This window comes from Chryseobacterium hilariae, assembly GCF_051400735.1.
Lineage (GTDB): Bacteria > Bacteroidota > Bacteroidia > Flavobacteriales > Weeksellaceae > Chryseobacterium.
Genome location: NZ_JBLFFJ010000005.1, coordinates 200,169 through 393,861, shown reverse-complemented (window position 1 = coordinate 393,861; position 193,693 = coordinate 200,169). Strand labels below are relative to the sequence as shown.

Below are 193,693 nucleotides of genomic sequence, written 5' to 3'. Positions count from 1 at the left end.
AATTTAAAAATTAATCTCTTATGAAACACTCCTTAAGTGAGAGCCTAAATCAGTACACTTTTTGCTGACGATTTACAGTTGTAACAAAAAAGTTCAAACTTAGAATGAAAATTACATTTTAAAATAATTTTATCTCTTCTTTTGAAAATACAATACTAATTTGAAAGGATTTAAAAGATTTGTATTAAATTTAATCATTAATGAATTAAAATATTCAATACATTTGAACTTAAAAAATATATGAAGAATAAATTTTTATTTTTTAAGAAGAGTTTATTTTCACTTTTCTTTATTTCCGCTTCTTTCTTATGGGGACAAACCGATTGGCAATATCTTGGATCACAAATATCTGCAGGTGCTTCCAACTATACAAGCCTTGCCATTGCTTCAAATAACACTCCGTATATTGGCTATCAGGATTCAAGCCAAAGTAATAAAGCAACTGTAAAAAAATTTAATGGCTCCACATGGGAAACAGTCGGAACAGCTGGTTTTTCAACAGGTAGTGTGGCGTTTACCAGCATTGCCATTGCTCCAGACGGAACTCCTTATATTGGTTTTTCGGATAATAGCAATTATGATAAAGTTACCGTGATGAAGTTTAACGGTACTAACTGGACAACAGTAGGCACTGCTGGATTTTCAGCAGGCTCTACCATTTCCCTTGATCTTGCCATAGCCCCCGATAACACTCCCTATATTGCCTATAGGGATAACGGAAACAGTGATAAAGCTACTGTAATGAAGTTTAATGGCACTAATTGGGTAACTGTAGGAATGGCAGGATTTTCAATTGCACAATCTTATACTATAAGCCTTGCTATAGCTATCGATGGCACTCCGTATATTGGTTATCAGGATACGGGCCAAAATAATAAAGCTACAGTAATGAAGTTTAATGGACAAACTGGATAACAGTGGGAACTGCCGGTTTTTCAGCAGCAAACGTACAGTATACCAGTATAGCTATAACTCCTAATGGCATTCCTTACATAGGCTATTTAGATTCTTCTACAATGTATGACAATGCTACAGTAATGAAATATAATAGCACTAATTGGGCAACAGTAGGAACATCAGGATTTTCTGCCGGTGCAGCATATTTTACCAGTCTTGTTATAGCACCTGACGGAACCCCCTATATTGGCTACATGGACTATAACAAAGGAGGAAGGGCCACAGTAATGAAGTTTAATGGAATTAACTGGACAACAGTAGGCACTGCTGGTTTTTCGGGAGGGGCAGTACAATCTACCAGCCTTGCAATAGCGCCAGATGGTAGCCGCATTATTCTAGGATATTTTGATCAAAGCTTAGGCTCCGCTACTTTTGCTAAGTATTATAATTTAGCCCAATTAAGCACAAAGGAGAACTCTTTTCAAAAAGTAATTATCTACCCTAATCCAACAAAAAGAGAATTTAATATACAAACAAAAAAGAAAATAAAATCTTCTACAGTATCTGATATATCGGGTAAAGTCATATTAACAGCTGTTTCAGAAAAAGTTGACCTTTCGGCTCTTCCCAAAGGTGTATATATGATTAATATTCATTTTTCGGATGATAGTATTGCTTCAGAAAAAATTATCAAAGAATAAAATTTCTGAATACAATAAGTATAATATCAAATATGTCATCCAAAATTTCTATTCGAAAAACTAAAATGATGAAATTTATTAATCAGTAAAGGTACGGAAGGCTACCCAGTATTTTCAGGAATCAGTAAATAGTTAAAGTCTTCCCGTAATTACTTTAAGCAGCTAGCTTTCAGGTTTAGATATCTTGTTCTGTTCAATAACTTTTAAAGATAAATGACAATGAAAGCAGTAAAATCATAAACAGAAATTGGGATGTAGCAGGTATTTGCAGTTCCCGAAAGACTTTGATAAACTAAAAGATACCTGGCAGTTGTTTGTTCCTAATGCACCAAGATTAACAGTTTGGACTTTTGGATCGCACACTAATGTCAAAAATTTACCAAAAGCCGTCTGACACCTTTTAGGTAAATTATTTACACTACGCCTAAATTCACTTGCTTCACTATAAGACTTAACATATGCTAGGTAAAGAATCTAAAACCGGGTTCGCCAAATAATTGATTTACTACATTAGATCTAAAGCTGTTTAACAAGGAAGAATCTAAAAAGAGAGGCTGCACCAAAAAGGAGCAGCCTCTTAATAATTTACTTTCTTTCCAATTCTTTCAACATTAATTGCATTTATATAAAGGAATTATTATTTTGTTCTGAATATTTTAAATAATATTTTTTGAAATATTGTATAGTAATTACCTATTTTTTCGACTCTAAGAGCATCTATAAAATCATAATAGTTCGAATAAAGGTCCATTCGTACCACAAATAATTTCTCATTATTCTTATTATAAAGAACAAAAAAATCCGCTTCTTCATTTCCCGTTTTATAACCTTTTATATCTTCTATCTTTATTGATTTACTAATAAAGAATAGCTTTTTATAGTATAAAACTCCATCTTTTATCTCTGCAAACACAATTTCGTTATAGATTTTGTACCAAAGAAAAAAAATGGTGAACAAAGCTATTAATTCAAAATAAAAAAGCCATAGATATCTCTCTTTGAAGACTAAAGTAGTCTCAGTCAATAACAAGTATGGTAATAAAAACGATACTAAACCTAGTAAAATTAAAATGGGCGCACTACTTATTATCTTAAACTTTAATTTCATATCATTTTTTTACGGTTTCCCAAATAATTCTTCTCCTGTCTGTAATTCATATAGAGTTTTCCCTCCAAAATAAGCGAGAGATACTAAAGCACCAACCGGGCCTCCAAAAACGCCTACACCAGTCATTATTGTGTCTACAACAAATTCTGTTTTTGTAATTTGCCCTGTAGACACTTGATAAATTCCTACTCCAACTCCAACTACTGCAAGAGCGTTACCTACAATTTTTAGACCTTTTGCAGCAGTTGCAACTTTCGACGTTTTAACCATATTACCGGATAACTCTGTTCTAAATGCAGGTTTAGCATAATTATCCAAAACAGTAAAATTAACAGAAGAATTATTTTGAAGCGCCTTTGTGACATATGCAGTAGTTTTAGCTACGGCTTGATCCAAGCCTAAAGAAGTGATGTCGTAATATTTATTATTAACGATTTCATCAATATAGTGGTTCCTAGAAAGCTTCCCTTCCCAAGCATTATCGGCAAACTCCATAACTCCATCCATAAACATATTCATATGGTTTTTGAACTGTTCTGCCCACTTTGATTTATCTCCTATGAAATGAAGAGCAGGGAGCTCTTTGTAAATTGTAGGAATAAAAACATCCCCTATACCAATGAAATTGTATAAACTTCCACTGATATCTCCATAACTTCCTCCCAAATTGTTTCCGTTGGATCCAGGGGAAGATGTATTTGGGCTTACATATGTTCCATTAAAGTTTATTGCAATACTACCCCCATTCTGAAAATAATCGCCCATATTTTCCCATTGGGTATTTTGTCCAGCCGGAGACGATTTCCACATTGCCGACATAAAATCTTCACTCAGCCTCCCGTCTGGGTCTATATATAAAATTGGATTGTTTATAACGTAAGCGTAAGGGCTAGAAAAATGGAACTTTTCAGCAAGTTGGTCAACTCCATTCCATCTACCTAAATCTGGCATATATTGCCTCCAGCCGTAGTCCAAATTACCATTGGTTTGCAATTCTTTCCCGTTGTAAAGATATTTAAATTTATTATTAGTTGCATCTCCTACGTTGTACCCTGCATGCTTTAGACCAAAAGCATAGTAGTTATTCTCTTCCAGTATAACCGGCTTCCCATCAGCGCCTTTAGTATATGAAATCCTTATATTTCCTAAGTGATCCTTATAATTATATACATACCGGTTATTAACAAAATCGAAATACCCTTCTTCATTTGATACAACAGAAGAAGTAGTTGTACCCGAAGAAGTTGTATATTGGAAATTTCCCACGTAATCAGTTACAACCGCTCCATAGCTCATCTGCACTTTAACTCCATCTGCTGTATAAATATAATTAGTATTCAGTGATTTATTGTTATTAGTGACTTTCGCTGGAAGATTAAGGAAATTATAAGTAATACCTATATAACCCTTGTCTACGTGATTAGTCATATTTCCATTGGCATCATAGGAGATACTGTTACCACCTACAGGATATCCGGAAATATTATGACTAGCATCTTTTACATAAGCCAATCTATTGCCTAGGTAAGTATATTCAAGTCTATCAATCTGTTCTGCCGTTCCATTTAATCCTTTTGAGTTACGATAAAGATTGGTAATGTTTCCGTTGAGATCATATACTACAGATTCGCTATAAAACTCATTAATGGGTACAGTGCTTGTAGTTTCGGAGTAGCTGGCGTCTGCCAGTCTATTTAGGGAATCGTACTGATAGGAATATCTCCTTAATATACCATCATTTCCCGTCGCCCAATCTACCTGCGCAATGTTACCATTGTATTTAGGGCTTGCATACCCAGGATAGAGAGTGTTAGTATATTTTAATTCATATCCAAAGAGTTTACCAACAAGATTTGTCGGGTCGTTAACTTTAGTCAGCCATCCTCTGATATTATAAGTATAATCTATGCTTTGAAGATTATTACCAACTTTTTTATTAATAACCTGCCCCACATCATTATATGTATACTCCGACAGCAATTCTTCTGTATTGGAATTAATCTGTTGGTAATGCTTGGACAAATAACTCTGAGAAGTATATACGAACCTATCCTTAATTGTTACTTCTGTAGCACTACTATTTTTGGAATGGTAAGTGTATATTTCTTTTGTTTTGCCTGAAAAATCCACTTCAGATTCTGTCCTTGTAAAACCACCTAAATGATTTTTCCCATAAGTACCGATTGGTCTGCCTAAAGTATCGTACCATATAACTGCAGATGACCAGTTATCATTCTCTACATTTTTTATATAACTAACAGTTGGAAGAGCTTTAGTGCTTCGCACTGATGCATAACCATTAGACGTAAAAGATGTAGGATTATCCAAAAGAATAGGTTGGTTTAATATCTGACTTGGCTGTATTGGCGATCCATTGGGATAAGTATCATAATAATTAACTGACAGTAAAGTAACCCATGTCGAAGAGTCCGGATAAGTTGTATCAGGATTGTCATAATAAACATCCATTCCTTGCCTATTGTAGAAAACATAGTCTATTCTATTGACATTGTTTAAACCTTTTTGATCAACGATAGCTTGTTCATTGGCTCTCGTACTCCCCATGTTGATGCCACTAACCACTACCCTTCCAAAACGATCATATTTCATATAGGCCCATTGGTTTTTTGCTCTCAGATTACCGTCTTGTGATGCCACTAGTCTATTTTGCCCATCATAGATCATATATTCCCAATCCTTTCCAGGTAGCTTTTTTTCAACCAACCTATTATATTTATCATATTTATATTGATAGCATAATTGATCTAACACGGTTGATGTTAGGGTAGAAATTGCTGCTTTAGGTGGTATAATAAATGCTAAATTCCCAAAGTCATCATACACATAATATGTATCAAAATTTTCTACGCTTCCATCAGACTTAATATTAAGTTTCCTATTTAATATAGTTTTGTTGGCTGCATTACTGTAATTATGAATTTCATTATTGTCTTCATCTTTTGTTACAATCTTAAATAATGTATTGGTATCATAATATCCATTAGAGGTATAATCATCATCTGCTACAACAATTATAGATACATTATTAATCTTTGTTGAAGGATTCCATACGGTAACAGCTTTGAATCTTTTTACAGTATTAGCTGAATTGAGCAGATACTCCTTTCTCTGAATGTGATTTCCATTCATTTGCCAATCTATCCCAGGTGAAGCTGATTTCTCAATTCTTGCAAATGGCGCTTTTTCAACTTTTACTTCGAAGAAAGGATTACTAACTCCATAATAGGTACTTGCAGTATTTTCAATATTATTCGTAATGAAAGCACCATCTTGGGAGTCTAATGGTAAAGGAAGATACGATTTAGTTAGTTTGCCATCTGTATCATACAAGAATGGTACTATTATGTCCTTTCCAGAAGGAGAGGCTTTTATCGCTACACTTTGCTTAGGCCTACCTATTCCATCTAGATATTTAACATTTTGGGTTTGTGCTGCACTAGCCTGTTCCGAAGTTACTGCTTCAAGATAAGTTCTACTATATATATAATTTTCTGAAGCTGTTAAATTTTGGGAATGAAAAGTAGTAACAATTAGAATATTTATTAATAATATTAGCTTTTTCATATTCGCACTTTTAAGGTTGTGGCTTGATGTTATACTTATAATCCTTAATGATGTTCCCATTAACATTTATTGTAGATTTTAATCTGCCATTCACATCATAAACATAAGTTTCGCGCATACCGCTTGGAGAAGTGGCAGTAGTCATTCCTATTAAGGGATCATAAGTATAAGTGGTAATAGAAAAGTTCTTTAAAGCTGGATGTGTTCTGAATGCATCCAAAGCGTTAATCAGATCAGATTCTGTTGAAGAATTTATATCTAGATTGGACTTCGAAATAATATCATCAGCTAGATTTCCAATATCTGATAATTTTGCGCCTTCAATTTTTGCAATTGCCTGAGTTTGATTATATCCCCAGATCACAACACTCGGTACTCCTTCACCGGTAGTTTCGCTAATGTTTGCTGTCAGTTGGCACAGTTTTCCATATATATCAAATACATCAAACTTTTCAATTGTTCTTACGCTGCCATCATTTGGATTGGTGGCAAGTGTTGAAGTCGGATAAAGGTGATTTATATCATCAAATTTAGTTTCAACTTTACCTGTTGATTTTCCATTTACTTTTGTTTCAATTTCTACAGGAACAGATACCATATTGGAATTTAACAGACGCGTATTGTTTTTGTCATAGGCATACCTGATCCACTTTTCAGATATATTTCCATCTGTGGATGTCTCTTTTACGTAAGCTGTTCCATAATTAGATAAATTATTAAATATGGTTTCTGTTTTGCTTTCAGCATACTGGGTACCATCAAAACTTTTTATTGTTGTTAAGGAGTTTTTAAAATAAGCTGGTTTGGTATATCTGGTTGGCATGCCATCGAATCCGTTAATTACTAAATCAGGAAGATTATGCAAGGTTTCAAGTGTATATTCATAACTATTTGATGCCAACAAATCATTCTGAGCATTCAATATCTCTTTTTTTTCCAAAATACCCGATCTAGCTATCATATAATTCGACCAAAATTCTGTAGGATTACCATCTACAGTATAAGGCGTTTTAGGATAATCATTAGGCGTTTTGTAATAATACCTAGTATAACCGTTTTGTCCATCTGTAGTCGACACATTCTTATACAAGACATAACCTGGAAAAACATTTTGGTTATCAGCCTCATTTCTAAAAACATAACCACTTGAACTGTTTAGGTCGTTGAAATAGATATATGAGAAAGTTTCAGTAATTAATGGTGTTGTTTCGGCATTACTATTGTAATTTTTGATATTTTTTATTCTAGGTCCATAATTTAGAGTAACATTTTTATTGATATATGGTGGATTTTTTAACTTGATTTCAGCTTGCGATAACCTTGCTTTTCCTCCCGTACCAGAGACTTCAATATTATAATTTCCAGGATATAAGTAATAACTTTGTGGTTCAAAAGTATTGATGACAACACCATCTTTTTTCAGAACATAATTGATCTCGGTGTGATAATGCCCACCAGGACCGCCACCAGGATCGTTTGGATCCGGATTATCATTAGGATCTGTAGGAGGATCAGGAATCCAGATACCCGGCTGATAATATTCATCAACTAAAAACTGTAAGTATACCGTTTTCTGCTTGGTAGGATCTCCTGAAATCGTAAAATTATAAGTTGAGCTCTGATTGGTATCTACATTTAAGATAGAAAGAAAATCTCCCTGGTACTGAATAATAGGATCAACGATACCTTGGCTGGTTTGCATACGTTCCAAATATTCAGGAGTACTTCTATTGAAAAACATTTCATGCGGCTCATAATTATATTCGACAACACCACCAGTAGGCGAAATAATCTTTCTCAATAATCCTGGAAGTATGTAAGCACCCCAATTGTCAGGCTCAAAAGTTTTTGTCCAATAGTAAACTCCATGAGGATACCCTTGTCCTCCAGTAGGATAGTAAGTGAATACTGTTTTATCATATTCTTGCAGATCTCTGTTTAATTTGAAAAGCTTATCCAACATTCTGCGACCAATACTCTCACTAGCGCCTGGATACAATCCAACATCTACATACGAGAATTTATATCCAGAAACAGTATTTCCTTGTGGATTTTTTAGTAAGATCTGAGAAATACTGTAAGGGTCATTCATGGAATTTTCTTTAGCACTATCATAAACATAAGTAATGTTAATTGAGCCCACGCCCTCAGAATTTATTTTGGCCAGCTTGCAAACTCTATACAAAACGGAAGAAAGAGGATTATCATTTTCGTACTTTGTATCTTTTCTATACTCGAAGCTTAGCACTGGAGAATCATTCGGCAATTTTATTGTTGTTAAATAAAAAGCAGATCTGTATAGATATATCTCATCTCTTGAGCTTTCGCTGTAGTCACTAAAAATATACTTATACCCTTGTTCATCTATAATTGTAAAATTGTTAATCTTAAAAGTTGAAGGATCGCTATCCCTAGTATAAGAAATTTTAACCTTATTTGCGGTCAGGTTTTCAATATCAATAGTATTATTTGCAATATTTCTATTAAATCTAAACTTTCCCGAAACTCCAGGTAAATTATAATAGAACAAATCATTGAATTCATCTGCCTTATAATCAGTAGCATTGGGCCGGTAAGTAGCTTCGTTGATTGCATCAATGTTTTCTCTCGATATAACCCCACCTGCAAATAATGACCACCCGGTTCCTACATCACTAGAAGGCTCAATTGTTCGCAAATTCATAGGATTATATGATAATTGTATTGGGATTGAAATACTTTTTGATCTAGAAGGTAGATTTAATAATGGAATGCTGACATCGGTAGCTCCAATGGCTAAGGATGCAGGGGTATTATTATATGTTGCCAATGAAGAGATTGATGAAACAGGTCTAGAAAAGTCCCCAAAATTTATTTCTTGCTGTTGCGCATGTAATGTAATAAACTGCCAACTGCTAATGATCATCAATAGAACAGTTAATATTTTTCTCATCTTAATTTATTTCTTAATGATTTTTGCACTTGCTTCTTTATGAGTATCCGTTTTTATAGTGATAAGGTAAGCTCCCTGAATCAAGGATTGAGTATTAATCTTTGTAACTTTATTCTTTGTTTTAATTTGTTGCAATAGCTTTCCACTCATATCATAAAGAACAATATCTGCTTCCTTAAACTCATGCCCGATCTCAACATACGTGTAATCCGATACAGGATTTGGATAGACCGTGATTTGCTTCTTTTCGATCAATTGGTCAATCTGTATGTCTCCCAACTTTACAATCTTCCAATTTTCTTTTCCCAACTCCTCTGCACTGGTTCCTGCGAGGATAATAGAACCATCTCTGTTAAGATTAATATCAGATAATCTTTCCTCCTTCTTTCTGGATGCCCCCTTCACATGTTTTCTCCACTCTTCCTTTCCCTCCTGATCTAAATACAGCATCCAGAAAGTTTCATCATCACTTTCTATTCTTTCTTCTGCCTGAGTATAACCACCTAATAAGATACCTTTAGTTAAAAATTCTGAATTATCAGATGAGAGGTGATTGATTGTGCTCATTCCCTTTAAAATATCCCTGTTCTTAAAGCTGTAGGATTTCTGCCATAATTCTTCCCCTAAGTCATTTATAGAAATAAGCCATAGATCAGTTCCTTCTTCAATACCTGAAGTCTTATTACCTGATTGCTCTGACCTGCTTTCTCCGCCTAAAATATATCCATTGGAAGTAGAAGCCAAAGTCCGTATATGATCATCTGCCTTTCCGCCAAAGTTCTTTTCCCATTGTACTTTTGCATCTTTGGTGAGCTTTATAATCCAGTAATCTCCTTCACCATAATTGTGAGTGTTTTTAGATCCACCTGCATCACTCCTTGAATATATCCCAACTAAAACACCTCCATCTTTAGTCGGAATCATCTTCTCAACTTCATCGAGGCCTTTTCCTCCTAACACCAGTTCTGAAATTACATTTCCTGTTTTATCAAGCCTGATGATCCATGCATCCTTAGAACCGTATCCTTTAGCAGAATTCTGTATATTACTTGCTACAAAATAGCCTAAGTCTGTAGTTTGAATAACAGTTCTTGCTTCTTCATCCGAACCCGCCCCTAAAGACTTCTGCCATTGTTCCTCACCAAATTCATTGATTTTAATGAGCCAGAGGTCCGATCCTCCTTTGGAATCCACTTTCTTATCCAAAGAATTTCCCGAAAAAGAGGTTCCTGCAAGTAGAAATCCACCTTCCTGTGTAGCGACAGCTGAAGTCAGGAAATCGTGCTTCTCTCCTGAGAAATACTTTTCCCAGACTACTTCTCCCTGCTGGTTGAGCTTAACCAGATGGAAATCGTAACCGTTGTTTTGTTTTTTGTCTGTGAATGGTGGTTTTGAAGATTGAATACAGCTTCCTGTAATAAGATATTGCCCATCAATGGTTGATGTTACTTTGCTCAGAAAATCCTGTGTTGAGGATATGATCTCTTTCTGCCAAAGGACTTCTTGACCTTGTAAGCAATATGACACAGCTATTAGAGCTGTCATAATCGTGGTTTTCATGGAGTTAGTTTTTTTTTAATTAGCAAGTTAAATATAATGAAAAATTAGAAATGCGAACATATTAAAATTTTTCCTATAGCATTATCTCAATACTAAAAGAAAGAAAGAAAAACTTACATTACTTAAACAATTATCCTTTAGTCTTACCTTTCGTATTTGTATCACTATTACTCTGCAGATGGTTTAAAATAACGATCATGCCAACTATTCCGTAGATATTTTTAAATAATAAGAAGCATTTTATATATTAGTGCTAGAAAACAAAAGTGTTCTTTTGACAGCGGTTACATTGCAGTATATACAGCGGTATCTTGTGGGCGTAAACCGAAGAGTTAGTAGTTGAAATTATGTCCGTGGCAAATTCATGGCAGTTATTACAAATAGCATTAATAACATTCACAATATCAAATATTTAAACTATTAAGTTCGAAACCCTCACTTTCCGCCGAGACATAAAAAACGCAGTTTGGAGCGCATAAACGAAGGTTGTGGCAGAATCGTGGCAAAACGATTATTCAGCAGCCGGAAAACAGTGCTGCCAGGGCTAAAAACGAAAAAGGTTCGAATCCCTTCCTATCACAAATATTTCAAACAACTTCATAAAACAAAATAGAGTTGATTAATTACCAACTCTATTTTATTCAAAAATTGTAACTTTTATGAAGTGATTAGGAAGCTAATGCTTATGGTCACAGGATTCGAACTGATCACCGGTTACCTAAATAACTAATTAGCAACGAGATATATTCTAAATAAAATAATATTAAAATGAAAAGGTTCGAAAACGCATATCTTTCACCTTATCTCAACAGGATTCGAACTATTTTTCAAGTTTTATAAAACGTTGTTTTTCAATTAAATATACGTAAAATCCAGTTTAGATCAACTAACAACCGGTTCGATGATAATCCTGCCAAGCTCACTTAAGGAGACACTATTTGATAGTCGTCTCCTTTTTTTATACCCATAAAAATCTGTGACCCAAGCTTTTTACTATCGGGACATTCATAATTCGATTTTCGAAGCCTGAATTCTTCTACTGCATTCAGCTACAAATTGTTCAAACTTCCGATCTGTATTTCGCATCACTGGCCCGTGACCGAAGCAGATAATAGCGGGGTTCAGTTTTGCTAACTTCTGAAGCGATTTGATATTGCGCTGCTGATCCGAGGTGAATATATTCGGCGGAAGCCTCAGACCGGTTGCTGTCGTGAGCAAGTTCATATTCGTCGCCACATCTCCAATTATCAGTACACCATTCCGCTCACGGAATAAAGAAATATGACCTGCCGAATGTCCGGGTGTCTCTATTACCCGAAAATTCCCGATCATATCGTTTTCAACAATTGTCCGTTCGACTTTATGTCCCTGACCTGCCCAGTACTTTTGCTGAAGCTTGGCTACCCAATGTTTCGGGGTTGGATAGTCACTGGTTACCATACCCGTTTCGGTCCTAAAAACTTCGCCGGGATGACAGAGTAAAGGTATCGCGAACTCAGCGCATATCTGATCGCTACAGCCCTGATGGTCTGCATGCGCGTGCGTCAGTATATGTTGATCAACGGGAATTTTCTGGAGAGCCTTCTTTACAGTGGTATACGAACTCCGTATTCCGGAATCTACCAATACACCTTCAATAATATAGCAGTTGATACTGTTTCGCGGCATCAGTGAAATCTGGAACACTTCGGGAGCAATTTGACGTAACATAGGTTTTTTGTGCAAATCTACATCTCTGATCAGGCCGGAATAAGGACATTTGTCCTATAATATGTTGGGTCTATGTATTTGTCCTTTCGCACGTGTAAGCGATCGCTGCGTGATGCCCAGGTACGATGCCAGATCCTGCGTCGCTATGCGCTGAATGAGCCTCGGTTCGCTAGACAGGACATGACGGTATTTATCCACAGCCGATTTATTATTATAATTCATCAGGTAACGTTCCTTTTGGTTATATTCCTGCTCCATCACTGATTTTATAACTCTGTTCCAGGCGGTCACCTGACCAAGCAGATGCTGATAGTCAAGGTAGGCTATCCTATAGATTACGCTATCTTCTATAGCCCTGATACTCCTTCTGGATTTTTCCTGTGTTACAAACTCTGGAAACGAGGTGGCAAATTCATTTTCAAACTTGAAGCAGGTAATGTTTTCCTTTCCCTCTTTGTCGATAGCGTATGCTTTTACAGCGCCATTAGCAATAAATCCAATATGACGGCAGGATTCATCCTCCCGAATAAAAAAATCACCTTTTTTTAAGCGGATCGGTTTGAAGAACTGCGCAGAAAAGTTGATTTCCTCGGCTGATAGTTCTCCTGTTGAGGATAGGTAAGTTTCAAATACATCAGTCATTTCATCCTTTTATTTTCTTCTTAACTGTCTATGGGTTATATACCAAATCCAGCATCCAAATCTAAGAATTATTGTACATTCAAAACTAATAATTATCTCTGTTATTCTTTTTTGCATCAAATAAATGATGACATGTTCTTCCTTAATTTTTTTTTACCTTTTGCAGACAATACCCTGTTAAAAAACCAGATGACAATTCGTCATTACTTTTATCATGATATTAGTTTCATAGTTATACAAATAATTCACACTGAAGAGTAACATTATTTGCTAAATCAACACCTATTAAAGAAAACAGACAACAATCTATAACTATGTAAATTCAATTCATGAAGAAAATAATTTATGCTTTCATAATTTCTGTTATTGCAATTTTTGTTCTGAACAAAATGGTTTATCAGGAAGTTCCCCAGAAAGAACAACAGAAGCAGCTTTCTGAAGTACTTCGTCATCAGCATCCCATTAAGAGCATTTCTATGGAATACCGTGATAACAGCGATCTGAAGGTACTTGATTCTGTGCTAAAGGACAATAAAGTTTTGATGCTGGGAGAAAATACGCATTTTGACGGTGCTACTTCACAGGCAAAAAGCAGGCTAATCAAATATCTTCATGAAAACCTGGACTATCATGTAGTTTTATATGAAGCAGGCCAATATGATACATGGCTAATGAACAGGGAAATGAACAGCCACAGTATGAAGATTACTGAAGATTCCATAGCTGGTCTCGGTCTTTTCTGGTTCTGGTGGGCAAGCACTGAAACAAGACCGCTTATTCAATATTATCAGAAAACTAAAGTCTCCGGCACACCCATTGAGCTTGGGGGTTTTGATATTCAGTTTTCCGGAAACGCGCTTTCCGGCAGGCGAGGTAAGCTCCTGAAAGAATTTCTAAGCAAGAACAAGATCAATATTAACAGCTTTCCTGTTTTTAATAAGAACATTAATGATCTTGACAATCTCACCTTTGACTATTATGCCAATAAGATGCTTAAAGGGAATCAAAAAAATGAATTCCTCCGTGAAATCAGCAAGCTTCAACAGGCAGTTTTAAAACTTGAGAAAACATCAGAAAACATGATGTATGCTCAATATTTGCATGATATGAAAAATAATTTTCATAAGTCATGGAGATACAAACCCGGATCAATGCCGAGCATGCAATTCAGAGATTCCCTTATGGCCAGAAATCTTATCCATCAGATTGATTCTGTGTACAAAGACAAAAAGGTTATCGTATGGTGTGCCAATATCCATACTTTCGCGGAAAGATATAATAAAGATTATCTTCCATTAGGAGCTTATATCAAAAATAAATACGGCAAAGCTTCTTACATGATGGATTTTTCGTCTTATGCCAAAAAGAGTGAAAAGGGAAATCTTATTAATAAACCAGGGAAGTTTGCTATTGAAAATACATTTCATAAGACAAAAACGCCCTACTTTTTTATGAACCTGAGGGATATTCCGGAAGGCTCGCTTTTAAGAAAGGAGTTTGCATCAACTGTTAATCAAGGAATTGATCAGAAGAGAATCTGGAGCAGATCTTTTGACGGAATATTCTATATAGACACCAATACTCTATTAACACCAATCAATAAATAATGGAAAGCATAAAAACGCAGAACCTGAGTTATACAATAGGCTCTAAAACTATTTTAAACAATATCAGCCTGAATGTTCCTGAAGGCAGTATTTATGGCTATCTGGGAAGGAATGGAGCAGGAAAATCCACCACAATAAAGCTACTTTTAGGGCTTCTGGAGGAATCCAATGATAAAATATTTATTCAGAATAAAAGTTTAAAGCAGAACCGTACAGAGATTCTTGCCTCAACCGGAAATCTTATAGAAGCGCCCTGTTTTTATACAAAGCTGACTGTTTTTGAAAATTTAAAATACCTGGATATTATTTATGAAAAAGGAACTAAAAGAATTGATGAGGTTCTGGAGCTCGTAGATCTGCATAAGGAGAAAAAAAAGAAAGCCAGCGCTTTATCAATGGGAATAAAACAGCGTCTTGGAATTGCCATGGCCATATTCCATGATCCAAAGCTGCTGATCCTGGATGAGCCTCTAAACGGCCTTGACCCTCAGGGTATTTTTGAGATGCGAAAACTTTTTCAGAACCTGAATGATCAGGGCAAAACGATCTTCCTTTCGAGCCACATTCTGAGTGAACTGGAAAAAACCGCTACCCACATCGGGATCATTGAAGGTGGAAAAATGGTGTTCCAAGGAACAAAAAACGAACTCCTGAGCCAGGTTGAAAGAGAGATCATTTTAAAGGTAAACAATGGTGAAAAAGCTGTATCAGTACTGCAGGAAACGTTTTCTGCTTCCCAAAGTGAGCCTAATAAAATTTCGGTAAAAATCAGTGACGACCTGGAATTCAATATGCTCCTGAAGACAATAGTCGGAAATGATATTGAAATTTATGACATAGAATCTCAAAGTACCAATCTTGAACAAATTTTTATTAACCTAATTTCTAAAAACCATGACTAATACTTTTTATAAAGCTTTTTCATCCGAACAATATAAGCTCTCAAAAAATAAAGAGATTTTTGGTGTACTTCTGGTTCCCGCTTTTGTCATTTTAGCCATTACTTTTTACATTGCATATGATGTTATCAGTTCAGGGGTGGCAGAAAGTACTGCCAATCCGTGGAAATATGCGCTGGGAAGGTATGTTTTTATGTTTTTTTATTTGCTGTATCCTATTCTGGTTTGTCTTTTTGTTCATGCCTGCTGTGACGTAGAATACCGGAATAATAATTATAAAATTCTCTTTACCATTCCCGTTTCGAAGTTGAAAATCTTTTTTTCTAAGGCTTTGTTTATTCTGGTTACGGTTCTGTTATCCATATTGCTGTCGTACATTGTATTTTTAGGAAGCGGTTATCTCCTTTCAGTCATTTTTCCTGCCCTGGGTTATCAGAATTATGATTACAGGGAGGTTATATTTTATGTTTTCTTAAAGTTCTACATTACACTTTCTGCTATTGCGATGGTACAGCTGGCATTAAGCCTGGTATTCAAAAACTTTATTTATCCTATTGGGTTTGGCATGTTCATGCTTTTGTTCACGGTAATGGTCAAAGACAAGGAATTTTCAGATTTTTTGGTTTATACCGGAGGTTATAAATCCTTAGAAAATTTTCTGAATGAAAATATTCCTTTTGAAAGACTTGATTATTACAATATAGCTGCGGTGTTTATTTTTATTGTGGTGAGTTTTTATTTGTTTGTGAGAAGGAAAAGGAGTTAATTTTTAAAAAATTGTACATAGTGAGTTTCCAATCCCAAAACATGCACCATCTTTACATAAAACACTGATATTTAATAATCAATACCTATTGAGTCTTAAAAACTGTTATTCTCTTTATTCTTTATTGTTTGGTAGGGCCGATTAATAATTCAATATTTTTTCAAATTTCTCTTTTTTATTTGAAAAAAGTTACTATCTTTGCACTCGCTAAAACGAAGTAAAATTCGCTTAGATGACCATCAATCGGGGCGTAGCGTAGTCCGGTCATCGCGCCTGGTTTGGGACCAGGAGGTCGCAGGTTCGAATCCTGCCGCCCCGACTGTTTTAGTAATTTTCTCAAAATTATTTAATGGGTGCGTAGCTCAGCTGGATAGAGCATCTGCCTTCTAAGCAGACGGTCTCAGGTTCGAATCCTGACGCGCTCACTAATCAAGTCTTTACAGCAATGTAGAGACTTTTTTTTATTTTATTCAGATCCGGGTCATTTTTAGTAAATGGTAGTTAAGGAATCTATCTTTAATAAAACTTCGGCGAAATCACATCAATTTACCGTTCCCATTCTTTGTTAATTTCTTCCTGTGTTTTATTAGGAGCGAAGTACGCATCCCAATGCTGAATGACATCGTAAGTAATCGCTTTATTAATCATCAGCTGAATATCCGGGATAGCCCATTCGGGTAAGTTTTTTCTTTCCAGTCCATTGGTATAAACCTTTACTGCTTTTCCGTTTATCATATTTACTTTCATCAATAAAGAGGGAGCCATATAGCCTGATATACTCTGACCTGTATAAATTTGATCAACGACTTTTCCATTATTGAACTCTATTTTGAGCTCAATATAGTTTCTTGCCTTTGTAGATTTTACGCCGTACCTGGCATATCCTTCGATTGATTTCAATGATTTCAGATAATTGATCGTATTCTGCCGGCTTTCTTTAATATAGCCTATATGGTTAATGCTTTGCGTATGTTCTTCTATTTGCCTATCAATTTCAGCATTGAACATAGGAATCATCTTATCATTTGGTTTGTCAACAACATCAAATTCCGAACGAGAAGTAAAAACAACATCATAAAAAAGAATAATCACTATGCCAATTATCACTATTCCGATTATAAAAGGGTTAAATTTTCTTTTCATAGTTATATTTGTAAGATGGCTAACATTTTTCATTAATTTTTCATGTGCTTTCCTGTGGTTATCTGTATCTATATTCTTTGAAAGCTAGAAATTCTTAATTTATTAACAGTACTGCAACAAAAATTTTAATACAAAAAGGATAATGTTTTATGTGATTTCTATCACCATATAAAACCTCTCTTTATTGAATATTATCATTTTTTTTCGGAAATTGATAATTAACACCGGGTTATTTACCATATTATTGCGTTATCATGATAACGTCGTTTTACAAAAAAAATATATTTCTGGGTACTATACCAGGCATTATGAGTCACATTTTTCATCTCATATTTTATGTTTTCATTTCAATGGCAGTTGAGAAGAAAAAAAAATTAAATGCCTCTTCTGAATTTTATAATTACATAAACGTAAATGATAAAACCAAATCATGGGCATATCCTCAACTTCAAGAATTTTTAAAGGCAGTTAATCTTAGTCCTAATTTTTCAGCACTACTGAGCAAAAAGTCAAATACAGAAGGAAATGATGTCCGTTGCATATGTAGCCAACAGATGAAAGGCCTGAGCTTAATGGCTAAGGATTGCAAAGTATGTCTCAAGTCTATAAAGAATCCACAACAGATTAAAATTTTGATTTTATGCTTGGCTGTTGCAATAATGATAATTATAGGCTTAATTATATTTATCAGAATAAAACCAAATATAAATAACGATTCAGAGGTTTATTCGCTTGAAAAAATCACTAATATAAGCCCTGTGGAAATAACCGATGCCAAATTACCAAATTCAATTAACAGTAGTACTGAATTGTTAATTCTGGCCAAGCTAAATAATTTTGAAGAAAATAAAATGTTTACAAAAAAAGGGGTTACGCTTGGCAATCTTGCCACAGAATTCGGTACGAATGTAAAATATTTATCTGCGGTTATTAAAAAATACAAATCGGATAATTTTAAATCCTATATTAACAATCTCAGAATAAACTATATCATTACCAAGATGGAAAGTGACATTGCATACAGAAAATATAAGATAAGCTATCTTGCAGAAATCACTGGCTTTGCTACGGCTTCTTCGTTCACCAAAACTTTTAAAGAAATTACGGGACTTCCTCCATCATTATATTTTGAGAATAAAGAATGATAAACCGGTTTGCTGCATAAAAAACTAAATGCGGATCTCATTTCGCTGAATAAGTTGCTGTAAAATTTTTTTTCCACTTGGCAATCGTATTCCTGCTCAATTTGAAAATCGCAGCAGTTTGTGTATTACTTAAATGGTTTTCAATCTGATAATTTAAAATCTTTAAAATACTACTTTTATTATAGGCTTTGTGTTTTTGATTTAAAGTAAATGTGGACTTATCAATACTTCCGAAAATTTTTTGATTCAGCTCAATGATATCAAATTGAGACAGCTCATTTTTATTTATTATTGGCATACAGACATCTTTCCTGTCCGGAAATTTTTGTTCAATTATATCTAAAAAGATCAGCTTATAGTTCGGTGTAAGATTCTTCATATACGTTATATTTTGATTTAAGCTTCCATACTTTCATATTTAGTTATCCACTTATATAAGGTTGTCTTTGGAATTCCGTACCTATTTATTACTTGTATTTTTGTCATTTCTCCGGAAAAAATCTTTTCCATAATAAATGCTATTATTTCAACTGTATACAAATTTTTACGAAATTCAGGCACTGCCGGCTCTTTCTTCTTTTGATCTTTATTGCAGAGCTGGGCCTTTGTTTGAGGAGAATATAATATCAAGTGATGCGTGTAAACCCTGAAAAAATCATATTTCAGAAGCTTGCACCAACTGAGAAGAACTTCTGTATCCAGAGTTTCCGCCTCGTACATTTTTTTGATTTCCTCTGCGTCGCATTTAAAAAACGTGCAGATATAGCTTATTTCAAGTGTTGATTCCTCGACTTTTAAACAAATCAATTTTCCAATATGTAAGTTTTTATAATTCATGCTGTATTGCAAATAATTGAGCAAAATTCTTGAAGTTTAATAAATCGGATATTAGTCAGAAACTTTGAATATGGATACTGAGACTTTGCTATCTGTAAGTAATGATAAATTAACGTTTCCAGTTTCAACAGCAAATGTGATTGTTTCGCCAGCGTTCAGCGGAACAATAGCTCCAAGAGTAGTGGAGGTAACAGGTACCGAAGCAAGAGTAACACTGAGAATAGACACACGGACAGCATCAATAATTTTCTGCTCAAATACAGTACTGCCATTTTTCAGGATACCTAACCTTTTGCCACCTAGCACACTTAAATCAACACCTCCTGCCAACTGGACCTCATATTTTACATCATAAAGTCCTGTTTTGGGAGCTGTATAAACCCCATTGTCGAGAAGCGTTGGAACCCCGGCTTTAGTATCTGTTGATGTAAGGCTTATTTTATTCCAGCTTGTCCCAGAAATACCCAGATTTATTAGCGACCAAGCACCATTTTTGCTTGCAAAAAGCGTTGTTCCTGACCCACCGGAATCCTTGTTACCATTAAAGTTTGTCCAGACATTGTTTGGGGCATCATAATAGTAATAACCTGATGCTGTAACCTCTACTGTTTTGGGTGTTGAAATTCCAACGGGTACCGTAACATATACAATTGCACCATTTTGAACATTTCCGTAAACAGAATCTTTAGCTTTTAATTGATCACCTGTAACACGTGGAGGTAACAGTCCATCAATTGAAGTTGTTAGTGTTGGGTTTCCTACAATATCCATCGTTGCAGAAGGATTTGCAGTATTCACCCCAACCTGCGCATAAAATGCTGATGTTATGCTTATAGTGAATAATAGAAATAATTTTTTTTTCATGGTATTTATTAGATTTTGTTATTAGTTACTTAGTTCTTAAACATTTCAACATGTTTTAGCTTTAGACAATGTAAAAATCAATACAAATTTGCAGACTCACAAACGAATACCTATCCGTTTTCTGAAATTTAATTTATAAAATTTCGGAAAATAACTATATATTTTAAAAGAAATAACAATATGATTACCAGTACGATAAAGAGATAAAAAAGAGGTTTCTCTTTATTAGTTGTTGTTGAAAACCTTATATCTAATATTTGCAATTTAATCTGGCAGGAAGGGTACAAATTTTATTATTCTTTAGTCCAAAAACATATCTAACTCCATCCTAATTCTGAATATCATCATCCAAACTATTAATTTGATCATTTTTATTCGCTTATATATCAATGTTTTGATTAAAAAAGATTTTAATTTGTATCAATTAAAGATTATATAATTCAGTTTGAGTGTTAGCTGACTGATATAGCTTTTTTTTCAAAAATAATTTTTTTTTCATCATTTGTGTTGTTGCCACACCTAATATAACTGGTGTGGCTTTACTTTGTTTAAAAATGAAAATCCAGATTGTTTAGGAAAAATTAAGCCAGGATCTGTTCATGGCAAAGCTGTCAATTAAAACCTTCCAAAACATAATTGATGTAAAGTGTATAAAAAAATTATCTTTTGGTTGAGAGAGATCTGAATTGAGATGGAGTTAGATTTGTTTTGCTTTTAAAAAATTTAATGAAGTTTGTTACTTCCTTAAAGCCCAACTTGTATGCAATTTCACTTATGCTTTTATCATGATAACAAAGATTTCTTTTGATTTCGAGAATCATTCTGTTTATCAACCATTGTTTTGGTGTTTGTTTTTCTTCCTCTAGAAAAGCTATTTGAAGTGTTCGCAAACTCACATTTAAATTTTCAACATAAAATTCTAAGGTATACCTTTGGTGGATATTTTTATTAACCATAGACTTGAATTTTGACAGTAAAAGCTTGTTTTTAGAAACAGCAAGCTTTCTATCCTTGTAAACAGATAAGTTTTCTGCAATTAAGAGGATGTTGAATAAGTAATTATTTAATATAGCAGATTGAGCTTCATGATAAGGTCTTTTAAGCTCATCACTTATAAAACTAAACAAAGAGGAAATCTCATCAAATCTTTCCCTTACATCGAAATAAGGTAAATTTAATGGATCATTAAATAGATCTGTCTGTCCAAAAAACTGGGTCTGAAATAAATTATTTGCACAAAAAAAGTCTTCAGTAAAAATGAGCACCCTGCCCTTGTAATTGGCAGGCTCATGGAATTGAGTAACCTGATTTTGAGTAACAAAAAGCATATGCTTATGCTCTATATCAATTGTATTAAAATCTATAGTATGCTTCCCCTCGCCTTCGTCGAAAAGATAGATAACATTAAATTCTGTTCTATGTGGTTGGAATAACTCCGCGGGCCGCAGTAATAACAATTCTGATATATTTTTGGTGTTGATATAAGAAATACCATTATCAGCATTGAGAAATGGCTCGATTAGAAATGCATCCATTGTTGTATTTATATAAATGAAACGGTTAAAGCAGTAATATATTTACATTTTTTTATTTCTCTTTTGAAATTTAACACTACAAAAGCTGATGCACCATAAGGGAATCTCTGTCATAATAAAAATAACAAAGACTTACAGAACTTTCTGTCACAACTGCCATGTGTATTCCAAAAAAACTGCACCTATACTGATGCAGTTTGTACACAAATGATAAAAAAATATCTAGGATCTCTTACGTCCTTAATCATCTTTGAATCTATACAACTCATTTTGATTACTACCACAAAAATAATTCCTCAACATGGAATCGTTTTGATAAAAAAACGTATAAAAAGGGTAAATACGCGAAGTAAAGAAATAATAATATAAAAGTCGATGTCCTATTACCTGTTAGCCTATTATAAAAAGTCACCATAATTTTATATGGCAGCTGGTTTTATAATCAGTTTTTGGATTTTTATTTAAGCTTATAAGAGCTTCCATTCCAGAAATACGTTTTGGAAGAACGCTTTTTCTTCTCTCTGTCCTTCTCATCTTTTTCCATTTCCTCCATTTTAAAAATAAAAGCATTAGGAATTCCGCCCTGATCGTTTGGGAATACAAATTCCTCGGAATGATAATACACATCGGCATCCCCTACATTTGTCAGCTGTGGCAGGACAACCAGTTTTTTATCTTTAAAAAGAACATACTGGCTGTAGCTTGCAATTCCACAGGCTTCGCCGGAAACCATAGCTTTAAGCGTCAGTTCCACATTCTGTAGCTTATGTCCGCTTTCAATGGTAAATGTAGCATAGCTTAACTCCTCTCCTCTTCCGGTGTCGAAGTACACCTCATCAATCAAAGTATTTCCTTCCATCGCTTTTATTCCGGCAATGTTCTGCTTTACAGTTTCCTTATATTCTTTATTTTTCCGGTCTACCGTTTTTGAAAGTCCAAAAAGGAAGTCATAGCCGTTCTTGTTTCGATAGCCTACACATAAATTTCCACCCCAGATATATCCCTCGGAAACCAAATCTCCTTTCTGGTAGGAAACTTTATACCAATTGGCGCCTCTTTCGCCCAACTTAAGTATTGCATCTTCCTTTTTAAGGATCATCACCTGTTGGTTGGTTTGCAGCGAATCTGTTACTTCAGCTTTTACATCCGGTTCTTTTCTTACTCTGGTCCAGTCTGTAAAAATTTTCTGGGGTTTGTTTTCTTCAAAGCTGAAAACTCCGTCAGGATAAACGCCATTTTCTTCCTGTGCAGAAAAAAACTGCAGCAACATCAAAAATAAAAGGCTCAGTAAAGATCTCATATTTACATCCATTCCATTATTTTTCCAGCAACAGGCTCACCCATTCTTCACGCTGAAGTTTCTTTTTAAGTTCCAATCCGCTTTCTTTGCATACTTCCAGGATATCATCTACGTCAAAAAAGCACAGTCCGGAAAGCAGAAGTTTTCCCCCTTCATTCATAACAGAAACATAGGTTGGAATATCAGAGATCAGGATATTCCTGTTGATATTGGCCAGAATGATATCAAAACTCTCTTTTCCTAAATTATCTGCGGTTCCCAATTCAATATCCAGCTCAACACCATTTCTGGCTGCGTTTTCTTTTGAGTTTTCTACAGACCATTCATCAATATCGATTGCTTTTACATCTCCGGCACCCTGCTGTTTTGCATAAATAGCCAGTACAGAGGTTCCGCATCCCATATCAAGCACTTTTTTACCGTTGAAATCAATATCCATCATCTGCTGGATCATCAGGTGCGTTGTAGGGTGATGTCCTGTTCCGAAAGACATTTTGGGCTGAATGATAATTTCATGCATTCCCGGGACAGATTCATGGAATTCTGCCCTGATCAACACTTTATCATCAATATTAATCGGTGAAAAATTCTTCTCCCATTCTTCATTCCAGTTGATATTGGGCATTTCTTCGAAAGAATACGTAATCTGTACATTTTCATTTTCAAAAAGCGGAAGTGCCTTAAGTTCTTCTTCGTTAAAAAGTTCTTTCTGGATATATCCTAAAATTCCGTCAATTTCTTCCGTAAAGCTGTCAAAACCTATTTCAATAAGCTCTGCCATTAATATCTCGTTCCATGGCTGCAATGGAGAAATTTTGAAATTGAATTCTAAATAATTTTGCATGTGAGTGAATAATTTAGTGCAAAAATAAGGATGTTATTATTGTTAAAAAAATTGAAGTGTCATGAGTCTTGTATATTTTGAGAATAATGCCTTTTGTTTTAACGGTAAGGCTGGTTCTGCTTTTATGTTTAGGCTAAAGCCGGATAGGTTTGTGTCAATAGAGAAAGCGGGCTAAAGCCCGCTCCTATTGAATATTTATTATATGAAGCTAGTTCCTACAACATCATGTAAACCCGAATCCCGGAACTTTTAGCCAATCTACGGATTTGTAGAAAAAATAGATCCGTTGGCAATCAATGCTCTTCTGTTCATTTTCAAAATATCTCTTACCCATTCTGCAAAATCTTCCGGCTGAAGCACTTTATCCGGATTTCCGTCTGTTAGTCCTCCCTGAATACTCATATCGGAAGCAATGGTACTTGGTGTCAAAGTGATTACACGGATGTTCTGCTTTCTCCATTCTGCCATCATCGACTGTGACAGAGATACTACCGCAGCTTTGGATGCTGCATAAGCTGACATATTCGGACCGCCTTTTAAGCCTGCTGTAGAAGCGACATTTACGATATCTCCTTCGCCATTAGCCTTTAGGAACGGATAAACTGCTTTAGCCGCATAATATACTCCGAATAAATTGGTCCTGATTACCTGTTCCCAGGTTTCGGAAGACATATCTTCAATGCTTCCAAAATCTCCGATTCCGGCATTATTAATCAGGATATCTACGCTTCCCAGTTGTTTTGCGAGGGATTCGATACCTGTTTTCACTTCGGATTCATTATCAATACTGAAAACAGCATAGGCCGAGTTTACTCCAAGCGCTTTAATCTCTTCAGCTGTACTTTTAAGATTTTCTGCATTTCTACCGGTGACAGCAACATTCACTCCTTCCTTAGCCAAGGCCAAGGCAACCGCTTTTCCTAATCCTCTTCCACCACCTGTTACGATGGCATTTTTTCCGCTTATATTCATAATATTATTTTTCGTCAGACAAATTTACGAAAGAACATTTTTAAAAGGCCGGCAGAATATGGATTTAACGGAATTTTAATAGCAAAATCAAGCTTACAGGTTTTTAAATCACAAAAGATTTTTGACACTTAAGTTATTTTAGAGTTAAAAACTTTGCAAAGAAGAGGCTCACATAGGTTCTAAAAAAATCAAAGACTTTTAGCAAGCTCATGATCCCAACCTGCGTAATCCGTACAATCTGTGAGAAATATAAAAACAAAACCGGCTTAATCATAAACCGGTTTCTGTTGAAAGTATAGTAAAAAATGAAAAACTATGGGATAAGAACCGGGTTTTGTACCTCGAATTCTTCTGAAGCGGTAAACTGGTTCCCGTACATATCGGCAGCTCTCACTTCAAGTTTATGTTTTCCTAATGTAAGCTTCTTAGGAAAACCTGCCGTCCAGATATGTTTCGACATTTCAGGGTTGGAAGGTCTTCTTCCCGGGAATAAGTTCTGTGTAGAATCCCATTTGAATACGGAAAGAGCAAAATTCGGGTCTACCGCTTCATCGTAGGCCATTTCTTCCCAGGCTCCGTTGTCTATCCTGTATTCTACTTTGTCTTTTTTGCTTCCCATAAAGAAGTTAGCAAGGATTTTTGCAGACGTTTTAGACGGATAAGGAATTACTTCCGGAACATACAGTTTGATCTGATAGTCTTCCGGTTTTCCTGCTGTTTTGTACTTAACTTTATACTGATTATCATTAAAGCTGATGAACGAATATCCTTTTGCAGTTCCGTCTCTCATCGTTGAAGTAGGCAATCCTATCTCATCAGACGTTCCTGACCACCAGTCGCCGCAGGTAGTTCCCACATTGTATTCATGCAGGTCTTTTGAACCGTTCCAGCCCGCTTGTTTTCCATAGAAGATCTGTTGCTGAATGTGTGTGTGAGCCGATAAAATCAAAGCATTTTGAAAAGGAGTCAGGTAATCAAATAATTTCTGACGGTCTGCATTTCTGAAATTATCTTCGTTTTTATGCTCTAAGGGAATATGAAAAGAAACAACGATCAGTTTGTTCTTATCAACCAGTTTAAGATCGTTTTCAATAAATTTCAGCTGGTCTTCACGGAATCCGCCCCAATAGCCTTTTCCATCTCTCGGATCGGGGTACAGAATATCATCTAAAATAATAAAGTGCACATTTCCGTAATTGAAAGAATAATTAGCAGGACCGAAATTACTTTCAAAGGTTTCATCTGAAAATTGGTCTTCTTTAGCGTCGTAATTCATATCATGATTTCCCATCACATTATACCATGGAAGGCCAATCTCCTTCATCACATCCACATAAGGCTTCTGAAGGCTCAGATTGTCGCCCACCAAATCTCCTAAACTGATTCCCAATACTGCATTTTTCTTAGTACCTTTCACTTCATTCACGATAGCTCTTTTGAAATAATCAAGCTCTTTTTCTGTGTAAGGCTGAGGATCTCCGAAAACAAGAATATCAAAGTTTTTGTTTTCGTCTTTTTTATAAAGCGGGAAATTCAGTTCTTTTGGAAGAGCTCCTGTTGGTGCTGTTCCCTTATATTTAAAGTCAGACGGTGAGCCTTTTGGCTTATGATGATGATAAAACTGAGGTAGATTATTGCTGTTCAGAGCGGTCTGGTATCCTGAAGGCTTGATCACGAAGATGGTCTGATTTTCCTGAACAGGTAAGCTATATCTTCCATTTTTATCAGTAAGCACAACCTGAACTCCATTGGAAACCGCAACACCTTCAATCCCTTTTTCACGGTTTTCTTTCTTTTGATTTCTGCTGCTGTCTTCAAACACATATCCTGAAACAGAATCCTGGGAGAATGCCATCGCTGAAATCAGCACACAAGGCATTAAAAATTTTATATTGATGCTCATTTCTTATTCTTTATTTTTTTATTTTTCTCTAATTAATTTACTGGTTCCACCACATTTTCACATTAATATCATCTCCACCCATCTGCTGAACTGCAGCCTGGTAATTAGCCGTATTCAGAACTTTAGGATTGGGGGGATACATCAGTCTCTTCGGCATGGCACCGCCATTCAAAAGGCCGCCATTGTTTGGAAGTACAGGAAAGCCCGTTCTTCTTTTTTCAAACCACTGCTGCTGGTCTACAAAGAAAAGTGCTACATATTTCTGAAGCATGATTCTTTCCATATCAGGTTTATATGCAACATTGGGATTGCCGAAGTAATTGGCAGGCACTACTGCTCCCCACTGTTCTATCGCTGCTTTTACCCCATTCTCATAATAAGTCTGTGCGCTTCCCTGGATAATTCCTTTAAAGGCAAGCTCGGACAATATGAACTGTAGCTCAGCATAAGGATACATAAGGATTTTCAGAGGGGCTTTGGCCAAGTTCTGATTAAGATTTGAAGGCTGATAATCGAATGTGGTTCCAAAAGCATAGCCGGATGGCGCCCCTTTATATCCTATGTTGACATTGTTCAGATCTTTTGCCTGGGAAAAGAACATGGATAAACGCGGATCATTATTTGCTTTCAATGTTGTGACAAAAAATTCGGAAGCGGCTCTTCCCGTGGTAAAATCCTGAGGTCTGGCAATAGGCGGCATCAGAGGGGAAACTCCGGTAATATCCAGCTTTGCTCCGTCGGCATTGCTCTGGAAAACCGGATATACAGAAGGATTGCTGATGATCTCCTGAATTCTTGCATGAACATTAACTTCTCCATTTTTATTTAAAATTCTTGTCAGCAATCTCAAGGAAAGGGAATTGCAGAATTTTTTCCAATTCGTAATTCCGTTCGCATCGGATTCGGCTTTATAAAACAGATCACTTCCTGCAAGCACTTTGTTGGTGATAAAAAGAGAATTGGCAGTTTTCAAATCATCCAGCAGTTTTACATAGATATCTTTCTGCCTGTCGAATTTGGGCTGTAAAATCCCTTCATCAAGTTTTGAAGCTTCAGAAAAAGGAATATCGCCATAGGTATCGGTAAGGTTGGAATATATCCATGCATTCAGTACCAAAGCAATGGCTTCATAGTTTTTATCTCCTTCTTCAACGGCGGCTCTTTTCAGGTCATCAACCTGCTTCAGCCACCGGTAGGAATTATTCCAGAATCCAGCGCCTGTATTTTCAGTGATGTAGTAACGGCTCAGTGAGTTTCCTTCATTCGGGAAATCCAGAGATACCTGCATAAGGTCGAAAGTAAAATCATTAGCCCTGTTATAACCTACTGCAGCCATATTATACTGGATAGGAGCCAGCAGGGAGCTGGCTACCGGTTTATTGATCCGGCTCTGGTCTTTATTGATCTCATCAAGGTTTCTGTCACATGACACGGCAGTTCCCAAAAGCATGAGAAATGAAGATATATAGATAAGTCTTTTCATTGTTCTGATTTTTAAAATTTAACGTTTAACTGTATCCCGACTGTTCTTGAAGAAGGGAGCTGCCCCATTTCTATCCCAGGAGTAATGGTAGAATCATCCAGTGTTGCGGCCTCCGGATCAAACAATGGGAATTTCGTCCACATCCAAAGATTTCTTCCAAATAAGGCAAGCGTTATATCTGTAACCTTCAAAGGATCAACAATCGATTTAGGGAAAGAATAGGAAATTCTGGCATCTCTAAGCTTGATGAATGATGTATCGAATGAATTCGTTTCCACATTGGCTCTCCTATAATAATCTGAGTAATATGTAGGAACGGGAACTCCTTTGGTGTTCGGTGAGAAGCTGCCATCCGGGTTCTGAACTACGCCTTGACCTACAATCAGGCCATTAGGATTATCTCTTCCCCAAAGCGTATGCTCCAGTTTCCCCTGCTCAGACATTTTGTGGTGGGACTGGGAGTATGCTATTCCTTTATACTGCCCGTCAAATGAGAAGCTTAAAGTGATATTTTTATATTTAAATTCATTCTGAAGACCGGCTCTCCATTTTGGATAGGCATTTCCTATCTTTTTCATTTCTGTAGGCTTTGCTGTCAGTCCGTCACTACCGTAAATCACCTGGCCGTCCGGGGAATACATCAGGCCGTAACCATACATATCACCCAGTGAACCGCCTACTACAGCATTGTAATACACTACACCACCTACACTTCCAATGGTATAAGGTTCACCCTGAAACTCTTCAGGAAGGGAAAGGATTTTATTTCTGTTCATAGACCAGTTGGCGCTTACATTCCAAGAGAAGTTTTTATTCTTTACCGGATAAGCATTTAAGGTCATTTCAATTCCTCTGTTTCTAATCTCACCGGCATTAATGATCCTTTTGTTATAACCTACTTCATATAATACCGGGATCACAATGGTCTGGTCCTTGGAATTGTTCTGATAAGCTGTAATATTATAGCTCAATCTGTTTTTAAGGATAGTGAAATCCATTCCCCCTTCAATATTCGTTATCATTTCCGGTCTAAGATCCGGGTTGGGATACAGCAACGGAGATTCCACGGAACCTGCAAAAGAGCTGTTTTCGTAATATTTATCCAGCATGTAGTTGTAGGTGTCATTTCCTACTTTTGACCAGGATAGTCTCAGTTTCCAGAAATTAAACTGATCTGATTTCATTTTGAATATATCAGACAGCACAAATGATGAGGAAACTGACGGATAGAAATAAGATCTGTTATGTTTTGGAAGCGTACTGCTCCAGTCATTTCTGGCCGTCACATCCACAAAAACGAGATCCTTATAGCTGAAATTCGCCAGTGCATAGGTACTGTTTACCTGGTTGTCATTAGGTTTCGGAAGCTTATTGTCTAAGGCTATTGCATTGGTTAGCTGATATACGCCGGCTTTATTAAGACCTATCGCCCTGTAATCATTCATGGTTTGCTCATAATACCTGATATTTCCTCCGGCTGAAGCTGTTACGCCAAAGTCTCCGAATTTATTCTTATAGGTAAATAAAATATCATTATTCAGATCTAAATATTTGATATATTGCTCTCTGTAATAGCCTTTCAGGTAGTTGGCAGAGCTCCACGGTCTTCTTTGTGTACGGAATTCACTGCTCCATTCCAGGCCGGATTTGAAGGTAACATCAAAGTTTTTTGCAAACTGATAGTTTACATTAATATTTCCGGTAATGATCTTTTTATCTGTAGAATTCAGGTTTTCATAAGCAATAACATAAGGGTTATCAATATATGAGCTGAAAGGATGGATCTGGTCTACCTGCTCCTGCCCGCTCTTCCAGATAGGTCTGTACCACGCCAGATCTACGTTTGGATTCTGGAAGATCATAAAATATGAAATCGACTGGTTGTTGTAGCCTGTAGCCGGAAGATTATCACTTTTGGTCTGGCTGAAATTCAGTTTGGTTCCAACCCTTAGTTTACTGCTCATCTTATGATCAACAGATACTGCTGCGTTCAGCCTGTCAAAGCCTGTATTTGGCATCATCCATTCATTTTTAAGGTAAGAAAGGGATGATCTGAAAGCGGTGGTTTCATTAGAATGTTCTAATGATAAACTGTTTGAATAAGTGGTTCCTGTCTGCCAGAAATCTTTGATGTTATTTTTGTAGGGTCTCCAGAGCTGTCTTTCCTTACTTTGTCCCTCTACTGAAGGATCATACTGAAAATAGTACTGCCCGTCAAATTTCGGCCCGAATGCGCTGCTGGTAGATCCGGTATTCACTCCGTCTGCCGAAGCTCCGTAAGAGTAGTAATAGTTTCCGCCTTTATCTTTCTGCATGGTTCCCTGTCCGTATTCGTACTGGTAATCCGGCCATTTAAGAACGCTGTCAAAACTGGTATAGGAGTTCAATGTAATCTGCACTTTCCCCTTTTTTGTTTTTCCGGATTTCGTGGTGATCATAATCGCTCCCTTGGAACCTCTGGAACCGTACAACGCGGATGCACTTGGTCCTTTCAGAACAGTAACAGATTCAATATCATCCGGATTGATGCTGTTGTAGCTGTCTCCATAATCGATCGGAAGGTCTCCTCCCGAACCTGCGCCATAAGCTGAAGTTCCGGTTCCGTTTCTTTTGTCACTTAAAGGAACGCCATCTACAACGATCAGGGCTCCGTTATTACCCATATTCATGGAAACGTCTCCGCGGAGTGTGATACGGCTGGTTCCAAGTGGTCCTGCCCCTGCTGTCTGAACCTTCAGTCCGGCCACTTTTCCTTCCAATGCCTGTGCCCAGTTGTTATTCTGGGTTTTGAGGATTTCTTCTGACTTGACGGTTTGGGTGGAATATCCCAAAGACTTATCCTGCCTTTTGATCCCCAAAGCGGTTACCACCACCTCATCAATGCCCTTAACAGTATCTTTTTTTACTTTCTGCTGAGCCGCCAGATTGACGCTTACTATTCCAAGCAGCGACAAAACCAGCAGTTTTTGTGTCTCTTTACGCATATCCTTTTTGTTTGCGCAAAATTAGAACGACATTATGGCTATGGTTTTAATACAATTTTAACATTTATTAAAATATTATTAAACAAATCATGAACCTAAGTTTAACACATCTTACATGTATTTAATATTCAGACACTTAAATAATTAAGAATTTTTAACATCAGTTTCTGTATTAAATAATATATTTTACAGTATTCTTTGACAAAATAAAAAAATAAATAACTGCCTATCAAACCGATAATAAATTTCAAACACAAAAAAAGCCTGCTCTTAAAAAGAAACAGGCTGTAAAATTTGCTATCCGGCTTATTTTCTTTGAGCCAAAATCTATTATTTATTCTTTAGCTGATCAGGAATATTGGTGGTAATAAAACCTATTCCCTGATTTTTCAATTCCTGATAAACTGCCTCATCATTTACTGTCCAGGCGTTTGTGATAAGTCCTAAAGTTTTAGCTTCAGAGATCCATGTAGGATTTTTCTGGAAAACGCTGTAATGATAATCCATACCGTCAAGACCTTCCTTTTTAATCTGCTCAGGGGAAAGCTCACCGTTCAGATACTGTACTTTGAACTTCGGTTCCAGCTTTTTGATCTGTTTGCAGATGTTCAGGCTGAAAGAAATATATTCACTCTGCCCTTCCAGTTTCATATCTCTGATCATTTTAAGGGTTTTCTGAGTGATCTCATTTTCTATTTCCGGAGTTTTGGCGGGTTTTATCTCAACAATGAGTTTTAAAGAAGGATCTTTTTTGCCCTGCTTCAGATAATCCTTTAATGTAGGAAACTTTTCGCCATTCGATAGCTTCAATGCTTCCAGCTCTTTGAAAGAGGTTTCAGAGATCTCCATTTTACCATGATGCTCGTCATGATTGATCACAAGAACACCGTCTTTGGTCATTCTTACATCGAATTCCGATCCGTATATCTTTAATTTCTGGGCATTTTCTAAAGATTTAATAGAATTTTCCGTTGTAGGCGGCTGAGCCTGGAAATAGCCTCTGTGTGCAATAATCTGGGTTTGTGCCTTCATTACGACTGTGCTTAAAACTGCTAACCCTAAGATAAATTTTTTCATAATACAATTGGATAATTAGATAAAAAACTTAAAATATTTGATAAAGGTAATGCTTAAATGTTAAAAACTGTATTTCGCTCCGATCTGGATCTGGTAAGGATTACCGGAAAGAGGCGCTAAACCGCTGGTATTTTTAACGTATTTAAACTGTTTGGTAGCATGGTCGAATTCTGTCACTCTGTACAAAGACATATTACCATAAGATTTATTCACACCCCATTCTTTATTAAGAAGATTCGCCAGGTTGAAAATATCTACAGAAAGCTCAAATGCACCGATTTTTTCAAATTTAAATTTCTTCGCAACACGAACATCCCATACTCCGTAAAAACCGTTTTTACCACCATTACGTTCTGCAATGGCATTGTTGTATTTTTCAACATAATCTTTTAGTGCCTGCCCTACTTCCGGATCGTTAAGAAGCGGCTGGGTAATAATTTCCGGGAAGATATAAGCAAGATCATTAGAATCCACAAAATCACCGTTAATATTTCCTCCTGCAGTCACCGAGAAACGTGTTCCTCCGATTCCTGAATATCTTACTCCCAGAGTAAAGCCTGCAATGGTAGGCGAGTTACCGTAAACCACGATCTTGTTTCTGAACTGGTTGTCAGAATAGCCCATTCTTAAATCTCTCGGATCGCCCTGAACCGGAGTAGATAATGTTGCAGAATTCGCCACATTTCCGTTGTATGAGGTATTATCTTTGATGTCGGACCATGTATAACTTGCAGTGATCTCCCCATCTTTCCAGTAACGGTAACTTGTATCCACAACGAATGAGAACTGGTTTACTTTTCCATCGCTTACAAGCTCAAGCACTCTTCCGAACTTTTTATTAATTCTTCCTTCTTTCCAGTCGATACTCACACTTTTATTATCGTTATTGATAATGGTAGCATCAGGCACATATACTCCTCTTCCTCCTTCATTGGCTAAAGTGAAGAATGGATTGGCCATCATATTCCTGTCATAATAGAAGTAATTGTTTCTTCCCAGCACCATATATCCGGCAATTCCTGCTCTGAATCTTTCATTAAAAAAGTGTGTATAGGAAATATTTGCTTTATAAACAATTGGAATCTTTGCATCTTCTCCGGTATAATTGATTGTTGGGATCTGATACTGTGAAAGTGAAGGAACCGTTCCGTAGTCATTTCTATATCCTGGAAAATCAGGAGTCAGGCCGACAGTGCCGGGATTCACATCTACTGTTGCTAAGTGTTTTCCGTCAAAAACAAGGTTATTGATCACCATATAATTGTTGATATCAGAAGAGAAAATTCCGGCACCAAATTTTAAGAAATCCTTATTCTCTTCGTTGATATTCCAGTCGAACTGGAATCTTGGCTGAATAACAAAAGATTTGATCTGATTATCCGTTCTGATTCCCATTTCATCAAAAAGCTTTTGATTGAATTCTGCTTTCGGATATCCTCCATAATCGAATCTCAGTCCTGCCATAAAGTCAAGACCTGTTGCTATTTTGGTCTGAATCTGGCCATATAATCCTGCATTCCAGATACTGGATTTTACAGACGGATCGTCCATCAACGGCACTTCCCTGTAGAATCTGTAAGGAGTAAGATTGTCGAAATTCGTCATTCCCTGGAACTGAAATCTTCCGTTCACCTCACTTCCGTAGATAGATTTTGATCTGGTGTACATCAAATCTGCCCCAAAAGTATATTTAATTTTATCCGTGTTGTAGTATAAGTTATCTACAATCTGGAATACATTATTCCGAAAGCCTTCTTGAGCAAAACGATGCCCTCCAATCTGGATATTGGTTGATCCCACGCTGGATTGAACACCTTCTACCACTGCTCTCGGAACTGTTTTTCCTAATTCGCTGTTCTGATAACTGTCCTGAAATGTGTATAGATACTGTGCCTTAAGCTCATTCGTCAGGTTAGGCTTTAGGTTTGTTCTCAAACTTAAGAGTAAGCTGTTGTCAATATTTTTGTCATTTCCGTACGATTCGAAGAAATTGATCGCGGTATTGTCTCCCAATCCGTTCTTATTCAGGTCGTAGGTGAAATTATTCCTTAACGTCAATAAGTTTTTTTCATTGATCTGCCAGTCTAAACGTAAAAATCCGGCATCTGAATTTCTTACTTTGTCAAAACTCCCAAACTGCGGAGTATTTCCAACTCCGTATTTTTTCCTTGCAATATCAAGGAACTGGTTCAGCGTCTCGGTTGTTGTATTAAATCTCTTCTCGTCGTCCTTAGATTTGATATCTGCTATGATCAACGGTCTTGAATCCAGCTGATGATCCCATGCCACGAAGAAGTGTAACTTATTTTTAATGATTGGTCCGCCTAATGAGAACCCGAACTGGGAAGTAGAGAAATCATTTTCCCTTTTATTTCCTCTAATATCATACGGACTGGAAAGCCAGTTGGTTCTCAGATATTCCCAGGCACTTCCAGAAAATTTATTCGTACCTGATTTCGTAACAGCACTTACCGTTCCTCCACCACTTCTTCCCAGTGTCACATCATACTGGTTGGTTGTGATTTTAAATTCACGAACAGCTTCTATCGAAATAGAGAAAGGCGCTCCGCTTCGGCTGGTTGTGGATCCCGCAGAGGTAGGATTTTTAGCCGTCATCCCATCAATCGTAAAGTTTGTTGAAGATCCCAGCTGCCCGGAAAGGTTTCCGCCTTTTCCGCTTAATGGAGATAATTCTGTAAGATTGGTAAAGTTTCTTCCGTTTACCGGAAGCATACTGATATTCTTCGCTGAAATTGCAGTAGCCGCTCCAAGGTTTCCTATCTTGTTTTTCAGGTTTCCGGTAACGATTACTTCTTCAATCTGCTTTTCTCCGCCGTCTAAGCTCATGTTTACTGTAACCTGATCTCCGAAGTTGACGTTGTATCCCTCTTTTTTCTCCTCGTTTACAATCACCGTATATGGTCCGCCCAAAGGGATTTCTTTGAAGATATATTCTCCTTTAGAATTGGTCTCCGTTTCCGTCCTGAACCCTGTTGACTCGTTCACGATCGTTACTTTCACTTTTTCCTGAGCGGTACTGCCCAGCCCGGTTACTTTTCCCACAATAGAAGCCTGCGTAGTCTGCGCATAAGCCAGTGTTCCAAATCCCAAAAACAATAATCCTAGTACAATCTTTACTTTTCTCATCTTTTCAAATTAGATGTGCAAAGGTATTTTGACTTTCCGAACCATCTGTTTAAGGGAGCTTTAACAAATTTTCAACTAAATCATAACATTATGTTAAATTAATTTAAACAAACGTTTTATAATAAAGATAGTCAACACTTTAAAGCATATTACAGCTTTTTAATATTTCTATAATATTTAATTATGGTATTTTTTAATGAAATTAGTTTAGCTATTTTTGCTCAAAAGATAGAAAGCAATGTCTGAAAACATACAGCAAAAAATAGAACAGCTTCGTAAGGAGCTTCACCAGCATAATGAAAATTACTACCTTCTGGATGCCGCTACCATCTCTGATTTTGATTTTGATATGCTTCTGGAAGAGCTTCGGGACCTGGAAGCAAAGCACCCGGAATTTTATGACGAAAATTCACCTACGGTACGTGTAGGCGGCGGTATTACTAAAATTTTTCCAACGATTCAGCATAAATTCAGAATGTATTCTCTGGATAATTCTTATGATTTCGATGATCTTGAAGACTGGGAGAAAAGAATTATCAAAACCATCAATGATCCGGTGGAATTTGTGGCAGAGCTGAAATATGACGGTGCTTCTATCTCTATCTTATATGAAAACGGAAAACTGGCCCAGGCCGTAACGCGTGGTGACGGTTTCCAGGGTGATGAGATTACTTCAAACGTGCGTACCATTTCGGATATTCCTCTGACGCTGAAAGGCGATTTCCCAGCTCATTTTTTCATGAGAGGAGAAATTTACCTGACCCGGAAGAACTTTGACAAGATCAATAAACTGCGTGAAGAGGAAGGCCTGGATCCTTTTATGAACCCAAGAAATACGGCCAGCGGAAGCTTAAAAATGCAGGATAGTGGTGAGGTAAGAAAACGTGGACTGTCTTCAGTGCTCTACCAGTTTATTTCTGAAGATATTCCGGCACAGAGCCATTGGGAACTGCTTCAGAAAGCACAAAGCTGGGGCTTTAAGACTTCACAGCAGGCCAAACTCTGTAAAACTATGGATGAGGTGAAAGAATTCATCAACTTCTGGGATACGGAAAGACATAATCTTCCTTTTGAAATTGACGGAATAGTACTAAAAGTGAATTCTCTCCAACAGCAAAGACAGCTTGGCTATACGGCAAAGTCACCGAGATGGGCTATGGCTTATAAATTCAAAGCTGAAAAGGTGGAAACTGAGCTTCAGAGTGTATCTTATCAGGTAGGAAGAACGGGTGCCATTACTCCGGTTGCCAATTTGAAACCTGTTTTACTCGCAGGAACCATCGTTAAAAGAGCTTCTCTTCACAATGAAGACATCATTAAGAAGCTTGACCTGCATGAGCATGACTTCGTTTATGTAGAGAAAGGCGGTGAGATTATCCCAAAAATTGTAGGGGTAAATACTGCAAAAAGAACAGCTGAAAGCAAAGAAATAGAATACATCAAACAATGCCCTGAATGTGGTACAGAGCTTGTAAAAATTGTTGATCAGGCCATCCATTTCTGCCCGAACGAGCTTCACTGCCCGCCACAGGTTGTGGGAAGAATGATCCACTATGTTTCCAGAAAGGCTCTGAATATTGAAAATCTGGGAAGTGAAACAATAGAACAGCTTTACAGGGAACGTTTGATAGAAAATCCTGCAGATTTTTATGTTTTGACGAAGGAACAGCTGCTTCCGCTGGAAAGAATGGCTGAAAAATCGGCACAGAATATTATTTCAGGGATTGAGAAATCAAAAGAAATACCGTTTGAAAAAGTTCTGTACGGAATCGGGATCAAACATGTAGGTGAAACGGTTGCCAAGAAACTGGTGAAAAATTTCGCTACCATTGATGAGCTTAAAAATGCTACCGTAGAAGAGCTTTGCCAGGTAGAGGATATTGGAGCGAAGATCGCCGTAAGCATTGTAGAATTCTTCGCCAACCCGGAGAACATCCTGATGATTGAGCGTTTGAAATCATATGGTGTGCAGCTTGAAAAGGGAGAAAACACGAATGAAGTCCTGTCTAATATTCTGGAAGGAAAAGCTTTCCTTTTTACGGGAAAACTGTCCCTGTTCACAAGAGAGCAGGCGGAGGAGATGGTGGAAAAACATGGCGGAAAAAACATTTCTGCGGTTTCTAAAAACCTTAACTTCCTTGTGGTAGGCGAAAAAGCAGGAAGCAAGCTGAAAAAGGCCCAGGACATTGGTACCATTACGATTCTGGATGAACAGGAATTTCTAGATCTGATAGAGAAACAGTAATACTTTTAATAAATAATAAATAAGCCATTGAGATTGTATTTCAATGGCTTATTTTTTTGTAAAGTCCAAGCCTAATAGCATTGAATTGTGATTATAGACTAAACAGATGACACAGATTCATAAAACATGGAAAATATTTTTTCTCGCAGATGGTGCGGATAACGCAGATTTTTATAGTGGTGGCAAATTTATTCAATGGGAACGGGCTTTAGCCAAATTTAAATTATTCGGAAAGTCATAACTGTTTATTAAATAACCATATTTTCCTTCATATTTCTACAATTCCATAACATTTATACAGAATTAAAAATTAACATAAAATCAATATTTAAATAAATTATTTAAACAAAAACAAATAAAACAAACATTATATAAAATAATAAAAATCAAAAAGTAATTATTTTTCGTAATATAATTTTTTATATATTTATAAAAACTAATCACGTAACTATGAAAAAACTCTACTTTTTTGTGCTCTTTCTGGCACACTTATCTGTTATAGGACAGATTGTTAACATTCCGGACTCTCAATTTAAAGCTAAACTGCTTTCCGGAACCGCCACCAACCATATCACTCAGGATCTTGCAGGCAACTGGATAGCTATGGACATCAATAACGACGGCGAAATACAGCTGTCTGAAGCTGCCAATATCAGGGATATTACCATGTACAGTTCAAACGGCAACCCGTTCCAGATTTCCTCCATTGAAGGTGTAAAATCTTTCACCAACCTGGAATATCTGGATGTATCAGACAGTCCGAACCTACTTTCTGTAGACATCAGCGGTATGCAAAAAGTAAAACTGGTAAGTTTCAAGAATAACATCAATATGTCTTCTGCCAATTTTACGGGCTGCCCTCTTCTGGAAAATATCAATGTATCGAATGCCAACATTGTCAATCTGGATATTTCCAACCTTCCCAAAATGAATATCCTGACATGTACAGGAGGAAAAGTACAAACTATTAATTTCACAGGCAGCACAACAATGAAATATTTGCTATGCAGCGACAATGACATAGCCAGCCTCAATGTAAGCTCGCTGGTTGATTGTACAGATTTCATATTTCCGGAAATTTATTGACGAGTCTTGATGTAAGTAACTTAACAAAACTTGAAGACCTGATATGTTCAGCCAACCAGCTGACTTCGATCAATCTTCAGAATACGCCTAAATTAAAATCACTTGAAGCCAGTTATAATAGCCTGTCTACTCTTAATTTAAGCCAAAGCCCTCTTTTAAATTATCTAAGGATTATCAATAACCAGTTCACCAGTATCGATCTTTCTGGCATTCCTTTATTGCAGACACTTTTCCTTAATAATAATCAGCTTACTTCTCTAGATATAAGCCATAATACAATACTGAATTCAATTAATGTTCCCAATAACAATTTGCAGAGCCTGTTTATAAAAAACGGCAGAATTACCATCGGAAGTTATCAAAACAATCCGAATTTGAGCTACATATGCTGTGATGATTCTGAAATCAATCAGATTATTGCTTCAAATAACTCATATGGTTATAATAATGTAATCGTCAATTCTTACTGTTCGTTCACCCCGGGCGGAACTTTCTACACGATCAAGGGTAATACAAAATATGATCTTAACGGAAGCGGCTGTGATCCGACGGATCCGAATAAGGCATTCCAGAAATTCAACATTACAGGAAGCGGAGCTACAGGAAGTATCATAAGCAATCAATCAGGGGACTACTCTATTCCGGTGCAGACAGGAACGCATACAATAAGTCCCGCTCTTGAAAACCCGGCATATTTCAATATATCGCCCGCTTCTTTTACAGCTAATTTCCCAATGATGACAAGTCCGTTGACCCAAAATTTCTGTATCACGGCTAATGGTTCCCATCCGGACCTTGAAATTGTGATTATTCCATTGGATTCTGCAGTACCGGGATTCAATTCGGATTATAAAATCGTTTTCAAAAATAAAGGAACGACCATGCAGTCCGGAACTGTTGGATTCAGTTACAATGACAACATCATGGACTTTGTAAGCTCTACTGTAACTCCTGATGCTCAATCTACCGGGAACCTTACCTGGAATTTCACAGGCCTTATTCCTTTTGAAACAAGAGAAGTTAAGGTTAAATTCGAACTGAATACACCAACCGATACTCCGCCGGTAAACGATGGTGATATCCTCCATTATACAGCACAGATCAACGGAGCTCCTGACGATACGCCAACAGACAATACATTTACCCTGAACCAAACGGTTGTAAATTCTCTGGATCCGAATGATAAAACCTGTCTTGAAGGAACGATGATTGCACAAACCCAGGTGGGCGATTACGTTCATTACCTCATCCGATTTGAAAATCAAGGAACAGCAAATGCCAGAAATATTGTCGTGAAGGATGAAATTGATACTTCAAAATTTGACATCTCTACTCTCACTCCTTTACATGCAAGCCATAGTTTTGTAACGAGAATGACCGGAAACACGGCCGAATTTATTTTTGAAAATATACAGCTTCCGTTTGACGATGCAAGTAACGATGGATATATTTCTTTCAAGATCAAAACAAAATCTACGTTGGCCATGGGAGATGCATTCAGCAATACGGCAAATATTTATTTTGATTATAATGCTCCGGTCATTACCAACACTTACACGACTACGGTAAGAAATGTACTGGCAGTTTCTGAAACTAAAACAGGCAAGGAAAATGTAAGCATTTATCCGAATCCGGTACAGGATATTCTTCACATCAAATCCGGAGAGGAGATCATCAAAGCTGAAATTTATGATGCTTCCGGAAGAATCCTGAATACTACAGGCGTAAAAACCAATTCTGTAAATGTAGCCGAACTGGCTAAAGGAAACTACATCATCAAGTTGTTTACAAAAAACAAAACGATGATTCAGAAGTTCATAAAAAAATAAACTAATAACCTTATCTATATTTGAAGGGCTGTAAAAAAAATTACAGCCCTTATTTTTTATAGTACAAAATCCAGTGATACCAACGTATATAAAAAAATTATTTTATTTGAATACTAGAATCGTATAACGATCCTTCGCAGTTTTAGGATCAACCATTCTGACCTGTGCTTTATCTTTAAGGTAATCTACATAATTTTCACCGGTAAGTATTTTCCCTTTTTCAGTTTGCTTGTAGCCTGTTGCGAGAATTGCTTTTATGTAGGCATCATGTTCTTTTTTGTCTTTGAACTGAAATTCTATATTGTCCTGAGATTTATCAGCGGTATATTCAAATTTCCCAATTTTGTAGGTATAATCCGGACTTTCATATTCGAACAGAATAAATGCGGGACTTTCTGTTTTGTCGTAGAAAGTATATTTATGTTTTTTAATTTCTGCTTTAAAAGTCGCCATATCAAGTGTATTGAATGCAGCGAGCTCTTCCAGTTTGAACGCCTGTCCGGACATATGTGAATAAAACAGGATGAAAAACAGGAATGATAGCAGAGTGATAGATTTTTTCATAATTAATTTTTCTGATTATTATTTTTTACAAATCTAAACGAATTTTTATTTAAAATCTTTTACGCCACCGGCAGCCTGAAATAAAAAGTACTTCCCTGATTTGGAACGCTCTTTACTCCTATTTCGCCTTTTTGTTTTTCTATAAAATTTTTAGAAATCGCCAAACCCAGCCCTGTTCCATTCTGCTGTTCACCCGGAACCTGAAAATAACGATCGAAAATCTGTCGGTGATATTTTTCATCAATTCCGCTTCCGGTATCGGTAATACTGAACTGAATCATTGAATCCAGCCTTTCTACCCTGATTGCAATATTTTCATCCTGAAAGGAATGTTTGACAGCATTGGTAAGAAAGTTATTCATCACCCAGACGGTTTTATCAAAATCTGCATTTACGAAATCACTGTTGTCTATAAGGTATTCGGTATTGATGTGAATATTTTTCTGTTCTGCCAACTTTTCAACATTCTTAACGGCAGCCTGCACCACTTCTTTCGGGGAACATTTCTCAACGGTCAGACTAATGTTTCCGGTTTCTACCTGTGAAAGATTCAGCAGTTCTCCGGTGATATTCAATAGCCTCTGGCCATCGTCAGTGATGCTTTTGAGCAGTTCTTTCTGCTGATCATTCAACTCTCCAAATTTTTGATTGCCGAGTAGCTGTACACCCATTTTTATAGCGGATATAGGTGTTTTAAGCTCATGGGAAATGGTAGCTATGAAATTGGTTTTAGCAAAATCAAGTTCTTTGAAGGGCGTAATATTCCGTAGAAGAATCACTTTTCCGATATATTTGGTTTCCTTTTCACCCGTCTTTACAATATTGATGGGAATAATATCCTGTTCAAAATAGTTTTCCTTGTTGTCCCGAACAATCTTAATCGGTTCTTTTACCGGATGATCAATATTTTTAAGCAGTTCACGCATCAGATCATTATTAACGGCTACTTCATGAGCAGTTTTACCGATGATTTCGTCCTTATGGAGATTGGTGATCTTCAGCGCCTCATCATTGATCATGTAGATAAAATGGTTTTCATCCAGCCCAATCACCGCATCGTGCATATTGTTCACCAGTGTTTCAATGCGTTTTTTATCCATCAGCTGCTTGGAAAGGCTACTGCTTTCATATTCCTGAAGTTTTTCGGCCATGGTATTAAATGAATCTGCAAGGCTGTTGAATTCCTCACTGCCTTTGAAATGTACCCTTTCACTATAATTTTTAGCTGCGATCTGCCTGATACTGAACGTCAGCTGATTGATAGGTTCGGCAATGGTCTGCGGCAGGTTAAAAAGCAGAATGAAAGCGATCAGAAAACAGACCGTTCCCAAACTTACAATCCAGAAAGTGGCATTTTCAGCGGTGATGATGGCAATGTCACTTTTCCTTTCAATTCCTTTCATATTCAGTGACATGATCTTTACCAGGTCTTCACGAATCAATTTTTCTTTTCCCGGAGAAGGCTGTTTCAGATAGCTGTTGAAATGCAGATTCAGACTTTGAGTAGCTTCCTTTTCACCAAATTCAGTAAGGTTTTTCTCCTGCAGCTTATTGTTTTTCTGAAAATCGTTCACTGCAATAGCGCTGTCAGTACTTATTTTATCCAAGGCCAGAAGCATATTCTTGGAAAATTCCAGACTGTTGTAGTTTGCAGTAAGGATTTTTTCAGTGTCGGATTTCAGCTTATTGATATAGACGGATCCGATTACTGACATGAGAACGATCAGTAAAAATAAAAGACCTACGCCTAAGGTGAGTTTTGTTTTAAGTTTCATTACTTCTAAGATAAAATAATAATATCTATCTGCTTTTCATTCAGTCTGTTCATCAGCGTATAGATCCAGCTGTAGCCGGAAAGCCGCTGCCAGAGCTTTGCGTGAGGTTTTCCGATGCATACTGTCGTGATATTATGGGCAATTACATATTCCAGAATTCCATTGTGGACACTGCTTTCTTTTACGCGAACCACTTTCGCTCCCAATTCCTGTGCTAAATTAAAATTATTAATTAAATACCGCTGTTTGTCGAGAGCAATTTTTTCAGGATTTTCTGATGGCTTCTGAACATATAGAACTGTCCACTGGCTGTTGTAATAACTTGCCAGGCGGGCAGTTTTCCGGATGATATTCTTAGCAATTTTCTCATTACTGCTGATGCACGCCAGAAATTTTATCGGTTTAAAATTCTCAGTTTTGATCTCAGTTTCAACCTTTCTTTCTACGTGAGCAGCCACTTCTTTTAAAGCAAGTTCCCGAAGCTGCAGAATATGCCCGCTTTGAAAAAAATTGGTAAGCGCGGTCTGGATTTTTTCTTTTTTATAGATTTTTCCTTCTTTCAGACGGGTGAGCAGTTCATCTGCGGTAAGATCTATATTGACCACCTCATCCGCAAGACTTAAAATCTTATCAGGAACACGTTCTGCCACTTCTATTCCCGTTATATTTTTTACTTCCTCATTCAGGCTTTCGATATGCTGGATATTCATAGCACTGATGACATTGATCCCGTTATCAAGGATTTCCAGCACATCCTGCCATCTTTTTTTGTTTTTCGAACCTTCTACATTCGTGTGAGCCAATTCATCCACTAAAACGACTTCCGGATGTTCATTGATAATGGTTTGAAGATCCATTTCTTCAAGGTTTTTACCTTTATAAAAAACTGATCTTCTTGGTATTTCAGGAATTCCGTTGGTAAGGGCTACGGTTTCTTCCCGGTCATGGGTTTCTATATAGCCAATTTTCACGTCAATGCTGTTACGCAGAAGAGACTGTGCCTCCTGTAGCATACGGAATGTTTTCCCCACACCTGCGCTCATCCCGATATAGATTTTGAATTTTCCTTTCCTGGATTTCTGGATCAATTCTAAAAAATGTTTTGCTGATGACATTGATTTTTGCTTTATTAATTTTTTAAACACAAAAGGCACAAAAGCTTTTTGTTTCTCAGAATCTTTTATCACTTTTGTGGTTAATATTTATCTCTCGCAGATTACACGAATTACGCAGATTTTAATTCATTTTTGTTTAAAAACTTATGTGATCTTCTTATCAAAAAGTTTTAAACTTCAAATAACTTAAGTGTCAACAACTTTTGTGACTTTTGTGATTTATTATTTTTATTCTCTAAAACCAGGCAGCCAGACTTGTTGTGATAAAGAAATTACCCTGCTTCATCTCATCATTCTTCACAAAGATGGCATCTTTGGAGGTGAAACCTCTCGCTTCTGTACGGAAAACCACGTTCTTCAGAATTGCATAATCTACATTCAGGGAATATCCGAAGGTTTGGAAACCATTGGGCGTTTTGGTGCTGATGATCACCCCGTTTTTATCGTTGTAATATTCAACTCTTCCTGCCAGAGCCCATTTGCTGTCCAGCTGGTATTTCATTAATATATTTGGAGTGTACCAGATGTTATAACTGCTGCTCCCTTTCTCTTTCTGCTCTGCACCGATATCAAAGCCCAGCAAAGCCGAAAATTGATCTGTCAGCTGGAAACTTCCGTAAAGATCATGGAAATAACGCATCCTTTTTTCTTCTTTTGATTTATCATTTCCGATGAAAGAGCTGCTGTTCAGCGTAATCTTTTCTGTTGGTTTATAAGTCACCTGATGCCCGAAAGAAATGCTTTGATTTCCTTCCGACTTTGCAATGCGTTGCCAGCCATTAAGCACTAATCCGCTCAAAAACCATTTTCCATTGTCTGAAGTATAAGAAACCTTTGCTCCCGTTTCGAAATATGGTGAATTTTCAGCAGCAAAACTTCTTGTGAGATTCATGTTGTCTTTTCCTATCGCACTTTCCCAACCGATGTGGGAAGGCATAATCCCTGCATCGATCCATAAGTTTTTGGTCTTTGAAATTTTGATTCCCACATTTGCTTCATTTACATAGCGCAATGCTTCCTCTTCTGCAGCCATATTGTCCTGCGCATAAGTTCCACCCATTAAAGCAATATTGGCGCGGAGATTCTCACTCTGATAATTCGCTTTTACCAATCCTAAATTCAGATTGAGCTCATTATGCCTGTTGTAGGAGTATAAAAAATTCTGACGGAGATGATTGTCAGGTTCATTAAAATCATACGTGTAGAAAAGTTCTGCATAGGCAGAAAAAGTCACTTTATTTTCTGTTTTTAATGAATCTGATGATTGTGCTTTCGGGAAAAAAATCCCGAATAATACGGCACTGGTAATGATATATTTTTTCACGGTGATGGCTAGATTATTTTAATTGATCCAAAGCGATATTAAGCTTCAGTACATTTACTTTTGAAGGTCCTAAAAGTCCTAAAAACGGTTTCTCTGTTTGATTTTTCACTAAATCTCTTACTTTTTCTTCTGAAAGATTTCTGACTTCTGCAATTTTCCTTACCTGGTACAAAGCACCTTCTTCTGAAATGTCAGGATCAAGGCCGCTTCCACTGGCTGTAACCAGTTCTACGGGAACTTTTGTATTTCCCATTCCAGGATGATCCATTTTTAAGGTGTCGATTCTTTTCTGTACGGTTTCCAGGTATTCTTCGTTGCTCGGTCCTTTGTTGCTTCCCCCGCTTCCTGCGGCATTGTAATTAACAGATGACGGACGTCCGTGAAAGTATTTTCCAGATTTAAATTCCTGCCCTACATTGGCATAGAACTTCTGCCCGTTATGGCTAACAATCTCCGCATTTCCTTTTGTAGGCAATACTTTTGACCCTCCGTATACGATAAGCAGATAAATTCCTACGACAGCCAGCATTACAAAAGTCAGTCTGAATGCTGCAACAATATGATTTTTCATTTTTTAAAATTTTAATAGAATAAACTGATCACTAAATCGATGATTTTGATCCCGATGAACGGAACAATAACACCTCCCAAACCATAAATCAAAAGGTTTCTTCTCAATAATGCACTGGCCCCAATCGGCTTATAGGCCACTCCTTTTAACGCTAACGGAATAAGGAAAGGAATGATCACGGCATTGAAAATAACGGCTGATAATATGGCTGTTTCCGGGCTGTGAAGATTCATAATATTCAATTTCTGAAGGGAAGGAATGAAAGTAATAAACAGTGCAGGAATGATGGCAAAATATTTAGCAACGTCATTCGCAATACTGAAAGTCGTCAGTGTTCCTCGGGTCATCAAAAGCTGTTTTCCGATCTCCACGATCTCGATCAATTTCGTAGGGTCATTGTCAAGGTCTACCATGTTACCGGCTTCTTTTGCAGCCTGTGTTCCACTGTTCATTGCTACTCCCACATCAGCCTGAGCCAATGCCGGAGCATCATTTGTTCCGTCTCCCATCATGGCGACCAGCTTTCCTTCCTGCTGTTCTTTTTTGATGTAGTTCATTTTGTCTTCAGGCTTGGCTTCGGCGATAAAATCATCTACGCCTGCTTTTTCAGCAATGAATTTTGCTGTCAGAGGATTATCTCCGGTTACCATCACCGTTTTTACCCCCATTTTTCTCAGTCTCTGGAAACGTTCCTGGATTCCTGTTTTAATGATATCCTGAAGTTCGATGACGCCCCAGACTTTTTCATTAACGCTTACCACAAGAGGAGTTCCTCCGTTTTCAGAAATTTTGGTAACGGCATCCTGGGTTTCTTTCGGGAAAACATTCCCGGCTTTTTCAGTCAGCTTTTTTATCGTGTCATAGGCTCCTTTTCTGATTCTTGTGGTTTCAAAATCAATTCCTGAGGTTCTTGTTTCCGCTGAGAAATCAATATAGACCGGGTTGGGAACAAGAAGGTCTTCTGATTTCAGCTGGCTCAATTCTATAATAGATTTCCCTTCCGGTGTTTCATCTGCTACAGAGCTTAGCGCAGAAGCTTTAATAAAGTCCGGCAGCCTGATTCCGTCTGCAGGGTGAAATTCTGTTGCCTTACGGTTTCCAATGGTAATGGTTCCTGTTTTATCAAGCAGCAAGACATCGATGTCTCCGGCAGTTTCCACCGCTTTTCCACTTTTAGTAATTACATTCGCTCTCAAAGCCCTGTCCATTCCTGCAATCCCGATTGCAGAAAGCAGACCTCCAATGGTTGTGGGAATCAAACAAACGAAAAGTGATATAAATGCCGCAATGGTAATGGGAGTCTGCGCGTAGTCTGCAAAAGGTTTTAAAGTGAGTGTTACGATAATAAAGGTCAGGGTAAATCCTGCCAGAAGTATGGTTAATGCAATTTCATTAGGTGTTTTCTGTCTTGAAGCTCCTTCTACAAGGGCAATCATTTTATCTAAAAAGGACTCTCCCGGTTTAGTAGTCACTTTTACTTTTATTCTGTCGGAAAGAACTTTTGTTCCGCCTGTTACAGAGCTTTTATCACCTCCGGATTCACGGATAACGGGTGCACTTTCTCCGGTAATTGCCGATTCATCAATAGTAGCAAGCCCTTCGATGATTTCTCCGTCCATTGGGATCTGATCTCCGGTTTCGCAAAGGAAAATATCACCAAGCTTCATTTCGGCAGACATTCTCAGAACGGTTTCTACCTGAAATCCCGGTTTGTTCTCCAAAATTACTTTGGCGGGAGTTTCTTCACGTGTTTTTCTAAGGGTATCCGCCTGAGCTTTTCCTCTGGCTTCCGCAATAGCTTCTGCAAAATTGGCGAAAAGAACGGTGAAAAATAAGATGATGAATACGGTAAAGTTATAAGCAAAGCTTCCCTGTGATTGGTCTCCTGTAAGGCTGAAAAGGCTTACGATGAACATTACAACAGTTCCGACCTCTACCAGGAACATTACGGGATTTTTAAACATGATTTTCGGATTCAGCTTGACGAAGGACTGTTTGATCGCTTCGTTCACCAAATCTTTTTGAAATAATGTCTGTGATTGATTTTTCATTTTTTTGAAAGAGTTATATCATTGTAAATCAACGGTAACCATTAAGACAAATTAAAATAAGAAGGAATGGAAATGGATAATATATTCAGGTGAATGTTTCGATGAGTTTTAGACTGTTTCCTGATATTTCAATCTTCCTAATGGTTGACTATTGATTTTAATTTTTAATATTTATTTAGAGAAATACTGGATCTGTTCTGCGATAGGTCCCAATGTGAGTGCCGGGAAGAAAGACAGGGCTGCAATAAGAAGAATCACCGCCAGCGTCATAAAGCCGAAAGTGGCTGTATCTGTTTTTAGCGTTCCTGAACTCTCCGGAATGAATTTTTTCTGCGCCAGTAATCCTGCAATCGCTATCGGTCCGATGATGGGAATAAATCTGGATAATAACAATACAATTCCCGTTGAGATATTCCACCATGGTGTATTGTCACCAAGTCCTTCAAATCCTGAACCGTTGTTCGCAGAAGAAGAGGTGAATTCATACAGCATTTCACTGAATCCGTGGAAACCGGGATTATTCAATGTTTTTGCTCCAAATTCCGGCAGATAGGCCGTTAATGCTGTTCCTACAAGTATTAAGAATGGATGGAAAAGAGCCACAATCATGGCGATCTTCATCTCTTTGGCTTCGATCTTTTTACCCATGAATTCCGGCGTCCTTCCTACCATCAGACCACTGATGAATACAGCAAGAATGATAAAGATGAAATAATTCAGGATTCCAACACCACAGCCTCCGTAGAAACAGTTGATCATCATAGCCAGCAGCTCGTTCATTCCTGAAAGCAGCATGGTACTGTCATGCATTGAATTCACAGAGCCTGTTGAGATCACAGTTGTTGCAATGCTCCAATATCCTGAAGATGCGCTTCCGAAACGGATTTCCTTGCCTTCCATAGCTCCCAGACTGCTGTCAGCACCCATTTGTGTGATCAGTGGATTACCGTTTGTTTCATTAACAATATTAGGGACAGCAAGTGCCAGAAAACCGACAGTCATTACGGTAAAGATTACCCATGACAGTTTTCTTTTTTTCAGATAAAATCCTAATGCAAAAACCAATGCAAACGGAATGATCATCTGAGTGACCATTTCGGTCATATTCGTCACATAGTTCGGGTTTTCAAGCGGGTGCGCCGAGTTGGCTCCGAAGAAACCTCCTCCATTGGTTCCCAAATGCTTGATCGCTACAAAAGCAGCCACAGGGCCTCTGGAAACATCCGCTTTCTGTCCTTCCAATGTTGTGATATGGTCTTTCCCTTCGAAAGTCATCGGGCTTCCGTTGGCAGAAAGGATCAGGGCAACAAGGATACTGATCGGAACCAGTATTCTGACCACAGATTTAGTAAAGAAATCGTAGAAATTCCCTAATTCTGTAGTTGTTTTATCTTTAAAAGCTTTGAAAAGAACAGCCATTGCCGCCATTCCGGTAGCAGCAGTGACAAACTGCAGGAACATCAGATAAAGCTGACTTAAATAACTCACTCCCGTTTCTCCTGAATAATGCTGAAGGTTACAGTTCACCAGAAAGGATATAGCTGTATTAAAAGCAAGATCAGGTGACATATTCGGGTTTCCGTCAGGATTTAAAGGAAGCCACGACTGGGTCATCAGGATCAGAAATCCTATGATGAACCAAACAAGGTTGATAGTCAGCATGGCATACATATTCTGTTTCCAGGTCATCTGACGGGCCGGGCTGATTCCCGATATTTTATAAATTAATTTTTCAACAGGTTCAAAAACAGGATCTAAAAAGGTCTTTTTGTACCCGTACACATTAGCAATGTATTTCCCAAGAAATATTCCAATGACTAGTGTAATGACAAACATGGCTATAACGCCTAGAATTTCTGTATTCATGACCGGTTAAAATTTTTCAGGTTTCAGCAAAACGTAGCAGATGTACACAAAAGCCAGGATTGAAAGGAAAAATAAACTCCACATAGTTTTATATTTTATCAAAAAATTCAACAGATTTGTAAAGAAGCCAGAACATCACTGCAAAAAGCAGAATTAAACTTATAAGCATCATATTGAAATCATTAGGATTAAAAGGGTAAGAACTACATACGATACTATCAGCTGACTGAAAACTGCATGCTCGCGTTTTTTGGTCGTTTTTCTTGAAATTGTCATTTTTTAAATATTTTATTCACATCCTATAGGCCAAAAGAAAGCCCACTTTGCAAACAAAACATTTAAACAATTAAATAACAAACACTTACATAAAACAATTCAACTGTATTCAAACACAAAAGCCTATCATTTTGATAGGTCCGTTATTGAAATGATAGGGATCAGAAGTTTAGATGTGAAGGGTGAAAAGTGAATTTTGCTTCGCAAGTGAAGAGTGGATTCAAGAAACAAGATTTTAGATGCCAGATATTGGACCTCAGATTTCAGACATGAGGTTTAAGCTAAAACTGAGATTTAGGCTAAAGATTATGAGACAAATAAGCTTATTTTAAGACTCGAAACTCATTTACCTCAACCCATATTCCTCCAGCTTACGATACAGTGTGGCAATGCCAATTTCCAGCAGTCTTGCGGCTTCGGCTTTATTGCCTTTGGTATATTGCAGAACTTTCTGGATGTGTATTTTTTCCAGCGTTCTTATGCTTAAAGAGTCGCTTTCAGGAACTGCTTTATCCGAATAATGCGGAAGGCTTTCGGCATCCAGAATATTGTTTTCCATTAAAATAAGGCTTCTTTCCACCGCATTTCTGAGTTCGCGGATATTTCCTTTCCAGTCGTTTTTTTCCAGCATTCTATAATAATCCGGATTCACCTGAAGGTTTGAAAGGTGAAGTTTACGAGAGAAAATATCGATGAAATTTTTGGCCAGCATTTTCAGATCTTCTTTTCTTTCACGCAATGGCGGAAGATGGATCTCAAAGACATTCAGCCTGAAATACAGATCTTCCCTGAAATGGCCCTGCTTTATTTCTTCTTCCAGATTTCTGTTGGTTGCAGCGATTAGCCTGAAATCGGATCTGGAAACTTTTGTTTCTCCCATTTTGATGAATTCTCCGGTTTCGAGAACACGAAGAAGTTTGGCCTGCAGTTCAATTGGCATTTCACCTATTTCGTCTAAAAATAAGGTTCCGCCGTTGGCTTCTTCTATGAGACCTTTTTTATCTTTTACAGCGCCTGTAAATGCTCCCTGCTTATGACCGAAAAGCTCACTTTCAAGAATTTCTTTGCTGAATGCTGAACAGTTGATCGCCACAAAATTATTTTTCTTTCTATCGCTTCCTTCGTGGATTGCATTGGCAAAAACTTCTTTTCCGGTTCCTGTTTCTCCGGTAAGAAGAACGGCGGCATCCGTTAAAGCTACTTTTTCAGCCAGTTTTTTAGACTGAAGGATGAGAGGAGAAATTCCGATGATCTGTCCGAATCCTTTTGATACAGTAATTTTTTGGCCAATTCTGGAGCGGTTATCCTTTACTTTTTCCAGTGCTTTGTATACCAGCGGAATGATCTTCTCGTTATCATCCCCTTTCACCAGATAATCATAGGCTCCGTTTTTCATGGCCTGGACAGCATCAGTAATATTCCCGAAAGCCGTCATCAGAATAATTTCGAGATGCGGATATTTAGTTTTGATGGATCGTACGAGTTCTACTCCGAAAGCATCAGGAAGGCGGACATCGCAGAGCACGACATCAAACTCATGCTGCTCAAGCATGGTCATTGCAGAACGTGCTGTTGAAGCTTCTTTTACGTTAAAATCTTCTTGGGAAAGAATCATTCCTAATAATTTCAGGAGCTTGATCTCGTCATCGATGATCAGAATGTTTCCGTGCATGGTGTGAGTTTTTGGAAAACTACTGCAAACTTATTGAATTTATTTTGGAAAGACGCATAGAAAGTAAAGAAGACTGATTAGGACTACGGCTGAGAATATTTCATCAACATACTTGAATCAATCTTCATTTGTCCAGCATCAGGAATTTCTACAAACCCAATTTTTTTTGTAAAGATTAAATGCTTTAGCATATTCTATTCTGAATTTTCGGTTTTTAATGCTTCATCATATTTGGCTCCGAAAGATCCATGGAATTTTTAAGGCTTTCCAGTCTGATCGCTCTGTAGATTTACTTTCTTCGGGTAAAAGCTTTTACTATTTAATGTTCATTGCGATCTTGGTTTGTATAAATTAAAACTATAGATGCAATAATAAGGAAATTTTGATTTGTTCCTTTTTGATTCCTTACATTTGTAAGGCATTCTGATTTTTAGGGATGAAATGAGTTAGCTTATGATTGACAAGAGATATAGAGAAACGGTTCATACAGATAAAAACAACTACGAATATACTACAGTTACGCATGACGAAAATAAAGTAAGAATTTATACGTTAAAAAACGGCCTAAAGGTTTTTCTTGCTCAAAATTTTGATGCTCCCAGGATACAGACTTATATACCGGTAAGAACGGGAAGTAACAATGATCCATCCGACAATACGGGACTTGCACATTATCTGGAACACATGATGTTTAAAGGCACTTCGAAGATCGGAACGCAGAACTGGGAAAAGGAAAAGGAACTTCTCGACCGGATTTCAGCACTATACGAGGAACATAAAACTGAACAGGATTCTGAACAGAAAAAAGAAATCTATAAAAAAATAGACGAGGTATCCCAGGAAGCCAGCCAATATGCGATCGCCAATGAATATGATAAGGCGATTTCTTCCCTTGGAGCCAGCGGAACCAATGCCCATACGTGGTTCGATGAGACGGTTTATAAAAATAATGTTCCGAATAACGAGCTTGAAAAATGGCTTAAAATAGAGAAGGAAAGGTTTTCAGAGGTTGTCCTGAGACTTTTCCATACGGAGCTGGAATCGGTATACGAAGAATTCAACAGAGCGCAGGATAATGACTCGAGGCTTGTAAACTACGAGCTTATGGCAGCCCTTTTTCCTACGCATCCCAACGGACAGCAAACGACACTCGGAAAGCCTGAACACCTGAAGAATCCTTCAATGAAAGCTATTCATAAGTATTTTGATGAGTATTACGTTCCGAATAATTATGCAATGGTTTTGGTGGGAGATCTGGATTTTGAGGAAACGATTCAGCTGGTTGATCAGTATTTTGGAACGATTCCTTACAGAGAGCTTCCGAAAAAGACACCTGTTATTGAACAGCCATTAACGGAAATCGTAAAAAGAACGGTTAAAAGTCCTACAACGCCAAGAGTTCAGCTGGCGTGGAGAACAGACAGCTATGGCACTCGTGAGGCAATGCTGGCAGATATTACGGCCAATATTCTCAGCAACAGAGGGGAAGCCGGACTGCTTGACCTTAATATTAACCAGACGCAAAGAATGCTTTGGGCACAGGCTTTTTCTGTAGGCTTAAAGCAGTATGGATATTTTTCTATCGTAGCGGTTCCGAAGGAAACACAGACTTTGGATGAAGCGAAAGATATGGCTCTGGAGCAGATAGAGCTGATTAAAAAAGGAGATTTTCCGGACTGGATCCTTCCTGCAATCATTAATGATTTCAAAATTCAGAGGATGAAAGGTTTGGAAACGGCAGATGGATTAGCTACCAATCTTTATGACACCTATATCAAAGGCAGAACCTGGGAGCAGGAACTGAATGAAATGGATGAGTATGAAAGTTTCACCAAAGAAGAGGTTATAGATTTCGCCAATACCTTTTTTAAGGACAATTATGTTATTGTTTACAAGGAAAAAGGTGTTAATGACCAATTGGTAAGAGTCGAAAACCCCGGAATTACCCCGATTAAAATAAACCGTGATGCACAGTCTGACTTTTTAAAGGAAATTATAGCTGAAAAAACGGAAGATATACAGCCGGAATTTATTGATTATGAAAAAGAAATCCTTACCGATACGGTAAAAGATAAAAAACTGAGCTTCGTCCGTAATAAATATAATGATATTGCGCAGGCACACTTTATTTTTCCTTTCGGAAGCGATCATGACAGGGATCTTGGGATTTCCACACAATTACTGCAATATCTTGGAACTGATGATCTTTCGCCTGAAGATTTGAAGAAGGAATTCTTTAAGATCGGGGTCAGCAATGATTTTAAGACAACGAATGATCAGCTTCTGATCTCACTGAGCGGACTGGAAGAAAATATTGAAAAAGGAATTGCCCTTTTACAGCACTGGATGTATGATGTAAAACCGGATCAGGAGATCTACAGGCAGTTTGTAGAAACGGTTCTGGAAAACCGCCAGGCTACGAAAAAAGATAAAAACCGGATCATGACCGCCCTGACCAATTATACAAAACTGGGCAGCTTCTCACGTTACACGGATATTATTTCGAAAGAGGAGCTTGAAAGCAGCAGTGCGGAAGTATTTACGGACAGAATGAAAAAGCTTTTCAAATATCCTTACGAGATCTTTTTCTATGGGAAAGATCTTGAAAATTTCAAACAGTATATTGAAAAATACGTGGAAAATGAAAGCTTCCGGATTCCTGAACCTAAACAATATCCTGAACCCGAAACCAACGGGAATGTCTATTTCATGAATTATGACATGGTACAGATGGAAATGAGCAAAGTAGGAAGAGGCCATCAGGTAGATACTTCAAACTTTGGAAAGATCAACGTTTTCAATGAATATTTCGGAAGAGGACTTTCGTCTATCGTTTTCCAGGAGATCCGGGAAAGTAAAAGCTTAGCGTATTCAGCGTATGTTTCCTATGCAGCCAATTCCGAGCTGGGACATCCTGATTATGTCACCACGTATATCGGAACGCAGCCGGATAAGCTCCAGACTGCCGTAAGCACAATGAGCGAGCTGATGAATGAGCTTCCTGAAGTGGCGATCCAGTTTGAAAATTCCAGGAATGCCGCCCTGAAACAGATCGCTTCGACCAGAATTACCCGAAACAATATATTTTTCAATACGCTAAGACTGAAAAAACTCGGAATCTACCACGATTTCAGAAAAGATATCTATGGACAGATCGAAAACCTGAAATTTAACGATCTGAAGGATTTTTACCAGACGAAAATCAAGCCAATACATTTTAATACAGCGATTATTGGTAAGAAAGAAAACCTGGATATGGACGCTGTGAACCAGATGGGAACCTTTAAAGAATTAACGTTGGAAGAAATCTTCGGACATTAAAAAAATCAAACCGCTTCATTATTGAGGCGGTTTTTTTATTAATTGAATTCAAGTATAAGAACCTAAAAAATAATACACTGGAAAAAAACAGGATTTGTATTGATTTTAAGCTAAATCTAGGTCATCATACAATCTCCGTCTCCGTCCTGATATTGTGGATCAAATCCTTCCGGCAAGTGCTGGATCAGCTGTTTGTGGAATAAGTATCTTCTTTCAAAATTACGTTCGTAGATTTTAGGAAATGTTTTTGACTGTTCTATTTTGGCATTGAATTCCTTCTGATAGCTGGTTAAAGTTTTTACTTTATTGCTGACAATAAAATAGCTTATGAAATCAATAAAATGGTCTAAACCGGAAGCTTCTGTAAACAGATAAGGGATTTTAAGATTTCCGTCCCTGAGCTGAAGCAGTGAGCAAGCTGTCAATGCATTATCAGCATCATAAACTTTAACCCAGACATATTTAAAAACCTCAGCATAGCTGGAAAACAGGTATTTATCTTCTTTCTGCTTACTTTCCAGAACCCATGGATTTTTCATGAATACATTGATTTCATCGGCATTTCGCTTACTCTGGAATTTTGACATGAATTCAGAGCTTTCGGCATCAATCTGATCAAGGATTTCGAATCTGAATCCGGGCTTTTTGATGGTAGAGTTCTTTAGGGAAATTAAAGAATTGGCAACAGCATCAGCTATTTGAAAAAGAGGCTTCAATACTTTGGTTTCAGGCTTTTTCTCAGGAATAATGAAGGCTGCATCTGAACGGAAATAATATCTTTTTCCAGCCTTTGGATAAGCATACTCGAAAACGCCCAATATATTGTAAAGAGCTTCTGCTTCTTTGGTAAATTCTGTTGCGATAATATTGCCGTCATATTCTTCAAACATCTTATTCAGCAACGCTTTTGCAATCCTTTTTCCACGGAATTCTTCACTTACAAACAGGGTACTTAACCATGCATAATGGAATATTTCTCCGTCTATCAAATAACTATCAGGAAAACAGCCTACATATCCCGCCAGTTTTCCGTCATAAAAAGCCAGAACCAGAAGCGTCTGATTATCTAAAGCTTTCAGGTTTCTGACCTGAGATTTTGCCCGGTGCTCTGAGATAGGAAGAAAATTAAAGTTTCTGAAATCTCCTGAGGAAACAAAATCTTCAAGTTCTTTTTTGTTAAATGTCTTCAGCTCCGTCATCTTCTCACTATTTTATTTTTGTTGATGATTTTTTTCAATCTGAAATAAGCGGTTTCTTTTTTTAATATGCTTTCTCCGCTCTCTCCCATTTCCATCGGAATTCTGTGGAAAAGCCTTTCAACGCTGTCTAATTTTGCGCCTGCACTTCCAAAACAACAGAATAGTTCTTTATTTTTAAACAGCTCATCAAAGAAATCTTTTTTTACTCCAAAGTCGGTAAATGGAAATGCAAAGCTTTCGTATAGAAAACCATTCTCTTTTAAATAATTAAAAGTCCGGTCGGTACTTTCCATCTGCTCTTTTAAGGACAGTTCGCTATATTTTGGATGATCCCAGCTGTGGGAGGAAATTCCGTAGCCTCTTTGTGTCAGGGATTTTAACTGGTCTGTTGTAAGGTAAGGCGTGTGCTCTTTAAGATAAGCATTGCAGTCAATTTCAAATTTTTCAGTAAGCCTGTCCAGGAGATTTCTTTTATGATAGCTGATTTTTAAAACCTGCTGTTTTAAACTTTCTTTTGAGGGATTTTCCAGAGAAAGCATTTGACAGACTTCAGTATCTGTTATTTTTGTTTTTTCCGCAGCATCAATAATTAAACTTGCCTTACATCTGAACATCAGTTCCTGATTATCAATAAAAGCCGGATTTATAAAATTACAGGCATATATTCCCTTCCGTTCCAGAATAGGAAGCACAGTATCGTAAAATTCTCTGAAACCATCATCAAAAGTCAGGAGAGCAATCTTTTTTTTAGGTTTAAAGTTACCATTGATAAAGTCCTTGAATTCTGACCAGCTCACGAACTGAAAATGTCTTGAAAGACAGTCTATATCTTCTTCAAACTGCTTTGTATTCTTATATTGAATAATATGTCGGATGTGTGGCAGATTTTCATCTGAAACACAGTGATAGACAGGCAGGCAGTAATCCATCGGAAAAGAATTCCCGATATTTCCCGTTTCGAAGGCGGCGAGCATACTGATGATCTTATCTTTCATCTCTATTAAATAAAAAGAATCTATTCAAATTGGATTTAAATAGATTCTTAAAGGTATCACTTTTGTGTATTATTTTATCACCTTCATTTCGTCGATAAGCCATTTGGAGTCGGCAAATTTATCGATAATGAACAGAATATATTTGGTATCTACCATGATGTTTCGGCTGAAACGCGGGTCGTAATTGATATCACTCATTGTTCCCTCCCACTGCCTGTCGAAGTTAAGTCCTACAAGGTTTCCGTTGGCATCAAGCGCCGGACTTCCTGAGTTTCCTCCCGTTGTATGGTTGGTTGCAGTGAATCCTACAGGAACATCTCCTGTTTTGTCTTTATAGATACTGTAGTCTTTTTTGTTGTAAAGATCGATCAGTTTTTTAGGAACATCAAATTCATAATCTCCCGGAATATATTTCTCCATCACTCCAGCCAAATGCGTCTGATAACCGTAAGAAACAGCATCTCTAGGTGTAGAACCCTTTACTTTTCCGTAGGTTACACGAAGAGTAGAGTTCGCATCCGGGAAGAATTTTCTGTCTTTATCCGTTGCCATCTGCTGTGCCATAAATTTCTTCTGAAGGTCATCAATTTTTCCCTGAAGAGAAGTGAACTGAGGATCAGCATTTTTCATATACGTTTCTTTCATAGAAACATACAGCTGGTAAATCGGGTCTTTTTTCAAGGTCTTGATCAGCTTGTCCTGGTTGGAAAATGCTTTCTCAATATCTCCGGTCAGAGTTGCTCCGTTTACCTGTTCTCTTCCTGTTATGATTGAGTTTTTAGACATTTCTTCCACCACCGGAATATTCTGGTTCTCGTCTTTATATTTACTGAATCCGGCCGGCAGGAACTGAGGAGCGGTTTTATTGGCGTATAAAGCCAGTAATTTTGCTGTCACCTTAGCATCAAGTTCTGCACTGTAATCCTTGTAGAATGAAGTTACCTTTTTCTTTAATTTGGTAAGCTCTTTTTCATCCATTTTTCCTGCTTCCACAGAAGCAATATAGTCGTAGTAATCACCTGCAAGCTTCAACGTTTCAGCATTTTTTACCACTTCTGTATAGTAGGCATTGTTTAATGCGTAAGGAGCCTGATCATTGTATAGTTTATTCAGCTGGTCCAGAGTTGCTTTGATCTCATGATTTTTAGCTACCAAAGAGCCTTCGTACATCACTTTTTTCTCCACCGCATTGGATTTTTTCAAACCTTCTACTTCACCAATCCATTTTTTCCAGTAATTGGCTACCGATGCATATTTTGAAGAATATTTGATACGCGTTTCGCTGTCTGTACGCATTTTCTCATCCAGTGTTTTCAGCGCCACCTCACGTACGGCAATTCTTGCAGGATCTATATCTGTCATAATCTTTTCCACAGCTACTGCAGGAAGATATTCCGTTGTTTTTCCCGGGAACCCGAATACGAATGTAAAATCGTTTTCAGCTTTATCTTTTATAGAAACAGGAAGATAGTGTTTCGGAACGTAAGGAACGTTGTCTTTTGAATATTCCGCAGGCTTGTTGTCTTTCCCTGCGTAAATTCTAAACATGGAAAAATCTCCGGTATGTCTTGGCCAAACCCAGTTGTCGGTATCGCTACCGAATTTTCCTATGCTCTGAGGCGGGGCCCCAACCAGACGGATATCTTTGTAGGTTTCCGTGGTAAAAGCGTAATATTTGTTACCGTAATACATTGATTTTACAATGATCGACTGGTAAGATTCTATTTTCTGAGAGTTTTTGTAAACTTCAATATTTTTATTAACTTTTTTAGTCAGTTCAGGCTCTACAAGGTTGTCTGTTCCTTCCAGAATTTGATCTGTTACTTCTTTGATATCTACAATGAAGTCTACTTTTACACCCGGGTTCGGAAGTTCCCCGTCCGGATTTTTAGCCCAGAAACCATTGGAAAGAAGATCATTCTGAACTGTAGAATGAGCCTGGATCTGTCCGTATCCACAGTGGTGGTTGGTCAGTAACAGACCTTTAGGTGAAATGATTTCTGCAGTACACCCACCGTTAAACTGTACTACTGCATCCTTTATGCTCGGCTTCTGAGTATTAAAAATGTCTTTGGCAGAGATTTTCATTCCCAAATCCTTCATTTCCTTTTCATTCAGCTCTGTAGGAATCCACATTCCTCCATATTGTTGTGCAAATGCCATTGCAGCCGGCAAAAGAAATACGGATAAAAGTATCTTTTTTGTCATAATCAAAATTTTGTCCCAATTTACAAAGAATATTATACATATGCCTTATGAAATAATAGCGAAAACGTTTTTTGACAGACGGGAGCAATAGATTGTGAATGGTGAATTTTGCTGCGCGAGTGAATAGTGAGTTTTATAGAGTCAGAGCCAAGAACCAAGAGCAAGAATCAAGAGCCAAGATTTCAGATGATGGATTTATATTTCAGAGGAAATAGCTTTACATATCTCTGGAATTCCATCTTCTGTCTTATACTTTTACCCTTAAAACACTAACTAACTCTCAACTCTAACTCCTGTCTGTGGCTCAGTTTTTGTTGGTAATAAGGAACTTAATTATTCAAAATATATCAAAATTATTTAATCATGGTAAATAACAAAATCTTCATTTTGGGAATTGCATCTGCTGCATTTTTAGCATCGTGTAATCCTAAAGAAAAAAATCCTGAAACTATTGATACAACCACGGATTCTGCAACGGTACAAGCTCCTGCTTCTGACAGTATTGCAAAAGTAACTCCTTCTGCTCCGGGCGATACTTCGGAAAATGCTCTTGACTGGCCGGGAACGTATGAAGCTGTAGTTCCTTGTGCGGACTGTCCGGGAATTAAGACCTCTCTTACTATTAACAATGATAAAACGTTCAGCATCACCGAGGAATATATCGACCGAAATTCGAAAAATCAGGATAAAGGGACTTTTGAATGGAATGCTGCAGGAAGTGTTATTACTCTAAAAGGAAAAGATACCAATTATAAATACAAGGTAGGCGAAAACATTCTCATACAGCTGGATATGGACGGAAAGGAAATAACCGGTCCGAACAAAGATCTGTACGTTTTCAAGAAAAAATAAGGGCCTAGGCCTTTATTTTTTTTGTTTTTACCTTAAAATTGGTAGGCTGTAATTTTAGGATCATTAATAAGGCTTTTTACCACCTCATCATGTTTCGTATGTTTTCCGGTGAGCATCCATGTTATGGAAAGGGTTCCATGTGTATACTGCAGTTTGAGCATAAAATGTTTCAGATGATGTTCTTCAAAGATTTTTTCACAATGTTTGATATCTTCTGATCTTGTTACGGTTATTTTATATTCCCTTATCTTATGGCTGCTGTCTATAAAATTCTGAAGGTATATCAGCGCACTGAGGATCAAAAGCACTAAAGCTGTCCCAAGCAGCGAAAGATAAACATAGCCTGAACCTACAGCCATTCCTATTGAAGCGGTAGCCCAGATAGTCGTTGCAGTGGTAATTCCATCGATCTTATTATCGCCTTTAAAAATCACGCCAGCTCCCAGGAAACCAATTCCGGTAATGATATTGGCTGCCAAACGGTCTGGATTTTCCACTCCTATCTTAATGGAGAGAATGGTAAAAAGACAGGAACCGAAACACACCAGAATAAAAGTCCGCAGACCCGCTGATCTGTTCCGGTATTCCCGTTCTGCGCCAATCAGCAGTCCCAAAAATACGGAGATCAGTATCAGCAGCAGTTCGTTTTGTATAACATAATGATCCTGAAGAAATTCCATTGCACTGAGTTTTACCTGAATAAAATTACAATAAAAAAGTGTATTTTAATGTCTTTTGATGAATCAGTATTGTACTGTTTAAAAGAAAAGTTTTGTAATATTACATTTTAATTCCAATAAAAGATTCAGAATGACACCTATCTTTTTTGCAACAAAGGAAGAATTCAGAAAGTGGATGGAGGAAAACCATAGAAAAGAAAAAGAAATTCTGGTGGGTTTCTATAAAAAAGACAGCGGAAAATCTTCTATGAACTGGTCTGAAGCTGTGGACCAGGCTTTGTGCTTCGGGTGGATAGACAGTGTAAGAAGATCTTTAGATTCAGAAAGCTACTCTAACCGTTTTACCCCAAGAAAACCGAATAGCATCTGGAGTATCATCAATATAAAAAAAGTGGAAGAGCTGACAAAAGCCGGGCTTATGACTTTAGAAGGGCAAAAGGCATTTGAAGCAAGGAGAGAAGATAAAACGGGAATTTATTCGCATGAGAAAGAGCACATCATCCTTGATCCGGTGTATGAAAAGCAATTTAAAGCTCATAAGAATGCATGGGCTTTTTTTGAGAAACAGGCTCCTTCTTATAAAAGGATGGTCATTCACTGGCTGATGAGCGCGAAACAGGAAAAAACAAAACTCTCCCGATTGGAAAAAGTTATTCATGAAAGTGAGCAGTTAAAGAGATTAAAATAAACATACAGTATACTTAAAAAATAATTTATGGAGAAAGAAATTTCACACTTTTGGTTGGGATATTTTAAAAATGAAGATGCCTTTAATGATTTTGCGGAAGAGGATGAAAGTTATTACACAGAAGAGGAAACGGAGGATCTTTATGTCTCAAAATTTGCAGAATCACAGAATATACAGTGGTTTGATTATGATTTTATGGAATATGGCTTTGAAGATGAAAGTTTAGGCATCTACGAAAAATTTACCTATTATTCGTATGCTGATCAATGGCTTCCTGTTGTGGAACAGAAGATCAACGAGCTTGGCCTGGAAACTCCGGTAAATGCTATTATTTTCGCCAACAAACATGTAATTCCCAATCCGGTTTCGGTGAATGATGAGGAGTATGCATTATATTACATCGGCGAAATTGAATACAATATCTAACCTTCTGTGAGAAGGGCTTTAATAAAGGATCATAAGAATCTGCTGAAGTTTTTTGTGATCCTTCAGATTGAAGCGGTCAAGAAAAATTGTCCTTATTGAAAATTAAGACTATAAAGTAAGTTACTTTCCAGACAATTTAAAATTTTAATTATCTTAGGCTTAATAAATTACTTATGAAACAGATTCTATTTATTTTGCTGATATTTTATACATCAACTGCATTTGGACAGAATAAGTGCACCTTAAAACTAGAATCCAATACTACCCAACTGCAGGAAAAAGGAATTATAGAACTCTCTGTAACTAATACAGGAAACAAGAAAACTAAGATTAATAAAGTTTTTTCAGCTTACCGACTTCAACTTCTCAAAATCCGGGAAAATACACCAAACAAGGAAAACAAAATAGAATATACAGCTGATGTAGACTGCTTTACTGACTGCATAAAAAATACAGTAAAATTAAGGGCTGGAGAAAGCTACCTATACACTATTCCTATAAAAGAAACCATTCAATATACTAAGCTACTCAACGGCAGAACATACAGTTTCCATTTATTTTTTGACCTTATTGACCTTACTCCTGAAGACTGCAATATCTATGGTCTGACGGATAACGAAGTTGTTTATACAAAATAAACCTCGAATAATGTTTTATCCTCGAAGTATATAAGATATGCCGGATTTGTCGTTCCTACTTATGATGAAAAAACAACTCACCTGATCAACAGCATTTATCGAAAATATGGAATTATTCCAAAAAATACCGGATGTATTATTGATGCAATGGATACAAAAGCACAGGAAAAATACCGAATAGAAATCAATTTTTGAAGAACCATAAATCAATACTTTCTTAAATTAATACAAAAGTAGTATTTCACAGGAAATTTAAACTTCTTATCTTTATCTTGTATTGAATCTGAATGAATTGTCATTCTTTTAAAATACAGGCCTTAAAAAACCAGAGACGAAGGTAAAATCGATGAGGTGAAAAATGATTACAAATTTTCTGTACCATGCAGAAAGTTGAGAAGACTAAGTTTTAGTCTTCTTTTTTGTTGTAAAGGCCACATTGAGCAATCTTCATCCCAGATTCAGATAAAAAATAAGGTGAGTTTAAAACCCACCTTATTTTAATTTTACAGTATTTTATCAATGTGCTTCCAGCCAGTTGTTCCCAACTCCCACTTCTACCAATAAAGGCACCTGTGTCTCCAAAGCACTTTCCATCTGGGTTTTAATTAACTTTGAAGCTGCTTCAATTTCATCTGCCGGAGCTTCAAATATAAGTTCGTCATGCACCTGGAGAAGCATTTTAGTCTGCAGCTGCTGTTCTTTAAGTTCCTTATCGATTTTGATCATGGCCAGTTTTACAACATCTGCCGCGCTTCCCTGAACCGGTGCATTGACGGCATTCCTTTCTGCATGGCCTCTCACCACGAAATTATTGGAATTGATATCTTTTAAGTGACGCTTTCTTCCTAAAATTGTTTCCACATAACCTATCTGACGGGCTTTACTGACTTGCTCTGCCATATACTCTTTTAGCTTCGGATAGGTTTCAAAGTAGGCTTCGATCATCTGTTTGGCTTCGGTTCTTGAAAGTCCCGTTTGCTCGGCCAGTGCAAAAGCTCCCTGTCCGTAGATGATACCAAAATTCACCGTCTTTGCCTGACTTCGCTGGGTTTTGGAAACTTCTTCCAAAGGAATTTTAAACAGTTTTGCCGCTGTTGAAGCGTGAATATCTTCTCCGTCCTGGAAAGCTTTGATCATATTTTCTTCTCCTGAGATCTCGGCAATAAGGCGAAGCTCGATCTGAGAATAATCGGCAGAGATGATCTTTTTCCCTTCTCCTGAAACAAAAGCTCCCCTGATCTGCTGTCCGCGCAGTGTTCTGATCGGAATATTCTGAAGATTGGGATTTACACTTGCCAGACGTCCTGTAGCAGCCGTAGTCTGGGAAAAATTGGTATGTACCCTGCTGTCCTGTTTATCGATCTGTGAAGGCAAAGCATCTACATAGGTAGATTTCAATTTCTGATAGGTTCTGTATTCCAGGATATGCTTGATGATCTCATGTTTTGAGCTCAGCTTCTGAAGAACGTCTTCTGACGTTGCGTACTGTCCGGTTTTTGTTTTCTTTGCTTTGGGATCCAGCTGCATTTTTTCGAACAGGATTTCTCCAAGCTGTTTGGGTGAATTCATGTTGAATTCTTCACCTGACAGTTCAAAAATTTTGGCTTCCAGCTGTCTCAGATCATTTTCAAGATCAATACTTTCCTGGGCCAGCCATTTTTCATCGAGTGAAATTCCGGCTAGTTCCATATTAGCAAGAACTTCCATCAGAGGCATTTCTATTTTAAAGAAAAGATCTTCCAGGTTCTCTTTTTTCAATTGTGGGGCAAAAAGCTCATACAGCTGGAAAGTTACATCAGCATCTTCCGCAGCATAGTCGGTCTGCGTTCTAAGGTCTGCATCTCTGAAAGTCCCTTGATTTTTGCCTTTTTTCCCGATAATGGTTTCAATGGAAACGGGTTTGTAGTTAAGATACACTTCGGAAAGATAATCCATTCCGTGTCTTCCGTCCGGGTTCAGCAGATAATGGGCGATCATCGTATCAAACATCGCACCTTTTACCGTAATATCATACTGTTTTAATATTTTATAATCGAATTTTAAATTGTGAGCAATTTTCAACAGGTCTTCTTTCTCAAAGAACGGTCTGAAAATTTCCAGTGTCTGAAGCACTTCTCCTTTGTCCTCAGATAAAGGGACATAGTAAGCCAATCCTTTTTTATAGGAGAAACTCATCCCTACAAGCTCTGCCTCCAATTCGTTCAATGAAGTGGTTTCTGTATCAAAACAGACTGCTTTCTGTTTTAACAGGTTACTGACCAATACTTTCTGTGCCTTCGGATTATTTACAAACTGGTATAGATGATCATTTTTGTCAATAGAAGTTTTGGTAGAAGTGGCCTGATCCAATTCTTCAAAATTGGCAAACAGGTCAAGCTGCATCACCTGTCCTTTTATTTCTGTACCAGCAGAGGTTTGTGTCACTTCAACTTCACTTACGATTACAGTTTCTGCCGGTGCAGAAGCAAACGCCCGGTAAAGATTTTCGTATAATCTTCTGAATTCTATTTCGTCAAAAACTTCTTTTACTTTTTCGAAATCCGGTGTATCAAGATCGTACTGTTCCTGATGAAATTCTATAGGTGCATCACAGATGATGGTTGCCAGCTTTTTGGATAGAATTCCGCGTTCTGCAGAAGCCTCTACTTTTTCTTTCAGCTTTCCTTTCAGCTTGTCGGTGTTTGCCAGCAGGGTTTCTATATTTCCGAATTCTTTAAGGAATTTCATGGCTGTTTTTTCTCCTACTCCATCCAATCCGGGGATATTGTCCACGGCATCTCCCATCATTGCAAGGAAATCTATAACCTGCTTAGGATCATCTATTTCATATTTTGCTTTTACTTCTTCTACTCCAAGAATTTCTATATCACCTCCTTTTAAACCTGGTTTATAGATTTTAATTTTATCTGTAACCAGCTGGGCAAAATCTTTATCCGGTGTTACCATGAAAGTGGTATAACCTTCTTTTTCTGCTTTGCAGGCAATGGTTCCTATTACATCATCCGCTTCATAACCTTCTACTCCTAATATGGGAATATGCATCGCCTCTAAAATTCTGTGAATGTATGGAACAGCTATTTTGATTGCTTCGGGAGTTTCGCTTCTGTTGGCTTTGTAGTCTGAATAATCATCAGTTCTTACACTTGCCTGTCCTACGTCAAAAACTACAGCGAGATGGGTCGGCTTTTCTCTTCTGATCAGTTCGATCAGGGAATTGGTAAACCCGAAAATAGCAGAGGTATCCACACCTTTGCTTGTGAGCCTGGGATTCCTGATCAATGCGTAATATCCTCTGAATATCATCGCATAAGCATCGATGAGAAAGAGTCTTTTATCTTGTGTTGCGTCCATAATGTCTATAATGAACAAATATAAGAAAATAGGAATATTTTTTCGAGTTATAAGTTATGAATTGTGAGTTATAAGTTTTAAGATATGCTTTCTAAAAAGTGTTGTACCATGGCTATAAAAAAACAGAACAGCATTTCTGCCGTTCTGTTCTGGTGTTATTTTTTTACTAAAAGACTTGGGTCTTATTAATTACCTAAAGGCCACATTCCGCGATACTCAGAGTTACCAAGAGTGATAACTTCTGCGCTTACTACAAAGCTGATCAGCATACTGTTGCTGTCAACCGCATCGAAATCTACTTCATGCTGGATCACGTATCCGTTTTCCCACTTCAAAGTAGTCAGTGTACCTTCTTCGTGAGATTTGTTGAAAGTAACCTCTCCTGTTGTCGGCTTATATTTTCCGTTCAATAAGCTTTCTAAAATATCAGACTTTTCTGTAGCTTCTACTGTAATTTTGATAAGGGCATTGGAAGGGTCCGATGCTACACGTCCTGAAACGTCTGTAGATCTTGATACGCTGTAGTTAAGCTTTAACAGTTTCTGACCTTCTCCTCCGTTGAATTTTAAGATTCCTCTTGAATTTGCTGCCATGATTGGTGAATTTTAATTGTTATATATAATGTGAATAGTGATTGATTACAGAGCAAAGATAGAATCGATATGAATAAAGAAAAAGTTTTCGGCGGCAAATCTGAAATATTGTAGTAATTCTACGATTTGATGTAGTAATTCTACGACTTTTGACTTAACATAATGCTGTAAATGTCTGTTTAAAGTAGAAATGACGCTTTTAAGAAGGTTAAATTTCTTATATTTTACACTATCATGGGAAATATAAAAGTAAAATCAGACCTTGTCCGATCTGATTTTTATATTTTATTAAAGTATTGTTTCCGGTTGTCTTTATTTTCCTTTTACAATAACCAAATCTTCCTGATAGCGGCTTTCACCGTAATTCTTTTTGAAATTGACTGATATTTTATCTTTAGGGCTCAGATTTTCATAAAGCTTGATCCTGAGTTTCGCTTCTTCTATTGTATCTTTTTGGTAAGGAAACTGAATATTATATTTTTCAATCAGCTGTTTTTTTAATGCTAATAATTTTTGATAATATGGAGAATCCGGTAAACTACGTTCATTTTTTTGCTTTTCCTTGTATTGAATATAATTTGCCATTGGAGAAAGATTTGTTCCGGCAATAACAGGCTGCCCTCCTTTTTCCAGAAAATAGCTGGCCAAATCCAAATCATCTCTTGTAGCATCTTCCATAATATTACCTCCATTATAAGATACATTATTAATATCTGCTCCATGTTCAAGCAAATAGTTTATCATTTTTCTTTCAGCATTTTCATCTCCCAGCATCATCGCATCACTAAGCGGATTCACCCCAACTGCAGGATTAAGTGTTGCATGGTATTTTAATAATAAATTCAACATATCATAATCATTAAGGGCTACGGCATGCTTAACCGGCAAACCTTGAGGTAAAATAATATTAGGATCAGCACCATTTTGTAACAAGGCTTCCATTGCTTTCATATTTTCAAGTAATGCAGCATAATGCAATAAGGTGTACCCATTATCTTCTTTTCTATCACTTAACTGGTTAATTATTTCCGGATGATCCTTAATGACATTTGTAAGTTCAGCATTGTTTTCATCAAAAATACTTTGCGCAGCTTTAAGCTGTGGACCCTCAAATAGTTTTCCAGGCGGAAGATTTTTTCTATTTACATTTTTACGGGATCTAAGAACAGAATCTGAACAATTGTTAAGTGTCATAATGGATAGAAGTATTAAAATAATTGCTTTCATATTATATATTATTTGCTACAACGTCTGTATTGATTGTGCTCATCATAGCCTGAAATGCATCATTATAAGCACTGTGGCCGCTTCCAATGGTCTTTATACCAAGCCCTTCATTATCTTCAATATATCCGTAAATTTCATGTTGTTCATTTAAAGCACGGGGAACACCTCCGGTAAGCCCTCCAGCTCCTGCAAGTAAATTAAGTCCTGGGATTCCTGAAAACGCTAATGTGGAGAGTAGGCCCTCTCTATTGTTTTGCAACCCATTAAGAATGTCATTACTTGTACTGTAATTAATAATATTTGAAGTTGACTTTACAGCTCCTTTTTCATCAAGATAATTTAAGGTATTTTGATGGACGCCTCTTGTATTAAAGGTATACCCCGGAAGTCCTGTATAATAGGAAGCCATTGCACTGTTCCCTCCTCCTAAAGAATGTCCTGTAAATTTCACATTTCCATTGGTTGCATAATCCATTTTCTCAGCAAGGCTTCTGGTTTTTTCTATTTGAGGAGTAGCAAAGCCAAAGGCCTGTCCTCCATCTTCAATAAACCAGTCATGATAGAATTGCATCCCTTTCGGCTCGGAACCTCTAAACGCTACAAAAAAATCTCCTGTTTCTTTGTTGTGATATAAGGACGCATAAAAGCCATTATCATTATTTGTATTAAAATCTTCTTTCTTCAATACTCCCGGTCCAAATAATTCGTCTAATTTACCTTGATCATCTGTATTAATGCGGGTATACCCATCTATTGATACATCGTTTCCCTTCTCATCCTTGTACCCATCTTCATAAGAATTTTGTGCCATTTGGCTGGCTGTACTCGCCTCCTGCAGCTGAGCAATGGGTAGATGAAAAGTAACCTCTCCTCCTATGAAACAATGTAAACTGGAATTTTGCAGTAAAGGTTTTTTATTTTCAATTCTTACTTTTGGATGGGTATTTTTCCAATCGCTTCCTTTGCATAAAAATGAGCAGATATTCAGACAATCATCTATCAGGGCACTTCCTGCCCAGGCTGCGGCTGCCAAAACCAAAAGTCCGCCGGAAAAAGCTGCTGCTACAGCAACTCCGGCTAAAGCTCCTGCTATCATCATTTCAGGACAAATAAAATTGTCTTTAAAACGGTCATCCTCCGTAGCCATTAGTTTGGCCCCTTTTTTCAAGTTTACCGAAGACTGGGAACTGACTCCAATTCCTACCAACCTTCTGCCTTTACTACAAGTAAGCGGAGTACCCTGTGCGATATATAATTGACTCATAGTGATAGTAAATTAATTGTTATTTTTTATTTAACCTTACATGATATCTACAGACATAAATCATTTTTTCATTAAGCTCTTCTTTCACATGGAATATGATCTCGGATAATACCGAATCTTCATTATAGATATATTCTCCATCTATGGCATATTTATATTCCAAAGGATTCCCCAGGGTTCTCTGATATTTATCTTTATATATATTTTCAAACCGGGATTCGTTACTTTTACTTTTCCCGTCCAGCTTAACAGTATAACCACCGCCTTCATTTTTTGAAATTTCGTATGCTGAACTGTATACTAGTTCCTCTCCCGGAAAAAGCGTTGATAAAGTAGTTCTTACAGGGATTTCATCAGTAAAACTTCCTCCTCTGAATACCGGTAAAGGATAAAACATAGTCTGGTATAATAAATTACGTCCTATGTTAAGATCTATATTATTAAACTCTTTATCATAGATTTGAATAAAAGTTTTATAACTCTCTTTTACCAGTTCAAAGAAATGTAAATCCTTTTTTATCCCATCCCATTTGCTTAAAATTTCATTTTTGTTGGTGACTTCATTAATGCTTTTATCTGTATTCAAAGATAGCTCCACTACCTCTGTTGCCTTATTTATTTTCTCAAGGATTTCATAAAAAGGCTGCATTTGGCCGTCTGATTGAATATACCGCTGGCTGGAAGACTCCACAGTGATGTGGTTGTATTCACCCGGCAATATAGTCCAGTCCTGTTCTATTTCTGTCTGGTTGGCTTTTCCTGTTCCTAATGTAAGATAGGATTTTATATTGATATGATATTCTGCTTTTTTATACCAGGCATATTTAAATCCTGATAAGTCATTATTTGGTTCCAATGTCATGCTCTGATAAATTTTTAGAATAAATTACACAACATTAGTTAATATCGACTTTACTTCCTGTGATAAATACATCTCCCGTTGCATTAATTGAAGTCACTGATTTACTGTGTATACTTAAGTTATCCTGTGTGACCAGTAAAGCATTCTGTAACGAATTCAAATCCAGCATTCCCTCTTTGGCAGAAATAGTGATTCCTTCTTTGGTGATGGTAATGCTGTTTTCCCCTACTTTTAATTCAATTTTTGTTTTTCCTTCCACAGATATGTTTCCACTGGCATCCATTTTTAAAACCGAATTAGCCGCTTCTCCTTCTTTTCCACCTACATTAATAGAACTCGTACTTCCGGCATTGACCGTATTATTGTTTCCTACGTTGACTGTTTTATTATTATTGGCATTGGTCTGTGCATTTCCTGCACCATCAAATTTCATATTGGCACCGCCCTGATCGGTCAGAAAAACAGAACCTTCACCATCATTCAATTCTAACTTATTTCCGCTTCTGCTGCTTAAGCTTTTTATGTTATTACCTGTTCCGCCTCCGCCTCCGATTCCGCCATGGAACATTCCTCCCATTACAAAGGGACGGTCCGGGTGCTGATGCACAAAATTGACAATGACCTGGTCTCCAACCTCCGGAATGGCCATAAACCCTCTATTTTTGCTTACTTTATCACTACTTCCCGCATCTGGTGTCATTACCCTTACAAATTCTGTAGTGTCCGGTCCGCCCTGCCAATCAAACTGAACTTTCACTCTTCCCTGATTCATCGGGTCTGCATTGGAAACTACCTTGGCAAATTGAGGTTCAGCTTTAGGAGTTTCAAATTCCGGGCGGGGAATAAATCCTGTGTCCGCTGCAATAGCTTCAAAAGTCCCGTCGTAATAACCTCTTGCATTAACTTCGTGGGTAACGCCTACGATCATTAATTTAGTGAAATAAGAGGTATCATTGGTATCTGCTTTACGCATTTCAATATCTGCAGTGCACCCGGGATACAGGAATGGAACTGTTGTAGTTCCTGAAGTTATAAAAACCTCCGATGCTTTACTTCCCGCCGTTCCTTTTTGAGATGCATCAATATCCATAAATGATGTAGCTTTGATTGGAGCCACTCTCAATGATGGAGTTTTAAATGTTCTTTCTGATATTTCGTAAGCACGTTTGGCAATATCCGAAGTATGGCTGATTTTCGAGTTTCCTGCTATTAGTTTCTCATTTTTACTGCTGTTGTATCCATAAAAACTTGGACTCACGTGCTGAGCTTTCATCCTGATGGCAATATCACTTACGCTGCTTCCGTAGGTAAGCTTAACAGGCTTTTCCTGTGGCGGAAGCTTCCCAAAATGAAGGACCTCACCGTCATAATAAAACTGTTCACCATAAGCTTCAGCTATTCTTGCCAGATAATTATAATGGGTTTCTTCATACTGAGAGCTGTAAGGAACATTACCGTGTTGGGCATCTACCCTGAAATCAAATTTATTTTGCCCCAGGCCCTCTTTTATTACATGATCGGCAATACTGTTCAGGCTTACTTCCTGTCCGCCTCCGAAACTCTGAATATGAGGTGCCGCATCCAGCAATACTGTGGGGCTGAAACCTGTAAGAACAATATTTCCAAGGCTTCCTTTTTCCTGGCTGAATCCCACTTCTGTAATTACACCTACAAAATTACGTTCAGGCCCCTGCTCAATATCTTTATATTTAAATACTACTGTAATTCTTTTTCCTAAAAAGTTTTGTGCTTCCTGCAAATTATGATTTTCGGCTCCTCCTAAAGCATCGTGAGCCATTATCAGCTTGAATTCGTGATGTTTTGAAGCACTCTGCACCAGCTTAAAATGTTTGAAATGCCTGATCATCTGTCCTTCTATTACAATATCAAGCATGACAACACGGTTAATTCCAGCAATATAATTTTCAGAAATTGCCGCTGCATTATGTATTTTAGAGGTTGGCTGTTTTGACCATACCTTGTTTTCTATTACGGATGAATTATTGGGAACCACGGTTTGGTTCATTAACATTTTAGAGCCCTGAGCAGCACCGGAATAGATTTCCTGCGCCTTTTTTGCGGACTTTTTTACCGCTTCATCTGCTTTCTGAAGCTTAGCATCTATTTTTTGTACAGCAATATCTTCAGCATCTTTCAGCTGTTCTGCCGCTATATCTTTTGTACTGCTTTTGGGGTTTTGTACTTGTATTGACCGATCATCTTTAAACATAAGTGTGTGGGTTTTGCTTAAACTGTATAATACATTTGAATAGCTTCCAGATGCTCCACGATCGAAAGCTTCTCCGTTCTTATGTAACCGGGTTATATAAGAACTTCGGCAGATCATATTGGTTCCGATTGTTTAAAAACGGCAAAAACAGAATAGTATATTCTTGCGAATACACTATTCTGTACCAATTTATTTTACTAAGATGATTGTTCAGATTATTTACCTTCTAAAGGCCAATCCCCGTCAAATTTAGAAGTACCGTAGTCAATTGTTTCTGCGCTAACTACAAAACTGATCAGCATACTGTTTTCGTCTATTGCATCGAATTCTACCTGGTGCTGGATCACATATCCATTGGTCCAGTTTAATGTAATCAGTGTTCCTTCTTCGTGAGATTTATTGAAAGTAACTTCTCCTGTTGTCGGCTTATATTTTCCGTTCAATAAGCTTTCAATGATATCAGATTTTTCAGTAGCTTCTACTGTAATTTTGATAAGGGCATTGGAAGGGTCCGATGCTACACGTCCTGAAACATCCGTAGATCTTGATACGCTGTAATTAAGCTTTAACAGTTTCTGACCTTCTCCTCCATTGAATTTTAAGATTCCTCTTGAGTTTGTTGCCATGATTTGTAAATTTAATCGTTAATATTTTGTGATTTGGTGATTGATTGTATAACAAATATATAACGTCATAGCAGGATAAAAAAGCTTTTGAATATAAATTTTAAATTTTGTAGTAATACTACGACTTGATGTAGTAATTCTACGATAATTGATTTAAAAACAACAAATAAATACCTGATTTTAAATTATTTAAAATCAAATAACAACTGTATTCAAAAATATCTATTTTACACTCAAAAGAGAAATATTAAGAATTTAAGGATAATTCGCTGGTTCTTAACAATTATTAAATTAACCTATTGAAACAAAAAAACCGTACTCAAAGATTACGGTTTTTTTATTATTTTTTCAAGCTTATTACTGCTGCATACGGCCTCCTTCTTTTATAGAACGGGAAAGAATCTTATTTTTTTTCAAAAGAAAATCCGGCATAAGATCGGTAGGAAGATAAAGAGGGCTTTCTCCTTTTTTCTGCAGTTCCTCTACGATTCCGGGGTTCCAGACAAGAATTTCATTCACTTCTACATCCAGCTCATCAGCAATGACATCCAGATTAAATCCTGCATTAATTTCTGTTTCCTGAAGCGGTGCAGCATTATTTTTACCGCTTCCGCCTTCTGTAAAGAAAATTTTATTAAGCCTTGAAGAATTATAATTGTTCAAAACGTTTTCCAGTTCGCCGGTTGCATAGCAGGCGTTCAGGTATTTTTTAACATGATTAATTGTTTCACCTGGAAGATATTTAGAAAATACATGATATTGTGTGGAACCTGCATTCTGCATCGCTTTGGCAATATTTCCTTCGCCACAGTTATAAGCTGCCACAACGGTAATCCAGTCGCCATACTTTCTATAGAGATTTGCCAGGGAAATTACGGCTGTTTTGGTGCTTTTATACACATCCGTCCGGTTTTGCTCTGTAAGTCCGTACTGATTGGCATGGGAGGTCATAAATTGCCATATGCCCACTGCTCCGGCACCTGAGGTTATATTCCTGTTGAAATGCGACTCAATCAGGGCCAGGTTTCTCAAATGTCTGGGCAGTCCTTTCTGTACCAATGAATATTCAATAAATTCAACGATTTCCTTATTGGCATTTATAATGCTATTATACTTTTTCACGCTGCTTTCCGAAGTATCGGAAGCCGCAAGAAACTGTCCGTTCACCATTACAAAAGTTCCTGCAAGCAGCAGTCCTGTAAAGATATTTTTGAATACAGTTTTCATTTTAATTCCTTATGGTTATTGACAAAGAAAGCCATCACACCAATACGTTTATCAGGATACTGCTTTCTTTATATTATTTTTTATTCTACTATCCAGCTTAGTTTTTCTTCTTTATTATTCCAGTCTACATGAATGGTCTGCCCGGATTTCACTTCTTCCCTTACGATCATTTTAGAGATGGGTCTTGCCAGCTGTGCACGGATTACGCCTGATATCTGTCTCGCTCCGTATTTGCTGCTGAATCCTCCCAATGCAAGGTTTTTCACGGCTTCATCGCTGATCTTTAAGGTCATTCCCAATCTTGTCAGTGAAGTATGAAGTGATTTCAGCTGGATATTGAAAATTCTTTCTGCAATAGATTCCGTAATCGGGGCAAAAGGAATAATTTCTGTGATCCTGGCTAAAAACTCCGGTCTGAATCTTCCTGAATTGGACATAATCTGCATCAGTGAAGATGATTCAGGAACTTTTCCTTCTTCAAACTGTTTTACAATTTCTTCACTTCCGATATTTGAAGTAAACAATATGAGCGCATTACTGAAATCACCCTCTTTTCCCAGTTTGTCATGAACTTTTCCTTCATCCATAATCTGTAAGAATACATCAAAAACGGAATGATGGGCTTTTTCAATTTCATCAAATAAAACAACAGTATAAGGCTGCTGTCTGATTTTATTCACCAGCATTCCTCCTTCTTCATAGCCTACATAACCCGGAGGCGCTCCATACAGTAATGCTGCGGAATGTTCTTCTTTAAATTCGGACATATCAAAACGTACCATGGCTTTCTCGTCATTAAAGAGAAGTTCTGCCATGGATTTTGCCAGCTCGGTTTTCCCGGTTCCTGTAGGTCCCAGAAGGAAAAATGAGCCTATAGGCTGCCCTGGCTTGTTAAGTCCGCTTCGGTTTTCAACAATGGCATCTGACAGGATTTTTAAGGCGTGATCCTGCCCTACAACTCTGTTCAGTAAAAGGGATTCCATATTCAGAAGCTTTTCCTTCTCCTGAGCCTGGATCTTCCCGATCGGGATATTTGTTTTTGCCGCCATTACTGCTGCCAGTTCAAGACGGTCTACTTTTTCTCTTTTTACAGCGGCATGTTCTAAAAGCTCTGCATAGGTATCATCAATGATCTTGTGGATCTGGTCAACAGGCATGGAATTGTCGATAACCGGCTGTTCGTTTAATGATCCCCAAAGAATAGGGCTTATTTTATCTCTCAGGAGATTATAGTTCCAGATAAGTTCATTAGCCTGGTCTTTGCTGTCGGTAAATTCTTCTTTTAAAATTGCCTCATAAGTTTCTTTCCAGCTTGCCAATTCTTTTTCTGAAAGCTCATCCAGCATTTTAATGGCAGCCATGGTTCTGTCTAGCAGGTCAATTGCTGCATCAGGTAGCTTTTTGCCTTTAGCATATCTTTTGGCCAGTCGTACGCATTCAGGAATAGAGTTTTTTTCTACTTCGATGCCATGATGCTTTTTGTAGCCGTCGAGAAGCACGTCGATCATTTTTACACAGGTCTGCTCATCCGGTTCATTGACTGTAAGAACTTCAAAACGACGGTTGAAAGCCTGTTCCGGCTCAATAATCTTTCTGTATTCTTCCTGTGTTGTAGCTCCTATCACGGTAATTTCACCTCTTGCCAGTTCGGGCTTAAGAAGGTTGGCTACATTTCCGATGCTTCCTTTCGGATCAAGAAGGGTATGAATTTCATCGATGAAAAGAACTGCCTTTTCGATTTTTTTACATTCATTGATGACTTTTTTCAGACGGTCTTCAATTTCGCCTTTATAGGAAGTCCCGGCTAACAATGCTCCGGTGTCCAATTCCAGAAGAGTTGCATTTTTCAGCATTTCAGGAACATTTCCTTTAGTGATTTCTATGGCAAAACCTTCTACTAAGGCTGTTTTCCCTACGCCGGGCTCACCAATGATGATAACATTCGGCTTGCTTCTGCGGCAAAGGATCTCAACGAGCATTCTGAGCTCTTTATCTCGTCCAATAATGTTTTCAAGATCGCCTTTTCTGGCCTGTGCAGTTCTGTCTACACAGTAACTTTTAATTGATGGAAATGATGAATCTGTGAAGTCTGAGCCGTTTGAAAAAAGAGATGAAAAATCACCATCTTCGGATACAGCAAAAGGAGTATCTTTTCTATATAGATTGAAAATTTCATGTTCTCTCAGGGGAAGCGATTTCAGCTGCTGCAGTGAAAAAACAACCTGTGGTTTTACGATAGCGGTAAGGATACAGATAGGTGTAATCTCATCCAGACCTAATTTTAAGCGAATATCGTCTGCTTCTTCTGTAAGGGTATCTACAGCTTCATCCTGACGTACATCATCCGGAAGATGCGCTGTCTTTGGATAATCTTCAATGCGGACGTCTGCCCATTCATAGAAGTAGCCGGGATCTTTGTCGATACTTTTCAGAAATTCGCTAAGGCCTATATCTTTATGCATTAAAGCCTGCAGAATATGCGGACCGCCGTACGTGGCATTATAGTTTTCTTTCGCTATCGACTGAGCAATATGAAATAGCTGTTTTACTGTTTCGTTGGTTACTAGTACTCCCATTATAATTTTTTAATATTAATATGTTTGTGTTTCTTTTAATTTTATCAGATTATTTGGTGCAATCTGTCAAAGTATTACCTTTTTACAAATATATCTTTTTTATGTAAAATGTGTGCAGGATAAAGATAGTTAATTCTTTGATCAGAGAAGTAATAAGTTTTCGGGTGATAAAATCAATTGTTTCTAAAATTCCATCCATATTTTCGGATGGCTGAAAATGAAGAATTTTTGTGATATTCTGTGTTTCATATTTTTGCGCCTAAAAAGCATCTATTTTAATATTTAAACAAAAAGACCGTCTTTAGGGGACGATCTTTTCTTATGAATGTTGATGTGTAATAGTGCATCTTTAGTTATATGGCAGAAACCCGGTGATCATCTATATTCTAACTTTAATAACTTCTGTTATTCCTGTCATTGAATGTTATGATTTTCCTGAATCTCCTTCCATAACCGTAAATTTTATTCACTATTAATATTTTGTGATGTGGTGTTTGTTTAACAAATATATAGAGCTTATTTCTATTCTAAAAGTATTTTGATATAAATTTCACATTTTGTAGTAATTCTACGACTTTGGATTTAAAAATCGCCATCATACATCACTAGAACAAGGTTCTCAATTTATTGGGATATATAGAAAAAAGAAGAATTTTACACTTAAATGAGAAATAGGAAGTTTTGGGGCTGTGTTTTTGAGCTCCAGAATGTGAGTTTGTGAATCTGCTGTTTAAAAAAATATCTAATCCTTGAATTTTAAACATAAAAAAAGCAGAAGTTATACTCCTGCTTTTGATATGCTATCATTAATGATTAATGCTTTGTATATTCCGGTTCATCAACGGTCTGAGTAGTCGGCATAAAGTATTCATTAAGCCAATAGAAGGTTTGCCCGTTCTGCTGGATCTTCACGGCCGGATTGTTTCTGTGGGAAAGCATATGTTCTGCCAGATTCTTATAGTTTCTGAAATATGCTCTTGCTGTTTCCCTTAAAACAATTTTAGATTTTTTCCAACCTTTCAGCTTGTATTTCGACATCAGCTCATCTTCGGAATTATCAAAACCGGTACTTAATCCTACTGCGTAAGCCATTGGTTTTTCATACAGTTCAGACTTATCCAGGAATGTTAAGGTAGGGTTATACTTTTTCAGGAGCCTGATATATTCCTTAATGGCTCTGGACTGGTTAAAATCTGCTCTTTCAGGCTGGGTCTTATGATAAACTTCGGTATAGAAGTTCTTTAAGTTATCGTATTCTGTTTCAGAGATAAGGATTCCTTTTTCTATGCCCGGCTTGTAATCTTTCAGATTTTTCGGAATATATCCTTTTACAAGAAACGGATTTCCGTAGTTGATCAGCTGTGCTGCAATTCCTGCTGAAACCGGATTGGTAAGACCTGGGAAAAGATATTTATATTTCAAGTCTACATCCGTTCTCCCGGCTCCTACCGAGGAATGGAAATACTCATTCAGTGATTTATCAATCGTTTCATTGTCTAAAGTTACTTGTGCAATAAGGCTGTCTACAGACTTTTTCAAGTATCCAGGTGTTGCAACATCACCTTTTTTAGGGAAGATAACAAATCCCTGGGACATACTCTGCTTTGGATAATCCAGCGAGAAGAATCCGGCATCGCCTTCCACAAGGTTAAAGTTATTTTTGGTAAGAACATCACTTTGGTTGATGATCTTTTGTTTTTTCAGTTCGGCAATATTTTTAGCAGTATTGGTCACCACATTTTCAGACATTAATACAAAATCGTTGTAGGTATCGGATGATCTTGCACTGGTCTGGAACATAATCACCCTGGCTTGTGCCTGTGTAAGGGAGCTGATCACGTTGTACATGTTTCCACTTTGGTCGGCAGAAGTTCCTACTGTTACGACAATATTGGTTTCATCCGGAACATTAGAAAGCAGGTTTCCTGCAGCAGAAAGCGCTTCGCCTACCGGCTGGTATCCGCTGTTGCTCGCACAGTTCATTTCATTGGTTTTTTCATCAATGAACTTTGTAATCTTACTGTAATCTGTACTTAAATTGGAAGTCATGACATTTTCTCCACACGGATTGTTCTTATATAAAACAACACCGTACTTTACACCATTGAAATATGATGGTTTTTCAAATCTAAGCTGCAGATCCTGAAGAAGAGATTTCACGATTGGGGCATAAGGAGCATTTGGAGCACTTACATCCAGAGCAAAAACAATGTTGATATTTTTATCTCTTTCCGTGATTTCTCTATAGCGGTCAAAATAAATTTCTTCTCCCAAAACATTGAATACATAATTTTTACTGTAATCTAAAATATTGGTGAAGTATTTCGTTTTGGAGTCCGGTGTTGGAGCCTCATTCAATGCTAAATTTACCGGATAAATATTCTCAAGAGGTGTTCTCTTGTTGGTATCTGTAAGAAGAATTGCGGTTCTGCTTTCTGAGTCTGCGGCACCAGGGTATCCTTCATGGATTCCTAACTCAGACTCTGTAACTTGCGTGTCATTTTTAAGTTTTACTGCAGAACGCTCACCCCATGCAGAGATTACATTGGCGTTTACCCATCCGTAAAGGCTGGTGCTGATACTGTCTATATCAACAGAAGGCTTTTTACCCACCAGAAAACGTTTATTATTTTCTGCCTGTTTGTAGACATATACCATCTGTCCGTTTGGAATTTTGACATTGGCAGCTTCTATAAGGCTTGGTGAATTGAATACCATAATGGAATCATTCTTATAGTATCTTTCTGCACTTCTGATCACTTCGCTGTGGTTCGGAACTACAGCAACTCTTACAGGAAAACCTGTTTTTTCGCTTTTTAAAGAATTGTTCCATAAAAGAAGATCGGATTCCGGGATCCAGCCATAGGTTTTAATGGATTTTGATGAAACTTTTTTCATCAGGGCATCAGGAACGTATTCCGCTACTTTTACCATTCCGTCTCTATGTTTCAGGACCATTAAAGGTTCAAGAAATTTAACTTCTTTGTAAGATTTTTCGTCACTTTTATCAAGATAGGCCGTATTTCTGGACCTGTCTGAAATAACAATCCACGGGACCGACTTTTTAGGGTATCCGTTCACTACCGGCGAATTATCTACCTGCCCGTACTGGGACGGTTCAGGGGTTCTTTTAGACGGCAGCTTGACCTGACAGCTTGCTAACAATACTGATAATCCTATATAATATGCTGCTAGAGGAAATTTATTTTTCATCCTATTTTATTTTAATGATTGGTGTATCCGGGATGCCGGACTCTATTATTTGCTTTGGTTTATATCTACCTTCGTTACACAGTTCTGCTTATCATCTAAGTTCACTTTTACACTCTGGATGACAACGTTTTTGTCAAACTGAAGCCCTGCACAGTACATATAGAAGTTATTTGCCTTGCTGTCGCTTACTTTTACTACCGTGTTTTCGTTGTTACACAGATAAGTTCTTAGCAGGTAGTTATAATGCATATTAAAACTGTTCCCGTTAGCAATCTGCTGCAGATGATATTTGAAATCATCATCAACCTTTTTATAGGAATCTTCTACAGGTATTTCATCTTCCTGCAAAGAATTGTAGGCCGGAAGAATCTTGATAAGGTGATAAATAGGTTCCTGACTTTCCTCTGTGAATAATGCCACGCGGTAATCTCCCGGTTTTTTATAAGAATAAATAGCCATTTTCTCTTTAGCATCTATATTGCCCGTTTCGCCAAACTTCCATGCAAACTGTGTAGCCTCTGAAACGGCGCGGAACTGTACATTTTCATTCTGCATCGCCTGGGTAGGAGCTTCAATAACAGTACTGATCTTCGCACTGTCTTGTGGCTTCTGATATCTGGCCGAAACCATAACAGGGAAGGTTTTGCTATATTTGTTATCAATAATCAAGCTTACCGAATAATACCCCGGTTTATTATAAAAGTGTATTCCGGTACTTTTGTCTGAAGTTGTTCCGTCCCCAAAATTCCATCTCTTGGTTTTTGCGAACTGGGTTTTATCCTCAAATAAAAGGGTATCTCCTACAGATAGTGAGGAAGGATAGACTACTCCTACAATATCATCGGAAGAATGGATTACCTTTTTCTGCAGCCATAACGCAATGAGTGCCGCAATGAGCAGCGTTGCGATAACACCAATAATAATGTTCTTTTTGTTTTTTTGAAAATAATTCATAGTTAAGTGATTGTGATGTGTTTATTCCTTTAATGTTTATTTCTTTTACTGGGTTCTTGCTCTTAGTGCATTCTCTCTTTCATAAAGGCGGTTTTGCTTATCTTTAAAACCGATTCTGCAGTCTTCCACTTCTTTTTCGAATCTTTTTACATCTTCTGTAGTGGTAGAAATAACTTTTTTGTCTTCAAAATACATTTTATAGAATTTAGCGATCTGCGGATATGCATCTTTACGGATATCCATGATATTGCTATTACCTTGAAAATGACTGGCAAGGCCATTAATTCCATTAAAAATATTGTTTTCAGCGAAAGGTTCCGGAGATTTATCTGCAATTCTGCTGATCAGGGCATACGTACTGTCCATTTCAGGCTGTAAGATCTTTTGCTGGCTTTCGAATGCCGCCTTCTGCTCAAGACTTTGTATTCCTCTTACATCTTCTTCTGAGAATGGAGAATCGTAACCTTTTAAAAAGATGATTCCGAAGAATATCATAGCTGCTAAAAGCATCAGTATTAAATAAAAAAACTGATAATGCCTTTCTTTCTTAGATAGTGTAATAGATCCCTGCATATGCTTATTTTTTATTATCTTCTTCTTCCTCCTGTAAAATTCCTTGTAGGATCTTTTTTAAGCTGGCCGTTGGCTCTTCCTACTTTTGCTATACATTCCTCAAGATCCCTGAGGACTATCTTTTTCTGGGATTCCACCCCTATAATATCATTCTTCAGCTTCAGCATAGGCTCTATCTGTTTCATCAGAACGGCATAATGCTTAAAATTATCAGCACTGTCTTTGCCCATAATATTTTTCGCCTCCATGACATCATCCATAATTCTGGTTCTGAGGAAAACGTCATTTTCTACCTTATTGATGTTAAGCTGGTTCATCTGGTCATATATTTTATCTACATGAGTCCTGAGAACATCACCCCGCATCATAAGCTCCTTATAGGCATCAGCTTCTCGCACGATTCCTTCCCGTTGTATACTGTAGCTTTTAAAAAAGAAGAATAAACACAGAAAAGATACCACCGACAAAGCGGTGAAAGACAGAATAAACTTCCAAATGCCTGCTCTGACATCAGATTTGTTTAGTTTTTTTTCTCTGTTAGAAGACATATGTTCGTGATTTGTTTGGCCTGTGAAAATATAAAAAAAAAAATTTATGTACAATACGTATTTTCCCTAATGTAGTTCCGTGAAAACCCTAATTAAACTAAGTTTAATTTTACCTTTCATAAGTTTTTCATAAATTAGGCCTCTGAATTTTAAATATCAAATACCAAATCGATATTAAAAGTGAATAAACTATTATCAAACACAGTACGGTTTTCTATAGCTGACAGTGACTTCTACTTTAAGAAGATCATGATCAAAACACTTATGGAAAACCCTTTCTATATGCTTCTGAATGACTGTAATAACGGCCATGAGCTTGTGAACAGGATTTACAGGAGACAGGAAGATGTGTTTATCATTGAACTGTTTATGCCGGTATTAAGCGGGATAGAGGCTATCAAATACATCAGGAAAAACAACACGGAAACTCCTATTGTAACTTATTCCAGTACCTATCAGGAAGATATGGCCGAGATTCTTTCGAAAATTCCAAATATCTATTATTGTCAGAAAAAGAGTACTATTATAAAAGATCTCATCAAAGGAAGTATCGCTTCTGACGGCTTCGACTACGAAAAGTATTCTAAGGAATGGGAACAGCAGCCACTTGCAGTACAGAACTATATGGAAAGGCAGAAGAAAGGCCAGGAAGAGCTGAGCCCCACTGAAATACAGCTTATGAAATTCTGCTACGAAGGCTACAGCAACAAGGAAATTGCTGAAAAACTGAACCTTAGCACGCGTACAATTGACACCTATATTAACAGGCTTACAGAAAAGCTGGGGCTAAAAACAAAACTACATCTCATTCGCTTCTGTGTGGAAAATGGCTACTACAATTCCAGCATGTAGAGAGATTTAACGTAATATTAATATAGACTAAACATAAAAACTCCAACTCTTTAAACAAAAATATTTTGCCACTAATTTGCTAGTATTCAATTTTTTTAACTAAATTTGCACACCTAAAATTTAAAATTAAAAAAGGAAATGACAAAGGCAGAATTGGTAAACACCATCTCAAATAAGTTGGGAACAGAAAAGAATGAAACACAGAAAGTTGTAGAAGCTTTTATGCAGGAGATCAGGACTTCTATGTATAATGGGGATAACGTTTATCTGAGAGGTTTTGGATCTTTTATCATTAAAACAAGAGCTGCTAAAACAGGAAGAAATATTTCTAAGAACACTGCAATTGAGATTCCTGCTCATAATATTCCTGCTTTCAAACCTTCAAAATCTTTTGTAGAGAAAGTAAAAACAAAAGTCGCAGTAAAATAAAAATTAACTGAATATTAACTAGTTACTAAAAAATTAAAATTATGCCAAGCGGAAAGAAAAGAAAAAGACACAAGGTTGCAACTCACAAAAGAAAGAAAAGAAGAAGAGCAAACAGACATAAGAAAAAATAATCTCTTTTTTTCGAGGTTTACAATATAATAATATAGTTGGTGGTTTTATTTATTTAGAGTTCACCGACTATATTTTTGTTTGCAACTATAAGATTCCCAAGGAAAAAAGGCTTTTGCAGATATTTTTAAAAAGATATAGCAATTTCAATCTAAATTCTTATATTTAAAATTATTTATTTGCTAAAAAATACGCCAGTTTCCTATAATCTTAATAAATTTTTATCTTATACAAAATGAAGAAAGAACTAATAGTTTCGCATGAAGATGATCTTACAAAGATTGCACTACTGGAAGACGGAAGACTATGTGAACTTCATGAGCAAGAGGACAAAAGCGAATTTATAGTTGGAGATCTGTTTGTAGGAAGAGTAAAAAAACTGGCACCTAACCTGAATGCAGCATTCGTAAATATCGGGTACGATAAGGATGCTTTTCTGCATTATCAGGATCTTGGGCCGCAGTATCTCACCTACAGAAAGTTTTTAAAAGATACTATTTCTAAAAAACAGAGCACTTCAAGCTTAAAAAATTTCGAGATACAACCCGAAATAGACAAAAACGGAACCGTAGACAAAGTCATTGCAAAAGATGATCTTGTTCTGCTTCAGATTACTAAAGAACCCATTTCTACTAAAGGTCCGAGGATCTCTACCCAGATTTCTTTAACAGGACGTTTTCTGGTCCTGATCCCTTTCGATAACAAAGTTTCCATTTCCAAAAAAATCAGAACCACTGAGGAAAAAGAAAGACTGAGAACGCTTATTGACAGCATCAAGCCTGAAGGTTTCGGTGTCATCATAAGAACCGTAGCGGAAGGAAAAAAAGTAGCAGACCTTCACAATGACATGAATCAGCTGATCCAGAAATGGGAAAGCACTTTCAAAAACATTCAGAAAAGTAAAGTTCCGGCCAGAGTTTTAAGCGAAGAAGAAAAAGCTTCAGCTATTTTAAGAGACAATTTCAACCAGGATTTCGTGAGCATCATCTGCGATGATGAGCAGATGGCAGACGAAATGACCAGCTATGTAGAGGTCATCGCTCCTGAAAAAAAGAATATTGTCCAGTTTTACAATTCACACATTCCTCTTCTCGAATATTACAACGTTGAAAAACAACTCAAACAGAGTTTTGGAAAACACGTTAATATTCCAAGTTCAAAAGGTGCCTATCTTGTTATAGAGCATACAGAAGCACTTCACGTGATTGATGTAAACTCCGGAAATAACATCACAACCGGAGCCGCCGTAAACAAAGAGCACGCCCTGAAAGTAAACAAAATGGCAGCTACCGAGATTGCCAGACAGCTTCGTCTCCGAGATATGGGAGGCATCATTGTAATCGACTTCATCGATATGCAGAATCCTGAACACAGAAGGGATCTGTACGAACATCTGAAAGAAGAAATGAAACGTGACAAAGCACGACACAAAATTCTTCCACCGAGCAAATTTGGACTGATCCAAATCACCAGACAAAGGAACCGCCCGGAAAAGCAGATAGAAACCAAAGAAGAAAACCCGAACAAAGACGGAGAAATTATAGCTCCGATTGTAATCGTGGAAAGAATGGAAGAAACCATAAGAAATATCATACAGAAGGATAAAGGAAAGCTTTACCTGCATGTACACCCTTTTGTTGAAGCTTACCTTACTAAAGGTATCAAAAGCATCCAGATGAAATGGTTTATGAAGTATAAAAAATGGGTAACCATTATTCCCCGGGATTCTTTCAAGTATTTAGAATACAAGATTTACAATTCGAAAAAAGAAGAATTGGTTGGATATTCTAATTAACACAAAAATCTAACCTCCAGTTTTCTGGAGGTTTTTTTATTATATTTACAATCTTAAAACACAAAACAACATGACAAAAAATTTATTTCTTGTGCTGCTTCTTGCAGTTCAGACTGCTTTTGCACAAATTCTCTCCTATGACAATTCTTTTGCTTCAAACGGCAAATATACTTTCACAGGTGCTAATTATTATGAAACAAGAATTGTTCAAAATTCAGACAACAGCATTTATTTTACTTACGCAAAAAACAATCCTTCATTGGGAAGCCCTGAATGCGCTGTATCTAAGCTTAATGCTAACGGAACAGTTGATATCTCTTTCGGAAATAACGGAGAAACAATAATTAATAATTATTTCAGTGCTGTACAAAGTGAGCTAAAAAAACAAACGGACGGTAAAATTCTTGTCATGTGTTTTTATACTAATGGATCCGCTATTGTGAGATTACTTCCAAACGGACTACTCGATACAACATTTGGAATAAATGGAATTGTTAAAATTGATAACATCGGAACAGATTCCAACAGTATAGAGTATGGTTTCTATCTTCAAAATGATAAAATAATAGTTTACGGACAAGCAACATCCGATCCTGGGCCATATATTCACTATAAAAGCATTTACAGACTAAACAGTAACGGAAGCATTGATACAACTTTTGGAAATAATGGTTCTTTCAACACTTCTGGAAATTTTATATTCTTAGATAACCAGTCCAACATTATTAGCTTTATCAGCAATCATAATAATACAAACGCATATACGTATGGTGCTTTAGAAAAATATAACAATAACGGGCAACCTCTTACAAGTTTCGGAAATAATGGGGTTTTAGCTTTTACATCAAATCCGGGAGACGTTGGTTCTGCTTTTATGGATAGCAATAACAATATTGTATGCTCAAATATTAATAATGAAATCTTTAGAATAAAACCCAACGGAGATCACGATAATACTTTTGTGTTTGATAACAGTTCTTTCCCTTTCAACCCAATGACACTCTCGTCCATAATTACCGAAAAAAATGGAAATTATTACATTTCAGGGTTAACCGGATCGATGGGTGAAACATTCTTTATTTCTAAAATTACATCAACCGGAGCTATTGATCCTATCTTTAATCATTATTTTGAAACGACAGGAACACCCGATTTTATCGGTGAAATGATCATTACCGACAACAGCATTATTACTACAAAAGGTGTCAATAAGATTTTAAAATTCCTGTTGAATACTTCTACATTATCTGCTTCAAATAAGGCAAAAACAAATATTTCCTCTATTGTATTTGAGAATCCTGTAAAGCAAAATTTAATTTTCAGCACAAATGAAAAAGTAAGCAAAATAGAAATCTATTCTACAGATGGAAAAATCGTGAGAGCTTTAAAAGACAACAATACCAACCTTTCAGATTTATTAAAAGGAACTTATATAGTAAAAACTTCATTTGAAAACGGAAGAATAATTGTAAAAAAATTAATAAAGAATTAAGAAAACACCAATTTCTTTTTAAAAAGTATTTGCTTAATTTTAGCAGATACTTTTTTATTTTCAAACTAAAATGAGCAGAGAACATCACTACAAAACAACAATTAACTGGACAGGCAACAAGGGAACAGGAACCAGCAGCTACAGGGATTACGAAAGAAGTCACACCATTCAAATTGAAAACAAGGCTCTTATTGAAGGTTCTTCTGATCCCGCATTCCGTGGAGACAAAACCAAACATAATCCCGAAGACCTTTTTCTTTCCTCACTTTCTTCCTGTCATATGTTATGGTATCTCCATTTCTGTTCCGAAGAAGGCATTATCGTTACCAGTTATACGGATGAAGCTACAGGAATTATGACTGAAACAGCGGATGGAAGCGGGCATTTTACGTCGGTCACCTTGCATCCTACAGTGATTGTGGCGGAAGAATCAATGGCTGAAAAAGCAAAGGAGCTCCATCACAAGGCAGGACAATTTTGCTTTATTGCCAGATCAGTAAATTTTCCGGTGCAACATATCCCTACCGTTTTAGTTAAGTAGGTTTCTAGACAAAACATAAGCATGATGTTCACAATTAAGATCTATAATAACTTGAAAGATACTCAAAATGTAAGGTCATTTTATTTCCTATAAAACTTATAATATCAAGATAACTCCTATTTTCAATAAAAAAATCCTGATCTTTAAATTGAAAGATTTCAACTCTTAAATTCTCCTTGAATGGTTAATTAATGTTAATGCCTGTTCTTTTCTTCAGTATATATTGCTAAATTTGAAGTATGGAAAGTTTTGGAAAAGATTTATTGAGGAAAATTACAAATGTAGAGCTCCCGGGAATAAATGCCCATGGAGTATTTTCACCTCCTTCCCGACCCGTATTTACGTATGATGAAGTGTTGGCAAAAAACCCAAAATTTGCAGCTGTTAATATTGTACTTTATTTAAAAGATAATGAATGGTATTTCCCGTTGATCCAAAGAACCATCAACGAGCACGACAGGCACAGCGGACAGATCTCTTTGCCCGGTGGCAAACGTGAGGAAATGGACAGGGATTTTGCTGAAACCGCAGTACGTGAAACCTCTGAAGAGATTGGTATAGATAAGCATTATATAAGAGTAATCAGGGAGATGTCTCCTATTTATATACCACCAAGTAATTTTTATGTATACCCTTACATTTCGTATACCAAAAAGAACCCGCTTTTCGTACTTCAGCAGAGTGAAGCGGTAGAAACTATAGAATTTCCTATCACTTCTTTTCTCAATCTTCCGGATAATCCTGAAATTATGGCGCTCCCAAGTGCTGCCGGGCATGAAGTGCCGGTTATTAATTTCAACGGATATATCATCTGGGGCGCTACAGCAATGATATTGAGCGAGTTTAGCCAATTGTTGAAAAAAATGTAACTTTGCACTACCGTGTTTAATTGAGAGATGGCGAAGAAAAATATTTTCACCGATGCATTCGGAACACCTTATTTTCTAAAAAGGTTTATCATTTTTATTTTAGGAGTTGTATCCTACAGAAGGTTCAACGGCTTTAATAAATTAAAGATAACCGGTACGGAACACCTTGTGGATCTTCCCGATTCCAACGTGCTTTTTGTTTCTAACCATCAAACCTATTTTGCAGATGTAGCAGCAATGTATCATGCATTCTGCGCTGTAAACAACGGATATCTGGACACCATTAAAAACCCTATCTACCTGCTCAATCCAAAGATCGATTTTTACTATGTGGCAGCAGAAGAAACCATGAATAAAGGGATTCTTCCTAAAATTTTTAAAATTGCAGGTGCTGTAACGGTAAAAAGAACCTGGAGAGCAGAGGGCAAAACAGTCAACAGAATGGTAGATCTTACAGAAGTTGACAATATTATGAAAGCTTTGGACAACGGCTGGGTAGCTACTTTCCCTCAGGGTACTACATCTGCTTTTGCTCAGGGACGAAGAGGTACAGCCAAGCTGGTTAAAAACCAGCGCCCGATTGTGATTCCTATCAAGATCAACGGTTTCAGAAGGGCATTTGACAAGAAAGGCCTCCGTGTAAAGGTTACGGGCGTAAAACCTACCATGGAGTTCAAAGCACCTCTGGATATAGATTATGACAATGAAAAAGCGCCGGAAATTTTATTGAAGATCATGACTGCCATTGAGCAGACGGAAGATTTCAATGTACTACACAATTATGATGAAGAACTTAAAGCTAAAAAATTAGAACAAAAGGATTCAAATAATTAAAGAAGTAGAAAATTATGAACAAAATATTAGGGATCTTATTCACGGTCTTGGTATTAGTTTCGTGTAACAGTCAGAAAGTATATTCAGATTTTGATATCAGCTATTCCAGAAGCGGAGGCTATGCTCCAATGTACGAAAATTTACTCATCAAAGGTAATAATGCACATTACTCTTTAGAGGAGGCAGGGAAAAAATACAAACATGACTTTAAAATTTCTGATGAAGATTTAAAGAAGCTGGACCAGACCTTATCCCAAAATAATTTCAGAAGGATACAGGAAGACCACAAAAAGCTGTATGATCATGTAACCACTTCCATCAATGTAAAGAAAGGACCGAATGAAGGCAGCAAGTCTGATGCCAGCATGATGATGCCGAACTTTACAACGAACTGGAACAATATCCTGAATGCTTTCCAGGAGGTTATTAATAACAATGTAAAAAAAAACAATAAATAAAGTTGAAAACCCACTTCATTGCTATAGGCGGAAGCGCCATGCATAATCTTGCTATTGCGTTAAAAGACAAAGGATATCAGATAACTGGTTCGGATGATGCTATTTTTGAACCATCAAGATCCAGACTGGAAAATAAAGGAATTCTGCCTCAGGAAATGGGCTGGTTTCCGGAAAAGATCACTGCAGATATAGATGCGGTTATCCTTGGAATGCATGCGCATCAGGATAATCCTGAGCTGGCAAGAGCAAAAGAGCTGGGTTTAAAAATTTATTCATATCCTGAATTCCTTTACGAACAGTCAAAGAACAAAACGAGAGTAGTTGTTGCCGGATCACACGGTAAAACAACGATCACTTCTATGATTCTTCATGTACTGAACTTTCACCATAAAGATGTGGATTTTATGGTGGGTGCACAGCTGGAAGGCTTTGACTGCATGGTAAAGCTGACGCAGGAGAATGATTTTATGGTGCTGGAAGGTGATGAATACCTTTCCTCTCCTATTGATCTTCGTTCAAAGTTTCTTCTGTACCAGCCGAATATTGCTTTAATGAGCGGTATTGCATGGGATCACATTAATGTATTCAAAACGTTTGACGACTATATAGAGCAGTTTAGAAAATTCGTTGCCAGCATTACTCCCGGCGGTGTTCTGGTATACAATGAAGAAGATTCAGAAGTGGTAAAAGTAGTGGAAGCGGCTGAAAATTATTTCAGAAAAATTCCTTACAAAACTCCTGAATATGAGATCAGCAACGGAAAAGTGTATTTGAAAACTGAAATGGGCGACGTTCCTCTTTCTGTTTTTGGTGCTCACAATCTACTGAACATGGAAGGAGCAAGGCATATCTGCCGCCAGCTGGGTATTATGGATGAAGACTTCTATGAAGCCATTATGAGCTTTAAAGGAGCTTCAAAACGTCTTGAAAAAGTAGAAAGAGAAGATCAGGGAATTCTATACAAAGATTTTGCCCATGCACCGAGCAAAGTAAAAGCTGCGGTAAAAGCTTTCTGCGAGCAGTTTAAAAAGGAAAAAAAATATGGTTTCCTGGAGCTTCACACCTATTCAAGCTTAAATCCGCTATTCCTTGAGCAATACGATCATGCTATGGACGGTTTGGGTGAAGCCGTAGTTTTCTATTCTGAAGATGCTTTAAAGATCAAAAGAATGGAACCTATTTCCCCGGAATTCATTAAAGAAAAGTTCAAAAATAATACCTTGAGGGTGTTTACCAATGCTGAAGAACTTCATGCCTATTGGGAAACGCTGGATAAAACCGATGGTGTTTTCCTGATGATGAGCTCCGGCAATTTCGGAGGATTAGATCTAACAAAATAATATTTTTCACATAAACTGAAAACGTTCTTTATTTGAAGAACGTTTTTTATTTATTTTTTATTAGTATCGTATCATTCTCTATCTTTGGAAGCAATCTACAACAATTTTCAGAGAATATTTTCGGCCTGATAAATAAGCTGTTTCAATATATCCTCTGTTGAAAGTTCACTGTAATTATGAATTGACTGTCCGGCCCAGATACTTACAAAATCAGGATTATTCAGTTTTTTTGAAACTTTACGTAACTCATTCGTCAGCTTATTCTGATAAGGATAAGGCAGAATATAGGCTGAGTTCTCAAGAGCTTCGATGTATTTATTTTTAATTCCTCTCGCATACCGGCCCGAAAAGCTTTTTGTCAGGACAATGTCCTTTTCTGTTACATTTTTCAGTCTTTCTTTTTCAAATGGCTGTAAAGCACTTTCCTGTGATGCCAGTAAGATACTTCCAACCTGGAATCCCTGTGCTCCAAGTTCTTTTGCTGCCCTTAAGGTTTTTCCATTGTAAATACCGCCTGCATAAATCAGCGGAACTTTCACGGTATCATAAACTTTAGAAAATAAGGACATTCCTCCGATCTCAGGAATAATATCTGCATCAAAAGTTCCTCTATGACCTCCGGCTTCAACTCCCTGTACGCAGATGATATCAATTCCCGAATTTTCCAGGATCAATGCTTCTTCTACAGAAGTACAGGTTCCAATAAGTCTTATTCTATTTTCTTTTAGCTTCTCAATGCTCTTATCATCCAGGTTTCCGAAAGTAAAACTCAGGATTTTACAGTCTTCTTCAATAATAGCATCTATCTGTTCATGATAACCGTTCACCTTAATCTCTTCAAAATCAGGAAGCTGAACTTCTATATTATTTTCTTTTGCGAGCTGGGTAATAAACTGTTTGGTTTTAACAAATTTTTCTTTCAAAGAATCTGTTAGCTCAGGAATATGGTGAACAAAAATATTGACAGCAAACGGTTGGTCGGTGAGCTTTTTGGTATCTCTGATAAGTTCAGCAGATTGAGCTGCAGAAAGGTCTGCTAATGCAAGCGATCCCAGACATCCGGCTTTTGAAGCTGCAGCAGTCATCTGCGGAGTACTTACCCCAAACATTGGAGCCTGAATTACAGGATATTTTACATCAAAAATTTTATTGAGTGTATCCGGCCAAAACATAAGAATTATTTTTATGTAAAATTTACAAAAATCTGATGATATGCTAAGTTTATAAAACATGATATTGCTCACAAAGACCTACAGATGAGTCGTTTACTTCTCCTTACTCAGTTCCTTATATTGCTTTTTCATTTCAGGATCGAGTTTTTCTATGGCATAAGAGATAGTTCCCGATAATATTCCCAGTTATTTAATCGGTCGTTACGCAGTAAGTACAGCTGGAAAAGTTCTTTCTTCTTTTCCTCAGGTGTTTTCTTATTTCCTGCCTGAAAGCTCATAATACTCACTGCACCCATTCTCACTTCATAGAAATCATTATCGAGAAGCTTATTCATTTCTTCTAGCGGTAAAGCAGAAAATTCTTCTGCCGTTTTAAAAACATTCCCGAATTTAACCCCGAAATGCTTTGTAATTCCATCATTTTCTTTGAAAAATTTTTCAACCTTGTCTGGTTCCTTCTCATTTCGAAAAGTGGAAAGTTTTTCTATGAATTTTGCTGCAGTCATGGGTTTATTTAATTAATAAAAAGACCCGCAGATTAAACGATTCAGCAGACTGTTGTATTAAAATCCGTGTTCCGTTTGATCTGCAGGAGTGATAATAGGGAAATATTATATTAAATATCCGCTACGGATTTCAGCATCTTTTCTTCCCATTCAGGGTCTTTAGGATCAAAGAACAATCTTTTACCTGTATCCAAAGAACGTACAATATCCATTTCCTCTTCAGTTAGTTCAAAATCAAAAACATTAAAATTTTCTTCAATTCTTGAAGGTGTTACAGATTTCGGAATGACAACAAAGCCTTCCTGAAGGTGCCATCTCAGGATCACCTGTGCTACAGTTTTATTGTATTTTTCAGCAACTGCTTTTAGCTGAGAGTTGTTTAAAAGATCTGCATTTCCGTTTCCAAGAGGGCTCCACGGCTGTGTTACGATATTGTTCTCTCTGTCATATACCTGAAGCTCCTTTTGCTGGAAAACCGGGTGAAGCTCAATCTGATTGATTACAGGATCAACCGTTGAATTGGCTTTCAATTCTTCTAACTTCTCTACCGTAAAGTTACATACTCCGATTGCCTTGATCTTTCCTTCTGTATATAATTCTTCCAAAGCTTTCCAGGTTCCCAGGAAATCTCCATATGGCCAGTGAATCAGGTACATATCCAGATAATCCATCTGCAGCCTGTCCAGCGTTCTTTGAAACGCCTTTTTTGCTTTTTCATAACCATGATCCTGAACCCACACTTTTGAAGTGATAAACAACTCATCTCTGCTTACTCCGCTGTCTTTCACAGCCTGTCCAACTGCCGTTTCGTTCTGGTAAATAGCTGCCGTATCAATCATTCTGTATCCTGTGTGAATGGCTTTTACCACCGCTTTTTCACATTCGTCCAGGTTCTCCATCTGCCATACTCCAAAGCCTAAAGCCGGAATATCCACTCCGTTATTTAAAGTTACTACAGGTTGTCCTGCATATGTTTTCTTTTGCATAATTCTTTAATTTAATTTTTGATATTAATGTAAAGTCTAACAAATTTGCAATAAAAAATTGGAATCCAGCTTACCATTTTTACTGTTTTTAAACTAATTGAAGGCTGTTGACAAATATTTTCAACAACCCATCTTTTTGTTCTGCAAAAATCTATCCCTTATTATTTCTCCATTCCACAACTCTTTCTAACTTCTAACTTCTAACCTAATTTCCTTATTTTTGCAAAAAACTCACAACAATGTCCTATGAAATCAGGCTTGCTAAAGCTGGAGATTATCCAAGAATTATGGAGATCTGGGAATCTGCTGTAAAAGCAACCCATGATTTTCTTTCTGACGAAGATTTTAACTATTTTAAACAAGCTATTCCAAGAGATTATCTCCCGAATATGGAAGTCTATTTGATCTCGGAGAAAGGAGAATCAGCAGGTTTCGCCTCTGTGGTTGATGGTAATCTGGAAATGCTTTTTATTCATGATGATGTGCGGGGAAAAGGATATGGCAAAAAACTTTACGAATTTATGAAGGAGACTAAAGGGCTGACGAAAGTGGATGTCAACGAACAGAATCCTAAGGCGATCGGATTTTATGAAAAAATGGGGTTTAAAAGGATTGGAAGATCAGACCAGGATGGTTCAGGAAAGGCTTATCCACTTATTCACATGAGTCTGTAATGAAACATTTTGTTTTTAATAAGATAGAGCCGGGAACAGATATTCCGTATGAATTGCTGTTGCTCGCTGATGAAACCATTGAAGCCATTAACCAATATATTTTTGATTGTTCTGTCTGCCTTTTAAATGATGGCCTTCAGAATATAGCCGTAATGGCACTGTATCCAAACAGTAGTACAGAATTGGAAATCAAGAACATAGCAGTTATTGAAAGCTACCGAAGCCAGGGAATTGGCAGCATTCTTATTGATAAAGCCAAAGAAACAGCGAAAGAAAATGGCTGTACAACTTTGACTGTAGGAACATCGGATACAGGCTTTCAGCAAATCAGATTTTACGAAAAGAACGGTTTTGTAAAAAAGGGAATACGTAAGAACTTCTTTACAGACCATTACCCATTCCCTATTTATGAAAACGGATTACAGATGCGCGACATGATTATTCTTTCCCATGACCTTTCTGAATAACCCTTTAATATGATCAATCTCGGACTGGTAATTTGTTTTTTTCCGGCAGCCGAAATACAGGGTATTTTCCAGTTTTTTTTCGCCTTCCCAGATCAGTTTGACCTCACCGCTCTCTATTTCATTTTTACAGAGGAAATTAGGAATAACAGCAAGCCCGGTTCCGCCTTTCAGACACCGGATGATCGAGTTTAGATTCGGGACAATATAATTGGGACGAAAATTGGGTTTATGGCCGAAATTCATAATCCAGAACTGAAAAAGATGTTCCATATCACCGGTAGTTCCGTACCATTTTTCCTGTTTCAGCCATTCTTCAGCATGTTCAATGCCTTTTGTTTTAAGAGTCTTGCGGAAACTTACCGTATCTACATCTTTTCCGCCTACAAGAATGATCTGTTCGGAAGAAAATGCCTCATGTTCAATATTAGGTGAAACTCCTTTTTTGGGCGTAATGATCAGGTCTAAAATCCCTTTATCCAGCTGGTCCAGCATTTCAGGATATTCTCCGAAGCTGATGATCAGATTGAAAGGCAAAGTAGACACATACTGCTCCAGTGTGGTCTGAAAGGTCTCGAAACACATTCCCACACTGATCGTAGGAGTTAATTTTTCTGTGGATTTCTGAAAGTTTTTCTCTACATCTTCCAGCTTGGAAATTGGCTCAGAAACAGCATTGAATAAAACTTTTCCTCTTTCAGTAGGAATCATTTTTCGGCCTGTTCTATCAAATAATTTATATCCCACATAGGCTTCAAGCGAGCTTAAATGCAGGCTTACACCGGGCTGCGAAATAAACAGAGAGTCTGCAGCGCCAGTAAGCGTTCCCGTTTTGTATATCGCTTTAAAAGTGCGGTACCATTCCAGATTGACCATAACTTTAATTATAAATATTCTGATGCAAAATTACAAAATAATTATAATACTGATATCCTTTCATTTTTCAAAAAAGCAGCATAATAGTCGGGAATTCCGCTTTCCTCAATTCCGCGGACAGTTTCTTCAACCGGGTAAGCTATCTGAACAATCTCCGGAAAAATCTGCTCCTCTTCCAATGTTAGAATGAGATAAGATGCCAGACGGTTTTCTTCCTTGGAACGGCCTACAGACCCGCAATTCACCGCCCATCCTTCAGCTTCAAAATATTTTTTGAATGATAAATGAGTGTGCCCCATCACAACAATATCAGATTGAGATTCTTCCAGCATATGAATGAAGGCTTCATCATCTTCGGATTCATAGAGGTATGTATCATTGCTCGCCAGACTTGAATGTACCAGCTGAATATTCCAGTGCCGTTCCCCTATCTTATAGTTCAGTTTTAAATGAAAAGGAAGTTCTGATAAAAATCGCTTGTTCAGTTCTGTAATGTGTTTTTTAGAATGATCAATTGCTATGAATCTTGCTTCGGTTTCTTCTTCTGAGTGTTTACACAAAGGAACAACAGGAATATCAAAAGCGATTCTTTCGTCATGATTACCCATGAGGCAAGGAATACTAAGTTTCCTGATCTTTTCGATTACTTCGTTTCCCCAGGGAGCAAAATCTACTAAATCTCCCAGACAGAACCTCTGATGAATCCCTCTTTTCTCCATATCTGCAAACACTGCTTCCAATGCAGGAAGGTTTCCGTGCACATCACTAAAAACCGCAATCTGTATCATATTCACTCTATTCAATAACAAAATTACTGGAGAAGTTTGATAACATCGCCAGCAGTTGATATGATATTCAACCATAAATCACATAATTTAAACTATCATTATTCTGATACATAGTTATAATTTATACTATTTTTATTATACAATACGGCAGACTAACTTTGCACTATAAAATTTAAACAATCATAAAATGAAAAAAGTATTGATCATTAACGGAGGACAAAATTTCGGACATTCCGGAGGAAAATATAATAATACGATTGCAGAAAATACATTAGAAGTACTTAAAAAATTTGAAAATGTAGAAGTAAAGACTACCCAAATTTCGGATGGCTTTGATAAAGACGAAGAAGTAAAGAAGTTTGTTTGGGCAGATTTTATCATCTATCACACTCCTATCTGGTGGTTCCAGCTTCCTAACGGTTTTAAAAAATATATTGACGAGGTTTTCACAGCCGGTCATGCCAAAGGAATCTATATGAGCGACGGAAGAAAAGCCGAAACTCCGGAAATCAATTACGGTACAGGAGGAATGCTGGGCGGAAGAAAATATATGGTAACCACAAGCTGGAACGCCCCGGAAACAGCCTTTACACTTCCGGGAGAATTCTTCAATGAAACAAGTGTAGATAATGGACCGTTATTTGGATTCCATAGAATGAATGCTTTTGTTTCTTTAGAAAAAATGGAAAGCTTTCATTTCCATGATGTAGAGAAAAACGCTAATATAGAGCGTGATATGAAACTTTACAGAGAACATCTTGAACATGTTTTCGAAAAAGAACTTAAACCTCAATTAGCCTCATGAAAAAAATACTGATAACAGGAATTACCGGTTATATCGGTGGTACCGTTGCCCGGAAGCTATTAGAAAGAAACTACAGTGTAACAGGATTGGTTCGCAATGCAGATGCAGCAGAAAAATTGAAACATCTAGGAATTGATTCCGTCATAGGAAATATACATGATGAAGCTGTTTTGAATTCTGCTATCTCTAATGCTGATGCCATTATCCACACTGCAGATTCTGCAGATGATGCTTATGCCGCGGACAGTTTCATCAATGCACTGGAAGGGAGCGGCAAAACCTTTATTTTCACCTCAGGTTCAGCTATTTTCGGAGGAAAAGAGAATGGAGAAAAAAATGATTTTGTCTACACAGAAGATATTCCTCTGAACCCAAGACTGGAAATGGCTTCCAGGGTACTGATCAATGATTATGTTCTTCAGTCTGCCAAAAAAAATATAAGAAGCATTGTCATTGTTCCTACCATGGTTTATGGTGACGGTCTGGGTTTAAAAAAAGACAGCATCCAGCTTCCGGCTTTAATTAATTTCTCTAAAGAAAAAGGATTTGGAGCTTATTTTGGAAAAGGTGAAAATATATGGTCGAATCTCCATATTAAGGATTTAGCAGATCTGTATGTACTCGCACTGGAAAAAGCAAAAGCAGGTTCTCTTTACTATGCAGAAAACGGATCTTCAACGATCAAGAATCTGGCAGAACATATAAGCAGACAATATCATTTGCAGCCTGCACAGTCTGTCAGCGTACAGGAAGCAGTCAATACATTTGGTCCTGCAGGCGGATATTTTGGATTTGCATCCAACAGTATATGTAATTCTGACAAAGCAAAAACAGAACTGGGTTGGAATCCTCAATATCAATCCATTGAAAAATTTATTTAATTATGAAAATTTATCTTACAGCAGTTATAAAATCTAAAGAAGAACACCAGCAAGAAGTATTGGAAGTTCTTCAGAATATGGTAAAAGAAACCAGAAAAGAAGATGCGTGCGAACTGTACAGCCTGCATCAGGGAATTGAAGACAAAAACCAGTTTATTTTCTATGAGATCTGGAAAAGTGAAGAAGGACTTGCACAACATAACCAACAACCTTACATCCAGGCTTTCGGCGCTATCGTTGACGAAAAATTACAGGAAAAACCGCAAATTTACACTACACATATCCTTTAATATGAAAAAATTAGCACTTCTATTTTTAGCCCTGTTTACAATAGGATTTGTTCAGGCACAACATCAAAAATCTAAACATATGAAAAAGAAAATTTTATTTGTCGTAACCAGTCATGACAAAAAAGGAAGCACCGGTGAAGATACCGGCTATTATCTTGGTGAAGTTTCTCATCCATGGGAAGTTCTTCATAAGGCAGGATATGAAATCGATTTTGTAAGCCCTAAAGGCGGAACTCCTCCGGTAGACGGATTTGATTTGAAAGACCCTGTAAACAAGGAATTCTGGGAAAACGCGGAATACAAAAATAAGATCGACCATTCTTTACAGCCTTCTCAGGTAAATCCAGACAATTATAGTGCAATTTTCTACGCAGGAGGTCACGGCGCCATGTGGGATTTCGCCGATAATACAGAATTGGCTGGTATTGCCTCAAAAATATATGAGAATGGAGGCATTGTATCGGCAGTATGCCACGGTCCGGCAGGTCTTGTCAACATTAAACTGAATAACGGAAAGTATTTAGTGGATGGCAAAAAGATCAATGCTTTTACCAACGAGGAGGAAGCTGAAGTAAAACTGACCGATGTAGTTCCTTTCCTTCTGGAAGAAAAACTGAAAGAAAGAGGGGCGAAATTTGAAAAATCAGGGCTTTGGCAAAACCATGTAGTAACAGACCAGAGAGTGATTACCGGACAAAATCCACAGTCTGCAAAAAGTGTTGGTGAAGCTATTTTAAAGGAACTTAGTAAATAATCATACTTTTATTAAAACATAAAGACACAAAAGCCTTAATCACTCAAACTGAATATTATTAATCTAAAACATACATGAAGTCTTTTTTATTTAAACTCGGTGTCTTTTTAATAATAAATCCCACAGTTACACTAATGGCTCAGCAAGAATCTTCATCGAAAATCCCGAAGTATAATAGTACAAAAACCGGATATATCATGGTATTGCGGGAAGGTGATGATGTGATTGGTGAGATCGAAAAATTAGCAGAGACAGAAAAGATACCCTTTGCAAATTTTACGGGAATCGGTTTTGCTGGAGAAGTCACTTTTGGATTTTATGATTTTAATGCAAAAAAATTTAATCCCAAAACATTCAATAAAGTAGAAATGGGAAATCTTACAGGTTCTATTGCGTGGAACGAAAAAGGACCTTCCCTTCATATTCATGGGATAGCGACTGATGATCAGTTTAATGCCTATGGCGGACATATCCTGTCATTGCATGTAGGAACAGGCTCTATGGAAATATACATCACCCGCGATGATAAAAAACTGGAGCGGAAGATCGAACAACCTCTGAATGCCAATGTATTACAGCTGTATCATCAGCCTTAAAGTGATCCGTTTTGATAATAAAAGAGCCTTTCATTATAGAAAGGCTCTTTGTGTAAATAACTTTATATACAGAAAACTATTTTGGCACTTCAAGATGGGTGCTTACAGCAATTCTGTTCCATGCATTGATCGTTACAATAGCCATAATGATCTGTGCAATTTTTGCCTCATCAAAATACTTCTTTGCTTTCTGGAAGGTTTCTTCTGTAAGCCCTTTCTCACTAATTAGAGTAATTTCTTCTGTCATAGCCAAAAGTACCTGCTCTTCTTCTGTGAAAAAGTCTTTTGCCTCTCTCCAGCCGTTAAGGATGAAAATCCTTTGAGTGGTTTCTCCGTACTTGATAGCATCTTTTGTATGCATATCAAGACAGAAAGCACATTTGTTGATCTGTGAAGCCCTGATCTTGATTAATTCTTTTTGAATGTGGTTTAAAGAAATCGTCTGAAGGTATCCTTCCAGTCCAAGCATAGCTTTGTACGCTGCTGAATCTACATTGGCAATATTTAATCTTGCGCTCATAATATTATAATTTGTTGGTTAATTGATCTATACTAAAGAAATATTTCTGCTGAACAGCCAATAAAAAAGCTCCTGAACATCCTACCCAGACGGAGTAATCCAGAGGAGCTTTAATCCCTAATGCGATGGTCATTGACAAAGCAAAGACCAGCAGCAAAAAGCCCGCTCCGAATGCTGCGATTCTGGTTTTCCAGCCTAAAAGCAGCATTAGGGGAAAAAGTATTTCAAAAAAAGTCGCAGCATAAGCAGAAAATGTACTTAAGCTTTCCGGAAGAAAAAAGGTAAGTTTTCGGGTGTAAGCTTCAAAATTTCCCCAGTTTCCCCAAGCAGCATTTTCACTCCACAAACCGAACCTGTCCGCCACTGCAGAAAGCATGGTTACAGAAAGGGCAATCCTTAAAAATAATTGTGGAAACTGAGCATTTTTATCTGTCATGATGTTGACTTTTAATAACAAGACAAATTTCCGGATTATTATCCATAAAAATCTTAAACTGGTTTAAGAACGTAATTTTGCTCTGATTTCGCTTAGGTATTCCGGGGTAAGATTCAGGAAAGAAGCAATAAGATATTGTGGAATCCTTTGGATAAACCATGGATACAGTGTGCTGAAATGTACATACAGTTCTTCTCTGGACATCTCATACAGGTACCGGATCCTTCTTTCTGACGCTGCATAAGCTCTTTGATAAACCATCCTGAAATACCGCTCCATAACCGGATGTTTCTCCAATAAATGTTCCTGCTGCTGAAGATCAATAATAAGGACAGCAGAATGCTCCACTGCTTGGATACAGAAATCTGATTTCATCTGCCTTTCATAGGCAAAAGTATCTGTAATCCACCAATTTTCTATCGCAAATTCTGTAGTTTGTTCCGTTCCTTTCTCATTTACAAAAAACTTTCTCAGACAACCCGCAGACACAAAATACATTGATCTGCAGATTTCACCGCTAAGCATCAGATTCTGCTTTTTTTTCACTTCCACCTCTTTAAAAAAGGAAAATATGGAAGCATATTCTTCATCGGTAATGGTAATAAATTTATTTAAATGTGCTTTGAAAGTATCCATCTTTGCAATTGAATAACCAAACTTAACTTTATTTTTTTAGTTTTACAATGTCAAAAACATTAAATCATGGAACTCGTTGCTAAAATTCTCATCGCCATCGTTGCACTGGAGCATATTTATATCCTGTGGATGGAAATGTTCGCCTGGGAAACCAAAGGAAAGGAAGTATTCAAAGCCGCATTGCCGGCAGAAATGTTCAAACCTACAAAAGGCCTGGCCGCCAACCAGGGACTTTATAATGGTTTTCTTGCTGCAGGGCTGATCTGGTCTTTTTTAATTGAAGATCCGAAATGGCAGGATAACATAGCATTATTCTTTTTAGGATGTGTGGCTGTAGCTGGAATTTACGGGGCTGTTTCTGCGACAAAAAAAATATTTTTCGTACAGGCTTTGCCGGCGATACTGGCCATTATTGCTGTCCTTTTAAAATAATCTGTCATTGCGGGTGCGAAGAGACGAAGCAATCTAAAGAAAATTAAATAATTCCTTTGTTGAATGATTTTAGATTGCTTCACATAAAGGTTCGCAATGGCAGGTTGGCTTTTCCCGTAAACCATCACTCAGATGACACATGTTTTTCTTTGAAGATAATCGTAGACCTTAATATTTAAATCTTTAAATTATTCAATCTTTAAATTCGCTAACTCATCGACTCTTTGATCTTCTCCCGGTGAAGGATTCCCCAATTCACCAGAGTTTCAGTTACCGGTAAAACTGATTTTCCGTATTCTGTGACCGCATACGCTACCGTGATGGGCCTTGTATCCTGGATAGTTCTTGTGATCAGAAGATTTGTTTCCAGCTCTTTCAGTTCTTTGCTGAGCATTTTTGCGGAAATTCCATCTATTCCCCGTTGTAGTTTTTTGAAATGAATCTGCTGATCGGTTCTGTTGGTCAGATAGCGTAGAATCATCAGTTTCCATTTTCCTCCCAAAACATCAAGGCTGTCGCGCATGGCGAATAATTCTTCTGTGCAGCTCGCTTCTCTTTCTATTCCGTTTTCTATGATTTTTGCCATAATAGTTTCATTAAGGTAACTGGTTACCAATAGTTAACTGATAGCAAATATAAACTATTCTCTTTCTACATTTGTTCATCAAAACTTTTTTATGAAAGCCATTACATTAAATAAAAATTTCCAGCTTGAAGATGCTGTGATAGAAAAACCAATACTAAAGGACCACGAAATTTTGATTCAAATCAAGGCCAGCGGCTTCAATCCTATCGATTATCAGATGATTGAGAATGAACTGGAACGGAAACTTCTCAAATCACCCATTTTAGGCCGCGAACTATCAGGAATTGTTGTGGAAAAAGGATCATGTGCCCATCAGTTTAATATCGGAGACGAAGTGTATTGTGGAAGCGGTTCCATGGGAAGCAGCGGCACCTATACTGAATATATTGCTGTTCCGGAAGACATTGTTGCATTTAAACCCAAAAGTCTTTCCTTTGAGCAGGCTGCTGCCATTCCTTCTGCAGGACTTACAGCACTACAGACTGTCAATCGTTTAAAGCTGAGTGATAATGATTCTGTTCTGGTAACCGGAGCAACAGGTGGAGTCGGTTCTTTTGTCATTAAATTTTTACTGGCGAATCAGTTCCGGAAAATTACAGCTACGGTTGGTAGTGAAGAAAACAGACAGATTCTTCTTGGGCTGGGTTTAAAAAGTGATCAGGTCATCAATTATAAAGAGGATAACCTTGCAACAAAACTTTTAAAAGCCAATAATGACCATCCTTTCGATTTCGGAATTGATCTTGTGGGAAATTATATGTCTGAGATCACTGCAGAGGTTTTGAAAATTAACGGTACGTATGCAGATGTAACTGCCCTGATCTCTAAAGACGCGCACGAAATCCTCTTCAATAAAGGAGCCGTGATCATGAATATTTCCAATTATTCCTACAGCATGAACAAAGATTATCAATATTACAAAAGAGGTTTAGAGAACATTTCAAAACTTATTGAGAACGGAATGATCAGCCCGCCAAATTATAAAATCATAGGAAATCTTTCTCTAGATACGGTTTTAAAAGCCCATTCTATTCTTAAAAACAACCAGACTCAGGGTCACAAATTGATCATGAAACATTAAGATATGAATACAATACCAAGACGTGTAATCACAGGAATCAAAGATGGAAAATCTGTCATTATCGAAGATCAGCAGACAAAAAATGTCGTGGAACACCTCGAGAGAAAAACACCTACAAAGCAGAAATTTCCAAAAGTTTCTGCTTCATTATTTCAGGAGTTAATAGACCTTCATGATAATATACTAACTTCCGGTCTTTATCTAGAACAATCCACAAAGGATAGACAGGCTGACCCTTATTTTTAGACAAAGCCAAAGCTAATTCATGAATTCCGGAATTTCCATTCGGCATATACCCAAACTCTTTTCCCTGAAACTCTATCTTTTCTTTCGTTTTTTCGGCTTCAAAATTAACCAGATAAAAGTTTTCATTGATTAAATCCACGGTTTCCCTGTCTTTATTCAATGCATGCTTTTCCATTTTGCAGACCGTGCACCAATCCGTATACAAATGGATTATAATTGGTTTCGGATCTTTTCTCATCAATGTTTCAAGTTCAGAAAAAGTGCCTGTCTTCATCTGAGAGAGATAAAAACAGGGCACTAACATTAAAAATAAAATAAAATTTTTCATTTTAAAGTATATTTTATTCCCAGGAAACCCCTAATCTTCTGCATCGGCGCATATCCATAAGCAGTATCAAAAGTATAATGGTTCGGGTTATTTACCGGATCGTTTACATATTTATCAAATGGATCAAACGGTCTCATCAAAGGATCTTTCGGCGTAAAATTGAATAGGTTTTTCACCCCGCAATATACCTCAAAGCCAGATCTGAAACTTTTTGAAACCTGAATATTGGCCAGAGAATAGAAAGGCGAATATTCAGGACGGTAATCATCCGGCAGTACAGGAAGTCGCATCGGTCCGTAGAATTGTCCTGTAAAATCTACAGTCAGGTCATTCACGAACTTATAGGAGAGATTATAAGTTCCACTCCATTTCGGTGCATGCAGCTGCTGTGATTTTTTGTTTTCCCCATCGAATTTCTGATAAACATCAAGATAGGTCACTCCTAAGTTAAAGCTTAAAGGAAAGCTGAAGCTGAAATCCACATTCAGAGAAGCTCCTCTCGAAATTCCATATCCATTGAGATTGTCATAAATAATTTTATCCGGATCGGTATCAAAATCTCCTACAATCTTATTGCTGAAATAGGTGTAAAATGCGGAGGCATCAAGCTGAAGCATGCGGTTTCCTACCAGAATTTTCCAGATATAATTCAAATTTCCATTGACGGATCTCTCAGGCTTCAGATCCGATTTGATCACTACCTCACGGGAACCGGTCAGTGCAGCGTGATCTTCTGTGAAAAGATTGACCACCCGGAAACCAGTTCCAAAATTGAATCTTAGCGTATGATAAGGATTCGGTGAAAATTTCCATGCCAACCTTGGTGAATGCACTTCATGATGAATTTTATCATAATCAAAACGGTAGCCAACCAGCAAAGTATGCTTTTCATTAATTTCCCACTGATCCTGTACAAAAGCTCCCCAAATCGGAGATTTCATCGGTGCATTGGTGACTCCGTCTCCGGATAAAGTTCCTGGTGTATTATCGTCATAGAATGTTCTCTTGAAAGTAATTCCTCCCGTCAAATCATGATTTCCTACTTTTTTGCTCCAATAGGTCTGGGCAAAAGCCACTTTCTGCAGTGCAGTATACGGATTGTTTCCGTAAAAAGAGTTCTGATCATGATAATTATAAGAAAACTGGGTAACGATATATTCTTTTAAAGGCCACTGGTAGAGTCCAAACACTTCCGCCCTGTTGGTATAAATTCTTTCTCCGTACACATCTCCGCTTCCGCGGTAAGATCTGTCCCACTGCATTTCACCTCCAAAACGGTCTTCATATAAATATCTCAATGCAAAGCTTGCCTGGCGGTTCTCTTTCCTTTTAAAATTCCACTTATTGAAAACAGAAATTCTGCTCTGCAATGCTGCATCCGTGAAATTGTCTTTGTTCTGATCTATCTTTTCTTTAAAGCTGAAATAATTGAGGCTTAATAAAGACGCAGCATTCTTCCCAATATTAAATTTCGTTGAAACATCAAGATTATTCTCACTCCAGGTACTCGTCATCAGATCTATACTTAATTTAGGAGCGGTAAGTGCATTCTTGGTAATGATATTAATCACTCCACCCATCGCCTCAGAGCCGTAAATAGAAGAAGCAGGGCCTTTTACCACTTCAATTCTGTCCACAAGGCTGTTAGGAATTCCGCTTAATCCATATACTGTTGAAAGAGAGCTTACAATAGGCATTCCATCGATCAGGATCATCGTATAAGGACCTTCAAGGCCGTTGATATGGATATCGCCAGTATTACAGACTGAACAATTGAGCTGTGGTTTTACTCCGTTCACCATTGCAATAGCTTCAAAAATACTTGGAGTTGGATTTTTTTGAAAGAACTTCTGGTTATACACCTCTACGGCTACAGGACTTTTTGATCTGCTGAAAGGCTTTATGGTTCCGGTAATGACAACATCTTCAATACTGCTTGTCTTAATTTTTGCTTTAGAAATTATTGTAGAATCGTTATTTATAGTTTTTTTTACACTCAGACTGTCTGTTTCCTGGGAAAAACAAAAGGAAGAGGAAAGAATAAGAGAAAATAATATTTGTTTCATGAAATCAAAATTGTTAGACAAATCTAACAATTATTTTTGAATTACAAAAATCATGATAAATGTTGTTGAAATGAATTCACGAAAAATGATTAAATTTGAGAAACTAGATATAAAAAGTAAAATGAGATATCATCAAGCGGGTAATATCCCACCAAAAAGACATACGATTTTTAAATCGCCGGAAGATAAATTTTACTATGAACAGCTTTTCGGGACAGAAGGCTTTCACGGAATTTCCTCATTGCTCTATCATACACACCGCCCTACACAGATCAAATCAATTGGGCCGGCAAAAGATGTAACTCCAAAGATCGCGGTGGAAAAAAATGTTGCCCCTAGAATGTTCAAGGGAATGAATGTCACGCCCGAAGATGACTTCATGGACAGCAGAAAGATTCTTCTGATGAACAACGACCTGAAAATGGGCTTGGCAAAACCCAGAAAATCCATGGATTATTTCTACAAAAATGCAGAATGTGACGAACTCTTGTATGTTCACCAGGGAACAGGGATCCTGAAAACATTTGTTGGGGACCTGGAATTTGTTACCGGGGACTATCTTATTATCCCGAGAGGAACTATCTACCAGGTAGAACTGAAATCAGAAGACACCGTTTTTTTTGTGCTTGAAAGCCACTCTCCTATTTACACACCGAAAAGATACAGAAATGAATTCGGGCAGCTGTTGGAACATTCACCTTTCTGCGAAAGAGATATGATCGCGCCGGTTTTTAAAGAACCTAAAGATGAAAAAGGAGAATTTTTAATTAAAGTAAAAAAAGAAAACCAGATCACAGATTTCATCTATGCAACACATCCATTTGATGTTGTAGGATGGGACGGATATTTTTATCCTTATAAATTCAATATTAAAAACTTTGAGCCTATTACAGGCAGAATTCACCAGCCACCACCGGTACACCAGAATTTTGAAGGCCACAATTTCGTAGTCTGCTCATTCTGCGCCAGAATGTATGACTACCATCCACTAGCTATCCCGGCTCCTTATAACCACTCGAATATTGATTCTGATGAGGTTTTATTCTATACAGAAGGCGACTTCATGAGCCGTAATCATATAGACCTGATGGACTTTACTCTCCACCCTGGAGGAATTGTACACGGACCTCACCCTGGAGCAATGGAAAGAAGTATCGGCAAAAAATTCACTGAAGAATATGCCGTAATGGTAGATCCTTTCCGTCCGCTAAAAATTACGGAAGAAGCTTTAAAAGTGGAAGATCCTTCCTATAAAACTTCATGGCTGGAAGAGTCAGACAAAACCCTGGAAGACCGTTCTCAGGAATAAAAAATCACTCATAAAAATTTCATTATGTACAATTATATTAGTGCAGAAGAAGCCGTATATACTGTAAAAAGCGGAAACCGCGTATTTTTCCACGGAAGTGCCTGTACTCCGAATTATCTTATTGACGAGCTGGCAAGACAATCTCACCGCCTGGAAAACGTAGAAATGGTTTCCATTACCCAACAGGGAAACGTAGAAATTGCAAAACCTGAATATAAAAACAGCTTTTTTGTGAATTCATTATTCGTATCAACACCTGTGCGGGATGCTGCGAACTCGGACCGGGGAGATTTTGTTCCCGTTTTTTTAAGCGAGATCCCCATTCTTTTCAGAAAAAATATTCTGCCGCTGGATGTTGCTTTGGTGACTGTTTCTCCGCCGGACAGACATGGTTTCTGTACTTTGGGAACCTCTGTAGATGTTGCAAGAGCAGCTGTAGATACCGCTAAACTCATTGTTGCCATTGTCAATCCCTTAATGCCAAGAACGCACGGAGACGGAATGATCCACATCAGCAGGATCCATAAGCTGGTATGGCATGAAGAAGAGCTCCCAACCGTAGATTACGGTTCGAAGGTAGGTCCGGAAGAAATGCTTGTCGGAAAAAATGTGGCAGAACTTATTGAAGATAGATCAACACTACAAATGGGTATCGGAACGATTCCTGATGCCGTATTAAAATGTTTAACCAATCACAAAGATCTGGGAGTTCATACAGAAATGCTTAGTGACGGGGTTATAGACCTGATCAAGAATGATGTAATCAATAATAAGTATAAAGGCTATAATGATAATAAAACCATCACAAGCTTCTGCTTCGGAACAAGGAAACTCTACGATTATGTAGATGACAATACTGTTTTTGCATTCAAAGACGTAAGCGATGTGAACTTCCCGATCAATATTATGAGGAACAAAAAAATGGTTGCCATCAATTCTGCCATTGAAATCGACCTTACGGGACAGGTATGTGCAGACTCCATCGGAACATTGCAGTACAGCGGAATCGGTGGGCAAATGGACTTTATGAGAGGTGCAGCCTTGAGTGAAGATGGAAAACCGATTATTGCCATTACTTCCAGAACCAAAAAAGGAGTTTCAAGGATCGTTCCTTTTCTTAAGCAAGGAGCCGGTGTTGTGACTACAAGAGGACATATTCATTATGTAGTTACAGAATATGGCACAGCTTATTTGTATGGTAAAAATCTCCGCCAGAGGGCTCAGGAACTTATCAGCATTGCCCACCCTGATGACAGGGAAATGCTGGAAAGAGCTGCTTATGAAAGGTTTAAACAGTAAGAAATTTTATATTCTGTTTCTCATGAATATTTTATCATAAGTAAAGCCAATATATTACCAACCACAACAAAGTGGCCCCATAAAAAAATTTTAACATTTGGCAGTGTTTTTGATAAATCCATTCAAAACCAAAGGAAATTGAAAACTATATATAATTCGATTAGAGAAGAAGTTGAAAAGCATTCTAAAGTAAGAAATTCTGTTTTGGGGAATGTGAGTGAATGGAAAAGAAGCCATTATATTATTCTTTCTGAAATTATAAAAGATGAATTGTCTGACGCTGAAGAACTGAAAGGCGGGAAAAAATTTGAAATAGGAAATACAATATCACATGTTACCCTCCAGCGCTTTTTTGAAAATGACTATCAGGACAAAACCCATAATGATCTCAGGTTCTTGAAAACACTGGACAAGATCTGTATATTTTTAGGATACAAAGACTTAAATAATTACATACAGTCCTTACAATTAAAGATCCGGGAAAAAGAACCTCCAGGCAGCCTGGAATTTCTTACAAAAATAGTGTATGATTATTGTGCTACCACATTTGAATTTTACAAGAATTTTCCCGATCATAAACCCGAAGTTTTTAAAGACCTGGTTTTTGACGGATCACCATTTTTAGAAAGAACTTCACAGTTCAGCAGAGAATTGTGTGAAAGGGGCCTTCAGCTCGTGACCAAAAACAACCGTTCAAACTATGAAGTTTTTGATATCCACCTTGTTACTGATGAACCTGACAAAAAAATATTGGAAACTCAGGAATTCTGGAACCTTTTGTTCAAAGTAGGCAAAACCGGTGAAGAACATTTTGTTAACCAGCTTAATACCCAGATCTATTTTATCCGTAAAATAGGCAATGTCTGGAAGATTTGGGACAACTATAATCCTGATGCCGGAAGGCTTAACAGAAAAGTCGAAATAGACAAATAAAGAAAGAAAGCCGTAGAATCTTCTACGGCTTTCATGTTTCGAAAATATTTTTTTCCACTTGTTCTGTGTATGTCAAAGATAACCTTCTAATTCCATTATAAAAGAACTTAAATATACTTAAATGAACTCTTTTTTAACATTATGTTAACTATACTCTGGGAATCAATTCCAGTGATTTTGCTATTTCTAGGATTTTTGTAATTTGCATACATAAAAATAAAAGTAAAAATAGAAATATGTCAACACTTACATTTGCTGAAAAAATCGCTCAAGCTGAGAATTTTTTACCAATCAACGGTACAGATTACATTGAGTTTTATGTAGGAAATGCTAAACAGGCTGCCCATTATTACAAAACCGCTTTCGGTTTCCAGTCTGTTGCATATGCCGGTCCTGAAACAGGAGTAAGAGACCGTGCTTCTTATGTTCTCCAACAAGGAAAAATAAGACTGGTACTAACAACAGGACTTAAATCTGATTCCCCTGTCAGTGAGCATGTAAAAAAACATGGCGACGGAGTGAAAATTTTGGCACTTTGGGTAGATGACGCTTACCAGGCTTTCGAAGAAACTACCAAGAGAGGCGGAAAACCATATTTGGAGCCTGTAACTTTAACGGACGAGAACGGTGAGTTAAGAATGTCCGGAATTTATACGTACGGAGAGACCATCCACATGTTTATCGAAAGAAAAAACTACAAAGGAGCTTTCATGCCCGGATACGAAAAGTGGGAAAGCAACTATAACCCTGAAGAAGCAGGTTTATTATATGTAGACCATTGTGTAGGAAACGTAGGCTGGAACAGAATGATCCCTACTGTAGAATGGTACGAAAAAGTAATGGGCTTCGTGAACATCCTTTCTTTTGATGACAAACAGATCAATACAGAATATTCTGCATTGATGTCTAAAGTAATGTCCAATGGAAACGGATTTGCAAAATTCCCGATTAATGAGCCTGCAGAAGGTAAAAAGAAATCTCAGGTAGAAGAATATCTTGATTTCTATGAAGGAGAAGGTGTACAGCACATCGCTGTGGCTACAAAAGACATCATCCACACCGTAACCGAATTAAAAAAACGTGGGGTAGAGTTCCTTTCAGCTCCACCAGAGGCTTATTATGATATGGTTCCGGAAAGAGTTGGCCATATTGATGAAGATATTAAAAAATTACAGGACTTAGGCATCCTTATTGATCATGATGAAGAAGGATACTTGCTTCAGATTTTCACGAAGCCTGTAGAAGACCGTCCTACTCTATTCTTCGAGATCATTGAAAGACACGGTGCACAGAGTTTTGGTGCCGGAAATTTCAAAGCGTTGTTCGAAGCATTGGAAAGAGAGCAGGAAAGAAGAGGAAATCTTTAATTTAAATATAAAATACCAAGTTTTGTCAGGATGAAGAGTCTTGACAAAACTTTTTTAAAGACACATATTATGAGAAAATTTTTTATCGGAATTTTATTTTTTGGAACATTAGGGCTTAATGCTCAGTATGGAACCCTGAATGAAATTCTTAACCGTCTGGAAGAAAGAAAAGGCATCAATCAGAATCTTGAAAATGTAAATATTGACAATAAGAAGTTCGTCTTTATCAAAGATGCAGAAGATCACACGGAAAGAGACTTTATTGTCATCAAGGGAAAAGAAGCTACTTATGTAGAAGTTTTTGATGACAAAGCTACCGGTGAAAGCAGTTCAAACGTTTTTACAGGAGATATCATCAGGAAAAAGAACATTCTTTCTCTAAGAGCAGATAAACTTGAAAATAAGAAAGTTCCGATGCCTGTAACCAAAACTTTGCTGCTGACCAGGCAGGATAATATCCTGTATCTTATTGACGTTAATACCAAAGACAGATGGATAGATGAAGCCTCTTACTCCAAAAATAAATAATCCCACAGAATCATGATAGCAGATCTTATGGATTCGCTGTCTTATTATTTTAATTTAATTCCAAAAAAATTATGAAATCATTTGTAGAATATTCTTCGGATTCAGACTTTTCTATACATAATATTCCTTTCGGAGTAGCAGTTTTTAATAAAGAATATATCGGATGCTGTACAAGGATCGGGGATCAGGTCGTTGATCTTGCCACTCTCTATGATCTTGGATATTTTGAAAATATTGAAGGATTGGACGATAATGTTTTTGAAGCCTACACCATCAACGAATTCATTGAACTGGGGAAACCTGTAACCAATGCAGTACGTACCAGAATCCAGGAGCTTCTACAGGAAGGCTCAATGTTGTCAAAAGACGAAAAAACCATTGCAGATGCCTTCTACGATCTTGACAAAGTAAAAATGATGATGCCTGTGCACATCCCGAATTACACCGATTTTTACAGCAGCATTGAGCATGCTACGAACGTAGGAAAAATGTTCCGTGACCCAGCCAATGCACTGCTTCCGAACTGGAAACACCTTCCGGTAGGTTATCACGGAAGAGCATCATCCATCGTCGTTTCAGGAACGGAAATTAACCGTCCGAAAGGCCAGACAAAACCTGCAGATGCAGAAAAACCAATTTTCGGGCCAAGCAAGCAGCTTGATTTTGAACTGGAGATGGCCTTTATTCTTAACAGAAACACGGAGATGGGGGAAAGCATTTCTACAAAGGATGCTGAAGATGCAATCTTTGGGATGGTAGTATTCAACGACTGGTCCGCAAGAGATATTCAGGCATGGGAATATGTTCCACTGGGCCCTTTCCTTGCCAAGAACTTTGGTTCATCCATTTCTCCATGGGTAGTTACCCTTGAAGCGCTGGAACCGTTCAGAACAGCTTCTCCAAAGCAGGATCCTGAAGTTTTAGACTATTTAAAATTTGAAGGTGATAAAAATTATGATATCAACCTTGAAGTTTATTTACAACCTGAAAACGGTGAAGAAAACCTGATCTCAGAAAGTAATTATAAATTCATGTACTGGAATATGACCCAGCAACTAGCACATCATACGGTAAACGGATGCAATGTGGAAGTTGGAGATTTGTACGCCAGCGGAACCATCTCAGGAACCGATCCCAAATCTTTCGGATCGATGCTGGAACTGACCTGGAGAGGACAGAATCCTTTACAGCTAAGCAATGGTCAGGAAAGAAAATTCATTGAAGATAACGATACAGTTACTATGAAAGCCTGGGCTGAAAAAGATGGCGTGAGAGTAGGGTTTGGTGAGGTTTCCGGTAAAATTATTCCTTCAATTTAATTCAATTTTAAATAAATAATCCGGATGCTTCGACTTCGCTCAGTATGACATCATTAAAAATTAATTGCTAATAAAAACGGCTAGTATTAAAAATGTCATGCTGAGCGAAGTCGAAGCATCTTTTTACATAATTTGAACACTTAAGTTTAATTGAGTGTTAAAAAACAGAATATGAAAACAGTAATACCCTCCGAATTATCCTCCGTACAGCTCCAGACCATCATGCAGACCGCCGTGTCACCGCGTCCGATCGCATTAGCTTCTACAGTAGATAAAAACGGAACTATCAATTTATCTCCGTTCAGCTTTTTTAATATGTTCAGTACAGTTCCTCCTATTTTGATTTTTTCACCATCAAGGAGAGTACGAGACAATACCACTAAACATACCCTGGAAAATGTTCTGGAAGTTCCGGAAGTAGTGATAGGAACAGTGAATTTTCCAATTGTACAGCAAATCTCTCTGGCTTCTACGGAATACGAAACGGGAGTCAATGAGTTTATTAAATCCGGACTGACTATGAAAGACGCGGATATTGTACAGCCCAAACTGATTGAAGAATGTCCTGTCAATTTTGAATGCAAAGTTTTAGAAGTAAAATCTCTGGGAGATCAGGGAGGCGCAGGAAATCTTGTGATCTGTGAGGTTCAGAAAATCCACATCAGGGAAAAATATCTGAATGAAGCTGGAAATTTAGATCAGCAAAAGCTTGATATGGTAGCCCGTTTAGGAGGCAACTGGTATTCCAGAAGTAATGAAAACAGTCTTTTTGAGGTTCCGAAGCCGCTGGTAACAAAAGGAATCGGGTTTGATCTTCTGCCGGATTCCATTAAATACAGTAAAATATTTACCGGAAATGATCTGGGAATGCTTGCCAATGTAGAAATACTGCCTGCAGGAGATTTCCATGCAGATGAAAATGTTCACATAAATGCTCAGAAATTACTGTTGGAAAGCAGGATTGAAGAAGCCTGGACACTTTTAACAGTATAAACAGTATAATATTCAAAAAAATAAAACCAGCCTTATGTAAGGTTGGTTTTATTTTTTTATTCTTACTGAAAAATCAAATTATTAAACGCAAGGATAAACAAAATTGTTTTCAAGCATCTCTTATCACAATTCAGGTATTAAGTTTTATTCTGTTTACTTTATTTCAAATTTTTATTAATAAAATCGATGCATTTTTCTGTAACAATATTCAGGTTGTGAGGAAGGACTTTTTCAGTCCATGGTTCTTTAGATCCGAACGTATGATCCGCATTTTCAACCAGGAACAATTCTGAATTCGGATTAAGGATATGAAGGTGTTCCGCATTTTTTACACTTACACTTTCATCATTAGTTCCGTGAATGATCAGCACGTAAGCTTTGGCCATTTCTGTCGCTCTTTCCACATCAAAACGGTGAATATTTTTTTCAAAATCCTCATAAAACTGGTAATAGTGAGGCATTTCCTGTTTTGTTCTTCCGTTCAGCACATAGTACACTCCTTCCCTTTTCCAGCTTTCTAAAGCCTCATCTTTTGGGAACCGTTCTAAGGTATCCACACTTGCCAGCGTAATAAGCCCATTGATCCTTTCATCTTCAAATGTTTTGATAATAGAAATCCCTCCTCCTCTGCTGTGTCCTATCAGAATTATCCTTTGATCATCTACATGCTGATCTTTCACAAAATGATCTATTACAACTCCCAGATCGGAAAGTTCTTTTGAATAATTATTGTTCCCAAAGGCCTCCAGATCACCAAAATTGTTCGGATCCTCCACGGTTGTTCCGTTATGCGATGAATTGAATTTTACAAAGAAAAATCCCGCTTCAGCAAACTTTTCCGCCATCAGATTCCATGCTCCCCAGTCTTTATATCCTTTGTAGCCATGAACAAAAATAACCAGCGGTAGTTTTTCGTTCGTTTCAGGGTAAACACCATCAGCCAGAAAATCCCTGGTTTCTGCATTTTCGAGTTTTATATTAAGGCTTTTTATTAATTTCATATCAAATTATTAATTAGTATTCCCAAACAGCGGACCTGTCGGCTATATTCACTTTAACCGAAATATATAAAAAAAAATTTATCTGAAAAAGTGATTCCTTTCCTCAGGAATTGACTGAATAATTATAAAATAACCTTATTTTTGCGGTATGCTGGATTTAAGAACTGTAACTGTCATGCGTTACATTCTTCCTTTAAGAGAGGGAGGATCTCTTCCTGCTTTGGCAGAAGCTGATGATGATTTTAAATATGTACTGAAATTCCGGGGTGCCGGACACGGTGTAAAAATGTTGATCTCCGAACTCTTGGGCGGTAAGATTACGGAAGCGCTGGGGCTGAAAATTCCTGAGCTGGTATTTGTGAATCTGGATGTGGATTTTGGGAGAACTGAAGCCGATGAGGAAATTCAGGACCTGTTGAAATTTTCGGAAGGTCTGAACCTGGGACTGCATTATCTTTCAGGTTCTATCACTTATGATCCCGGCGTAAAGGTTGACCCGCTTCTTGCTTCAAAAATTGTATGGCTGGATGCCTTCATTACGAATATTGACCGTACTTTTAAAAACACCAATCTTTTGATGTGGCATAAGGAACTCTGGGTGATCGACAATGGTGCATCTTTTTATTTCCACCATTCCTGGCAGAATTTCGATACGGCTGCGAAAACCCCTTTCAAATATGTGAAGGACCACGTCCTGCTTCCAAAAGCCAAAATGCTGGATGAAGCCGATCAGTTTGCCCATCAAGTACTGAATGACAAACTATTCAGAGAGATCGTCAATTTAATTCCTGAAGACTGGCTCCACTGGGAGGATGCCGATGAAAGTCCGGAAGAAATCCGCGAGATCTATTTCCAGTTCCTTAAAACAAGGTTAGAAAATTCTCAAATCTTTATAAATGAAGCCAAAAATGCAAGAAGATAAAATATACGAATACGCGGTTATCCGCCTGGTACCAAAAGTTGAAAGAGAAGAGTTTTTCAATATTGGTCTTGTGATGTTTTCCAAAAAAGAGCAATTCATCCGCATGGAGTTTCATCTGTGTCCGGATAAATTCAAACTGATGGACAGTAAAATGGATTTTGAAGATGTCCTGCAAAATCTCGAAAGCTTCCAGAAAATTGCTAATGGTGACAAAGAAGGAGGCCCGGTTGCCCTGATGGAGATTCCGGAACGTTTCCGCTGGCTGACGGCTGTAAGGAGCTCTTCCATTCAGACCTCAAGACCTCATCCTGGAAAATCAAAAGATCTGGAAAAAACGTTTGGTAAACTTTTTGAGGAGTTGGTAGTATAACACTCCACCACAAAAAGTATTCTCATGAAATCATCAACGAACATATCAGTCAACAGGTTTTTTATAAGCCTGTTTTTTATTTTTTCATTAAGCTTGTTTACCCATGGTTATGCACAAAACCAGCTGGAACCCGCAGTAAATAAAAGTATTCTTCTTCCGGAAATAGCAGAAGTGTCTCAAAATATCGTCTACAAAACCAACAAAAAAGGAAACCCGCTCTCCCTGGATATTTACACTCCGAAACAAAGCCAGGTGGGAAATATACCTGTAGTTATCTACGTACATGGCGGCGCATGGGTAAAAGGAAATAAGGCAATCCCGGACGGAAGTTATATTGAAACATTTATCTCCAAACTTCTGGAAAAAAAGTATGCAGTAGTCAGCATTCAATATACCCTTCTGAATGACAGCATTCATTTTCCGCTTCCATTAGAGGACACGAAAGATGCTGTAAGATGGGTAAGAAAAAATGCCTCAAAGTATCATTTTGATCCGGATAATATTGGATTCTTTGGAGCTTCTTCAGGAGCCCATCTTTCCATGCTTGCTGCGTATACACCCGATAATGAGTTTCCGGGCAGTCCGGAACTTGCCTCCTATTCTTCAAAAGTAAATTATGTAGTAGATCATTATGGCCCCGCAGATATGAATAAGCTGCTTCATACCCGGCTTGGAAAAGTTCCGGTATTCTTTTTCGGGCTGGCAGCAAAAAAAATCGTGGATCTCAGAACAAATCTTGTACAGGGTTTGTCTGGTTATGATATTAAAAAAGACAAAAAGAAAGCAATAGAATATTTTAAAACTATTTCTCCCGTCACCTATGCTTCAGGGGGCGTTCCCACTCTTATTGTCCAGGGAAATAAAGATAAAGTGGTTCCGATGAATCAGTCTAAAAAGCTCCACAGAAAACTAAAAAGAGAAAATATTCAAAATAATCTGATCATCGTTGAAGGCGGCATGCACGGTTTCAAAACTACCGATAAAAGCTATATGGACAAACTTACTGATCAGATGGTGGATTTTATTGAATCTCAACGAAAATAGAACCATATACATTTCGAAACAAAAAATGAATTAATAAATTCAAAATCAATTAAATAAATTAATTAAAAGAGTGCATTAGTATTAAATTGCTAGATTACTATACATTTGATTATTTTTTATCAATAAATAATTAACTTGGCTTTTGTTTAAATTATTCTTAACAAACGTCCAATATTTTTAATTATTCATGCTTAAAAAACAGATGATATGGATTTTCTGAATAACACCAATGCACTCACCCTGATCTTCGTATCGATACTGATCTTCGCGATTGCCTATCGCTTTTATGGTATTTTCATTGCTAATAAAGTACTACGCCTCAATGATAATAATACCACTCCGGCCGTAGAATTTGCTGATGGTAAAGATTATGTAGCAACCAATAAAAATGTTCTGTTCGGGCACCATTTTGCGGCTATTGCTGCTGCAGGACCATTGGTTGGGCCTGTACTTGCTGCCCAGTTCGGTTATCTTCCCGGCGCATTATGGATCCTGATCGGGTGTGTACTTGGTGGCGGTGTTCATGATATGGTAGTTCTGTTTGCTTCTGTACGACACAAAGGGCAAAGCCTTGCTACCATTGCATCCAAAGAAATCGGGAAGGCTACGGGAACGGTTGCCGGCTTCGCTATTCTATTTATATTAATCCTTACGCTGGCTGGTTTGTCACTTGCTTGTATCAATGCGATGCATGAAGCTTCATGGTCTCTTTTTACTGTTGTAATCACAATGCCTATCGCAGTGATCATGGGCCTTATCATGAGATACAGAAAAAACAGTGTGCTTTTTGCCAGTATTTTAGGTGGTATTCTTTTGGTAGCCGGAATTATTGGAGGGCATAGCCTGATGCAGAATGAAACGATGAACAACCTGTTTACCTGGGATATAAAAACGATTTCCATTGCAATTCCTCTTTACGGTTTTCTGGCTTCTGTGCTTCCTGTATGGCTGCTTCTGGTACCCAAAGATTATCTTTCAACTTACCTGAAAATAGGGACAATCATCATGTTGGCTTTAGGGGTTATTGTTATTCATCCAACGATCCAGATGCCTGCTCTCACTGAATTCGTAAATGGTGGCGGACCTGTTATAGGCGGGCCTGTACTTCCTTTTATTTTTATTGTTATTGCATGTGGTGCTATTTCAGGTTTCCATGCAGTTATTGCAACGGGAACTACTCCCAAAATGCTCAATAAAGAAAGAGAAATCCTTTTTGTAGGCTACGGAGCTATGCTTGTAGAAGGTTTTGTGGCTTTAATGGCTTTAATCGCAGCTTGTACCCTCATGCCAGGTGATTATTTTGCCATCAATACTCCGAAAGAATCCTATGATGCTTTTCTTGCTGCACATCCATCACTGCATGGTGTAGATATAGATTACTATTCTCAAAAAATAGGCATTGAGCTCCATGGAAGAACAGGTGGTGCCGTGTCTTTAGCCGTTGGAATGGCTCATATTTTCAATAAAATACCATACATGGACCAGCTGACTGCGTACTGGTATAATTTCGCCATCATGTTTGAAGCTGTATTTATCCTTACTGCCATTGATGCAGGAACAAGAGTAGGCCGTTTCTTTTTACAGGAAATGTGGGTTCAGTCATTCCTAAGTTCAATGATAAGAATTGGGTTCCCGGAATTATCATCAGCAGCCTTTTATTTACTTTTGCATGGGGCTATCTGGTATTTACAGGGAATGTAAGCAGTATCTGGCCGCTGTTTGGAATCAGTAACCAGCTATTGGCAGCCTGTGGACTGATCGTCTGTACAACAATGCTGATTCGGATGAAAAGAGGTAAATATGCCTTATGCTCTGCAATTCCCGGGGTTTTTATGGCCGGAATCACTTTTTGGGCCGGATACATTCAGGTGACAACAATCTATCTTCCGAAAGGACAGTATCTGCTAGCAGCCTTAGCAGCAACAGCCATGATCCTGATGCTCATTGTATTTATAGGAGCTTTCATCAAATGGTACCACCTTCTGCAGATCAAAACAACAGAGATTGATTACTATGGAGAACCTGTAAAAGAGCTTGTAGAAAGGTAATTAAGATAAATTCATATAAAGCAAAACAGTCCGGATGATCCGGACTGTTTCATTTACTAATTATTGATTTTTTGACATGTTAATAATGAAACAAGGGCATTTCATTCAGCAAAGTAAGGCCAATATATTTCCCTGTATTGCTTGCCAATACCTTATCCCAAATTCAGGTTATTTAAAAATTGAAGTTAAGTCTTGTGAACACATATCTTCCGTTTTGACCAAACTGAGAAGTTGAGCGGGAATAGATAAACTGGTCATTGTTCGTGGAAGCCGCCAGGTTTTTATCAGGATAAATATCAAAAAGATTATTTACGCCTACAGTCAGTCCTACATTTTTTGTAAACTGGTAAGCCAGTGAAAGGTCGGTAATGATCTTGTCTCCGATCTGCTGATGTTCATTGAACCCGGCAAACCCGTCCCCGTTGGCATCAATAACATCTGCTCCTGTTACTTTTCCGAAATAGGTGTTTCTAAGATAGATGCTTGCATTTTTCCATGAAAGTGTATGCGATAAACTTGCTTTTACCCTTGGAACGGCTTCTTCCAGATATACTCTTGATTTTTCTGAAAAATAGATTTTTTCAAGGTTCGGAGACTGTAAAAGTCCTGAAGAATGGATATCCCCAACTTTCTTGGTCTCACTGATATTAACCGCGAAATTATTATCAAGCTTAACTCCTGAAAATCTTGCATTATGGGAAATCACCACATCCACTCCTTTTGTTTCCGTATCAATGGCATTGGTAAAGAACTGTGCTCCATTAACTCCCTCGGCATCAAAAGCAGCCTGTGCTGCAGCCGGAACATCTGATCTTAAGAACTGATCCGTAAGAATGATCCTGTTGTTGATTCTTGTAAAATATCCGTCTGCAGTAAAAGTAAGTCTTGCAGAAGGAATTCTGTAGGTAAATCCTACACTGGCAGATTTGGAAGTTTCCTGCTTCAGTTTTGGCATTTCCAGTAAGCCTGCAATTTGTGAATCATTGCTGAATGTTCCCACTTCCAGAAGCTGACTGTTCGTAAAAAGAGTTGACGTCACATTATAATATATCTGATGGATGGAAGGTGCTCTGAACCCTGTAGAACCAGCCAGTCTCACATTAAAATCAGGAGCTACTTTTATTCTTGAAGCCAGTTTATAATTAAAGGTAGATCCGAAATCCGAATAATTCTCGTATCTCGCTGCAGCATCAACCAATAGCCAGTTGGTAAAATTGAATTCAACATCTGCATAAGCTGCCACCGCCTGTCTGTTTTTATCTACAGCATTAACAGGACGGAAACCTCCGAAAACCTGCGAACCTCCGGGAAGTGCATTTCCAAAGAAATCCGTTGCTCTGGGGCTGGTATTATTCCACACATTTCCTGCAGCATCATAAGTTGCGTAAGACGCTTGCTCACCCTGCGTTATTTTAAAATTCTCATAACGGTGCTCTGCTCCGAAAGCCACATTAATTCCACTCCAGACATCATATTTTTTAGAAAAATCTAAATTGATGGTGTTCTGGGAAAACCTTAAACCTCCTGCATCAAACTCATCGGGAGAAGCAAAACGTAATGAAGTATTTCCAGTGTTACTGATATTATAAGTAAATGAATTCTGTCCGAATGTATTACTTAAATCAATATTCCAGCCGTCCCAGTTTCCTTTTATCCCGGCTGAAAGCGATAAATCCTGGATATCCGTTCCAATCTGCGGAAGATAACCGTCCAAATACAAACCTGTAAAGGTTCGGCTTTGATTCGGCTTTCTGTAGAAACCTCCTGAACTTCCGTGTCTGAAGCTGTAGCCGCCGAAAGAATACACTTTCCAGTTGTCATTAATTGGAACTTCAATATTGGCAAAAAGCTGGTGGTTGTTCAGCTTTGACTGTCCTACCTGCATATTGAAATCTTTTCTGCTCAATCCTCTGTAAGCCAGTTCCTGATCGGTAAAGTCGTCCTTCAAAAGTCCTTGTAAAGCACCAATGGTATTAGCTCCCTGGATTTGATTCTGAAGTTCCGGAGAAAAATAGCTTACTCCCTGAGCATACTGATGAATATAATTAATGAGCTGCTGAGAATTGGGCACATTGTTAATATTTGAAAAGAGAGAAGAAAGGTTTACCCCATCATTCTGAGCCCGTTTTTCAATCGCATTGTACGCATTATAAATTGCTCCGCTTTCAGCACCGGCCCTGAAAGTAGGATTCCTGAACTGTGAAGACCATGTGATGTTATAAAAACCACCTTTATTTCCTATTTTATTGCCGTAATTTAGGTCTACCTGGATATTCTGCCCGTCAAAATCTCCCGTATGGTCATTTGCTGTTGGGGTTAAATTTCCGCCATAGCTTACCTGCCCTGTCAGTTTACCAATATCTTTTTTCAGCTCAAGGTTGATAACACCTGCGATAGCATCTGATCCATACTGAGCAGAGGCACCGTCACGCAGCACTTCAATTCTGTTTAATGCAAAAGAAGGAATCGAGTTCAAATCGGTTCCTACCGTTCCTCTTCCCGGTGTTCCGTTCACATTGACCAATGCTGAAGTGTGTCTTCTTTTTCCATTTACTAAAACCAGCACCTGATCCGGACCTAATCCCCTCAGCTGAGCCGGATCCAAATGATCTGTCCCATCCGAATTGGTCTGAATGGTAGAGGTGAAAGACGGCGCTATAGCGTTCAGAATTTGTCCTATACTTGACTGTGGAAGAACTACAGATGATTCTTTTATATTGAAGACATCCACAGGAACCGGGCTGTCTGTTTTGGACCGGGCACCGGCTCTTGAGCCCAGCACCACGACTTCTTCTACAGTATTGGTTTTCACGCTGTCTTTTTCTTTTTCCTGCCCGAAAGCATATGTTCCGAGGAAAAACAGAACAGAAGCTGATAAAATAGTCTTTTTATTTTTCATACCCTTACATCAATTTTATAGTTTATGTTTTTTGAGTGGCAAATGTAGAATAATTTTATTAGTCTACAAAAATAATAGACTTTTGTTTTATGAAAATTTAAGATAGTTTCAGTCTATTACTGCTGTTCTAAATGAATGACATTAATTTTTTCATAAATACTATCAACATTCAAAATAAATTTGAAAACATTAGTGCTATTTGTGTTTGAATAAAAAGAACCCCAAATGAAATCTTTTATATGTTTTCTATTATCAAAAACCATAAGTTTATTTTTTTTCAATTTTATCACAAAGGAAGACAAAGATTGTACTATGTAACTTTTTAAGAAAGACAAAGCCGCTGCGCTTATTTTAAGAAATACAACAGTAGAAATACCCTCGTCTTACATTGAGAAGTCTACGCCTTTGTTTATCTTAATAATAAGATTCGAAGAAAAATAAATCTTTGCCTTTGTTATAAAAAATCAATAAAAAACGGACTCCAAAAGTGGAATCCGTTTTACAATATTATCATCAGCTTTTTCACTGAAAAATTAACTGTTATATTTTTGTAAGCTTTGCATATTTTAGAATAAGGTTTTTCTCTCCTTCATGTATGAAAATTACTTTCGCTTTGATATTCTGAGGATCCGTACCATCCAGGAAAGAAACTTCCCCGATTCCGAAACGGTCATGTCTTACCTTGTCTCCTACCTCGATATCCTGTGAAGAAGCTCCGCTTGGATTGATAATTTTCGCTGTGCTTACAGGTTTCAGTTTTCTGACTTCCGGTGCAGGTTTTGAGCTGTCCCCTTTTTCAATCGTTTTCTTTTCAACCCGTCTAAATGCTTTTTGTTCGGAAGGATGCTCATCAAAAATATTGGACTTGATTCCTGTATTATTAATGAACCTCTTTTCCAGGGCCGGGTTCAGGAATTCAATATATTCATCATCAATTTCACTTAAGAATCTTGATGGTTCTGCATCCGTAATTTTCCCCCACTGAAAACGCGAAACGGCATAAGAGAAAAACACCTGCTTTTCAGCTCTTGTCAGTGCTACATAGAATAAACGTCTTTCTTCTTCCAGATCCTCCCTTGTTGCTGAGCTCATAAAGCTCGGAAAAAGGTTTTCTTCAAGGCCCACAAGATGTACCACGGGGAATTCAAGACCTTTGGAAAGGTGAATGGTCATTAAAGAAACCATATCTTCATCCGTATTCTTATCCTGGGTATCGGCAGAAAGGGCAATATTTTCAAGGAAGTTCGGAAGGCTCGGATCTCCGTCTTCCAGCTGCATCTGCTCTTCAATGAACCCCTGCATAGAGTTCATCAATTCCTGTACGTTTTCTACCCGGGAAATTCCTTCAGGAGTCTGATCGTCTTTTAAGAATTTGATGAGTCCACTGCGCTTGGCAACTTCCATGGCTACACTGTAAGCTGTATCAGTTTTCAGTAATACCTGGAAGGCTTTGATCATGGACCAGAAATCATTCAGTTTGGTTAAAACACCGTTGTTTAAGCCCAACTGCTGCGCATACATCGGCAGATTACCCAATACCTGTGAAATGGTTACATTATGGGAATCCGCAAAAACAATCAGTTTATTCTGCGTGGTTTCTCCAATTCCTCTTGTCGGGTAATTTATGATCCTCATCAGTGCCTCCGAATCATTTTCATTAACCAGAAGACGCAGATAGGCAATAAGATCTTTCACCTCCTTTCTCTGATAGAACGAAAGTCCTCCGTAAACTTTGTACGGGATATTTTTACGTCTCAGCGCGTCTTCAAATGCTCTGGTCTGTGAATTGGTCCTGTATAAAATTGCAAAATCACTGTACTTCCTCTGATCAGTGTTTCTGAGCTCCCAAATGTTTCCGGCTACGAAATTTGCTTCATCAGCATCGGAAAGTGAACGGTATATTTTGATCTTGTCTCCTTCTTCATTATCACTGAAAACATTCTTTTTAAACTGCTGTAAGTTTTTCGCAATGACAACATTAGCTGCATTTACAATGTTCTGAGTCGAACGGTAATTCTGCTCCAGGGAAACGGTTATAGCATCAGGATAATCCTTCTTAAAGTTCAGGATATTATAAATGTTCGCACCACGGAAGGAATAGATGGACTGGGCATCATCCCCTACCACGCAGATATTTTCAAATTTTGAAGCCAGCGCTTTTACAATAAGATATTGGGAATGGTTGGTATCCTGGTACTCATCTACCATAATATACCTGAACCTGTCCTGATATTTAGCCAGCACTTCCGGAAAACGGGTCAGTAATTCATTGGTTTTCAAAAGTAAATCATCAAAATCCATAGCTCCGTTTTTGAAGCATGCTTCCACATATTTCTGGTAAATCTTCCCGATGAATTTCATATTGGCTTTTTCATCAGCTTCCATAAGCTCAGGATTGTTGAAATAAGCCTTTACTGTGATCAGATTGTTTTTGTATGTCGAAATTCTTGCCTGAACTTTTTTAGGCTTATAAAGATCGGCATCGATGTTCATGTCTTTAAGTACTTTCCTGATGACATTCAGGGCATCCTGCTGGTCATAGATGGTAAAATTGGAAGGATAGCCCAGATAATGACCTTCAATTCTCAGGATTCTTGCAAAAACAGAGTGAAAAGTTCCCATCCATAAGCTTCTTGCGTTACTGTCTCCCACTACTTTCGCGATACGGTCTTTCATTTCGCGGGCGGCTTTATTGGTAAATGTCAGGGCCAGAATATTGAAAGGGTCAATTCCGTTGTGGATCAGGTGGGCAATACGCATGGTAAGCACACGCGTTTTTCCGGAACCAGCTCCTGCAAGTACCATCAAAGGTCCCTGTAGAGAGGTAACGGCTTCATATTGTGATTCATTGAGTCCTTTCAGATAATCCATACTGCAAAAAAATTTGGGAACACAAAATTAATGTATTCAAAGGACAATTCAAATTATGAATTTGATTTATAAAAAGTAAAAAAATTGAGATACCCATTCTGCCGGATCAGAACAGGCTAACCGGTACTATTTTCATGATCATCCAAGTGTAGAGGAAATATGTAACAAATATGGTGTTTTTGCTACTAATTGATACAAAACAATTTCTATTTTATGAAAAAGCGACTTCTTTCTGTTGCGGCGGCATCTTTCTTTGGAATGGTTCTGAATGCGCAGCAAATTAAATTTGAAGAGTATGATCTTCCAAATGGTCTTCACGTAATTCTTCATCAGGACAATTCTGCTCCGGTAGTTACCACAAGTGTAATGTACCATGTAGGAGCAAAGGATGAAGTAAAAGGAAGAACGGGTTTCGCACACTTTTTCGAACATCTTCTGTTTGAAGGAACCCCAAATATCAAAAGGGGTACATGGATGAAAATTGTTTCTGCAAACGGAGGACGAAACAATGCCAATACATCAAACGACAGAACCTATTACTATGAAACTTTCCCATCCAACAACGAACAGCTGGGACTATGGATGGAAGCTGAAAGAATGCGTCACGCTATCATCAATCAAATAGGAGTAGATACTCAGAGAGAGGTTGTAAAGGAAGAGAAAAGACTGAATATGGATAACAGGCCGTATGGAAATCTTTTAACAGCTATTCTTAATAATTTATTTACCAATCACCCGTATAACTGGCCTACGATCGGTTCTATGGCAGATTTGAATTCTGCAAAACTGGAAGAGTTCCAGGCTTTCTATAAAAAATACTATGTTCCCAACAATGCAACATTAGTGGTTGCAGGAGACATCAAACCTGAGCAGACTAAAAAATGGATCCAGGAATATTACGGAGGAATCCAAAAGGGAACAATTTATCCTAAAGATTTCCCGAAAGAAACACCTATCACTCAGGAAAAAGAAGTAACGGTTACTGATGCGAACATTCAGCTTCCTGCGTATATTTTTGCGTACAGAACTCCTGCCAATAAGGAAAAAGATGCTTATGTTCTTGACATGCTTTCTTCTTATCTGAGCAACGGTAAATCTTCTGTTTTATATAAAAAATTAGTTGACCAGGACAAAAAAGCGCTTGCTGTACAGGCTTTCAGCCAGGGTCTTGAAGATTACAGTATTTTCGCATTTTTCGCAATCCCGATGGGACAGACTACGAAACAGACTTTACAGGCTGATATTGATGCTGAAATCAAGAAAGTTCAGACCAGCCTTATCTCTGATGAAGATTATCAAAAATTGCAAAACCAATATGAAAATCAGTTTGTAAATGCCAATTCAAGCATCGAGGGAATTGCTGCTTCATTGGCAACCAACCATGTATTGATGGGTGATACTAATTTAATCAATAAGGAAATCGACATCTACAGATCTATTACGAAGCAGGATCTGCAGAACGCAGCGAAGAAATATCTGAATTCTAATCAAAGGGTAATTATCAATTACGTTCCTGAAAAAAAGTAATCATTTAAAACTCAGGTTTGAAATATGATTATTAAAAATTAAATTTTTACAAATGAAAAAGCAATTAACATATATAGCTGCAGCGTTTTTATTCGCAGGAACGGTTTCAGCACAAAAAATTGATCTTAATGCAATGCCAAAACCGGGCCCCACGCCTGCGATCAACATTGCGAAACCAAAAACTTTCCAGCTGAGCAACGGCCTTACGGTAATGGTTGTGGAAAATAATAAATTACCGAGAGTAAACACTACTCTTTCTATGGACACACCGCCTTTCCTTGAAGGAAATGTAGCCGGGGTAAGCTCAATCATGGCTGAGCAGTTTGAAAACGGAACTACGAATCTGAGCAAAGAGGATTTTAACAAAAAAGTAGATTATCTGGGGGCTAATTTAAGCTTTTCTTCCAATGGTGCTTTTGCCAATTCTCTTTCAAAATATTTTCCTGAAGTATTGGGCTTAATGGCAGATGCCATCATTAATCCAAAGTTCTCTGCGGAAGAAATTCAAAATTCAAAAGAACGAGCTGTAGAAGGATTGAAATCTGAAGAGAAAAATGCCTCTTCTATCGCTTCTAAAGTTTCCAATGCATTAATGTACGGTAAAAATACAGCCAGAGGTGAATTTGAAACCGTGGAAACGATCAATAAAATCCAGTTAACTGACGTACAAAACGTTTATAAAAAATATTATACTCCTGATAATGCTTATTTAGTGATTGTTGGTGATGTAAAATTTGACAAGGTAAAATCGCTGGTAGAAAAAGCTTTCAGCGGATGGAAAAAAGCCAATACCCCTGTGACACCTCTGGAACAGGCTTCCAATCTTGCTAAAACAGAGATTAATGTGGTAGATGTTCCTTCTGCTGTACAGTCTGTGGTTTCGGTGAACAACCTGAACAATCTTAAAATGAAAGATCCGAACTACTTTGCTGCTACAATGGCCAATTATATCTTAGGCGGAGGCGGTGAAGCGAGACTTTTCATGAACCTCCGTGAAAAGAACGGATTCACTTATGGTGCTTATTCTAGTATGAATGCCGGTAAATATTCTTCTGACTTTTCAGCTGATGCAAGTGTGAGAAATGAGGTTACGGATAAAGCGGTTAAGGAATTTATGAATGAGCTTAATGCTATTTCTACCGTAAAACCAGAAGAACTGGAAAATGCCAAGGCTAAGCTGAAAGGATCTTTCATCATGTCTCTGGAGAAGCCGGAAACAATTGCCAAATTTGCTTTAAACCAAAAGGTTCAGGATCTTCCGTCTGATTTTTATACCAATTATTTAAAATCAATTGATAAAGTAACTGCCGCTGATATTTCCAATGCAGTAAAATCTACCATTTTACCCAATCAAAGCAGAATTTTCATTGCCGGTAAAGCTTCTGATATTTCTGAAGGACTTGAAAAACTGGGCTATCCTGTAAAATATTACGATAAAGAAGCCAATCCGGTAGCAAAGCCGACTGCACAAAAAGCTGATGCCAGTGTAAGTGTCGCTTCTATTGCTGATAAATACATCAATGCAATTGGAGGAAAAGCAAATCTTGCAAAGATCTCTTCTTACACAATGAACGCTTCGATGTCTATGCAGGGACAGAATATTGATTTTAAAATCATAAAAGCTCAGGGCGGAAAGGAACTTACATCAGTTACTGCTATGGGACAGGTTGTTCAGAAGCAGGTTTTCGATGGAAAGCAGGGATATTCTGAGCAAATGGGACAAAAAACACCTATAAAGCCGGAACAAGTTGCTGAAAAACAGAAAAATACTGAGCTGTTTGAAGAATTAGGTTTTGCAAAATCATCAGATTATAAAGTAGCCGGAATTGAAAAAATCGGCGGTGAAGATTCTTACGCTGTAAAAGGTAATAATGTAACATATTACTACAGTGTTGCTACGGGATTAAAAACAGGAGAAACCAGAACTGCAAAAGCGCAGGGACAGGAAGTAACCATCCCGACTACTTTCTCTAATTACAAGGATGTAAATGGTGTGAAAATGCCATATACGATCTCAATAAATCAAATGGGCATGGACATGGTAATGAATGTAAAATCATACGAAGTGAACCAGGCTAAAGATTCTGATTTCAAATAAAGAATAGTCTTTTTCATAGAAAAAACGGCAGCAGGCGCTGCCGTTTTTATTTTTATAACATTTACCTTGATCTTCTTTGCCATTCGGTAAAAAAAGATTAAATTTGCCCATTCAAAAAGATATCAGAATTAATGGATACTATATTTACACTATTGATGGTTCTTGTTATGATTGCCAGCATCTTATTGGTAATCATCGTTATGGCTCAAAATCCTAAAGGAGGAGGCCTTTCCAGTACTTTTGGAGGTGCATCACCTGCACAATTCGGAGTACAGAGAACCAATGATTTCATGGAAAAAGCAACATGGACTCTGGGCGCAGTAATCATCGTTCTTATCCTTATAAGCGTTGTGATTACAGGTAAGCCTACAGCAGCAGCTCCTACACAGCAGCAGCCAGTGAAGAAAGAAACTACAGCTCCGGCTAAGCAATCTGCTCCAGCGGCTACGACTACTACTCCGGCTCAGACACCTGTAGCTCCGGCAAAATAATAACAGATTTATCTTATATAAAACAAAAGCAGTTCAAATTGAACTGCTTTTTTATTTTAGCTTGATCTTCTCGATCTTGTGACGAAGCTTCAGTCCCGCCTTTAAAAACGAATACTGCATGGGCTTGGATTCTCTGTAGTATTTATCGATAAAGATCTGCATGGCTCCATAAAACCGGTCAAGATATACCCCATCTTTAATGGTACTTTCTCCTTTATGATGAAGAAGGGAAGCCTTTCCGTAATAATAGTTTTTATAACCGTTTCTCAATAGCGTATAGCACAGATCTATATCTTCCCCATACATAAAATAAGCTTCATCCAATCCTCCAATTTTTTCGTAGACTTCTCTTCTTATCAATAAAAAAGCTCCGGTAACCACATCCACTTCTGCAACTGCATTTTCATCAATATCACTTCTGTAATAGGATTTTGAGTTGCTTCTCTTAAAATTCGTAAACAGTTTTTCAAAAGAATTGAACATATCCGGAATGGAACGTTTACTTTCAGGCAGAAAATTTCCCTCTGCATCATGCATCTTTACTCCAAGGCATCCGAAATCCGGCTTAGAATCAGCAAAATCCAGAATATCTTTTATATAAAATCCTTCCAGTTCGGTATCCGGGTTCAAAAGAAGAACATATTCTCCCGTTGCTGTTTTTATCGCTTTATTATTGGCAACAGCAAAACCTTCATTGTGTTCGGAGGATATAAAATGTACTTTAGGAAATTCCGGAATGAGATCGCTCCAGGAAGCGTCAGTAGATGCATTGTCTATAACAATTACCTCATAATTCTCTCCTCCCGCATATTTTTGGATGGACAGAAGACAGTTTTTCAGCAGCCTGGTTACATTATAATTGACAATGATTATCGACAGCTTCATATTAATCCTTTTCGTTGTATGGCAACCTGTTAATAATAGATCTTCCCAAAGATACTTCATCTGCATATTCCAGCTCATCTCCTACTGAGATTCCTCTGGCAATGCTTGAAAAACTGACATTAAAATTTTTAAATTTTTTGTAGATATAATAAGCTGTGGTATCTCCTTCCATGGTAGCACTTAGCGCAAAAATAAATTCTTTTACACCACCCTCATTCACTTTTCTTTCAATACTCGGTATATTCAGCTGATTGGGTCCAACGCCTTCCATGGGTGATATTTTCCCACCTAAGATCAGATATTTCCCTGTAAACTTTCCTGTATTTTCAATAGCAATTACGTCACGTACATCTTCAACGATACAGATAAGCTCTCTGTTCCTTTTTTCATTGCTGCAGATCTCACAAACATCAAAATCTGAGAAATTATGACATTCTTTACAGTATTTTATTTCGTTAACAAGGTTAATTAATGAGTTTCCAAGGCCTATCGCTCTGGAACTGGGTTGTTTTAACAGATGCAGTGCCAATCTCAAAGCTGTTTTTCTCCCTATTCCGGGCAGTCCTGAAATTTCGTCTACGGCTTTTGCTAAAACTTTACTAGGGTAATCCATAGATACAAAAATAAGGAATATTGTTGAGAATTGAAGGGGTTTATGAGTTGGGGAGTCGGAGTGTTTTTAGAGGTTTGAGTTGCAAATATTGAATACTGAATAAACAAAAATCTGGCAGCTCCCGGAGCCTCGCACTCCATATTTCGTGAATGACATCCAGAATCTTGATTCTTCACTCTTAGTTCCCGATTCTAAAAAAACCTCTATCTTTGGGGTTCTAATATGAAAAAAATAAACTAATGGTACTTAAAAACCTAAATTATCCACTGGATTTCAAATTCAAAATCTCTACTTTATCGAGTGACTTCAATATTACTGATAAAGACGGAAACTATGTAGCGTATGTTCGTCAGAAAATGTTCAAGCTGAAGGAAGATGTTATTGTTTTCAATGACGAAAGCAAATCTAAGGAGCTTTTCAGGATCAAAGCCAATCAATGGATTGATTTCAATGCGTCTTATTCTTTAAATGACCTTATTGACAACAAAAATTACGGAAGACTGGCAAGAAAAGGGATGCGTTCACTCTGGAAATCCACTTACGATATTCTGGATTCAAACGACCAACCCAAATTCACGGTCGCAGAGGATAATGCATGGACAAAATTCTTTGACGGCATGGTGAGTGAGATTCCGATTATAGGGATGTTTACAGGATATTTTCTTAATCCTGCCTATACTGTAAGAGGTATCGACGGAAAGGAATATTTTAAACTTAAAAAAATGCCTTCTTTCTTCGGAAGAAGATTCCAGCTTGACAGAGTGATCGATATTGATGACGAAGACGAAAGTTTAGTAATCTTATCATTACTGATGATGGTTCTTCTGGAAAGAGCAAGAGGTTAAACGTAAAAAACCACAAACAATGAAATATCTAATCATTTTCTTTTCAGCACTTCTTTTGACCGCCTGTAAAAAAGACAAGGAAACCGTTAAGGATAGTGCTTCAACAGATTCTTTAACCATTGCGAAAGATTCTGCCAAAACAGGAACAGCATCAGGAAAAATACGGGTTGACATCATTCCCTTTCCAAAAGAGATCAAAGAATGTTCATGCTATTTTGCAAGAAATAAAGCTGATTTTGAAGCAGAAAAATACATCTATGCTGATGATGCAGGAAAAACAGCTTATATGCAGCTGGACGGTAAAAGATTAGCAATGAATCTTATTTCGTCAAGCGACATGGAAGTTGACGAAGAATTGACGAAAGAAATTGAAAGCGACAATTACAAGATTTCTGTAAAAGGTAAAAAAATAAAAAGCGAAGAGGCTTTATTATTTGAAGGTACCCTGACGATTGAAAAACCGGACGGCACTGTAGAAACAATTCCTATTTATGGGGAATGCGGATGTTAAAAATAATAGAGCTAAAAAATAAATTTACCTCTATACTCTTTATAAAAAATGCTTCCGGATTCACGGAAGCATTTTTTATTTTGTAATTTTGATAAAAATAAAATTTCATGGAATTATCTAATATAGAACCGCAGATTATCTGGAAGAATTTTTCCAAATTAAATGCGGTTCCAAGACCATCTAAAAAAGAAGAAAGAGTGATTGCTTTCATCAAAGAATTTGGCGAAAACTTAGGGTTGGAAACTACGGTAGATGAAGTAGGGAACGTCATCATCAGAAAACCAGCCACTGCCGGAATGGAAAACCGTAAATCTGTTGTTCTTCAGTCGCACCTGGATATGGTATGCCAGAAAAACAACGATGTTAATTTTGACTTCGATACAGAAGGAATCAAAATGGAGGTAGATGGAGATTGGGTAAAGGCAAAAGGAACAACTCTGGGTGCTGATAACGGTTTAGGAGTGGCTACCATTATGTCAATCCTTGAAAGTTCAGATATTCCACATCCTGCTATGGAAGCTCTTTTTACGATTGATGAAGAGACGGGAATGACAGGCGCGTTAGGTTTAAAGCCGGGGCAACTGACTGGAGAAATCCTATTAAACCTTGATACGGAAGAAGATGATGAAATTGATATTGGCTGTGCCGGAGGTGTAGATGTAACCATTACTCAAAATTATGGAACAGAAGCAGCAAAAGGACAGATTATAAGAATTGAAGTTAAAGGCCTTCAGGGAGGACATTCAGGAATGGATATTCATAAAGGTTTCGGAAATTCCAATATTATTCTGGGAAGACTTCTTTACAGTGGCTTAGCTAACCAGAATATTCAGTTGGTAACGGTTGACGGCGGCGGCTTGAGAAATGCCATTCCAAGAGAAGCTACGGCACTTATTTCTGTGAGAAATGCTCAGGAATTTATTGAAACGGCTACAGCTCTTAAAAAAGAAATTTTAGAAGAATTTGCTACAGTAGAACCTGGTATCCATATCAATATTGAAAATTCTACGACTTCTGACAAAGCTGTTTCCGAAGAAGATTCCAGGAAGATTATCCTTGCTTTAAAATCTCTTCACAATGGGGTTTACAGAATGAGCCCGGACGTAAAAGATCTTGTGGAAGCATCCAACAATGTAGCCAGAGTAGAATTAAAAGGCGGTGAGCTTAAAATCTTAAACTTAACCAGATCATCTGTGGATTCATCTAAATATTCGGTAGCAGAACAGTTAAAATCTGTGGCAGAATTAGCCGGAATGAATGTTGAATTCAGTGGTTCTTATCCTGGATGGAAACCAAAACCGGGTTCTGAGATTGTACAGCTGATGGAAAAAATCTACACAGAAAAATTCGGTGAAAAGCCTCATGTGGTAGCTTGTCACGCAGGACTGGAATGTGGGATCATCGGAGCCAATTATCCTGAAATGGAAATGGTAAGCTTCGGGCCTACGATCAGAGGAGCGCATTCTCCGGATGAGAAAGCTAATATTCCTTCTGCCCAGAAATTCTGGAATTTCACCAAAGAAATTTTAGCGAATATTCCTTTAAAATAAGAAGATAAAATTGCTATATTCAATATCCAAAGTCGTATGATTTTGGATATTTTTAATTTGAACCATTAAGGTTTTTTAAGTCGTTAAGATCATTAAAAATTACAGATATTAGGCTTAAAAATATCTTTGATATTTTTTTTAACTTTCCTTAATAACTTTATTGATCTTAATGGTTCAAAAATCATTTAACAAGATTTACAATCATGAAAAGTATAACAGTATTCTGCGGTTCAAGTTTCGGCACAGATGGTATCTTTAAAGAACAAGCTTTCCTGCTTGGGCAGACATTGGCAAAACAAGATATTCAACTTATATACGGTGGTGCAAATGTTGGCTTGATGGGAACAGTTGCAGATGGTACTTTAAATGAAGGAGGAAAGGCCATAGGTGTCCTTCCTCACTTCCTGCAATCCAAAGAAATTGCCCATAAAAAGCTTACCGAACTCATCCTCGTAGAAACCATGCATGAAAGAAAAACAAAGATGAATGATCTCTGCGACGGCGTAATCGTTCTTCCCGGCGGCTATGGAACCCTTGAAGAATTTTTTGAAATGATCACCTGGGCACAGCTTGGACTTCATAAGAAACCAATAGGAATTTTGAATATTGATGGATTTTATGATGATTTAATAAGACTGGTTCAGACGATGGTTGATAAGGGATTTTTAAAGCAGGTGAACCGTGATATGCTTCTAATAAGTGGAAATATTGATGAGCTTTTAGAAAAGATGAAAAATTATCAGGCTCCTACTGTGGGGAAATGGATTTCGAAGGAGAAAATATAATAATTAAAAAGATACTATCATCATTCACGAAGAGAAAAATTATTCAAATAAAAAATAGTAAATAATACACATAACAAAACCGCTTGGACATTTCCAAGCGGTTTTTTATACTAATTAAATTTAATATTTTCTAAGGATAAGGAGCAATCTCCACTTCAAGACCTTCCATTTCATCCATCATATGTAACTGGCATCCCAGTCTGCTGTTGTCTTTTACGTGGTAAGCTTCCGCCAGCATCGCATCTTCTTCATCGCCCATCGGCTCAAGGCCCGGATCGTTAATCACATATACCTGGCATGAGGCACACATCGCCATTCCTCCGCAAACACCAATGGTTCCCTCTTCCGCCAGTTCATAAGAGCGGATGATCTCCATCAGGTTCATAGACATATCTGTAGGCGCTACAACATCATGGGTTACCCCTTCCCGATCGGTGATCTTTATATTAATATCTGACATAATAGTGCAAAATTAGTCAATTTTTTTCACAACTGCCTTTTCTGCTTCCTTACGGCTGCCGTCAAATCCATCTACACCGCTTACTGTTGTATATTTAAGGACAAATTTCTTACCCGGATTCAGTCTGTTGTAAACACTCTGACACATTAAAGTAGCTTCGTGGAAACCGCAAAGAATCAGTTTCAGTTTACCCGGATAGGTATTGATATCTCCGATCGCATAGATTCCGTCGATATTCGTCTGATAATCAAGCGCATTGTTTACAACAATCGCATTTTTCTCAATATTCAAGCCCCAGTTTCCGATCTCACCCAATTTTGGAGTCAGTCCGAATAAAGGAATGAAATAATCCGTTTCAATATCGTAAGCTTCCTGTCCTTCAACTTCTACCGTGATCGCTTCAACTTTTCCGTCCCCTTTGATACCGGTAACTTCAGCAGGCGTAATTAATTTAATTTTACCCTGGTTCTTAAGATCCTGAACTTTCTCTACAGAATCCAAAGCTCCTCTGAACTCATTTCTTCTGTGGATCAAAGTTACCTCGCTTGCAACATTAGAAAGGAAGACGCTCCAGTCAAGAGCAGAATCTCCACCCCCGGCAATCACTACTCTTTTGTTTCTGAAATGCTCAGGCTCTTTAACAAAATATTCAAGACCTTTTTCCTCATAGTCAGCTACATTTTCAAAAGTAGGTTTTCTTGGCTCAAAAGTTCCCAACCCACCGGCAATGGCAATAGCTTTACATCTGTGCACCGTTCCTTTGTTGGTGATCACTTCAAACCATTCATCATCCACTTTTGTATAAGAAACCGCAGTTTCTCCCAAAGTGAATCCCGGCTGGAACTGCTTGATCTGCTCCATTAAATTATCTACCAATTCTCCAGCATTCACTGAAGGATATCCCGGAATATCGAAAATAGGTTTTTTCGGATAAAGCTCTGCTAGCTGTCCTCCTGGCTGTGGAAGCGCATCAATAATATGGCACTTCATTTTTAATAAACCTGCTTCAAAAACAGCAAAAAGCCCGGTAGGTCCGGCTCCTATGATCAATATATCAGTGGTTATCATAATAAGATAATTTAATTATACATGTAACTGCAAATTTACTAATTTTAATGCGAAGCATATTTAATTGATTCTAAATAAAAACCTGAGATTTATCAAATCTCTGTAAATAGTTAAGGATCTTAAATTTGGCAATGTTTTTGTTAAATTTCATACCATGAAGAAAATTTTAAATCTTTTTGCAATATTTATGTTCCTGATGAGCTATGCTCAGATCGACAATATTTCTGACGGTGAGTCTATTACATTCAGAATCCACTATGGAATCCTGAATGCCGGAACTGCCAATCTTACTGCCAAAAAGACAAATTATATGGGTGCTCCCCATCTGTACGTTAAAGGTACAGGAAAGACTACAGGTGCTGTAAAAGCTTTTTTCAAAGTAGAGGATTTATATGAAAGCTTTATTAATATAGAAACCGGCTTGCCAAGCTTTTATGTAAGAAATGTACGTGAAGGAAGCTACCGCCAACATTTTGAAACCGTTTTTAACCATAATAATCATACCCTGATCTTAACTGATAAAAAGACTCCTGCCAATGGCTCTAAGGTTATTAAATCTGTAAAAGGCGTGCAGGATATGCTTTCCTGCTTCTACTACCTGAGAAGCAAAAATACCAGCGAATTAAAGGTAGGAACGGTGATCAATATGAATGTATGGATTGATGATGAAATGTTTCCTTTTCAGCTAAAGGTGACAGGAACAGAAGATCTGAAAACCAAGTTCGGGACCATTAACTGTCTGAAAATTATCCCGTCTGTAAAAAGCGGAAGGGTTTTCAAAGAAAAAGAAGGGGTGACAATGTGGGTTACCAATGACGCCAACCATATTCCAATGCTTCTGCAGGCAGAACTGGCCGTAGGTTCACTGAAAGCAAGTATTGAGGATCTTAAAAATGTGAAATACCCTTTAAAATATAAGTAAAAGATATTCAGTCTTTTGAATTATAAAAAAACCTGCAAAATATTTTTGCAGGTTTTTTTATGATTTAATGTAATACATTTTAATTTCCAGCTGTCTTACTAATAACAGCAAACTAAAGACTAATAAAGATATCCGGAGTAATACATATAACACTTCGATTTCCCTCATCGTGACGAATTTTGGAGAAGAAAAAATTAATATAAAATTAATAGACCTTTATTAAAATGGTTACGTGTGATTTTTCAATATAATCTCGTTTTTAATTACGTTTTGTTTCTTAGGTCAGTAATTAAAAACAAAAAACCTCCGGAATTTCCGGAGGTTTAATTTTTTATAGTGATTTAAACTGTTCTAAAGTTCTGATATCATTTTCGAAGAACATTCTGATGTCGCTCATCTGGTAAAGAAGCATTGTAATTCTTTCAATCCCCATTCCGAAGGCATATCCTGAATATTTCTCAGAGTCGATATTTACATTTTTAAGAACTGCAGGATCTACCATTCCACATCCCATGATTTCCAGCCAGCCTGTTCCTTTGGTAATTCTGTAATCTGTCTCAGAGTTTAATCCCCAATATACATCAATTTCAGCACTAGGCTCTGTGAAAGGGAAATAAGAGGGTCTCATTCTGATTTTAGATTTCCCGAAAAGCTCAGTGGTAAAGAACTGGATTGTCTGTTTAAGATCTGCAAAGCTTACGTTCTCGTCAATATACAAACCTTCAATCTGATGGAATATACAGTGTGAACGTGAAGAAATAGCCTCATTTCTGAATACTCTTCCCGGAGAAAGAATTCTGATCGGCGGCTGGTTTTCTTCCATATAACGGATCTGTACGGAAGACGTATGCGTTCTTAAAAGAATATCAGGGTTCTGCTCAATGAAGAAAGTATCCTGCATATCTCTTGCCGGATGGTATTCAGGAAGGTTAAGCGCTGTAAAGTTGTGCCAGTCGTCCTCTATTTCGGGACCGTCGGCTACTGCGAAACCTATAGATTTAAAGATTTCAATAATTCTGTTCTTCACCAGATTGATCGGGTGTCTTGACCCAAGATCCAATGGAAAAGCAGGTCTTGTAAGATCTTCTTTTTCTGTGACAATAGCAGATTGGGAAGCATCTTTCAGATCTTCCAGTTTTCCTGCAACAGCCTGCTTCAAAGAATTAATCTTCTGCCCGAATTCTTTTTTCTGGTCGTTTGGAACTTCTTTAAATTTTTCAAAAAAATCATTCAGAACACCTTTTTTACCATTATACTTAATTCGGAAGTTCTCAATTTCCTCTTTAGATGTAGCATTGAAGCTGTTTACTTCGGTAAGTAGTTCTTCTATCTTTTCTATCATTGTTTTACCCTTTCAAAATGTTTTGCAAAAATACGTTTTTTAAGTTTAATAATGAATCTGTGATAAAAAAATCTGCCCCTTTACGGGAGGCAGACTTCAATCACTTATTTCACTTAAATAAAAAAATTATTTCTTTTCTAAAGCTTTAACGTTGATCTGAAGAGTTACCTCATCCTTAATCACCCCGTTTTCAGCAGGAGCCTGGAACTTTACGCCAAACTCTTCTCTTTTAATATCTTTCGGTTCAGTAGCCACACTTACTTCTCCGTCTTTTACAGAGACATTGGCTTTAAACTGAATGGGTTTTGAAATACCTTTAATAGTTAAATTCCCATCCAAAAGTGTATTGTAATCTCCTTCCATAGCCGGTGTCACTTTTGTAATTTCAAAAGAAGCGGTAGGAAATTTTTCTACTTCAAAGAAATCGCCACTCTTAAGATGACCATTCAGTTTTCCTAACTGATCAGCGTCATCTTTAAGATCTACAGACGTCAGAGAATTCATATCAGCAACAAATTTTCCGCTTTCAAGCTTCCCGTCTTTTATCGTAACATCACCGCTTTCAAACTTGATTGTTCCGAAATGACTTGTACTTTCAGACTTGAAAACTTTATATCCTTTCCACTCCACTTTACTGTTTAATGTGTCCACCGTATACTGATTCCCGTCTTTTGTAGTTGTCACTTCATTGCTTTCGCTGGTAACCGGTTTGTCTTTTTTACAAGAAACCGCTACAGCCGCAACAAATAAAGCAGGAATAGCTAGTGAAAACAGTTTTTTTCTCATTTTTGATATATTTTTATTACTTCCGCTAATATAATAAAAAATTTTATTTTTTCATAAAAACCTTACATTTGTATTATGCTTTTAGAAATACACAATTTATATTTTTCCCATACCAAAGATAACCCACTGTTTCAGAACCTTAATCTGGGTTTTGAGGAAGGCAGAATCATTGCACTGGCAGGAGAAAGCGGCTGTGGAAAGTCTACATTGCTTAACTTGATTTATGGTCTTCTAGACTGGGAAAGCGGCGAGATTGTTTTTAATGGAAAACGGCTTTTGGGTCCAAAAGGAAATCTTGTTCCCGGAGAAGCCGAAATGAAACTGGTGGCCCAGAATTTTGATTTGATGCCTTACGCTACTGTTGCCGAAAATGTTGGAAAATTTATTTCCAACATCAATTTAGCTCAAAAAAAAGAAACGGTCATGGAGCTTCTGGAAGTGATAGGACTCCAGGAATTTGCCCATGTGCTTCCTAAATATTTAAGCGGAGGCCAGCAGCAGAGGGTTGCCATAGCCAGAGCACTTTCTGTATTGCCGAAACTGCTTATTTTAGATGAACCTTTCAGTAACCTGGATTTCCCCAGGAAAATAGAACTTCGTGAAAGACTGTTCAGGTATGTGAAACAACATCAGATTTCTCTGATCATTTCTACCCACGAGCTTCAGGATATTATGCCCTGGCTAGACCAGATCGTCATTCTGAGGGATGGAAGACTGATCCAGAACGACAGTCCGCAAGAAACCTACAAGCAACCCTATAATCCTTATGTAGCCAAACTTTTTGGCGAAGTAAATATATTCAGTGAAGAAGAAAAAGCAGAATTCGAGCTTACTAAATTTTCATATTATCCCAAGGAAATAAAAATTTCTGAAAATGGAGCTGAAGCCGAACTGCTGGAAAGCAGGTTTGCAGGAAATCATTACTGGAATAAGATCAGGATTCAAAACAAAGAGCTTATTGTTTATACAGATGAAAAGGTAGAAGGAAGTATCAAGATTTCTTTTGTCTAAATCACAGGAAGATTAACATCATTATTAAATTAATTTGTATAAATAAAATTCAAAGAACACCGCCAATCCCTCATAACTTGTACATTTCCTTGTAGTTATTGTTAATATGTGGATAAAAAAAATACAAATCTAAGAAGCGGTTTGAAACTTTTTCTTACATTTGTATTTCTACAGCATAAGGAAATTTTTGGTTAATTCTCTTTCTGCCCTGAGACGGACATTAGCACATCCTGCAATTAAGTCTTTGAAAGATTACACTGTCCAATCTTTTCCTTTTTTTATTTTTTTCAAATAAACATTACGCTTTCTTCACAAACTCTGATTTCAAAGCCATAGATCCGAAACCGTCAATTTTACAGTCAATATTATGATCGCTGTCCGGTCTTAGACGGATATTTTTAACTTTTGTTCCCGCTTTTACCGGTTTTGGTGCTCCTTTTACAGGAAGATCCTTGATTACTACTACAGAATCTCCATCCTGAAGCTCGTTCCCGTTTGAATCCAATATTTTTCCTTCATTAGAATTTTCTGCAGTCGTTTCTTCAGGATTCCATTCGTAAAAACACTGCGAGCAGGTCATCATATTATTTTCACTCGGATAAGTAAATTCGGAGTTGCATTTTGGGCAAAGTACAGTATCACTCATATTTTTTATTTTTGCAAAGGTAGAATTTTTTGTAGAATGTATTCATGATCAAGATAAGTAAGGGCCAGGAGCCAAAATTTTCGATGTCAGACATTAGGACTGGTGACTTCGGGAGCCTCAGCAACCAAATATTTGCCATCATTTAATATTTCTTGATCTATAGGAATCTTATGACTCAAAAAACTCAAACTCTTAAACCCCAAAAACGTTCCGACTCTCATGCTCGCACTCTGTGCCCTGAAACTTCACAATCCTCATGCTCTCTCACTCTGAAACTTGAATTCTGCAACTCTCAACTATAATTCGTACTTTTGCAGATTCAAACAGCGAAGCAATTTTATGGAACTTATTCACAGAAACCTAGCGATCGGAATTCACGATGCTTTACAGGAAACATTTTTCGAGAAAAATAAATATGCCGATAAGGTAATCGAAAGACTTTTAAAAGCCCACAGAAAATGGGGAAGTCAGGACAGAGCCGTTGTTTCTGAGATCTTCTATAATATTATCCGCTGGAAAAAACGTCTTGAATATTATATGGGGGAAGGTGTAAAGCCAACCAATATATATAAGCTGATGATTGCATATCTGCTTTGGAGCAAGACCAATTATAAAAAGTTTGAAGAATTTGACGGAATTAAAATAGCCGATATCCTTACCAAGCTTAAAAAGAACACCGTTCCTACAAAAGCTATCGAGCATTCTATTCCTGAATGGCTGGCTGAAACTCTGGAAAAAGAACTAGGACCGGGCTGGGAAAAAGAAATGCAGGCTTTAAACGAGCAGGCTCCGACCGTATTAAGAGCCAACAGCCTTAAAACAACTCCAAAAGAACTTATTTCTGATCTTTCAGATGAAGGGGTAGTTGCTTACACGGTAAAAAACTATCCGGATGCTGTACAGCTTGAGGAAAAGAAGAATGTTTTCCTTACAACAGCCTTTAAAGAAGGTCTATTTGAGGTTCAGGATGCTTCTTCACAGAAGATCGGATATTTCCTGGATGTAAAAGAAGGACAAAGAGTTGTGGATGCTTGTGCGGGTGCGGGTGGAAAGACCCTTCACCTAGCTGCATTGATGGGGAATAAAGGCCAGATCGTAGCTTTGGATATTTTTGAATGGAAGCTTGCAGAACTGAAACGTCGTGCAAAAAGAGCAGGAGCGCACAATATCGAAACCCGTATGATCTCTGACAACAAAGTGATCAAGCGTCTTCATGATAAAGTGGATCGACTTCTGATCGATGCTCCATGTTCAGGACTTGGTGTTTTAAAAAGAAATCCGGACAGTAAATGGAAAATTGACCAGGATTTTATTGACAGAATTAAAAAAGAGCAGCAGCAAATTCTTCAGGATTATTCCAAAATGCTTAAAGTAGGCGGAAAAATGGTGTATGCTACATGTTCTATCTTACCTTCTGAAAATAATTTACAGGTAGAAGAATTTTTGAAAACCAACTCAGGTTATAAGCTAATTAAAGATGACAAAGTTATGCCTAGCCACGGTTACGACGGATTCTATATGGCACTGATCGAAAGAGTTTCTTAATTTTTTTGACTCATCTATAAAATATACAGCTGCTCTATTTCAGAGCAGCTTTTTTATTGAAAAATTTTAGCCAGATATAACATTTTCTCTACATTGAAAAACGGTTTGTAACATATGTATCATTAATCCCTACTTATAATATCGTAAACTTTTTAAAATCCAGACGGAAATTTGAAAATTCACTTTATGAAAAACTGATTTATGAATAAAAGAATTCTATTCAGCTTCTTTGCGTTATTTCTATGTGGCCTTTCATATGCACAGGCTTATGAGATCCAATATATCAGCTCTTATAACGGGAAAGTTCTTACCGAACAGTCTCCTACTCTTGTATGGGTGGATGGAAAAGATAATTTTATTCTGAATAATAAGATCAGGGAACAAAAAAGCGATTATCCATTTGAGATCACCAGGATTGAAAAACCTTCCCATACGGTTATTTCGTATGCTTTCCTGAAACCGGGAGAAATCATTTCTTCTTCAGATGCCGAATCTATAGGAAAACAAACATTTGAATTAACCAATGAAACAAAAAAGATTCTAGGCTATAACTGTAAAAAAGCAGTAACAAAGATCAATTCCAATACAATTGAGGTTTGGTATACCAATGATTTAAAAATTAACGGGGGACCTTCTATTATCGGACAGAATCTGGGATTAGTTCTGGAGATCGAAAGAAATAAAAATTCGCAGCTCACTGCCAGCTCTATTAAAAAAGTTAAAAAAACGGATATTGATCATATTTTAAAAGGCTCAATACAGTCAACCGATCTGCTGGGTTACAAGGATCTTCTCTGGAAAAGCCGTTTTACCACACTGAAAGTTTTTGAAAATGAAACCATCAATTTTTCAGATGAATCTAAACCGGATGAACAGGTAAAAAGATTTGCCAACGGAACCATCATCCTAAAAAAAATAAAATTCCCTACGATTAAAGAAGGTGAAAATATCTTTGTTGAAGTGAAGCAGCAATCCAACGGAGATGCGTACGACAGAACAGGAACTGTGTTTTTTATTCCGCAGGATAAAGAAACCTCATTTTTTGACGGACTGGAAAAAGGAGCTAAAACACTTCCTGTTTATAACAACGGCAATGGAAAGCTGTATCATGGAGTAAATACTACTGAAAACTACAGTCCGGCAATAGAGATGATGAGATTCTTTACAGCCTTCGGGATTCAGAAATTCAATCATATTCAATTAAAAGGAAAAGACTGGCAGACCGTAAGCCCGTACCGGCAGGATATCACAGAACTGAAGCCTTCTCTTTCTGGGAAGGAAGTCTGGGTGGGTACTTTTATCGGTAATTATGATAAAGGCGGTCATAAAGTAAATCTGGAGATCACTATTCATAAAAGTGACCAGAATATTTATAAGAATAATGTGGCGATTCCTCTTTTTAATACTTTAAATATCATGGAGATGGCAGGCCAGGATTATTCAACGATGTTCGACAAGGATCAAGGACTTTTCGTAGAATTTATATTAGAAAAAGATCTGAAGAATGCTCAGCTGAGATACATCACTACCGGACATGGAGGCTGGGAAAACGGAGATGAATTTGTCCCCAAACCCAATTCTATATTCTTGGATGGGAAAATGACTTTTTCTTTTGTGCCCTGGAGATCAGACTGCGGCTCTTACAGACTTTACAATCCTGCATCCGGAAATTTTCCAGACGGACTTTCTTCATCAGACCTCAGCAGGTCAAATTGGTGTCCGGGAACAGTTACCAATCCGAATTTCATTCCTCTTGGAGATTTGAAAGCAGGCAAGCATACAATACAGATAAAGATTCCTCAGGGGGAAAAAGAAGGCACAAGCTTCAGTTCATGGAATGTTTCAGGAGTTTTGCTTGGGTCTCAATAAAACAAAACCTTCTTGCAAAGAGAATTGCAAGAAGGTAAAAACACAAATGATGAAAAAAAATTATTTCGAGCCACAAAGTAAGGGCTAAAATTCATATAATAAATTACCATATATTAATAATTATTTCATTTTAATTTTGTATAGAAGGTAATAATAACTCTATTTTTCTCAGGTAAAAAAAATCAATTAAAAACGTGATAATTGATCCAAATAGTTAATATTTTTCATTAAAATAAATTATTAAGTTAAAAATATTAACTTTTAATTATTTTTTGTTGTTATTTTTAAACATCAAAGTTAATTTTGCTTCAAATAAGTAACAACATGTGTGGAATTGTATGTTTGTTTGATGCCAAACAAAAGACCGAAATATTAAGACCTCAGGTTTTAGAAATGTCAAAAAAGATCCGTCATCGCGGCCCGGACTGGAGCGGTGTATTTCAGGATGACAAAGTTGTATTTTCTCATGAAAGACTGGCTATTGTAGATCCTACTTCAGGAAAGCAGCCTTTATTCACCAAGGACGAAAAAGTAGTTCTTGCGGTGAACGGAGAGATCTATAACCATAGAGAATTAAAAGAAGAGTTTCCGGATTTCGAATTTCAGACCCAGTCGGATTGTGAAGTGATCCTTGCCCTCTACAAAAAATATGGAAAAGACTTCATTGAAAAACTGAACGGAATTTTCGCGTTTGCTCTTTATGATATAGAAAAAGGAATTTATCTGATCGCCCGTGATCACATGGGAATCTGCCCTCTTTACCAGGGATGGGATAAAAACGGAAACTATTATGTAGCTTCTGAGCTAAAAGCATTGGAAGGTGTTTGTAAAACGATTGAAACATTTCTTCCCGGGCATTTTGTATACAGCCCGGATGGAACAGAGCTTCAACAATGGTACAAAAGAGACTGGGAAAGCTTTGACAGCGTAAAAGACAACGAAACCGATATTTCAAAAATAAGAAAAGGCCTTGAAGATGCCGTTCACAGACAACTGATGAGTGATGTTCCTTACGGAGTTCTCCTTTCCGGAGGTCTGGATTCATCTGTTATCTCAGCAGTTACTGCGAAATTTGCAAGACAGCGAGTGGAAAGCGGTGACACTCAGGAAGCATGGTACCCTAGGCTTCACAGTTTTGCAGTAGGCTTAACAGGCTCTCCAGACCTGGCTGCTGCAAGAAAAGCTGCAGACCACATCGGCTCTGTTCACCATGAGGTTAATTTCACCGTTCAGGAGGGATTGGATGCAGTACGTGATGTGATCTATCATTTGGAAACTTATGATGTGACGACCATCAGAGCCTCCACGCCAATGTATCTTCTGGCAAGAGTGATCAAATCTATGGGAATTAAAATGGTACTTTCCGGAGAAGGTTCAGATGAGCTGTTCGGAGGATATTTATATTTTCATAAGGCTCCAAACGCTAAAGAATTCCATGATGAAACGGTAAGAAAGCTGGGTAAACTTCATTTATATGACTGTTTAAGAGCCAACAAAGCCCTAATGAGCTGGGGAATTGAAGGCAGAGTTCCTTTCCTGGATAAAGAATTCATGGACATTGCCATGACTGTCAACCCAAAAGACAAAATGATCAGCGTTGCAGAAGGGAAAATAGAGAAATGGGTATTGCGAAAAGCTTTTGAAGATGTTCTTCCGGAATCTATTGTCTGGAGACAGAAAGAACAGTTCTCGGACGGCGTGGGCTATTCATGGATCGATACATTAAAAGAAGTTGCTGAAAAAGAGGTCACAGACGAAATGATGGCCAATGCAAGATTCAGGTTCCCTTTGAACACCCCTCAAAACAAAGAAGAATACCGTTACAGAACCATCTTTGAAGAACATTTCCCAAGTGAAACAGCGGCAGCAACAGTACCTTCTGTTCCTTCAGTGGCCTGCTCCACTCCTATCGCTTTAGAATGGGATGAAGCTTTCAAAAAAATGAATGACCCGAGCGGAAGAGCAGTGAAAGTACATGAGACGAGTTATGAGTAGTGATTTCGGGATATGTGATTCGGGTTTGAGAGCCTGAGCCTTTTTAGTGTTGGCTCTTGATTCAACAATTATAACATCTAAATCTCTAATCCCTAATATCTAACTTCTAATTTCAAAATTTTATCAATCCTGTAGAAATACAGGATTTTCTTTTGAATAACGTTAATAATATCAATATAATTTAACTGACAATCAAAAATAATATCTAAGAAATAATTATATTTGGACAACGAAAATATCAATTATAAAAAAATGAGAAGAAATCTTACTGTTTTATTTGCCTTACTATCCATCAGTTTTGCTTTTGGACAGGGAAAATACGGCAAATACTTAAATTCAAAGAAGCTTGCTTTGTCTTATAAAAGCGTGAAAGATGTAGATAAGGATGACTATTATCAGCAGTTTTATTGGCTGGTAAAGGCAGAACAGCTTAAAACGTATCCTCACCTTAAAGATGTAAAACCTGTTGTTTTATATGAGTTTGTAAAAAAAGTAAACCCTCAGAATCCTACCAAAAAACTTGATGACAGAGGGAAAGAGCTCAGAGCCACTGCAGAATTATCTTTAAATCAGTATTTTAAGAACAAAAAATTCGAGAACAACTCAGTTTTAATGTACAACCTTGAAACTTATGTTGACCCGTCTAAAGGACAGTTCTATACCAAGGTAGATCCTGAAAAGATTAAGGAACTGGTTCCAAAAGAATTATTTGCCTTCAACTCTTTAAACAGAAATTTAGGTGAAGAAAAAACGTATTACCTGTGGATTGATAAGAAAAAAGATGATTTCAAGATTGTAGATATCATCCCTGAAGAAAAAGAAAACAAAGCTTTCTACGCAAGATTAAAACAATATCTTCCGAGCTATAAATTTTCCAAATATGTTCCATCGGTGAAAAAAGGGAACAAATCAGACAAAACAGATGTTGACTATTACTACATCATGCCGTTTGAACAGAACACTGATAACATAGAATATAAAACAAAAGATTTCAAAACTTACATCTTAAGCCAATACAGAAAAGCCGGCGATGAATGGAAAGGAGTAGAAAAACCTAGAAAATAAATTAAAAAAGTCCTGTGAAAATTCACAGGACTTTTTTAATTTTATAGGAAATTCTTTATCTAAAGATCAAGCTGTTTTAAAAACAGAAAAGATTCAATAAAAAATAAATATGGAACTCATTAGATTTCCAGTCTATACCGAATGACAGAAACAAACCCGCAGCCAAACTCTGTAAAAAAAATACTTCCACTCATTCTGGCCACTGCTATTTTCATGCAGATGCTGGATTCCACGATCCTTAACACTTCCCTGCCCTCCATCGCCAAGGACCTCCACGAGTCTCCACTCAATATGCAGAATGCTATCATAAGCTACGTTCTGACCCTGGCGGTTTTTATGCCTGCAAGCGGTTTTCTGGCAGACAGGTTCGGAACTAAAAAAGTATTTATTTTTTCCCTGGTCCTTTTCAGCTTAGGTTCACTGTTCTGTTCCATGTCGCAAAATCTTACCCATCTGGTTATTTCAAGAGTAATCCAGGGAGTTGGAGGCAGTTTGATGACGCCGGTAGGAAAACTGGCGCTGATCAAGACTTTTGATAAAAGTGAGCTGCTTAAAGCAATGAACTTCGCGATCATTCCCGCACTGATCGGGCCTGTACTTGGGCCGCTGGTTGGAGGTTATATGGTAGACTATCTTTCATGGCACTGGATTTTCTTGATTAATATTCCGATCGGAGTATTAGGAATTATTTTAGGTTTAAAATACATGCCGAATTACAAATCCACGGATGTTGACTTTGATCTAAAAGGATTTTTAATTTTTGCAGCTGCATCGCTGCTGCTATCTATTTCGCTGGAACTATTCGGAGATATACAGAATATAAGTCCTGTGCTTTTTGTCTTTATTCTGGGCTTTTTATTCCTCTACTATTATTACAGACATGCAAGAAGAGGCGGAAATCCTATTTTTCCTCTGGATTTGTTCCAGGTAAGAACCTTCCGTGTAGGAATTGTCGGAAACCTGGCTACCCGTTTAGGGATCAGCTCTGTTCCGCTTCTGCTTCCGCTGATGATACAGATTGCCTACAAACAGTCGGCTGTAACTTCCGGGTGGATCATTGCTCCAATGGCTCTGACCGCCATATTCGGGAAATCATCCGTTATTAAAATTCTGGATAAATACGGTTACCGGCAGACTTTAATGGTCAATACATTCATTATCGGAACCCTGATCTGTCTTCTGGCCATTCCCAACATCCATACTTCTTTATATTGGTTTGTACCCATTATTGCCATATTAGGATTTTTCAACTCCATACAGTTCACTTCAATGAACACCATTTCTATTGCAGACCTTAGGAATTTCCAGACCAGCAGCGGCAATTCATTGATATCAGTCAATCAGCAGCTGGCTATCGGCTTCGGGATCGCTTTCGGACTGATTGTTTTAAAGTTATTTGAGAATTCTGATCTGATTGAGGGCGAAATGCACAATGCTTTCCGATACACCTTCCTTACCGTAGGCATATTGACCATCATATCGGGCTTTGTTTTCAGAAGACTCCATATTTCAGATGGAAAGAATATGAAATCTAAGGAAGAGTAATAAATCAGCTTTTATCCTTTTACGAACTTAACACAGATCAATGCACCTGGATCTTTGCTACCGTACTTTTGTTATATAAAATTCACAATATTATGACAACGAAAAAAGTAGAAATCGTAGTATCTCCAAAACCCGCCCATTTTGTAGGAGATGGTTTTAGAGTTCATAATTTTATACCGGGAGTACATGGATTGGACATGATTTCAACGGTTCTGAAAGACCCAGAGGTGTGGGAGTTCATCCGCACAGAGGCTTCGAGACCGTGACTATAGCATACAAAGGTAAAGTAGAGCATCATGACAGTGCCGGCGGCGGCGGAATTATAGGCGAAGGCGATGTACAGTGGATGACTGCCGCAAAAGGAGTTCTCCACAAAGAATATCACGAAACCGAATGGTCCAAAAAAGGCGGTATTTTTCAGATGGTTCAGCTATGGGTCAATCTTCCTGCCAAAGATAAAATGAGCTGCCCAAAATACCAGGCCATAGAAAATGTATCAATGGAACGTGTTGATCTGGATAAAAATGGTTTTATCGAGCTTATTGCAGGAGAATATAACGGGCATAAAGGTCCGGCGGAAACTTTCACTCCATTGAATATGATGAATGCCAAGTTAAAAGCCGGCGGAAAAGCTGAATTCAATTTTCCTGCTCATTTCAATACAGCAGCATTGGTCATTGAAGGAAGCATTATGGTAAACGGAGAAGAAAAAGCAGCGGCAGATCATTTAGTCTTATTTAAAAATGAGGGCGAAACATTCAGCATCGAAGCTCAGGAAGATGCAATAATACTGATCATCAGCGGAGAACCTATTAATGAGCCTATCTATCCTCACGGACCTTTTGTGATGAATTCAAGGGAAGAAATTATGCAGGCTTTCGAAGATTTTAATACCGGCAAGTTCGGTTATCTGGAAGACTAAAGAATTAAATATATCTTAATCTTAGATTCTTCCTTTTTTATTAACTTTATATACTTGTGTTTGGTGAAATGTAAAGACGCACAGTTCAAACTATTTTGTGTCTTTACAATTCCGCCAGCCTACTTACAATACAAAAATTTATGAAACCAGAATTTGAAAATATTCCTCTTGTAAAAGCAGGTAAAAGATTTGAAATAGAAATCGACGGACATTTCGCATTTATCGACTATCGTGAGATGGGCCATCAGATTGCTTTAGTACACACGGAAACGGATCCTGAACTTGCCGGAACCGGGGCTGCTACTGCTGTGGTAGAGAAAACAATAGCTTACATTGAAGAGAACGGAAAAAAACTTCTTCCATTCTGTCCGTATGTTTTTGCCTACATTAAGAAGCACCCTGAGTGGAAACGTATTGTTGATGAAAGATTTGAAGGCTACAACAAACTGTAACAGTACATCTAAAGATCTAATCCATTCCCTTAAACAGAATTCAAAAACATTTACTTTATCATGTCAAATATTGGACTTATTATAGAAGAAAAGGCTGCAGATATTGGAAATTTCCTGGTAGGAAGACTTCTTCCCTTCCGTGAAAAAAGAGCGGTAGGACCTTTCGTTTTCATCGATCATATGGGACCTTCAGAACTGAAGGATTACCAGAATCTTGATGTTCCGCCTCATCCGCATATTGGCTTATCCACCTTAACTTACCTTTTGGAAGGATCTATTTTTCATAGGGACAGCATCGGAAGTGCCGTTGAAATAAAGCCGGGAGCCGTAAATTGGATGACCGCCGGAAAAGGCGTTGTACATTCTGAAAGAACTCCTGAGTATCTTAGACACAGCGATAAAAGACTTCACGGATTCCAGATCTGGGTAGGCCTTCCAAAACATCTTGAGCAGACAGAACCTACTTTCCATCATATTGAAGCAGATGAAATTCCGGTATGGGAAGAAGACGGAATTCAGTATAAGCTGATTGCCGGTGAAGCATTCGGAAGAAAATCTGCGGTTCCTGTTCATAGTAAGCTGTTTTTTATCGAGATCAAAACAAAAGAAGCGAAGAAAATAAGCATCGGAAAGGATCTTTATGGTGAAGCTGCCATGTATGTCCTGGACGGAACGGTTTCCACAGAAGGAAATTCTTACGGTTCCAAGCAATTGATGATCGCTAAAGACACTAAACTTTGTGAATTTGAGATGAGTGAAAATGGCACGGTGTATCTTTTCGGTGGTGAACCTTTTGATGAGGAGCGTTTTATATTCTGGAATTTTGTGAATTCGGATAAGGAAATGATCGATCAGGCAAAAGTCAACTGGAATGATCAGAACCATGACGCATTTCCTCTGGTTCCCGATGATGAAACAGAATATGTTCCGCTTCCTAAGGCCATTTTAAACAGAAAATAACGGTTATTACAGATTAATAAACCATGAAAATATTAGCATTTGCGGGAAGTACATCTTCCACTTCGATCAACAGAGAGCTTGTAAAATTTGTTCTGAAGGATTTTCAGAATGAAGAGATCAACCTGATCGACCTTAATGATTTTACCATGCCGGTTTTCTCTGTGGATCTTGAAAAGAAAGGATTTCCCGATGAAGCCCACAACTTCTTAAAGGCGATCGAGGAATGTGACGTGATTATCTGCTCACTTGCAGAACACAACAGGTCTTACAGTTCGGCTTTCAAAAATGTCTTCGACTGGTCTTCAAGGATCAATGTCAAGGTATTTCAAAACAAGCCAATGCTTCTCATGAGCACTTCTCCGGGAGGTTACGGAGGTGGCAATGTGATGAATACGGCAAAGACCTTTTTCCCACAGTTTGCAGCAGATATCAAAGATACTTTCTCACTTCCTAAGTTTTATGAAAATTTTGACCTGGAAAGCGGCGTCATCAATCCTGATATGCTTAAAGAACTTAAAACTAAGATAGAAAACTTTAAAAAAGAGGTTAAAACCAATGACTAAGGGAAGGTTAGAAGCTTTCAGTGATGGTGTTCTGGCGATTATCATTACTATTATGGTTCTTGAGCTGAAAGTTCCTGAAGGAAGCAGCTGGGCCAGCCTCAAGCCTCTCCTGCCACGGTTTCTCGCTTATATTTTCAGTTTTATTTATGTAGGAATCTACTGGAATAACCACCATCACTTGTTTCAGGCTGTAAAAAAGGTTAACGGAAGTATTCTTTGGGCCAATCTTCATCTCCTGTTCTGGCTTTCGCTGATGCCTATCGCTACGGAATGGATCGGGACGACACATTTTGCGGAGAATCCAGTGGCAGCTTATGGAATCTGTCTCATCATGTCTGCGGTGGCCTACACGATTTTAGAGAACCTGATTGTCCGGCATGAGGGTGAAGATTCTAAGCTTAAAGAAGCTATACAGTCAAAGTTTAAAGAATATATTTCAATCGTATTTTATGTTCTCGGAATCACTGTTTCATTTTTTTATCCTTATATTGCCATAGGTTTTTATTATCTCGTGGCTCTCATATGGCTGATTCCGGACCGTAGGATCGAAAAATCACTAAAAGAAAATTGATATGGAAACACACGAATATCCCAACGGCAGCATCACTGTTATCTGGCAGCCCCAGAAGTGCATCCACTCAGCTGTCTGCGTAAAAATGCTTCCGAAAGTTTACAATCCTAGAGACAGACCCTGGATAAAAGCTGAAAATGCAAGTCCGGAGGAGCTAAAGGACCAGATAAATCAATGCCCTTCAGGAGCATTAAGTTATAAATTCAATACAAAACAATAATGGCGGTAACCGTAAAAGCAAGTTTAGGAAAAACAAAATATTATACTGAGGTAACGGCCGGTGAAAACCAGATTATTACTGATGAACCCATAGACAAAGGCGGTCAGAATAAAGGTTTCAATCCGCTGGAAATCCTGGCAACATCTCTGGCAAGCTGTACTGCAGCTACTTTGCGAATGTACATCGAAAGAAAGGAATGGAATGTGGAAAACATCAATGTAGAAGTAGAGCTTGAAAATTTTCCTTTAACGAAACGAGCTGTATTCAAAAGAGACATCAGTTTTGAAGGTATCCTGGATGATGAACAGCTGAAAAGGCTGCATACCATCGCCGATGCCTGTCCTGTACACAAAATATTAACCAACGATATAGAAATACTAACAAAATTCTCATAATATGACCGAAGTAAAACAAAACAACGACGAGAAACACGGAAGTTTTGAGGCTTTCATAGACGGAAAACGCGCTGGCATAATGACTTATACCTGGGCCGGAGAAGAAAGATTTATCATTGACCACACTGAGGTGGAAGAAGCCTACAACGGAAAAGGTGTAGGAAAGGAAATGCTGCTTGCAGCAGTAGATTTCGCGAGGAAAAATAACAAAAAGATCATTCCGCTCTGCCCGTTTGCTAAAGCAAGTTTTCAGAAAAGTGAAGAATTACAGGATGTTTTAATCAATTGATACTATTTTTGTCCTACAATACAGACCTTTCAGATGTTTTACTCTGAAAGGTTTTTTCTTTTTGACCAGAACAGAAAAAAACTATATTTGCTAAAATTTAAAATTTCAGCATGAATCCAGGAACTGTCCTTTTGCTATTTGTTTTTATCTATTTCGTTGGCCTTTTGGTGATTTCCTATTTCACAAGCCGGAATTCTGATAATCAATCATTTTTTATTGGTAATAAAAAAAGTAAATGGTGGCTCGTTGCATTCGGGATGATAGGAACCAGCTTAAGTGGTGTTACCTTTATTTCGGTTCCGGGGACAGTTGGAAAAATGACAGGCAGCGAATATATTTTCGGAGGCTTTGAGTATTATATGATGGTCATTGGCTTTTTCATAGGATATTTTATAGTTGCCGCCATATTGCTCCCGTTATATTACAAGATGAATCTTACCTCCATTTATACTTACTTGGGGAAGAGGTTTAATGTAGAAGCCCATAAGATAGGTTCCATATTTTTCATCATTTCCAGGGCTATTGGTGCTACAGCAAGATTGTATTTAGTAGTCAACGTTTTGCAGATATTTTTGCTTGAGGGCCTGGGCGTTCCGTTTTGGGTGACGGCTCTTGTACTTTTGCTGATGGTTCTTTTATATACTTTTGAAGGAGGTGTAAAGACTATTGTAATTACAGATACACTGCAGACATCCTTTATGATCATCAGTTTAATTGCCTGCATCGTTTATATTTTATCCAATCTGAATTTATCCTTTGGTGAAGCATACACCATTTTGGAACAGAAAAACTATACTCATTTTATCAATTTTGATCCGAATTCAAAGACCTTTTTCCTTAAAACCATTTTAGGCGGGATTTTCATCACGATCGCCATGACAGGTCTGGACCAGGAAATGATGCAGAAAAATATTTCTGTAGACAATCTTCAGAATTCAAAAAAGAATATGCTGACTTTTGCGGGAACTCTTCTTTTCGTTAATCTGGCGTTTTTATTTTTAGGAGGCTTACTGTATCTTTTTGCTTTGCAGAACGGTGCAGAATATGGATTGGCAAAATCTGAAACGGTAACTAATATTTTCGGATTCAAAGATGCATCAGGAAATATAAAAAATATTATGGGAGACGATCTCTTCCCAGCTTTATCACTTCAAGGACATTTCCCAATGGTGATTTCCGTTATTTTTATCATCGGACTGATTTCGGCATTATTCCCTTCTGCTGATGGTGCCCTGACGGCAGTAACCAGCTCATACTGCGTAGATTTATTAAGCCTTAATGAAGATAAAACTAAAACGGAAAAGGAAAAAAAACACCTTCGTATGAAAGTTCACTTAACTTTCACCGTAGTTTTTTTCATCCTGATCATGGTTTTTAAAGCCATGAATGATAAATCAATCGTTTATCTGATCATGGAAATTGCCGGCTATACGTACGGACCACTTTTGGGACTTTTTGCCTTCGGAATTTTTACCAAATTTCAGATTTCAAAAAGGTATGCTATTCTTGCTGTTACTATTTTAGCACCTGTTATCACTTATTTAATCAATTTATCTGTTACCACTTATACTGATTACAGAATTGGTGTGGAGCTAATTGTTCTTAATGGCCTGCTTACTTTTATTGGTTTATGGCTGGTGAAGAACAAACAATACTTAAAAGTAGTCTGATCTGGAAAATTGGTTTTAAAGCCTTAATCATACCTCAGTAGTTTTCTGTCCTGGCATGTGATAACCTTAAAACAATATATATGAAATCATCAATATTTCTGGCTATTGCCTTGCTTTTAAGCGAACTGATAAACGCACAAAGCGCTGTTGATTTTGCTAATCTTGCCAAATACAAAGATGATAATACAGCAATTTTGAATGCAAAGAAAAAAGTAGATGTGGTCTTTATGGGCAATTCCATTACTGAAGGCTGGGTAAAAACTCACCCGGAATTTTTTTCTAAGAATAATTATACAGGCAGGGGAATCGGCGGGCAAACCTCTTCACAAATGCTCCTGCGGTTTCAAAATGATGTTGTTGCTCTAAAGCCGAAACTGGTGATCATTAATGCCGGCACTAATGATATTGCTCAAAATACGGGAACTTATGATCAGGACTTCACCTTTAACAATATTAAAGCAATGGCTGATATTGCCCGAAGCAACGGAATTAAAGTAATCATTGCATCTGTACTTCCTGCAGCTGCATTTCCCTGGCGTAAAGAAATCACTGATGTATCCCAGAAAGTAGATGCCTTAAACAGCAGGTTAAAGCAGTACTCTCTTAGTAATAAGCTTATTTTTGTTGATTATAATACGGCAATGCGTAATGAGAAAGGCGGTATGCGTGAAGGACTTTCAAAAGACGGTATCCACCCTGAATCTGCGGGTTACAACATTATGGAACCATTAATAAAAAGTGCTGTCAATAAAGTATTAGGAAAAAAATAAAACTATTACACTCTAAAACAAGCCTAAATTATAACCATGAAAAAAATTATTTCACTTTTCGGATTCTTACTAACATTCGGATTTACGTATGCCCAGGATTTTGAAGTTTCTACCTTAAGGATTGGGCCTTACAAAGTCTTTATGGAAAAATCTGAAGCTGAAAAAATTGCAGGAACAAAATTGAAAATAACAGACGGGCAGATCAAGAATAATGTAAAATATAATGGAGAACTGATTGCACTTGATCTTTATGAAACTTACATCAGTGAAGCCAAACCAAATGTGGCAAGCATTATGGGAATTACAACCACCAGTAAAAAGTTCAAAACAAAAAGCGGGATCGGGATCGGGAATACAAAAGATGAACTCATTAATGCTTATAGAAATTATCCCAGCTTTACGGTACATCCTGCCTGGGACGACAAGGGCGAAAAACGACTTAAAGATACAGGATATTTCACTTTGGAAGATCTTGATGCCGGAACGCAGCTTTCTTTTAAATTTATCAACAACGTCATTACAGAAATTTCAATATACCTTAACGAAGGCTGTTAAAATCAGTATTTCACAGAAATAATTCTAAATCCGGATCATCAATCCGGATTTTTGCATTTCCGTAAGCCGTTAAAAAATTGTAAATTCGCGTGCAAATAAATCAGATATAATGAGTAAAAGTATCGAAGAGTTAAAATCTCTTACTACGCAGATCAGAAGAGACATTTTAAGAATGGTTCATGCTGTAAATTCAGGGCATCCGGGCGGAAGTTTAGGATGTACGGAATATTTTACAGCGCTTTATGGGAATGTAATGAACTATAATCTTCCTTTCACTATGGAAGGGAAAAATGAGGATCATTTTTATCTTTCAAACGGGCATATTTCGCCGGTTTACTATTCTACTTTAGCGAGATTTAATTTCTTTCCGGTAGATGAATTGAGAACTTTCAGAAAACTGGATTCAAGACTTCAGGGGCATCCAACTACCCATGAAGGTCTTCCGGGGATCAGAATTGCTTCGGGATCTCTTGGCCAGGGACTTTCTGTGGCACTTGGTGTAGCAGAGGGTAAAAAACTGGACGGAGACACGTCTCTTGTTTATACACTTCACGGAGATGGTGAACTTCAGGAAGGCCAGGTTTGGGAAGCTTTGATGTATGCTGCTGCCAAGAAAGTAGATAACATCATCTCAACCATTGACTACAACGGGCGCCAGATCGATGGTGATACTGATGATGTATTAAGCTTAGGAAATCTACATGCTAAACTTGAAGCATTCGGATGGACTGTTTTAGAAGAGAAAAACGGTAACGATCTTGAAGCTGTTATCGCAATCCTTGAGAAAGCGAAAACTGAAACAGGAAAAGGAAAGCCTGTAGTAATCATTCTTCATACAGAAATGGGTTACGGTATAGATTATATGATGGGTACCCACGCATGGCACGGAAAAGCTCCGAATGATGAGCAGCTTGACACCGCATTCAAACAATTATATCTGGAAGCTCCTGCCGATTATTAATAATAAATGATGAATAATCAATGATAAATGATGGTTTAAATCTTTAATGAAAGCATCGTTTGTCAACTATCAAAAACTTTAGTAAAAATGAAATATACATATACAGAAAAAAAGGATACGCGTTCAGGATTCGGAGCCGGATTAGCAGAACTTGCCGACAAAAATCCTAATGTAGTGGCACTTTGTGCAGACCTTATCGGTTCTTTAAAAATGGAAAAATTCATTGAAAAAGCACCGGAAAGATTCTTTCAGATAGGTATTGCAGAGGCTAATATGATGGGAATTGCTGCTGGTTTGAGCATTACAGGGAAAATTCCTTTTACAGGAACTTTCGCGAACTTCTCTACTTCAAGAGTGTATGATCAGATCCGCCAGTCTATTGCCTATTCCGGAAAAAATGTAAAGATCTGTGCATCTCACGCCGGTCTTACTTTAGGGGAAGACGGTGCAACTCACCAGGTTTTGGAAGATATCGGTATGATGAAAATGCTACCGGGCATGACGGTAATCAACCCATGTGATTACAACCAGACTAAAGCGGCTACTATCGCTATTGCTGAACATGATGGCCCTGTATATTTAAGATTCGGAAGACCTACAGTCCCTGTATTCATCCCGGAAGATATGCCTTTCGAAATTGGAAAAGGAATTCTTCTTCAGGAAGGTACTGATGTAACGATTGTTGCAACCGGGCATCTTGTTTGGGAATCTCTTGTAGCTGCAGATGAGCTTGAAAAAGAAGGTATTTCTTGTGAAGTGATCAATATCCACACCATTAAACCTTTGGATGAGGAGATCATCATTAAATCTGTTGAAAAAACAGGTAAGATCGTTACAGCTGAAGAGCACAACTATCTTGGCGGTTTAGGGGAATCTGTTGCGGGAATGCTTGCAAGAAGAAGACCTACAAGACAGGAATTTGTTGCGGTAAATGATACATTCGGAGAATCTGCTACACCTGCAGAATTGATGAAGAAATATAAAATTGATGCAGCTGCTGTAAAAGAAGCAGTGAAGAGAATTTTAGCGAACTAAGATCAATTATATCATAAAAGCTCGGGCTGTTTCGAAGAAACAGCCCGAGCTTTTTTTAACTACCCCGTCAAATCTTTGCAACTCTCCGGAGAAGAGAAATGGCTACAGCATTCATTTTTGAAATAATAATTTTTTCTTCTATTAATATTATTACTGTGGTCTGTTTATAGGAATATCAAGTACATCAAGCACTGGATATAATATATTTTTCAAAAATTCCTCTTCTTTTACCCGGGATGCTTTAGAGCCTGAAAAATAATTGCTGATTCTGTAGTTCTTTACAAACTGATTTCTTTTTTTTCCGATAACATAAGAGTAGGCACCGCTTTCATCATTAATGAAATAAGTCATCTCCTCAAAGCTCATAATTTTTTTAGTAAAAAATAGTCTTTTGTAAATGCTCTTCTCCCGTTTATCGAAAATATATTTTACAGGGACTTTAAAAAGGAGATCCCATACAAAATAAACCATATAGACTCCCCATATAACTAAGGCAATGGTAAAGGCATTTTCAGATAGTATATTTCTGAAATAATACAACACCGGAATGGCAAGAATACCAACGCCCAGCCACCATTTTAAGGTGTGCAGAAAGCTGTAATCAGGCATAAAACTTATTTCACTGCCGTTATCTTCAAATTTATATCGGTCTTTGGTATTCATCGTAAGTTTTCATTTAAACCCATAATATCTTCGGTTTCGTTTACCATTTTTTGTATTGCTTTATGGTTAAGAGCCTGCCCTATCGCAAATTTCTGTTCTTTTCCATTCACCTCAAAATGAATATTTAGAAATACATTCATGGCAATGAGCCCAAGGTATTTCGTCGTCAAAACTTCAAAATTTGTAAAATCCTGGAAAGCATAGGTTTTTGAAGCAACAAAAACACTGGGTTTACAGGTAATGGTCTGCTGTTGCGGATCAATCACAAACTTTTTTGCAAAGAAATTAGCAATGATCAGTCCTGTAAACACAATTAAGAATAAGCCCAATAAAGGGAAATTATATTTATAAGCAAGCCCTGCAGCAAGAAATATAAGAATAACCAATACCAAACTAAATATGGGTTGGTTTTTGAAAATAAAAAGGTTTCCTTCTTTTTTGTAAAATTGATAGGTGTTCATAATAAATAGTAATGTATTTAATGTTTAATTATTGTTTGTAACGTTCTGCAATCTCATCATCATTAATGGTTGTAAAAGTATTCAGCTCTGTTCTGAAGTAGGTGTCATGAATTGAAAAATAGGCATCAATATGAACTTGGGCATGTTCTGCAGCTTTTTTCCAGCATTCAATGAACCAGTTTTCAAACAGCCTGTATTTTTCATCATTATATTCGTCCCAAAGATCATCAAAGTTGTCTTCATCTTCATAACGACTCTGCAAGTCTGAAGCTCCGGTCCATATCTTTTCAGGCAGAAAAGAGTTCCAGTCCTCACTTTCATTGGCCTGCTTTTTCTTTTGACGGGGCAGTGCAGTCGTCTGGGTAATGATATCTCCTTTTTGACCTGCAGCCCAACCTACGATATCTAAAAAATCATACTCATATTCAAAATAAAGAGCTTTAACATCTGTTTTAGTCTTTCCCCTGAGGTAATCTAAATTTTCTCCTTTGAGCATTTGTACAAGATCTTTAATGAACGCTCCCTTAATTTCTTCAAGATAATTTTTTAATTCAATATTGAGTTGTTTGAGACTTTCCATACGTTCATTTTGTCATTTCAGTTTAAGATCATTATTAATCTGCAAAAGTAGATGAAAAATATAAATGATCTAATCTTGATTTGATGTATTTTATACGCTATTTTTTTGTATGTACAATAAATAATTATCTGATACAATAGATATATCAAAGTTTTATTTAATGACTCAATTTTATAAGATCACCCCTCAAATCCCGTCATATGTAATGGATAAAATTTCAAGACACCCGTATTTTTAAGATTTATTTAAACATGTACAATACGGTGTCAGCCCATTATATTTTTACAAAAAAACTACACATTTAATCACATCAACGGGATATAATTGTTTATAGTTTTGAAAAATCAACGTTGATTAAAATTCAGCATTTCGCCTGTAAGTGTACAGTATGGGATGAAATGAAGAATGGCAAAAACCCATGTCAGGGTTTATATGACAACACAAATTTTAACTAAAAATTATTCAATTATGAAAAAGCTCCAAGGAATGAAGAACGGTTTTTCTTCATTAGAAAACAAAAAGATGAACAATCTGGGAACCATTATCGGAGGAAGTGAAACCTCTCGAACTTCAAGTCAGACACTATGTGGAAATAACTGTTCTGATACGGAATATTATAAAGATGGTGTCAAAACAATGACCCTAACCATTGAAGGAGCCAACCCTACTGCTCCTTATTAATTAGGTTTAGATTACAAACAGGACCATAACAGTCCTGTTTGTTTATCTGTTCAGACAGTTTTAATGATTAATTCTTGCGATAGCAAATCCTGCATATGAAACAAAATCAAAATATCAGATACCTGGGGCTAACTTCTATAATTATCTGTTTCTTTTTTTACTGCTGTAAAAGCAAAAATTATATCATCTACTACAACAAAGTAAACGAAATCGACAGTATCTACAGAATGGCCAAACAGCCTGAAAAAGCCATAAAAAAATACAAAAAACTGTTCAGGAAATACCGTTCCCTCAACCAGGAGCGTATAGAAGAATATGAAACCTACATCAGGGTTTCAGATAAATATGGCAAAAATTTCGGAGGTCAGAAAAGCCTTTATCGCCTGATTCCTTTAATTGCTCCTTACTGGAGATATAAAAAGGAAGATCCGAAATTCATAAAGCTTTATAAAAAATATGGAATTGACAGCATGAACATAGAACAGGAAGTTGCGCAATGGGAAAGTAAGCATGACAAGATGCTGATTGATTCTTTTGTTGTTGCATTTGCTCGTGATCAGTATGGAGGACGCCTTAATAATTCTGATCGCACCGAAAATGACCTGAAAAATGCTGAACTACTGAAATGGGCTTTTGAGAACCATGGCTTTCCTTCCAAACAAAAAATTGGTTTATACTACAAGGATACTTTTATGCCGATGGATGTAATACTTCTTCATATGGCAGATTATGATGAATACCATCCGTACTTCAAAGCAAAAATCCTGGAATATGTAAAGTCCGGCGAGTGCCCTCCACGGGATTACGCAGCAATGGTGGACAGAAATAACCTACATCATAAAATACCTTATACCTACGGTGTTTATCAGGGATATCAAAATATAACAGATTCAGCGAAAGTAAACCGGAACCGGAAAAGTATTGGCCTTCCAAGCCTGAAATACCGGAACAAACTAGCAAAAGACCTCGCAGACAGCCTAAGAAACAAATGATACTGATTTTTTCTAATAATAATGACAGAACAACGATAGAAGTTATACGTTGGCTGGTTTCGATGAATAAGGACTTTATTCTTGTGAATGATGATGAAATTTTTGACATTAAAGTTAATAAAAAACGGTTCTTTCTGCAAAGCCAGAAAAACAGCTTTTTTATTGATGAAATACGAAGCGTATGGTACAGGAGAGGAGGGCTTTTGTTCAAACGCTATCAGTACAGTAATAATTCTATTAATATCTATATGAATGAAGCCCAGCACTGGCTGGAAGATTATATACTCCAGACATTAGAATCCAAAAAGCATATTAACAAACAAAGCAACAGTCATGTCAATAAACTCATGGTATTGGAGTATGCCCGGAATATAGGACTAAATGTTCCTGAATATTTTCTTGCTGAAAATACCAATGAAGTTCTCCTGAATGAAACCATTACAAAGTCGATCACAGGCAACGTGATATTGGATGATATATCTGAAAATGAGGACGGAATTATGTATACGACAATTATCGAAGAAATTGAAAAAGAAGAATTCTTTATTTCCTTTTTTCAGAAAAAAATAGAAAAGGATTTTGAGATCAGAACTTTTTATTTGAACGGTGAATGCTATTCCATGGCTATTTTTTCCCAGAATGATGACCAGACTAAAACAGATTTCAGAAAGTATAATAATGAAAAGCCTAACAGAAATATCAGATATAGTCTTCCTAAAGATATAGAAGGTAAGATTCACAAGCTGATGAAGATGCTGGATCTTAATTGCGGTTCTTTGGATTTTATTAAAAGTGGAGATTTCTACTACTTCCTGGAGGTAAATCCTGTAGGACAGTTTGCAAATGTAGCCTATCATTGCAATTATCCCCTATTTAGAAAAATAGCTGATTATTTATGAAAAAAAAATTTGGAGAAAAGCATAAGCTGCCTTTATCATTTAAACATATGGAGTATTTTAAACATAAAAGCTCTAAAAAGATCGATAGTAACACTATTTGTATCCTGAAATGTGAGAAATACCAAAGTAATTTTTATGTAAGGGAAAAACCCGTAAAACCATTAACCCGATTATTATGAAATATTTCAATTTGTTTTCAAACATACTGGTTACAAAAGGAGCAGGCAGAATTTTAATATCAGACCTTCAAAGGAATGTATCGGAGCTATACCCTTTGGAATTGTATGATCTCATACAGGAATTAAAAACCCATTGTATAGAAAATGTCACTGATGGTTACGACGAAGAATCAAAAGTTATGGTCAAGGAATATTTAAATATTTTGCTGCAAAATGAATATGGATTTATCACAGAGCATAATTGGGACAAAAACTTCCCACTTCTTACCTATGAATATGATGAACCCAGCATTCTTTCAGAAATTTTTATAGAGTTTTCAGAAATTTCTGTATTGAAAAAAATAAAGCTATCAATAGAACATTTTAGAATAAAGCATCTGGTTCTTTACAGCACTAAAAAATTCACAGCTGAAAATTTCATAGAGATTGATCAGATTTTTGCCACTTCCGTTTTATCTGGAATAGAAATTTTTTCTCCATTCCATGAGGATGTAAATAAGCTCTTTGTAAGTACTCTTCATAAGAATACGGAGAGAATATATAATATCGTTTTTTACAGTTGCGGAAAAAAACCTTTCAGAATAAAAGATGAATTCAGATTCAGCTTATATTTTACTGAAGAAGAAATGAAGATTTCCTCCTGCGGAAAAGTAGATCTAAAATACTTCAACACTAATATTTCAAAAGTTTCAGAAGCGGTAAACCATAATTCCTGTCTCCATAAAAAAATAGGAATAGATATAAACGGCAACATCAAAAACTGCCCTTTAATGACTGAAAACTTTGGAAACATAAACGATATCAATCTTGAAGATGCATTGATAAAGCCAGGATTCAAAAAATACTGGAATCTCACCAAAGATGAAATAGAAATCTGTAAAGACTGTGAGTTCAAATATGTTTGTACAGACTGCAGAGCCTATACGGAACGCAATCATGTAAATAATGAAGGATTAGACACTTCTAAGCCTCTGAAATGCGGTTACGATCCATATACAGGAAAATGGGAAACCTGGAGCAAGAGCCCTTTAAAACAAGACAATACGCCTTTATGAATAGCAATTAAAACTTAAATACATCGGCCTCTAGCGGAAGAATTTCCATTTCGGAATAATTGCCAGCATCCCGAAGCCCGTAAACAGGAAAAGATTGGTGACATCAGTATACAAGAATGTGGACAGATAATAGTTGTGCATAAAAAAATGCAGTACAAGCAATGCAGGGAACATAAAGATCCCGATTTTCCTGTAAAAGAACATCAGAATAAGCCCAATAATCATCAGTACGTCAATGGAAAAGATGACGAAAAAATACCATCTCGGAATCTGAAGATATTCATGCTGAAGATATTCATCTATATCAATTCCCAGCCCCATAATGGTGAACAGCATCAACGCTGCAAATGCTAAAATAAAGCCCCATCCTTTCTTTGGATCCTCGTCAAAGTAACTGTATTCTTCCATAGGTGCAAAAATAAAGAACTTATGAATATATTCATAAGTTCTTTAATATAATATTCGTTTAAAATTTGAATTATATAGAAATAGCGTTGATCAATCTGTTTTTGTCGCTCAAGTATTCTTCCATAGAAATCATACTTTCGGTTCTCATTACATCTTGGATATCGTCTATCTGATAAATAATTCTCTTCGCATCTTCCGTATTCTTAGCTCTTACTTTACAGAAAATGTTATATTTTCCTGAAATAACGCTAGCTTCGATTACATTTGGAAGTACCGAAAGCTCCTTCAATACCTCTTGAGTGCGGTTTGATTTTGTCAAAAGGATCCCAATGAAAGCTGTAAAGTGATAATCCAGCTTGCCATAATCGATATTAAGAGATGATCCCAAAATAATACCTGCATCCTCCATTTTTTTCACTCTTACGTGAATTGTTCCAGCGGAAACATCCATCTGTTTTGCAATTTCAGTAAAAGGCATTCTTGTGTTTTCGACTAAGAAATCAAGAATTTTCTTGTCTATTTCGTCCAGTTGATAGTTCATATTAGTTAAATTACAATTTTCTTAAAAAATCTATGTATTTGTTGCAAATTTATAAAAAATAATTTAACTAAAAAAATTATATTAAACATTAACAATAATTAACACGGATGATAAAAATCATTAAAATATTACGATTATTTACTAGTCGATTTTGTAGAATCTGTTTTTATTTCCGTCTTAGCTTCCGGCTGTTTTTTATCTTTTTTCTTCTTTTTAAATAGAGAATTAAAGCTTTTACTCCACACAACTCCCCCACCATAGGCCTGATTTGCAGAGCCATTAGTACTTACCATTCCAATATTGGTAGGCTTGGAATATCCTCTCAAAACAAGACTTCCGTCATTTTTTTTAGAAACATCGTATTCAATAGATCCTTCACCAGAAAGATAATTGGTTTGTGTGCCTTCCGTTTTTGTCAGAGGAATTCCCAGTCCGGTTTTAATATTTACCCTTGGTGAAAGAGCCACACTTACCCCGGCATTGGCCCGGTCACCAGTGTTGGAATTCTGGTCTCCTTTTACATAATTCAAATCGATCTGGAATTCGTTGCTCATTGTATTAAGAACAGATCCCAGCTGCTTCAGAAGCATATTATATCCGGAAGATTCCGCTACACCGGCTACATCAAAATCCACTCCTCCACTGTTGGATACATTAAAGGTGCTCAGCAGCAGGACAGAACCAAACTGAAGCACTTTTTCGCCTTCCTGGCTCATCTTGGCTGCTAATGTTTCTTTTACCTGGCTGGAAACATCAAGGGCAGTTACATTCAGGTCAATTTTCGGATCGATCAGAGATTGGGTAATACTAGCCTGAAGCAATACACTGATCGGCTGCAGTTTCCCCATGCTTAAATATTCACCTGCATTGGAAACCATTCTTACGTAATTAGCTGTAATATCTAGTGCCGGCTTCATTGCATCCCCATCCCATCTGATGCTGCTGTTCTTTTCTATTTGGAATGTTTTATTTAGAATAGCCTTGGAAACAAATGTTCCGTTATCTACTTTATATGTACCATTCATAGCAATTCCGCCCTGCCTGCCCATCTGGAACCTCAGCCTGTCTGCAGTTCCTTTTACCGTAATATTACCTACATCATCGCCCACAAGAACATTCACCGTAGTTCCTCTATCCACATCAAGGCTGAAGTCGATCCGCATATTAGTTCCCGTCTTCTTCTTTTCTTCCAGCGTGATAAGCCCGTCTTTTCCTTCTTTCAGGAACCTCAGCATTTTAAATTCTTCAACATTGGATGTCGAGCTGGAATTAAAGGTAAAGTTACTTCCGTTCAAGGCTTTCATATTAGGAGTTGAAATACTCAATCCGGAAACAGGCCCGTCTACATACAAATCTCCCTGACCATAAACTCTTCCCCAGAACAGATCATAATCTTTCTGGCTCGTATTCAGCATAAGAAGATTATCAGCCCTCATTACAAGATTGACCCCCATTGACGAAATCGTTTCAAACTGGATCGCACCGGAAATTGTTCCTTTAGAATTGGATCTTCCGTCATGAACTTCAATATTATTAAGGATTGCAAGTCCGCGGGAAAGCGGAATCACCGTATCATCAAATGAATAATCTACACCGGTAAACAGAAGTTTCAGACCGAAACCTTTCAAAGCTATATCCCCGCTATAATCAAGATCGCTTAATTTTCCGTTGATCTTCAGGTCACCCGTAGCTTTTCCTCTGATATTTCCGAAAACAGTCTGAACAAACTGCTGGGTAAAAGCAAGGTCAAAATCACGCATTTCCGCAGTCAGATCAATTGTAGGAGAAGCGGTGTTATTATTGACAGTCCCTGTCAGATGAAGGTTGTTATTTCCCAGGATTCCTGCCGAAGCCACCTTTACATCTACATCATAAACGTTCAGAGAGAAACCGTTTGTAGCAGAAATAGTAAGGTCACCCATCTGGTTTCCGTTCATAACAATATTATCTACAGTAAGATCTACGAGTGGCTGTAAAGTGCTTTTATCCATTTTGATCTTTACACTTCCGTTCGCCAGACCTTTTATTCCCATAGGATTTCCACCGGACTGCATTTCAAGGAGCTTTTCAACAGCAAATTCTTCAATATCCGCGTCTACATAGAAGTCTTTGGCAGATTTGAACTGTGCTTCTTTGATAAACAGGGCACTCTTATCTGAATATATACGCAGGTTCCTGATATCGAAATCTCCTGCATTTTTTCTGTAAGTAATGGAATGATCCAGTTCGGGGCTTGTATCTATTGCCCAGGTAACCTCATTGAACTTAACTTCTGTAGGCTCAAACCTGAAAACGTAATCCCCGGCAGCATTCGTAGACTGATCTACGTTAATGGCATAAGCTTTAAGATTATCATTCAGCTCATCCTCCGGACTTCCATGCTTGAAGGTAGTGGCCAGATGAAGGGCTGTATTGTTTTCATTTTTACCTTTAAGTTCAAAATCCTTGATAATATTTTTATTGTATACCAGTTTGCTGATTCTCGCATACAGCTGCTCATTAAGGTTTGCCGTATTGATTCTTACCATAACACTGTCGATCATCGCACTGTCTCTGGAAATATTATTTCTGTCATTGATCTTGTATTCAGGATTGGCGGCTGCCAAAGCTTTGTCCGCATCCGAAATTTCTTCCTTCTTCGTCATGATATATTTCAGAGAGGCTGCATCCAGATTCAGAATCAGGTCATTTGAATCTCCATTATACTCTCCTTCTACCACGGCGCCCTGCGGAAGCTTCAGATCAGGTAGAAAATAATTCACAACGCCCTGCTGAACATCAAAATTCATTTTAAAATTCTGACCTCTGTATAATTTTCTCGGTGGAGGGCCTACCAGAATTCTTCCGATTCCATTCTCAACCATGCCCGCAAGATCAGCAAGGTTATATTTCCCTGATATTTTACCGCTTGCAGCACCAGGTGCATCAACATCAATGACACGTCCGCCGGCTTCTACAAAAGTTTTTAATTTCGCTGTAGGAATAATATATTTTTGCGTAGCGGTAGCAAAGTGAATATCATTGGCATCCACATCCAAAGTCAGATCATTAATATTAGACATGGACATTTTACCCTCTACCCGTCCGCTCACGATCTGGCTTCCCGGTTTATTGGTAAAATAATTCATATTCAGAGAAGTGACATCTGCATTTACATCCATCGCAACCCTTGAGGTACTGAAATCAATAAGCCCTTTAATCGTTGCTTTAGCCTGCTCATCATTCACGGTGATAAGTCCATTATATTTTTTATGATCCAGCAGTCCGTCAAGGTACAAATTACTGATCTGCTTATCCATAATTTCGATGCTCGTAATCTGGGATTTCGTGGTGAGACGCATTGTATTGACATCAAAACTCTGCCCATTAATATCAAATTTACCGGAGATCAGACCAACAGCCTTACTTTTGGTGATGACAGAGGTATTAAGATCTTTTACATCCACAAATCCTAAATACTTGGGCATTGCTGTGCTGTATCCGGTAAGCGAGAGTTTAGTGATCTTAGCCTGCCCTATTCCAGTAATCAGGTTTCCACTGGCAACGTACACCTGTTCCGGATTTACCTTTGCTGTTCCGTTATACTTCAGTTTTCCAAAATCATCTGCGAAATTCTTCATCTTTTTAGAAATAAATGAAGGCATCATCGCTTTGAGGTCTTTATATGTAAAATCAGCAGAAAGGTCGTTTGTTTCAATGGAAAAATTTCCTTTCAGCAGTCTGTCGACCCTCATCGTTTTGGTTGCGATATTGACGTCAGGGTTTCTGATCAGGAAATTCTCTAAATAGAATTTATTTAAGGGGCCGGTCATTTTCCCGGCAAGGTTGAATGGTTTAAAGTTATCCCAGTTCGTCACAAAGTAGCTGATATCATATCCGCTCAGCTGGCTTCCCTGCTGGATTTCCATATCCCAGCGTACACGGTCTGCAAAATCAGACCACGAACCGTCATTAAGATGAAATTTGATATTCCCCTGAAGCAGTGAGTGATCTGTATTCAGGGTAAGATCCTTTAGTGACAGAAATTCATTCGTTAAAGAAAGCTCAGTAGAAAAAGTATCTACAAAATGAGATTTCCCCCATCTTTCAGTAACGAAAGACATATTATTAATCAGCGCCGAAATATTGGCTCCGTTGATCTTTACATTGGGTGCTTTTAAGTTAAAGTTTGTGGCAGTAAGCCATTTTCCGGGTTCTCCCGGGGAGTTTTGACTCACAATAGAAACTTTTGAATCAATGATCTGTACACGGGAATCCAACTGGAATGGAGGCTTTTTCGGATCTCTTTTCTTTCCGCTGTCGAAGAGCTGTGTAAACCTGATAAAATTGGAAATACTGTCACCTTTATAGGTTATAACCTTTACATCTGCATTAACAAGGGTAAGGGAATTAAAGCTTAATGAATTGCTGTTTCCTGAAATGGCATTGTAAGCGAGAGACATCCAATCTGAATTGGCGCGGAATTCTCTTGCTTTGATGAATTCCAGCCCTTTATAATCTTTTATTTTTAATCCTTTTATGGTAACGTCCCCAAAATAATCTACTTCTACACTTTCTGTAGACATCCCAGCCTTAAAGTCTTTGTTTACGATCTGAAGTGCCTGATTGGCCGCCCATCGTTTGGTGGCCGGAAGATTAATGGCAATAAGTATCCCTCCAACGAGAATAACTCCCAACCAGAAAAGGATCAGGAGAAGCTTTGCCCACCATGAATAACTGGTGACATCTTTTACAGCCTGCTTCCCAAATTCCTCGGCTGTCTCTACAGGATGATGAATAGCATCTGATGCCAGCTCAGATGCTTCCTTAACGGTCTCCTTTACAGCTCCTTCTACATCTTCAACAGTCTTCTGTACCTGATCACTTAGGTTCTCAGTTACTGATTTTTTATTCTCATTCTCGTTATTATTCTCTAACTTTGCCATTATTATGAGCGACTCTATAATTTTAGGTATTGAATCGTCCTGCGACGACACCTCAGCAGCTATCATCAAGGGAAACTGTATTCTATCCAACATTGCTGCGAATCAGGCCATCCACAAAGAATATGGCGGTGTGGTTCCGGAACTGGCATCGCGAGCGCATCAGCAAAATATAATCCCCGTTGTTGAAAAATCTCTTACTAAAGCAAATATACAACAAAATGCTATTTCAGCTATAGGATTTACACGCGGTCCCGGACTTTTAGGATCACTTCTTGTAGGAACATCATTTGCTAAGTCTTTGGCAATGAGCTTAAATGTTCCATTAATTGAAGTAAATCATCTCCAGGCACACATTTTAGCCCATTTCATTGAGGATGCAAATCCTATGCCGCCTCAATTCCCTTTTCTGTGTCTTACGGTAAGCGGAGGTCATACGATGATTGTATTGGTGAAGGATTATTTTGATATGGAAATTATCGGAAAAACAATAGATGATGCTGCTGGAGAGGCGTTTGATAAGATCGGAAAGATTTTTGACCTTGATTATCCTGCCGGACCTATTATAGACCGACTGGCCAAAGAAGGAAATCCTGATGCTTTTACATTCAACAAGCCTAGAATGGAGAATTATGATTATTCTTTCAGCGGGATCAAAACTTCCGTTCTTTATTTTATTCAGAAAGAGGTCAGAAAAAATCCGGATTTTATTAAAGAAAATCTGAATGATTTGTGTGCTTCGGTTCAAAGAACAATCATTGAAATATTGATGACCAAACTTGAAAAAGCTGCTAAAGAATTGAATATAAAAGAGGTGGCTATCGCCGGTGGAGTTTCTGCCAATTCTGCTTTGAGAAAAGTAATGGAGGATAATCATGAAAAATTAGGCTGGAATATCTACATTCCAAAATTTGAATATACAACCGATAATGCTGCTATGATTGCCATGGTTGCTCAATTGAAGTTTGAAAGAGGTGAATTTACGGATCTGAGAACTTCCGCAACTGCAAAATATGATTTATGAAAATACTATTAGAAGAAAAAATACTGGGAACGCATTCTAAAAAGAACTCAAAATATTATTGGGTTTTAGAAACCGTTATAGGAAAAAATGAAGTGACAGAAAAAGATGGAGATGAAGATTATTTAATGATAAGTTCAGAAATTGGATATGTTCAAAATATAAAGGAGGAGATCATAGAGAAGATCAATTCAGAAAATGTATTTAGCTTTTCTTACGAACCCAAAGAAGGAGATTACTTATCCATCAAAAATAATTTAAGAAAAAACGAGTATTTGAATTTAATTTTTATGAATAATAAGTGGGTTGAAGAAATTTACGCATGTTCATATAGAGACTGTGAAGGTGATATTTATACCACGATAAAAACCGGTGTAGCATTTATAAGCGATAATGAAATTACCTTTTAATCATACTTATAAATAAAATTCAGGCGCATTCTAAATATCAATATATGAAACTTTTTTTTGGCGAAATCAATAACGGAAAAGCAATAATTAATGACGAAGAACAACAGCACATTGTGAAAGTTCTTCGTATGAAAGATGGTGAAGAAATTCACGTAACAGACGGAAAGGGAAATATTGCTTCCGGAAAATTAGTTCTTGAAGGAAAGAAGGCTGGTTTAGAAGTTTCTGAAATTAAAACAAATACTCCGGATTTTAGTCCCCGACTTCATATTGCCATTGCACCAACGAAAAACATCGACAGGATCGAGTTTTTTGTGGAAAAAGCTGTGGAAATGGGTATCGCAGAGATCAGTATTATTATTACAGAGAAAACTGAACGTAAAAATATCAATATTGACAAGATCAGAAAGCAGGCTGTTGCCGCCTCCAAGCAAAGCTTGCGATTCCATTTCCCTATTATTAATGATGCGGTGAAGCTTACAGATTTCTTAAAAAATATTGACCCGAAACACACTTTTGTGGCACACTGCCATGAAAATCTTGAAAGGATTGAACTTAAAAACATTCCTTCCCTTAAACAGATCACTTTTTTGATTGGTCCTGAAGGGGATTTTTCTGAAAGGGAAATTCAATTTTTGTCCGACAGTAATGTAAAAGCAGTTTCACTTGGAAATCAAAGGCTGAGAACGGAAACGGCGGGTGTGTTTGTCGCGGCGTGGAATTATTTTAATATGATGAAAAATTAGAAGTTAGAAATTAGGAGCGTCTATTTATCAATCAATCAACAAATTTTCCTACATTTCCAGATTATGATCTTTAAGGTATTTTTCGAAAATCTGATGTCCGCTTCGCATTGAATTCACGGCCCAGCGGATCTTCATTTTCATCAGTTTTTCTTCGTTTAACTTATAATCAATACCTGATTTAATCAGTTTCTGTTTCAATTCATACATACAGATACCTGCGGCTACAGAAACATTGTAGCTTCTTGTCAAACCGTACATCGGGATAGCCAGTGTTTCATCTGCAAAATCCAAGACTTCTTCTGACACTCCCTCCTTCTCAGTTCCAAATACGAGAGCGATAGGTTCTGTGATTTGATAATCTGGAAGCATAACAGCATTTTTTTCAAGGGACACAGCCAGAATTTTATATCCTCTGCTTTTAATATTCTGTAATGAGGCTATATTTTTAGGCATTTTCTCAACTTCTACCCAGGTTTCGGCACCTTTGGTTACAGTAAGGTTAGGATCGAAAACATTCTCTTCCTCCATTGCCACCACCTTATGAAACGCACTTGCTTCCACTGATCTTATAATAGCTGCTGCATTTCTGAACTGGTAGACATCATCCATCACAGGAAGGACAAAATCAGAACTTTCCTGGGAGAAATGTTCTATCTTTGAGAGTCTTTCCTCTGTTAAAAACTGCTTTAAATATTCAAAAGTTTGCGCTAAATCTTCCATTCATTTTCAAATCTTTGCAAATTAACGTAATTTTGAGCTATGAACCTGAACGAGGCTCAATTTCTTAGAAAAAAGTAATTCATGAAACGAAAAGTCCTGCTCATCTATACCGGAGGAACCATCGGTATGGAAAAAGATTATGAAACCGGAAGTCTGCGTGCATTTGATTTTGGAAATATTTTCGAAAAAATGCCCGAGATGAAATTAATGGAATGCGAAGTGTTCGTACATCCATTTGCCAAACCGCTGGACTCTTCGGATATGGGACCTGAGGAATGGAAGGTTATTGCTAATTATATCCTCAAAAATTATGAACTGTATGACGGTTTCCTGATCCTTCACGGGACGGATACGATGTCTTATACAGCTTCTGCTTTAAGTTTTATGTTGAAAGGACTTAGAAAACCTGTAATTATGACTGGTTCACAGCTTCCGATCGGCGATTTGAGAACGGATGCAAAGGAAAATCTTCTGACAAGCCTTTATTACGCAAGTCTTTATGAAAATGATGAAGCAGTTATCCAGGAAGTTGCCGTTTATTTTGAGTATAAATTATTAAGAGGGAACAGAACACTGAAATATTCTGCGGAGTATTTTGATGCTTATGCGAGTCCGAATTATCCACTACTGGGACAATCCGGTGTCCATTTAAATATTATCAAGGATAATCTTTACCGGTGTGATCCTGATATAGAATTTCATGTAGATGAACATATTTCTGAAGATATTCTGTTCTGGAGAATTTTCCCGGGCATGCATCTGAGCCACTTTAAAGAAATTCCTAAAATGAAGGTTTTAATTCTTCAGGTTTTCGGTTCGGGAACTATTTTCAGCAGTGAGAAAACGCGGGAAACGCTTCAGGAAATCAGAAACAACGGAACTGAAATTGTCGTGGTAAGTCAGTGTATTTCAGGCGGTATTTCGTTCGGAAAGTATGAGAACAGTAATATTTTTTCAAGGATTGGAGCTATTAGTGGAAAAGATATGACTGCAGAAAGCGCTATCAGTAAAGCGATGCACCTGATAGATAACCCGAATTACTCCGGAACTTTTGCAGACAACTTCACCAAGAGCCTTTGCGGAGAAATTACTGAGTAATTTTTAAATAATAATTTGCAGATTCCAGAAATTACCCTATTTTTGCAGTCTCAAATAGAAAGGTGTCCGAGTGGTTGAAGGAGCTACCCTGGAAAGGTAGTATACGGGTAACTGTATCGAGGGTTCGAATCCCTTCCTTTCTGCAAGAAGACAAAGGTCTTAAACTTAATTGTTTAAGGCTTTTTTATTTACTCTTACTAGTGAGTGAATAAAAAAATCCCGGCATTTCTGCCAGGATTTGTCTGGAAAACTGTTGAGGGTCTTCCATCAATATAATTAGATATGAATGTTTGGTGTAAAAATTTAATTGCAGATCGTGAGAAACTGATGACTCATCTGCACTTTGAATTTGGCCTCTGATTTTAGTTTAACATAAACGGTGTGCTCAAAGGCCTGTACGGATTTCAGTTTCCGATCGATATATTCTGCGATCTGTACGACAGAAAAAATAAAATCCCGATATACTGCAATATTTACAGTCTGACCGTAATAAGGAAGGTAGGCCTTTAAAAAGGGAACTGCAGCCTGATGCCTGTTATAGTTCACACAATATCCCTCTCCTTCCCTCAAGGTAATAATTTCACGGTCATTGATATAATCCAAAACCGTTTTATTTCTGTCCACAGAGCTGACATTTTTTGACAGGTGCCTGTTGATAATCCGCTCTTGAATTTTTAAATAATTGATTCGCTATATCAATAGACTGATCCAAAGCTTTGGTTTCCTGGGACTTCATCTGATAGTACTGATCAATATTTTTGATCTTTGACATTAAATTCGCTACATCCAGATAGGCATGTAAAATCGTTTTGTCATACTCATACAACGACTGTATCTGTTTAGCATCAGCAGTCTGAAAGTTCGCTTTGATCGCGCTTTTGTTGATCAGCGGACCTGCCAGTTCTCCTGCCAGATTATAAGCAATAGATTCAGGTATTTTTACCAGATAAGAAGGTTTAAAAGCTTCCAATCCTAATGTGGCAGAAATTTCAAGTGACGGATAAAACTCCTTTCTCGCTGCCTGTACATCCAGTTTGGCGGCTTTTAATTCCAATTCCGCCTGTTTGATATCCGGACGGTTAGCCAGTAACTGGGACGGTATCCCTGTGTAAACAGTTTGTGGCATCGTAGACATAAAATTTTCTTTCGTTCTCGCGATAGGTTGCGGATATCTTCCCAAAAGTGCATTGATCTGATTCTCTTTCTCAGTGATGTCCTGACGGATCGTATATTCTGCAGCTTTGGATTTTGCCAGCTCTGCTTCAAATTTTTTAACAGCCAGTTCCGTAGCTGCAGCAGCTTCTTTCTGAATTTTTGAAATTTCCAGCGCTCTTTCCTGCAACTTGATGTACTGCTGAATAATATCCAACCGATTGTCAAGTGCCAACAGTTCATAATAATTGTCCGCTACTTCTTCAATAAGATTGGAAAGGACAAAGTTTTTCCCTTCAACCGTAGAAAGATAATGAGCAACAGCCGCTTCTTTTTCAGTCCTGAGCTTTTTCCAGATATCAATTTCCCAGTTGGCCATTAATCCACCTTCAAAATTGCCCAAAGGATCGGGCATTTCTCTTCCCGGTTCTATTTCTGTAGTGGCATCACCGGCTCCTTCACTGGTATAGCGGCCGGCTTTTTTTATTCCAGCTCCTATTCCGGCTGATACCGTTGGTGTCAGTTTTCCTTTTTTAGCCAATACCCCACTTTTCGCAATTTCAATTTCCTGAAGTGTGATCAGTAATTCCTGATTGTTTTTCAAAGCGGTTTCGATTAAGCTCACCAGATTTGGATCTGTAAAAAATTGCCTCCAGGGAGTTGTTCCGCTGTTTGCATTGGCATCCTGCTCTTCTTGATTAAAATTCTGAGGCAGGTTTTCTTTTACTTCATCTTTTATAATGGTGGCCATCGGAGCTCTACAGCCTGTGAGTATAAGCGATAGGGCAATGGCTGCTATATATTTATTATAAATCTTCATGTTTGTCATCGTGTTGATAAGGTTCAGTTTGTTCTGTTAAAGGATTTTCCTCTTCATATCTTGCCAGTCTAGATTTCTCTGCGATGGTTCCGAAAATATAATACAGCCCCGGAATAATCATCAGACCGAAAACAGTTCCTATCAGCATTCCTCCTGCAGCTGCAGTACCAATCGTTCTGTTTCCTACGGCTCCCGGTCCGGTTGCCATTACCAATGGAATAAGACCTGCAATAAAGGCAAATGAAGTCATCAGGATCGGACGGAAACGGATCGCTGCCCCTTCGATTGCCGCTTTAGCTACAGGAATTCCTTCTTCTGCTTTCTTCTGAACGGCAAATTCTACGATCAATACCGCATTTTTACCCAACAGACCAATCAACATGACCATGGCAACCTGAGCATAGATATTATTTTCCAGCCCTAGCAATTTCAGACATAAGAATGCTCCGAAAATACCTGTTGGAAGGGACAAAATTACCGGCAACGGCAGAATAAAGCTTTCGTACTGCGCTGCAAGGATCAGGTATACAAATCCGAGACAGACCAGGAAGATAAATACAGCTTCATTTCCCCTACTCACTTCGTCTTTTGAAATACCGGCCCAGTCGATACCAGAGCCTCTAGGTAGCGTTTTATCTGCAACTTCCTGGATCGCTTTAATAGCCTGGCCGCTACTGTATCCCGGTGCCGGAGTCCCGCTTACTTCTGCAGAATTATACATATTATGTCTTGTAATTTCTGATAGTCCATATACCTTTTCCATTCTCATAAAGTCTGAATACGGAACCATCTGGTCTTTATCATTTTTCACATATAGTTTCAGGAGATCTGTAGGCAAAGCCCGGTATTGAGGACCTGCCTGCACGATCACTTTATAAGGTCTGTCGAAACGAATAAAACTGGTCTCATAGTTAGACCCTATTAAGGTAGACAGGTTATCCATAGCACTTTGAATTGTTACTCCTTTCTGTTCGGCTAGATCGTTATCTACCTTCAGCATGTACTGAGGAAAACTTGCAGAATAGAAGGTAAATGCAGATCCTAGCTCAGGACGCTTTTTGAGTTCTCTTACAAAATCATTACTTACCTGCTCCATTTTATGATAATCCCCGCTTCCGGCTTTATCCAGCAGACGGAGCTCAAAACCTCCTGCGGCACCATACCCCGGTATGGAAGGAGGCTGGAAGAATTCTATATTGGCGCCGGGAATATTCTTGGCTTTTTCTTCAAGCTTTTCAATAATCTCAGCAGCGGATTCTTTACGTTCTTCCCAGCTTTTAAGGTTGATCAGACATGTTCCTGAGTTGGACCCTGTACCTTCTGTCAGGATTTCATAACCTGCCAGTGAAGAAACCGACTGCACACCATCAATATCTTCAGATTCTCGTAATAATTCTTTGGCAATCTGGTTGGTCCTTTCCAGAGTAGATCCCGGAGGCGTCTGGATAATGGCATATATCATTCCCTGATCTTCCGCCGGAATAAATCCTGAAGGAAGTGAGTTGCTTAGGAAGTATGTACATGCACAAAATGCCAGCAGTAAAGGAAGTGTGATGGATTTTTTCTTAACTGTTTTATTCAGCATTTTCTCATACTTCCCAGCACCTTTCGTAAATAAATTATTGAATTTATCCAGGAAAATGGTAATCGGGGTTTTCTTTTTAACTTTTCCGTGAGTGTTTCTTAAAATCAAAGCACATAAAGCCGGAGTCAGTGTCAAAGCTACAACCCCTGAAAGGATGATCGCAGAAGCCATGGTAATAGAAAACTGACGGTAAAATACTCCCACCGGACCGGACATAAACGCAATCGGGATGAATACGGACGCCATAACCAAAGTAATCGCGATAATCGCCCCACTGATTTCATGCATCGCTTCTTCCGTTGCTTTTAATGGGGAAAGGCCTTTTTCTTCCATCTTGGCATGGACGGCTTCAATGACCACAATCGCATCATCGACAACGACCCCGATGGCCATTACCAATGCAAAGAGCGAGATCATGTTTAACGTGATTCCAAATGCGGACATGACGGCAAATGTCCCAACCAGTGAAACCGGAACCGCCAGCGCAGGAATTAAGGTTGAACGCCAGTCTCCAAGGAACAGGAATACCACGATTGCTACCAGGATAAAGGCTTCAAATAGGGTATGAATAACCTTTTCCATGGATGCATCCAGGAATCTGGAAACATCATAACTGATGTCGTAATGCATTCCTTTCGGGAAGTTGTTTTTCTCAAGATCTTTCATCAAAGTTTTTACATTTTTGATAACGTCACTTGCATTGGAACCGTAGGACTGTTTTACAGTGATCGCTGCAGAAGGCTTTCCGTTCAATGTAGAATAGATATCATACATTGACGAACCGAATTCTATATCAGCCACATCTTTTAATCTTACAAACTCTCCACCCGGTTTTGCTTTTAAAATGATATTCCCATAATCTTTTTCATTATTGAAACGTCCGGAATATTTCAGAATGTATTCAAAGGATTGAGAGCGTTTTCCTGAACTTTCTCCTGTTTTTCCGGGGGAAGCTTCCAAACTCTGCTGGTTCAGAGATTCCATCACTTCGTCTGCGGAAATATTGTAAGCGGTCAGCCTGTCCGGTTTAAGCCAGATACGCATGGCATATTCACGGGTTCCGAGGATATCTGCAAAACCTACACCACTTACCCTTCTCAGCTCAGACATCACATTGATATCAGCATAGTTGAAAAGGAATTTCTGGTCAGCCTTTGGATCATCGCTGTACAGGTTAATGTACATCAACATGTTAGGTTCTTCACGGGTAATTTTTACTCCTTCACGCACTACCAGAGGCGGAAGTTTGTTGACAACGGAAGATACACGGTTTTGAACGTTTACCGCAGCAACATTGGGGTCTGTTCCGAGATCAAATACAATCTGAATGGAAGCTTCGCCATCGTTACCGGCATCGGAGGTCATATATTTCATACCCGGAACTCCGTTCAATCCTCTTTCGAGGGGAATAACGACTGATTTAATCAATAGTTCGTTGTTGGCTCCCGGATATTCTGCGGTGATATTTACTTTAGGTGGTGAAATGGAGGGAAACTGGGTCACTGGAAGTTTTACCAGCGACAGAACTCCCATAAATACAATGATCAGCGAGATCACGATAGACAGAACAGGTCTGCGGATGAATTTCTTAAACATACTGCTTCGTTTTACGAGTAGACTACTCTGCTTTTAGTTTCAATGACTGAAGAACTTTTTTAGGATCCTGGAATTTGGTCTGTATTTTTTGGTCGTCTTTTACCTTCTGTACTCCTTCTAAAAGGATTTTATCTCCTTGTTCAAGCCCCGAAGCTACCACATAAAGATCCGGCAGCTCGTAAGCTATTTTTATATTTCTGGATTTTGCCATTCCATTTTTATCGATGATGAATACATATTTCTGATCCTGAATTTCATAAGTCGCTTTCTGCGGAATGATAAGTGCATTATGCACAGGAAGAGTCATCTGTACTTTTCCGGTTTCGCCGTTTCTAAGCAGTTTATCCGGATTGGGGAATTTTGCTCTGAAGGCAATGTTTCCTGTTTCATTATCGAATTCTCCTTCTATGGTCTGAATTTCTCCTTTCTGAGAAAGCATTTCGCCATTAGCCATAATCAAAGATACCTGATTGCTCCCTCTGTCGGCAGCGTGTGTCTGATAAGTTAAATATTCAGGTTCTGAAACATTGAAATAGCTGTAAACATTGGTATTATCTGATAAAGAAGTCAGCAGATCACCTTCGTCTACAAGGCTTCCCAATTTTAAAGGAATTCTGTTGATTACCCCTGAAAACGGTGCTTTAATGTCGGTAAAAGATAAATGAATCTGTGCCAGTTTCATTTCAGCATTGGCGGCATCCAACTTTGCTTTGGCCATTGCTCTTTCGTTTTTAGAAACGATGTTGTTACTCGCTAAGGTGCTGGCGTTTTTTAATTCAATGCTGGCCTGCTCTACTTCTGCTCTAGCTTTTAATAATTCGGCCTGGTACAGCTGAGGCATAATTCTGAACAGGGTTTGTCCTGCATGGACATACTGGCCTTCATCCACATAAATTTTTTCAAGGAATCCTTTTTCCTGTGCACGGACCTCAATGTTTTTTGCAGATTGGATCTGGGCTACATATTCTTTATTGATCACGGTGTCCATTTTGACAGGACTGGTGACAGGATATACTGCGGCTTCTTCTTTTTCTTCTTTCTTCTGACTGCAGCCGACAGTTAGTAAAAGGGTGCTTATCGCAATGCCTGAGGCAACTCTTTTGATCATAATTCTAGAGTTTAATATAAATCGTTAATGTTTTGAAATGGAGTATTGAGTAATAGAGATCCTGCGCCGTAAGATTACCAGCATGCAGCGCAAGATATTTCCTATCCGGACTGAGGACAGAAAATAAATTGGGAAAAATGAATTTTAAATTCTGATAGAACGAATCAGAATGAATGTTTTAACATTGGAATACAGCGGAAGAAAACCATTGATACCAGGCTTTCTGCTTTTAGAAGAATGAAGACCAAAAATATAGACAAGACTGAATACACCGGCAAATACAGCAATCATCTGAATGGCATCAGATAACTGGAAATCATCTTCAGCAAGCTCAAGGGTGGTAGTATCAATATTGTCTGCCATCTGCTGTACCGAAAGCTTTTCGAAAGTCTGGTTCAGTTTATTGGCTTTTTTGGGCATGTGGTGAGAAACATGGCCGGAATAGTCATTTCGGAGTGTTTTAACGCTAAGCCTGCTTTCTACTACGAAGAGCAGAAAAAGGCCTGTTAAAAAATATATGATAAAGTTTCTCATTTTGAAGTGGCAAATGTACATTTAGATATGTATATTGTCATAGCAGATTAACAAAATTTAACTCTCCTTTAAATTAGCTGAAGAAGAAACTTTAGTGATTACAAATGCCCCGGAGTTCTACTGGAAACTCACTATCTGGCGGGAAGCTAAAATATCTTGTATCATTTTTTACTGAATATGGAAAAAGGAATTCTAAACAGTATGATTTAAATCATTTTTTCCTGTGTATCAGCATCATATAATTTTAATACTTTTGCACTCAATTAAAACAACAAATGTAACTATGAAAAAAACTGTACTATTTCATTCTTAAAAACCGCCAGCTCAAGAGCATTCCTGCGGTATTATCTTTACAAATCTTTAAAAACATGGACTTTTTATGATTATAAAAATGACTGTAAAGAACTGTAATGCATAAGAGATAGAAACATCAGATTAATTTATGTAAAATTAACATATATTTATCAAAAATATTTGTAAATTTATGTAGTATTAATATCACTATTTCATGATACACTTACCAATCACTTATCATTATGAAAAAACTATTCACATCGGTCCTTATCGGGCTGGCAGTCCTTTCCTCAACAGCGTGTAAGCATCCGGGCAAAGAAGCAGAGGTACTTACAGAAGCAGTACCGGAAAACAAAGATGAAACCACAAAAGATGTTTTCACCGACAGCTACGGGGAAAAAATTGAGGTCATCATCAACCATACCAAAGGTACGGCAACAGTACATCTGGAGGGTAAAACCTATGATCTTAAAAAAAGTGATGCTCTTCCTGAATACACTGCGAGCAATGAAGAATATCAGTATTCGAATATCAAAGGAAATATCACTTTACTGAAAAAAAATGTAGATATGGTTCTGTTCCACGCAAAACGTGAAACAAAAGGATCTGGCTCTGCAAAGATGGCTTCTTATTAATTTAATCACCAACCTTACAAAATAATCTATGAAAAATTTATGTTATTATTTATCCGCTCTTTTTTTAGTTGTATTTCTTACGGCATGCAAAACAACACCAGCTACGGAGCAAAAGCCAACAGATATTACAGGAAAAACATGGAAGCTGACGGAACTGAACGGACAGCCGATCAAGCTTAAAAACCCGAAAAACAATCCTTACTTCAAGCTTAATACAGAAGGTATGAGATATGAAGGCCATGCAGGATGCAATGGATTTGGAGGTACTTTTGAGATTAAACCTGATATGATGAGAATCAAATTCAACCAGGGGATGTCTACGATGATGGCCTGTGAGGATCTTGAAACTGAACAATTATTTACAAAAGCAGTACTTGCTGCAGATAATTATTCTGTAAACGGCAATACGCTGACATTGAATAAAGCAAGAATGGCTCCTTTGGCTAAATTTGTTCTTCAACCATAACTGAATTTAAAATTTACTATATAAAAAGACGTTTTACTATTTTGTGAAACGTCTTTTTATCATAAATTCTCTTAAGATTTTTTATAGATCATATAGCAGATCAGAAGGCTTATATTGACCAGAACAGCAAATGCGTTTGATAAAATAATGGGCAGCTCATCTTTTATAAATCCATACCACACCCAAAGTGAGAGCCCTGAAATGAGGACCAAAAGCATCACGAGGGAAATATCGTCTACATTTTTCTCTTTGATTACTTTGATGAGTTGCGGGATCATGGAGATGGAAGTAAGGACTCCGGCTATTATTCCCAGGATATTTTCATTCATAGTTTCAATTCTTTTTTATGTACTTCATCATCAAATTTCACTAAATAAAGCCTAATAATACACTTTTTATTCAACTTTAACCTATTTAAATCTGTCACTGGAAACTTCTTCGTGCAGGGGAATATTATCTTCAATGAACTGATACAGGCTTTCTGAGAAGTAGCAGCCATTCAGAATTCCTCTTGCCCCAAGGCCATTGAATACATACAGGTTTTTGTATGATGCATGTCTTCCGATAATCGGCCTTCTGTCTTTTACTGTCGGCCTGAAACCGAAATTTACTTCTTCAACTTCAAAATCATACGGATAAATTTCTGACAGCCCGTTCACAAGCTGTGTAACTGCAGATTCGTCAACATGATGGTGAAGCTGTTCCCTGTCATAGGTTCCACCATAGAAATAAAGCCCGTTATCTGTTGGAAATAAGAAATGTTTCTTTTTAATTGTAATATCTTTTGGAATGGGTTCGGAGAGCTTTACCTTAATATGATGTCCTTTATTCGGAATTACGGCAATATCTGAGAAAAAAGGATTTTCTTTCACTCCCATTCCTTCACAAAATACAATATGCTTAAACTGAAAATCTTTATAAATAGCCAAAGAAGCATCTAATTTTTCATAATCAAACTTTTCTTTGATCAGAAATTCTTTTTTTTCTAAAAAAACAAATAGATCCATGAAAAAACCGCTTACCTGAAGTCTGGCAGACTGATTGACCTTTCCCGTCTTAAAGTCGTTTTTTACCACCTCTAAATGATCGAATTTTTTATCAAGAAAGCCGGAAAGTTCTTCATTATCCGATTTTTTCAGCCAAAGGTTCTGTTCATTCCCGTCATGAAAAATTCTGTGGATCGGTGAATTGATGAGATAATTTCTCCCGGTATAAGATTCTATTTCATTCAACGTGTTTTTCAGGAAGTCAATTTGTTCCTGAGCTTTCCAGAAAGTTGTAAATTTTTTGAGAACTACCGGATTGATAATTCCGGCAGAAACCTGGGAAGCACTCTTCCTACCCTCTGAAAAGAGTACAAAAGATTTGTTATTCTTAATGAGCTGATGAGCGAAGAACAACCCTGCATATCCATCTCCAACGATAATATAGTCTATATGTTTCATAATAAAAAAACCTGAGTAAAAGTACTCAGGTTTTGTATAAATATCAAGTGAAATCTTAGTAATTCCACATATCGTTTTCCATGTTCAGGATCTGCGCCTTGATTCTTTCGCTTTCTTCCAACTGATCTTCAGCATCTTTAGGGATATAGTCCTTGATGGTACCATCACCTAAACCGCTTGATGATTTGTAAATAACTGAAGAGAATCTTCTTGCATTGATGATATCATCGAAAGAAAGGTCTGCAGAAGAGTTCTTTCTGTTGTAAACATAGTTGTTTGCCAGAATATCTCTTGCATTCGGATAGTAGATCCAGAATAGATCGATCAGTTCGTCATTACTGGCAATAGGCTTACCATCTGGTCCAATAACTCCCTGTACAGCAGGATCTGGTCCCATTGCTGCGATTCCCAGAGGTCTGTATTTCATCTGTCCGTCTCTCTTATCGATAAACCACATTCCCATGATCTTAAGGACTTTTACCTTGTCAGTAGTCGTCTTGAAAACGTCGGTATATTCTTTTTTCTCCTGTTCAGTTAACTGCCTTCCGGAGTTAAGGATATCAATAGCAGCATCATTGATAATTACTTTTTCCAGTCTTTTCTGGATACCTTCCGGTGAAAGTTTCACGGTAAAGTTTTCATCATCATAAACCTGTTCAATCTTTCCGGTTAATGCACCGTCCAATAATAACTGGTACAAAGATCTGGTAGGCGTAGCAAGAAGTCCATCCGGATTGTCATAGTAGAATGGCTGATTGATCTTATCATTCATGTCAATGATTTCCCAAACAAACATACTCTTAAGGATATCTTTATCTTCTACAAAACCATATTCAAGAGGCTTTACTGTGTTATCAATAATAGTATCACCAACTTTTTGTTTGTTTTCCTCTCTCATCTGTCTGAACTCTTCCGGAGAAGCTGCGTTCAGAATAGTCTGGGAAAAAGCGAATCCCGAAACTAATACTAAAAGGGTGCTAATATATTTTTTCATAATAAATTACAATTTTAGTCCTATGGAATATTAATGATTATAGGAGTAATGTTTTTAATTACCTGTCCGTCAAGACCCTGAGCTGTAACTTTGATATCAAAGATAGAAACTACATCTCCAGATCTAAGATTTTTCACTAATCCAGCGGCATCGTTTAATGAATTTCCGTGAACCAATAATGCTGCTCTTCCTGGTACTCTAACCATAAACTGAGTTACAGTAAATGAAACTGGGAAGTCAAAGTCAGGAATTGCTGCCTGTACAGTCTGATTCTGGATAGAACCTGCCGGCATAGACGTCATACTTTGTCCTCTGATCTGACCTTGTGGCGGCGGCACATTTTTAATTCTATATTCGAATACCTGAGATACTGATTTTCCGTAAGGATCCGTTCCTGATAATGTCAATTTAACGGTGTTACCTGAAGTAGGTTTCACACTCCATTTTCCTGGACCTGTATTTCTTACAGATGCTCCCGGAGCAGATAATGAAAGCTTAGAATTATCAGCACCTAAGATTGATCCTGAAACAGGGTTCTCAAGTCCTCTATACATTACATTCATTTTATCAGCAGAAAGCAATAATCCTTTTTCAAGTTTTACTTCTCTTGGTCCTGCGATTACGTTATATGTATGTGTCCATGGGAAACTCTGAGGTTTTCCTGAAGCATCCATTAAAGTAATTGTTCCTCCAAGTTTATGCTCACCAATACCAGAACCTGATATTGAAGTGATACCTTTACCATTCTCTACTCTACCTACACCAGTAATGCTGATCTTGTTACTATTGGAATAAGTTCCTAACATTACTTTTACTTCTGCCTGTTTTCCTGCCTGGATATCTACCGGTCCGGAAACAATAGGCTCATAGCTTGAGAATTTAATATTCGCATCCACTTTTTCCTGAAGTAATAATGCCAATGCATCAGACTGTACGTTTCTGGCGTCATTCTGGATAATCTCAAGGTTTGAGATCGCAGCGATTAACGGCTGGTGATAGAATTTATTCTGAAACCAAGTCTTGTCATTGGGAGATTTTCCTTTTGGATATTCTGCAATCAGAGATTTATTAGCTCTGTCTACCAAATCTTTTAATTGTGGATTACCGCCAAAAGTTGAGTTGATATAATTTCTTACGTCGTCAATTTTAGCTTTTAAGTCTAAAGCTCCTTTTGAAGGTGCATTTTCATCTCCTTCTTTGAAAAAATATTCTGTAGTCGCTTCATTATTATTTAATGCTGCAAAATTTTCGCTTACATCAATATCTTTTCCCGTTTTAGGATCTTTATCATGAAAATCCGACTGTTTTTTTAGGGCATCTTTGATTCCTTGTGCCGAAGCTACCAAAACATCAATTTTACCTTTTAGAACTTTATACTGTCCCCAAGGCTGTGCATAGGTATCTGGAACCTGTTGTGCTTTAGCCTCAAGCGTTTTTTCAAATATCTTTTCGTTCTTATTCTCTGTTAAAGTTCTCGTTTCATTCAATGCTCTGGTAGAGTCATAGTATGATCTGATGATTTCTGCATCAATATTTAGGGCCATCATCGCGATGAACACCAAATACATCAGGTTGATCATCTTCTGACGAGGGGTCTGTTTTCCTTGTGCCATTCTCTTTTCTTTTAGTTTTTGATTAAGTAGTTAATTTAGAAATGGTTAGGAATTAAGATTTCATAGCAGTAAGCATACCGCCATAAACTCTGTTTAAGCTGTTAAGATTAGTTGTTAAACCTTGTAACTCTTGGTTGAATTTTTCAGACTGTTCTGCAGATTTCTGCATATCAGCGACATATTTGTTAGCAAATTCAGATTGTCTTTTTCCGCTTTCCAACTGCATGGCATATAAAGCATTCATACTTTCCATATGCTGTGCTGCTTTGTTAAGCTGGTCGTTATATTTATGAGTAGAAGCAGATACATCAACAGTCTGGTTGATCTGGTCAACAGAGCTAGAGAACTTGTCGATACCTGTTCTTAATCTGTCAAATAACTGAACATCCAATTTTGCTTCCTGAAGCATTTTGTCTAATTTATTTGAAAGAGAGTTTTCTAATTCTGCAAACTGCTGTGCATTGTTTTTGGATGACACATTAGAATGTAAAGGGTTTGGGTTGGCATGTTTATCCAATAGTTCAGGATATACATTTTCCCATGCATAAGATTCTTCTGATTTTGGAGGGTCGAATGCAAAAATGATAAAGATAATAGCCTCCGTAATAAGTCCCACAGTAAGAGCGATATTACCATTAATTGGTCCCAAGGTAATGTGAGTAATTTTAAGCCAAGCTCCAAGAATTACAATTGCAGCACCGAATGAATAAAAGAAATTCATCCAAGCATCTTTAGTCTTAAACATATTAAGTTAGTTTTTTTAATGTTAAATAAAATTGTTATTGAAAAATTGTCTGGTTAATTATCTGTTAACTCTTCTTGGCTTAACAGCTGCTTCAGGAATATCCTGTACAGTTCTGAATCCGATATAGCTTCTTGCAGAATCTTTTCTTTCCCAATCTCTAGCACCTGTCATAAGGGCATATCCTATATCTTTCCAAGATCCACCTCTTACAGACTTCTTCGTATCTATTTTATTTTTCGTAGAAGGATTTAATGTAGAAGAGAATCCATAAGAAGAGTTGTTATACGCAGATGCTGTCCATTCAGAAACGTTTCCAGCCATATCAAATAACCCAAATCCATTTTTCTTAAATTTCTTTACTGGAGCTGTATATGTATAAGTACCTTTTTTATCGTCTTCCATGTAGTTACCTCTCTTAGGTTTGAAGTTGGCAAGGTAGCAACCTCTGTCGTCCATTAAATATGGACCTCCCCAAGGGTAAGTGGCATTTTGCATTCCGCCTCTGGCAGCGTATTCCCACTCGATTTCTGTAGGAAGACGGAATTTCATTGGTCTTTGTTTTTTTCTTTTTAAGCTTTCGTTATAATCTGTTTTCAGTTTAGATCTGAAGTTACAGTAAGCTCTTGCCTGGTCCCAGGTTACCCCAACTACAGGATAATCTTTATAGGCTTTATGCCAGAAATACTGTTCGAACAATGGTTCGTTGTATGCAAAGTGGAAATCTTTTACCCAAACTGTAGTATCAGGATAGATCGCAATGCTGGAACTTTTAAGGAAACTGGCTCCTCTTTCATTCTCAGCAAGAGCGGCATCCATATCTTCCCACTGATAATTATATTTTAGTTTACTAACGTCTAAAATTCTTTCGTTTCCGATTCTAGAAGAAGCAGGCAGATACATAGATTCCAGAACTTCTGCATATTCTACATCAGGGTACTTTCCAGTACTCCAATGTAAAGGGATTTTCCAGTCTAATCTTTTAGTTGCATCATAACCTCCGTCTTCTCTTCCTCCCTGGCCTTCTAAATATTCTTGATAAGGTGTTAAATTTTCTTCTTTTTTAGCAAGGTATGCATAGTCACCGATGCTTGCTCCTCTACGTCCGCCTTCTTCACCGCCTTCCCCGGCAGCTTCGGCTAATAGAGTTCTCGCAATGGAATCTCTTACATAATTGATAAATACTCTGTACTCTGCGTTGGTAGTTTCCGCTTCATCCATGAAGAAAGAGGAAACAGTAACAGTTTTCAATGAAGCTTTTTCAGGAGTATTTGTTGGATCCTGATCTGCAAGACCAGCAACAAATGAACCTGCAGGAATACCAACCATTCCAAATGGTCTTTCCGCAACAAATGATTTCGTTTTCTCTCTTGGTATCAATTCTCCTTTCGTTCCAGGCTTCCCTACAGAAGAACTGCCACCACCTGAACAAGATACTGATGCTACCGACGCAGACAATAATAAAAGAAATATCCTTTTCATGTTAATTTTTATAATTAAGCCGTAAATATATAATTTTTTTAAGAAACTTTTAAGATTTTTTTTGAAATAACGGAAGAAATCTAAATTTATTTTATTTACAACTGTTTTTTATTCCACGGTTACGGATTTTGCTAGGTTTCTCGGCTGATCTACATTGGCTCCTCGGTATACAGCAATGTAATAAGCCAATAACTGCAAAGGCACTGATGCTACGATTGGTGAGAAACATTCTGAAGTCTCTGGAATTTCAATAACATAATCTGCCATTGCGCTTACCTGCTTATCTCCTTTATTGACTACAGCAATGACTTTTCCTTTTCTGGCCTTAATTTCCTGAACGTTGCTTACAATCTTATCATAATGTCCTTTTTTAGGAGCAATAATAACGATTGGCATGTTCTCATCAATAAGGGCAATAGGTCCGTGCTTCATTTCTGCTGCCGGATATCCTTCTGCATGTATATAAGAGATTTCTTTCAGTTTTAAAGCGCCTTCCAATGCCGCAGGATAGTTGTATCCTCTTCCCAGATAAAGGAAATTTGTTGTGTTTATAAAGTCTTTTGCAATATGTTGAGTCAACTCATGGGTTGTGCTTAATACCTCTTCGATCTTTTTAGGAATAGCATCCAATTCAGCGATTAAGCTCATGAATTCAGCGTTTCCTAAATTACCGTTATGTTTTCCTAATTTTAATGCAATTAAGCTAAGGATAGTAAGCTGTGCAGTAAATGCTTTAGTAGAAGCCACACCAATTTCCGGTCCTGCATGAGTATATGAACCAGCATCTGTAATTCTTGCAATAGACGAATCCACTACGTTACATATACCATATATAAATGCTCCTTTTTCTTTTGCCAGCTTCAATGCAGCCATTGTATCCGCTGTTTCTCCTGATTGGGAGATCGCAATAACAACATCTTTATCCGTAATAATCGGGTTCCTGTATCTGAATTCTGATGCATATTCTACCTCTACCGGAATTCTTGCATATTCTTCAATAAGATATTCCCCGATAAGGCCTGCATGCCATGAAGTACCACAGGCAATAATAATGATCCTGTTGGCATTTTTGAATCTTTCTAAATGATCCCAGATACCAGCCATTTTTATAATTCCTTCATCTACAAGAAGTCTCCCTCTCATTGTATCATGTATAGATTTAGGCTGTTCAAAGATCTCTTTAAGCATGAAATGCTCGTATCCGCCTTTTTCAATCTGCTCTAAGCTTAATTTAAGCTCCTGAACTTCAGGTTCGATTCTTGAGTTATCATTAATAGTTCTGATGTCTACTCCATTTTCCAATGAAATTGTAGCCATATGTCCTTCTTCAAGATAGATCGCCTCTTTGGTAAATTCTACGAAAGGTGATGCATCGGAGGCAATAAAGTATTCTTTATCTCCCAGTCCTATTGCAAGTGGAGAGCCTAATCTTGCTACTACCAATACTCCCGGATAATCTTCATGAAGTACAGTGATAGCGTATGCTCCGTATACTTCATTTAAAGCATATCTTACAGCTGTCGGGAAATCTGTTTCAGATTTCAGATCCATAAAATACTGGATAAGGTTCACCAATACTTCTGTATCTGTTTCGGATTTGAAAGTAAATCCTTTTTCGCTAAGCATTGTTTTAATAGTATCGTAGTTTTCTATAATACCATTATGTACAAGAGCAATTTTTCCGTTGTTTGATAAGTGAGGGTGTGAGTTTCTATCACTTGGGACTCCATGGGTAGCCCATCTGGTATGTCCCATCCCTATTTTAGCTGTACCTTTTAACTGTGCCGAAATATTGACTAAGTCATCTACCTTACCTTTTGTCTTTTCAACTTCAAATTTATTATTTGAACCTTCCAAGACAATTCCCGCACTGTCATATCCTCTGTATTCCAATCTTCTAAGACCGTTGATTACAATATCATAAGCATCTTGAAATCCTGTGTATCCTACAATTCCGCACATATTTTGTATAGTGTTTGTTTATTTTTTTGTTCCGTAAATGATTTTTAATTGAATTCTGTTAGGATTCGTTTTATCCGATCCTACATAAACTCCTCTTTCTGTAGCAAAAGCTCTGGTTGTATATTTATAGCCAAGGAATGAAGTTCCTGTACTTATAAACTGTCCAATATTAACAAGCAATGCTTTATTTTCCGCAGTTCCTTCAACAATGTCTTTTACTGTTTTTGTTATAGTAAAATCATAGTAAGAAGGATTTTTATTTAAATCATAAGACTTTAGCCATGCAAATCCTGCATTTATATCTGCAATAAAGCCCGAGGAAGTAAGTACTTCTGTAGCAGGATCTTTCTTGTCAATAGGTAAAATGGAGAAATTATTATTTGTTCTTCTATAATTATTGCTCCAAGTTATAGCATCTGTAAAGATTCTGATTTTAGCACTAACAATTGCTGCTTTATCATTCTGATATAATGTTTTAAGAGATGCGATAGTTGCATCAGGTATTTTTATACCTACAGAAGGCCCCCCCATTCCCTGCATATAAAGTTTGGCGTCACCTTCTGTTTCATTGATATTTGACGAAGCAGTAGCCCATGCAGAACCTGCTCTATTATATTCATACTGCCCAAAACGTGCATTACCAACATTTCCTGTAAGAAGAAATTTGAAGTTGGACTGAGGTCTTGTGACAGTACCATTATTATTTACTTCATTGGTGTAATACATTATCAATTCCATGTCATTAGGGCTAAATTGTAAAAGATAGCCATCCGTTTCAGTCACAGATAACCTTATTCCCTTAAAGTGTCTTGTAAAATTAGCAGCATCCATCAGTTCTGGTTTGCCATTTTTATCAAGAATCATAGTCTGGAAAAAATTCTTATTTAAAGGAATTCTAATTCCAGCATCAGAAGTAAACAAAGTTGAGTTGTCCGATTTTTTCGTAATAGTCTTAGCCGTAACAGTCCCATCAAATATAGTAGAGCCAAGTGCTGTACCTGTGTTTACAACTATATTAGAGCGTTTAAAAGCGGGATCATTACCATCCAAAAATGTTGTCACTTCATCTACATTAATATGCAATAAAGTATGCGTCCCACCCGGGCCTAGCTTCATTTTACCATATTTAAAAGAATAATCAGTTGGATAAGATTTTATTGTTGTGGAAACAGGTACTGTTTCAGTTCCAACCAATAAGTTTTCATCTTTAACAGGCCGTGTAACTAAAGAGTCTGCCACCGGAGTCGGTTTTATGACCAAAACTACAGAATCTACTTTTGGAGTGGTTCCAAAATTAAAATTATCCGTACTCATTCTTAATTGAGTAAGAAATGATGCTTTCTGCATACCAAATTGCCCTTCGGAAAAAGCTCCCAAAACAGCTGCAGAATAAGATGTACTTGTATTGACTAGACTTACAAGTCTGCCAGCATCACTTCGGATTGTATCATGATTATTAATATTATAAGCAATAAGGTCGTAAGAAGTTACATTGCCTTCTGCAGCTCCGTCAATAAGCAGCTGCTCACCCAGCGAATCCGCTTCCGGTTCGCAATTATAAAGAAGGGCACTTCCGAAAACCGCCATAAAAAGTATGGCAAAGGTCCTTTTAACAGTATGAATCATTAAAAATGTGTTTAATAAAGTTGGTTTATAGAATCTACGTCCACATATTCTGATTTCGGAGTTGCTGTTTCGTTGAAACCTTTATCAAGGTCTGCATCCAGAAACTCATCTCCTTTTACCACCATGTCAACATAGTTCATACTTTCAATAACAAAGTTTTTGATTGTCGGATTATCTAACGCTTTTAATCCGGAAATATTATCAAATGTCAATTTTTCTGCAATGTTTTTGTCCAGATTAGCATCCTTCTCATTATATAGGGAAAGGACGATTTTGGCATCTTTGAAGTAAGTATCAGATTCGTAATAGGTTTTCAGATAAATTGGAACAAAAGAAGACATCCATCCGTTCAAATGGATTACGTCCGGAACCCAGTTTAGTTTTTTGATGGTTTCTATAACACCTCTTGCAAAGAAAATCGCTCTTTCATCATTATCATCAAAAGGATTTCCTTCATCATCTACATAGTATTGCTTTCTTTTGAAGTATTCTTCGTTATCAATAAAGTAAACCTGAAGTCTTTCCCCCGGAAGAGACGCTACTTTAATAATTAGAGGCTGGTCCAGGTCATTGATAATAATATTCATTCCCGAAAGACGGATTACCTCATGAAGTTGGAATTTTCTTTCACTTATTTGTCCAAATCTTGGCATAAAAACTCTTACATCATTGCCTTCATTGTGCATCTTAAGTGCCATTTTGTTTACCAATGCAGCCATATTCGTGTCTTCCTGATATGGATACATCTCTGTAGTAATGTACAGTATTTTTTGATTCGGCATAAATTTCTATCTATATTTTTGTAAAAATGCTTTAATGTGCAAAATTACAAAAAAACATTCAACATTATTTTAATTAACATTTTTTTACGATAATTCCTATCTCAAATTATTAAAAACTCATTTAATTATATGATATTTTTAGTATTTTTGAATTAGTATTAAAATAAACTATGGAAGTTATAAAGAATAAGAAAACCCTTCAGGATTTCATTGAAAGACAGAAAGAAATGGGAAAAAAGATAGGCTTCGCTCCCACGATGGGAGCACTTCACAAAGGTCATCTTTCCCTGTATGAAGAAGCCAAAAAAGATAATGACCTGGTGATTTCTTCAATTTTTGTAAATCCTACCCAATTTAATAATCCGGAAGATCTGGAAAAATATCCAAGAGATATTAACATGGATATTCTTATCCTTGAAAATTCGGGATTGGTGGATGCGGTTTATATTCCTGAAGTAGCAGATATTTACCCTAAGAAAACAGAAAGCCAGCATTATGATTTCGATGGACTGGAAAATGAAATGGAAGGAAAATCCAGACCCGGGCATTTTGACGGAGTGGGAACTGTAGTAGAAGAGCTTTTCAGACAAATCCAGCCGGACAATGCCTATTTCGGAGAAAAAGACTTCCAGCAGCTTGCCATTATTAAAAAGATGGTTGAAAAGAAACATCTCCCTGTAAAAATTACAGGAGTTTCTATTTACAGAGCAGAAAATGGATTAGCACTAAGCTCCAGAAACCAAAGACTTCACGAAGACCGAAAAGAAGCCGCAAAAATAATTTACCAGACCTTAGTCAAAGTAAATGACTGGTTCCGGGTGGTCACCATTCCCGAAATAAAAGAAAGAGTAACAGATATCTTTGACCATCAGCAGGGCATGAAATTAGAGTATTTTTTGATTGCTGATGAAAATACCTTGAAAGAAACTGATTTTTTCTATAAAGACAGAAATTACAGGGCATTCATCGTAGTTGTAGTAGATGGCGTCAGATTAATTGATAATATGCATCTGGACTAATATTAAACACATGTTCAACAAAATATTAAACATACTTTCTTTATACAATATAAACTCTGATTACTTTATCAGAGTTTTTTCTTTTTGCAGTTAGGGTATATAAAAAATCAAAGGTCTCTTGCGGAGACCTTTGAACACCAAATCACAAAATATTAATATGAAAAAAATTTACTTTTCAGTAAACTTGTGACCCGGCTGGGATTCGAACCCAGGACCCATACATTAAAAGTGTATTGCTCTACCAGCTGAGCTACCGAGTCGGTCACTTGCTAACGACCTGCATTCAATGCTATCGTTTTTAAGAGGTGCAAAGATATGTCTTTTTTTTATTCTGACAAAGAATATATAAAAAAAATCAAAGGTCTCTTGCGGAGACCTTTGAAACACCAAATCACAAAATATTAATATGAAAAAAATTTACTTTTCAGTAAACTTGTGACCCGGCTGGGATTCGAACCCAGGACCCATACATTAAAAGTGTATTGCTCTACCAGCTGAGCTACCGAGTC

At 37.5% G+C, this 193,693-nt stretch carries 166 protein-coding genes, 5 tRNA genes and 2 pseudogenes; 85 read left to right on the top strand and 88 right to left on the bottom strand.

Going from position 1 to position 193,693, the window contains the following annotated elements:
* The first annotated feature begins 240 nt into the window (after nt 1-240).
* Nucleotides 241-915, top strand: a complete 675-nt coding sequence (locus tag ACMGDK_RS16610) for an NHL repeat-containing protein (protein WP_436808978.1) — start codon at nt 241-243, stop codon at nt 913-915.
* A gap of 2 nt (nt 916-917) precedes the next feature.
* Nucleotides 918-1,598: a T9SS type A sorting domain-containing protein gene (locus ACMGDK_RS16605; protein ID WP_436808977.1), complete on the top strand. Its 681-nt coding sequence runs from the start codon at nt 918-920 to the stop codon at nt 1,596-1,598.
* Between the two features lie 637 nt (nt 1,599-2,235).
* On the opposite strand, the gene ACMGDK_RS16600 is transcribed toward ACMGDK_RS16605, so the two are convergent.
* From ACMGDK_RS16600 to ACMGDK_RS16575, 6 genes are all read right to left on the bottom strand, one after another.
* Nucleotides 2,236-2,706, bottom strand: a complete 471-nt coding sequence (locus ACMGDK_RS16600) for a hypothetical protein (protein WP_436808976.1) — start codon at nt 2,704-2,706, stop codon at nt 2,236-2,238.
* A 9-nt stretch (nt 2,707-2,715) separates the two neighbouring features.
* Nucleotides 2,716-6,291 (bottom strand): DUF6443 domain-containing protein, encoded by a 3,576-nt coding sequence (locus ACMGDK_RS16595; RefSeq protein WP_436808975.1) that lies wholly within the window; start codon nt 6,289-6,291, stop codon nt 2,716-2,718.
* 10 nt (nt 6,292-6,301) lie between these two features.
* Nucleotides 6,302-9,223 (bottom strand): hypothetical protein, encoded by a 2,922-nt coding sequence (locus tag ACMGDK_RS16590; RefSeq protein WP_436808974.1) that lies wholly within the window; start codon nt 9,221-9,223, stop codon nt 6,302-6,304.
* Nucleotides 9,224-9,229: 6 nt separating this feature from the next.
* The gene (locus ACMGDK_RS16585) at nt 9,230-10,783 is read right to left on the bottom strand and encodes a T9SS type A sorting domain-containing protein (RefSeq protein WP_436808973.1); all 1,554 of its coding nucleotides are present in this window, start codon (nt 10,781-10,783) and stop codon (nt 9,230-9,232) included.
* A gap of 1,005 nt (nt 10,784-11,788) precedes the next feature.
* Nucleotides 11,789-12,493, bottom strand: coding sequence for an MBL fold metallo-hydrolase (locus tag ACMGDK_RS16580; RefSeq protein ID WP_436808972.1), 705 nt, complete (start codon nt 12,491-12,493; stop codon nt 11,789-11,791).
* Nucleotides 12,494-12,547: 54 nt separating this feature from the next.
* Nucleotides 12,548-13,135 carry a Crp/Fnr family transcriptional regulator gene (locus ACMGDK_RS16575; protein WP_436808971.1) on the bottom strand — a complete coding sequence of 196 codons (588 nt, stop codon included), beginning with the start codon at nt 13,133-13,135 and terminating at the stop codon, nt 12,548-12,550.
* A 329-nt stretch (nt 13,136-13,464) separates the two neighbouring features.
* Here ACMGDK_RS16575 and ACMGDK_RS16570 point away from each other — a divergent pair, with 329 nt between their 5' ends.
* The 5 genes from ACMGDK_RS16570 to ACMGDK_RS16550 all read left to right on the top strand — a co-directional run bounded on the left by ACMGDK_RS16570 (nt 13,465) and on the right by ACMGDK_RS16550 (nt 16,832).
* Nucleotides 13,465-14,742, top strand: coding sequence for an erythromycin esterase family protein (locus tag ACMGDK_RS16570; RefSeq protein WP_436808970.1), 1,278 nt, complete (start codon nt 13,465-13,467; stop codon nt 14,740-14,742).
* Entirely contained in the window at nt 14,742-15,644 is a 903-nt protein-coding gene (locus tag ACMGDK_RS16565; protein WP_436808969.1) for an ABC transporter ATP-binding protein, read from the top strand. Before ACMGDK_RS16570 ends, ACMGDK_RS16565 begins: the two co-directional genes overlap by 1 nt.
* The gene (locus ACMGDK_RS16560; RefSeq protein ID WP_436808968.1) at nt 15,637-16,407 is read left to right on the top strand and encodes an ABC transporter permease; all 771 of its coding nucleotides are present in this window, start codon (nt 15,637-15,639) and stop codon (nt 16,405-16,407) included. Before ACMGDK_RS16565 ends, ACMGDK_RS16560 begins: the two co-directional genes overlap by 8 nt.
* 244 nt (nt 16,408-16,651) lie before the next feature.
* Nucleotides 16,652-16,726 (top strand) — tRNA-Pro (locus ACMGDK_RS16555).
* A 32-nt stretch (nt 16,727-16,758) separates the two neighbouring features.
* A tRNA-Arg gene (locus tag ACMGDK_RS16550) sits at nt 16,759-16,832 on the top strand.
* A gap of 121 nt (nt 16,833-16,953) precedes the next feature.
* Here ACMGDK_RS16550 and ACMGDK_RS16545 read toward each other — a convergent pair.
* Nucleotides 16,954-17,550, bottom strand: coding sequence for a hypothetical protein (locus ACMGDK_RS16545; RefSeq protein WP_436808967.1), 597 nt, complete (start codon nt 17,548-17,550; stop codon nt 16,954-16,956).
* Between the two features lie 350 nt (nt 17,551-17,900).
* On the opposite strand from ACMGDK_RS16545, the gene ACMGDK_RS16540 reads away from it, so the two are divergent.
* On the top strand, nt 17,901-18,695 hold the full coding sequence (locus ACMGDK_RS16540) for a helix-turn-helix domain-containing protein (protein WP_436808966.1): 795 nt from the start codon (nt 17,901-17,903) through the stop codon (nt 18,693-18,695).
* Between the two features lie 37 nt (nt 18,696-18,732).
* Here ACMGDK_RS16540 and ACMGDK_RS16535 read toward each other — a convergent pair whose 3' ends face one another.
* From ACMGDK_RS16535 to ACMGDK_RS16480, 12 genes are all read right to left on the bottom strand, one after another.
* Nucleotides 18,733-19,074, bottom strand: coding sequence for a helix-turn-helix domain-containing protein (locus ACMGDK_RS16535; RefSeq protein ID WP_436808965.1), 342 nt, complete (start codon nt 19,072-19,074; stop codon nt 18,733-18,735).
* A 17-nt stretch (nt 19,075-19,091) separates the two neighbouring features.
* Nucleotides 19,092-19,532, bottom strand: coding sequence for a transposase (locus ACMGDK_RS16530; RefSeq protein WP_436808964.1), 441 nt, complete (start codon nt 19,530-19,532; stop codon nt 19,092-19,094).
* A gap of 51 nt (nt 19,533-19,583) precedes the next feature.
* Nucleotides 19,584-20,330: a phage tail-like protein gene (locus ACMGDK_RS16525; RefSeq protein ID WP_436808963.1), complete on the bottom strand. Its 747-nt coding sequence runs from the start codon at nt 20,328-20,330 to the stop codon at nt 19,584-19,586.
* A gap of 725 nt (nt 20,331-21,055) precedes the next feature.
* Nucleotides 21,056-21,931 (bottom strand): helix-turn-helix transcriptional regulator, encoded by an 876-nt coding sequence (locus tag ACMGDK_RS16520; protein WP_436808962.1) that lies wholly within the window; start codon nt 21,929-21,931, stop codon nt 21,056-21,058.
* A gap of 457 nt (nt 21,932-22,388) precedes the next feature.
* The gene (locus ACMGDK_RS16515; RefSeq protein WP_436808961.1) at nt 22,389-23,243 is read right to left on the bottom strand and encodes an SH3 domain-containing protein; all 855 of its coding nucleotides are present in this window, start codon (nt 23,241-23,243) and stop codon (nt 22,389-22,391) included.
* Between the two features lie 4 nt (nt 23,244-23,247).
* Nucleotides 23,248-24,075 (bottom strand): 50S ribosomal protein L11 methyltransferase, encoded by an 828-nt coding sequence (gene prmA / locus ACMGDK_RS16510; protein WP_436808960.1) that lies wholly within the window; start codon nt 24,073-24,075, stop codon nt 23,248-23,250.
* A gap of 258 nt (nt 24,076-24,333) precedes the next feature.
* Complete coding sequence (locus tag ACMGDK_RS16505) at nt 24,334-25,047, bottom strand: 3-ketoacyl-ACP reductase (RefSeq protein ID WP_436808959.1); 714 nt, start codon at nt 25,045-25,047, stop codon at nt 24,334-24,336.
* Between the two features lie 313 nt (nt 25,048-25,360).
* Nucleotides 25,361-26,926, bottom strand: coding sequence for a calcineurin-like phosphoesterase C-terminal domain-containing protein (locus ACMGDK_RS16500; protein ID WP_436808982.1), 1,566 nt, complete (start codon nt 26,924-26,926; stop codon nt 25,361-25,363).
* A 61-nt stretch (nt 26,927-26,987) separates the two neighbouring features.
* Nucleotides 26,988-28,433, bottom strand: coding sequence for a SusD/RagB family nutrient-binding outer membrane lipoprotein (locus ACMGDK_RS16495; RefSeq protein WP_436808958.1), 1,446 nt, complete (start codon nt 28,431-28,433; stop codon nt 26,988-26,990).
* An 11-nt stretch (nt 28,434-28,444) separates the two neighbouring features.
* Nucleotides 28,445-31,417, bottom strand: a complete 2,973-nt coding sequence (locus ACMGDK_RS16490) for a SusC/RagA family TonB-linked outer membrane protein (RefSeq protein ID WP_436808957.1) — start codon at nt 31,415-31,417, stop codon at nt 28,445-28,447.
* 330 nt (nt 31,418-31,747) lie between these two features.
* Nucleotides 31,748-32,494, bottom strand: a complete 747-nt coding sequence (locus ACMGDK_RS16485) for a glycerophosphodiester phosphodiesterase family protein (protein ID WP_436808956.1) — start codon at nt 32,492-32,494, stop codon at nt 31,748-31,750.
* A 60-nt stretch (nt 32,495-32,554) separates the two neighbouring features.
* A complete protein-coding gene (locus ACMGDK_RS16480) occupies nt 32,555-35,641 on the bottom strand; it encodes a TonB-dependent receptor (protein ID WP_436808955.1) in 3,087 nt (1,028 codons plus the stop codon).
* Nucleotides 35,642-35,879: 238 nt separating this feature from the next.
* Between ACMGDK_RS16480 and ligA the strand changes: the two genes are divergently transcribed.
* From ligA to ACMGDK_RS16465, 3 genes are all read left to right on the top strand, one after another.
* Entirely contained in the window at nt 35,880-37,886 is a 2,007-nt protein-coding gene (ligA, locus tag ACMGDK_RS16475; protein ID WP_436808954.1) for an NAD-dependent DNA ligase LigA, read from the top strand.
* Between the two features lie 450 nt (nt 37,887-38,336).
* A complete protein-coding gene (locus ACMGDK_RS16470) occupies nt 38,337-38,972 on the top strand; it encodes a leucine-rich repeat domain-containing protein (protein WP_436808953.1) in 636 nt (211 codons plus the stop codon).
* The gene (locus ACMGDK_RS16465) at nt 38,939-40,801 is read left to right on the top strand and encodes a DUF7619 domain-containing protein (protein ID WP_436808952.1); all 1,863 of its coding nucleotides are present in this window, start codon (nt 38,939-38,941) and stop codon (nt 40,799-40,801) included. The genes ACMGDK_RS16470 and ACMGDK_RS16465 overlap by 34 nt, the downstream gene beginning before the upstream one ends.
* 102 nt (nt 40,802-40,903) lie before the next feature.
* On the opposite strand, the gene ACMGDK_RS16460 is transcribed toward ACMGDK_RS16465, so the two are convergent.
* The 8 genes from ACMGDK_RS16460 to ACMGDK_RS16425 all read right to left on the bottom strand — a co-directional run bounded on the left by ACMGDK_RS16460 (nt 40,904) and on the right by ACMGDK_RS16425 (nt 52,015).
* On the bottom strand, nt 40,904-41,365 hold the full coding sequence (locus ACMGDK_RS16460) for a hypothetical protein (protein ID WP_436808951.1): 462 nt from the start codon (nt 41,363-41,365) through the stop codon (nt 40,904-40,906).
* A 59-nt stretch (nt 41,366-41,424) separates the two neighbouring features.
* Nucleotides 41,425-43,140, bottom strand: coding sequence for an ATP-binding protein (locus tag ACMGDK_RS16455; protein ID WP_436808950.1), 1,716 nt, complete (start codon nt 43,138-43,140; stop codon nt 41,425-41,427).
* A gap of 5 nt (nt 43,141-43,145) precedes the next feature.
* Complete coding sequence (locus ACMGDK_RS16450) at nt 43,146-44,255, bottom strand: sensor protein KdpD (protein WP_436808949.1); 1,110 nt, start codon at nt 44,253-44,255, stop codon at nt 43,146-43,148.
* A gap of 235 nt (nt 44,256-44,490) precedes the next feature.
* Nucleotides 44,491-45,579: a porin gene (locus ACMGDK_RS16445; RefSeq protein WP_436808948.1), complete on the bottom strand. Its 1,089-nt coding sequence runs from the start codon at nt 45,577-45,579 to the stop codon at nt 44,491-44,493.
* Between the two features lie 13 nt (nt 45,580-45,592).
* Nucleotides 45,593-46,150: a potassium-transporting ATPase subunit C gene (locus tag ACMGDK_RS16440; protein WP_436808947.1), complete on the bottom strand. Its 558-nt coding sequence runs from the start codon at nt 46,148-46,150 to the stop codon at nt 45,593-45,595.
* Between the two features lie 11 nt (nt 46,151-46,161).
* Nucleotides 46,162-48,201, bottom strand: a complete 2,040-nt coding sequence (gene kdpB / locus ACMGDK_RS16435) for a potassium-transporting ATPase subunit KdpB (protein WP_436808946.1) — start codon at nt 48,199-48,201, stop codon at nt 46,162-46,164.
* A gap of 171 nt (nt 48,202-48,372) precedes the next feature.
* On the bottom strand, nt 48,373-50,067 hold the full coding sequence (kdpA, locus tag ACMGDK_RS16430) for a potassium-transporting ATPase subunit KdpA (RefSeq protein ID WP_436808945.1): 1,695 nt from the start codon (nt 50,065-50,067) through the stop codon (nt 48,373-48,375).
* A gap of 622 nt (nt 50,068-50,689) precedes the next feature.
* A complete protein-coding gene (locus tag ACMGDK_RS16425; RefSeq protein ID WP_436808944.1) occupies nt 50,690-52,015 on the bottom strand; it encodes a sigma-54-dependent transcriptional regulator in 1,326 nt (441 codons plus the stop codon).
* A gap of 453 nt (nt 52,016-52,468) precedes the next feature.
* Here ACMGDK_RS16425 and ACMGDK_RS16420 point away from each other — a divergent pair, with 453 nt between their 5' ends.
* On the top strand, nt 52,469-55,336 hold the full coding sequence (locus tag ACMGDK_RS16420; RefSeq protein WP_436808943.1) for a M16 family metallopeptidase: 2,868 nt from the start codon (nt 52,469-52,471) through the stop codon (nt 55,334-55,336).
* 116 nt (nt 55,337-55,452) lie between these two features.
* On the opposite strand, the gene ACMGDK_RS16415 is transcribed toward ACMGDK_RS16420, so the two are convergent.
* The 3 genes from ACMGDK_RS16415 to ACMGDK_RS16405 all read right to left on the bottom strand — a co-directional run bounded on the left by ACMGDK_RS16415 (nt 55,453) and on the right by ACMGDK_RS16405 (nt 59,738).
* Nucleotides 55,453-56,535 carry a GNAT family N-acetyltransferase gene (locus ACMGDK_RS16415; RefSeq protein ID WP_436808942.1) on the bottom strand — a complete coding sequence of 361 codons (1,083 nt, stop codon included), beginning with the start codon at nt 56,533-56,535 and terminating at the stop codon, nt 55,453-55,455.
* The gene (locus ACMGDK_RS16410; RefSeq protein WP_436808941.1) at nt 56,532-57,530 is read right to left on the bottom strand and encodes a polysaccharide deacetylase family protein; all 999 of its coding nucleotides are present in this window, start codon (nt 57,528-57,530) and stop codon (nt 56,532-56,534) included. The genes ACMGDK_RS16415 and ACMGDK_RS16410 overlap by 4 nt, the downstream gene beginning before the upstream one ends.
* Nucleotides 57,531-57,599: 69 nt before the next feature.
* On the bottom strand, nt 57,600-59,738 hold the full coding sequence (locus ACMGDK_RS16405) for a S46 family peptidase (protein WP_436808940.1): 2,139 nt from the start codon (nt 59,736-59,738) through the stop codon (nt 57,600-57,602).
* A 363-nt stretch (nt 59,739-60,101) separates the two neighbouring features.
* Between ACMGDK_RS16405 and ACMGDK_RS16400 the strand changes: the two genes are divergently transcribed.
* Complete coding sequence (locus tag ACMGDK_RS16400) at nt 60,102-60,590, top strand: copper resistance protein NlpE (RefSeq protein ID WP_436808939.1); 489 nt, start codon at nt 60,102-60,104, stop codon at nt 60,588-60,590.
* Nucleotides 60,591-60,622: 32 nt separating this feature from the next.
* Here the strand turns inward: ACMGDK_RS16400 and ACMGDK_RS16395 are convergent, their stop codons facing one another.
* Entirely contained in the window at nt 60,623-61,270 is a 648-nt protein-coding gene (locus ACMGDK_RS16395) for an MgtC/SapB family protein (protein ID WP_436808938.1), read from the bottom strand.
* 130 nt (nt 61,271-61,400) lie between these two features.
* Here ACMGDK_RS16395 and ACMGDK_RS16390 point away from each other — a divergent pair, with 130 nt between their 5' ends.
* From ACMGDK_RS16390 to ACMGDK_RS19750, 4 genes are all read left to right on the top strand, one after another.
* Nucleotides 61,401-61,958 carry a YdeI/OmpD-associated family protein gene (locus ACMGDK_RS16390; RefSeq protein WP_436808937.1) on the top strand — a complete coding sequence of 186 codons (558 nt, stop codon included), beginning with the start codon at nt 61,401-61,403 and terminating at the stop codon, nt 61,956-61,958.
* Between the two features lie 27 nt (nt 61,959-61,985).
* A complete protein-coding gene (locus ACMGDK_RS16385; protein ID WP_436808936.1) occupies nt 61,986-62,384 on the top strand; it encodes an immunity 22 family protein in 399 nt (132 codons plus the stop codon).
* A 173-nt stretch (nt 62,385-62,557) separates the two neighbouring features.
* On the top strand, nt 62,558-63,022 hold the full coding sequence (locus ACMGDK_RS16380; protein WP_436808935.1) for a hypothetical protein: 465 nt from the start codon (nt 62,558-62,560) through the stop codon (nt 63,020-63,022).
* A 30-nt stretch (nt 63,023-63,052) separates the two neighbouring features.
* A complete protein-coding gene (locus tag ACMGDK_RS19750) occupies nt 63,053-63,217 on the top strand; it encodes an FEKKY domain-containing protein (RefSeq protein WP_495849248.1) in 165 nt (54 codons plus the stop codon).
* A gap of 321 nt (nt 63,218-63,538) precedes the next feature.
* Here ACMGDK_RS19750 and polA read toward each other — a convergent pair whose 3' ends face one another.
* The 13 genes from polA to tssO form a co-directional block, all read right to left on the bottom strand.
* Nucleotides 63,539-66,373, bottom strand: coding sequence for a DNA polymerase I (gene polA / locus ACMGDK_RS16375; RefSeq protein ID WP_436808934.1), 2,835 nt, complete (start codon nt 66,371-66,373; stop codon nt 63,539-63,541).
* 185 nt (nt 66,374-66,558) lie between these two features.
* A complete protein-coding gene (gene tssD, locus ACMGDK_RS16370) occupies nt 66,559-66,966 on the bottom strand; it encodes a type VI secretion system tube protein TssD (protein WP_436808933.1) in 408 nt (135 codons plus the stop codon).
* Nucleotides 66,967-67,278: 312 nt separating this feature from the next.
* Entirely contained in the window at nt 67,279-68,193 is a 915-nt protein-coding gene (locus ACMGDK_RS16365) for an ankyrin repeat domain-containing protein (RefSeq protein ID WP_436808932.1), read from the bottom strand.
* A gap of 1 nt (nt 68,194) precedes the next feature.
* On the bottom strand, nt 68,195-69,457 hold the full coding sequence (locus ACMGDK_RS16360) for a Tle-like phospholipase domain-containing protein (protein ID WP_436808931.1): 1,263 nt from the start codon (nt 69,455-69,457) through the stop codon (nt 68,195-68,197).
* A 19-nt stretch (nt 69,458-69,476) separates the two neighbouring features.
* Nucleotides 69,477-70,319: a hypothetical protein gene (locus tag ACMGDK_RS16355; RefSeq protein WP_436808930.1), complete on the bottom strand. Its 843-nt coding sequence runs from the start codon at nt 70,317-70,319 to the stop codon at nt 69,477-69,479.
* A gap of 34 nt (nt 70,320-70,353) precedes the next feature.
* A complete protein-coding gene (locus ACMGDK_RS16350) occupies nt 70,354-72,549 on the bottom strand; it encodes a type VI secretion system Vgr family protein (RefSeq protein WP_436808929.1) in 2,196 nt (731 codons plus the stop codon).
* Nucleotides 72,550-72,764: 215 nt separating this feature from the next.
* Complete coding sequence (gene tssD / locus ACMGDK_RS16345; protein ID WP_436808928.1) at nt 72,765-73,175, bottom strand: type VI secretion system tube protein TssD; 411 nt, start codon at nt 73,173-73,175, stop codon at nt 72,765-72,767.
* Nucleotides 73,176-73,532: 357 nt separating this feature from the next.
* Nucleotides 73,533-74,402: a lytic transglycosylase domain-containing protein gene (locus ACMGDK_RS16340; RefSeq protein ID WP_436808927.1), complete on the bottom strand. Its 870-nt coding sequence runs from the start codon at nt 74,400-74,402 to the stop codon at nt 73,533-73,535.
* Between the two features lie 80 nt (nt 74,403-74,482).
* Nucleotides 74,483-76,978, bottom strand: a complete 2,496-nt coding sequence (locus ACMGDK_RS16335; RefSeq protein WP_436808926.1) for an ATP-dependent Clp protease ATP-binding subunit — start codon at nt 76,976-76,978, stop codon at nt 74,483-74,485.
* A gap of 813 nt (nt 76,979-77,791) precedes the next feature.
* On the bottom strand, nt 77,792-80,191 hold the full coding sequence (gene tssR / locus ACMGDK_RS16330) for a type VI secretion system protein TssR domain-containing protein (RefSeq protein WP_436808925.1): 2,400 nt from the start codon (nt 80,189-80,191) through the stop codon (nt 77,792-77,794).
* A 45-nt stretch (nt 80,192-80,236) separates the two neighbouring features.
* Complete coding sequence (locus ACMGDK_RS16325; RefSeq protein WP_426049395.1) at nt 80,237-81,145, bottom strand: PKD domain-containing protein; 909 nt, start codon at nt 81,143-81,145, stop codon at nt 80,237-80,239.
* A gap of 45 nt (nt 81,146-81,190) precedes the next feature.
* Complete coding sequence (locus ACMGDK_RS16320; RefSeq protein WP_436808924.1) at nt 81,191-81,718, bottom strand: type VI secretion system transmembrane protein TssO; 528 nt, start codon at nt 81,716-81,718, stop codon at nt 81,191-81,193.
* 14 nt (nt 81,719-81,732) lie between these two features.
* Nucleotides 81,733-82,266: a type VI secretion system TssO gene (tssO, locus tag ACMGDK_RS16315; protein ID WP_436808923.1), complete on the bottom strand. Its 534-nt coding sequence runs from the start codon at nt 82,264-82,266 to the stop codon at nt 81,733-81,735.
* Nucleotides 82,267-82,446: 180 nt separating this feature from the next.
* Between tssO and ACMGDK_RS16310 the strand changes: the two genes are divergently transcribed.
* From ACMGDK_RS16310 to ACMGDK_RS16270, 9 genes are all read left to right on the top strand, one after another.
* Nucleotides 82,447-83,118: a LuxR C-terminal-related transcriptional regulator gene (locus ACMGDK_RS16310; protein WP_436808922.1), complete on the top strand. Its 672-nt coding sequence runs from the start codon at nt 82,447-82,449 to the stop codon at nt 83,116-83,118.
* Nucleotides 83,119-83,256: 138 nt separating this feature from the next.
* Entirely contained in the window at nt 83,257-83,547 is a 291-nt protein-coding gene (locus tag ACMGDK_RS16305) for an HU family DNA-binding protein (protein ID WP_002984212.1), read from the top strand.
* A 364-nt stretch (nt 83,548-83,911) separates the two neighbouring features.
* A complete protein-coding gene (locus tag ACMGDK_RS16300; protein ID WP_436808921.1) occupies nt 83,912-85,471 on the top strand; it encodes an Rne/Rng family ribonuclease in 1,560 nt (519 codons plus the stop codon).
* A 70-nt stretch (nt 85,472-85,541) separates the two neighbouring features.
* A complete protein-coding gene (locus ACMGDK_RS16295; protein ID WP_436808920.1) occupies nt 85,542-86,963 on the top strand; it encodes a T9SS type A sorting domain-containing protein in 1,422 nt (473 codons plus the stop codon).
* Nucleotides 86,964-87,033: 70 nt separating this feature from the next.
* Nucleotides 87,034-87,504 (top strand): OsmC family protein, encoded by a 471-nt coding sequence (locus tag ACMGDK_RS16290; RefSeq protein ID WP_436808919.1) that lies wholly within the window; start codon nt 87,034-87,036, stop codon nt 87,502-87,504.
* 239 nt (nt 87,505-87,743) lie between these two features.
* Nucleotides 87,744-88,373 (top strand): NUDIX hydrolase, encoded by a 630-nt coding sequence (locus tag ACMGDK_RS16285; RefSeq protein ID WP_436808918.1) that lies wholly within the window; start codon nt 87,744-87,746, stop codon nt 88,371-88,373.
* A 27-nt stretch (nt 88,374-88,400) separates the two neighbouring features.
* Nucleotides 88,401-89,207 carry a lysophospholipid acyltransferase family protein gene (locus ACMGDK_RS16280; RefSeq protein ID WP_111955768.1) on the top strand — a complete coding sequence of 269 codons (807 nt, stop codon included), beginning with the start codon at nt 88,401-88,403 and terminating at the stop codon, nt 89,205-89,207.
* 14 nt (nt 89,208-89,221) lie between these two features.
* The gene (locus ACMGDK_RS16275) at nt 89,222-89,665 is read left to right on the top strand and encodes a hypothetical protein (RefSeq protein ID WP_436808917.1); all 444 of its coding nucleotides are present in this window, start codon (nt 89,222-89,224) and stop codon (nt 89,663-89,665) included.
* A 2-nt stretch (nt 89,666-89,667) separates the two neighbouring features.
* The gene (locus ACMGDK_RS16270) at nt 89,668-91,005 is read left to right on the top strand and encodes a UDP-N-acetylmuramate--L-alanine ligase (RefSeq protein ID WP_436808916.1); all 1,338 of its coding nucleotides are present in this window, start codon (nt 89,668-89,670) and stop codon (nt 91,003-91,005) included.
* A 107-nt stretch (nt 91,006-91,112) separates the two neighbouring features.
* On the opposite strand, the gene ACMGDK_RS16265 is transcribed toward ACMGDK_RS16270, so the two are convergent.
* From ACMGDK_RS16265 to ACMGDK_RS16255, 3 genes are all read right to left on the bottom strand, one after another.
* Entirely contained in the window at nt 91,113-92,177 is a 1,065-nt protein-coding gene (locus ACMGDK_RS16265) for an NAD(P)H-dependent flavin oxidoreductase (RefSeq protein ID WP_436808915.1), read from the bottom strand.
* A 149-nt stretch (nt 92,178-92,326) separates the two neighbouring features.
* Nucleotides 92,327-92,683 carry a DNA alkylation repair protein gene (locus ACMGDK_RS16260; protein ID WP_436808914.1) on the bottom strand — a complete coding sequence of 119 codons (357 nt, stop codon included), beginning with the start codon at nt 92,681-92,683 and terminating at the stop codon, nt 92,327-92,329.
* A gap of 110 nt (nt 92,684-92,793) precedes the next feature.
* The gene (locus ACMGDK_RS16255; protein WP_436808913.1) at nt 92,794-93,669 is read right to left on the bottom strand and encodes an aldo/keto reductase; all 876 of its coding nucleotides are present in this window, start codon (nt 93,667-93,669) and stop codon (nt 92,794-92,796) included.
* Nucleotides 93,670-93,908: 239 nt separating this feature from the next.
* Between ACMGDK_RS16255 and ACMGDK_RS16250 the strand changes: the two genes are divergently transcribed.
* The gene (locus tag ACMGDK_RS16250; RefSeq protein ID WP_436808912.1) at nt 93,909-94,343 is read left to right on the top strand and encodes a GNAT family N-acetyltransferase; all 435 of its coding nucleotides are present in this window, start codon (nt 93,909-93,911) and stop codon (nt 94,341-94,343) included.
* A complete protein-coding gene (locus tag ACMGDK_RS16245; RefSeq protein WP_436808911.1) occupies nt 94,343-94,810 on the top strand; it encodes a GNAT family N-acetyltransferase in 468 nt (155 codons plus the stop codon). The genes ACMGDK_RS16250 and ACMGDK_RS16245 overlap by 1 nt, the downstream gene beginning before the upstream one ends.
* Here ACMGDK_RS16245 and ACMGDK_RS16240 read toward each other — a convergent pair.
* Together ACMGDK_RS16240 and ACMGDK_RS16235 are read right to left on the bottom strand one after the other, a co-directional pair.
* Complete coding sequence (locus tag ACMGDK_RS16240; protein WP_436808910.1) at nt 94,763-95,683, bottom strand: LysR family transcriptional regulator; 921 nt, start codon at nt 95,681-95,683, stop codon at nt 94,763-94,765. The two genes, ACMGDK_RS16245 and ACMGDK_RS16240, sit on opposite strands and share 48 nt — an antisense overlap.
* Nucleotides 95,684-95,724: 41 nt before the next feature.
* Nucleotides 95,725-96,471: a metallophosphoesterase family protein gene (locus tag ACMGDK_RS16235; protein ID WP_436808909.1), complete on the bottom strand. Its 747-nt coding sequence runs from the start codon at nt 96,469-96,471 to the stop codon at nt 95,725-95,727.
* A gap of 187 nt (nt 96,472-96,658) precedes the next feature.
* Between ACMGDK_RS16235 and ACMGDK_RS16230 the strand changes: the two genes are divergently transcribed.
* The 5 genes from ACMGDK_RS16230 (at nt 96,659) to ACMGDK_RS16210 (ending at nt 99,797) form a co-directional block, all read left to right on the top strand.
* Complete coding sequence (locus ACMGDK_RS16230; protein ID WP_436808908.1) at nt 96,659-97,276, top strand: NAD(P)H-dependent oxidoreductase; 618 nt, start codon at nt 96,659-96,661, stop codon at nt 97,274-97,276.
* Nucleotides 97,273-98,157: an NAD-dependent epimerase/dehydratase family protein gene (locus ACMGDK_RS16225; protein WP_436808907.1), complete on the top strand. Its 885-nt coding sequence runs from the start codon at nt 97,273-97,275 to the stop codon at nt 98,155-98,157. Before ACMGDK_RS16230 ends, ACMGDK_RS16225 begins: the two co-directional genes overlap by 4 nt.
* A 2-nt stretch (nt 98,158-98,159) precedes the next feature.
* Nucleotides 98,160-98,447: a putative quinol monooxygenase gene (locus tag ACMGDK_RS16220; protein WP_436808906.1), complete on the top strand. Its 288-nt coding sequence runs from the start codon at nt 98,160-98,162 to the stop codon at nt 98,445-98,447.
* A gap of 79 nt (nt 98,448-98,526) precedes the next feature.
* Nucleotides 98,527-99,201 carry a type 1 glutamine amidotransferase domain-containing protein gene (locus tag ACMGDK_RS16215; protein ID WP_436808905.1) on the top strand — a complete coding sequence of 225 codons (675 nt, stop codon included), beginning with the start codon at nt 98,527-98,529 and terminating at the stop codon, nt 99,199-99,201.
* Between the two features lie 134 nt (nt 99,202-99,335).
* On the top strand, nt 99,336-99,797 hold the full coding sequence (locus ACMGDK_RS16210; RefSeq protein ID WP_436808904.1) for a PPC domain-containing DNA-binding protein: 462 nt from the start codon (nt 99,336-99,338) through the stop codon (nt 99,795-99,797).
* Between the two features lie 76 nt (nt 99,798-99,873).
* Here ACMGDK_RS16210 and ACMGDK_RS16205 read toward each other — a convergent pair whose 3' ends face one another.
* From ACMGDK_RS16205 to ACMGDK_RS16195, 3 genes are all read right to left on the bottom strand, one after another.
* Nucleotides 99,874-100,317 carry a carboxymuconolactone decarboxylase family protein gene (locus ACMGDK_RS16205; RefSeq protein ID WP_436808903.1) on the bottom strand — a complete coding sequence of 148 codons (444 nt, stop codon included), beginning with the start codon at nt 100,315-100,317 and terminating at the stop codon, nt 99,874-99,876.
* A gap of 4 nt (nt 100,318-100,321) precedes the next feature.
* Nucleotides 100,322-100,753, bottom strand: coding sequence for a DoxX family protein (locus ACMGDK_RS16200; protein ID WP_436808902.1), 432 nt, complete (start codon nt 100,751-100,753; stop codon nt 100,322-100,324).
* A gap of 63 nt (nt 100,754-100,816) precedes the next feature.
* Nucleotides 100,817-101,389: a Crp/Fnr family transcriptional regulator gene (locus tag ACMGDK_RS16195; protein ID WP_436808901.1), complete on the bottom strand. Its 573-nt coding sequence runs from the start codon at nt 101,387-101,389 to the stop codon at nt 100,817-100,819.
* Between the two features lie 66 nt (nt 101,390-101,455).
* On the opposite strand from ACMGDK_RS16195, the gene ACMGDK_RS16190 reads away from it, so the two are divergent.
* On the top strand, nt 101,456-101,821 hold the full coding sequence (locus ACMGDK_RS16190) for a DUF1304 domain-containing protein (RefSeq protein ID WP_436808900.1): 366 nt from the start codon (nt 101,456-101,458) through the stop codon (nt 101,819-101,821).
* Nucleotides 101,822-102,029: 208 nt separating this feature from the next.
* On the opposite strand, the gene ACMGDK_RS16185 is transcribed toward ACMGDK_RS16190, so the two are convergent.
* Nucleotides 102,030-102,407, bottom strand: coding sequence for a winged helix-turn-helix transcriptional regulator (locus tag ACMGDK_RS16185; protein WP_436808899.1), 378 nt, complete (start codon nt 102,405-102,407; stop codon nt 102,030-102,032).
* A 91-nt stretch (nt 102,408-102,498) separates the two neighbouring features.
* Here ACMGDK_RS16185 and ACMGDK_RS16180 point away from each other — a divergent pair, with 91 nt between their 5' ends.
* A complete protein-coding gene (locus ACMGDK_RS16180) occupies nt 102,499-103,488 on the top strand; it encodes an NADP-dependent oxidoreductase (RefSeq protein ID WP_436808898.1) in 990 nt (329 codons plus the stop codon).
* A gap of 112 nt (nt 103,489-103,600) precedes the next feature.
* On the opposite strand, the gene ACMGDK_RS16175 is transcribed toward ACMGDK_RS16180, so the two are convergent.
* Both ACMGDK_RS16175 and ACMGDK_RS16170 read right to left on the bottom strand, forming a co-directional pair.
* Complete coding sequence (locus ACMGDK_RS16175) at nt 103,601-104,062, bottom strand: thioredoxin family protein (protein ID WP_436808897.1); 462 nt, start codon at nt 104,060-104,062, stop codon at nt 103,601-103,603.
* Entirely contained in the window at nt 104,059-106,128 is a 2,070-nt protein-coding gene (locus tag ACMGDK_RS16170; RefSeq protein WP_436808896.1) for a TonB-dependent receptor plug domain-containing protein, read from the bottom strand. The genes ACMGDK_RS16175 and ACMGDK_RS16170 overlap by 4 nt, the downstream gene beginning before the upstream one ends.
* A 121-nt stretch (nt 106,129-106,249) precedes the next feature.
* Here ACMGDK_RS16170 and ACMGDK_RS16165 point away from each other — a divergent pair, with 121 nt between their 5' ends.
* The 7 genes from ACMGDK_RS16165 to ACMGDK_RS16135 all read left to right on the top strand — a co-directional run bounded on the left by ACMGDK_RS16165 (nt 106,250) and on the right by ACMGDK_RS16135 (nt 113,876).
* Entirely contained in the window at nt 106,250-107,437 is a 1,188-nt protein-coding gene (locus tag ACMGDK_RS16165) for a homogentisate 1,2-dioxygenase (RefSeq protein ID WP_436808895.1), read from the top strand.
* 24 nt (nt 107,438-107,461) lie between these two features.
* The gene (locus tag ACMGDK_RS16160) at nt 107,462-108,736 is read left to right on the top strand and encodes an acetyl-CoA hydrolase/transferase family protein (protein WP_436808894.1); all 1,275 of its coding nucleotides are present in this window, start codon (nt 107,462-107,464) and stop codon (nt 108,734-108,736) included.
* A gap of 138 nt (nt 108,737-108,874) precedes the next feature.
* Nucleotides 108,875-109,669, top strand: coding sequence for a hypothetical protein (locus ACMGDK_RS16155; protein WP_436808893.1), 795 nt, complete (start codon nt 108,875-108,877; stop codon nt 109,667-109,669).
* A 236-nt stretch (nt 109,670-109,905) separates the two neighbouring features.
* Complete coding sequence (gene hppD, locus ACMGDK_RS16150) at nt 109,906-111,036, top strand: 4-hydroxyphenylpyruvate dioxygenase (RefSeq protein WP_436808892.1); 1,131 nt, start codon at nt 109,906-109,908, stop codon at nt 111,034-111,036.
* Nucleotides 111,037-111,105: 69 nt separating this feature from the next.
* Nucleotides 111,106-111,564, top strand: a complete 459-nt coding sequence (locus ACMGDK_RS16145) for a hypothetical protein (protein WP_436808891.1) — start codon at nt 111,106-111,108, stop codon at nt 111,562-111,564.
* A gap of 71 nt (nt 111,565-111,635) precedes the next feature.
* Complete coding sequence (gene fahA / locus ACMGDK_RS16140) at nt 111,636-112,883, top strand: fumarylacetoacetase (protein WP_436808890.1); 1,248 nt, start codon at nt 111,636-111,638, stop codon at nt 112,881-112,883.
* A gap of 171 nt (nt 112,884-113,054) precedes the next feature.
* Nucleotides 113,055-113,876 carry a flavin reductase family protein gene (locus ACMGDK_RS16135; protein ID WP_436808889.1) on the top strand — a complete coding sequence of 274 codons (822 nt, stop codon included), beginning with the start codon at nt 113,055-113,057 and terminating at the stop codon, nt 113,874-113,876.
* Nucleotides 113,877-114,034: 158 nt separating this feature from the next.
* Here ACMGDK_RS16135 and ACMGDK_RS16130 read toward each other — a convergent pair whose 3' ends face one another.
* Nucleotides 114,035-114,877 (bottom strand): alpha/beta hydrolase family protein, encoded by an 843-nt coding sequence (locus tag ACMGDK_RS16130; protein ID WP_436808888.1) that lies wholly within the window; start codon nt 114,875-114,877, stop codon nt 114,035-114,037.
* A gap of 148 nt (nt 114,878-115,025) precedes the next feature.
* Here ACMGDK_RS16130 and ACMGDK_RS16125 point away from each other — a divergent pair, with 148 nt between their 5' ends.
* From ACMGDK_RS16125 to ACMGDK_RS16110, 4 genes and pseudogenes are all read left to right on the top strand, one after another.
* Nucleotides 115,026-115,799 (top strand): HipA family kinase, encoded by a 774-nt coding sequence (locus ACMGDK_RS16125; RefSeq protein WP_436808887.1) that lies wholly within the window; start codon nt 115,026-115,028, stop codon nt 115,797-115,799.
* The gene (locus ACMGDK_RS16120) at nt 115,786-116,169 is read left to right on the top strand and encodes a DUF3037 domain-containing protein (RefSeq protein ID WP_436808886.1); all 384 of its coding nucleotides are present in this window, start codon (nt 115,786-115,788) and stop codon (nt 116,167-116,169) included. Before ACMGDK_RS16125 ends, ACMGDK_RS16120 begins: the two co-directional genes overlap by 14 nt.
* Nucleotides 116,170-116,193: 24 nt before the next feature.
* Entirely contained in the window at nt 116,194-117,213 is a 1,020-nt protein-coding gene (locus ACMGDK_RS16115) for an alpha/beta hydrolase fold domain-containing protein (protein WP_436808885.1), read from the top strand.
* Between the two features lie 207 nt (nt 117,214-117,420).
* A pseudogene (locus ACMGDK_RS16110) lies at nt 117,421-119,261 on the top strand (carbon starvation CstA family protein).
* Nucleotides 119,262-119,433: 172 nt separating this feature from the next.
* On the opposite strand, the gene ACMGDK_RS16105 reads toward ACMGDK_RS16110, so the two are convergent.
* Nucleotides 119,434-122,160, bottom strand: a complete 2,727-nt coding sequence (locus tag ACMGDK_RS16105; protein ID WP_436808884.1) for a TonB-dependent receptor plug domain-containing protein — start codon at nt 122,158-122,160, stop codon at nt 119,434-119,436.
* 540 nt (nt 122,161-122,700) lie between these two features.
* Nucleotides 122,701-125,031 (bottom strand): ATP-dependent helicase, encoded by a 2,331-nt coding sequence (locus tag ACMGDK_RS16100; protein ID WP_436808883.1) that lies wholly within the window; start codon nt 125,029-125,031, stop codon nt 122,701-122,703.
* Between the two features lie 213 nt (nt 125,032-125,244).
* Here ACMGDK_RS16100 and ACMGDK_RS16095 point away from each other — a divergent pair, with 213 nt between their 5' ends.
* The 3 genes from ACMGDK_RS16095 to secG all read left to right on the top strand — a co-directional run bounded on the left by ACMGDK_RS16095 (nt 125,245) and on the right by secG (nt 129,147).
* The gene (locus ACMGDK_RS16095) at nt 125,245-126,558 is read left to right on the top strand and encodes a M16 family metallopeptidase (RefSeq protein ID WP_436808882.1); all 1,314 of its coding nucleotides are present in this window, start codon (nt 125,245-125,247) and stop codon (nt 126,556-126,558) included.
* A gap of 52 nt (nt 126,559-126,610) precedes the next feature.
* Nucleotides 126,611-128,656, top strand: coding sequence for a M16 family metallopeptidase (locus tag ACMGDK_RS16090; protein WP_436808881.1), 2,046 nt, complete (start codon nt 126,611-126,613; stop codon nt 128,654-128,656).
* A 131-nt stretch (nt 128,657-128,787) separates the two neighbouring features.
* Nucleotides 128,788-129,147 carry a preprotein translocase subunit SecG gene (gene secG, locus ACMGDK_RS16085; protein ID WP_436808880.1) on the top strand — a complete coding sequence of 120 codons (360 nt, stop codon included), beginning with the start codon at nt 128,788-128,790 and terminating at the stop codon, nt 129,145-129,147.
* A gap of 51 nt (nt 129,148-129,198) precedes the next feature.
* On the opposite strand, the gene ACMGDK_RS16080 is transcribed toward secG, so the two are convergent.
* The gene (locus ACMGDK_RS16080; protein WP_436808981.1) at nt 129,199-130,038 is read right to left on the bottom strand and encodes a glycosyltransferase family 2 protein; all 840 of its coding nucleotides are present in this window, start codon (nt 130,036-130,038) and stop codon (nt 129,199-129,201) included.
* Nucleotides 130,034-130,645 carry a recombination mediator RecR gene (recR, locus tag ACMGDK_RS16075; protein ID WP_436808879.1) on the bottom strand — a complete coding sequence of 204 codons (612 nt, stop codon included), beginning with the start codon at nt 130,643-130,645 and terminating at the stop codon, nt 130,034-130,036. Before recR ends, ACMGDK_RS16080 begins: the two co-directional genes overlap by 5 nt.
* Before the next feature lie 239 nt (nt 130,646-130,884).
* On the opposite strand from recR, the gene ACMGDK_RS16070 reads away from it, so the two are divergent.
* The 4 genes from ACMGDK_RS16070 to ACMGDK_RS16055 all read left to right on the top strand — a co-directional run bounded on the left by ACMGDK_RS16070 (nt 130,885) and on the right by ACMGDK_RS16055 (nt 134,336).
* Nucleotides 130,885-131,490: an LURP-one-related family protein gene (locus tag ACMGDK_RS16070; protein ID WP_436808878.1), complete on the top strand. Its 606-nt coding sequence runs from the start codon at nt 130,885-130,887 to the stop codon at nt 131,488-131,490.
* Nucleotides 131,491-131,509: 19 nt separating this feature from the next.
* On the top strand, nt 131,510-132,001 hold the full coding sequence (locus ACMGDK_RS16065; protein ID WP_436808877.1) for a hypothetical protein: 492 nt from the start codon (nt 131,510-131,512) through the stop codon (nt 131,999-132,001).
* A gap of 107 nt (nt 132,002-132,108) precedes the next feature.
* Complete coding sequence (locus tag ACMGDK_RS16060) at nt 132,109-133,551, top strand: aminoacyl-histidine dipeptidase (protein WP_436808876.1); 1,443 nt, start codon at nt 132,109-132,111, stop codon at nt 133,549-133,551.
* Between the two features lie 203 nt (nt 133,552-133,754).
* Nucleotides 133,755-134,336 (top strand): LOG family protein, encoded by a 582-nt coding sequence (locus ACMGDK_RS16055; protein ID WP_436808875.1) that lies wholly within the window; start codon nt 133,755-133,757, stop codon nt 134,334-134,336.
* A gap of 130 nt (nt 134,337-134,466) precedes the next feature.
* Here the strand turns inward: ACMGDK_RS16055 and ACMGDK_RS16050 are convergent, their stop codons facing one another.
* A complete protein-coding gene (locus ACMGDK_RS16050; RefSeq protein WP_080778227.1) occupies nt 134,467-134,796 on the bottom strand; it encodes a 2Fe-2S iron-sulfur cluster-binding family protein in 330 nt (109 codons plus the stop codon).
* Nucleotides 134,797-134,808: 12 nt separating this feature from the next.
* Nucleotides 134,809-135,864 (bottom strand): NAD(P)/FAD-dependent oxidoreductase, encoded by a 1,056-nt coding sequence (locus ACMGDK_RS16045; protein WP_436808874.1) that lies wholly within the window; start codon nt 135,862-135,864, stop codon nt 134,809-134,811.
* 154 nt (nt 135,865-136,018) lie between these two features.
* Here ACMGDK_RS16045 and ACMGDK_RS16040 point away from each other — a divergent pair, with 154 nt between their 5' ends.
* Nucleotides 136,019-136,786: a DUF3108 domain-containing protein gene (locus ACMGDK_RS16040; RefSeq protein ID WP_436808873.1), complete on the top strand. Its 768-nt coding sequence runs from the start codon at nt 136,019-136,021 to the stop codon at nt 136,784-136,786.
* Nucleotides 136,787-137,117: 331 nt separating this feature from the next.
* Here the strand turns inward: ACMGDK_RS16040 and pheS are convergent, their stop codons facing one another.
* Together pheS and ACMGDK_RS16030 are read right to left on the bottom strand one after the other, a co-directional pair.
* A complete protein-coding gene (gene pheS / locus ACMGDK_RS16035) occupies nt 137,118-138,128 on the bottom strand; it encodes a phenylalanine--tRNA ligase subunit alpha (protein ID WP_111955668.1) in 1,011 nt (336 codons plus the stop codon).
* 126 nt (nt 138,129-138,254) lie between these two features.
* The gene (locus ACMGDK_RS16030) at nt 138,255-138,914 is read right to left on the bottom strand and encodes a YceI family protein (RefSeq protein WP_426050089.1); all 660 of its coding nucleotides are present in this window, start codon (nt 138,912-138,914) and stop codon (nt 138,255-138,257) included.
* A 75-nt stretch (nt 138,915-138,989) separates the two neighbouring features.
* Between ACMGDK_RS16030 and ACMGDK_RS16025 the strand changes: the two genes are divergently transcribed.
* A complete protein-coding gene (locus tag ACMGDK_RS16025; protein ID WP_436808872.1) occupies nt 138,990-139,925 on the top strand; it encodes a sulfate/molybdate ABC transporter ATP-binding protein in 936 nt (311 codons plus the stop codon).
* Between the two features lie 298 nt (nt 139,926-140,223).
* On the opposite strand, the gene ACMGDK_RS16020 is transcribed toward ACMGDK_RS16025, so the two are convergent.
* A complete protein-coding gene (locus ACMGDK_RS16020; RefSeq protein WP_436808871.1) occupies nt 140,224-140,571 on the bottom strand; it encodes a zinc ribbon domain-containing protein YjdM in 348 nt (115 codons plus the stop codon).
* A gap of 339 nt (nt 140,572-140,910) precedes the next feature.
* On the opposite strand from ACMGDK_RS16020, the gene ACMGDK_RS16015 reads away from it, so the two are divergent.
* The 18 genes and pseudogenes from ACMGDK_RS16015 (at nt 140,911) to ACMGDK_RS15930 (ending at nt 157,953) form a co-directional block, all read left to right on the top strand.
* Entirely contained in the window at nt 140,911-142,116 is a 1,206-nt protein-coding gene (locus ACMGDK_RS16015; protein WP_306844027.1) for an RsmB/NOP family class I SAM-dependent RNA methyltransferase, read from the top strand.
* Between the two features lie 201 nt (nt 142,117-142,317).
* A complete protein-coding gene (locus ACMGDK_RS16010) occupies nt 142,318-143,985 on the top strand; it encodes a GLPGLI family protein (RefSeq protein ID WP_436808870.1) in 1,668 nt (555 codons plus the stop codon).
* 324 nt (nt 143,986-144,309) lie between these two features.
* Entirely contained in the window at nt 144,310-145,980 is a 1,671-nt protein-coding gene (gene asnB, locus ACMGDK_RS16005) for an asparagine synthase B (RefSeq protein WP_436808869.1), read from the top strand.
* A 252-nt stretch (nt 145,981-146,232) separates the two neighbouring features.
* Nucleotides 146,233-147,045, top strand: coding sequence for a hypothetical protein (locus ACMGDK_RS16000; RefSeq protein WP_436808868.1), 813 nt, complete (start codon nt 146,233-146,235; stop codon nt 147,043-147,045).
* Nucleotides 147,046-147,186: 141 nt separating this feature from the next.
* Nucleotides 147,187-148,590: an MFS transporter gene (locus ACMGDK_RS15995; protein ID WP_436808867.1), complete on the top strand. Its 1,404-nt coding sequence runs from the start codon at nt 147,187-147,189 to the stop codon at nt 148,588-148,590.
* A gap of 92 nt (nt 148,591-148,682) precedes the next feature.
* Nucleotides 148,683-149,512 (top strand): annotated as a pseudogene (locus ACMGDK_RS15990) (pirin family protein).
* Between the two features lie 140 nt (nt 149,513-149,652).
* Nucleotides 149,653-149,964, top strand: a complete 312-nt coding sequence (locus ACMGDK_RS15985; protein ID WP_436808866.1) for a GNAT family N-acetyltransferase — start codon at nt 149,653-149,655, stop codon at nt 149,962-149,964.
* Between the two features lie 60 nt (nt 149,965-150,024).
* Nucleotides 150,025-150,924 carry a pirin family protein gene (locus tag ACMGDK_RS15980; protein ID WP_436808865.1) on the top strand — a complete coding sequence of 300 codons (900 nt, stop codon included), beginning with the start codon at nt 150,025-150,027 and terminating at the stop codon, nt 150,922-150,924.
* Between the two features lie 23 nt (nt 150,925-150,947).
* Nucleotides 150,948-151,487 (top strand): NADPH-dependent FMN reductase, encoded by a 540-nt coding sequence (locus ACMGDK_RS15975; RefSeq protein WP_436808864.1) that lies wholly within the window; start codon nt 150,948-150,950, stop codon nt 151,485-151,487.
* Nucleotides 151,480-152,058, top strand: a complete 579-nt coding sequence (locus ACMGDK_RS15970; RefSeq protein ID WP_436808863.1) for a TMEM175 family protein — start codon at nt 151,480-151,482, stop codon at nt 152,056-152,058. The genes ACMGDK_RS15975 and ACMGDK_RS15970 overlap by 8 nt, the downstream gene beginning before the upstream one ends.
* 1 nt (nt 152,059) lies before the next feature.
* Complete coding sequence (locus ACMGDK_RS15965; protein ID WP_436808862.1) at nt 152,060-152,278, top strand: (4Fe-4S)-binding protein; 219 nt, start codon at nt 152,060-152,062, stop codon at nt 152,276-152,278.
* Complete coding sequence (locus ACMGDK_RS15960) at nt 152,278-152,673, top strand: OsmC family protein (RefSeq protein WP_436808861.1); 396 nt, start codon at nt 152,278-152,280, stop codon at nt 152,671-152,673. Before ACMGDK_RS15965 ends, ACMGDK_RS15960 begins: the two co-directional genes overlap by 1 nt.
* 1 nt (nt 152,674) lies before the next feature.
* Nucleotides 152,675-152,962 (top strand): GNAT family N-acetyltransferase, encoded by a 288-nt coding sequence (locus tag ACMGDK_RS15955; RefSeq protein WP_436808860.1) that lies wholly within the window; start codon nt 152,675-152,677, stop codon nt 152,960-152,962.
* A gap of 110 nt (nt 152,963-153,072) precedes the next feature.
* Nucleotides 153,073-154,632 (top strand): sodium:solute symporter, encoded by a 1,560-nt coding sequence (locus ACMGDK_RS15950; protein ID WP_436808859.1) that lies wholly within the window; start codon nt 153,073-153,075, stop codon nt 154,630-154,632.
* A gap of 80 nt (nt 154,633-154,712) precedes the next feature.
* On the top strand, nt 154,713-155,402 hold the full coding sequence (locus ACMGDK_RS15945; protein WP_436808858.1) for an SGNH/GDSL hydrolase family protein: 690 nt from the start codon (nt 154,713-154,715) through the stop codon (nt 155,400-155,402).
* Between the two features lie 36 nt (nt 155,403-155,438).
* Nucleotides 155,439-155,957 (top strand): hypothetical protein, encoded by a 519-nt coding sequence (locus ACMGDK_RS15940; protein WP_436808857.1) that lies wholly within the window; start codon nt 155,439-155,441, stop codon nt 155,955-155,957.
* A 106-nt stretch (nt 155,958-156,063) separates the two neighbouring features.
* Nucleotides 156,064-156,918: a transketolase gene (locus tag ACMGDK_RS15935; RefSeq protein ID WP_436808980.1), complete on the top strand. Its 855-nt coding sequence runs from the start codon at nt 156,064-156,066 to the stop codon at nt 156,916-156,918.
* Between the two features lie 87 nt (nt 156,919-157,005).
* Complete coding sequence (locus ACMGDK_RS15930) at nt 157,006-157,953, top strand: transketolase family protein (RefSeq protein ID WP_436808856.1); 948 nt, start codon at nt 157,006-157,008, stop codon at nt 157,951-157,953.
* Nucleotides 157,954-158,103: 150 nt separating this feature from the next.
* Here ACMGDK_RS15930 and ACMGDK_RS15925 read toward each other — a convergent pair whose 3' ends face one another.
* The 3 genes from ACMGDK_RS15925 to ACMGDK_RS15915 are packed head-to-tail and all read right to left on the bottom strand — an operon-like array spanning nt 158,104 to nt 159,657.
* Nucleotides 158,104-158,616 (bottom strand): hypothetical protein, encoded by a 513-nt coding sequence (locus ACMGDK_RS15925; RefSeq protein WP_436808855.1) that lies wholly within the window; start codon nt 158,614-158,616, stop codon nt 158,104-158,106.
* A complete protein-coding gene (locus ACMGDK_RS15920; RefSeq protein ID WP_436808854.1) occupies nt 158,613-159,077 on the bottom strand; it encodes a hypothetical protein in 465 nt (154 codons plus the stop codon). Before ACMGDK_RS15920 ends, ACMGDK_RS15925 begins: the two co-directional genes overlap by 4 nt.
* 28 nt (nt 159,078-159,105) lie before the next feature.
* Complete coding sequence (locus tag ACMGDK_RS15915; RefSeq protein WP_436808853.1) at nt 159,106-159,657, bottom strand: hypothetical protein; 552 nt, start codon at nt 159,655-159,657, stop codon at nt 159,106-159,108.
* Between the two features lie 468 nt (nt 159,658-160,125).
* Between ACMGDK_RS15915 and ACMGDK_RS15910 the strand changes: the two genes are divergently transcribed.
* From ACMGDK_RS15910 to gwsS, 4 genes are all read left to right on the top strand, one after another.
* Entirely contained in the window at nt 160,126-160,338 is a 213-nt protein-coding gene (locus tag ACMGDK_RS15910; RefSeq protein WP_436808852.1) for a TIGR04139 family peptide modification target, read from the top strand.
* A gap of 95 nt (nt 160,339-160,433) precedes the next feature.
* A complete protein-coding gene (locus ACMGDK_RS15905) occupies nt 160,434-161,330 on the top strand; it encodes a hypothetical protein (protein WP_436808851.1) in 897 nt (298 codons plus the stop codon).
* Nucleotides 161,327-162,229: a grasp-with-spasm system ATP-grasp peptide maturase gene (gwsG, locus tag ACMGDK_RS15900; RefSeq protein WP_436808850.1), complete on the top strand. Its 903-nt coding sequence runs from the start codon at nt 161,327-161,329 to the stop codon at nt 162,227-162,229. Before ACMGDK_RS15905 ends, gwsG begins: the two co-directional genes overlap by 4 nt.
* Nucleotides 162,230-162,404: 175 nt before the next feature.
* On the top strand, nt 162,405-163,463 hold the full coding sequence (gene gwsS / locus ACMGDK_RS15895) for a grasp-with-spasm system SPASM domain peptide maturase (protein WP_436808849.1): 1,059 nt from the start codon (nt 162,405-162,407) through the stop codon (nt 163,461-163,463).
* Between the two features lie 30 nt (nt 163,464-163,493).
* Here gwsS and ACMGDK_RS15890 read toward each other — a convergent pair whose 3' ends face one another.
* The 3 genes from ACMGDK_RS15890 to ACMGDK_RS15880 form a co-directional block, all read right to left on the bottom strand.
* Nucleotides 163,494-163,871, bottom strand: coding sequence for a hypothetical protein (locus ACMGDK_RS15890; RefSeq protein ID WP_436808848.1), 378 nt, complete (start codon nt 163,869-163,871; stop codon nt 163,494-163,496).
* A 70-nt stretch (nt 163,872-163,941) separates the two neighbouring features.
* A complete protein-coding gene (locus ACMGDK_RS15885) occupies nt 163,942-164,412 on the bottom strand; it encodes an Lrp/AsnC family transcriptional regulator (RefSeq protein WP_034703315.1) in 471 nt (156 codons plus the stop codon).
* A 134-nt stretch (nt 164,413-164,546) separates the two neighbouring features.
* Nucleotides 164,547-169,337, bottom strand: a complete 4,791-nt coding sequence (locus ACMGDK_RS15880; RefSeq protein WP_436808847.1) for a translocation/assembly module TamB domain-containing protein — start codon at nt 169,335-169,337, stop codon at nt 164,547-164,549.
* Nucleotides 169,338-169,341: 4 nt separating this feature from the next.
* Here ACMGDK_RS15880 and tsaD point away from each other — a divergent pair, with 4 nt between their 5' ends.
* Genes tsaD through ACMGDK_RS15865 form a run of 3 tightly spaced genes read left to right on the top strand, consistent with a single transcriptional unit; the run spans nt 169,342 to nt 171,511 of the window.
* Nucleotides 169,342-170,358 (top strand): tRNA (adenosine(37)-N6)-threonylcarbamoyltransferase complex transferase subunit TsaD, encoded by a 1,017-nt coding sequence (tsaD, locus tag ACMGDK_RS15875; protein ID WP_436808846.1) that lies wholly within the window; start codon nt 169,342-169,344, stop codon nt 170,356-170,358.
* Complete coding sequence (locus tag ACMGDK_RS15870; protein ID WP_436808845.1) at nt 170,355-170,765, top strand: hypothetical protein; 411 nt, start codon at nt 170,355-170,357, stop codon at nt 170,763-170,765. The genes tsaD and ACMGDK_RS15870 overlap by 4 nt, the downstream gene beginning before the upstream one ends.
* Nucleotides 170,766-170,809: 44 nt before the next feature.
* Entirely contained in the window at nt 170,810-171,511 is a 702-nt protein-coding gene (locus ACMGDK_RS15865) for an RsmE family RNA methyltransferase (protein ID WP_436808844.1), read from the top strand.
* A 48-nt stretch (nt 171,512-171,559) separates the two neighbouring features.
* On the opposite strand, the gene ACMGDK_RS15860 is transcribed toward ACMGDK_RS15865, so the two are convergent.
* On the bottom strand, nt 171,560-172,231 hold the full coding sequence (locus tag ACMGDK_RS15860; protein WP_436808843.1) for a TrmH family RNA methyltransferase: 672 nt from the start codon (nt 172,229-172,231) through the stop codon (nt 171,560-171,562).
* A gap of 81 nt (nt 172,232-172,312) precedes the next feature.
* Between ACMGDK_RS15860 and ACMGDK_RS15855 the strand changes: the two genes are divergently transcribed.
* Both ACMGDK_RS15855 and ACMGDK_RS15850 read left to right on the top strand, forming a co-directional pair.
* On the top strand, nt 172,313-173,329 hold the full coding sequence (locus ACMGDK_RS15855) for an asparaginase (RefSeq protein WP_436808842.1): 1,017 nt from the start codon (nt 172,313-172,315) through the stop codon (nt 173,327-173,329).
* A gap of 56 nt (nt 173,330-173,385) precedes the next feature.
* Nucleotides 173,386-173,472: transfer RNA gene (locus ACMGDK_RS15850), tRNA-Ser, on the top strand.
* Nucleotides 173,473-173,632: 160 nt separating this feature from the next.
* Here the strand turns inward: ACMGDK_RS15850 and ACMGDK_RS15845 are convergent.
* From ACMGDK_RS15845 to ACMGDK_RS15825, 5 genes are all read right to left on the bottom strand, one after another.
* Nucleotides 173,633-173,953, bottom strand: a complete 321-nt coding sequence (locus ACMGDK_RS15845) for a hypothetical protein (RefSeq protein ID WP_436808841.1) — start codon at nt 173,951-173,953, stop codon at nt 173,633-173,635.
* Complete coding sequence (locus tag ACMGDK_RS15840; protein ID WP_436808840.1) at nt 173,940-175,301, bottom strand: TolC family protein; 1,362 nt, start codon at nt 175,299-175,301, stop codon at nt 173,940-173,942. The genes ACMGDK_RS15845 and ACMGDK_RS15840 overlap by 14 nt, the downstream gene beginning before the upstream one ends.
* The gene (locus tag ACMGDK_RS15835; RefSeq protein WP_436808839.1) at nt 175,288-178,482 is read right to left on the bottom strand and encodes an efflux RND transporter permease subunit; all 3,195 of its coding nucleotides are present in this window, start codon (nt 178,480-178,482) and stop codon (nt 175,288-175,290) included. Before ACMGDK_RS15835 ends, ACMGDK_RS15840 begins: the two co-directional genes overlap by 14 nt.
* 22 nt (nt 178,483-178,504) lie before the next feature.
* Complete coding sequence (locus ACMGDK_RS15830; protein ID WP_436808838.1) at nt 178,505-179,590, bottom strand: efflux RND transporter periplasmic adaptor subunit; 1,086 nt, start codon at nt 179,588-179,590, stop codon at nt 178,505-178,507.
* A gap of 144 nt (nt 179,591-179,734) precedes the next feature.
* The gene (locus tag ACMGDK_RS15825) at nt 179,735-180,124 is read right to left on the bottom strand and encodes a hypothetical protein (protein WP_436808837.1); all 390 of its coding nucleotides are present in this window, start codon (nt 180,122-180,124) and stop codon (nt 179,735-179,737) included.
* A 536-nt stretch (nt 180,125-180,660) separates the two neighbouring features.
* Here ACMGDK_RS15825 and ACMGDK_RS15820 point away from each other — a divergent pair.
* Together ACMGDK_RS15820 and ACMGDK_RS15815 are read left to right on the top strand one after the other, a co-directional pair.
* A complete protein-coding gene (locus ACMGDK_RS15820; RefSeq protein ID WP_436808836.1) occupies nt 180,661-181,053 on the top strand; it encodes a hypothetical protein in 393 nt (130 codons plus the stop codon).
* A 28-nt stretch (nt 181,054-181,081) separates the two neighbouring features.
* A complete protein-coding gene (locus ACMGDK_RS15815) occupies nt 181,082-181,519 on the top strand; it encodes an META domain-containing protein (RefSeq protein WP_436808835.1) in 438 nt (145 codons plus the stop codon).
* Between the two features lie 71 nt (nt 181,520-181,590).
* Here the strand turns inward: ACMGDK_RS15815 and ACMGDK_RS15810 are convergent, their stop codons facing one another.
* The 9 genes from ACMGDK_RS15810 to ACMGDK_RS15770 form a co-directional block, all read right to left on the bottom strand.
* Nucleotides 181,591-181,848 (bottom strand): SemiSWEET transporter, encoded by a 258-nt coding sequence (locus tag ACMGDK_RS15810; RefSeq protein ID WP_436808834.1) that lies wholly within the window; start codon nt 181,846-181,848, stop codon nt 181,591-181,593.
* An 81-nt stretch (nt 181,849-181,929) separates the two neighbouring features.
* Nucleotides 181,930-182,964 (bottom strand): NAD(P)/FAD-dependent oxidoreductase, encoded by a 1,035-nt coding sequence (locus ACMGDK_RS15805; protein ID WP_436808833.1) that lies wholly within the window; start codon nt 182,962-182,964, stop codon nt 181,930-181,932.
* 55 nt (nt 182,965-183,019) lie between these two features.
* On the bottom strand, nt 183,020-183,958 hold the full coding sequence (gene porN, locus ACMGDK_RS15800) for a type IX secretion system ring subunit PorN/GldN (protein ID WP_436808832.1): 939 nt from the start codon (nt 183,956-183,958) through the stop codon (nt 183,020-183,022).
* Nucleotides 183,959-183,978: 20 nt separating this feature from the next.
* Nucleotides 183,979-185,571 carry a type IX secretion system motor protein PorM/GldM gene (gene porM / locus ACMGDK_RS15795; protein ID WP_436808831.1) on the bottom strand — a complete coding sequence of 531 codons (1,593 nt, stop codon included), beginning with the start codon at nt 185,569-185,571 and terminating at the stop codon, nt 183,979-183,981.
* Nucleotides 185,572-185,623: 52 nt separating this feature from the next.
* Entirely contained in the window at nt 185,624-186,316 is a 693-nt protein-coding gene (gene porL, locus ACMGDK_RS15790; RefSeq protein ID WP_436808830.1) for a type IX secretion system motor protein PorL/GldL, read from the bottom strand.
* Nucleotides 186,317-186,373: 57 nt separating this feature from the next.
* Entirely contained in the window at nt 186,374-187,795 is a 1,422-nt protein-coding gene (porK, locus tag ACMGDK_RS15785; protein ID WP_436808829.1) for a T9SS ring complex lipoprotein PorK/GldK, read from the bottom strand.
* A gap of 108 nt (nt 187,796-187,903) precedes the next feature.
* The gene (glmS, locus tag ACMGDK_RS15780; protein WP_426049815.1) at nt 187,904-189,757 is read right to left on the bottom strand and encodes a glutamine--fructose-6-phosphate transaminase (isomerizing); all 1,854 of its coding nucleotides are present in this window, start codon (nt 189,755-189,757) and stop codon (nt 187,904-187,906) included.
* Nucleotides 189,758-189,775: 18 nt separating this feature from the next.
* A complete protein-coding gene (locus ACMGDK_RS15775; protein WP_436808828.1) occupies nt 189,776-191,383 on the bottom strand; it encodes a DUF4270 family protein in 1,608 nt (535 codons plus the stop codon).
* Nucleotides 191,384-191,394: 11 nt separating this feature from the next.
* Complete coding sequence (locus tag ACMGDK_RS15770) at nt 191,395-192,165, bottom strand: glycogen/starch synthase (protein ID WP_436808827.1); 771 nt, start codon at nt 192,163-192,165, stop codon at nt 191,395-191,397.
* Between the two features lie 170 nt (nt 192,166-192,335).
* Here ACMGDK_RS15770 and panC point away from each other — a divergent pair, with 170 nt between their 5' ends.
* Nucleotides 192,336-193,184, top strand: a complete 849-nt coding sequence (panC, locus tag ACMGDK_RS15765) for a pantoate--beta-alanine ligase (RefSeq protein WP_436808826.1) — start codon at nt 192,336-192,338, stop codon at nt 193,182-193,184.
* Nucleotides 193,185-193,371: 187 nt separating this feature from the next.
* Here the strand turns inward: panC and ACMGDK_RS15760 are convergent.
* Together ACMGDK_RS15760 and ACMGDK_RS15755 are read right to left on the bottom strand one after the other, a co-directional pair.
* Nucleotides 193,372-193,444 (bottom strand) — tRNA-Lys (locus ACMGDK_RS15760).
* Between the two features lie 176 nt (nt 193,445-193,620).
* Nucleotides 193,621-193,693, bottom strand: a tRNA-Lys gene (locus ACMGDK_RS15755).

Coding starts and splice junctions, on each gene's coding strand:
- ACMGDK_RS16610 (WP_436808978.1), top strand. CDS start 241: ATGAAGAATAAATTTTTATTTTTTAAGAAGAGTTTATTTTCACTTTTC.
- ACMGDK_RS16600 (WP_436808976.1), bottom strand. CDS start 2,706: ATGAAATTAAAGTTTAAGATAATAAGTAGTGCGCCCATTTTAATTTTA.
- ACMGDK_RS16595 (WP_436808975.1), bottom strand. CDS start 6,291: ATGAAAAAGCTAATATTATTAATAAATATTCTAATTGTTACTACTTTT.
- ACMGDK_RS16590 (WP_436808974.1), bottom strand. CDS start 9,223: ATGAGAAAAATATTAACTGTTCTATTGATGATCATTAGCAGTTGGCAG.
- ACMGDK_RS16585 (WP_436808973.1), bottom strand. CDS start 10,783: ATGAAAACCACGATTATGACAGCTCTAATAGCTGTGTCATATTGCTTA.
- ACMGDK_RS16580 (WP_436808972.1), bottom strand. CDS start 12,493: ATGTTACGTCAAATTGCTCCCGAAGTGTTCCAGATTTCACTGATGCCG.
- ACMGDK_RS16575 (WP_436808971.1), bottom strand. CDS start 13,135: ATGACTGATGTATTTGAAACTTACCTATCCTCAACAGGAGAACTATCA.
- ACMGDK_RS16570 (WP_436808970.1), top strand. CDS start 13,465: ATGAAGAAAATAATTTATGCTTTCATAATTTCTGTTATTGCAATTTTT.
- ACMGDK_RS16565 (WP_436808969.1), top strand. CDS start 14,742: ATGGAAAGCATAAAAACGCAGAACCTGAGTTATACAATAGGCTCTAAA.
- ACMGDK_RS16560 (WP_436808968.1), top strand. CDS start 15,637: ATGACTAATACTTTTTATAAAGCTTTTTCATCCGAACAATATAAGCTC.
- ACMGDK_RS16545 (WP_436808967.1), bottom strand. CDS start 17,550: ATGAAAAGAAAATTTAACCCTTTTATAATCGGAATAGTGATAATTGGC.
- ACMGDK_RS16540 (WP_436808966.1), top strand. CDS start 17,901: ATGGCAGTTGAGAAGAAAAAAAAATTAAATGCCTCTTCTGAATTTTAT.
- ACMGDK_RS16535 (WP_436808965.1), bottom strand. CDS start 19,074: ATGAAGAATCTTACACCGAACTATAAGCTGATCTTTTTAGATATAATT.
- ACMGDK_RS16530 (WP_436808964.1), bottom strand. CDS start 19,532: ATGAATTATAAAAACTTACATATTGGAAAATTGATTTGTTTAAAAGTC.
- ACMGDK_RS16520 (WP_436808962.1), bottom strand. CDS start 21,931: ATGGATGCATTTCTAATCGAGCCATTTCTCAATGCTGATAATGGTATT.
- ACMGDK_RS16515 (WP_436808961.1), bottom strand. CDS start 23,243: ATGGATGTAAATATGAGATCTTTACTGAGCCTTTTATTTTTGATGTTG.
- prmA (WP_436808960.1), bottom strand. CDS start 24,075: ATGCAAAATTATTTAGAATTCAATTTCAAAATTTCTCCATTGCAGCCA.
- ACMGDK_RS16505 (WP_436808959.1), bottom strand. CDS start 25,047: ATGAATATAAGCGGAAAAAATGCCATCGTAACAGGTGGTGGAAGAGGA.
- ACMGDK_RS16500 (WP_436808982.1), bottom strand. CDS start 26,926: ATGCCTTGTGTGCTGATTTCAGCGATGGCATTCTCCCAGGATTCTGTT.
- ACMGDK_RS16495 (WP_436808958.1), bottom strand. CDS start 28,433: ATGAAAAGACTTATCTATATATCTTCATTTCTCATGCTTTTGGGAACT.
- ACMGDK_RS16490 (WP_436808957.1), bottom strand. CDS start 31,417: ATGCGTAAAGAGACACAAAAACTGCTGGTTTTGTCGCTGCTTGGAATA.
- ACMGDK_RS16485 (WP_436808956.1), bottom strand. CDS start 32,494: ATGAAAAAATTTATCTTAGGGTTAGCAGTTTTAAGCACAGTCGTAATG.
- ACMGDK_RS16480 (WP_436808955.1), bottom strand. CDS start 35,641: ATGAGAAAAGTAAAGATTGTACTAGGATTATTGTTTTTGGGATTTGGA.
- ligA (WP_436808954.1), top strand. CDS start 35,880: ATGTCTGAAAACATACAGCAAAAAATAGAACAGCTTCGTAAGGAGCTT.
- ACMGDK_RS16470 (WP_436808953.1), top strand. CDS start 38,337: ATGAAAAAACTCTACTTTTTTGTGCTCTTTCTGGCACACTTATCTGTT.
- ACMGDK_RS16460 (WP_436808951.1), bottom strand. CDS start 41,365: ATGAAAAAATCTATCACTCTGCTATCATTCCTGTTTTTCATCCTGTTT.
- ACMGDK_RS16455 (WP_436808950.1), bottom strand. CDS start 43,140: ATGAAACTTAAAACAAAACTCACCTTAGGCGTAGGTCTTTTATTTTTA.
- ACMGDK_RS16450 (WP_436808949.1), bottom strand. CDS start 44,255: ATGTCATCAGCAAAACATTTTTTAGAATTGATCCAGAAATCCAGGAAA.
- ACMGDK_RS16440 (WP_436808947.1), bottom strand. CDS start 46,150: ATGAAAAATCATATTGTTGCAGCATTCAGACTGACTTTTGTAATGCTG.
- kdpB (WP_436808946.1), bottom strand. CDS start 48,201: ATGAAAAATCAATCACAGACATTATTTCAAAAAGATTTGGTGAACGAA.
- kdpA (WP_436808945.1), bottom strand. CDS start 50,067: ATGAATACAGAAATTCTAGGCGTTATAGCCATGTTTGTCATTACACTA.
- ACMGDK_RS16425 (WP_436808944.1), bottom strand. CDS start 52,015: ATGCACGGAAACATTCTGATCATCGATGACGAGATCAAGCTCCTGAAA.
- ACMGDK_RS16420 (WP_436808943.1), top strand. CDS start 52,469: ATGATTGACAAGAGATATAGAGAAACGGTTCATACAGATAAAAACAAC.
- ACMGDK_RS16415 (WP_436808942.1), bottom strand. CDS start 56,535: ATGACGGAGCTGAAGACATTTAACAAAAAAGAACTTGAAGATTTTGTT.
- ACMGDK_RS16410 (WP_436808941.1), bottom strand. CDS start 57,530: ATGAAAGATAAGATCATCAGTATGCTCGCCGCCTTCGAAACGGGAAAT.
- ACMGDK_RS16405 (WP_436808940.1), bottom strand. CDS start 59,738: ATGACAAAAAAGATACTTTTATCCGTATTTCTTTTGCCGGCTGCAATG.
- ACMGDK_RS16400 (WP_436808939.1), top strand. CDS start 60,102: ATGGTAAATAACAAAATCTTCATTTTGGGAATTGCATCTGCTGCATTT.
- ACMGDK_RS16395 (WP_436808938.1), bottom strand. CDS start 61,270: ATGGAATTTCTTCAGGATCATTATGTTATACAAAACGAACTGCTGCTG.
- ACMGDK_RS16390 (WP_436808937.1), top strand. CDS start 61,401: ATGACACCTATCTTTTTTGCAACAAAGGAAGAATTCAGAAAGTGGATG.
- ACMGDK_RS16385 (WP_436808936.1), top strand. CDS start 61,986: ATGGAGAAAGAAATTTCACACTTTTGGTTGGGATATTTTAAAAATGAA.
- ACMGDK_RS16380 (WP_436808935.1), top strand. CDS start 62,558: ATGAAACAGATTCTATTTATTTTGCTGATATTTTATACATCAACTGCA.
- polA (WP_436808934.1), bottom strand. CDS start 66,373: ATGGACGCAACACAAGATAAAAGACTCTTTCTCATCGATGCTTATGCG.
- tssD (WP_436808933.1), bottom strand. CDS start 66,966: ATGGCAGCAAATTCAAGAGGAATCTTAAAATTCAACGGAGGAGAAGGT.
- ACMGDK_RS16365 (WP_436808932.1), bottom strand. CDS start 68,193: ATGAAAGCAATTATTTTAATACTTCTATCCATTATGACACTTAACAAT.
- ACMGDK_RS16360 (WP_436808931.1), bottom strand. CDS start 69,457: ATGAGTCAATTATATATCGCACAGGGTACTCCGCTTACTTGTAGTAAA.
- ACMGDK_RS16355 (WP_436808930.1), bottom strand. CDS start 70,319: ATGACATTGGAACCAAATAATGACTTATCAGGATTTAAATATGCCTGG.
- ACMGDK_RS16350 (WP_436808929.1), bottom strand. CDS start 72,549: ATGTTTAAAGATGATCGGTCAATACAAGTACAAAACCCCAAAAGCAGT.
- tssD (WP_436808928.1), bottom strand. CDS start 73,175: ATGGCAACAAACTCAAGAGGAATCTTAAAATTCAATGGAGGAGAAGGT.
- ACMGDK_RS16340 (WP_436808927.1), bottom strand. CDS start 74,402: ATGAAAACTGTATTCAAAAATATCTTTACAGGACTGCTGCTTGCAGGA.
- ACMGDK_RS16335 (WP_436808926.1), bottom strand. CDS start 76,978: ATGGGAGTACTAGTAACCAACGAAACAGTAAAACAGCTATTTCATATT.
- tssR (WP_436808925.1), bottom strand. CDS start 80,191: ATGAAAAATAAATTTCCTCTAGCAGCATATTATATAGGATTATCAGTA.
- ACMGDK_RS16325 (WP_426049395.1), bottom strand. CDS start 81,145: ATGAATTATTTTCAAAAAAACAAAAAGAACATTATTATTGGTGTTATC.
- ACMGDK_RS16320 (WP_436808924.1), bottom strand. CDS start 81,718: ATGCAGGGATCTATTACACTATCTAAGAAAGAAAGGCATTATCAGTTT.
- tssO (WP_436808923.1), bottom strand. CDS start 82,266: ATGTCTTCTAACAGAGAAAAAAAACTAAACAAATCTGATGTCAGAGCA.
- ACMGDK_RS16305 (WP_002984212.1), top strand. CDS start 83,257: ATGACAAAGGCAGAATTGGTAAACACCATCTCAAATAAGTTGGGAACA.
- ACMGDK_RS16300 (WP_436808921.1), top strand. CDS start 83,912: ATGAAGAAAGAACTAATAGTTTCGCATGAAGATGATCTTACAAAGATT.
- ACMGDK_RS16295 (WP_436808920.1), top strand. CDS start 85,542: ATGACAAAAAATTTATTTCTTGTGCTGCTTCTTGCAGTTCAGACTGCT.
- ACMGDK_RS16290 (WP_436808919.1), top strand. CDS start 87,034: ATGAGCAGAGAACATCACTACAAAACAACAATTAACTGGACAGGCAAC.
- ACMGDK_RS16285 (WP_436808918.1), top strand. CDS start 87,744: ATGGAAAGTTTTGGAAAAGATTTATTGAGGAAAATTACAAATGTAGAG.
- ACMGDK_RS16280 (WP_111955768.1), top strand. CDS start 88,401: ATGGCGAAGAAAAATATTTTCACCGATGCATTCGGAACACCTTATTTT.
- ACMGDK_RS16275 (WP_436808917.1), top strand. CDS start 89,222: ATGAACAAAATATTAGGGATCTTATTCACGGTCTTGGTATTAGTTTCG.
- ACMGDK_RS16265 (WP_436808915.1), bottom strand. CDS start 92,177: ATGTTTTGGCCGGATACACTCAATAAAATTTTTGATGTAAAATATCCT.
- ACMGDK_RS16260 (WP_436808914.1), bottom strand. CDS start 92,683: ATGACTGCAGCAAAATTCATAGAAAAACTTTCCACTTTTCGAAATGAG.
- ACMGDK_RS16255 (WP_436808913.1), bottom strand. CDS start 93,669: ATGCAAAAGAAAACATATGCAGGACAACCTGTAGTAACTTTAAATAAC.
- ACMGDK_RS16250 (WP_436808912.1), top strand. CDS start 93,909: ATGTCCTATGAAATCAGGCTTGCTAAAGCTGGAGATTATCCAAGAATT.
- ACMGDK_RS16245 (WP_436808911.1), top strand. CDS start 94,343: ATGAAACATTTTGTTTTTAATAAGATAGAGCCGGGAACAGATATTCCG.
- ACMGDK_RS16240 (WP_436808910.1), bottom strand. CDS start 95,683: ATGGTCAATCTGGAATGGTACCGCACTTTTAAAGCGATATACAAAACG.
- ACMGDK_RS16235 (WP_436808909.1), bottom strand. CDS start 96,471: ATGATACAGATTGCGGTTTTTAGTGATGTGCACGGAAACCTTCCTGCA.
- ACMGDK_RS16230 (WP_436808908.1), top strand. CDS start 96,659: ATGAAAAAAGTATTGATCATTAACGGAGGACAAAATTTCGGACATTCC.
- ACMGDK_RS16225 (WP_436808907.1), top strand. CDS start 97,273: ATGAAAAAAATACTGATAACAGGAATTACCGGTTATATCGGTGGTACC.
- ACMGDK_RS16220 (WP_436808906.1), top strand. CDS start 98,160: ATGAAAATTTATCTTACAGCAGTTATAAAATCTAAAGAAGAACACCAG.
- ACMGDK_RS16215 (WP_436808905.1), top strand. CDS start 98,527: ATGAAAAAGAAAATTTTATTTGTCGTAACCAGTCATGACAAAAAAGGA.
- ACMGDK_RS16210 (WP_436808904.1), top strand. CDS start 99,336: ATGGCTCAGCAAGAATCTTCATCGAAAATCCCGAAGTATAATAGTACA.
- ACMGDK_RS16205 (WP_436808903.1), bottom strand. CDS start 100,317: ATGAGCGCAAGATTAAATATTGCCAATGTAGATTCAGCAGCGTACAAA.
- ACMGDK_RS16200 (WP_436808902.1), bottom strand. CDS start 100,753: ATGACAGATAAAAATGCTCAGTTTCCACAATTATTTTTAAGGATTGCC.
- ACMGDK_RS16195 (WP_436808901.1), bottom strand. CDS start 101,389: ATGGATACTTTCAAAGCACATTTAAATAAATTTATTACCATTACCGAT.
- ACMGDK_RS16190 (WP_436808900.1), top strand. CDS start 101,456: ATGGAACTCGTTGCTAAAATTCTCATCGCCATCGTTGCACTGGAGCAT.
- ACMGDK_RS16185 (WP_436808899.1), bottom strand. CDS start 102,407: ATGGCAAAAATCATAGAAAACGGAATAGAAAGAGAAGCGAGCTGCACA.
- ACMGDK_RS16180 (WP_436808898.1), top strand. CDS start 102,499: ATGAAAGCCATTACATTAAATAAAAATTTCCAGCTTGAAGATGCTGTG.
- ACMGDK_RS16175 (WP_436808897.1), bottom strand. CDS start 104,062: ATGAAAAATTTTATTTTATTTTTAATGTTAGTGCCCTGTTTTTATCTC.
- ACMGDK_RS16170 (WP_436808896.1), bottom strand. CDS start 106,128: ATGAAACAAATATTATTTTCTCTTATTCTTTCCTCTTCCTTTTGTTTT.
- ACMGDK_RS16165 (WP_436808895.1), top strand. CDS start 106,250: ATGAGATATCATCAAGCGGGTAATATCCCACCAAAAAGACATACGATT.
- ACMGDK_RS16160 (WP_436808894.1), top strand. CDS start 107,462: ATGTACAATTATATTAGTGCAGAAGAAGCCGTATATACTGTAAAAAGC.
- hppD (WP_436808892.1), top strand. CDS start 109,906: ATGTCAACACTTACATTTGCTGAAAAAATCGCTCAAGCTGAGAATTTT.
- ACMGDK_RS16145 (WP_436808891.1), top strand. CDS start 111,106: ATGAGAAAATTTTTTATCGGAATTTTATTTTTTGGAACATTAGGGCTT.
- fahA (WP_436808890.1), top strand. CDS start 111,636: ATGAAATCATTTGTAGAATATTCTTCGGATTCAGACTTTTCTATACAT.
- ACMGDK_RS16135 (WP_436808889.1), top strand. CDS start 113,055: ATGAAAACAGTAATACCCTCCGAATTATCCTCCGTACAGCTCCAGACC.
- ACMGDK_RS16130 (WP_436808888.1), bottom strand. CDS start 114,877: ATGAAATTAATAAAAAGCCTTAATATAAAACTCGAAAATGCAGAAACC.
- ACMGDK_RS16125 (WP_436808887.1), top strand. CDS start 115,026: ATGCTGGATTTAAGAACTGTAACTGTCATGCGTTACATTCTTCCTTTA.
- ACMGDK_RS16120 (WP_436808886.1), top strand. CDS start 115,786: ATGCAAGAAGATAAAATATACGAATACGCGGTTATCCGCCTGGTACCA.
- ACMGDK_RS16115 (WP_436808885.1), top strand. CDS start 116,194: ATGAAATCATCAACGAACATATCAGTCAACAGGTTTTTTATAAGCCTG.
- ACMGDK_RS16105 (WP_436808884.1), bottom strand. CDS start 122,160: ATGAAAAATAAAAAGACTATTTTATCAGCTTCTGTTCTGTTTTTCCTC.
- ACMGDK_RS16100 (WP_436808883.1), bottom strand. CDS start 125,031: ATGGATTATCTGAAAGGACTCAATGAATCACAATATGAAGCCGTTACC.
- ACMGDK_RS16095 (WP_436808882.1), top strand. CDS start 125,245: ATGAAAAAGCGACTTCTTTCTGTTGCGGCGGCATCTTTCTTTGGAATG.
- ACMGDK_RS16090 (WP_436808881.1), top strand. CDS start 126,611: ATGAAAAAGCAATTAACATATATAGCTGCAGCGTTTTTATTCGCAGGA.
- secG (WP_436808880.1), top strand. CDS start 128,788: ATGGATACTATATTTACACTATTGATGGTTCTTGTTATGATTGCCAGC.
- recR (WP_436808879.1), bottom strand. CDS start 130,645: ATGGATTACCCTAGTAAAGTTTTAGCAAAAGCCGTAGACGAAATTTCA.
- ACMGDK_RS16070 (WP_436808878.1), top strand. CDS start 130,885: ATGGTACTTAAAAACCTAAATTATCCACTGGATTTCAAATTCAAAATC.
- ACMGDK_RS16065 (WP_436808877.1), top strand. CDS start 131,510: ATGAAATATCTAATCATTTTCTTTTCAGCACTTCTTTTGACCGCCTGT.
- ACMGDK_RS16060 (WP_436808876.1), top strand. CDS start 132,109: ATGGAATTATCTAATATAGAACCGCAGATTATCTGGAAGAATTTTTCC.
- ACMGDK_RS16055 (WP_436808875.1), top strand. CDS start 133,755: ATGAAAAGTATAACAGTATTCTGCGGTTCAAGTTTCGGCACAGATGGT.
- ACMGDK_RS16050 (WP_080778227.1), bottom strand. CDS start 134,796: ATGTCAGATATTAATATAAAGATCACCGATCGGGAAGGGGTAACCCAT.
- ACMGDK_RS16045 (WP_436808874.1), bottom strand. CDS start 135,864: ATGATAACCACTGATATATTGATCATAGGAGCCGGACCTACCGGGCTT.
- ACMGDK_RS16040 (WP_436808873.1), top strand. CDS start 136,019: ATGAAGAAAATTTTAAATCTTTTTGCAATATTTATGTTCCTGATGAGC.
- pheS (WP_111955668.1), bottom strand. CDS start 138,128: ATGATAGAAAAGATAGAAGAACTACTTACCGAAGTAAACAGCTTCAAT.
- ACMGDK_RS16030 (WP_426050089.1), bottom strand. CDS start 138,914: ATGAGAAAAAAACTGTTTTCACTAGCTATTCCTGCTTTATTTGTTGCG.
- ACMGDK_RS16025 (WP_436808872.1), top strand. CDS start 138,990: ATGCTTTTAGAAATACACAATTTATATTTTTCCCATACCAAAGATAAC.
- ACMGDK_RS16020 (WP_436808871.1), bottom strand. CDS start 140,571: ATGAGTGATACTGTACTTTGCCCAAAATGCAACTCCGAATTTACTTAT.
- ACMGDK_RS16015 (WP_306844027.1), top strand. CDS start 140,911: ATGGAACTTATTCACAGAAACCTAGCGATCGGAATTCACGATGCTTTA.
- ACMGDK_RS16010 (WP_436808870.1), top strand. CDS start 142,318: ATGAATAAAAGAATTCTATTCAGCTTCTTTGCGTTATTTCTATGTGGC.
- asnB (WP_436808869.1), top strand. CDS start 144,310: ATGTGTGGAATTGTATGTTTGTTTGATGCCAAACAAAAGACCGAAATA.
- ACMGDK_RS16000 (WP_436808868.1), top strand. CDS start 146,233: ATGAGAAGAAATCTTACTGTTTTATTTGCCTTACTATCCATCAGTTTT.
- ACMGDK_RS15995 (WP_436808867.1), top strand. CDS start 147,187: ATGACAGAAACAAACCCGCAGCCAAACTCTGTAAAAAAAATACTTCCA.
- ACMGDK_RS15985 (WP_436808866.1), top strand. CDS start 149,653: ATGAAACCAGAATTTGAAAATATTCCTCTTGTAAAAGCAGGTAAAAGA.
- ACMGDK_RS15980 (WP_436808865.1), top strand. CDS start 150,025: ATGTCAAATATTGGACTTATTATAGAAGAAAAGGCTGCAGATATTGGA.
- ACMGDK_RS15975 (WP_436808864.1), top strand. CDS start 150,948: ATGAAAATATTAGCATTTGCGGGAAGTACATCTTCCACTTCGATCAAC.
- ACMGDK_RS15970 (WP_436808863.1), top strand. CDS start 151,480: ATGACTAAGGGAAGGTTAGAAGCTTTCAGTGATGGTGTTCTGGCGATT.
- ACMGDK_RS15965 (WP_436808862.1), top strand. CDS start 152,060: ATGGAAACACACGAATATCCCAACGGCAGCATCACTGTTATCTGGCAG.
- ACMGDK_RS15960 (WP_436808861.1), top strand. CDS start 152,278: ATGGCGGTAACCGTAAAAGCAAGTTTAGGAAAAACAAAATATTATACT.
- ACMGDK_RS15955 (WP_436808860.1), top strand. CDS start 152,675: ATGACCGAAGTAAAACAAAACAACGACGAGAAACACGGAAGTTTTGAG.
- ACMGDK_RS15950 (WP_436808859.1), top strand. CDS start 153,073: ATGAATCCAGGAACTGTCCTTTTGCTATTTGTTTTTATCTATTTCGTT.
- ACMGDK_RS15945 (WP_436808858.1), top strand. CDS start 154,713: ATGAAATCATCAATATTTCTGGCTATTGCCTTGCTTTTAAGCGAACTG.
- ACMGDK_RS15940 (WP_436808857.1), top strand. CDS start 155,439: ATGAAAAAAATTATTTCACTTTTCGGATTCTTACTAACATTCGGATTT.
- ACMGDK_RS15930 (WP_436808856.1), top strand. CDS start 157,006: ATGAAATATACATATACAGAAAAAAAGGATACGCGTTCAGGATTCGGA.
- ACMGDK_RS15925 (WP_436808855.1), bottom strand. CDS start 158,616: ATGAATACCAAAGACCGATATAAATTTGAAGATAACGGCAGTGAAATA.
- ACMGDK_RS15920 (WP_436808854.1), bottom strand. CDS start 159,077: ATGAACACCTATCAATTTTACAAAAAAGAAGGAAACCTTTTTATTTTC.
- ACMGDK_RS15915 (WP_436808853.1), bottom strand. CDS start 159,657: ATGGAAAGTCTCAAACAACTCAATATTGAATTAAAAAATTATCTTGAA.
- ACMGDK_RS15910 (WP_436808852.1), top strand. CDS start 160,126: ATGAAAAAGCTCCAAGGAATGAAGAACGGTTTTTCTTCATTAGAAAAC.
- ACMGDK_RS15905 (WP_436808851.1), top strand. CDS start 160,434: ATGAAACAAAATCAAAATATCAGATACCTGGGGCTAACTTCTATAATT.
- gwsG (WP_436808850.1), top strand. CDS start 161,327: ATGATACTGATTTTTTCTAATAATAATGACAGAACAACGATAGAAGTT.
- gwsS (WP_436808849.1), top strand. CDS start 162,405: ATGAAATATTTCAATTTGTTTTCAAACATACTGGTTACAAAAGGAGCA.
- ACMGDK_RS15890 (WP_436808848.1), bottom strand. CDS start 163,871: ATGGAAGAATACAGTTACTTTGACGAGGATCCAAAGAAAGGATGGGGC.
- ACMGDK_RS15885 (WP_034703315.1), bottom strand. CDS start 164,412: ATGAACTATCAACTGGACGAAATAGACAAGAAAATTCTTGATTTCTTA.
- ACMGDK_RS15880 (WP_436808847.1), bottom strand. CDS start 169,337: ATGGCAAAGTTAGAGAATAATAACGAGAATGAGAATAAAAAATCAGTA.
- tsaD (WP_436808846.1), top strand. CDS start 169,342: ATGAGCGACTCTATAATTTTAGGTATTGAATCGTCCTGCGACGACACC.
- ACMGDK_RS15870 (WP_436808845.1), top strand. CDS start 170,355: ATGAAAATACTATTAGAAGAAAAAATACTGGGAACGCATTCTAAAAAG.
- ACMGDK_RS15865 (WP_436808844.1), top strand. CDS start 170,810: ATGAAACTTTTTTTTGGCGAAATCAATAACGGAAAAGCAATAATTAAT.
- ACMGDK_RS15860 (WP_436808843.1), bottom strand. CDS start 172,231: ATGGAAGATTTAGCGCAAACTTTTGAATATTTAAAGCAGTTTTTAACA.
- ACMGDK_RS15855 (WP_436808842.1), top strand. CDS start 172,313: ATGAAACGAAAAGTCCTGCTCATCTATACCGGAGGAACCATCGGTATG.
- ACMGDK_RS15840 (WP_436808840.1), bottom strand. CDS start 175,301: ATGAAGATTTATAATAAATATATAGCAGCCATTGCCCTATCGCTTATA.
- ACMGDK_RS15835 (WP_436808839.1), bottom strand. CDS start 178,482: ATGTTTAAGAAATTCATCCGCAGACCTGTTCTGTCTATCGTGATCTCG.
- ACMGDK_RS15830 (WP_436808838.1), bottom strand. CDS start 179,590: ATGATCAAAAGAGTTGCCTCAGGCATTGCGATAAGCACCCTTTTACTA.
- ACMGDK_RS15825 (WP_436808837.1), bottom strand. CDS start 180,124: ATGAGAAACTTTATCATATATTTTTTAACAGGCCTTTTTCTGCTCTTC.
- ACMGDK_RS15820 (WP_436808836.1), top strand. CDS start 180,661: ATGAAAAAACTATTCACATCGGTCCTTATCGGGCTGGCAGTCCTTTCC.
- ACMGDK_RS15815 (WP_436808835.1), top strand. CDS start 181,082: ATGAAAAATTTATGTTATTATTTATCCGCTCTTTTTTTAGTTGTATTT.
- ACMGDK_RS15810 (WP_436808834.1), bottom strand. CDS start 181,848: ATGAATGAAAATATCCTGGGAATAATAGCCGGAGTCCTTACTTCCATC.
- ACMGDK_RS15805 (WP_436808833.1), bottom strand. CDS start 182,964: ATGAAACATATAGACTATATTATCGTTGGAGATGGATATGCAGGGTTG.
- porN (WP_436808832.1), bottom strand. CDS start 183,958: ATGAAAAAATATATTAGCACCCTTTTAGTATTAGTTTCGGGATTCGCT.
- porM (WP_436808831.1), bottom strand. CDS start 185,571: ATGGCACAAGGAAAACAGACCCCTCGTCAGAAGATGATCAACCTGATG.
- porL (WP_436808830.1), bottom strand. CDS start 186,316: ATGTTTAAGACTAAAGATGCTTGGATGAATTTCTTTTATTCATTCGGT.
- porK (WP_436808829.1), bottom strand. CDS start 187,795: ATGAAAAGGATATTTCTTTTATTATTGTCTGCGTCGGTAGCATCAGTA.
- glmS (WP_426049815.1), bottom strand. CDS start 189,757: ATGTGCGGAATTGTAGGATACACAGGATTTCAAGATGCTTATGATATT.
- ACMGDK_RS15775 (WP_436808828.1), bottom strand. CDS start 191,383: ATGATTCATACTGTTAAAAGGACCTTTGCCATACTTTTTATGGCGGTT.
- ACMGDK_RS15770 (WP_436808827.1), bottom strand. CDS start 192,165: ATGCCGAATCAAAAAATACTGTACATTACTACAGAGATGTATCCATAT.
- panC (WP_436808826.1), top strand. CDS start 192,336: ATGGAAGTTATAAAGAATAAGAAAACCCTTCAGGATTTCATTGAAAGA.